This window comes from Candidatus Zixiibacteriota bacterium, from assembly GCA_036397555.1.
In the GTDB taxonomy this organism is placed as follows: Bacteria; Zixibacteria; MSB-5A5; order WJJR01; family WJJR01; genus DATKYL01.
Genome location: DASWIS010000001.1, coordinates 1 through 185,158, shown reverse-complemented (window position 1 = coordinate 185,158; position 185,158 = coordinate 1). Strand labels below are relative to the sequence as shown.

The 185,158-nt window shown below is 60.6% G+C and carries 156 protein-coding genes, 4 tRNA genes, 1 other RNA gene and 1 pseudogene; 94 read left to right on the top strand and 68 right to left on the bottom strand.

What is annotated here, in order from left to right; translation table 11 throughout:
* The 5 genes from VGB22_00810 to VGB22_00790 all read right to left on the bottom strand — a co-directional run.
* A partial coding sequence (locus VGB22_00810; protein HEX9749817.1) for a carboxypeptidase regulatory-like domain-containing protein occupies window positions 1–251 on the bottom strand: 251 nt, incomplete at its 3' end.
* A gap of 197 nt (window positions 252–448) precedes the next feature.
* Complete coding sequence (locus VGB22_00805) at window positions 449–6,343, bottom strand: HYR domain-containing protein (protein ID HEX9749816.1); 5,895 nt, start codon at window positions 6,341–6,343, stop codon at window positions 449–451.
* Window positions 6,344–7,050: 707 nt separating this feature from the next.
* On the bottom strand, window positions 7,051–7,734 hold the full coding sequence (locus VGB22_00800; protein ID HEX9749815.1) for an MIP family channel protein: 684 nt from the start codon (window positions 7,732–7,734) through the stop codon (window positions 7,051–7,053).
* Between the two features lie 165 nt (window positions 7,735–7,899).
* The gene (gene thiL, locus VGB22_00795) at window positions 7,900–8,907 is read right to left on the bottom strand and encodes a thiamine-phosphate kinase (protein ID HEX9749814.1); all 1,008 of its coding nucleotides are present in this window, start codon (window positions 8,905–8,907) and stop codon (window positions 7,900–7,902) included.
* Between the two features lie 127 nt (window positions 8,908–9,034).
* Entirely contained in the window at window positions 9,035–12,481 is a 3,447-nt protein-coding gene (locus VGB22_00790) for a hypothetical protein (protein ID HEX9749813.1), read from the bottom strand.
* 787 nt (window positions 12,482–13,268) lie between these two features.
* Between VGB22_00790 and ssrA the strand changes: the two genes are divergently transcribed.
* Window positions 13,269–13,630: a transfer-messenger RNA gene (gene ssrA / locus VGB22_00785) on the top strand.
* 9 nt (window positions 13,631–13,639) lie between these two features.
* Window positions 13,640–13,900: a GIY-YIG nuclease family protein gene (locus VGB22_00780; protein ID HEX9749812.1), complete on the top strand. Its 261-nt coding sequence runs from the start codon at window positions 13,640–13,642 to the stop codon at window positions 13,898–13,900.
* Between the two features lie 97 nt (window positions 13,901–13,997).
* Here the strand turns inward: VGB22_00780 and VGB22_00775 are convergent, their stop codons facing one another.
* The 29 genes from VGB22_00775 to VGB22_00635 all read right to left on the bottom strand — a co-directional run bounded on the left by VGB22_00775 (window position 13,998) and on the right by VGB22_00635 (window position 45,906).
* Complete coding sequence (locus VGB22_00775) at window positions 13,998–14,897, bottom strand: alpha/beta hydrolase (protein ID HEX9749811.1); 900 nt, start codon at window positions 14,895–14,897, stop codon at window positions 13,998–14,000.
* Between the two features lie 45 nt (window positions 14,898–14,942).
* Complete coding sequence (locus VGB22_00770; GenBank protein HEX9749810.1) at window positions 14,943–15,722, bottom strand: hypothetical protein; 780 nt, start codon at window positions 15,720–15,722, stop codon at window positions 14,943–14,945.
* A 98-nt stretch (window positions 15,723–15,820) separates the two neighbouring features.
* Window positions 15,821–17,068 carry a TIGR02270 family protein gene (locus tag VGB22_00765; GenBank protein ID HEX9749809.1) on the bottom strand — a complete coding sequence of 416 codons (1,248 nt, stop codon included), beginning with the start codon at window positions 17,066–17,068 and terminating at the stop codon, window positions 15,821–15,823.
* On the bottom strand, window positions 17,065–17,985 hold the full coding sequence (locus VGB22_00760) for a hypothetical protein (GenBank protein ID HEX9749808.1): 921 nt from the start codon (window positions 17,983–17,985) through the stop codon (window positions 17,065–17,067). Before VGB22_00760 ends, VGB22_00765 begins: the two co-directional genes overlap by 4 nt.
* A gap of 41 nt (window positions 17,986–18,026) precedes the next feature.
* Complete coding sequence (locus VGB22_00755) at window positions 18,027–19,151, bottom strand: PAAR-like domain-containing protein (protein HEX9749807.1); 1,125 nt, start codon at window positions 19,149–19,151, stop codon at window positions 18,027–18,029.
* A complete protein-coding gene (locus VGB22_00750; protein HEX9749806.1) occupies window positions 19,151–20,176 on the bottom strand; it encodes a hypothetical protein in 1,026 nt (341 codons plus the stop codon). The genes VGB22_00755 and VGB22_00750 overlap by 1 nt, the downstream gene beginning before the upstream one ends.
* Before the next feature lie 4 nt (window positions 20,177–20,180).
* Window positions 20,181–21,257: a DUF2169 domain-containing protein gene (locus tag VGB22_00745; protein ID HEX9749805.1), complete on the bottom strand. Its 1,077-nt coding sequence runs from the start codon at window positions 21,255–21,257 to the stop codon at window positions 20,181–20,183.
* A 60-nt stretch (window positions 21,258–21,317) separates the two neighbouring features.
* On the bottom strand, window positions 21,318–21,758 hold the full coding sequence (locus VGB22_00740) for a hypothetical protein (GenBank protein ID HEX9749804.1): 441 nt from the start codon (window positions 21,756–21,758) through the stop codon (window positions 21,318–21,320).
* An 11-nt stretch (window positions 21,759–21,769) separates the two neighbouring features.
* Complete coding sequence (gene tssI / locus VGB22_00735) at window positions 21,770–23,929, bottom strand: type VI secretion system tip protein TssI/VgrG (GenBank protein HEX9749803.1); 2,160 nt, start codon at window positions 23,927–23,929, stop codon at window positions 21,770–21,772.
* Between the two features lie 21 nt (window positions 23,930–23,950).
* Entirely contained in the window at window positions 23,951–24,523 is a 573-nt protein-coding gene (locus VGB22_00730; GenBank protein ID HEX9749802.1) for a hypothetical protein, read from the bottom strand.
* A gap of 28 nt (window positions 24,524–24,551) precedes the next feature.
* A complete protein-coding gene (tssH, locus tag VGB22_00725; protein HEX9749801.1) occupies window positions 24,552–27,227 on the bottom strand; it encodes a type VI secretion system ATPase TssH in 2,676 nt (891 codons plus the stop codon).
* 45 nt (window positions 27,228–27,272) lie between these two features.
* Window positions 27,273–28,280, bottom strand: coding sequence for a type VI secretion system baseplate subunit TssG (gene tssG / locus VGB22_00720; GenBank protein HEX9749800.1), 1,008 nt, complete (start codon window positions 28,278–28,280; stop codon window positions 27,273–27,275).
* Window positions 28,244–29,992 (bottom strand): type VI secretion system baseplate subunit TssF, encoded by a 1,749-nt coding sequence (gene tssF, locus VGB22_00715; protein HEX9749799.1) that lies wholly within the window; start codon window positions 29,990–29,992, stop codon window positions 28,244–28,246. The genes tssG and tssF overlap by 37 nt, the downstream gene beginning before the upstream one ends.
* Before the next feature lie 42 nt (window positions 29,993–30,034).
* Complete coding sequence (gene tssE, locus VGB22_00710) at window positions 30,035–30,589, bottom strand: type VI secretion system baseplate subunit TssE (GenBank protein ID HEX9749798.1); 555 nt, start codon at window positions 30,587–30,589, stop codon at window positions 30,035–30,037.
* On the bottom strand, window positions 30,571–31,056 hold the full coding sequence (locus VGB22_00705; GenBank protein ID HEX9749797.1) for an Hcp family type VI secretion system effector: 486 nt from the start codon (window positions 31,054–31,056) through the stop codon (window positions 30,571–30,573). Before VGB22_00705 ends, tssE begins: the two co-directional genes overlap by 19 nt.
* A gap of 64 nt (window positions 31,057–31,120) precedes the next feature.
* Window positions 31,121–32,605, bottom strand: a complete 1,485-nt coding sequence (gene tssC, locus VGB22_00700) for a type VI secretion system contractile sheath large subunit (protein HEX9749796.1) — start codon at window positions 32,603–32,605, stop codon at window positions 31,121–31,123.
* Between the two features lie 42 nt (window positions 32,606–32,647).
* Window positions 32,648–33,130: a type VI secretion system contractile sheath small subunit gene (gene tssB, locus VGB22_00695; protein ID HEX9749795.1), complete on the bottom strand. Its 483-nt coding sequence runs from the start codon at window positions 33,128–33,130 to the stop codon at window positions 32,648–32,650.
* Window positions 33,131–33,226: 96 nt separating this feature from the next.
* Window positions 33,227–34,777, bottom strand: coding sequence for a type VI secretion system protein TssA (gene tssA, locus VGB22_00690; GenBank protein HEX9749794.1), 1,551 nt, complete (start codon window positions 34,775–34,777; stop codon window positions 33,227–33,229).
* A gap of 19 nt (window positions 34,778–34,796) precedes the next feature.
* Window positions 34,797–35,759 (bottom strand): type VI secretion system-associated protein TagF, encoded by a 963-nt coding sequence (tagF, locus tag VGB22_00685; GenBank protein HEX9749793.1) that lies wholly within the window; start codon window positions 35,757–35,759, stop codon window positions 34,797–34,799.
* Window positions 35,760–35,785: 26 nt separating this feature from the next.
* Entirely contained in the window at window positions 35,786–39,181 is a 3,396-nt protein-coding gene (gene tssM / locus VGB22_00680) for a type VI secretion system membrane subunit TssM (GenBank protein HEX9749792.1), read from the bottom strand.
* 23 nt (window positions 39,182–39,204) lie between these two features.
* Window positions 39,205–39,882 carry a type IVB secretion system protein IcmH/DotU gene (gene icmH, locus VGB22_00675; protein HEX9749791.1) on the bottom strand — a complete coding sequence of 226 codons (678 nt, stop codon included), beginning with the start codon at window positions 39,880–39,882 and terminating at the stop codon, window positions 39,205–39,207.
* A gap of 50 nt (window positions 39,883–39,932) precedes the next feature.
* Window positions 39,933–41,288 carry a type VI secretion system baseplate subunit TssK gene (tssK, locus tag VGB22_00670; protein ID HEX9749790.1) on the bottom strand — a complete coding sequence of 452 codons (1,356 nt, stop codon included), beginning with the start codon at window positions 41,286–41,288 and terminating at the stop codon, window positions 39,933–39,935.
* 36 nt (window positions 41,289–41,324) lie between these two features.
* Window positions 41,325–41,834, bottom strand: coding sequence for a type VI secretion system lipoprotein TssJ (gene tssJ, locus VGB22_00665; protein ID HEX9749789.1), 510 nt, complete (start codon window positions 41,832–41,834; stop codon window positions 41,325–41,327).
* A 41-nt stretch (window positions 41,835–41,875) separates the two neighbouring features.
* On the bottom strand, window positions 41,876–42,601 hold the full coding sequence (locus VGB22_00660) for a type VI secretion system-associated FHA domain protein (protein HEX9749788.1): 726 nt from the start codon (window positions 42,599–42,601) through the stop codon (window positions 41,876–41,878).
* A 226-nt stretch (window positions 42,602–42,827) separates the two neighbouring features.
* On the bottom strand, window positions 42,828–43,313 hold the full coding sequence (locus tag VGB22_00655; GenBank protein HEX9749787.1) for a hypothetical protein: 486 nt from the start codon (window positions 43,311–43,313) through the stop codon (window positions 42,828–42,830).
* A gap of 125 nt (window positions 43,314–43,438) precedes the next feature.
* Window positions 43,439–44,287, bottom strand: a complete 849-nt coding sequence (locus VGB22_00650) for a DUF4382 domain-containing protein (protein HEX9749786.1) — start codon at window positions 44,285–44,287, stop codon at window positions 43,439–43,441.
* A gap of 113 nt (window positions 44,288–44,400) precedes the next feature.
* Window positions 44,401–44,943: an outer membrane beta-barrel protein gene (locus VGB22_00645; GenBank protein HEX9749785.1), complete on the bottom strand. Its 543-nt coding sequence runs from the start codon at window positions 44,941–44,943 to the stop codon at window positions 44,401–44,403.
* A 326-nt stretch (window positions 44,944–45,269) separates the two neighbouring features.
* A tRNA-Arg gene (locus VGB22_00640) sits at window positions 45,270–45,343 on the bottom strand.
* A gap of 113 nt (window positions 45,344–45,456) precedes the next feature.
* The gene (locus VGB22_00635) at window positions 45,457–45,906 is read right to left on the bottom strand and encodes a CBS domain-containing protein (GenBank protein ID HEX9749784.1); all 450 of its coding nucleotides are present in this window, start codon (window positions 45,904–45,906) and stop codon (window positions 45,457–45,459) included.
* Between the two features lie 202 nt (window positions 45,907–46,108).
* Between VGB22_00635 and VGB22_00630 the strand changes: the two genes are divergently transcribed.
* The 4 genes from VGB22_00630 (at window position 46,109) to VGB22_00615 (ending at window position 48,797) form a co-directional block, all read left to right on the top strand.
* Window positions 46,109–47,311, top strand: a complete 1,203-nt coding sequence (locus VGB22_00630; GenBank protein HEX9749783.1) for an IscS subfamily cysteine desulfurase — start codon at window positions 46,109–46,111, stop codon at window positions 47,309–47,311.
* 42 nt (window positions 47,312–47,353) lie between these two features.
* The gene (locus VGB22_00625) at window positions 47,354–47,746 is read left to right on the top strand and encodes an iron-sulfur cluster assembly accessory protein (GenBank protein ID HEX9749782.1); all 393 of its coding nucleotides are present in this window, start codon (window positions 47,354–47,356) and stop codon (window positions 47,744–47,746) included.
* 27 nt (window positions 47,747–47,773) lie between these two features.
* Complete coding sequence (locus VGB22_00620) at window positions 47,774–48,025, top strand: DUF2480 family protein (protein ID HEX9749781.1); 252 nt, start codon at window positions 47,774–47,776, stop codon at window positions 48,023–48,025.
* A 103-nt stretch (window positions 48,026–48,128) separates the two neighbouring features.
* Entirely contained in the window at window positions 48,129–48,797 is a 669-nt protein-coding gene (locus tag VGB22_00615; GenBank protein HEX9749780.1) for a YceI family protein, read from the top strand.
* 240 nt (window positions 48,798–49,037) lie between these two features.
* Here the strand turns inward: VGB22_00615 and VGB22_00610 are convergent, their stop codons facing one another.
* From VGB22_00610 to VGB22_00585, 6 genes are all read right to left on the bottom strand, one after another.
* Window positions 49,038–49,670 carry a hypothetical protein gene (locus VGB22_00610; protein HEX9749779.1) on the bottom strand — a complete coding sequence of 211 codons (633 nt, stop codon included), beginning with the start codon at window positions 49,668–49,670 and terminating at the stop codon, window positions 49,038–49,040.
* Window positions 49,671–49,920: 250 nt separating this feature from the next.
* Window positions 49,921–52,308, bottom strand: a complete 2,388-nt coding sequence (locus tag VGB22_00605; GenBank protein ID HEX9749778.1) for a vitamin B12-dependent ribonucleotide reductase — start codon at window positions 52,306–52,308, stop codon at window positions 49,921–49,923.
* Between the two features lie 338 nt (window positions 52,309–52,646).
* A complete protein-coding gene (locus VGB22_00600) occupies window positions 52,647–53,813 on the bottom strand; it encodes a hypothetical protein (protein HEX9749777.1) in 1,167 nt (388 codons plus the stop codon).
* Entirely contained in the window at window positions 53,810–54,241 is a 432-nt protein-coding gene (locus VGB22_00595; GenBank protein ID HEX9749776.1) for a Rieske (2Fe-2S) protein, read from the bottom strand. The genes VGB22_00600 and VGB22_00595 overlap by 4 nt, the downstream gene beginning before the upstream one ends.
* Window positions 54,242–54,259: 18 nt before the next feature.
* Window positions 54,260–55,402, bottom strand: coding sequence for a di-heme oxidoredictase family protein (locus tag VGB22_00590; protein ID HEX9749775.1), 1,143 nt, complete (start codon window positions 55,400–55,402; stop codon window positions 54,260–54,262).
* A gap of 145 nt (window positions 55,403–55,547) precedes the next feature.
* The gene (locus VGB22_00585) at window positions 55,548–56,783 is read right to left on the bottom strand and encodes a TIGR00300 family protein (protein ID HEX9749774.1); all 1,236 of its coding nucleotides are present in this window, start codon (window positions 56,781–56,783) and stop codon (window positions 55,548–55,550) included.
* Window positions 56,784–56,863: 80 nt separating this feature from the next.
* Between VGB22_00585 and VGB22_00580 the strand changes: the two genes are divergently transcribed.
* Both VGB22_00580 and VGB22_00575 read left to right on the top strand, forming a co-directional pair.
* Window positions 56,864–57,538: a hypothetical protein gene (locus VGB22_00580; GenBank protein ID HEX9749773.1), complete on the top strand. Its 675-nt coding sequence runs from the start codon at window positions 56,864–56,866 to the stop codon at window positions 57,536–57,538.
* The gene (locus VGB22_00575; protein ID HEX9749772.1) at window positions 57,519–58,283 is read left to right on the top strand and encodes a hypothetical protein; all 765 of its coding nucleotides are present in this window, start codon (window positions 57,519–57,521) and stop codon (window positions 58,281–58,283) included. The genes VGB22_00580 and VGB22_00575 overlap by 20 nt, the downstream gene beginning before the upstream one ends.
* 126 nt (window positions 58,284–58,409) lie before the next feature.
* On the opposite strand, the gene VGB22_00570 is transcribed toward VGB22_00575, so the two are convergent.
* Both VGB22_00570 and VGB22_00565 read right to left on the bottom strand, forming a co-directional pair.
* Window positions 58,410–60,053 carry a hypothetical protein gene (locus tag VGB22_00570; protein HEX9749771.1) on the bottom strand — a complete coding sequence of 548 codons (1,644 nt, stop codon included), beginning with the start codon at window positions 60,051–60,053 and terminating at the stop codon, window positions 58,410–58,412.
* Between the two features lie 678 nt (window positions 60,054–60,731).
* Window positions 60,732–61,010, bottom strand: coding sequence for a hypothetical protein (locus VGB22_00565; protein HEX9749770.1), 279 nt, complete (start codon window positions 61,008–61,010; stop codon window positions 60,732–60,734).
* A gap of 105 nt (window positions 61,011–61,115) precedes the next feature.
* Here VGB22_00565 and VGB22_00560 point away from each other — a divergent pair, with 105 nt between their 5' ends.
* The 32 genes and pseudogenes from VGB22_00560 (at window position 61,116) to VGB22_00405 (ending at window position 94,476) form a co-directional block, all read left to right on the top strand.
* Complete coding sequence (locus VGB22_00560) at window positions 61,116–61,841, top strand: class II aldolase/adducin family protein (protein HEX9749769.1); 726 nt, start codon at window positions 61,116–61,118, stop codon at window positions 61,839–61,841.
* 25 nt (window positions 61,842–61,866) lie between these two features.
* The gene (locus tag VGB22_00555; protein HEX9749768.1) at window positions 61,867–63,108 is read left to right on the top strand and encodes an aminotransferase class I/II-fold pyridoxal phosphate-dependent enzyme; all 1,242 of its coding nucleotides are present in this window, start codon (window positions 61,867–61,869) and stop codon (window positions 63,106–63,108) included.
* Window positions 63,108–63,485, top strand: a complete 378-nt coding sequence (gene folB / locus VGB22_00550) for a dihydroneopterin aldolase (GenBank protein ID HEX9749767.1) — start codon at window positions 63,108–63,110, stop codon at window positions 63,483–63,485. Before VGB22_00555 ends, folB begins: the two co-directional genes overlap by 1 nt.
* Window positions 63,482–64,033 (top strand): 2-amino-4-hydroxy-6-hydroxymethyldihydropteridine diphosphokinase, encoded by a 552-nt coding sequence (gene folK / locus VGB22_00545; protein HEX9749766.1) that lies wholly within the window; start codon window positions 63,482–63,484, stop codon window positions 64,031–64,033. Before folB ends, folK begins: the two co-directional genes overlap by 4 nt.
* Window positions 64,034–64,067: 34 nt before the next feature.
* A complete protein-coding gene (gene panB / locus VGB22_00540) occupies window positions 64,068–64,949 on the top strand; it encodes a 3-methyl-2-oxobutanoate hydroxymethyltransferase (GenBank protein ID HEX9749765.1) in 882 nt (293 codons plus the stop codon).
* A 22-nt stretch (window positions 64,950–64,971) separates the two neighbouring features.
* Window positions 64,972–65,385: a VOC family protein gene (locus VGB22_00535; GenBank protein HEX9749764.1), complete on the top strand. Its 414-nt coding sequence runs from the start codon at window positions 64,972–64,974 to the stop codon at window positions 65,383–65,385.
* On the top strand, window positions 65,382–66,242 hold the full coding sequence (gene panC / locus VGB22_00530) for a pantoate--beta-alanine ligase (GenBank protein ID HEX9749763.1): 861 nt from the start codon (window positions 65,382–65,384) through the stop codon (window positions 66,240–66,242). Before VGB22_00535 ends, panC begins: the two co-directional genes overlap by 4 nt.
* A gap of 12 nt (window positions 66,243–66,254) precedes the next feature.
* Window positions 66,255–66,596 carry an aspartate 1-decarboxylase gene (gene panD / locus VGB22_00525; protein HEX9749762.1) on the top strand — a complete coding sequence of 114 codons (342 nt, stop codon included), beginning with the start codon at window positions 66,255–66,257 and terminating at the stop codon, window positions 66,594–66,596.
* A 27-nt stretch (window positions 66,597–66,623) separates the two neighbouring features.
* Window positions 66,624–67,355, top strand: coding sequence for an NTP transferase domain-containing protein (locus VGB22_00520; GenBank protein ID HEX9749761.1), 732 nt, complete (start codon window positions 66,624–66,626; stop codon window positions 67,353–67,355).
* Between the two features lie 239 nt (window positions 67,356–67,594).
* Window positions 67,595–68,122 carry a hypothetical protein gene (locus VGB22_00515; protein ID HEX9749760.1) on the top strand — a complete coding sequence of 176 codons (528 nt, stop codon included), beginning with the start codon at window positions 67,595–67,597 and terminating at the stop codon, window positions 68,120–68,122.
* Between the two features lie 134 nt (window positions 68,123–68,256).
* The gene (locus VGB22_00510; GenBank protein ID HEX9749759.1) at window positions 68,257–68,694 is read left to right on the top strand and encodes a LytR C-terminal domain-containing protein; all 438 of its coding nucleotides are present in this window, start codon (window positions 68,257–68,259) and stop codon (window positions 68,692–68,694) included.
* A gap of 73 nt (window positions 68,695–68,767) precedes the next feature.
* Window positions 68,768–69,079: a ribosome silencing factor gene (gene rsfS, locus VGB22_00505; GenBank protein HEX9749758.1), complete on the top strand. Its 312-nt coding sequence runs from the start codon at window positions 68,768–68,770 to the stop codon at window positions 69,077–69,079.
* A gap of 116 nt (window positions 69,080–69,195) precedes the next feature.
* Window positions 69,196–70,443 carry a transcription termination factor Rho gene (gene rho, locus VGB22_00500; GenBank protein ID HEX9749757.1) on the top strand — a complete coding sequence of 416 codons (1,248 nt, stop codon included), beginning with the start codon at window positions 69,196–69,198 and terminating at the stop codon, window positions 70,441–70,443.
* 71 nt (window positions 70,444–70,514) lie between these two features.
* Window positions 70,515–71,573 carry a hypothetical protein gene (locus VGB22_00495; protein ID HEX9749756.1) on the top strand — a complete coding sequence of 353 codons (1,059 nt, stop codon included), beginning with the start codon at window positions 70,515–70,517 and terminating at the stop codon, window positions 71,571–71,573.
* 162 nt (window positions 71,574–71,735) lie between these two features.
* On the top strand, window positions 71,736–72,566 hold the full coding sequence (gene ricT, locus VGB22_00490; protein ID HEX9749755.1) for a regulatory iron-sulfur-containing complex subunit RicT: 831 nt from the start codon (window positions 71,736–71,738) through the stop codon (window positions 72,564–72,566).
* A 29-nt stretch (window positions 72,567–72,595) separates the two neighbouring features.
* Complete coding sequence (metG, locus tag VGB22_00485; protein ID HEX9749754.1) at window positions 72,596–74,536, top strand: methionine--tRNA ligase; 1,941 nt, start codon at window positions 72,596–72,598, stop codon at window positions 74,534–74,536.
* The gene (locus VGB22_00480; GenBank protein HEX9749753.1) at window positions 74,536–75,303 is read left to right on the top strand and encodes a TatD family hydrolase; all 768 of its coding nucleotides are present in this window, start codon (window positions 74,536–74,538) and stop codon (window positions 75,301–75,303) included. The genes metG and VGB22_00480 overlap by 1 nt, the downstream gene beginning before the upstream one ends.
* A 17-nt stretch (window positions 75,304–75,320) precedes the next feature.
* Window positions 75,321–76,169 (top strand): 16S rRNA (adenine(1518)-N(6)/adenine(1519)-N(6))-dimethyltransferase RsmA, encoded by an 849-nt coding sequence (gene rsmA, locus VGB22_00475; GenBank protein ID HEX9749752.1) that lies wholly within the window; start codon window positions 75,321–75,323, stop codon window positions 76,167–76,169.
* Between the two features lie 260 nt (window positions 76,170–76,429).
* Window positions 76,430–79,327, top strand: coding sequence for a TonB-dependent receptor (locus VGB22_00470; protein HEX9749751.1), 2,898 nt, complete (start codon window positions 76,430–76,432; stop codon window positions 79,325–79,327).
* A 31-nt stretch (window positions 79,328–79,358) separates the two neighbouring features.
* Complete coding sequence (locus VGB22_00465) at window positions 79,359–82,349, top strand: hypothetical protein (protein ID HEX9749750.1); 2,991 nt, start codon at window positions 79,359–79,361, stop codon at window positions 82,347–82,349.
* A 41-nt stretch (window positions 82,350–82,390) separates the two neighbouring features.
* On the top strand, window positions 82,391–83,392 hold the full coding sequence (locus tag VGB22_00460) for a PorV/PorQ family protein (protein ID HEX9749749.1): 1,002 nt from the start codon (window positions 82,391–82,393) through the stop codon (window positions 83,390–83,392).
* Window positions 83,393–83,586: 194 nt separating this feature from the next.
* Entirely contained in the window at window positions 83,587–84,558 is a 972-nt protein-coding gene (locus VGB22_00455; GenBank protein ID HEX9749748.1) for an ABC transporter substrate-binding protein, read from the top strand.
* 25 nt (window positions 84,559–84,583) lie between these two features.
* A complete protein-coding gene (locus VGB22_00450; protein HEX9749747.1) occupies window positions 84,584–86,245 on the top strand; it encodes an ATP-binding protein in 1,662 nt (553 codons plus the stop codon).
* Window positions 86,226–86,645 carry a response regulator gene (locus VGB22_00445; protein HEX9749746.1) on the top strand — a complete coding sequence of 140 codons (420 nt, stop codon included), beginning with the start codon at window positions 86,226–86,228 and terminating at the stop codon, window positions 86,643–86,645. The genes VGB22_00450 and VGB22_00445 overlap by 20 nt, the downstream gene beginning before the upstream one ends.
* Complete coding sequence (locus tag VGB22_00440) at window positions 86,642–87,061, top strand: response regulator (GenBank protein ID HEX9749745.1); 420 nt, start codon at window positions 86,642–86,644, stop codon at window positions 87,059–87,061. Before VGB22_00445 ends, VGB22_00440 begins: the two co-directional genes overlap by 4 nt.
* 145 nt (window positions 87,062–87,206) lie before the next feature.
* Window positions 87,207–88,511, top strand: coding sequence for a citrate (Si)-synthase (locus VGB22_00435; GenBank protein ID HEX9749744.1), 1,305 nt, complete (start codon window positions 87,207–87,209; stop codon window positions 88,509–88,511).
* Between the two features lie 80 nt (window positions 88,512–88,591).
* Window positions 88,592–89,485: an NAD(P)H-binding protein gene (locus VGB22_00430; GenBank protein HEX9749743.1), complete on the top strand. Its 894-nt coding sequence runs from the start codon at window positions 88,592–88,594 to the stop codon at window positions 89,483–89,485.
* Window positions 89,486–89,553: 68 nt separating this feature from the next.
* Window positions 89,554–90,489, top strand: coding sequence for a thioredoxin-disulfide reductase (gene trxB, locus VGB22_00425; GenBank protein HEX9749742.1), 936 nt, complete (start codon window positions 89,554–89,556; stop codon window positions 90,487–90,489).
* 16 nt (window positions 90,490–90,505) lie between these two features.
* Window positions 90,506–91,153: an O-methyltransferase gene (locus VGB22_00420; protein HEX9749741.1), complete on the top strand. Its 648-nt coding sequence runs from the start codon at window positions 90,506–90,508 to the stop codon at window positions 91,151–91,153.
* 73 nt (window positions 91,154–91,226) lie between these two features.
* Window positions 91,227–91,535: pseudogene (locus tag VGB22_00415) on the top strand (ArsC/Spx/MgsR family protein).
* Window positions 91,536–91,772: 237 nt separating this feature from the next.
* A complete protein-coding gene (locus tag VGB22_00410) occupies window positions 91,773–92,657 on the top strand; it encodes a DMT family transporter (protein ID HEX9749740.1) in 885 nt (294 codons plus the stop codon).
* 310 nt (window positions 92,658–92,967) lie between these two features.
* A complete protein-coding gene (locus tag VGB22_00405; GenBank protein ID HEX9749739.1) occupies window positions 92,968–94,476 on the top strand; it encodes a DUF2339 domain-containing protein in 1,509 nt (502 codons plus the stop codon).
* Between the two features lie 7 nt (window positions 94,477–94,483).
* On the opposite strand, the gene VGB22_00400 is transcribed toward VGB22_00405, so the two are convergent.
* From VGB22_00400 to VGB22_00385, 4 genes are all read right to left on the bottom strand, one after another.
* On the bottom strand, window positions 94,484–94,915 hold the full coding sequence (locus VGB22_00400; protein ID HEX9749738.1) for a hypothetical protein: 432 nt from the start codon (window positions 94,913–94,915) through the stop codon (window positions 94,484–94,486).
* 187 nt (window positions 94,916–95,102) lie between these two features.
* Window positions 95,103–95,657 (bottom strand): dCTP deaminase, encoded by a 555-nt coding sequence (dcd, locus tag VGB22_00395; GenBank protein HEX9749737.1) that lies wholly within the window; start codon window positions 95,655–95,657, stop codon window positions 95,103–95,105.
* Window positions 95,658–95,691: 34 nt separating this feature from the next.
* On the bottom strand, window positions 95,692–96,387 hold the full coding sequence (folE, locus tag VGB22_00390) for a GTP cyclohydrolase I FolE (protein HEX9749736.1): 696 nt from the start codon (window positions 96,385–96,387) through the stop codon (window positions 95,692–95,694).
* Window positions 96,335–96,730, bottom strand: a complete 396-nt coding sequence (locus tag VGB22_00385; protein HEX9749735.1) for a VanZ family protein — start codon at window positions 96,728–96,730, stop codon at window positions 96,335–96,337. The genes folE and VGB22_00385 overlap by 53 nt, the downstream gene beginning before the upstream one ends.
* Before the next feature lie 207 nt (window positions 96,731–96,937).
* Between VGB22_00385 and VGB22_00380 the strand changes: the two genes are divergently transcribed.
* A complete protein-coding gene (locus tag VGB22_00380; GenBank protein HEX9749734.1) occupies window positions 96,938–99,565 on the top strand; it encodes a patatin-like phospholipase family protein in 2,628 nt (875 codons plus the stop codon).
* Here VGB22_00380 and VGB22_00375 read toward each other — a convergent pair.
* Window positions 99,538–100,443, bottom strand: a complete 906-nt coding sequence (locus VGB22_00375; GenBank protein HEX9749733.1) for an EamA family transporter — start codon at window positions 100,441–100,443, stop codon at window positions 99,538–99,540. The two genes, VGB22_00380 and VGB22_00375, sit on opposite strands and share 28 nt — an antisense overlap.
* 74 nt (window positions 100,444–100,517) lie before the next feature.
* A complete protein-coding gene (locus tag VGB22_00370; protein HEX9749732.1) occupies window positions 100,518–101,840 on the bottom strand; it encodes a GAF domain-containing SpoIIE family protein phosphatase in 1,323 nt (440 codons plus the stop codon).
* 1,766 nt (window positions 101,841–103,606) lie between these two features.
* Between VGB22_00370 and VGB22_00365 the strand changes: the two genes are divergently transcribed.
* Both VGB22_00365 and VGB22_00360 read left to right on the top strand, forming a co-directional pair.
* On the top strand, window positions 103,607–104,527 hold the full coding sequence (locus tag VGB22_00365; protein ID HEX9749731.1) for an IS1595 family transposase: 921 nt from the start codon (window positions 103,607–103,609) through the stop codon (window positions 104,525–104,527).
* Between the two features lie 82 nt (window positions 104,528–104,609).
* Window positions 104,610–105,080 carry a DUF2087 domain-containing protein gene (locus VGB22_00360; protein HEX9749730.1) on the top strand — a complete coding sequence of 157 codons (471 nt, stop codon included), beginning with the start codon at window positions 104,610–104,612 and terminating at the stop codon, window positions 105,078–105,080.
* Between the two features lie 89 nt (window positions 105,081–105,169).
* On the opposite strand, the gene VGB22_00355 is transcribed toward VGB22_00360, so the two are convergent.
* Entirely contained in the window at window positions 105,170–105,874 is a 705-nt protein-coding gene (locus VGB22_00355; protein ID HEX9749729.1) for a DNA alkylation repair protein, read from the bottom strand.
* Window positions 105,875–106,076: 202 nt separating this feature from the next.
* Between VGB22_00355 and VGB22_00350 the strand changes: the two genes are divergently transcribed.
* From VGB22_00350 to VGB22_00340, 3 genes are all read left to right on the top strand, one after another.
* Entirely contained in the window at window positions 106,077–106,490 is a 414-nt protein-coding gene (locus VGB22_00350) for a DUF1801 domain-containing protein (protein ID HEX9749728.1), read from the top strand.
* A 202-nt stretch (window positions 106,491–106,692) separates the two neighbouring features.
* Window positions 106,693–107,145, top strand: coding sequence for an SRPBCC family protein (locus tag VGB22_00345; GenBank protein ID HEX9749727.1), 453 nt, complete (start codon window positions 106,693–106,695; stop codon window positions 107,143–107,145).
* Between the two features lie 32 nt (window positions 107,146–107,177).
* Complete coding sequence (locus tag VGB22_00340) at window positions 107,178–107,651, top strand: DUF1801 domain-containing protein (GenBank protein ID HEX9749726.1); 474 nt, start codon at window positions 107,178–107,180, stop codon at window positions 107,649–107,651.
* Between the two features lie 54 nt (window positions 107,652–107,705).
* Here VGB22_00340 and VGB22_00335 read toward each other — a convergent pair whose 3' ends face one another.
* Window positions 107,706–108,905 (bottom strand): hypothetical protein, encoded by a 1,200-nt coding sequence (locus tag VGB22_00335; protein ID HEX9749725.1) that lies wholly within the window; start codon window positions 108,903–108,905, stop codon window positions 107,706–107,708.
* 20 nt (window positions 108,906–108,925) lie between these two features.
* The gene (locus VGB22_00330) at window positions 108,926–110,986 is read right to left on the bottom strand and encodes a S9 family peptidase (protein ID HEX9749724.1); all 2,061 of its coding nucleotides are present in this window, start codon (window positions 110,984–110,986) and stop codon (window positions 108,926–108,928) included.
* Window positions 110,987–111,404: 418 nt separating this feature from the next.
* Here VGB22_00330 and VGB22_00325 point away from each other — a divergent pair, with 418 nt between their 5' ends.
* From VGB22_00325 to VGB22_00310, 4 genes are all read left to right on the top strand, one after another.
* The gene (locus VGB22_00325; protein ID HEX9749723.1) at window positions 111,405–114,758 is read left to right on the top strand and encodes a S8 family serine peptidase; all 3,354 of its coding nucleotides are present in this window, start codon (window positions 111,405–111,407) and stop codon (window positions 114,756–114,758) included.
* A gap of 211 nt (window positions 114,759–114,969) precedes the next feature.
* Window positions 114,970–116,886 carry a S9 family peptidase gene (locus VGB22_00320; GenBank protein ID HEX9749722.1) on the top strand — a complete coding sequence of 639 codons (1,917 nt, stop codon included), beginning with the start codon at window positions 114,970–114,972 and terminating at the stop codon, window positions 116,884–116,886.
* Window positions 116,887–116,972: 86 nt separating this feature from the next.
* Window positions 116,973–117,677 (top strand): YggS family pyridoxal phosphate-dependent enzyme, encoded by a 705-nt coding sequence (locus tag VGB22_00315; protein HEX9749721.1) that lies wholly within the window; start codon window positions 116,973–116,975, stop codon window positions 117,675–117,677.
* A 167-nt stretch (window positions 117,678–117,844) separates the two neighbouring features.
* Window positions 117,845–118,669 carry a purine-nucleoside phosphorylase gene (locus VGB22_00310; protein HEX9749720.1) on the top strand — a complete coding sequence of 275 codons (825 nt, stop codon included), beginning with the start codon at window positions 117,845–117,847 and terminating at the stop codon, window positions 118,667–118,669.
* 74 nt (window positions 118,670–118,743) lie between these two features.
* Here the strand turns inward: VGB22_00310 and VGB22_00305 are convergent, their stop codons facing one another.
* Window positions 118,744–119,121: a hypothetical protein gene (locus VGB22_00305; GenBank protein ID HEX9749719.1), complete on the bottom strand. Its 378-nt coding sequence runs from the start codon at window positions 119,119–119,121 to the stop codon at window positions 118,744–118,746.
* 243 nt (window positions 119,122–119,364) lie between these two features.
* Here VGB22_00305 and ileS point away from each other — a divergent pair, with 243 nt between their 5' ends.
* From ileS to lepA, 6 genes are all read left to right on the top strand, one after another.
* On the top strand, window positions 119,365–122,544 hold the full coding sequence (gene ileS / locus VGB22_00300) for an isoleucine--tRNA ligase (GenBank protein HEX9749718.1): 3,180 nt from the start codon (window positions 119,365–119,367) through the stop codon (window positions 122,542–122,544).
* Between the two features lie 35 nt (window positions 122,545–122,579).
* Window positions 122,580–122,963, top strand: a complete 384-nt coding sequence (locus VGB22_00295) for a TraR/DksA C4-type zinc finger protein (protein HEX9749717.1) — start codon at window positions 122,580–122,582, stop codon at window positions 122,961–122,963.
* 37 nt (window positions 122,964–123,000) lie between these two features.
* Window positions 123,001–123,723, top strand: a complete 723-nt coding sequence (gene lspA, locus VGB22_00290; protein HEX9749716.1) for a signal peptidase II — start codon at window positions 123,001–123,003, stop codon at window positions 123,721–123,723.
* Window positions 123,698–124,705: an RluA family pseudouridine synthase gene (locus VGB22_00285; GenBank protein HEX9749715.1), complete on the top strand. Its 1,008-nt coding sequence runs from the start codon at window positions 123,698–123,700 to the stop codon at window positions 124,703–124,705. Before lspA ends, VGB22_00285 begins: the two co-directional genes overlap by 26 nt.
* 153 nt (window positions 124,706–124,858) lie before the next feature.
* Window positions 124,859–127,861, top strand: coding sequence for a hypothetical protein (locus tag VGB22_00280; protein ID HEX9749714.1), 3,003 nt, complete (start codon window positions 124,859–124,861; stop codon window positions 127,859–127,861).
* A gap of 156 nt (window positions 127,862–128,017) precedes the next feature.
* Entirely contained in the window at window positions 128,018–129,820 is a 1,803-nt protein-coding gene (lepA, locus tag VGB22_00275; GenBank protein HEX9749713.1) for a translation elongation factor 4, read from the top strand.
* 20 nt (window positions 129,821–129,840) lie between these two features.
* Here lepA and VGB22_00270 read toward each other — a convergent pair whose 3' ends face one another.
* Together VGB22_00270 and VGB22_00265 are read right to left on the bottom strand one after the other, a co-directional pair.
* Window positions 129,841–131,349, bottom strand: coding sequence for an HD domain-containing phosphohydrolase (locus tag VGB22_00270; protein ID HEX9749712.1), 1,509 nt, complete (start codon window positions 131,347–131,349; stop codon window positions 129,841–129,843).
* Window positions 131,346–133,199 (bottom strand): HEAT repeat domain-containing protein, encoded by a 1,854-nt coding sequence (locus VGB22_00265; GenBank protein HEX9749711.1) that lies wholly within the window; start codon window positions 133,197–133,199, stop codon window positions 131,346–131,348. Before VGB22_00265 ends, VGB22_00270 begins: the two co-directional genes overlap by 4 nt.
* Window positions 133,200–133,349: 150 nt before the next feature.
* On the opposite strand from VGB22_00265, the gene VGB22_00260 reads away from it, so the two are divergent.
* From VGB22_00260 to VGB22_00200, 13 genes are all read left to right on the top strand, one after another.
* Window positions 133,350–134,906, top strand: coding sequence for a capsule assembly Wzi family protein (locus VGB22_00260; protein ID HEX9749710.1), 1,557 nt, complete (start codon window positions 133,350–133,352; stop codon window positions 134,904–134,906).
* The gene (gene ispE, locus VGB22_00255; protein ID HEX9749709.1) at window positions 134,803–135,804 is read left to right on the top strand and encodes a 4-(cytidine 5'-diphospho)-2-C-methyl-D-erythritol kinase; all 1,002 of its coding nucleotides are present in this window, start codon (window positions 134,803–134,805) and stop codon (window positions 135,802–135,804) included. Before VGB22_00260 ends, ispE begins: the two co-directional genes overlap by 104 nt.
* Window positions 135,805–135,837: 33 nt before the next feature.
* Window positions 135,838–136,164: a septation regulator SpoVG gene (gene spoVG / locus VGB22_00250; protein HEX9749708.1), complete on the top strand. Its 327-nt coding sequence runs from the start codon at window positions 135,838–135,840 to the stop codon at window positions 136,162–136,164.
* A gap of 51 nt (window positions 136,165–136,215) precedes the next feature.
* Window positions 136,216–136,291: transfer RNA gene (locus VGB22_00245), tRNA-Gln, on the top strand.
* A 44-nt stretch (window positions 136,292–136,335) separates the two neighbouring features.
* Window positions 136,336–137,385, top strand: a complete 1,050-nt coding sequence (locus VGB22_00240; protein ID HEX9749707.1) for a ribose-phosphate pyrophosphokinase — start codon at window positions 136,336–136,338, stop codon at window positions 137,383–137,385.
* A gap of 24 nt (window positions 137,386–137,409) precedes the next feature.
* Window positions 137,410–138,129 (top strand): 50S ribosomal protein L25, encoded by a 720-nt coding sequence (locus VGB22_00235; GenBank protein HEX9749706.1) that lies wholly within the window; start codon window positions 137,410–137,412, stop codon window positions 138,127–138,129.
* A 160-nt stretch (window positions 138,130–138,289) separates the two neighbouring features.
* Window positions 138,290–139,297, top strand: a complete 1,008-nt coding sequence (locus VGB22_00230) for a radical SAM protein (GenBank protein ID HEX9749705.1) — start codon at window positions 138,290–138,292, stop codon at window positions 139,295–139,297.
* Window positions 139,298–139,366: 69 nt separating this feature from the next.
* On the top strand, window positions 139,367–140,128 hold the full coding sequence (gene lptB / locus VGB22_00225) for an LPS export ABC transporter ATP-binding protein (GenBank protein HEX9749704.1): 762 nt from the start codon (window positions 139,367–139,369) through the stop codon (window positions 140,126–140,128).
* 5 nt (window positions 140,129–140,133) lie between these two features.
* A complete protein-coding gene (locus tag VGB22_00220) occupies window positions 140,134–141,099 on the top strand; it encodes a hypothetical protein (protein ID HEX9749703.1) in 966 nt (321 codons plus the stop codon).
* Window positions 141,068–142,111 carry a tRNA (adenosine(37)-N6)-threonylcarbamoyltransferase complex transferase subunit TsaD gene (gene tsaD / locus VGB22_00215; protein ID HEX9749702.1) on the top strand — a complete coding sequence of 348 codons (1,044 nt, stop codon included), beginning with the start codon at window positions 141,068–141,070 and terminating at the stop codon, window positions 142,109–142,111. Before VGB22_00220 ends, tsaD begins: the two co-directional genes overlap by 32 nt.
* Window positions 142,111–143,025 (top strand): carboxylating nicotinate-nucleotide diphosphorylase, encoded by a 915-nt coding sequence (gene nadC / locus VGB22_00210; GenBank protein HEX9749701.1) that lies wholly within the window; start codon window positions 142,111–142,113, stop codon window positions 143,023–143,025. Before tsaD ends, nadC begins: the two co-directional genes overlap by 1 nt.
* Window positions 143,022–144,035, top strand: a complete 1,014-nt coding sequence (locus VGB22_00205; protein ID HEX9749700.1) for a biotin--[acetyl-CoA-carboxylase] ligase — start codon at window positions 143,022–143,024, stop codon at window positions 144,033–144,035. Before nadC ends, VGB22_00205 begins: the two co-directional genes overlap by 4 nt.
* The gene (locus tag VGB22_00200; protein ID HEX9749699.1) at window positions 144,035–144,763 is read left to right on the top strand and encodes a sulfite exporter TauE/SafE family protein; all 729 of its coding nucleotides are present in this window, start codon (window positions 144,035–144,037) and stop codon (window positions 144,761–144,763) included. Before VGB22_00205 ends, VGB22_00200 begins: the two co-directional genes overlap by 1 nt.
* Before the next feature lie 24 nt (window positions 144,764–144,787).
* Here the strand turns inward: VGB22_00200 and VGB22_00195 are convergent, their stop codons facing one another.
* Window positions 144,788–145,198, bottom strand: coding sequence for a hypothetical protein (locus VGB22_00195; GenBank protein ID HEX9749698.1), 411 nt, complete (start codon window positions 145,196–145,198; stop codon window positions 144,788–144,790).
* Between the two features lie 52 nt (window positions 145,199–145,250).
* Entirely contained in the window at window positions 145,251–145,502 is a 252-nt protein-coding gene (locus VGB22_00190; GenBank protein ID HEX9749697.1) for a hypothetical protein, read from the bottom strand.
* A gap of 138 nt (window positions 145,503–145,640) precedes the next feature.
* Here VGB22_00190 and VGB22_00185 point away from each other — a divergent pair, with 138 nt between their 5' ends.
* From VGB22_00185 to VGB22_00160, 6 genes are all read left to right on the top strand, one after another.
* The gene (locus VGB22_00185; GenBank protein HEX9749696.1) at window positions 145,641–146,417 is read left to right on the top strand and encodes a type III pantothenate kinase; all 777 of its coding nucleotides are present in this window, start codon (window positions 145,641–145,643) and stop codon (window positions 146,415–146,417) included.
* Window positions 146,418–146,666: 249 nt separating this feature from the next.
* Window positions 146,667–146,963, top strand: a complete 297-nt coding sequence (gene groES, locus VGB22_00180; protein ID HEX9749695.1) for a co-chaperone GroES — start codon at window positions 146,667–146,669, stop codon at window positions 146,961–146,963.
* 51 nt (window positions 146,964–147,014) lie between these two features.
* Window positions 147,015–148,661 carry a chaperonin GroEL gene (gene groL, locus VGB22_00175; GenBank protein ID HEX9749694.1) on the top strand — a complete coding sequence of 549 codons (1,647 nt, stop codon included), beginning with the start codon at window positions 147,015–147,017 and terminating at the stop codon, window positions 148,659–148,661.
* A gap of 851 nt (window positions 148,662–149,512) precedes the next feature.
* Entirely contained in the window at window positions 149,513–151,462 is a 1,950-nt protein-coding gene (locus VGB22_00170; GenBank protein ID HEX9749693.1) for a DUF3857 domain-containing protein, read from the top strand.
* 101 nt (window positions 151,463–151,563) lie between these two features.
* On the top strand, window positions 151,564–153,429 hold the full coding sequence (locus VGB22_00165) for a DUF3857 and transglutaminase domain-containing protein (GenBank protein HEX9749692.1): 1,866 nt from the start codon (window positions 151,564–151,566) through the stop codon (window positions 153,427–153,429).
* A gap of 54 nt (window positions 153,430–153,483) precedes the next feature.
* Window positions 153,484–154,041 (top strand): GNAT family N-acetyltransferase, encoded by a 558-nt coding sequence (locus VGB22_00160; protein ID HEX9749691.1) that lies wholly within the window; start codon window positions 153,484–153,486, stop codon window positions 154,039–154,041.
* 184 nt (window positions 154,042–154,225) lie between these two features.
* Here VGB22_00160 and VGB22_00155 read toward each other — a convergent pair whose 3' ends face one another.
* From VGB22_00155 to VGB22_00145, 3 genes are all read right to left on the bottom strand, one after another.
* Window positions 154,226–154,597, bottom strand: a complete 372-nt coding sequence (locus VGB22_00155) for a VOC family protein (GenBank protein HEX9749690.1) — start codon at window positions 154,595–154,597, stop codon at window positions 154,226–154,228.
* A gap of 82 nt (window positions 154,598–154,679) precedes the next feature.
* Window positions 154,680–155,807, bottom strand: coding sequence for a saccharopine dehydrogenase C-terminal domain-containing protein (locus VGB22_00150; protein ID HEX9749689.1), 1,128 nt, complete (start codon window positions 155,805–155,807; stop codon window positions 154,680–154,682).
* Between the two features lie 15 nt (window positions 155,808–155,822).
* Complete coding sequence (locus VGB22_00145; protein HEX9749688.1) at window positions 155,823–156,089, bottom strand: hypothetical protein; 267 nt, start codon at window positions 156,087–156,089, stop codon at window positions 155,823–155,825.
* A gap of 174 nt (window positions 156,090–156,263) precedes the next feature.
* Between VGB22_00145 and VGB22_00140 the strand changes: the two genes are divergently transcribed.
* The 6 genes from VGB22_00140 (at window position 156,264) to VGB22_00115 (ending at window position 160,651) form a co-directional block, all read left to right on the top strand.
* Entirely contained in the window at window positions 156,264–157,025 is a 762-nt protein-coding gene (locus VGB22_00140) for a metal-dependent hydrolase (protein HEX9749687.1), read from the top strand.
* A 115-nt stretch (window positions 157,026–157,140) separates the two neighbouring features.
* A tRNA-Ser gene (locus VGB22_00135) sits at window positions 157,141–157,224 on the top strand.
* 136 nt (window positions 157,225–157,360) lie between these two features.
* A complete protein-coding gene (locus VGB22_00130) occupies window positions 157,361–157,945 on the top strand; it encodes a TMEM175 family protein (GenBank protein HEX9749686.1) in 585 nt (194 codons plus the stop codon).
* 78 nt (window positions 157,946–158,023) lie between these two features.
* Window positions 158,024–158,629 carry a sigma-70 family RNA polymerase sigma factor gene (locus VGB22_00125; GenBank protein HEX9749685.1) on the top strand — a complete coding sequence of 202 codons (606 nt, stop codon included), beginning with the start codon at window positions 158,024–158,026 and terminating at the stop codon, window positions 158,627–158,629.
* A complete protein-coding gene (locus VGB22_00120; GenBank protein HEX9749684.1) occupies window positions 158,626–158,946 on the top strand; it encodes a zf-HC2 domain-containing protein in 321 nt (106 codons plus the stop codon). The genes VGB22_00125 and VGB22_00120 overlap by 4 nt, the downstream gene beginning before the upstream one ends.
* Before the next feature lie 139 nt (window positions 158,947–159,085).
* Window positions 159,086–160,651 (top strand): thrombospondin type 3 repeat-containing protein, encoded by a 1,566-nt coding sequence (locus tag VGB22_00115; GenBank protein HEX9749683.1) that lies wholly within the window; start codon window positions 159,086–159,088, stop codon window positions 160,649–160,651.
* A gap of 18 nt (window positions 160,652–160,669) precedes the next feature.
* Here the strand turns inward: VGB22_00115 and VGB22_00110 are convergent, their stop codons facing one another.
* Window positions 160,670–162,175, bottom strand: coding sequence for a hypothetical protein (locus tag VGB22_00110; GenBank protein ID HEX9749682.1), 1,506 nt, complete (start codon window positions 162,173–162,175; stop codon window positions 160,670–160,672).
* A 112-nt stretch (window positions 162,176–162,287) separates the two neighbouring features.
* Between VGB22_00110 and VGB22_00105 the strand changes: the two genes are divergently transcribed.
* The 3 genes from VGB22_00105 to VGB22_00095 are packed head-to-tail and all read left to right on the top strand — an operon-like array spanning window position 162,288 to window position 163,846.
* Window positions 162,288–162,632: a nuclear transport factor 2 family protein gene (locus tag VGB22_00105; GenBank protein ID HEX9749681.1), complete on the top strand. Its 345-nt coding sequence runs from the start codon at window positions 162,288–162,290 to the stop codon at window positions 162,630–162,632.
* Between the two features lie 48 nt (window positions 162,633–162,680).
* Window positions 162,681–163,394, top strand: coding sequence for a spondin domain-containing protein (locus tag VGB22_00100; GenBank protein HEX9749680.1), 714 nt, complete (start codon window positions 162,681–162,683; stop codon window positions 163,392–163,394).
* Window positions 163,391–163,846 carry a VOC family protein gene (locus VGB22_00095; GenBank protein HEX9749679.1) on the top strand — a complete coding sequence of 152 codons (456 nt, stop codon included), beginning with the start codon at window positions 163,391–163,393 and terminating at the stop codon, window positions 163,844–163,846. Before VGB22_00100 ends, VGB22_00095 begins: the two co-directional genes overlap by 4 nt.
* 36 nt (window positions 163,847–163,882) lie before the next feature.
* Here the strand turns inward: VGB22_00095 and VGB22_00090 are convergent, their stop codons facing one another.
* The 6 genes from VGB22_00090 to VGB22_00065 all read right to left on the bottom strand — a co-directional run bounded on the left by VGB22_00090 (window position 163,883) and on the right by VGB22_00065 (window position 167,908).
* The gene (locus VGB22_00090; protein ID HEX9749678.1) at window positions 163,883–164,719 is read right to left on the bottom strand and encodes an iron chelate uptake ABC transporter family permease subunit; all 837 of its coding nucleotides are present in this window, start codon (window positions 164,717–164,719) and stop codon (window positions 163,883–163,885) included.
* On the bottom strand, window positions 164,716–165,630 hold the full coding sequence (locus VGB22_00085) for a metal ABC transporter substrate-binding protein (GenBank protein HEX9749677.1): 915 nt from the start codon (window positions 165,628–165,630) through the stop codon (window positions 164,716–164,718). Before VGB22_00085 ends, VGB22_00090 begins: the two co-directional genes overlap by 4 nt.
* Before the next feature lie 12 nt (window positions 165,631–165,642).
* A complete protein-coding gene (locus VGB22_00080) occupies window positions 165,643–166,842 on the bottom strand; it encodes a hypothetical protein (GenBank protein ID HEX9749676.1) in 1,200 nt (399 codons plus the stop codon).
* A 75-nt stretch (window positions 166,843–166,917) separates the two neighbouring features.
* The gene (locus VGB22_00075) at window positions 166,918–167,202 is read right to left on the bottom strand and encodes a hypothetical protein (protein ID HEX9749675.1); all 285 of its coding nucleotides are present in this window, start codon (window positions 167,200–167,202) and stop codon (window positions 166,918–166,920) included.
* Between the two features lie 111 nt (window positions 167,203–167,313).
* Window positions 167,314–167,387, bottom strand: a tRNA-Gln gene (locus tag VGB22_00070).
* An 83-nt stretch (window positions 167,388–167,470) separates the two neighbouring features.
* Window positions 167,471–167,908 carry a hypothetical protein gene (locus tag VGB22_00065; GenBank protein HEX9749674.1) on the bottom strand — a complete coding sequence of 146 codons (438 nt, stop codon included), beginning with the start codon at window positions 167,906–167,908 and terminating at the stop codon, window positions 167,471–167,473.
* A gap of 172 nt (window positions 167,909–168,080) precedes the next feature.
* Between VGB22_00065 and VGB22_00060 the strand changes: the two genes are divergently transcribed.
* The 3 genes from VGB22_00060 (at window position 168,081) to lipB (ending at window position 172,288) form a co-directional block, all read left to right on the top strand.
* Window positions 168,081–170,120 carry a pyruvate dehydrogenase complex E1 component subunit beta gene (locus VGB22_00060; GenBank protein HEX9749673.1) on the top strand — a complete coding sequence of 680 codons (2,040 nt, stop codon included), beginning with the start codon at window positions 168,081–168,083 and terminating at the stop codon, window positions 170,118–170,120.
* A 60-nt stretch (window positions 170,121–170,180) separates the two neighbouring features.
* Window positions 170,181–171,497, top strand: a complete 1,317-nt coding sequence (locus VGB22_00055; GenBank protein ID HEX9749672.1) for a dihydrolipoamide acetyltransferase family protein — start codon at window positions 170,181–170,183, stop codon at window positions 171,495–171,497.
* A gap of 119 nt (window positions 171,498–171,616) precedes the next feature.
* Window positions 171,617–172,288: a lipoyl(octanoyl) transferase LipB gene (gene lipB / locus VGB22_00050; protein ID HEX9749671.1), complete on the top strand. Its 672-nt coding sequence runs from the start codon at window positions 171,617–171,619 to the stop codon at window positions 172,286–172,288.
* Between the two features lie 52 nt (window positions 172,289–172,340).
* Here lipB and VGB22_00045 read toward each other — a convergent pair whose 3' ends face one another.
* On the bottom strand, window positions 172,341–172,787 hold the full coding sequence (locus VGB22_00045) for an acyltransferase (protein HEX9749670.1): 447 nt from the start codon (window positions 172,785–172,787) through the stop codon (window positions 172,341–172,343).
* 250 nt (window positions 172,788–173,037) lie between these two features.
* On the opposite strand from VGB22_00045, the gene VGB22_00040 reads away from it, so the two are divergent.
* The 3 genes from VGB22_00040 (at window position 173,038) to VGB22_00030 (ending at window position 179,461) form a co-directional block, all read left to right on the top strand.
* Entirely contained in the window at window positions 173,038–176,109 is a 3,072-nt protein-coding gene (locus tag VGB22_00040) for a thrombospondin type 3 repeat-containing protein (protein HEX9749669.1), read from the top strand.
* A gap of 436 nt (window positions 176,110–176,545) precedes the next feature.
* Complete coding sequence (locus VGB22_00035) at window positions 176,546–178,405, top strand: 2-oxoacid:acceptor oxidoreductase subunit alpha (GenBank protein HEX9749668.1); 1,860 nt, start codon at window positions 176,546–176,548, stop codon at window positions 178,403–178,405.
* A gap of 3 nt (window positions 178,406–178,408) precedes the next feature.
* A complete protein-coding gene (locus VGB22_00030) occupies window positions 178,409–179,461 on the top strand; it encodes a 2-oxoacid:ferredoxin oxidoreductase subunit beta (protein HEX9749667.1) in 1,053 nt (350 codons plus the stop codon).
* Between the two features lie 276 nt (window positions 179,462–179,737).
* Here the strand turns inward: VGB22_00030 and VGB22_00025 are convergent, their stop codons facing one another.
* Window positions 179,738–180,517, bottom strand: coding sequence for a urate hydroxylase PuuD (locus tag VGB22_00025; protein HEX9749666.1), 780 nt, complete (start codon window positions 180,515–180,517; stop codon window positions 179,738–179,740).
* A gap of 213 nt (window positions 180,518–180,730) precedes the next feature.
* On the opposite strand from VGB22_00025, the gene VGB22_00020 reads away from it, so the two are divergent.
* From VGB22_00020 to VGB22_00005, 4 genes are all read left to right on the top strand, one after another.
* Window positions 180,731–181,804 (top strand): Mrp/NBP35 family ATP-binding protein, encoded by a 1,074-nt coding sequence (locus VGB22_00020; protein HEX9749665.1) that lies wholly within the window; start codon window positions 180,731–180,733, stop codon window positions 181,802–181,804.
* A 211-nt stretch (window positions 181,805–182,015) separates the two neighbouring features.
* Window positions 182,016–182,327: a DUF971 domain-containing protein gene (locus VGB22_00015; protein ID HEX9749664.1), complete on the top strand. Its 312-nt coding sequence runs from the start codon at window positions 182,016–182,018 to the stop codon at window positions 182,325–182,327.
* Window positions 182,328–182,508: 181 nt separating this feature from the next.
* Complete coding sequence (locus VGB22_00010) at window positions 182,509–183,501, top strand: hypothetical protein (GenBank protein ID HEX9749663.1); 993 nt, start codon at window positions 182,509–182,511, stop codon at window positions 183,499–183,501.
* A gap of 297 nt (window positions 183,502–183,798) precedes the next feature.
* Window positions 183,799–185,109 (top strand): IS1182 family transposase, encoded by a 1,311-nt coding sequence (locus tag VGB22_00005; GenBank protein HEX9749662.1) that lies wholly within the window; start codon window positions 183,799–183,801, stop codon window positions 185,107–185,109.
* The last annotated feature ends 49 nt before the right edge of the window (window positions 185,110–185,158 follow it).

The window sequence follows — 185,158 nt, the reverse complement described above, 5'->3', positions numbered from 1 at the left end:
TCGCGCACGACCGTCGGATAGTACCCCGACCTGTAGACGCGCACATCAAATGAGCCGACACCCGGGTCTCCCAGCGCGAATGCACCGCTGCCGTTGGTCGTCCCGGACAATAACACCGATCCTCCGGGGTAGGAGTCCCAGACTTGCACCGTGGCTCCGGACAGCGGCGTCTCCGTACTGGCATTGACGACGCGTCCTGCGACCTGGGCCGACACAGTTGTCACGCCGAGGCAGAACAGACCCAGAGTCAAGGCGCCCCTGAAACACCATCTTCCCTTCGCCTTGTTCACTGTGATCACCTCATTCGGGGATTCGGTGACCGACCGGGCTCTCACAGCGGGTGAGGCGCTGGCGGGCCGAATCACGTTGTTTGAATCCTGTTAAGAACTCATGTCATGACAAGCCCCGTACAGCAACATTGGCCGTACGGGGCCGTCATCAGCATTGATTACTTCAGGAACGTCATCTTCTTCACATCGGACCACTCGGGTGTCTCGATCCGATAGAAGTATATGCCGCTTTGAGCGATGTCGCCCAGATCCGTCCGACCATCCCAAGTCAGGGTATGTGTGCCGGCGGACAAGAAGCCATTCTGCAACATTCGGACCTTCTGGCCCAACACGTTGTAGATCATCAGCTTGACATCGGCATCGTGCTTCAGAGCGAAGCTGATCGCCGTCGACGGGTTGAACGGATTGGGATAGTTCTGATCCAGACGGTAGTCGCCGGGAACTGTGGCGGCCTCGCCGACGACCAGAGCGATCTCGCTGGAACCGCGATCACTCCAACGCGACGAGCCAGACGCCACGGATGCCGCACGACTGTTGACGAAGAACTCGACGACTTCGCCCGGCTGCGCACCCTCGACCTCCGGCGTGCTGGGGTCGTCACCGTAGACGTGCATGAGGAACGCGCCGGAGACTCCGGCCACGACCTCGCCGCAGGCAACGCCATCAGTCGTCCTGGCCGTAATCACGTCACCGGGCTGCAGGCCGGCGAGGGTCGGATCACCGACAGACCAGTAATCGGCAAAGTACATGGAGGGCTGCAACAAACTACCGCCGCCCACAACCTTACCTGTTCCCGGCTCGACGGCATCATTGCACTCGTATCCGCTCAACGGATACACCAGCGTGCCTTCGTCTTCCATGAAGATCCAGTAGCCGAGACACGTGTCCATGCAAAGCAGATCATTGATGTCGCGGCCGCTCTCGAATGTGTGCCAGCCGTCGCAATCGTACCCGAGGACGCGGGTGTAGAGACCATCGATGCTCTGGAGCGCATGCTCCAGATCGTCGTTCTCCATCGGCAGATAACTGACGAAGTTCCAACCCGAGCACAGCCCGATCGGGGTGTTCGCGGGAATCGGAACGCCGGTGATGCAAAGCGTCAGGCCTTCCTCGGTGACCTTCAGACCAAACCCGTGCAACGGATCGATCGAGTTAAGATCGTTGATCGGGCGATCACGTTCCCACGAGAGATCGCCGTCTGCACAAGTCGCGCTCCAAACGCGGGTGAAGTCCGGTTCGATCGAGCTGAACACGTCCGGCAGCGTGGCATCCAACGGGATCACGTTGATCGAGAGCAGATTGAACGGGTAGCACAGATCGCAGCAGATCGTGATCGTGCCGCAGTCGAAGTCGACGTCGTACTGGAAGTTGCCCTGCTGTGTCCACAGACTGTCGGGCATCGCCGGGCACACGCAGTTCAAAAGCAGCGTGATCTTGTCGCCTTCCTCGGCGCCCTCGTCACCCGGAGTCCCGGGGTCATCACCGAGCACGTGAATCAGATACTCGCCCGGATTCTCTACGACCGTGACACCGCAATAGACGCCGTCGGGATCGACCGCGAGGATGACATCACCCGGTACAAGCGGGACACCCTCGAGACGGGCATCGATCGAATAGTAGTCGCAGAAATACGGCCATGCCGGGTTCGGCTGGAAGGGAATCGAATCCAGCTCCACACACAACTCCGTGACGCCGCACTCGACGTCTTCAATCACGTCGCCGCAGTAGCCCTCGGCATAGACGCGGATGTCGTAGATTCCCTCAGCCAGTTCATCGAGGCAGAAGCGGCCGCACTCGTCGGTGCGGGCGCTGTCGACGATCTCGCCGTCGGGGTAGGACGTCCATGCCTGCACGCACGCGTCGAGGATGGCCCCTTCGCAATTGCCGTTAAACACGTCGCAGACCTCGACGACATGCCCGCAGATGCCGGCGCACGGGGGCGGTGGGAGGCACAGCGTGACAATCACGTATCCCGGACTCAGCAGCGCGCAACGGGCATCGACATAGATCGTGTCGACCAGCGTGTCGGGCCCGACCAGCCCGGTCGTATCGACCGACACGCAAATCTGACCGTCGCCGATTCTCAACTCCAGGTATGGGTCGATGTCCAGCCAGGTCGCGTTGTTCCACGCGGTCCAGCACAGTTCGCCGCCGCCGAGGTTGACCACGTTGACATACACCATGGTGTCGGCGTCGGGTGTGCCCATGTCAAACTTCACACCAGTCGGATCGAGCGCGAGGATCGGCGGATTCTCGATCACCAGTTTGATCACAACAGCATCACAACCGAACGCGTCGTCGTCCTTGATCTCGATGCACGGACAGAATATCAGCGTGTCATAGTACTTGCCCGCCGGCAGTCCGCACGGATCGACGCAGATCAGGACCGAATCGGGGGTCGTGCCGCTGTCGGGTTCAATGAGGCTGATCCATGGTGCGGCCTCAAACGCCTCATACCAGTACCAGCAGATCTCGCCGCAGCCGTTGTGCTCGAGATAGACCCACTGACACAACTGATCGGCGAAGTTGCAGTTGATGTTCGTGTCGCACTCACCGACCGGATCGCTCTTCCCATCGCAATTGATCAGGGTGTCGCACTTCCACTCGCCGGTGAAGGTGAAGCAGAGCGTGTCGGGGTTGGCCACGATGTCGCCGATCTCCGGATCGCGGACATCAAGCTTGACCAGCACGGAGTCGCACTCAGGGAAATTGGTCTTGGTGGACGTGGTGGACGTGCAGACCCAGACCCATGCTTCATAATGCCCCGGCTCCAGCGAGTCGACGTCGATATAGACACAGAAGGTGTCGCCTTCAAAGCCGGTTGTCGGTTCGATGCGCAGCCAGTTGTCGCCGTTGAGGAACGCTTCCCACACCCAGCCCTGTTGGTCCTTGAAGAAGCACGGATCGAGCAGACTGACATAGGCGCACATCGGCTCGGGATCGACGCCGCAATCGGCCTCGAAGCAGAGCGAGTCGGGCAGGACATCCCAGCGGAAGGTCTCCTCGATAATGACAACTTTGAAGCGGCAAGTGTCGAAATTGCCGGCGTCGTCTAATGCCCAGCAGACGACTTCCGTCTCACCGACCGGGAAGAACGAGCCGGAGGTGTAGTTGCAGCCGAACTGCGCGCCGCAGTTGTCGTTCACCTCGACCGTGAACTGCACCGTGTCGCCCTGCGGATTGCAGATCGTCTTGTAGATGTCGTCGGGGCACTTGAGCTCCGGCGCCTGGTTATCGATCACCGTGACGGTACGATAGCAGCGCGAGACATTGCCGTTGACATCAATGGCGTCGCAGTAGAAATACCACGTGCCGGGCGACAATTGCTGCGTGCCCAGTCCGCCTTTGTCGTCGTATCCGCAATCGACGCGGTCGATGTCGCAGTTGTCGGTCGCGATCACGCCGTCCGACGGCGCGAAGAAGGCATAGCACTGGTCCGGCTCCGTGTAGATCGTGTCCGCATCCGGGCAGGTAATGACGGGCGGCTCAACGTCGTTGACGATCACGTTGAAACGGCACTCACTTTGGTTGCCATGGATATCGTACGCAGTGCACACGACCGGCGTCACGCCGACCGGGAAGAAGCTGCCCGACGGCGGCACGCAGATGACGGAATCGATCTCGCAGTTATCGGTGGCCGGACGCTCAAAGGTCACAACGGCGCCGCACTGCCCGGAATCATTTTCGACCTGAATATCGATCTGCGGGCAACTGATCTCCGGGGGGATCGTGTCGAGCACCGTGAGCGTGTAACTGCACGAATCTGAGTTGCCGGACTCGTCCACCGCCACACACCAGAACGTGTAGATGCCGGGATTGAGCGTTTCCGGAATGCCTTTGCCCGGGGCCTCGAAGTAGCAATCCACAAAGTCCAGCGCGCAGTTGTCACTGTACGTGGACCAGGCGTAGGCATCCCACTCGACGTAGCATTTGTCGAACTCCACATAAACTGTCGTATCGCCCTTGCACTCGATCGTCGGCGAAATCGTGTCTTCGATGCAGACTCTCATCAGGCACGAGTCCTTGTCGCCCTCGTCATCGGTCACGACGAGCCAGACATCATGGCAGCCCAGTGCGAACGGACCGGGGGGATTCAGCGCCAGATCGACCAATCCGCTGTCGGGGTCAAACGACCCGTTGTCCAGATCGGCGGGCGTGACGGTCACTTCGCAAAGCGTATCAACATAGAAGCTGGTGCTGTCGGCGAGACACTGCGCGACCGGCGGCGCATCCAGCGGCTCCTGCGACACGACCACATCGAAGCAGCAGGAATCCGATTCATTGCCGGCCGCATCGGTCGCAACGCAGCAAACGCGCGTCGCGCCCAATCCAAAAGTCGAACCGGACGGCGGCGTGCAGACGACCGTGCCGCTGTCACAATTATCGTTGATGAAGGCCAGCCACGTCACGACCGTGTCGTCCGTCGTTGGGCCGACCTGGACGAAAATATCGCCGGGGCACTTGGCCTCGGGCGCTTGCGTGTCCTCGATGATCACGTCGAACTGACAACTTGAGGAATTTTCCGACGCATCCCACGCCGTCGCGGTGACGGTCGTCGTGCCGATCGGGAAGAACGATCCGGACGCATGGTCGTATGTGACGCTGTCAATGCCGCAGTTGTCCCGCGCTGAAGCATAGAAGAAAACGCGCGTGGTACAGGCATCCAGATCATTCGGGAGAATCGTATCGGCGGGACACGTGATCGACGGCGGTTCAGTGTCCTCGACAGTCACGTCGAACGAGCATGTGTCGCCGTTGCCCGCGTCGTCCCAGACGGTCGCCGTGACGGTTGTCGTACCGACATTGAAGGATGATCCGGGGGAGATGTCATAAGTCACATTGTTGATGCCGCAGTTGTCGTTGCCTGTCACGTTGTAATTAACGACCGCGCTGCAACTGTCCGGATCGTTCGACACGACGATGTCGGCCGGACACTTGGCGACCGGCGCCTGCGCGTCATTGACGGTCACGTCGAATGAGCAGGTGTCGGCATTGCCCGAGCCGTCCCACACCACGATGGTGACCGTCGTCGTGCCGACCGGGTAAAAGTCGCCGGGAAGGTGTGAGAAGCTGATACTGTCGATGCTGCAATTGTCATTGCCGTCGGCGCTGAAATTGACGATCGCGCCGCAACTGTCGGGGTCGTTACTCACGATGATGTCGGCGGGGCATTTCGCCTCCGGCGGCGTGGTGTCGACGATGCACACTTTCGTCAGGCACGAATCCTTGTCGCCGGCGATGTCGGTCACGACGAGCCAGACATCATGGCAGCCGAGCCCGAACGGGCCGGGAGGATTGAGCGATAGATCGACCGTGATCCCATCAGGATCAAACGAACCGTTGTCGAGGTCGCCCGGAGTGACGGTGGCATTGCAGAGCGAATCGACTTCAAAGTCCAGACTGTCGGCGAGACACACTGCGACCGGCGGGATATTCCCGGCCGGCTCGCAGACGGTGACGGTGCCCTTCGAGAACGCAAGGGGCACCGGCCCGAAGCCGGCATCGACGCCCGTGAGGTGGTTGCCCGGGGTCGTGCACATCGTGTCTACTTCAAAGGTGCCGCACAGCGTGTCCACGTCGAAGGTGTAAACAAACGACGGCGTACCGGACGTGAAATCGTCACCGATTACGTAAGGTGACGCTGTCGCGATTCCGGACCACATAGTCCCGTCCGGGGATGTGTAGAAATCGGTCGCGGTCCCGGCGCTGGTCGCACTGCCCGAGTACGAGGGCAGATTATCGCAGCCGCCCGCGTTGACCTGCTTGACGCCATAGTAAATCTGGGTGACGAAGCCCGCGATGGCGAAGCGTCCGCCTACCACAAAACTGAAATTGCTGCGGTAGAATGCTCCGCCGGTCATGGAGCGGAACTCAAGGGGCAGCACCAATCCAAACAAATCGACGTCGTTTTGCACGTTGACGCCGAGCGTCACTCCGGCATCGCCGGCGTTGACCTGCTTGGATTCCACCTCGACTCTGTCGGCCGCATGCGCCAGCGGCGTGCACAACACGACCAGACAGCACGCACACAGCCAGATGAGAAATCGTTTCATACCCTCAGTCCTCCTTGGGGAGTCAGTTTGCATATGGATTTTCACGCGTTGATTCCGTCGTTGATCGTGATCGCCGAACATGACGCACCGGACGCAAGTTGTGCGCGGCATGAGTTGCTCGGGACCACTCGTCCAACATCTTGTCTCGTCAGCAAGGGGCGCCTGAAAACGTAGCTGCTACGCGGTAGCTGAACTGTCCAACTCGCCTGTTTGCTTGAGCGTGTGTCTCGACGGAAACGGCACTGTCTTCCGCTGTCACTCACCCACTCGGTCACATCAGATGCTGATAAGCACAGGCCTTTCGTTGTCTTCGGGGTGGCAAATCCCGAACGGCGCCCTTGTAGGGAAAAGGCTGGATAGCCAGTCACTATGATACTGCATTTCATCGGGTTGTCAACAGTCATCAACGTATCACTCGATAGAATAGTGTTAAGGAGTCCCGGCAGGCCGGGATGTCCGAATGCTTCGACGCATCCGAAGTGCCAATCTCCGGACAGACCCGTTCGGAACGACCCGCAAGGAAGACTCTGAATAATCGTCCCCGAAACGCATTGCCCGATAATTAGTTAAGAATCCGCCAAAATCTGAGGTCCCCACAGGGCAAATTGGCCGGGCGCCGGGAGAGGTGCAGCGCTTTGCACAATCGCGCCATCGGCGCCGGCCCGTGCGTCTGCACCGGGTCAGAAGTTGAACAGGGCCGACCGCGTCTATCGCGGCGCGGGGGCCCGATCCAGCAGGAGATGTTTGTAGACCAGGCCGGCAATCAGCGCCCCGATAACCGGGCCGATCCAGTAGACAACATGGGCATTCCAGTGGCCCGCGACCAATGCCGGGCCGAAAGCACGCGCCGGATTGACCGCAGCGCCGGTCAGCGGGCCGCCCATAAGGATGTCGAAGATCAGCACGAAGCCGATCGCCAACCCGTACACCCCTCTGGGAGCGCGCTTGTCGACTGCGGTCCCGAAGACGGCGAAAGCCAGGAAGAATGTCAGCACGAGCTCAACGAGGATTCCTGTAGTCAGCGAAACGCCGGCGCCCAGATCGGGCACGCTGAGATGCAGATCAGCGGCGGGAAAACCGGAAAAAATCACCCGCAGCAAAACGGCGGCAATCACCGCTCCCGACAACTGACCGAGGATGTAGCCGACCGCGTTTTTGGCATCGATATTCCCGGTTGCCAGCAGCGACAAGGTCACGGCCGGATTGACGTGCGCGCCGGAAATGTGCCCGGTCGCATACACCATGGTCATCAGCACGACTCCGTGCGCCAGCGCGATGCCGACCAGGCCGAGCGCGCCGCCCGACATTCCATCCATGACCACCGCGCCGCCGCCGACAAACACCAATCCGAAGGCGGCGATCAACTCCGCGACAACAGCCCGTCCGTTCATCGTTTGCCGCTCCGATCGATTCCGTCGCAAGACGGTTTGAAGTTGACTGATTCGCCATCCCGTCTGGCGTCGCCGTGGCTTTGGGATTGACGACGGGATGCGCCGAAAAGAGCCGCCAGCATAATCCCTCCACAGTCTGAAATCAAGACTTGATGCTGGGGATGATCAGCGCAGCGGGTGCACGTGACCGGTCGCAGGCAAGAGCTTCGTCCGGCCGTCGCTGCGTGCTTCCAGGCGTCCGGTGTTGGTGACGGTGCCGATCCTGACGCACTCTGCGCCAAACGACGAGAGCGATGCTTCGACTGCTCGTTGGGACCCGGCATCGGGTGGGGCGGTAAACAGAAGTGCGTAATCCTCGCCGCCGTGCAGCGCAAACTCAAGCGGGTCCAGATCATCCGTCCGGCACCAGTCCCGCAACACGTTGCCGATGGGAATCCGCTCGGTGTCGATGAGGGCGCCGACACCGGATGCCTCGCAAATGTGCCCGAGGTCTGCGGCGAGTCCATCGGATATGTCGATGGCGGCATGCGCCCATTTTGATTCGAGCAAGAGGCGGCCTTCGCGGCAGCGTGCCGTTGGACGGCGGTAGGCCAGCAGGAGGTCCGCCGGCGCCGGGTCTCCCCGGCCGGACGCCAGCGCGTGGACACCCGCCGAGGCGCAACCGAGACGGCCGATCACGAATACCCCGTCGCCGACTTGCGCGGCCGACCGCCAGAGGGCGCGCCGGTCCGGCAGCGTGCCGACTGCGACAATGTGCGCGGAGAATCCCGCCTCGCGCGCACTCACGTTGCCACCCAGCAGCGCAACCCCGCACTCCTCGGCGGCTTCGGCAAACCCCGCCATGAATTCCTGGCGACGGGACTCATCGTATCCGGGACCGACCTCAAATGACAAAAGCGCCCCCCGGGGGCGCGCTCCCATCGCAGCGATGTCGGAGAATCCGATCTGGAAGAGCCGAAATCCCAGTTCGCGATCCGTCAGCCAGCCCGGTCGGAAGTGGACGCCGGAGATTTGCGCATCCACTGACAGCGCCAGGTGCGGACTCGCTGGATCGCCCGGCACCAAAGCAATCAGCGCGGCATCATCGCCGATCCCCAAGTCTCCGGACGGAAGCGGACCGCTTCCGAACCGGCGGGCGAGGCCGCGAATCCAGTCGAATTCGTGCTCCGTCATGGCGAATGATCGCTCCTGGAACCGCCAGGCAGAACATCAAATAAAAAAACAGCGGGATGTTCTCGAAAGAACATCCCGCTGTCACTGCCTATTGCACCGCGGGCGATTGCTCGCGGGGATCATGCATCTACGGACACGGCGTACAGAACACTGTTGCCGGGTTCCCGTTACGGAACGCGACATCGACGAACTTCACGACGTCAAAGACGTTCGTGACGTTCAGGCAGTCGACGTTCGTGTGGGAAACCGGGCAGGCCCCGCCCGCCACCGGCACATCGGTGCCGTTGCGGAAGGCCACGTCGACGGCTTTGACGACGTCGAAGACGTTGGTGACCGTTCCGTTTCCTGCCGGATCAGGCCAGCCGGGGCAGTTGCAGCCCAACCGCTCCTCGGCCCACGTCCACGCTTTCTGCAGGGTCAGGTGCAGACTGGTGACTGCGCCGTCCTGCCCCGCGGGAATGTAGTCGGGATGCGAGAGCGTGTCGGACACGATCCCGACGACATACGACTGCGAGGCCCCCGGCGCCAGCGTCAGCCCGTGATCGAGCTGGAAGTAAGTGAACATGTCCTCGGTCGAGTCGGCGATACCCCAGTTGGGTGAGATCGTGACGCCCGCGCCGCCGTCGAGTTGGGCATAAAGGATTTCGCTCGTCGGACCGCCCTGCGTCTGGTTGATGACGTTAAACTTGACGCCGGCACGAATCGGCACCGGAGCGGTGAAGTTGAAGCTCGCACCGGTGGCGTCGCGTCCCTTCATGTACGAGATGCCGCCGGAGAACTTCTTCGACGTGACCACGTCGGCATGCCCGACCGTATCGAATCCGTACTGATACACGAAATTCGAATCGAGCAATGCATCGCTGCCGGTGTTATCCGAACCCTGCTGGACGTTCTGCTTGTTGCTTTCAACCACGTCGATGTCGTTCCACAGACCGACCAGAATGTTGTTGAGCGTCTGGTTGAAGTTCGGGTGTCCGCCCGGCAACTGATTGGTGCGGTTGCGCACCGTGTACTGGACGATGACGAAGTTCGCCGAATCAGCATGCTGCGGGAAGAACCACTTCGCGTCGACACCGACCAATGAATCCTTCGTGCACATCAACGCGGTCGCGGTCACCTGGCCGGCACCGCTCTCGTACGCGTTCGTGTCAAAAGCCAGGTCGGCCAGGGCACGGTAGCCGCGCTGTCCCGGATCTTCGGGGAATCGGTTGAAGAAACGGTGGAACGCGACCGTATCGGGGTTCTGAGTGCCGTGAGCGACAACCAATGAACCTTCCTCAAATACATAGGAAGAGTCTTTGATGCGCAAGAGACCGCCCTGCGCCGCCGCGGCATAACGTCCGCTGGACTCGACTTCCATCCAGAGAACGCCGGGGCTGGTCACATTCGTGCGCAGAATCTCTTCTTCCGGACAGAAGAAGGAGTTCGCCACGAAGAACGCGACCTCGAAGATGCGGACGGTGTCGGGCTTGGTCTCGTCATTGTGCGACACGCGGACCTCAGCGTTGTACAGGCCCGGCGTCAGGCCGGTGGCGTCCATTTCCACGTCCGCCACTAAATCCGGCGCGCCCACGCCGATGCTGTAGGCGCCCGACGGCACGACCGACAGGAATCCCGACGGATCATTCTGGACGGATACGTTCCCGTTCATCGTCGCATTGCCGATGTTGAGGATCGTCAGGTCTTCATGATTCTGCGTGTTCGGAGCGGCATGGTATTCGCAGTCGTCGTCGGATGTGATGAACGCGGCGAAGTTCGGCGAGCTCAGCGGGCAGACATAGTCCGCGTCGTTGCCGCCGGGGAGATTGAGGTACATCACCCGGTTAATGGTCCAGCCGCTGCCGTCAGCCCACGTCGCCGCTTCCAGATCCTGCAGGTAGATGATGTCGATGCCCGCGGAGCCGCTGATGTCCCGCGCGATCGTCGCCTGCACTTCCGACGCGCAGACCGAGTCGGGATGTGACGACGTGCACTGCGGTGTCTTCGTGTTGGTGATGTTCAGGCCCGGCGACCAGCTATTGCCGTCGTCGCGTGAACCGGTGATGTATATCTCGCCGTTGCAAATGCCGAATTTCGAGAAGTCCTCGGCTTCGGCAACGCTCTCACCGCAATTCTTGGTGTAGGTGACGTAGAGATAGTTGGTGTTGGGATCGCCGTCGCACGTCGCCGATCCGTCGCCGACACCCGCGGTCAGCTTGTTCAAGTTCAGGTGGCCGGCGTAGTTCGCGTCGTTGGTGTAGTAGCCCAGGGCAACCGGACGAATCGCCAGGGTGTTGTCATCCCAGTGGCGGATCGCGATGTCGTCGGAAAGATTCGCCTGACGCTGCTCATCCCAGAAGACGTGCAGCACGTTGTCGTGATCATACAGGACGGAGATGTGTCCCCACGTCTGCGGCCCCGGCGTGATGTTGTCGGAGTAGTCGGTGACATACTCGCGGTTGATATCGCCCAACTCCGCACCGTCGACCCAGCCCAGACCGCCTGTCACCGATTCGCGGTAAACGACATTAAACAGGTTGTTCCACTGCGACTCGTAGTTTTGCGTGAAGACGGCGGCGACCTTGTCGGTCCCGTCGCAGGCGTCGATGACATACGACAGCGCGCCGTTCGTCGAGTCGATGATCACCGGAGCGTTCCATCCGGGATTCTCCTGATCCCAGCGCCAATAGGCCAAATCGCCCGACGGCGAAGCGAAACCAGGGCCGGCCGGGATGGCGCCCATGCCGATCACGTGGAAGAGGTCGGTCGTGTTGTCTTTGGCCAAGCCGTTGTTCTGCGTAATGGCCACATCGGGCCAGAGTGTTTCCGTGACTTCCGGATTGGCCGGAATCAACGGCAACTGCTCGGGGCTTGTAATGACCTCAGCTTCGTCCACAACGAAAATGTGCCACGCCGAGTAGCTTTGATCCTCACCCACATCCGGATACTGATGGAATACAACGTGGGCCTTGCTATCGCTGTCGACGTCCATGCGGGCAAAGCCCGCGCGCGCAAAGTTGCCGAGCCCGATCGACGCACCGTCGAATCCGGGGAGTAATTCGAATCCGGGGGCAGCCAAGACATCCCACGCAGCGTAGTTCACGAAACGATCGGCGTCCGCGATGTCTTCGGGAATCTCATCCCAGTGAATCCACACCATGTGGACAAAGTCTGCTCCGGGATTGCGCGCAATCTGATGCCCCTGGGAGTCATTCGCCTGACTGTCGTACGACGTGTTGGCGATATGCGCCGGGAGCGGGTCTGGGGCCAAGGTGTCCAAATCGAGAAGACTGTTGCCTGAGCCCATTCTCGGGCGGTCGTTGACGATTGAATACGCATTCTCAACCGCCGAGGGATGAAGCATGTCCGGACGCCACCCGCGATCCGGACCGAGGTCCTTGATAATCCGGTATTGGGCGTTGAGCCCATTCTGGCGAAAATGTTCCCAGCGATCGAGAACGCCGTTCTGGCGCAGAATCTGCATCCGGTCGGATTTCTCGGCCTTGTCCCGCGACTCAAAAGCATTCGCGGTACCGGCCAAGACGAGAACCGCCAGGCAGATTGCAGCGCCAACTTTGAGAATCTTCCCCGTCATTCGTGTCTCCTTGCAGAGAGGTGCTGAATCCTTCGTTTCCTGATTCGCCGTCGATGCGACGACGTTCGAGCCACTGCGACACCGGCGCCTCGCAACCGCAGTGCGGAGAGTGCCGGGTCCTGCTGTTGAGGTTTCATTCAACCTGATTAGGCAGCTACCACCTCCTTACAGTAGGCCAAGAATGCCGATTGTTCGCCTGTGAGATCGTTAGTTGAATTCACGTCTGAATCTGCGTGTACGCCACCTCGAAGCGAATCTGTCGCGTTCGCGCAGTACCTGATCGTTAGACTCCAACGCCTGCCGTCTTGCGGTGCCGGGGTGGGACCCGGCCAGGGGCAAAGACTCTTTAGTAAGTGAGGTAACTGAAGCCGGCCACGACGCAATCGGTCTTTTTCCCAATTTCCTGCGTGCTCAATTGCCTCGAAACTCGGCCAACCCAGTCATTAGATTAAGCTTCAAACAGGGGTTGTCAAGCGCATTTTGCCTTTGAGGTGGCAGTTGGCCGGCTGATCGGCCGATAGGCGCTCCACGAGTCGCCGCGGAGGGCTCCCGGATCAGACGCGATTGACGGGAAACGATGCGAGCGAGTGAACGTGCCCTCCCGCGATCTCCGTGCTCTCATAAAGCTCATAGAGAGACCGGGGCCCGAAGCCCAATTATCGCCTAATCCCTTGATGGTCAACATGTTGTCAGATACAAACGGCGCCTCCGTATGGACATCTGTTTGTCACGCAAACAGTTAATCGTGATTTGCGTAACGCTCATGTCTGAAGAGTAAGTCCTCTTCGGGGGCGACTGGTTTCGACGGAGTCACCGACAGGAGGCTTGCCCGCCGAGGTTTCTGGGACCTCGTTAAACCCTCAGAAAAACCATAAACGCAGACGTCTATTCGTATGCGTTGGCTGCCTGACCATTAGGTTAGAGTAGCCCGACGGTACCGGACGCTCCTCCCGCCCGTTGCCGATCGCCGACAAAGGGGGATAGCCGACCGTCACGCCCGAGGACATAGGCGAAACTGAATCGGGCTGGCTGGATCAGCAGTTTGTCGCCTGACGGTTGATCCGGCGAGATAGAAAGAAGCGACTACGCGGGTAGACGGTCTCTTCGAAGGGCTTTCGGACGGGGGTTCGATTCCCCCCGCCTCCATCAAAGCCATCCGTGGTTACAGTGTACGTTCTGCGCGGTGATTCCGGACGCCGGTACGTTGGCATCACTAACAACCTGCCGCGGCGTCTGAATGAGCATCGATCGGCCGGCACGTCGGTGAGCCGAATGCTTGGAGATTTCCGTCTGATCTTTACAGAGGAGTACACCGATCACGCACAGGCACGGATTCGTGAGAAATTCCTGAAGTCCGGTCAGGGCCGTAAGTGGCTGGACGAATGGGAGAATCAGGCGCGGCCCGCCAGCGGCGGGTAAAGCTGCGCCCAAGGGGCTTGTGCGCCTCCGGCGCATTCGATTCCCCCCGCCTCCATCATGCTCATCTCCCTCTCACTCAGCCCCTGGCATCGGGGCATCACGGCGCATCGAGGAACTCGTTGATCAGCTCAGCCGTCAACGCGGGATAATATGCGTCCCCGGACATCGACAATAACTCTCCCAGATAATCTCCATGTCCGCCCGGCAAAACCATGAGCCGTGCACCCGGAATCATGCGTGTCAGGTCAACCGCATGCTCGAGTCGCACAATGTCCTGATCGCCGAGGAGGATCAACGTCGGCGCCCGAACGGAGCGCACCAGACTGTCGGGCACGTCCTGAAAACTGCGCATCCTCGCGGCATCCTTCTCATGCATGGTTTTGAGCTGATCAGGGTCCGGGTTTACCTGCAGAAATGAGTCTTTAAGCGGCTGCGGCATATTAGAGAACTCGGCCCGCGCGATGAACTCCCAGAACTGCGGATCTGCGCCATCCCGCTTCGTGATGGACGACGCAAAGATCAGTTTTCGCACGGCCGGCGCGTGCCGTATGGCAACCTGGAGCGCAATACTGGCACCGTTGCTGAAACCCAGAAGATCGGCCCGTGCGACCTCCAGGTGGCGAAGCAGGGCCGCGACATCGTCCGCAGTGCGCTCAAAGCTCACCGGTCCAACGCGATCAGAGGTGCGACCATGCCCCTGCTCCTCGACTGCGATGACTCGTCCGCGTGAGGCGAAAAAAGGGAGGATCCGGCCAAAGGTCACTTCGATGGTCGACCCGCCCCCGTGGAGCAGGAGGAGAGGGACATCATCTCCGCCGCCGTGTACCTCATAATACATGCGGATGCCGTTGACCGGAGCGTGACCTGATTCGACTGGGCGCGATGTCGAAGCAGTCTTGGTTTCAGCCATTTGGGGAGTGTCTCCGCGCGTGCAGCCAGGGCCGGTCAGCAGCAGGGCGACCGCACAGATGCTGTTGATGCTTCTGCTGTGGGTCATCGCGGGCGCTTGACCCCGTAAGTGACGCCGCCGGAGCGGGGCATTCTATGGCTTGGTCTTTGCTTCCTGATCGCCGCCCTGTTGCCGACCCCGGCGTCGGCGAAAGAAGCGTCGGCGGCCGCGCTTATTGCCGCGGTTAGGTCCCGACTTGTCTGCGTCGGCGGCGGATGTCGGCTGCGCTTTGCTGGTCGGCGCCGACTCTGCTTTCGGCGGCTCTGGCTGCTGCCTTTTGGGCTGTTGCCGCCGACCGCGTCCCTGACGCTGCCGGCGCGACCGTCCGCCCTGCTGGGTTCCCGTCGACGGGAGCCGTTCTCCCGCTTCGTGAAGGAACTCGGTCAGGAATTCGCGCGACAGTCCCGGCAGCCGTTGCGTCATATCGGCCAGCATGGCATCGATGCCATCGGTATCGAATGATCGGATATACTGGCGAAACGATCCGTAAATCTGACGCACGCGCCAGAACGCCTCCGCCCAGGCGATTATGTCCCGGGCACGCGATCCCAGTGTCGCGCTGAAGCGTCCACCGACCGATTGGATCGACGATGCCACTTCCGATTCGCTGAGGTAGGCCAGGCGAAACGCGTTGAAGCCCGACAGCGCGGTGACGACGCGTGGCCAGTACTCGCGCACGGAATCGGCATCGCCGCCGCCGCGCACGATTCGCGCCAACAACAATTCGAAGAATGCCGCATCGGCGCGCGGCTTTTCATCTTCGACGTAGTAGCGGTATGGGGATTCCGGCTCGGCGTCGAGTATCGCGACATCGGAATCGTCGTCAAAGCGGTCGGCGGACGTGTCGCGGACAGTCCTCTGATCTGGCGTCATGCGCTGGATGATACTCCATTGTGTATTGCCACGGCAATGTCGAAGACGGTTGGGTGAGGGGGTTACTATGCACCCCGCAGATTCGCCGCAGACGGCCCTTAGACACCCCAATCGGCGCGCTGCCGGAATCCGGGCGACCGGATTTCGTACAGCAGTGCCTTCGGAGCGCTCAACGCAAGCTGCATGGCGGCGGCGGCGCGCTGACGTTGAAACCCCAGCCGCAGAATCTCTTTCAGTGCGGCCGGCTCAGGCGGTTTTCCCAGCAAGCAGCGCTCGCCGCTTCGAAAATCACCCTGATGCTCATTCCACCAGCCGCGCAGCGCTTCCGGGTCAGGCCAAGGGAGGTCAATGTCCGGATCGATGTCGACCGATTCATCGGCAATATCATCGGTCGGAGCAGGTTCGAATCCATCCGGGGAGTCACCATCCAGGTCGGCGAGCGCGAGATCGACGCCGGTAATGAGCGTGAATGCCTCGCCCGCCACGCGAGCCAGCTCGGGACTCGCCATTCGCTCGAGCAGCCATGGAACCAGCGATGGGTCGCCGATCACTCCGGCGGCGATGACGGCTTGTCGTGCCAGCTCCGGATTTGAAGCAAGCGCACTCTGCCATCGCAACGCCTGGGGCAGAGGCATCGCGCGCAGGGCAACGTCGAGCGCTCGCTGACGACGCACAAAACCCGACTCTGCCAGTTCACGCAGCACATGCAACCCATTGGGTTCTCCCATGCGTACCGCCGACCAGGCGGCCCAGAAGCGGCACATGGCATCGGGATCTTCCAGATGTGAGACCAGCGCAGAGAGGCAATCGGCCCGACCCAACTGACCGGCGGCGCGAAGTGCCGCCGCTCGAAGTGAGCTCTCGTCATCGTCGATGGCCGATGCGAGATCGGCACCGACGTCACGTCGATGGATCGCCATCGCCGCTATACCGATGCGGCGAAGGTCAGGCGTGCGAGCCGACAGGAGTTGCTTGACGCGCTCGGACACGTCGTCGTAATCGAGCCATCCCAGCGCGGAGATCACCCCTGGGATACACTGTCCGGATTGTTGAACGACATCGAGGACTGCGCGCATGCGAGTCATGTCGCCGTTGGCGAATGCGAGGCAGCCGGCGACGAAGACTTCGCCCGGCTCCTCCCAGGCCAGCTCGTTCCGACAGATGTCCCATCCGGCCGCGCCCGCGATGCGCAGGCCGTCGAGATGCGCTTCGACGCGAGTATCCAGCTCCGCCAAATCGCGCAATGTGTAATGAGGGGCGTTCACGGCCGCGCTGCGCAGCAGCCACAAGAACGACGCTTCCTCGGCGTGCTGACTGATGACGGGTGCGACGACACCTGCGTTCATGGCGTCACATCGTTCCAGAGTCGGCCGTCTTCAGTCCAGGCAATGCTCTTGGGGCCAAACGACCACAGAACACCATCGTTAGTGTGTAGATGACGTGTGGTCCATTCGGCTGCCAAGCCGGTGTCGACCGCGTTCACCGAATCATCGGCGGCAAGCACATACAAACCGTCATCACAGGCCAGATAGAGTCTATCGCCGAACCATTCCATCCCCCAGAAATCCTCCGCAGTTGCATCGTGTTCGATAATACGCCAGCGCTCACCGCTGCCGCGCATCAACACGCCCTCCTGTCCACAGATGAAGACAAGGTCGGGACGAATCACCCGCACACGGTGCAGTACGAGATTGGTGGGGCTGTCGAGTTTACGCCACTTCTCGCCGCTCCGTCGCCAGATTTCGCCATTGAATCCGACCGCGTATATGTCATTCTCATCGAGACCGTCGATCGAATTGAAACCCGCGACTGTCATATCTCCGCGTGGCAGGACGGCGCCGTCATCTTGTCGCATCCATCGATTCGGTGCCTCACGACGGTATACCTGACGGCTCATCCCGGCGACGTACAGGTGCGATCCGATGAATTGCAAGTCGCGGATCGGTCCCCGACGGCGCGGGCCATCGTCGCCGGGATCGACTTCCTCTTCACTCATCCCCTTGGAGGTACCAACACTCACGATGCCATCGGGTCCGATTGCAAATACCTGCATTTCCGGCTTCGTAAGCACCCACATGCGTGTCGCCGTCCACTCCAGACGAAAGGACATCCACTGACCCTCGTCGCGCGTCCACTTCATCAGTCGTGACGCAGTGGAGCCCTGATCACGCAATTGATCGACTTGCGCAATGACGCGGGCGGTATTGCGGTCCTGTACAAATCCGGAGAGAAAACTGAACGGTGTCGGTCCGATCTGATTCACTGGTCCTGAACCCCCATCGTCAACGGACGTGTCGGCATCGGTCATACGCTGGAGGACGAGTTTCCAACGCCGCGGATGGCATCGACCGCATCGTCAACCTGCTGTTGCTGTTTCTTGCTCAGTGTTCCGGCAGAACGATTCGGTGCGCCGGGATCGCTCCGCAAGGGCGTGTCATCGTCGAGGCCGCACTCGTCTTTGTGATAGGCATCCAACTGCTTCTTGATGCAGTCCTCGTTGCAGTGAGGAAAGGCGATTTTGTGCGCCTTGGCGCCAGCGTCACGGGCCTCGGAGTATGTCCACTTGGAGACCGCGTTGGCGCGCTTCTTCTTTCCTTTGATCTTTCCGCCGGCATCTTCCCACTCGCAGTTCGGCTCACCCGGTTTGCTGTTGTGCGCGCCTTCCAGTTGACCCTGCACGGCGTGCAGGACTCCATGCGATCCGTCGGCACGCGACTGTGACGCACACACACACGGCGCGGCGTTCTGGTTGTATGACTCCAAATCTTCGAGCGAACCGCCGCGCTCGCCGGTCGGCGAGAAGCAATGGACCTCGACCAAGTGGTGTCCGGTCGTTTCATGCTCGCAACAGGCCTTCTTATCGTCCGACTTCTTTACGAGAACACATTTTTGTGCCTTTCGACACGCCTCCGTGCACTTCGGTGGTCCCTTCTGACCGGCGCACTTTGTCTTGGCTTCGCCGGCATCGCCATCGCACTCGCTGATGTTGGCGATCGCCTGCGTGTCGGCGTACGGCCACGGGCCGGTGTTCGGCGTCGGCGACATGTGGTTGTGCGTGGTCATGTCGAGGTGGCGGCAGGCATTCTGTCCCTCGACTTTGACGTCCATCGACCAACTGACGAAGTAGACTTTGCCCTGAATCTGATGCGTGACCACTCCCATACCCAATGACTTGGTCGCCGCCTCATCGCCGGTGCTTTTCTTGAAGTACGACTTGTTCTTGAGCATGATCTCCTTGCCGGAGATCTTCACGTTTTTGGAGCCGCTGGTCGCATCACTGGCGAATGCCGTATTGGGATACGGAATCGGAACCGGTCCCGCCGGGGGCGAGGGCGGGCTGAGGCAGACATCGGGGAAGCTGCAGATCGACTTGCCCGCCGCCGCTTTGCAGGAAATTTCGCGAGTGTTGGCGAATACCTTGTTCGACATCAACGCGGCTCCCTGTCGGTGCGGTACAGGACAACCGCGGCCCGTCCCGGACCATCGGCGGCGCAGTGGCACAGCAGCCCCGGTCCCGGTGCGTACCCCTTACGCGCGGCCGTCAGCGCAACTCCGAGCGCGCACGGGATAAATGCCGCGCCGACTTCCCCGATGCATTCGGCCGGATGCCACAAGTCGAATTCCTCTTTGCGATCACGCAGCAGCCGGTCCAATGCCAAGGTCGCTTCCTTAAACCCATACTGCGTACCCGACAAATCGGTGATGCGGTAGTCGAGCGAATTCAATGCGACCGACGAATCGGCCAGGGCGGCCCGCAAGGCGGCGACCATGCCTTCGCCACGCAACGGTTCGCCCGAGTCGCGGGTGGCGCGTTCCTCGCCGTAGCCGACGCCCCGGCACTCGAGGTGACAGGTCTTATCCGCGGGAATGCCGATCAGAACCGCGGCCGCTGCTTCACCGGGTATGAAGCCATCGGAGTTTTCCACCGTCTGCAATCGATGCGCCGCACTGGCCGCTGTCAGTGTGTCGGCAGCCAGCATCGTGTCGGCGCCCGCGACGATGCAATGCGTGGCGCGTCGTGACGCCACCAGCGCGCGGGCGCGTTCGAGAGCACGCACACCCCCGACACGACCGTCGTTGATCACGGCGGAGTCGGGATGGCGCGGCCAGCCCAGTGCGGCGTGAACGGAGTCTGCAAAAGTCGCATCCAATCCGTCGAATCGTCCGGGACGGTCGGCTTCGGCAAGGCAGATCAACAGAGCTGTTTTCTTTGGATCCAACCGGGCGAAACCATCCGCACATTCTCTGATCGAAGAGACGGTCATCTGGCGGAGCCGTTCGACACCGCGCACCGGCTCCGCCCACGGTACGGGACAGCCGACGATGAAGTCGCCGTCATACAGAAACCGCGTCTCGGTGTGGCCGGTGATTCCGCTACGGATCGCCGCGCACGATGACGGTGCATCCAGCCCGATCGCCGTCACCATTCCCGTCGCCAGCACCGCCGGTTTCATCGATTTACTCTCCGAGCGCCGCCAATGAGGGGTAGTAGACTTTCCCGGTATCGCGCGCCCGCTTCCAGCCGGGCGGCGGCGTACCGACGATCGCCTGCCGCATGGCCATGATGTCGCGTTTCAGCGACAGCGACGCGCGCCAGACCATCATGAAACGGGACTGATCGGGCTCGATGATCAGCGTGTCGCAGACGGCATCGACGCGCGTGCGGTTGGAGTCGATATCGGTGAATTCGACCGGTAAAACGACAGTCGGCAACTGGAATGAACAGCGGCCGAGCGGCGTCAGATTGACCAGCGCGACCGCCTCACCGCCGCGCAGGTAGTCGCATTGCTGATCGGGAGGGGCGCACTGAAAGTACTCGTTGCGGAAATCCTTCGGCAGAAACGGGAATACATCGTCGATCCAGCGCTGATCGTAGGTCCCCGCATATTGCGGGCGCGGATCCCAACTGCGTCCGATCGCGCCGAATGCCATGGGTCGATAGACGCCGCGCGGATTGGTGACCGGGTTCTCCGGCTCCTGGGTGTTCGGCAATGGCTGGCCGACAACAGAATCGAGCGATGTATTGTGGTGGTAACCGACGCCAGCGTGATTGGACGGATAAAATCGCGGCTTGTCGGGATCGCTCTGGTCGACGCCGCCGAACGCGTTGTCGTAGGAAATCGGCAGGACCGTCAAAAACTCCGCCTCCGATGCGGCAAACCCCACCAGCCCCTGCCGCCAGGTGCGCGGGCCGACGACTTCAAACGACTTGGTGATCGTGGCGACACGCAATGCGACATCGACACGCTGGGCCGGCTTGCCGCCGGGCGCGTGGGCGCTGCCGTTGAGCAGAACATCGCAGCGCAACTTGAGCGGTGCAAAATCGCTCTCGTAAATCGGTGCGGAAAACCCCGGCTCGCCGGAGAAGACATCCGCCGTGACCAACGGCTCCTGAATCGGGAGGAGACGAGACCTGTCGCCGTCGGATGGAAGCGTGAATGTCCCCTTGGCAACGACAACGACCGACTCCCGTCCGGAACTGTCGCGTCCGAGCGTGAACCCGGCGGCCATGCGCGTGGCATTGATCAGTTGCATGGATGGATGGCAGCGCGACGGGACATCAGTGTCTCGTCAATCGTGGGAATCGGTGCGTCGTCAGTTGATCTGGACCGACGCGCCCTTGACGCGATTAACGCCCGACGAACGCGAGGAGAGGTACGTCCCGCGCACCATGATCTTCCCGGCCCTCGTCAGCGTGATGCTCGCCTTGCCGCATCGCAGGGTCACCTGTTGATCGCCGCGAATCTCGAAGTTCTCGCCATCGACAATCGCCTGCGTTGAGAACGGGTCGGCGACGACTCCGAGGATGACCGGCTGGGTTTCGTCCTGTCGATCGAGAAAGACCATGACGCGGCGCTGGTCGGCGTGCGCCCGGCGGACTGATTCGATTGATACGCTCTCCAGGCGATCCGCCGACACAATGCAATCATCGGAGAGGGCAACCCGCACGGTGCCGTCGTCGGTAATCGCGGCGATGCGCGCCAATCGCACGTCCGCTCCGGCCGTTGTCAGTTGTTCCCAGGTTGGCGTCTCCATATGTGTCGCTCCTAATTCTCCAAAATCTTTTTGCCTTTGACGATGACATCCTTCGACGCCTTCACCGTGATTTTCCCGGACCCCTGCATGGTGACGTCCTTGCCGTTGATGGTGATGGTGCCGTCTTTTTTCATATTGATGGTCGCCTTGCCGCAACTGAGCGTGATGTCCTTGTTGGAGCTGATGGTCATCGAATCGCCTGCGGAAAGGTCGTAGGTCTTGCCGACGTCGGTCGACATCGCCTTGCCCACCGACGTGCTGGAGTCGGCGCCAACCGAGGTCGACACATCCTTGGCGACCTTGATCGTGCCGCCGCTGCCGACACTCAACGTCATCGATCCGCCGACCGTGATGCTCTCGTTGCCCCCGATTTTGATCGTCTCGTTGCCAGCGACGTCCTCGGTGCGGTCGGCGCCGATCTTGATCGTTTCGTTGGCGGCCACTTCTTCGGTGCGGTCGGCGCCGATCTTGATTTTTTCGTTGGCGCCGACCTCTTCGGTGCGATCCGTGCCGATCTTAATCGTCTCGTTGGCACCGACTTCTTCGGTGCGGTCTTTGCCGATCTTCGTCGTCTCGTTGTTGCCGACATCCTTGCTGCGGTCGTTGCCGATCTTCAGCGTCTCGTCGTGGCCGGTGCTCTGATTCTTGTCGTTTTCGGTACGGATGGTGAGGTCTTTTTGCGCGTGTTGATAGACTTCCTCAGAACCCTTGGTGTCGTCAAATCGGAGTTCATTTGATCCGCCGCCGCCCTTGGTGCTGTTGGATTTGATCGTGCTTTTGTTTTTCTGCGCATCAAGCGGATAGGGCGGCATGTTTTGCGCATTGTAGACCGAGCCGATGACGAGCGGCCGGTCGGGGTCGCCTTCGAGAAACTGCACGGCGACCTCGAATCCGACGCGCGGGATAAACATTGAGCCCCATGAGGGGCCCGCCCACGGATGCGCAACGCGGATCCAGCAAGATGACTTGTCGTCCTTCTTTCCTTCGCGGTCCCAGTGGAATTGGACTTTGATTCGTCCGTACTCGTCGGTGTAAATCTCCTCGCCCGCCGGGCCGGTGACAACGGCGGTCTGCGTTCCCTCGACCACCGGCTTGGGTGTCACGCGGGGCGGGCGATACGGCACCGACGCCGGAATCGCGACAAACGAATTGCTATAATGAAAACGCCCGCCGGTCTCGTCCTGACCCAACGGCTGGCTGGCGGTGTGCCGTACGGACGTGAGGAGATACTCCTGGTTGAATGATTCGCGCCGGTGCTCCTGCATCGTGAACTTAAATCCGGGGATCATTCGTCGGCAGGTGCTCTCGCCGACAGCGCTCAACCGCGGCGATTGCAATGCCTCCAATCGCGCGCGCGCCAGTGTCCCGCCGGTCCCCTGATCGGGATACAATCCCGGGTAGTCGTAGACTTCCAGCTCGGGATTTCGGCGGGCCGATTGATCTTTGAACATGTCGAGCGCCGGCGTTTTGAAATTGTAATCGGTGTGCGTAATCTTCCCGGGCCGAATCTGTTGCGCGGAGCGAAACTGGTAGATAAACTCCTCGGCCTCGACCAAACCGGTCGGCTCACGGAAGAGAACGTCGGGCGTACCGTCAATCGGTACGTGCACACCGGGCGCGTCGGCGATCACCAGGATGTCCTTGCCGTCCCGATGCTCCCACTGACAGAAGATGCCGACTTCTTCCATCAGCCGCATGATGAAGTTCCAATCGGTCTCGCGGTACTGCACGCAATACTCGCGCGGCGCATGGCTGCCCTTCAACGCGAACCGCGAAGTTGCCCCGGAGTTTTTGAGCACCGCTTGAATGATGTCGGGGACGGATTGTTCCTGAAAAATGCGGCTGTCGTATCGCTGGGTCAGCAGCCAGACGCTCGGCACCAATTCGGCGTAGTAGGCGGTGAAGGTCTCGCCGACATGCCCCTGCTCGAATCGGCTGATGATGCCGTTGAGTTCCCGCGCACCGTCGAGGTAATGGATTTGGAGCTGGGCGGCCTGACCGACGATGCCGTCCAAATCGATCTCGGAATCCTGGCAGGCCAGATCGACGCCGAAGTGGAACAATTCCGACATCGCCTCGCGTCCGGACAACTGCAGGACCCGCAGTTCGCCGTCGAACCCGTCGACTGTGAACGTCAGGATCGATTCGGAGGCGACATCAAGTACCATCATCAAATCCCATCAACACCCGACTCAGACAATCATCGTGCGTGCCGTCCGCGGCGCCACGGCGCCGGCATGCGCTTCGGAGGCGGCAATGGTCGGAGCGCTCGCGCGGACAATGACATCGTCGCCGCGCGCGAGTTGGTAACGGCATGTGTCGCCGCGCTCCACCGTGAGTTCGCCGCCACGGTCGGCGACGACCATGTCATAGATGAGCCGATATGTACCACTGATGTTGCCGGAGATGATCGAGCCCCGGACAACGATGCACCCTTCGGTGTTCAGGTTGTCCTGCGCGCCGGACGGATGGATGTACAGGTGTGTTCGAGCGGTTTGAAACAACGGGCGCAACGGGATCCAGTGGGGGCGCAGTGTCCCGCCGTCGGGATGCGGTGTCCCCGGCGCGAGAATCTCCCAGCGTCCCGGCGGGATTGGCCCGCCATGGACGTGCCGCAGCGATCCATGAGAGCCGTGCTGCTTGATCTCCGAGTCAAACCACCAGCGTGATGCGCCGGATCGCGCTTCGGTGATGACCGACGGTCCCCCCGACGACGAATGCGCTTCGAGAGTGCCGCTGAAGATATCGTAGGTCATGCGTGCCATACAGGTATATCAACGCGCCACGCCGCAGTTATGCTGCGTTGCCGTCACCAAACACCAAAGTAAACTCCGACACAGCGTCGATGCCCAACGTCAGCCGTTCCGGCAACGGCCCTGCGGTCATGCGCTGCAGGATTTCCGTCGAGATGCGCGGCAACAGCGAGCCGGACAGGATGTTGTCGATATTGCGCGCGCCGGTCTCCACCTCGGTGCAGCGCGCGGTGATTTGATCGACAACGGCATCGTCGTAGGACAGCGCCATCTTGTGGCTCTCGTTCAGACGTTTGGCCACGCGTTCGAGCTTGAGACGGACGATCCGTCCGATCGCGTCGGATTTCAGCGGGAAAAACGGAACGATGGTCATCCGCCCGACGAGCGCCGGCTTGAAATGGCGATTGAGAATGGGCCGGATCGCCGACACAACGGCTTCATGCGTCGGCGGTTGGTCGGCCATGCCCAAGGCCATGATTTCATCGGTCGCCAGATTGGAGGTCATGAACATGACCGTATTCTTGAAGTCGATCTCGCGCCCCTCACCGTCGGAGAGCATTCCCTTGTCAAACACCTGGTAGAAGAGATTCATGACCTCCGGGTCGGCCTTCTCCACTTCGTCCAGCAGAACGACGGAGTACGGCCGCTGTCGCACCGCCTCGGTCAGTACGCCGCCCTCGCCGTAGCCGACATACCCCGGCGGTGATCCGATCAAGCGTGACACGGTGTGCTTTTCCTGAAACTCCGACATGTTGATCGTCGCCATGAAGCGCTCGCCGCCGAAGAGCAGATCGGCGACGCCGAGCGCGGTCTCAGTCTTGCCGACTCCGGAGGGACCGACAAACAAGAACACGCCGATCGGTTTGCCGGGATCCTGCACACCGGCTTTCGATGCGCGGATACCATGCGCGACCGCGGAGACCGCGAAGTCCTGTCCCTTGATGCGTTCCTTGAGTCGCTCCTCGAATGTCAGGATCGCCTCGGCTTGATCTTTGACCATCTTGCCGACCGGAATGCCGGTCCAGTCAGCCACGACCTTGCCGATCACCTCGGGCGTGACTTCCAATGGTATGAGCGGCGAGGAACCTTGTGTCGATTCGAGCTTGGCCTTCGCCGCCTTGAGTTGTTTGGGATCGCCCGGTATGGAAACCGCCGGGTCTTTGACAGGATTGGTCTCCTGGCCGTCGCCATTGCCCCCCATCAGCCGCTGACGTATCGCGAGATACTGGTCGACGGCTTCCTTTTCGGTCTGCCACTGTTTCTCCAGTGACACCGATGCCGACTGTTTGTCCGCGATCGCGGCGTTCAGGTCTTTGATGCGCACATCGTCATCGTCGCCGCGCCCGATCAGATCGCGTCGGTGTGCGTTGAGTTCCCGCGTGAGCATTTGAATCTGCCTGGTCAAGTCCTCCAGCGCATTCGGACGCGAGGAGATGCCGATCTTCACGCGCGCCGCGGCCGTGTCGATCAGATCGACCGCCTTGTCGGGGAGCAGCCGTCCGGAAATGTACCGTCCCGACAGCTCGGCCGCCGAGACCAGCGCGTCATCGGGGATGTGCACGTTGTGCGCCTTCTCATAACGCTCGCGCAGTCCGCGCAGCATGACAACGGTATCGGAAACCGACGGTTCATCGAGCTTGACCAGTTGGAAACGCCGTGCCAGCGCCGGGTCTTTCTCGAAGTACTTCTTGTATTCCGACCACGTGGTGGCCGCGATCGTGCGCAACTCGCCGCGTGCCAGAGCCGGTTTGAGCAGATTGGCGGCGTCCGATCCACCGGCCGCACCGCCGGCGCCGATCATTGTGTGTGCCTCGTCGATGAACAGAATGATCGGGACGCCCGATGACTTGACTTCGTGAATGACCTGCTTGAGACGGTTTTCGAACTCGCCTTTGACACCGGCTCCCGCCTGCAAGAGCCCGAGGTCGAGCCCCAACAGCGACACGCCTTTGAGCAGATCGGGCACATCGTCTTCGGCGATGCGCAGCGCCAACCCCTCGACAACCGCGGTTTTGCCGACACCGGGCTCGCCGACAACGATCGGATTGTTCTTCCGACGCCGGGCGAGGATATCGACCATCTGACGAATCTCAGTGTCACGTCCAAAGACCGGATCGATCCCACCCTGTCTGGCGCGCGCGGTAAAGTCGATGCAGAATCGTCCCAGTGCCGTGTCGCCGCCGGGCGTCCCCTTGCCCGCCTCCGCTACGCCGGATGCGGCCGCTGCGCGGACCTGCTGCGTCTCCATCGATACGGCCGTGATGTCGTCGAACTGCTTGAGCAGAACTTCGGAGTCGACGGCATCCAATTCGAGCACTTCGCCGCCGACGAGGTATTGCGCGCGATTGTCCATGAGCGCCAAGAGCAGCGTACCGGAGCGCAGCACACCGTGACCGAGGTTGACCGATCCGGCCAGCCATGCCTGCTGCAGCCAGCCGGACAACAACGGCGAAAAGACCGGCTTGCCGGTGTTGCCCGCGCGCAGCCCTTCGACATTGTGTTGAAACGCGCCGATCACGCGCGAGGGATCGATCTCGAAGTGCCGGAGTATCTGCTGGACATCGGCCTGCGGATTGTCCAGCAGCTTCAGCATGATGTGATCGACGGTCACCTCGTAGTGGGCCCGCGCCACGCACAGCCCCGCCGCCGCCTCGACCGCCCCGCTTGCGTACGCATTGAGCTTGCCCAGCAACGGCCGCAATTCCAGTTTCGCCATGAGGTGTGTCCTATCGGGGATACATCCCCGCCTGCAATGTACTCTTTAAGAAAAGGTGATTGCCACCTCGGTTGTCGAGCGCTCAAAGAATCCTGCGGTCCAGCCCAGCGCGCCCTCCTGCCCCAGGCGGACACCCAAATGCGCGGTGTCGCCGCGATCCAGCGTTATCTCGACATCATGGGCCAATGCATCCGAGGCGGCCAATCCCGCCAGCCGGCGCACTGTATCGAGCAACTGTTGCCCGGGCAGAAAGCGGCGGTAGGTTTCAAGATTCACCGGGCCGACCTGGATACGAAACTTTCCCGTGCAATCGGGCACGCGCGCGCCGATCGTGCAATCGTCGCCGAGACGGCAGGCATGGGCTCCCAACCGCGTGCGTTGGTCATCGCGCAGGTAAACCCAGCGCGGCACGCATTGCGCGATTCGGACCGGCAGCGGATGCAGCAGCGTCCGGAGAATAGCGCCGACCGCCGACGCCGAACGCGGCGACTGGCTCCACAACCCCGCAAATCGCAATAGCATCGGCGCGGGCACACCCGTTTGGGGACGTGCCTCGGGCTGATCGAACCCGGAGAGAGCAAACAGCCGCCACGAGCATTCATCGCGGGCGTGGCGTTCGAACAGAAGATGCCCGCGATACTTCAGCAACCCGCGATACAACAACGACAGGAGACGGTGATTGAAAATATCGAGAAAGGCGCGCAACGCGTGGTTGTCGTCGTCAGCGATTCGTTGCAGCACCAGTTCCGAGTAGAAATTCGGCAACGGCGAGTGGGCGCCATACAGTCCCAGGAACGTCGACGTCAGACGCCGCGCCGGCGGTGTCGGGGAATCATCCGTGAAGTCTTCGATCTCGCCCGGAGGAAACGCCAACGACGCGCTCGGTCGTAAACGGACAAACTCCTCCGAGGGCGGCCCCTGAAACCCCGGCTCCGGCGCATCACCATACGCGCGCCGCAGCAGCCACATCGCCTGCATGAAGGCGAAGTGCGGGGCGCGAACCCGCAGCGCTTCGGCTACAGAAGTGGTCGGGATCCCAGCATCGCCGGCCATTGGTAGATCGCTCCCTGGCGCGTCCCGCGCACTGACAGCCGCGTGAACGCATTGATCGTGGCATATTGGCCAAAAAATCGATTCAATACCGACGCGAACAAATACATGTCCCCTTCACCGGCAAAGCTCTCCTCGTCCATTTCCAGATCGACCGCGATGCCGCGATGGGCCGCCCCATGGCGGATCATGTCATCAGGCGCGGCCTTGACCCTGGTGATGCCCTCCAACCGCTGTCGTCCGGTGCGGGCCGCCTGACGGTCGGAGAGCGCCGGGAAGTTGTACATCCCCAGCATCGCACGCAGCGAATTGACATCGGCCAACGACAGGTAGTTCAGCGATTGGTGTGCGACCAAATGCCACAGGAGACGTCCCTCCAACGGCGGTGCAACCGATGGCGTGACGCGCGTGATGTTGTTGAATGTGGCGAACGCCGGCGACTGCGAAGTGGGCACGTTGATCTCGCCGGGATGCAGCTTCGCGGGCAGATTTCTATTGGTGCAGGTGAGATCGGCGGCGACCGTCTCAGTCGGCGGCATGACACCGGACTCCGACTCGGCAACAAACGACAAATAGACGTCAGTACCGGCGCCTACCGATGCTGGACGCAGGCGCACGTTGTAATACGGGTCGCCATCGGCGCCCTCGGTACCCGGAACATGCGAAAACGAGAAGAAGCGTTTGTATTCACGTTCTTTCAGTGTCCCCTTGGTCCATCCCAGCACCTTGTCGACTGAAAAGACTTCGAAGTGGTCGGGGTCGGAGGCATCGGCGCGCAAACGGTATTCGGTGCGTTCGTGATCGACCGTCACCGGCGCCGAGCGCATGCCCTGAAGATTGACGATCGGCGTGCAACCGGCGCGGATCATGTCGCGGCCGATGCGCAGTTCACCGGGGGGATTCTCATCGAAGGTGACGACGAAGGAGAAATCCCGGACGGACTCCATCTGCGCCAGCGGACGCAAGTCGACGATGTCGATAAAGTGATACCGCTCCGGCAGCGCGAAGAACTCCTGCAGCAGTCGATACGCCGCAAACGATTCCGACGGATACGGCAACAACGCTTCGGCGTCATCGAACCCGGCGGGGACAACGGCTGACACCGGCAGCGAGGCACTTTGTGATCCCGATTGCAGGGTGACCGACTGAACATGACGACACAGCCACAAGTACAGAAGTCCGACCGGTTGCGCGTCACCGTGCAGAAACAAGCGCAGCGGACCCAAATCCAGTCCCGACATGTTGACCTGCTCGCCGACGGCGAACGTGACGGTGAGCGACGCCGCCTTTGACAACGGGACATCGAGCTTAACGTCACTGATGCGAAATGGATACAGCCGCACGTCGGCAGTCGTGCGAAAACGGCAGCGCGTCCCCTCGACCGGCGCCGATTCAATCGATGTGCCGCGCTTGATGATCTGTGTCTCCTGCAGCGTCGCGGCCGCCTCGAATTGTAGAATCGACATCGCCGGCACCGGACGCAGATAGTGCGGCCACAAAAGATCGACCAGCGCATGGGTCAGCTCCGGCAGTTCGCTGTCGAGCCGCTGACGGATGCGTCCGGTGAGAAACGCGAACCCCTCCAACAGCCGTTCGACATCCGGGTCAGTCCCGGCTTCGGCGAGCATCGGTGCCAGTTGCGGATGGGCCCCGGCAAATTCGCGTCCCATGGCGCGCAGGTAGGAGAGTTCGTCCTGGTAGTATTTGTTGAACATATTCAGTGAATGAACTGGACGTCGGGACAACAGACGCGACTGCTAACTCTCCTCCACCGCCAGCCCGGAGCCCCCGCTCGCTTTGGTCGAGAAGGCCACCGGAAGATCGTCTTTCTCCGTGATCAGACGCGCGGTGATCTCGAAGCGCACATTGAGCGGGTCATCCTCATCGGGCGACCAGATGACGCGCACATTCTTCAGGCGCGGCTCATACTTCTCGATGGAGGCCTGGATCGCCTGCCGCATCGGCGTGATCGAATCGGGAAAGGCGTACATGAATTCGTTGAGGTCGGGAATCCCGTAATCGGGCTGCGCCGGCGCATGCCCATGACGGCAATTGAGCATGCGCGACAGATGCAAGAGAACCGATCGTTTCAGCCGGCTGACATCGACCTGGAGCCGTCGATCCCCTTCCGGATTGGGGTCGGAGAGCCGTTCCAGCAATGTCCGTTCGTTGATGTTCATGCGCCTGCCGTCAGCAAAGAGAATCGTCACGCCAATGAAAACGGCGGCCCCGGATGCTGTCCGGAGCCGCCGATGGACCGCGTCAATGTCGAATGAATCCGAGGGCACCAGCGCTATTTGCGTTGACGCCAATCGTCTTCGGATTCGATGCCATCCGGCTCCCAGGTCCAGATGATCTTACGGTACGTGAAGGACACGTCTTCCATGTGGCCCAGCGATTCATACTGGGGATCGAGGCAGTTGGGCACCCAGGGTCTCATCGAGACGACGATCGCATCTTCAAGCTTGACCGTGAAGTAGTGCTCCTCGATGCCGGCCTTGTCGATGCGGTACCACTTGAGCGTGACATCCTTCATGCGCTCACCGGAGGTCAGCGCCTGGTACAGCTTCGGCGAGGCCTTGTCGAACACTTTGGTGACGACGAGCGGGTTGTGGACGCGCAGACCCGACGGCTGTCCGGTCTGCGGATCGCGGGGGATCGTGATGTCGTGTTGCAGCGCCTGGCAGAGGATGGTCCCCTCGCGCCCGCTCTGGTCGCACGAACCCTCGATCGCACCCTGCGCCTCACCCTCCAGCGTCATGTAAAATGGCATTGGCATGACGTAAACCCTCCTACGGGATTGCTGGTGTGCTCACTTGGCGTCGGCGCCCCCCGCCAGCGTCTTACTTCTGATCCAGCTTTCCGACCAGCGACAATGTGATATCCGAACCCATGTATTTGAAATGCGGTCGTACCTTCAAGTCGACTTTGTACCACCCCGGATTGCCCTCGACGTCCTCGACGGTCACCTGCGCCTTGCGCAACGGCTTGCGGCTGCGGACACCGGGTTTGGGATTGTCCATGTCCACAACGTACTGACGGATCCAATCATTGAGTTCGCGCTCCAAATCGGCGCGTTCCTTCCAACTGCCGAGGTTCTCGCGCTGCAGGACCTTCAGATAGTGCGCCAGACGCGAAACGATGAAGATATAGGGTAGCTGGGTTCCGAGCTTGTAGTTCAACTCGGCGTCTTTGCCTTCTTTGGAGGTACCGAAAAACTTCGGCTTTTGCGCCGAGTTGGCCGAGAAGAAGCAGGCATTATCGGAGTCTTTGCGCATCGTCAGGCCCATGAAACCCTCTTCAGCCAGTTCGAACTCGCGCCGCTCGGTGATGAGGATCTCGGTGGGAATCTTCGCCTGCACTTCGCCCATCGACTCGAAGGTGTGGATCGGGAGGTTTTCGACGGAGCCGCCTCCCTTGGGGCCGATGATGTTCGGACACCAGCGCCATTTCGCAAAGCTGTCGGTCAAACGGGTCGCGAGGGCAAAGGCCGTGTTGCCCCACAGATAGCTTTCGTGGTTGTCGGTGACCGTTTCATTGTAGTCGAAGGACTTAACCGGGTTGTCCTTCTTGTTATAGGGCAACCGCAGCAGGAAACGCGGCGCGGTCAGACCGACGTAGCGTGAGTCTTCCGACTCGCGAAACCCGCGCCATTTCGTGTACCGCGGTCCCTCCATGATCGACTTGAGGTCTTTGAGATTCGGGAACTTCAGCCAGGTGTCCTCGCCGAAGAATTGCGGCCCCGCCGCGGCAATGAATGGCGCATGCGACATGGCGCTGACCGACGCGCAGTATTGCAACAGGGCAATGTCCTGCGAGCCGGGACCGAAATCGTAGTTGGCCACCATTGCTCCGACCGGGGACCCGCCGAATTGTCCGTATTCGCGGGAATAGACCAGCTTGTACAGACCCGACTTGGGAATTTCCGGCGAATCCTCAAAATCGTTGAGCAAATCTTCCTTGGAGACATTGAGGTACTCGATTTTGGTGTTTTCGCGGAAATCGGTGCGGTCGACCACCAATTTCAGCCCCCGCCAGGCCGATTCCATCTTCTGATAGGATGGGTTGTGGAGGATCTGATCGAGTTGACGGCTCATCTTCTGGTCGATCTCGGCGATCATTTCATCGACGATCTTCTGCTGGACACGCTCGCCCTTGCGATCGGGCTGCGACAAAAGCCCGATCAACTCGCGCATTCCCTCGCGCGCCGCGCTGAACCCCTCGTCGGAGGGCTTCAGCTTGGTCTCCAGCAGGATTTCCTCGACGAGCGATCCACCCGCCGCCGCGCCGGACGAGCCCTCTGGCTGTTGCCGTTGTTCTTCCGCCATCTGTGCTTTCTCCTGTTTCGACTCGATTCAGTTTCGGCGGTCTCAGCCCCCGATGCCCAACTCCTTCATCAGCTTGTCGCGCGCGGCATCGTCGGACATGATGTCCATGATCTTCTTGCGGAATCCCGGGACATTGCCCAGGGGTCCCTTTAGCGCCAGGAGCGCATTGCGCAACTCCAGGAGCCGTTTAAGCTCGGGGACCTGCTGGGCGACCGCTTCCGGCCCGAAGTCTTTGACATTCTCGAACTTCAGGTTGACCGGCATCTCAGCGCCTTCTTCTTCGGCCAAGACATTCTTGACGTTTGCCTGAACAGCGAGATTCTGCGCCTTCATCACATCGTTGAAGTTGTCCTTGTCAACGTTGATGACTTTGCGCTCCTCTAATGGGGTGTCATCGGGACGTTGGGTGTAATCGCCCAGCATCAAGAGTTTTAAGGGAAGCTCGCGTTCTTCGTCGACCCCGGTTGCCGGCTTGTAGACGATGTTAACTCGTTCCTTCGGGGCGACCGATCCTTCCTGCGCCATACGCCATCACCTCGTCAGTGTGGTCCTGCGGTTCGACTGATCAAACGGCCAAAAGTCGCTCTTTATATTAAAGGTTAACGGTCGCCGATGCACGACTTATTCCATCGATAATAAAGCCGTTGGGTCCAGGCGTGACAAACGGTCCTGAAGCAAATTGGTCTTCTGAATCAGCTCGGGCGTCGCCTTCCGCGTGTCTTTCAGCAAAAGTCGGCGCGCCGACAGCAAGGCCGTATAGACCGTCTTGCAAAGATCTGGCTCCCATGCCTCGAGATTATGCCGATCAATGAGGGTTTCCAGTTCTTCCAACAGGGGCGCCGCGAGGATCACACGACCTGAGTCGAGGCAAAGTCGCGCCAATTCAAGCCGCCAGAGAAACCGCGCCCGATGCTCACCGGTGGAAGAGATTCCCGCCTGCATGCGCCCCACCGCCTCAGTCAATTTGCCTTTGCCGGCCAGACGCCGCGCCTCTTCGACCGCCTCCTCTAGTCCGGGCGGGGCGCCGGTAATGGCGCCCGGACCACCCCCCTGGGGAGCGGACATCTCCTTGACCATCTTATCTAAGTACTTGCGAGTCTGCGGGTCGGCGAAGGGCACTCCGCCGGCAAACTCCAAGACAGTCAGGTCGGGAAGGCGGCGTAATAATGAGACGATTTCGGCTCGCACCGCCTCGGCGGCAAGGTCGTATTGCTCACCCAGCTCATCGAACGCTTTCAGAAGATAGTGCTGCAAGTCCAGCCAGAGCGGGGAGTTATCATATGCCGTTTCGATTGTCTCCAGCATCGGCCCCCACTCTGCCTTGGCTTCTTGGGTATCGAGACGCGCCCGAATCTCAGGGCCGGGGGCGGGGATCTGCGTGACCCCACTGGTATCCGGCGGCGAAGTCTGCAGCGGCCCCCAGGTTGAGGCGCGCAACAACCGGTATGCGATCGGGTCTTGCGGGGCGGCGCGACGGATAATCTGGCAAATCTTGGCGATCTTCGTGCGAATGTTCTGGTAGACTTTGCGCGCGTCATCGGGGGACGAGGTATCGTCAACATCTCCCGAGGCGACTTTCTCTGCCTGGGCCTTGCGGGTTTCGGCGGCTTTGACCGCCGCCTCAAGGTCCTTGATGTGCGCGTTGACCAGCCGTTCCAAGTCGGCCAGCCCCGGGGCATCATCGGCGAGCTTCTCATTGAGCGCAGCGCCAAGTTCTCCCAGGACGGCCTTGCAGGTTTTCATTGCCTCCATCTCGCTGGCCGTGGGCTTGCGGTCGGGCATCGACGTGCCGAGCCGTTCGCACAGCCATACGAACCCCTCGATCCGGCCGCGTTTGCGTTTGAGCGGCGGCTCCATCGTGTCCCAGAAAGTCGTGACCAGATCGCGCAGGATCGAAAATCCGGCAGCCAGACCGGCATAGTCGTGGCGTTCAAAGAGCGCCAGCGAGAGGTAGATGCCGACTAAGAGATGCTTGGATCGGTTTTGCAGGATATCGACACCGGTATTCTCGACCAAACTCCACTCGACCGTCTCGCCGGTGACCGAGTCGAGCTTCTGCATCTCGGCGCGAAGCTTTTCATAGTCCTCGTCGAACTGCACCGATGCCCCGACCGGACTCTCTCCGGCGATCGGGGTCTTGCCCAATCCTGTGATGTCAGCCAGCTCGCTCATCGCACAGTGAATCGGCGTTTCAGATTCGTTTGATAAACGCCAGCATGTTCAGATCCGGATCATCGAGCGCCGATGCCAGGCGCTCCCCCAACACCGAACGCGCCGCCTGCGGTTCGTCATTCGGTGTGTCGGTCTCAAGGAATGAATCGTTCGCCGGCGATCCGGCGATGACGGTGCACCACAGCCCAACCGACGGCGGTCGCAACGCAATAAAGCACTCCCCGCGCTGCGGTGTCGCCATTGATTCGCGCCAAAAGAGGGAAAGATTCGGCAACCGCGGATGGCCGGAAACGGCGGTGCAGAGACGCGCCCAGAGCGCACTGACGACGTGCGCCTCATCCGGATCGCCTCCAGTCGGGAGATTCAGCGCGGCGCTCAGTCGGGTCGTGTCGCCTCCGCGCAGCGGAACCATCACACCGAACAGGTTTTTGATGACGACGTACTTGCGGCGATCCGCAAAGTCGCCAAGGATGCCGGTCCAAAACGATTGCATGGTGGCGTTTGCGATCGTCTCGGGAGTCGACCGACTGTCCGCGAGAATCGCTTTGTCCAGGAACGGCACCATGCGATCCGCAAACTGTGTCAAATCGGCGCCCGACTCCGCCCGCAATGCCGCGCCCAGTTCTCGACGGACCAAATTCAGGAACTGACCGCAAAGGACCGGCAGCCATTCGCCGCGTGCGTTGCTGCGTCCCACCGGAATTGTCGCGAACACCGAGATCGGATACCGACGCCCGGTGGAATCACGCGACGGCGCGCACACGCCGACCAGCGCATGCTGCGATTCGGCTTGCACGACAAATTGCACCGGAGGGGCCGCATCGAAGCGCGATTCCCAGTCGCCACGATGAATCCGACGCAAGTGTGCCAGACCGTCGCTGTGCCATGAATCAAGCCGGCGCGCTGCCTCGCCGCCCGCCATGTGGCGGATAAAGTCGGGATGTGACGGCAGCTTGCCGAACAACCCGATGCTGGGAGACACCGTCGGCATCGATGAATTACGCGTTGTTACGGACACACGCGGGCCGGACACTGGAAGCGCGAGAAGTGCCCGCTGCTGATAAACTGCGCACCCGAGCCGCTGATGGTGTACTGCGCGTTCAGCGTCGGTCCACCCTGGGTCGGAAAGGCCCAGCGCACGGTATTGCCGCTGAACTTGGCGTCGTCGAAGAGCCGCAGCATCGCCCACTCGCCCGTCTCTTGGCGCGGCATCGCATACAATGTCTGGTCGACCGCCACCACGCTCAGCGACACATGGGTCCCGCCCGCCTGCGGCCATTTGAAGTCGCGCGGATCATCGGGGCCCGGAACGTATTCCCAACGGGTGCTGCCGTATTCCAATGACAGCTTGCGGATGCCGGAGAGACCCTGCGAAGCCGCGCGCAACGTAAAGTTGACGCTCGGATTACTGCCCTGGATCATGCGCCGGATGTCTTCGGCGACCGACAGCGCCCGCTGGTAATCGGCGGATAACGACATCCCCTCCTGACGGGCCGGGGCACCTTCGGCGTCCTCGAACGCAAAAATGCCCGCCGTCGAAAAAAACGATACCACCTGCGCCATCGATGCCTCGGCCTCGCTGGTGGAATTGAAAGGATAGACGCTCGCCAGCCCGGCACCGAATTCGTCGGCAACCGTCTCATTCCAGACGCGGTTGAGGCAGGAGCACATCTCGCCATAGGCGCTGCGTCGCGCGGCATCCAGCGGACGCACCAGCAGCGTCGACGCGGACCGTGCGACCGCCGAACCGTCGATCAATCGCGCGATCGTGCGCTCGCGTTGATCCAGCGCGGTCTTCAGGGCGCGCAGACGTAGTGCGCACTTGGCCTGCTGCTGCAACAAATCGCGCTGCTCTTCAAGCGTCTTGGGCAGCTCGGCCAACAGTGCAATGTAGCTGGCCCGTGGAATGGGGGATCCTTCCGGCAGTTTCGCTTCGCCGAGGAAGCGCGCGAGCGGTACGAACTCTTCATCGATCTTGCTCTTGTAATCGCCGCCGATGTCCAACCGGCTCTCATTCCAGGCGCGCGTCAGCACCAATAACAGCGGCGAATTGTCCTGCGATAATTCATCGAGGCCGGAGGCGGCGTCGGTCAGATCGGTGAAGTTGACCACAATGACCGAGTCGAGGAACTTTCGCCACGCACCGCGAAATTCATCGACATAGCGACGCGTGAGCTCCTCGCGGATTTTGTCGTCCTCGTAGTGGCCCAGCGTCTGCCGCAGCGCCGGGTTGCCGGCGATCTCGTCGGGCATGTTGCGAATACGATCGGCGAGAACGAGCTTCCATCCCTCCCGGGTGAAGGCGCCGCCGATCCGCGCCCCGGCCAGACGAACACTCCCGGGAGCGAAATCGAGCATGGTCAGCAGACCCTGCGTTCCGTTGGCATCGTTGATGATGCGCCGGTACAGCCGGTCGACGGTCCAGAAACCGGCCATAACCCGTTCGATGTCGGCCAGCAGCGCCTGATCGGGTGCGACACGCATCCAACGCAGCGTGGTGTCCGGACGATGGTACCAGTAGTAATTGAGTTGATCGGCAATCAGCGCGCCGAAGTGGGCCTGGTCGTCGATGGGAATCTGCGAACGCCACACCGAATCGGCCTGCGCGATCAGTTCGAAAACATTGTGCGAGACCGAGTCGTAATGTTGCGTAATCATCTTATAGGCCATCGCCGACTCGAAGTAGCTGTTGATCCCCGCCTCGGTGTTCAAATCGAACTCCCCACGTAATCGCGCCCTGAGCTGCACATCGAGCGGACGCAACAAGAGCCGCTGCAGATTCCGGAAGTAGACATCACGCGCAGCGGCAATGACCGGCGGCGATGAATACAACCCGAGTCCGCGCTGGAGGCCGGGTCCTGCTTCCGCCCGCACCAGGGCTTCGCGCAGCATATCCAGCGTGTCGAGATTCGACAGCGAAAATCCGTCGCCGGGAGGCAACGCGGCGGCAATGTGCTCGGTGGTGCGGCGCAACTCGGAATTGAAGCGGCGATTGGCCAGGTAGGATCCGAACAAAGATAACACGAGTAGTCCGGCGGCGGCGGCCTGCGCCCCGATCCACGTCCAGCGGATGAAACGCCGACGACGGCTCGCCGATCCCAGCGGACGCACCTTCGCCTCGTCGGGAAGAATGACCTTTTGGAAGAGATCCTTGATGAAGTACGGTTTGGGCTCCGACGCCGCGCCGCTCGGCGGCACGATCCCGCCGCTGAGGCCGAAATCGCGGCGCATCGCCTCCATCACCTGTGCGATCGGCGCGCCTTCCTGCGTGCCCGACGTAAAATAGAAGCCGCGCACGACCGGATTCTGCTGATACGGGTTGGGGCTGAAGAGCACATCGACGAAGTGCGCCAGCTTGCGCGCGGCATTGGCGAACTCGATCGGCATGACATACGCCCCGCGCCGCTGGATCGGGCGAACGGTCGTCGTCATTTGTCGCAAGCGACGGTGATCGAGAACGGCAGCTAGGTATCCCGCCTCACGCAGGAACTGCTGCTGCAGCGACTCGGTCACGGGCTCGTACTTGCGCGTGAACCCCCAAATCTGTTCGCGCTGCTCGCGTCCGAAGTCGTGGAAGTATTCGCTGAAACCCGAGACCAGGTCGCACTTCGTGAAGACGACGTAAATGGGAAACTGAATCTCGAGCTTGACGATCAATTCATCGACGCGGCTGCGCAGAGTCTTGGCCAGCGTCTCCAAATCATCATTGCCGCGCTTGAGCACTTCGTCGAGCGCCACGGCGAGGATGAGTCCGTTGATCGGTGCACGGCCGCGCGCCTTCTTCAGCATGGAAAGAAAGCCCGACCATTCTTCGCGGTCGTCGGCGGCGGCATCGGTGAGACTGTATCGCCCGGCCGTGTCGAGCACGATCCCCTGCGTCGACAGCCACCAATCGCAGTTGCGTGTGCCACCCAGCCCGCGCACTTTGGCCTCGTCGGATACATCGACCGCCGGGAAATGCAGGCCGCTGTTGCGCAACAGGGTCGATTTACCGGCCGCCGACGGACCGATGATCATGTACCACGGCAACAGGTAGAGCGCATCGGCGCCGCGCCGTCCGCGGGCCAGACGCGATTGCTTCAAAACCGTCACGGCGCGGTCGAGTTTCTCCTTGATCGCGGCCAGCTCGTCGCGGGCATCGGGCCGCGCCGACATCATCTGATCGTCGGCCTGCCGTTGCATAAACCCTTCAAGCAGGCGCGCCTTCTTGCGCGCCCGCCAAGCCTTGAACGCCAGATGAATGATGAAAATGAGGAGGATGAGCAGGGCGGCGAGATAGCACCATAGCCGCCAGCGCGACCCCAGGATTCTCGGTCCGCCGATGGCGATCAGTAGGACGATGACCAGCACCGCGCCCACGGCCGCGAGCTTTGACTTGAGAAACGGGAGGATGAGGCCAAGCATGGCGATGACGATGCTGAGCGTGGTTATTGCAACAGGCGAATCAGCCGGTCGGCGGTCTCCTGCGCCTGCGACGTCGACAAGACCCGCAGGATTACGAACACGATGAAAGCCAACGCGGCCAGCGCGCCCGAGTAAACCCACAACGGCACTTCGCCGCCCAGTTGTGCGACGCTTTGCGCGGGTGGATCGCCATGCGGGGCCAGTACGGCCGATGTGCCGCGAATGCGTTCCAACTCGCGCATGGTCGATTCGACCAATTGCTGCAAGTGAGTCGGATCGGCCAGTGCGTATCGTCCCTCGAATCCCAGCGCCAGACAACAGTGATAGACTTCCAGCAGATCGGTTTGCGCCTCGGGGCGCTGACGAATCGCCGCGAGCCGTTCGAAAAATTCTTCGCCGGCGCGGTTGGTATTGAAGTGTTCCAGCGAAAGCGGACGATTCGCCCAGGTCGATTTGCCCGGCCAATCGGAACGGTTGATCGTCTCGTCGATAAATGCGGTCAGCGCGAATCGTGCCGAGAGAACATCCTCTGCCAGGACGCCGGCCTGCTTGGCGTCGCTCTCCATCGATGCCAGCATTTCGGTGACACGCCGTCGAAGTGCATCCGCGTCGCCGAAATCGCCGCCGTCCTGAAGGTTGAGCACCAGCGAAAACGCGCGACGGCACGCGCGTTGAAGGACCCCCGGTGCGGTCGTGCTCATATGATGACGGTCGTGGTCATGATGGTGAAGTCGTCAATGCTCCGGTCAACTCAGCGCTCGACCGCGAGACATTCGACAGTCCAGTCGGGGAATTCATCGGGTGGGGCATAGATCGCGATCTGGCGCGCCTTCTTGATGTAGTCCCAGCGATCGCCGCGCGGATCGATGCGGAAGTACACCATCCCCGCCTTGCGCGGCACCGATGCCGGCGGCAGTTGCACGAAGATCAGATTGGCGCCCGGCAGATTTCCGCCGATGAGCCGTTCCATTTTGTCGGGGGAGATGACCTTGGCGTGACGCGGAAACTCCGAGGCAATCTTGCTTTCCGACAAATCCGCGCCGACGCCCAGATAGAATTCGGAGCGCTCAAAGAGCGATACGTCTTCGATGGGTCCGTCGAATCGTGACGTGTCGCGCTGCGCCAGCGGAATTCGTACAAAACGCGCTTCAACAACCGCTTCCAGCAATTCGCGCAGCTTGACAACCAGGGGCGCGAACGATCCTTCAAGGTTGTCGTGATCATATGCGGGCAGATTGCGTGGATGCTCACCGACTTTGAATCCGCACAAGTGCCCGGCGAACGCCGCCAGCAACTGAAACAGGCCGAGCGGATGCGCGCGTGGATGCGTGTGCCACTGCGACAGCAATGGAATATAGGCATTGACGGTGTGCAACTTTAAGAAGTTCGGAAAGTCGGACGTGGAGAATTCGGTCAGCGTCGGCGTGCGCTGACGGACTTGCTCGGCCAGCGATTCGGATTTGGCCGATGCCGTCTCCAAGAGGCCCCGCAGTTCCGTCGTGAGATACTTTGACGAATGGACCGAGACGAGCGGCGGAACATAGGATGGACGCAGTCGTGTTTTGCCCTCGGGGCTGCGTTCCACCTCGGCGATTTTCAACACATCGTATCCTTCCAAATCCTCGCCGCCGAAGAGCAGCACCAGCTTCTTTTTCAGATATGGAATCTCGCGCTCGTGCTCGCCGGTGACCGCATCGGGAACATGTGCAAAGGCCCGCGCATACCGTGTCGGCGCGTGGGTTTTCTCCGACTCCATCTGCACACCCGCGGTGCCGGGCCGCAGTCGCGGCAAGCCCAGATAGACCGGCAACACCCGTGCGGTTGGTGCAAAGAGCGACTCGAAAGGTCGTCCTCCCGGCAAATCGTCGACTGAGGGCGCGCGGACCGCGGTCCCGTCGGGCCAAATGCCTTCGACCTCTCCGACCGTCAGCGTCCGATTCTCCACAGCGGTCTCATCAATTGCCAGATGCGAAAGTCCCCACGCAAACGGCACCAGCGCGCGCAGCAAAAACGCGCGCTCGCCGGCAATGTACGAATCAAACTGTTGGAAATGGTGCTGGGTGAGGAAAAGCCCCTCACTCCAGAGGATTTGATGGTAGGGCGGCATCAGTTCAGCAATATCCGCAGATCTGTGATTGGTGTTCTATTGGCACTTGCCCGCTTCCACCCAGTCGGTTCCGAGTGAAAAGCAGGCGATCTGTTTGCTTTTCTTCGGAATGCCTTTGATCATGCGCTCACGATGCTCACCCCGCGGCGGCTGTGCAAAGTTGGCGATCACGCCGATCATCGGCTTGACATCGTGCAGCTTGGCATACGGAATCTCGATGAGCATCGGCAACGACTTTTCCCCCGGCGCGACAATCGCGGTGGCCGAACCCAGCATGTCCTTCTCGAACTCGCTCATGAAGCCCGGATCGAATTCCGGGTTGAAGAATGCACGCACATCGGCGGCCAGGAACCGGTGCTCTCGAGTCAGAATGTAGGCCTTGACCTGCACCGGCTGAAACTTCGTGCCGTCGAAGTTGAGCGAATCGCTGCCGACAAAGACGACTTCGACACGCATCGGCTTTTGCTGCTTGCCGAAGATCCAGCCGCACCCTGAACCGATCACCAAGGCAACTGAAACAAGCCCCACTTCGGCCAGGCCGATCATTCGGATTCCTCGTGATCGATGCGCAATCGTAGCGTTCCGCCTCATGTCCGTCGACCCTCCCCGGATAATTCCGACTCCACCGCCGCCCACATGTACTCCTTGTACCCCTGCCGAAACAACGGCAAAAACCGCGATTGATACCACTGCGCGTCTTCGGCAATCAAGTCGGCGTAACGCCGACGGAATGTTCGGAACAAACCGGCCGTCCGCCAAGGCAGGAGTTGTTTCAACGACCCATGGGATTCCGGCCCTCCAGCGGCCGGCGCGTCGCGTCCCTCTATAATGTCGGGGTCAAGCTCCCGCAGTACGGCCAAGGCCCCCTCGCGCACACAGCGCTCGTATCCGGCCATCAGCGCCAATTGATGATGTTTCAGCTCGTTGACGGAGTTCTGCAGTTGGCGCGTGTTCTGATCATCGAGAGCCGGGTTCTGCCAGTCCAACAGCGACCGCCCCAGATCGCCGCGGAGCTCTGCCACGCGCACAAAGGCCGTGCCCTGCTGTGGCTGCGACGCATACAACGACCACTGGCGCTGCATCTGCTTGCGCCCGGCCATGAGCGTCTTGATGCCGTCGACTAAGGACTCGACCGCTCGTTTGATCCGTTCGCAGAACGCCCGGATCTGATCGGGCGACTCAAAGGCCACCTCATCGCCGGAGAAATGGTGCGCCAATCGGACCAGATAGTCGTACGCCGTCCGGCTCAGTTCCAACTGCCGGCGCAGCTTGGCGTTTTCCTCTTGAAGCCGCTGAATCTCGGATTGGTCCATGGACCTTGGATCGACCCCGCCGTGGCCACAAGCCGTTGCGTGTGTCGATCCAAGTTATTCTAATGCAATGCCGTAGAACGGGCAAGTGGGGATGACGATGAAGAAACCGCAGCTTCTCTCGTCACCCGCCAACGAAGGCGACACGGCGGCGCCGACAATGCCTGGCGGAGCATGTCGCATCTCGCCGTGTCTGCGCTTCGCGGCGGGACCTGCACCCCCCGTGACGTTACCGGCCGAATGTCCAGGCGGCCGTCCACTTCATATCCGGCTCATCGACCAGCCCGAGTTTCACCTCGGCCGCAAATCGATTTCCGCCGGAGAGGGCGTACTCAATGCCTCCGATCATGTGCAGACCGGCCTCAAGATCGCTGTCGCCGTCCCGGCCCCGGCTATCCTGACGGTCGATGGCGTACAGTCCCACGCCGCCGCCGAGAAACGGCCGCCAGGAGTCGTTGTCCACGTTGAACAGATACGCCAAATCGCCATTGACATTCATGATCGTCATGTCGTCACCGACACCGAGTTCAACGTTGGGCTGCAGTCGAAAGCGATCGAACGCATACCCAAGGGACATGTGCGCACCGACATGGACCTGGTCGGGGTCGACCGTCATGCCCACGCGCGGACCCCAACCTTCGACCGCGCCGGCACGCCCGTGCGTTGCGCCCACTGCGATCAACATGGCAAGGCAGGAAATGATGGTGCGTTTCATAAAGTCTCCTTTCGTGCGACTTCCTCTGATGCATCCTCGCCCGACCCCTTGGATGGGGCTCAGACGCCGTCACCTCCATCTGCGCCGATCCAGGAGGCCGGGCGACTCAGCGTAAGCGCGGTGAATCAATGCAGCCCGAGATGAACCTCCGCTGCGGTAATCAGACCCGATTGGGTGTTCAGTTCGCCGACGACTTCAACGCTGGCACCGACATTGATCGCGTTCAACCCGACGGTCAATCCACCCGCACCGAACAGGGCGGTCTGCGAATTGGTGGTGACCGCCAAGGTCGTCTCCGCATTCGGGCACATGACCAATATCTGGCCGCTGTACAGGTCCACCGAGACGACGGTGCATCCGTGGAGCGTCACGTGTTCGGAGCTTTCGAGATTCCCATCCAGCAGGATCTGCGGACGCAGGATGTAGCGTTCGTTGCCGGTCTCATTGACCTGGACCGAATTGTCCAAGTCCAGATCGAGACTCACGACGGTCAGTGCATTGCTGCCGACGACAATCGTGCCCTGCGGATTGAGATCGACGTGCCCGTTGGCGACCAACTGGATATCATCATCGGTGTACACGCTGTCGTCATCGCGCACAAACTCCGGATCGGAGACCCGCAGACGAATCTTCGAGTACAAGCCCGCATCGACCTGCGCCGATGCCAGGATGCGCGAGACCGAGTCGAGCGCGAGAAAGTCCATGCGGACCGCTTCGGAGAGCACGACTTCACCGGATGCCTCCGTCCCATCGTCGTCATGCTGTGTCCCGATCATGGTCACCGATTCGACCGTCAGCCAGACTTCGGTGAAGTTGTCGACGGGGGCATCGTGCATCATCAGGATGACTTTCCCCTGATCCGACTGGCCGCCGACCCCGCGGTCGGTGCCGTTGCATCCGGCGAGCGCCAACACGCCGATCACCGCCGCCGTCACGATCGCCCGCGAGCTGAATTCTGAAATGTGCCTGTTCATTGTTCCTCCCTGAGCAAAGTAATACGGATCCGGATAGCGCCGCACACCGCACGCACTGGCTACAACGCTGCGGGCACCGTGCCCGCATAGTGCAACACTCGAAATAGTGCCGTCTACCGGAGGTAGACGATCAGACCGGCGGTTATGGCCAGCGAGTTGGCGTCGACTTTTCCAATGGTGGACGGGATGTCGTCGAATTCATAGTCGACAAAGAGGTAACGGAAATCGCCGGTCAGTTTCAACGTCGGGGCCAACGGCATCTCCAGCCCCGCGCCAAAGTGGTAGCCCAGCTCGGTATCGGTGTCGTCCTCATACAACGAGCCGGCGGGGAAATCGATTGTCGAATTGTACCAGCCGACTCCGGCCAATCCATAGATCGCCGGAATCGGGTAGAGCATCAGACTGGCGGAGATCGGCCATGTCTTCAGCTCGACATTGTTGCCGAGGTCTTCGTTGCGGTAGTCCACGGCGCCCTCCAATCCGAGGAAGGTCCCGCGGAGACGTGCCATGGCGCCGAGCATGTTCGCGTTGTCGTCGGTGTCGCGATTGTGCACGAAACTGTATCGCGCGCCCAGACCGAGCCCTGTCCCCCATGCCAGGCCCGGCAAAAGTGTGACGAGAAGTCCGACCAGCATGGATGTGATCATCCTGCGCATGGTGCTCCTCCTTCCAACCCATAGTCCCCTTTCGGGACTGCCCAACTGCAATGCTGTGCGTGCGTACGTGCGCGGTGCAGCGTCTTGAGCGCTTATACCGGTCAGGATTCGGCGCGGGTTCCCTTTTTTGGGAAGAAAAACCCGGGAGATTGCTCTATCAGCTTGAACGAGAGCGGGATGTGGGAGACTACTGAAACTCTACATCATTGGGAACCGCACCGCAAAACCCGGAGCGTACCTAGCAGCATCGTGAATCCCTTCTGTGGCACAGATAGCGGGCGTGGCGTGAAGTGAGAACTGCTATATGGTAACCGCTCCACCTAAAGTACGCCCAGGAGGAGTTGAACCCCCAACCTTCTGATCCGTAGTCAGACGCTCTATCCAATTGAGCTATGGGCGCACATCGGCCGGTTTCAGGGCGAATCCGACCGCTTCGGTCCAAGTGTATACGCAGCAAAGGGCTGAAAGTCAATTCTCGTGTCCGCACCCGCGTCGGTGCTTGTACGCTGACACTTACTCGCGAAGCCCGGTCGGCGGGGTGTAATAGATGTAGTCGGTGAGCGTCTGAATCTCCAGTTTCATCCCCTCCACCTGCGCCTTCATCACATCGCGCGCGGAGAGAAACCCGACCAATTGCCCCTTATCCACCACCGGCAGGTGTCGACACCCTTTGTCGGTCATCTTCTTGAGGCAGGTGGCATCGTCGTCGTGGATAAACGCGGTCACCAAGTCAGTGGTCATGACGTCGGCGACTTTGACCTCAGCGGGCTTGTGCCCCGGGGCAATCACGCGGCGCATCAGGTCGCGTTCGGAGAAGACACCGACCAGGCGATTTTTCTCGAGCACGGGCAATGCTCCGACATTGTGCTCAACCATCATCCTGGCGGCATCGTAGGCGGTGGCATCGGATTGGATCGAATGAACCGGCTGCTTGCGGGCCAAAATGGCGGCAATGGTGGGCATGATGGCAATCCTCCGTCGTTCAGTGGGGAAACGGAGTCTTCAATAAAGTACGACGAACTCGACCGGCCCGTCGTACCATTGTCTAACAGCAAGCGTCACTGTAAATTAACACGCAGGGGCAGCGCGGTCAATCGTCTTGCGAGCCCAAACCGAACCTGGGACGGGCCGTAGCACCGGTGGACGACACCGTTCCGGAGATGCGATGCCAGAGCAAGCGCCGATCTACATGGACCATCATGCGACCACCCCGGTCGATCCGCGGGTGATGACCGCAATGCGTCCCTACTTCTCCGAAAAATTCGGCAACGCGGCCTCGGTCACGCACCAGTACGGCTGGGAAGCGGAGGAGGCAGTCGAGACAGCGCGCGCGCAGATTGCCAAGGCCATCGGCGCTGAACCCAAAGAGATCATTTTGACGTCCGGCGCGACCGAATCGGACAACCTGGCGCTCAAGGGTGTGGCCGAGGCGATGCGCGAGCGCGGCGATCATCTCGTCACGACCGCGATCGAACACAAGGCCATCCTCGACAGTGCCAAGCGACTGGAACAACAGGGGACGAAAGTCACTTACGTCGGCGTCGATGCCGATGGCATCGTCGACGTCGATGCCGTTCGCCGCGCGATGACCGATCGCACGATCCTTGTCTCGGTTATGCACGCCAACAACGAGGTCGGGACGGTCCAGCCGATTGCCGCGATCGGGCGGCTTACGCGCGAGCTCGGGATCTTTTTTCACGTCGATGCGGCGCAAACCGCGGGGAAGCTGCCGATCAATGTCGAGCGCGATGGCATCGATCTGCTCTCGTTCTCGGCGCACAAGACCTATGGGCCCAAAGGCATCGGTGCGCTGTATGTCCGACGGCGCAAGCCGCGCGTGCGGATTGCGCCCCTGATCGACGGCGGCGGCCACGAGCAGGGACTGCGCTCGGGAACTTTGCCGGTGCCGTTGATCGTTGGCTTCGCCCGGGCGCTGGAGATTGCTGCCGAAAAAACCGTCGAAGAGAATGCCCGCGTCGCCGCGCTGCGTGACCGTCTCCTGCACGGCATCATGGAGCGTCTCGACGGGGTCACGGTGAACGGCTCGATGACATACCGTCTGCCGGGTAATCTGAATTTGTCCTTCGCCGGTGTCGAAGGCGAAGGTGTGTTGATGGGGGTCAAAGATGTCGCCCTCTCGTCAGGTTCGGCGTGTACATCCGCCCAGGTCGAGCCATCCTATGTGTTGCGCGCAATGGGCGTCGATGGGCAGGCGGCACAATCTTCGATTCGTTTCGGCCTGGGACGTTATAATACCGCTGATGAAGTCGATACCGTGATTGACCGAATTGTCGAGACGGTCACACGGCTGCGTGCGCTCTCGCCGATTCCGCAAGCGGCCGGACACGCCTCGACGGTCGGAACATGATGCGGAATGAGGTGTTGAAGACTCGGAACCGGGAGATGACTGATGTCTGATACGAAACAGACCACAGCAGCAATGAACCAACTGCCGATCGCCGGCGAGTCCGACACCATGGTTGGACTGACCGATGCAGCAGCGGCCGAGGTCAAGCGGCTGATGGAATCACAGCAACTCGGCGATGATTTTTGTCTGCGTCTCGGGGTGGTCGGCGGCGGCTGCTCGGGACTGACCTACCAAGTCAACTTCGACAACGAAAGCGGCAAGTTCGACAAAGTCTTCGAAATCAAGGGCGTGCGGGTGATCGTCGATCTCAAAAGCGCGCTGTATCTGAAGGGCATTGTCATCGATTATGTCCCCGCGATCGTCGGCGGCGGATTTAAGTTTTCCAACCCCAACGCCAGCAAATCGTGCGGCTGCGGCACGTCGTTCTCGGCGTAACCACGCGATCGTCGAACACTGTCCCGTATGCCGCTTTTTGACCTTGAGCAGTTCTCCGACAACGGGCTGCTGCGGGAGGAGTCATTCCGCCGGCAACTGGATGCGCATGACTGGGAACAGTACCGCGGCAAGAGCGTTCATATTCGCGGCTGTGGGAGCATGCCGGTGCCGACGTGGGCCTATCTCATGACCGCGGCCAAGCTGGGGACAGTCGCCCGCAAGATCACATTTGGAGAAGAACAGGCGCCGTTGGTGGTATTCCAGCGGCACGAACCATGATGCGGTTTTTGCTGACATCGCCGTTCAGAGACCGTATCTTCGTCGCATTCAACCCGACCTCAACGTAATCGCGATATCCACTATCGAAAGGAGAACCGGAAACATGAAGCGCTTGGGACTTGCCGTAATTGCCTCGCTCCTGCTCATCGGCGCATCGCACGCGACCGAATTCAAGGTCGACCGGGTCCATTCCAATGTCGGTTTCACGGTCACCCACATGACCATCAGCCGGGTCAGCGGTTCCTTCAGCGATTTCTCTGGCACGATCGTTTATGACCCCGCCGATACCGCAATCTGGGCGGTCGAAGTGACCATTCAGACCAAGAGCGTCAATACCCAAAACGAGAATCGCGACGGCCACTTGCGCAGCGCCGACTTCTTCGACGTCGAGAACAACCCCGAAATCAAGTTTACGTTCGGTAAGATGATGGAAGGCACAGCGGAGTTCGCCGATGCGATGATCGACGGCCAGAAGTGGATGGCTGGGAATGTCGTCGCAAAGGGAAACGACCGGTTCGACTTGCACGGGCTGCTGAGCATACGCGGTGTCACCAAGCCGGTGATCCTGCATGTCGAGAAGACTGGCATGCTGGAAGGTCCGGGCGCCAACAAGCGTGTCGGGTTCTCCGCCACGACAACGGTCAAGCGGATGGACTATGGTGTCAGTTGGAGCAAGACACTGGACGCGGGCGGACTGGTGGTCGGCGATGATGTCAAAGTCACGCTCGACATCCAGGCCATGTACCGCGATCCCGCCGAACAGAAGGGCTGAGAACGACTCACACAGTATCCGTCATGAAGAACCCCGCGCCGGATGGCGCGGGGTTTTTTTGTGTTCATTTGTGTATTCCAGGCGTCTCGCCTGGCTCCCGCACGCAATGTGCCCTGACATTGGAGAGTGTCGAAAAACCTCCGACTCTGCCACATCGGGCGGGTGATTCGTCTCGAAAGAAGCGGAATTGGAAAAGAGAGTTTTTCAGCACTCCCTTGATCAGTGGCTCGATGACTTCCCTCACCGACTCGACTGTCCCACCACTTCCCACTGGGTCGGGTTGTTGACGAAAAACGCCGGATCGATGGCGCTGTCGATTAAGTCAATCGGATCGGCGCCATCGCGAAACAACACCGCGACGCCGGCATCGCGCCGCACATCATCGCGCGAGACCCGAAACGGCACACCCCCGGCGCGCAGGACTTTGGCCAGCGCCGTGGAGCAGACCGTGTACTTGCGCTCGCGGTCGCCGAAGATGCGCAGCCAGCCGGCAAACCGTCCGACCAGCCCCGATAGTCCGAAATCCAGCAGGTCGCCGATGTCGTACTTAAGCCCGACCATCGCTCCGGCCTTCTGCTGCATCGCCGGAAGATTGCCGATCGCCCCACGAAAGCGCGCGACTTTCCAATCTTTCTTGTCAAGGATGACCTCGTCGCGCGTGGTCCACTTGCCCACGGGTGTGGTCATCTCGAAGAACTGACCGCCCAGCCACACGCGCACATGGGTCGGACCGGCATCGGCGCCGCTTCCCCACTTGGCCCTCTGGAATGCGCGGATGCCGCGATAGACGACCCACAGCACCCACCGTCGCGGCGGCCAGACGCCGCCGGACCCGTACGTCACCAGCACATCGCCATCCTGAAACAGAAACATGGGGTTCTCCAACGCTATCTATATGATACGGCGCCCGGCGAATCACCCCCGGAATGGGGGCGGGTCTGTAGGAGTGTTGCAATGTGTCTCGACAGCTCATTCACATCACGAAATACCAGCGAAGGCGATTGCCCCTTGCGCATGCAAAAACCCCCCGCGGGGGGAGCGCGGGGGGAGCGCGGGGGGAGCGCGGGGGTGTTTCGAATCATCATGCGGATCAAACTCCGCATGAGTTGATTACTGCGTCAGTCTAACACTGCGAATAACCGCAGCCACGGCAGAGGACGCAGCCCTCTTCGTGCTCGAGCATGCCGCCGCAGTCGGGGCAGTGCTCCTGGGCGATATCGGGACGGCGCTTGATCTTGGTGCCGTTGCCGAAGTTGTCATTGAGCACTTTGGCGATCGCATCGGGAATCGATGAGACCACGCCGCGCCGTTCGAACACCGGCTGCGAGCCGCCGATCCCCTGCAGTTGCTTGACGATCTGACGCACCGAGATGCCGGAGCGCAGCGCCAATGATATCAGGCGGCAGATCGCCTCGGTGTCGGCCATCGTCGAGTAACCCGACTTGCCGATGGAGGCGAACACCTCGAATGGTTTGCCGTCGAACATGTTGATCGTGACATAGAGATTGCCGTAGCCGGTCTTGATCTTCTCGGTGAACCCGAGCATGCGGTCTGGCCGGTCGACCGGATGGATGCCGTTGGACATCTGCTGCGGCTGCGGCGATCGGGGTTTCGCTTTCGGCTCCGGGCGCGGTTCGGGCATGGCTTCGACCGGCGAGGTTTCCGGCGTATCTTCCATAAACGTCCGCACGCCGGCCGTGTCGAACGCGCCGATTTGATTGCTGGCGCGCGCCGATTCCGGAGTGGCGCCGGTGGAGAGCACCTGTCCCGGACGGCTGCCGTCGCGGTAGATCGTCACGCCCTTGCATGCCAGACGGTACGCCTGCCAGTACGCGGTCTGGACATCCTCGCGCGTGGCGCTCTGCGGCATGTTGATCGTCTTGGAGACGGCGGAGTCGACATGTTTCTGGAAGGCGGCCTGCATACGGATGTGTGAATCGGCGCTGACATCGGCCGAGGTGCGGAAGACGTCGCGCACGTCCTCGGGGATTTCGTCGAAGTCCTGAATCGAGTTGGCGTTGGCGATCCGTTCCATCAGCTCGCCGGAATAGAAGCCGCGCTGCTTGGCAATTTTTTCGAAGAGCGGATTGACATCGACCAGCCGCGTCCCCTCCATGACATTGCGCACGAACGAAACCGAGTAGTACGGCTCGATCCCGGAAGAACATCCGGCGATGATCGAGATCGTCCCGGTCGGCGCCACGGTTGTCACCGTGGTGTTGCGCATCGAAACGCCCTCCTCGGCGTAGATCGACTTGTCCCAATTCGGGAACTTTCCGCGTTTGGTTGCCAGATCCGACGAGCAGAGGCGCGCTTCGGAGTCGATGTGCGCCATGACCTGATCGCCCAGATCAAACGCGGTCTCCGAATCGTAGCGCACACCGAGCCTGGCCAGCATGTCGGCCCAGCCCATCACGCCCAGGCCGATGCGGCGGTTGTCGTGCGACTGCCGTTCGATCTCGGGGATCGGGTAGCGGTTGGCGTCGATGACGTTGTCCAAGAAGTGCACGCCCAGGTGCACCAGCTCGGTGAGCTTATCCCAGTCGATGCCCTCGGCGGGACGGCGGCGGTCGTAGTGCGGCGGCAGATCGTCTTTGACGACTTTGCCCAGATTGATCGAGGCGAGATTGCACGAATCATACGGCGGCAGCGGCTGCTCGCCGCAAGGGTTGGTCGCTTCGATTTCTTCGTGGCCGCGCGTCGGATTGCCCTGATTGACGCGGTCGATGAAAATCACGCCCGGCTCACCGGTGCGCCACGCATGCTCGACCACGGTCGCGAAGATCTTGCGCGCATCGAGCGTCTGCACGACGCCGTCGCGTTCGTACGGCTTGCGCGTGCGCGGATCATACAGCGCGTACTGCGTGCCGCGTTCGACCGCGGTCATAAATTCATCGGTGACCGCGACGGAGATGTTGAAATTGGTGACCTGCGTCAGATCGTCCTTGCAGGCGACAAACTCCTCGATGTCGGGGTGGTCGATGCGCAGGATGCCCATGTTGGCGCCACGTCGAGTCCCCCCCTGCTTGACCGCCTCGGTGGCGGCATTGAACACTTTCATGAACGACACCGGACCGGAGGCGACGCCGCTGGTCGAGGCGACGACCGAATTGCGCGGACGCAGCCGCGAAAATGCAAATCCGGTGCCGCCGCCCGATTTGTGGATGAGCGCGGCATTCTTGATCGACTCGAAGATTTCCTCCATCGAGTCGCCCACGGGGAGCACGAAACACGCCGAAAGCTGGCCCAAGGGCCGTCCGGCATTCATCATCGTCGGGGAATTGGGGGTAAACTCGCAATTGGCCATGGCGCCGTAAAAGCGCTCGGCGGTCTTCTGGACCTCGGCATCGGAGGAGCCGTACGTGGCATCAATCGAGGCAATAGCTTTTGCCACGCGCCAAAACATCTCCGCCGGCGTCTCGACCACGCGTCCATCGTCATCCCTGATCAGATACCGCCGCTCGAGCACGCGCAACGCGTTTTCGGCCAAAACCGGTGTCGGTCCAAACATGTATCCTCCCCGATGCGGGATCTCCTAAGAGATTACGCACCAAAACCTTATATCACGTATTGAATTGTTTCGTCGTGTGCCCCCCCGGTGAAGCTCAGGGACAGAGAGCTTCAACCGGTCCACCAATTTCCCGGATTGACGTTAGACCCGCGGCAACATACGAGTCAACCACAATTTCGCGTTAAGCACAAAAAAATCACAATATATTGTGCATCAAACTCTTAAGAACACGTGATATTGTGATACAAGGTACAATTTTCGCGCGCCGATACCTCTTTGCACAGCGCACAAATCATAACCATATGTCTCCGAACATCTTCTTCGCGTTGCTCGCGCGTTCAGAAATACGAGGCCAATCCAAAGATGATCGCCGCCTGCGTGACCTCATTGTTGAAACCATCAGTCACCCAATTGTACTGATAATCAAGCTTGAACACTGTGTCGTCGGTGGGTCGAAAATTCGTGCTCAAAGTCAGCCGCCGCTGATCGTCGCCGTCGATTTCCGTGTTCCAATCGACCGATCCGAACCGCACCACCGCGGTGAAATGAGACCGCGGCAATACGGCCCAAACGCCATAAACCACACGGTACGATAACTGCACGTAATACCCGGACTGTTCATCGGCGAAAACACCGCCGGATTCACCGGGCACTTCTATCGAAGCGTGGGCGTATTCGCCGAGAAGTCGCAAATGATTCCACTGACCTTCAAGGTCAACCGCCACAATGATCACATCCCGTTGCTCATCAGTCGCCAGACCTTCGGTCGTCCATTCGTTGTAAGGTCCGGTGTGCGTGGAGATGCCCGCCTCGAATTGCGGTGAGGGGCTCAACGCAACCCGAACGACCAGTGAAGGGTGTGCGTTATTGTCTTCGAAATTCGCTTTTCCCGCCGCGATGCGCGTCCCGTTGGGGCTGTCGTTAATGATGCCGCCGTGGAATCCATTGACGAGATAGGCTTCGTAGGTCACACGCCATGGTGCGGCAGGATGGATGCTGCCGAGAAAACCCATCCCCGGTTCGGACAGCGTCGCCGGTATGATCTCGGTACTGACCAGCGGGCGGTCGTTGACCTCGTTGGCGGGACTGTCGTGAGCCAAGTTGAATCGCCCCAACGGCGACAATAGAATACCACCACGGAACGTCATCGCCGGATGCAGTTCGAAGTCGATGATCGCCAGTTCCAAATTGATTTCTCCGCCGCCCTCTTCGAATTCCAGCTCGGCGGCCAGTCGCACCCGGTCGGAAACAGGGGCAAATGCGAAGAGATTGAACCGCTCAACACCGAATGACATTTCGTTCTTGAAACCCGCTTCCCGTTCGAATCGAAAGGCAGTTTCGGCATAGCCGCCAATGCTGGCCCGTCCGCGCAGACGAGTGATATACGGCTTATCGTAAATGCCGCCCGTGACGAACGGGCGATCTATCATCGTCGTGTCCTGCCCGACGGCGACCAGGTTTCCGAACAGCACAACGAAAAGAAATGCCGCGGTTAACCGTCTCATTGCGGTGATTCCCCAAGCTGCAAATCGACACCGTGCCATGTCACCTCGACTGGAATCCGCGTCAACGGTGCCTGCGCCGGCCCCCGGATCACCGATCCGTCGAGTGCGTAGGTGGATCCATGGCAGGGGCATTGCAACTGGCTGCCCGATAGACGCACCGTGCATCCCAGATGCGTGCAACGCGCGGACACGGCACGATATTCGGCGTTGATGCGCATCACGAGAATAGGATCCGGTAACCCTTCGGCATAGACGACGACACTTCCTTCAGCCTCATCCGCCGGTACAATTCGATCAAAGGGGACCCGCACGCGTCCATCCGTTATACTGGTGCGGAACACCGACGTTGTCGCGCAGCCGGCCATCGGAAGGAGCAGTCCGATGGCGGTTGCCGTCGCCGCCCGGCAGAATCCCCGTCGCGTGATCACATCTCCCGCCATGTCCGATTACAGCGATCGCAAAAACGCCAGCAGCGCTTCCCGCCGTGCCTCATCGAGAGCTTCATAGCCCAGCTTGGCAGACTCCGCTTCGCCTCCGTGCCAACGAATCGCCTCATCCAAAGTCGTCGCCCGGCCGTCGTGGAGATAGAATGCCTTGCCGTTGAGAAACTCCCGTACCAACCGCGTCCCCCAAAGGGGCGGAGTTTTCCATTCATATCCTGAAGCCTGCCCGTCGGGACGGTGATCCGCGAGTCCGTCGCCCATATCATGTATCAACAGATCGGAATAGAGGTGGACAGCCACGCGATCAAGGGGGCCAATGTTACTGGGACCTGTATGCATGGTGGGCACGTGACATTTGGCGCATCCGATGCCGTAGAAAACCTCTTTCCCAGTTTCCACCCGCGCCGTCACGCTTCCCCGTTTCGGCGGCGCCAGAAGTCTCACATAGACTGTAGTCTGAAGCACCTCGGCGGCCGTGAGTTCCGGATCGGCCACAATGTCCCCGACCGCAAACCCGCCGGCTTGCGGATGGGGATTCTCCGACGGCAGGAAGTCACTGGTGATGCCGATATCCTGATGATACGCCTCCACGACTTGCTGCAACAGAGAGGAAACATTGGCTTTTCGTCCAAAGCGACCAAGCTGGTCGCCCGCGCCACCGCCAATCTCTGAGGAGGGAACAAATGGCGCCGCCCGTACCCAGTTCGGACGACCGGAGACGCCGTCGCCGTCGGAATCGTCGGGATCCGCATTGGCCAGGATTGCCTCAGCCGGAATGTGCTCGATCAAACCGACGCCGAAAACGGGAGGCGGCAGACGGGTCGAGGACTGTAACGCAACCTCTCCGGGCAGGGATTCGGGCAGGACTCCAGGGATGGCCTTGTCCTGTAGTTGCGGGCCGCCATGCGCGGGCAACAGATCACCGTTCACACTGAACCGAATCAGTGCCTCGTTCGGAGTCCCCCGCCCGTCGCCGGGATGACAGCTTGCACACCCAGTGTTGTTGAAGATCGGACCGAGGCCATCGGAGACTATGAACACGCGTTCGAAGTTTTCATCTCCCGCCGCAAACATGGCGTTCAATTCGTGTGGCAGATCGTCGAACGCCGATTCGAAATCATCGCCCCGAGTCGGCGGACTGGTCATCAATCCATCGCACCCGATGATCACCATCGGTAATCCGACGAGAGTAAGTTTCGTCGACACGTTTCTTAGCATAGGGTAATTACCCACAGGTAAGAATTTGCCGAAGACGACTTGCTCTGTCAACCGAAAACGAAATTCTCAGTAATCAGTTAGTCGATTTCAAGTTACGAAGCCGATCCGACAGCATATGGAGGAATAGACCGACATCAGTAACACAGCCAATCGCCTGATGCGATCCCCGGTCGGCGAGCTTGGTCACGACCTGTGCGTTGATATCAACACACACGGTCTTGACCCATGCCGGGAGCATGTTGCCGACTGCGATGGAATGCAACATCGAGGAGAGCATCAGGACAATCTCAGCGTCGCGCAGATGCCGTGCATATGCTTCCTGTGCTGCGATCGCATCGCTGATGACCTCGGGCAATGGGCCGTCGTCGCGGATCGAACCGGCGAGGACGTACGGCACGTGACGGCTGATCAGCGCGTGCATGACACCATCTTTGATAATGCCGCGTTGCACCGCCTTCCTGAGATTGCCCGCGCGACAGATGGCATTGATCGCGCGCATGTGATTCTGGTGGCCATGCTCGACGGCGACGCCCGTCGCGGTGTCGATCCCCAGGGAGGTGCCAAACAGAGCGCGTTCGACATCGTGGACCGCCAAGGCATTGCCGCCCAGCAGGACATCGACGTGTCCATCGCGAATCATCGCCGCCAAAGGTTCGCCGCCGCCGGTGTGGATGACTACGGGTCCGGCCACGACGATCAGCTTGCCGGTGCGTTTCGTAATCCAGTCACACAGGCGCCCGACTACCCATTCGACTTTCTTTTCCGACGAAACATCGGTGGTCATGAAGCCGAAGTCGGACCGGTCGCGTCGTTTGAATTCCGGCAGAATGCGAATGCCGTCGTGGCCGCAGACCACGCGCTCGCCGCGTTTCAGGTCGCGCAATTTGCGGCACACCGGAGAATCGTTGTCGCTGTTTACGACAATGGTCGTGTCCATGCGCTGATGGCGAACACGCCGCCAGCGGCCGTTGCTGTAGATTTCGGTGGCGTGGTTGGTGGTGGAATAGAACCCATCGGGCGCAGCGCCATCGCGCGGGGCACGTTTCACGACCAATTGTTTAACCGCATCGGTGTAGAACCCAAGCTGCACCAGACGGTCGAGCAGTTCATCGAGCAGACGCCTGGATTCGGCGCCGACTTCAAGCGTGGCGCGGCTGGGATCGGCGTTGGTGCGCCCCAAATCGAACTCGTGCACGCGGAAAGTGCCGCCGCCGCGCACGATCCGGTCCATCGCTTCCGACAGCATGCCGGAGTCGACCAGATGCCCGGTCGCCGAGACGCTGGCGGTGTGTCGCTGTGACTTCGCCATAGGCCCCACTAAACCAAATCGGGAAGTTAACGATAATCCATTAAGAGGCCCCTCTCATCGAGACGGGGCGTCGCATCGCTATGGAACCGACCAGCTACATCCCGCAGGGCAAGCTCGGATCGCACCGTCACTTCGGCAAGATCATTCAGGTGCAAACCGAGTTCGCATACCGGCCGCGGCAACGGCTGGTCTCCTCGGTGATCGTCGACGGACGCACGGTGCACAAAGTCGACCGCGACTGGGCCGACGATCTGGCGCGCGAAGAAAATCAGCTCAAGCTCGATATCGAAATCGACCGCGTTCATACCGAGACGATGGCGCTGGTGGTCGACCGCGCGGCCGAATTCGCCGAGGGCAGACAGCCGTCGCCGACTCCCGGAGGAGATGGGTACGAAGCGGCGACCTTCCGCGACACCATCGAGGAAGTGCTGCGCACCTGCCCATATGCGATGGCATTGTACGAATTCGATCAAAGCGGCACGCTGATCTTCCGCCGGCATTTTCGCGACGTGGTCGCCGAGTGGGACCGTGAGTTTGCCGCGCTCTCGGCGATCGTGTTCGGATTGCCCGAGATCATTCGCGTCGGAGAGCTGCGTCATGGCTTTGTGCAGTTCGGCGCGGAAAACCTGATTGTCGCGCGCATTCGCGGACGCGCCTTCGGTATTCTCACCGATCCGGAGGCGAACGTCGGCAATCTGCGCAACGATTTTCCCGAATTCTTCGAGGCCGTGTACGATGCGAGCAATCCTGTCTGACATCCGCGCCCACGTGGGCGTCACCGGTGTGGCGGTGCTGGCCAAACGCGACGGTGCGATCGAGCATCTGTTCCCGGCGGCGTTTACCGAGCGGCACACCGAGCGGCTGATCAAGCTGTTCACCGAAACCTATCAGCGTCTGCGCGGATTCACGCGGCTGACGCTGCGATTCGAGCGCGTCAGCGTCCACCTCTTCAACCAGCCCGAATACCTGCTGTTCGCGACCGTGCTCCCCGACAGCGACGAGCAACAGTTTGAGATGGTGGCGCGGTCGAAGTTTCACGCCATCGCCTTAGCGGTCGCCAACAGTCGCAGCAAGTCGGCCACAAGTGCGCGCGGCACGACCGGGGAGGCGTCGTATGGCCGTCCCGATCCGGTGGCGCTGCTGATCAATGCGCTCAATGCGATGTCGGCGAAGATGATCCGCACGCGCGGAATGGTGCGATTAGCGGCCGACTGGCGTCGCGCGCGCGACATTGTCGCCACGGTGCACGAACCGTTGACGGCATTAGCCGTCGATGCCACCGGACGTTTTGAAATTCGCAAGGGACGCCAAATGGCGCCGACCGCGGCAACGGTCGAAGCGATTGCCCGCCTGGCCGAGCAGTTTTTCGAAGAAGTCGGCACCGATCGTCCCGAAGCCGAAGAGATTTTCTATTCCGCTGTCGAACGCCACCGCGAAGCGCTCGAACCGTACGGCCTCTTCCTGTTCCTCGGCAACAACGCCCGCAAACCCGCGCGGTGAGATTCAATCGCAACTGAATCTACTCGTTACTGATGTGCCCGCCACGCGCCCTCGTCGAAGATCCCGCCCTGCGGGGCGTGGCGGTGAGCAGGCGTCACCCGAGTGAGGGTGACGCCACAACAGATACTATGGCTGCAAAAGCGGGCACGGATTACAGAACAACACCGCAGGGTCGCCGCTGCGGAACGCCACATCAACCAGCCCGACAACGTCGAAGACGTTGGTGACGCCGTCGCAGTTTATATCAGTGAAATCCCTGGGGCAGTTCAGCGAGTAGGGAGCCGGTTGTGCCCGAAACGCGACATCAACTCCCTGAACGACGTCGAAGACATCGGTCACCTGATCGCAGACCGGGTCGCCGGCGCACGGGCAGAAACACCAGGGACTTGTGATCTGACAGCGTCCGAGAGTGTCGCAAACGTGGCATGAGCTCGACGGATATGATCTAAACGTGCCGCCTTCCAAAGAGAGAATACCCCACTCAGGCGTACCGTTTTGATCCAGATCGACGGAATACCACGCCTCAATCGTGCCGACTTGATCCTTGTTCCATGCACATGAAACAACGAAATCCGACGACGTCATATCCCACTTCCACGTCTGATAATCTGGGTAGAACCGCATGGCCAATTCATCGAGCCCGTCACAGTCGGTGTCGCCGGAACCCACAGAGTGGATTCCCGTAAACCCGGTGGCGGCGCTGAATCGGCGGTCGACAACGAAATCATTGTCCCCGACAGGCTTCAATAACTGATAGGTCCATCCGTCCGTGCCGGAGTGGCCCGCAAGTGCGTAGAGCAGCCCATCCGGTTTAGGACGGCATTCGATGGCGCTGTAGTTGTTGCCCGGCAGCGTGTCACCGACGTGTCCGATGTACACCAAGCCTGTATCCTGCCACTCGATCAGATCATAGCCCGTGATGAAATTGCCCGAGATGAATTCGACTCGCCCATCGGAGTCAAAATCGCCAGCCGCCGGACGCCCGATCGCGCCGTTGGGCGGCATTACACGCGAGACTTCCTCAAACGAGTCAGCAGCGGAGTTGTACTTGATCAAAGAGAGGAAACCGTCGAAGAAGAATCCGACCGGTGTGACACATAGCTCCAAGTACTCATCGGCGTCGACGTTGATGGCAATCGGGTTCATGACCGTGGCCATCCCCGGATACTGGATCGAGTCGCGCACAGTCCAGTCCGGGGCTGAGCGTATCCTCAGAATGTCCGCGTGCTGCGTCACGAGTTCTACATTACCGTCGCGATCGAGATCGACGGCGAGCCAAGGCCCTTCACTCACACCGGGAATCGTGTCTATGGTGTAATTGAGTTCGGCATCAAAGCGATATTGAAGAGTGGCATTGTCGCTCACGTACACTTCCGTGGTCTGGCTCGATGGATCAAAGTGATGTGCAATGTGGTTGTCTCCGAGGCTGATCTCGATTATCGGCGGACCACACCCATCAGCGTCCGACGCATCATGTGGTGACACGGGGGTAGAGACATCTGGCGCGCCCGTTGGTACGATCGGCGCGTCCTGCCTGAGTGCCCAGAGCGGGATGATCCCGTCGGGAAACCGTGCGGCCAGATCGGCGAGGCGCGCCGAGTCGGCCACCGCCCACGCAGAATCGCCTTCCCTCCACAGAGGACCTGCCGCGGCTTGCTCTGTCCTTGCCGGCAGCAACAGCAACAACGCCAGTAACAGTATTGTCCCCGTCAAAAGGGGGCCATTGGCTTTGGGCCGAAGGCCCCTTGTTGGGGAGGACAGATGCTTCATATCTGCACGCCCCTCCGATTTCGTATTACAATTCAATATATCGGCTATTCCCGCCTATCCAAGCCGGAACCTCGACTCGCATTCTCATTGTGACAATCTTAACAAGTTGGAATGGGTGGAATGCGGACACCGCTGACAAAAAAACCGCCCCGCTTGCGCGGGGCGGTCGGCCACCTGCAGAGAGCGTTTGGATTGAAAAACCCTTCCCCATCGATACGTTAAAGGCGATTTACAGCCACCACCGGTTTTTAGTCCTCGCTGCCCCGCCCGAGGCGGGCAAGTCCGCACCGAGCGGACTTGTTTGCCTCGGGCAGGGGTCACGGCAAGAGACGCAACCCGTAGGGGACGGCCTTCATTGGACTATTGTAGAGGGTTTTTCAAGCGTGCTCTCCCCGGCCTATGCTTAGTTCGTTTTGCTCGTCGTCTCCATCATCAATATGGTCTACTAACTTTGTTCGTCATCGGGCGATTAAAAACTGAGGTGAATCGCAATCTGACCCAAGTCGATACGTCGGTCATGCCGAATCCCCTCGGCTGCGCCTCGGGATGGGCATCTCCATGTCCTGCCTCTTTCCCATTGGAGATTCCTCACCCCGCTCATCCCGTCCCGCAATCAGGACGGGATTCGGGAGATTCGGAATGACATTGGTGCCCTCAATGCACGCAACGAAGAACTGATCAAGCATCATTGAAGAGATCGCGAATGTCGCGTTTCGGTTTGCCGCCGCCGGAGTTCTTCGGGACATCGGCCGCGCGAAAGTAGTCGCAGGCGTTGGCGACTTCCTTGTCGGGCTGCAACTCGGCCTGCGGCTCGCGGCAGTCGTTGTGCGTACCCGGCTCGTAGAAGGTGCAGTTGCGGCAGCAGCGCAGATATGCCGCGCAGCGCGGGCACTCGCTCTCACGCGTGATCGGATCGGGCGGATCATAACTCTGGCCACAGTTCCAGCAGACGGCCATTCGACCATCATCTCCCATATCAGCGTAGGGCGTGCATGCGTTCAGGTCAAGCGCGTTCGGACAAACCGATTGATTCGCCTCTGTGGCTGCGGCTTAATTGCGAGCGTGGCAAATCCGGGGCCAACGCCGTCGGTTTTTCAACTGCGGCGGGAGATGGTGTCCATCGGCGCGCGCATGTACGCGCGCGGGCTGATTGTCGCTGCCGAGGGAAACATTTCGGCGCGATTGGCCGACGGGAACATTCTCATCACCCCCGCCGGGATGTGCAAAGGATTCATGAGTCCCGAAGATATGGCAGTCGTCGATCCCAAGGGAAAACAAAAGCAGGGCACGCGCAAACCGTCGAGTGAGATGCTGATGCATTTGGCGGCGCTGAATGCGCGCCCCGATGTCGGCGCGTGCGTGCATGGGCATCCGCCGTACGCGACTGCGTTCGCAGTCGCCGGGATTGCGCTGGCGGATTGCATCCTCCCCGAAGTCGTCGCCACACTCGGCTCGGTGCCGTTGGCGGAATACGCGACACCGTCGACGGCGGCGGTCGGACAATCGATTGAAAAGTATCTCGATCGTTTCGATGCGTTTCTGTTGAAGAATCATGGTGTGTTGACGATCGGCGCCGATCTGGAAGACGCGTTTCGCAAAATGGAAACAGTCGAACGCTTCGCGCAGATAGTGCACATCGCCCGCGCGCTGAAAGAGCCCGATCATCTCGATTGCCGGCAGGTCGACGAACTGCTGTCGCTCTCGGGGACTCTGCATTCGCGATTCTCCGGCGATGAGACCCCTGTGTGCGGCGCCTGCCAGGTCGGCGCGAAGCGCGGCTCTCAGTGACCCCCGCCATGTCGGACCCCTCGCGATGCCGATAGCGCGAAAAATTCTGCTGGACCGCAGCGACCGGTTGCAGCGGATGCCGGTGCCGCCCGATGATCTGGTGCGCCTTGCGGCGCGTCTGCGTAAACGCGGTGTTGAAGTCATCGACTTGTCACGGCTCTCGCACGCGGCCTCCGATCATTCTGATTCGATCGACAATGCGCTCGCAGCCGATGGATGGCAATCGGCATCATTCGACGAACGAGCGCATCTGCGCGAGCTGATTGCCGCGTGGTATCGCAAACGGTTTGAAGTCATTCTCGATCCGGAACTGGAAATCACGCTCGTGCCGAACACGATCCTTGCGCTGCATTTTCTGACTTTATCGTTCGTCAATCCGGGCGAAATGGTGCTGCTGCCCGATCCGGGGCTGCCGTATCAGCGCGGCGCGGTCGCGCTGTGCAATGCCGGGGTAATGCCGTATAACCTGTTGGAGCGCAACGACTACCTGCCCAGTTTCGCCATGCTCGACACCGGGCTGGTCGGACGCATCCCGATGATGGTGTTAGGATACCCGCACAACCCCACGGGGGCATCGGCCGATCTGGCGACATTGACCGAAAGCGTGGCATTCGCCCGACGGCACAACATTCTCATCGCTTATGATGCCGCGTTTACATTTGCCACCAGCGGCGCGTACCGTCCGCGCACGTTTTTGGAAGCGCGTGGGGCGCAGAGTGTCGGTGTGGAGATGGCATCCATCGGCGCCAACTTCGGAGTGCCGGGTCTGGCGTTGACAGCCGTCTGCGGCAACCGCGAGGCGATCAGCGCGGCTGCATTCCTGGCCGAGGCGGCGCAGGCGCTTCCGACGCGACAATCGGTTGCCATCGCCGAAGTACTCTTCGAACGGGCCGAACAACATCTGGCGCATCGGACCGACGCGCTGGCCCACGCGCGCACGGTGCTGACCGAGACCGCAGTCGCCCTGCGCTGGAAACCGCGATCGTCGCCGACGTCGCCGTTCTTGTGGGTAGCCGTCGATGCCGCAGTCGGGTCGCGCGCATTTTGCCGTCGTCTGCTGCGCCGTGCGGGAATCCTCTGCGCACCGGGGACCGACTTCGGCGAACGCGGCGAAGGTTTTGTCCGCATGGTTCTTCCGGAGACGCGCCGAACGGTCGACGAAGTGGCCCAGCGGCTGGCATCGCACGCGCGGCTCTACCAAAAACGGCTGTCGCGCCGTCGCATGGGACAGCGCGCACGCCGCTCGGAGGGGAAGGATGCCGTGTAATGGCGCGGATTAGTCTGCACAATATGACGTTTTACGGCTTCCACGGTGTCTCGGCGGCCGAGCGCGAGACCGGGCGCCGTTTTGAGGTCGATTGCGAGCTGTTTGTCGATATCGCGCGCGCGACCGAGTCCGACCGGCTGGCCGATGCAGTCAATTACACTGCGGTGTATGGGGTCGTCGAACGAATCGTGCAACAGCACAAATTCAATCTGTTGGAGACGGTGGCCGCGCGCATCGCGCGTGAACTCAAGGGCGAGTTCGGCGCGCAACGCGTCATCGTGCGCGTGCGCAAAAAGATCCCGCCGATACCCGGCAACCTCGATCATATCGAAGTCGAATTCGATTCGGATGTCGATATGTCCGGCGAGAGCGCATGACGGGTTCATTCATGCTTCCACGGACATCTCTGACGACCGCCTATGTCGGCGTCGGCTCCAATGTCGGCGACCGCGCCTTCTATTTGCGAGAGGCGTTCAGGATGCTGACTGCGGCAGGTGGCATTGATGGCATGCGTTCATCGCCGGTGTACGAAAACGAACCGGTCGGCGAGGCGGGGCCGGGTATGTTTTACAACTGCGTATGGGAGATTGAGACCGACATCCCGCCGCACGATCTGCTCGGACGTCTGCGTGAGATTGAGCGGCGATTGAAACGCAGCGATGTCCGCAAAGGGCCGCGCACGATTGATTTGGACGTGTTGTTGTATGGAAGCGCGATCGTCGAGGACATCGATTTGATCGTACCCCATCCCCGCATGATGGAGCGCGCCTTCGTGTTGCAGCCGTTGTGCGACTTGACCCCCGACATCGTTCATCCGATCATCGGTCGCACCATTGAGCAACTGAGGAACGAACTGCCCGGCGGGGCGGTTACTATGCGAAGAATCGACTTGAACTTGGGCGTTGGGCCCGCGCGGGTAATTTGATTTCGGGCCCGCCGATTCGCTTTATTACGATCATATGGCACAAACCGCAATGAAACCGCGCAAGCGCGCGCCGCAATCGCCGGCGACCGACGCGATCCAGACCCCACCGCCTGCGCGCGTCCGACCGGTCACGGTACAGGACTTTGTACGCTTTAAGCGTGCGGGGCAGCGGATCGTCATGCTGACCGCATACGATTACTACACGGCGCGTCTGCTCGATGAGGTCGGCTTGGACGGGGTTCTGGTCGGCGACTCGGCGAACATGGTCTTCTACGGCGAGCCATCGACGCTCTCGATCACGGTCGATCAGATGATCTACCACACGCGTGCGGTCAGCCGTGCGATGAAACGTGGGCTGGTGGTCGGCGATATGCCGTTTATGTCGTATCAGGCGAGCGCCGATGACACGGTGCGCAACGCGGGACGCTTCCTTAAGGAGGGCGGCGCGGCCGCCGTGAAGCTCGAAGGGGGACTGCCGATCGTGCCGACGATCAAGCGGTTGATCGAAATCGGCATCCCGGTCATGGGACACATCGGCCTGATCCCGCAGTCGATTCATCGTTTCGGCGGCTATGCGGTGCAGGGGCGGACCGAAGCGGACCGTCAGTTTCTCGAGGAGTCCGCCGAGGCATTGGCCGAATCCGGATGCTTTGCCATCGTGCTGGAAGGCATCCCCGGCGATCTGGCCGGGCGGATCACCAAACGCATTTCCATTCCCACGATCGGTATCGGCGCGGGCGTCAACTGCGACGGGCAAATCCTGGTGACCAATGATCTGTTGGGACTTTTCCCCGACTTCAAACCGAAGTTCGTGCGCCGTTACGCCAACCTTCACGACGCCGCGCGCGAGGCATTGACACGCTACTGCGACGATGTGCGCACGCAGCGTTTCCCCTCGCCCGACGAATCGTACTGAGCGCCTCATCGCCGCAATTCCAATGTCTGATGCTCCACGGCTCAATCATCTCATCGAGACGGTGATCTATGCCGAGGATCTCGACAAAGCCGAGCGATTCTATCGCGATGTGCTGGGCCTGCGGCGGTTTTCGGCCAGTGCCGCGCACCGGTTTTTCGCTGTGGGCCACACAGTGCTCTTGGCCTTCGATCCGCGTGAAAGCTCTGTCCAGCTCAACCTTCCCCAACACGGCACCACCGGCAGCGGGCACTTTGCGATTCAGATCGATCCGGACCAATACGATCCGTGGCTCCGGCATTTGACCTCGCACGGCGTGATCATCGAGAAAGAGCACGTGTGGCCGAAATGGTCGGCGCGCTCGATCTACTTTCGCGACCCGGCGGGGAACGCCGTCGAGTTGATCACGCGTCCGGCGTGGGAAGAAAACTTCCGGTGAAGATTGTCCGAAGCATCGGGGGGGCGAGACGCGCGATCGCCCAGTGGCACACGCGCGGCGAGAGCGTCGGACTGGTGCCGACAATGGGTGCCCTGCATCAGGGACACAGCTCGTTGATCCGTCGCTGCCGCAAGCGGGCCAAGCGCACGGTCGTATCGATCTTTGTCAATCCGACACAGTTTTCACCGGAGGAAGACTACAAGAGTTACCCGCGCACATGGCGCCGCGACATAGCGCTTTGTCGCGAAGAGGGAGCCGAGATCGTGTTCGCCCCCGATGTCGGGACCATGTATCCCGACGGATTCGAGACCACGGTCCGCGTCGGATCGCTTGGGGATTACTGGGAGGGGACATCCCGACCGGGGCACTTCGACGGCGTCGCCACCGTTGTGTTGAAGCTCTTCGAGATTATCCGGCCCGACGTGGCCGTGTTCGGGCAGAAGGACTATCAGCAGACGATCATCATCCGCCGATTAATTGAGGACTTCAATCTCCCGGTTGGCTTGATCGTCGCACCGACGGTGCGAGAACCCGGTGGACTTGCCCTGTCTTCACGTAACGTCTATCTTGGCGCGGCCGAACGGGTCGCGGCAGGCGCCATCAGCCGGTCTCTGCGTTGGGCGGCGGATCGGATCAGAAAGGGTGCGCGGTCATCGTCGGAATTGGCGCGTCAGATCAGGCGAATCGTGGAAACGGGCGGATTCTTCACGATTGATTATATCGGATTCTGCGACCCGTCCACGCTCGCTTCGCAACGAAGACTGAACCCGCCGGTGGTGATCCTGATCGCCGCGAAATGCCTCGCGAAGAGTGCCGCCTGCGGCCGCCGGTACATCGACAACATCGTTGTTCGCTGATACGCACATGCCATGTTGATCCAAGTCTGCCGCGCCAAGATTCACCGCGCCTGCGTCACCGGCGCCGAATTGGCCTACGAAGGATCGATCGCAATCAGCACCGATCTGCTCGCCGTGTCCGGGATTCGTATCCACGAACGGGTCCAGGTGGTGAATCTCAATAATGGCGAGCGCTTCGAAACGTACGTGATCGCCGGCAAACCGGGCGAAGTGTGTCTCAACGGCCCGGCAGCAAGACTTGGGGTTGTCGGCGACGAGGTCATCATCATTGCGTACGGTTTCCTGGATACCGAAGGAGCGGTTCCCGAACCGACCATCATCCATGTCGACGCGCAAAACCGTCAGCGCCAATAACCACGAAACTCTCCCGTACAATCGCTAATGCCAGATCAAACCAACGCCCCGGTCGCTGCTGTCGTTCTGGCGGCCGGCTTGGGCAAACGTATGGGAGTCGAGACCCCCAAGGTCATGTTGCACTGGCACGGCAAGCCGCTGGTGCGCTGGGTTGTCACTGCGCTGCGCGGCGCCGGGATCGGGAAGATCATCATGGTCATCGGGCATCACGGCGAGCTGGTCGAACGGGAGTTCTTCGCCGATCCGGTCGAGTTTGTCTGGCAGCAGGAGCGGTTGGGCACCGCGCACGCGGTGCGCCAGGCGGAAGGAGTGCTCAGATTGTTCCGCGGGCACGTTCTGGTCGCCCTGGGCGATGTCCCAAGGTTGACCGGACGAACAGTCGCATCGCTGATCGCGGCTCATCTCAAAGAAGACGCGGCCGCGACGATTCTGACCGCCGAGGTTCCCGATCCGACCGGGTATGGCCGCGTCGTGCGCGCCGAAGACGGCAGCGTCGAACGGATCGTCGAACATCGTGACGCCGACGAGACCACGCGTGCCATCCGAGAGATCAACGCGGGGCTGATGTGCTTCCGCTGCGAAGGGCTCTGGCAGCTTCTGAGCCGGGTCGAAGCCAACAATGCGCAAAAGGAGTTTTATCTCACCGACGCCATCGGCTTGCTGCGAGAGGAGGGCAGGAAAGTCGTCGCCCATCGTACCGCCAACTACCTTGAGGTGTTCGGCGTCAACACCCCCGAAGAGCTTAGGTCGTTGGAATAGAGTCCGCCTCCGTCGGAACAAGCTGTGGGTCATACTGTTATATGAATTGCCATCGAAGCGGCCGCGTGAGCGTATAAGAGTCTTGGCTGCGGGGTACGATGCCGATGACATTATTGAGGACAGTGCTGACCGGCGCGGGAAATGGGCTTGACAGGTCAAGGGAATCGCGTACTGATTACCGTCCAGAGGGGCGGCGAATTCTCAGACATCGGCAGTTGTTCGGCAGGAATTCGCGCGACATGACTAAGAGTCTGATGATCGGGTTGGCTGTGTGTTCATTGGCCCTGCCGCAGGTGGCGTACGGGCAGATGTCCATGCCGCATGGGAATACGTCGTTTCAGGGGGCGGAGCGCCTCAAGGAGTTGTCCACGGCCCCATCGGGCGGCGGTTTTAGTCTGTTGGATCCGTCGCGGCTCAAGATGTCGCAGTCGTACTCCATCAGTTACATTTCCGGATCAGGCTACTCGGGATCGCTGGGGCTTTATACCAACACGGTCTCCTATCAGATTGCCGATCCGTTAATGCTCCGTGTCGGCCTGGGGTATTTGCACCAGCCACTCGGATTTTTGAGGAATTCAGGGGGGAGAGAATTGATGGGTTCAGACAAGTTCCTGCCGAGCGTTAGTCTGGACTACCGACCGTCGGATGCGTTCCACCTCTCGGTGGACTACCGAACGGTCCCGGTACTTTGGCAGGATGGTCTGGGAACGGGCTACGGATACCGGACTCGATCGATCTTCAATCCGTACTCGCCTTGGTATCGGTAGCCGCGATCCGCCTCACCCGGCCCGTTTAGCACACGACACAACCTCATCGTCAGGCATTAGAGACTATGTCAGCATCTTTACGTACACGACGTGCACATCCGAAGGCCGGCGCCCCATCGCGCCTGCGGTCGCGCTTGCTGGAACTGGGCATCATCGTCGCCACGGTCTTAGTCAGTGTCTTTGTCTTTTCGTTCTCGACGCGCCTGGGGTATTCCGGATCGGAGACCCAGGAGCCGCCGGTCGTCGTACGGGTGCAGGTGCTCAACGGCTGTGGACGGCCAGGTTTGGCCCGCCGTGTGAGCGATCGGCTGGCCGAGCTATCGGTCGGACGGATGCGTTTTGATGTCGTCGACATCGGCAATTACGACCGCACGACGATCCGTGAGAGCTTCGCGATCAATCGTCAACTGGTCCCGAGCCAGGCGCGCGACATCGTGCGGGCGCTGCAACTCGGCGACTGCGCTATTCAGGACAACAGCGGCGCCAACGATCTCGGCGTCGATCTAACCATCGTATTGGGCTCCGAGACAGTCGAGCCGCAGCCGCCGACGGCACAAACCACCGAACGGTGATCTTCGCAAACCGCACAATCGCAAGGAGGCCGACACCATAACATCCGCGCGGCTGGCCGGACTCGCCGGGCGCTTGGCCCGCGAGAAGAAGGCATATGCCATCCGCATCATTGACCTGCGAAAGCACTCATCGGTCACGGACTTCTTCGTCCTCTGTTCGGTTGACGCCGAGGTTCAGGCAAGGGCCGTGGCCAACCACATCACCGAAAAGCTCCGAGAACACGACACCCGCCCGTGGCACACGGAGGGGTATGGAGAAAGCGGTTGGATCCTGATGGACTTCGTCGATGTGGTCGTACACATCTTCCTTCCGAAGCTCCGGGAGTTTTATTCGCTCGAAAAGCTCTGGGGGGATGCGCCGACGCGGGCACTGCCGGATGATTGAGCCGGATGGCATGACCGGTTGCCCCGCAAACCGAAGACCGATCCATCACAGACAGATAATGATCAACATACGAACCGGCGCCGATCAGGATCGGTGCCGCACCAAGGTGGACACTCATGGACATTCTTGAACTCAAAGCTAAGACCATCTCCGAACTGCTGGAGATCGCCGAGCAACTGGAGATTCCCGGTGTCTCGGGGCTGCGCAAGCAGGAGCTGATCTTCAAAATCCTCGAAGCCAACACCGAAAAGGACGGCCTGATCTTCGCCGAGGGGGTCTTGGAGATCCTCGAAGAGGGGTACGGGTTTTTGCGATCCCCCGACTACAATTACCTGCCCGGCCCCGACGACATCTATGTCTCACCGTCGCAGATCAAACGTTTCGATCTGCGCACCGGCGATACGGTTTCGGGACAGGTCCGGCCCCCCAAGGAAACCGAGCGTTACTTTGCGCTGCTGAAAATCGAAGCGGTCAACTTCGAAAACCCCGATGTCGCCAAGCACAAGACGCTCTTCGACAACCTGACGCCGTTGTATCCGGAAACGAAATTCAATCTCGAAGTCGACCCCAAAGACCTTTCGACCCGGATCATCGACTTGCTCACGCCGGTCGGACGCGGCCAGCGCGGGCTGATTACGTCGCCCCCGAAAGCGGGCAAGACCATCATACTGCAGAAGATCGCCAACTCGATTACCGCCAATCACCCCGATGTCAAGCTGATGGTGCTGTTGATCGACGAACGCCCCGAGGAAGTCACCGACATGAAGCGCTCGGTCAAAGGCGAGGTCATTTCCTCGACCTTCGATGAATCGGCCGAACGCCATGTGCAGGTCGCCGACATGGTGATCGAAAAAGCCAAGCGCTTGGTCGAGCACAAACAGGATGTGGTGATTCTGCTGGATTCGATCACGCGCCTGGCGCGCGCTCACAACGCGGTGGTGCCGCACTCCGGCAAAATTCTCTCCGGCGGCGTCGATGCCAATGCCCTGCAGCGCCCCAAGCGGTTCTTCGGCGCGGCGCGCAATATCGAGGAGGGCGGATCGCTCACCATCGTGGCGACCGCGCTCATCGAGACCGGCTCGCGCATGGACGAAGTCATCTTCGAGGAATTCAAGGGCACCGGCAACATGGAACTGGTGCTGGATCGACGTCTGTCGAACCGGCGCATCTTCCCGGCGATCGACCTGACGCGCTCGTCGACCCGCAAAGAGGAATTGCTGCTGTCCGAGGACACGTTGGGCAAAATCTGGGTGCTGCGGAAGTTCCTCTCCGACATGAACCCGGTGGAGGGGATGGAATTCTTAAGCGACCGCATGCGGAAGACCAAGAACAACGAGAAGTTTCTCGAATCGATGAAATCATAACCACGCCCGTACAATCCCCGCGCGCTCCGGGCGGCTTGCCTTCCGGCTGATCCGGTGGTTCATTCTCACGTGTGAGCGGGGTCTTCTGGGAACAATCGACAGTCGAGCGTCTGCTGCGCCACGCGGTGCGGCACGGACGTATCGCTCGCTGCTACCTGTTCGCCGGCCCGGATGGCGTCGGCAAATGGCCGGCGGCGCTTTGGCTGGCATCGGCACTCCTTGAAAGCCCGGACACTCCTCGCGAGACCAGCCGTGTCTGGACGGGAACACATCCAGACTGGCATGTTCTCTTCCCCGTCACGAAGGATCACGAGCGGGAGGACATTGAGGCGGTGTGGGAGGCAAAGCGTACCGACCCGTTTGCCGTCGTGCGGTTCGCGAAGCGTCCCTATCTGACGATCGACCGCGTCCGTGAAACGATCGACCGGTTGCACATGACTGCCGTCGAGGGACGGGCAAAGGTGGTTCTGATCGGCGGGGCCGAGCAGATGGCGCATGACACGCAGACGATCCTGTTGAAGAGCATCGAAGAGCCGCCGCCCGACACCTACTTTATCCTGTCCAGCGCCGATCCGGGACGTTTGTTGCCGACTGTGCTCTCGCGCTGCCAATCGGTCCGTTTTGCGCCGGTCGATCCAGCGGCCGTCGCCGCACGGTTGATCACCGCGCGAGGCCTCGATCCTGAGGAGGCAGAAACGGTGGCAGAGATTTGCGGCGGCGGTTGGGGACAGGCGTTGCGATTGTGCGATCCGTCTTTGGCCCAATGGCGCGCCGACATGGTCAGTCTTTGGAAGGCGGCGTTTCGGAGCAAAACGCATGAGTTGACCACGACGATCGAATCATTCTTCCCGGCCGGAAGTGTGAAGTTGAGACTGGATCAGGCGTTGTTGGCGTTTGATGTCTGGGGGGCGCTGTTGAAGCGTGAGTGTGCCGGCGGGTCGGTCAAGACCGGCTCCCGTGGACAGTTGGCGGACGCGCAGGCCGCATGGGAGTGCTGGCAGATTCTGCAACGCGGACGGGCGGCGCTCTATGTTAATGTCGCCGCGCGCATGACAGTGGTCGCGACGTTTCTGGCATTGCGGCGCCGACTGGGAGCCGGTGAGCCCCGCGTGTCGGGCCAAGGCCCTTGACTTGCCCGCTCACTGGTCGATATTGCGATCCGGCTGCCGTGCCGCTCAAACCGCACGGCGTGAATTGTTGAATGGAGAGACCGCACATTGGGTGACATGCCCCATCAGCCATCGGAGGGGAACGATCGCCACGAGCCGACGGCCCCAGAACCCAAACCGGCCGTGAACAGACCGTCTGTCTACGTGGTCGAGTTTAAGGGATCCCGTAAAGAGTATTACCGCGATCCCTACCTGCTGCCGATCGGCAACGGCGACTTCGTCATCGTGCAGGTCGAGCGCGGAGAGGACATCGGACGCATCCTGCTCAAACTCGAACCGGCGAAGGAATCAACCGCCGACATCCGGCCGCTGCCGATCCTCCGCATCGCCAACGACGATGAGTTGGCGCGCGACGCCGAAAACCGTCGCCGAGAACTGGACGCACGCAGCGAGTGCATCCGCATGGCGGCCGAGCACGGGCTGAACATGAAAGTCGTCGATGCCGAGTGGCAATTCGACGGAAACAAAATGACGTTCTACTTCACCGCCGAGAAGCGCGTCGACTTCCGCCGATTGGTCAAGGACCTGGCGGGCGTTTACAAGACACGCATCGAATTGCGCCAGATCGGCGCGCGCGACGAAGCGCGGCGGGTCGGCGGCATCGGACCGTGCGGCTTCGAACAGTGCTGCACCATGTTTCTCAAGGAATTCGAACCGATCACGACACAACTGGCACGCGATCAGGGGTTATCGCTGAATCCGGCCAAGATCTCCGGCAACTGCGGGCGTCTCTTGTGCTGCCTGCGGTACGAGAGCACCTATTATAAGGAAGCGATGCGGCAGTTTCCCGATCCGGGACAAAGCTGGCAGACGGCGGACGGCGCCGGGACGATCAGCGATGTCAATGTCCTGCGCGACCGCATGACCGTACGACTGCCCGACGGCCGCCGAGAGCATGTTACGCTCGATGAGATTCGCCAATCCAAGGGCAAGCCCGAATCGTGGTTTGAGTAGTCCGATCCACCCTCTGCCTGCAACGCACAATGCCCGGGACATCCTCACAGCGTCCGATCTACATCACGACGCCGATTTACTACGTCAACGACAAGCCGCATATCGGCCACGCCTATACGACGATCGTCGCCGATTATCTGACTCGCGCGCATCGGCTGCTGGGACGTGATGCGTACTTTTTGACCGGCACGGATGAACACGGCGCGCGCATCGCCGAAATCGCGCGCAAGAATAAGATGACGCCGCAAGAGTGGTGCGACCGACACAGTGAGGCATTCAAGCGCACATGGGAACGGCTCGGCATCCAGTACGACCAGTTCATCCGTACGACCGATGAGCGCCATGTGCGCGGTGTGCAGTCCATGCTCGAACGAATGCACCGCGCCAAGGGACCGGATGGACTTCCGGTGCTATACGAGGGCGTGTACGAGGGGCTCTACTGTCTCGGCTGCGAGAAGTTCATCACGGAGAAAGAACTGGTCGACGGCAAGTGCCCGGAGCATTTGACCACCCCCGAGAAACTGAGCGAGAAGAATTACTTTTTCCGGCTGACCGCGTATCTGACACAAGTCGAAGGAATGATCCGCGACGGTACGATTCGCGTTCTGCCCGATGAACGCCGACGCGAAGTGCTCGGACTCTTCCGGCAGGGGCTGGAAGACTTTTCCGCATCGCGGGAGAAAGTCGACTGGGGGGTGCCGCTGCCGTTTGACCCGTCGCAAAACGCCTATGTCTGGGTCGACGCGCTGCCGAATTACATTACCGCCATCGGGTACGGCGATGATCGCACGTCGTTCGACCGTCGGTGGACCAATGGCCATGTCGTGCATCTGATGGCCAAAGACATCCTGAAGTTTCATGCCGTCTACTGGCCGGCGATGCTCTTGTCCATCGGCGAGAAACCGCCCGACACGATCTTCATCCACGGATATTTCACGGTCAACGGCCAGAAGATGAGCAAGTCGCTGGGGAACGCCATCGACCCGCATGCGATGGTCGAGCGATTCGGACCCGACGGCGCGCGTCACCTGTTGCTGACGCAGTTCCCGTTCGGTCAGGACGGGGATGTCAAAGAGGAAGAGTTCGTGCGGCAGTTCAATGCCGACTTGGCCAACGATCTGGGCAATCTCGTGTCACGCACAGTCACGCTGATTCAACGTCACTACGACGGACAGCGCCCGTCCGAGAACGCTCCGGACAAACTCGATGCCGAGTTGCGCGACGCTGTTGCACGGGCGGTGCAATCCTTTGAAACCGCCATCGACAACTTGTCGCCCAACGATGGAATCACTGCCGGACTGAATCTGGCCCGCCTGTGCAACAGGTATATGGAACAGGCGCGGCCGTGGGCGCTGGCGAAGCAGAATCAGATGTCGCGTCTCGGTGCGGTGCTTAACACCGCCGCCGAGACAATACGAGTCGCGACGCTGCTGCTCTCGCCGGTACTTCCCGACAAGTCACGACAAATCCTTCGCACACTCGGTTTTAAGAAACCGGAGAGTGAACTGAACCGCGCATCGCTCAACGGCTGGGACCGCTGTCCCGGTCCGTTCAAACTACAGGACGACCAACCCATCTTTCCGCGCATGGACAAAACGACACCGACTCCGCCGGCTGCCGATGCCCCGGCAATGACACAGACCGACCTGCACATTACATTCGACACGTTCAAGGGTGTGCAGCTCCGCACCGCCGAGGTCATCGCGGCGGCGAAACATCCCGAAGCCGACAAACTGCTCGTGCTTCAATTGGCGGTCGGCGTTGAGCGTAGGCAGATCGTCGCCGGAATCGCGCAGCACTACAAACCCGAGGAGTTGGTCGGCAAGTCGATCGTGATCGTGGCCAATCTCAAACCTGCAAAGATTCGTGGGGTCGAATCCAACGGCATGCTGCTGGCAGCATCTCACGACGGCACGCTGCGCCTGCTGACCACTGACGGCCCGCTTCCTTCCGGCTCCGGCATCGGCTGATGATCGACTCTCACGCGCATCTGAACTTCGATGCGTTCGATTCCGACCGCGACGCCGTGGTCGAGCGCGCCCATCAAGCGGGTGTGCACACGATCATCAACATCGCCACAGATTTCGAATCCTGCGAACGGGTGCTCGAACTCGCGGAGCGCTACGAGCGCACCTACGCCACGGTCGGCATTCACCCGCACGACGCCGGGATTTGGGAGGGCAGCGCGTCGACAAAACGCCTGATGGAGTTGGCGCAGCACCCCAAAGTCGTCGCCATCGGGGAGATTGGGTTGGACTACTATCGCAATCTCTCGCCGCCCGACCAACAACGGCGCGCGTTCATCGAGCAGATGGCCGTCGCGCGCGACTGCCAATTGCCGATTGTCATTCACAACCGCGACGCCTTCGACGACATATTCGCGCTTGTCTTAAAGTCGGGGACGCCGTCGCTGGGGGGTGTTTTCCACTGTTTCAGCGAATCGCCCCAAACGGCACGGCAGGTGATCGACCTGGGCTTCCATGTTTCCGTCAACGGCATCGTGACATTTAAGAACGCAACGATGTCCGAAGTCGCGCGCACGGTTCGCCTCGACCGCATGCTGCTGGAGACCGACTGCCCGTTCCTGGCACCGCATCCGCATCGGGCCAGGCGAAACGAACCGTCGTACATTCCCCTCGTGGCCGCCCATATCGCAACGCTGCGTGGGATTGACGTCACCGACGTCGAAGCACAGACCGATGCGAATGTGCGCCGGCTCTTTCGATTGGGCGACTAAGCGGTCACACCATCCCGATGCCGAAATATCCCGACAAACTTAGGCGCGCATCCGGCGGTAAACCCAAGCTGCGGGCGCGGCGTTCGCTGTCACAGAATTTTCTGATCGATGGCGCCATCGCCGACCGGATGGCATCGGCTTTGCCGGTCAAACCGGGAGAGCGAATTTATGAGATCGGTGCGGGAAAGGGGTTCCTTACCGAGCGGCTTGTCGCCATGGGCGCGGAGTGCCGCATAGTCGAAAAAGACCGTCGCATGGTCGGCATGCTGCACAAGAAATTCAAGCGCACATCCACAGTGACGATCTTTCACGCCGACGTACTCAGTTTGCCCCCGGAAGCCGAGCCGCCGGCAGAGTCGTGGCTCTACGGCAACCTGCCGTTCGGGATCGGCCATCGCATCCTGCAATGGGCGGTCGCACGCAGTGGCTGCTGGCGCGGCGCGGTGGTCACGCTACAACGTGAAGTTGTGCGCCGCCTCTTGGCGCAGCCCGGCGATCCGGGGCGCGGTTCGGTCTCGGTTTGGTTCCAGGCGCACGCGAGCGGTGTGCGCTTGTTCGATATCCCGCCGCGCGCATTTTATCCGCCGCCGCGCGTGACATCCACCGTGATGAGTATCGACTTTAAGCCCGAGACGCCGGAATTGGCGGGCCTGGAGGGAATCGACTTCATCGTTCAGATCGCCTTTGCCCAGCCCAGAAAAATCCTCGCGAATAATTTCGCGCATGACTCGCGCATTCCCGCCGAGACCCTGAACCGGTTGCGTAAAGATTGCCCCGATCTGCTGGCCAAACGAGCTCAGGAGCTTGAGACGGCCGACTTTGCAAGGCTCGCACACGTCCTTCGCGCACATCAGGATGTCGCGTAAGACCCGGCCACCGCGGCGATGTGCAAACTCTTGCACATCGCGAATCGGTTGGCTGCTTCCTCTTTAGAAAACACCTCAAGCTCCGACAATAGAAGATGTCGGGGATTCTCCGGCAGGGTGCCACACGCCGGGCGAATCCTCCCATTGGAGCATACTGGGAATCGACGGCGCAGCATCGTGACACGCTGCGCGCATCATCGACGACTTCAGACGCCGTTGCGATGATGGCAGACGGCGCATTGGGGCAAAGGAGAGACCAGATGCGGCTTCGGTTTCATGCTCTATGTGCATGGTGGCCCGCCCTTGCGGTGTCGCTGTGCGTGCTCGCCGTGACGCTCCCCGCGTTGGGCGGGACCACGGGCAAACTCTCCGGTCGCGTGATCGACACTGAAACCGGCCAGCCGATCGCCGGGGCGCTCGTCCGCGTTCTGAACACCGACATCGAAACGTACACCGACGCCAAAGGGCGCTACACGATCCTCAACATGCCCGTCGGGCGTTACACGCTGGTCGCCTCGCTGTTGAGCGCACAACCCGCGGCCGATCAGACGGAACTCCTGCTCTTTCAGGAGATTGAAGTGCGCAATCTGAAAGTCTCAGTCGATTTGGACACCGAGCAGGACATCCAGTTGTCCTCCAAACCGATCGAAATGGGGACGATCGTGGTCGTCGCCGAACGGCCGTTGGTTCTCAAGGACCGCACCGCGTCGCTGCGCATCGTGGAGAGCGATCAGATTCGCACGATGCCGACTCGGGGGTATCGCGAGTTGGTCGCCCTGCAGCCGGGCGTGGTCGTGCGTAACGGGAATCTGCTGAACGTGCGCGGCGGCCGCACGTCGGAGGTCGCCTACTTTGTCGACGGCTTCTCGCAGCAGGATCCGCTCACCGGCATCTCGACGACGCAGATCAACAACAACGATTTGGAGGAAGTCTCGATCGTGACCGGCGGCTTCAACGCCGAATACGGCTGGATTGCGTCCGGTGCGGTCAACGTGACGACGCGCGACGGCGGCGACAAACTGTCCGGCACCATCGAAACCATTACCGACAATTTTCACGGCAACAGCTACGACTATAATGTCTACAACAGCAGTCTTTCCGGTCCGCTGGTCGGTCTCACCGACGACGTACGCTTCATCGTCTCCGGTGAGCGCCGTTGGTTTGGCGACCGTGACCCATCGGCCATCGCCGGCGGCCCGTTGCCGCACAACCACTCCGGCGGCTGGACGTGGCGCGGCAAGGTCAACTGGCAGCTCGGCAACGGGTTGGAGTTGAAGGCGGGCGGGCTGCAATCGACCGACAGTTGGAAGCTCTGGCTCAGCCCCTGGCAGTTTAACATGGAGCATGCGCCCCGCCTGGAAGACTTCAATCAGTCGGCCAATGTTACGCTCGAGCACGTCATCAACCCTCGCACGTTCTACACGGTGTCGGGCAGCTACTTCGTGACCGAGCGCGAGCGCGGCGACGGCGTGCATTTTGAGGACATCTGGACCTACGGCCGCCCGGGGGTCCTGTCCACCCTCGACCAAACTCAGCTTTTCCGCACATGGGACGACATCAACGGTCCCACCGAGATCGAAGACACGGTCATCGACGGGCGCACGTACACGTTGCGCGGCGATGAAGCGGCGATTTGGAACAACTATCTGCATCGACGCTCATCGTATGCCGGTTTTGACGCCGACTTAGTCAGCCAGTTGCATCCGCGCCACGAAGTGCGCGCCGGTCTGGACTATCAGCGGCACACATTGCGCCGCTACGAGCATGTCATCCCGTCGCTCGTCTGGCGCGGTGTCGACGGCGGCGGCTTCCAGGACGTCGACCGTTACGGGTACAGCATCACCGGTGAGCAGGAGGAAGACGAAGGATTGCAGGGCGCCAAGCATCCCGAAACATTTGCCGCGTTCGTGCAGGATAAGTTCGAGCTGGACGGCCTCGTGCTCAATGCGGGAGTGCGTCTGGACTACCTCGATGTCAACACGGACCGCCTGCGTGATCCGGAAAATCCGCTGGATCCCGATCACTATCTTGATCAGGAGAACCCGACCGACGAACAGCGTGAGCTGGCCGGACAGCTCGACCCCGAGGATCTGGAAGCGAGCCGTCCGGAAGTGGCGCTCTCGCCGCGTCTGGGCGTCGCGTTTCCGATCAGCGACGTTTCGGTGTTTCACGCCTCCTACGGTCGATTCATGCAGCGTCCTGATCTGATGAATCTGTATGTGTCGTATGAATTCCTCGAATACCAGGTGCAGAATGGAAAGTACTACTTCCCATTCGGCAATCCGAACCTGCGGCCGGAGCGCACGATTGCCTATGAAGTGGGCTGGACGCGCCAACTGGGCGACAACACGTCATTGGACGTTACGGCCTACTACAAGGACGTCGGCGATTTGACGCAGGTCGTCAATCAGCCGGCGCAGCCGTTCAGCTTCGCGTCCTACCGCAACACCGACTTCGGCACCATCAAGGGGTTGGAGCTCACGTTCGACATGCGGCGCGCCAGCAACATCGCGCTGCACTTCAGCTACACGATGGCGCACGCGACCGGAACCGGCTCGGACCCCAACTCGCAGTCGAACATCGCCTGGACACAGGCGCAGCCGCCGACGGTGGCGTCGCCCCTGGATTATGATCAGCGCCACAAATTCGTCGGAATCTTCGATCTGCGCAGTCGCCCCGGTGAGGGGCCGTCATTGGGGGGATGGCACTTTCTGGAGAACGCCGGTCTGAATGTGACGATGCAAACGGGGAGCGGGTTTCCCTACACGCCGCAGGCGGTCTCCAATGAAGTCACCGAAGCGGCAACGCGGATCGATCCGATCGGCGGCATCAATTCGCGCTATGCCGAATGGACGATGCAGGTCGATCTGAAGGCGACGCGCGGGCTGCGATTCGGCGGCCTGAACACCGAGCTGGAGCTCGTCGTCATCAATCTGTTTGATCGCGATAATGTCCGGGATGTCTTCGCATCGACCGGACTGCCGAATTCCACCGGCTGGCTGCAGACCGAGGACGGACAGGACTTCATCGACGCCTACGACGATGCGCACGACTCCTCGGGCTTAACGGGCGAAGAGAAGTATCGGCTGCGCGAAAACGATCCGACCAACTACGGCGTGCCGCGCCAGATTCGCGCCGGCATGCGGATATACTTCTGAGCGGGACGCTCGGAGTGCGGGAGAGCATAGGATGAATCGAATCGGTCAAGCGATCCTGATTGCGACGGCGTTCGGTTGCGCCACCTCGGCACATGCCGCCTCCGAACACGGGCGTTCGCGCTCGGTGGGAGCAGCCGCCGTCGACAACACGGCGTTTATCGGTGTCAACAATCTGCAAATGGTCGTCTCCAACGTCGGATCGTTCGCCTACGATCCGAGCCAACACTTCGGAAAGACCGACGGTCTGTACTTCCCGCGCGGCACCAATCGGACCGTGATCTTCGCCAGCGGCTTGTGGGTCGGGGCAATGGTCAATGGTGCGCCGCGCGTGGCCATCTCCGAGTTTTCTTCGGAATTCGGCCCGGGCATTATGGACGACGGCACGTATGCGCCCGATGTCGGACGGTTTCATGTCTACACCATCAATCGCGGCGATGACGCGGAGACGAATCCCGATTACGCCGCGTGGCCGTTCGATGACGGGGCGCCGTCGCTGACGGGCGCCGACGGCTCCGATTCGCTCGATGCCGACGGCAACCGCATCCCGCTCGTGCTCGGCGACCAGTCGCTCTGGGCGGTCTATAACGACGCTAACCAGGCGAAGCACAACAATGGCGCCGGTTCGACCCAGCCATTGGGCATCGAGGTGCGGCAGCATACGTTTGCGTACGCTCGCAGCGGCGCCATCGGCCAGACGATCTATCTGACGTTCGAAATCATCAATAAGGGAAGCAACCTGCTGGAGGACACGTATCTGTCCATCTGGTGCGATCCCGATGTCGGCGACGCCTTCGATGATCTGGTGGGGTGTGATACGACGTTGTCGCTGGGGTATGCCTACAACGAAGGGCCCGACGGCGTCTATGGTGACGCCGTCCCGGCCGTGGGATTCGATTTTTTGCAGGGGCCGATCGTGCCGTCGCCCGGCGACCAGGCACACTGGCTGGGGCGCACCATCGCCGATCATCGCAACCTGCCGATGTCCTCGTTTAACAAGTACGTCAACGGCACCGACCCGCAAAGCAGCACCGAGACCTACAATTACATGAAGGGCCTGGAACCCGACGGCACGCCGTTGGTCGATCCCGACGGTGACACCACATTCTTCCAACTCGCCGGCGATCCGGTCAGCGGCAACGGGTGGATCGATGTCAATTCCAACGACCGACGTTTCATGATGAGCTCGGGGCCTTTCACGATGACTCCCGGCGATACTCAGCAGGTGGTCGTCGCGGTGCTCGTCGGCCAGGGCGCCGATCATCTCTCCTCGATCACCGCGCTGCGCGATATCGACGAACAAGTGCAGGCGGTCTTTGATCTGAACTTTGCGATCCCCTTCCCGCCGCCGCAGCCGAAGGTCTGGGCGCAGCCGTTGTCCGGGTCGATCGAGTTGATCTGGGACCACGAGGCCGAAGGCGACATTCAGGAGTCTGAGATTCTGGGCCAGCGGTTTGTTATGGAAGGCTACAACGTCTACCAGGGCCGTTCGATCACCGGCCCGTGGACGCGCATCGCGACCTTCGACGTCGTCAACGACATCGGCCGCATTTATGCCGACCGTTTCGACCCGACCGTCGGGGCGATCCAGCGCGTCCTGGTGCAGTCGGGCAGCAACTCGGGCATTGAGAATCTTCTGACCATCTCGCAGGACCGCCTGACCGGTAAGTCGTTGATCAATCACAAGCCATACTTCTTCGCCGTCACGGCCTATTCCTATGACGAACTAAACGTTGAGGAATTCATGGCGGGATCCAATCTCGTCGGACATCTCACCGAGGATCTGGAGACGCGTCTGGATGGAATCGAGTTGATTCCCAACTCTGTCGCACTCGATTTGGTGGAGAACGCCGATCATGTTTCCGGCGTCAGCGACGGTTCTGCTCTCGTTCGCACAGTCGACCCGGATGCGCTGGTGACGGGTCAATATCGCGTGTCGTTCAATGAAGACTCAACCTGGAACCTCGACAACCTCACGACCGACACGCGCTATCTCGAGGGTCAAACCGACAAGAGCGGTGCCCCCGGCTACTCCGTTGTCGCCGGTTTGATGGTGCAGGTCTCCGATCCGCACGCCGGCGTCAAAGATGTCGGCTGGAGCGGCTCGGAGGAACCGTGGGTCGGCGGCGTCAACTGGGGCGGCTATTACTATGGCGGTGCGCTCGATGCCGGGGCCTATTTCTTTGGATCGTCGATTCTGGATGAGGCCGAGTTGCGAACCGTCGAGTTGCGTTTCTCACCGACACAAACGCAGCGCGGATATCGGTACCTGCGCAACGGTACGCCCAACTATGGATACGGCGGTTACACGACGGTACCGTTGACCGCGTGGGATGTCACCATCGATCCGCCGCGGCAGTTGAATGTCTGTTTCGTCGAGGACGCGGCGTTGGCATCCAATGACGAAACCTGGCTGCCGCCGGACGGCGATCCGTTGGGCGGACGTGAGTACCTGTTCATTCTCAACAGCGACTATTCCGACGAGCCCGATGAGTACTATACCGCGCGCAATATCCTCGCCGATGGATTCGATTTCGACGTGCTGTATGCCTGGTGGCCCGCGGTCAACGAAGGCCACTCCAATGAAGAGCTCGCCGATGGGCAGTTGTTGACGATTTCTGTTTTTCGCTTCAATGCTCCCGACGATCAATTCGAGTTTTCGATCACGGCGGCGGGTGACGAGGGCGCGACCAACAATGCGTCCCTCGCGCAAGTTCATCCCGTTCCGAATCCCTATGTCCATGGGTTGAATACGGCGACCGGAGAACCGATCAGCGGCATCAAGTTCGTGAATCTGCCCGCGAGTGCGGCGACCGTTGAGATTTACAATCTCGTCGGCGAACGCATTGCCAGCGTGGAGAAAAACGATCTCGCCGCCAGTTGGGTTCTTTGGGATGTGCGGACTCTGCATGGGCTGCCGCCGGCCAGCGGGCTGTATGTCTATCGCATCACCGTACCCGGCGTCGGTGAGAGAGTCGGGCGGGTGGCGTTGTTTACCGGAGAGGAACGATTGCAGCAATACTGACGCCCGGCCGCTCGCAGGCGGTTGCGCAAAGGACGGATACCATGCGAAGGATCGTTTCCAGTCTGTTGATGGGGCTATGGGGCTTGTCGTTCGGCGCCGCGCACGCGGGTACACCGGCGCGTCTGGGCACGGCGGGTGCGCTGGAATTGCTGATTCCCACGGACGCACGCGGCGTCGCGATGGGCGGCTCGGTCATGGCCGAGGGACGCGGCGTGCAGTCGCTCTTTTGGAATCCCGCCGGCGCGGCGGTCTTGCAGGGCGACGAAATCGCCGTCTCGCACCGTCGCTACATCGCCGACATCGGAATGTCCCATTTGGCGTACGCGCGTGAAACCGGCGCTCTGGGTACGCTGGGGCTCTCCGCCAAGGTGCTCTCCACCGATGGCGACCAGGTCTACACCGTCGACCAGCCGGACGGCACGGGCGAAACATTTGCAACGTCCTTCGTTGTCGTCGGGTTGTCGCTGGCGCGCACCATGACGGACAGAGTTTCCGTCGGGGTCAATGCGCATTATGTCGCCGAGCAGATTCATCGCGAAACCGCGCAGGGACTGGCGTTCGACATCGGCTTCGTCTATCGTCCGACGATCGCAGGGCTCACGCTGGGTGTTGCCATCAAGAACTATGGACCGAAGATGCGCTTTGACGGTCCCGACTTCTCGGTGCCATCCGGCGATGACAATCCGGATGCGGAACTGCGCAGCCGCAGCGCGTCCTTCGAGCTGCCGTCGTTCATTCAATTCGGACTGGCGTGGAACGGCTGGAGCCCGGCGGGGCAGAATGTCACGTTCGTGGGCGCCTTTCAGGCGAACAACTTCTCAGAGGACGAATTTCGGCTGGGTACCGAATGGGCGTTGGCCGATCAGCTATTCTTGCGCGGCGGTTATGTTGCCTCGCCGCTGGACGGATTCCAGTACGGTTTCTCCGGCGGCGCGGGGCTGCGCATCCCGTTCGGGGAATCGGTCACGTCGGTGGACTATGCCTGGGTCGATGCCGGCGTCTTTGAGAGCAACCACCTGTTCACGGTCACCTTGGCATTCTGACGCGCAGTCGGGCGCCGATGGACCGGTCGATCCACGCACCGCGCGGGGGGCAGCTTCGGATCGTGGACTGCGGCAAGTCGATATGGATCTCTTCTCGGGAATGGGTGCGCACTCGCCGGCGCAAACGTCTCCCGTTGCTTTCCTTCATCACTCGGACTGAACGAGGCGCCGCTGCCGGTGCCCGGTTCTCACCGTTGATCCCGCCGCTGTTGCGGCTGTCGATTGGGGTGCTGTGCGCCAGTCTGGGGGCGCACACGGCCCAGGCGCAGACAGCGAATCAGTCCGCCGGTGTTCGCGTGGCGGTCGTCAAGAGTCTGGATCTCCCCGAATACAATCAGGCGCAGGAAGGGTTTTTCGCGGAGCTCTCGGAGAGTGGTCGTCGGCCGCATGTGCAGACGTTCACGCTCGGCGCCGGCGTGGAACACAACGACAGCATCTGGCAGATAATCCGGCGCGGATCCCCCGATTTGATCCTGGCGGTGGGTACGCGCGCCGCGCGCGAAGCCGTCGCACGGGAGCAAAAGATTCCCATCGTGTACACCATGGTGCTGACGATGCCGGAGGATGCCAACACCGGCCTGTCGCGTGACGCGCACCAGAATCTCACCGGCGCGACGCTGAATATTTCCCAGGAGACGCAACTCGAGGAGATCCGTCGCGCGTTCCCGACGGTCAGGCGCATCGGGGTGATCTGTGATTCGACGCGCACACGGGCCATTGCCGAGCGCGCACAGCGATTGGCACGGCAGCAGGGTCTGACCTTTGAAATTGCATGGGTCCGTGATGAGACCGAGGTCCCGGCTGCCGTCCGCCATTTGCGTGAGATCACCGACGTGCTCTGGATGCTGCCCGATCAGACGGTGCTGACTCCACGTTCATCACGGTACATCATTTTCGAGCTGATCAAATCGGGCATCCCGGTCATCGGCCTCTCGTCGGCGTACGTGAAGGCGGGCGCGCTGTTGGCCCTGGAGTGCCGTTACGATGATATCGGTCGGCAGTCCGGCGAACTGGCGGTGCGGATTCTTGAGGGCGCGTCGCCGGCGATGCTGCAAGAAACTGTGCCGCGCAGCTTTCTGCGGACGATCAATCTCAAAGTGCGCGAACACATTGAATTGCCGATGAACGAGGCGATCATCAAGGATTCCAATGTGGTGGTCTATTGATGCGGTCAGTGTGGAGCCGGTTACCGTGAGAATCAGCATTCAAATCAAGTCAATTGTCGGCATCTCGGTCCTGACCGTCGGGCTGGCGTTTTCGCTGATGTGGATCTCGCTGTATCACGGCGGCGAGGCGATTCGTGAGGAATTGCTGCGGCGCGGCGACATCTCGGTCAAAAATCTCGCCTACAATTCGACATACGCGACGTTGATCGGCGACACGACCGCGCTGGCCGATCTGCTCAACGGCGTGCTCGCCGAGCAGGAGGTCTTCTACGCGCGGATCGTCGAACGGGCCGGCAGGGTACTGGTGCAACGCGGCCGCCTCGCAGAGCAGCAGGCGTCGGACGAGCGTCCGGAGAGGACAACCGATTCCGCCGGCGGCGAATGGGCTGACGGCTTTGTGTTGCGGTTTGAGCCGGACGGACAGACAGTCCATTTCCAGGCGCCGATCATCTTGCGTCAGGATGCGCAGACCGACCCGTTCGGATCGGGCGGTCTCTACGACGCGTGGTGGGGAGACGATGCCCGGGGCGGCCGCAAGGTCCTGGGGCATGCGCAGATCGGCATGACGACACATTACATCGAAGACTCGATCGCCCGTATGCGCAGCAACATGATGTGGATCACAATCCTCGTCGCACTGTGCGCGATCCTGGTGACCTCGATTGCCGTTCGGGTGAGCATCCGTCCGGTCAACGACCTGGCCGATGCAACGCATCGCATTGCCGGCGGCGATTACGATGTCCGTGTGGCGGATGATCGCAAAGATGAAATCGGCGATCTGGCCAAGTCGTTTAACCGCATGACGGCGGACTTGAAGGCGACGCGCGGCGCGCTGGTGGAAAAGAATCTGCTCGAAGATGCGATCCTGGAGTTGAAGGAGACACAGCAACAGCTTGTGCAGGCGGGAAAAATGGCCGCCATCGGCCAACTGGCAGCGGGCGTGGCCCATGAGATCAACAACCCGCTGGCCGGTATCATGGGATATGCCCAGTTGGCCGCCGAACAACTGCGGGCCCGCAGCGCACGCGGCATCCGGCCCGAAGAGGTTGCCCGCTTTCAGGGATACATCGAAAACATGGAACGCCAGTCGCAGCGCTGCAAGCACATCGTGCAGAATCTGCTGCGTTTTGCACGGGCGTCCTCCAAAGACCAAACCGCTCCGATTGCGATCAACGACGTCCTCCGCGAGACGCTCCAGTTTATGGAGCATCAGTTGACGACCCGACAAGTAACGGTCACTCTGGCGCTCGCCGAGAATCTCCCGAGCGTGATGGGCCACGCGGGGCAATTGCAGCAGATCTTCACCAATATTCTCATCAACGCTGTGCAGGCCATGCGCGATAACGGCGACCTGCATGTGACCTCCCGGCTGTTCAGCGGGTGGGTGCAAGTCATTGTCCGGGACAACGGACACGGAATTGCTCCGGATAATCTCGAAAAGATATTCGAGCCGTTCTTCACCACCAAAGAAATCGGTCAGGGCACGGGCCTGGGGCTCTCGGTGACCTACGGATTGGTCAAGGACATGGGCGGACGAATCGACGTGGAGTCGCAGGTCAATGCCGGCACGACATTCACCGTTTCGTTACCCTCATCGGGCAGAATCGCCAATTCCCAACCTCCGGTGAAGGGACAGGCCCCATCGCCACCCAACGAGATCAAGATCGATGAGATCCGCTATGTGTGAAGACGTGTTGGCCGACGGTCGCTACGCCATCCTGATCGTCGACGATGAACCGTTTCTGCGCGACCTGTTGGCGGAGGCCCTCTCCGAGTATCGCGTCACGGTGGCGGGCGACGGGCACACGGCCCTGCAATTGATCGAACGGAACGCATTTCGAGTCGTGATTACCGATTTGATGATGCCGGAGATCACGGGCTTCGACGTCCTGCGCGCGGCGCGATCGAAGTCCGACCGCGTGCAGGTGCTGGTCATGACCGGCTACCCGTCGGAGGACAACAAGCGGCGCTGTCGGAGTCTGGGCTGCTTTGACGTGGTGTCGAAGCCGTTCGACGTGTTCGAAGTTCGCAGTCGGGTGAGACATTGTCTGGCCGATGATCCGGCTGGACCGGCGGGTGGGCGATGAACCGAATCAAACCGTTTGCGCGCGTGCTGGTCGTCGATGATGAAGGCGTCATTCGCAGCCTGCTGAAAGAGGTGCTGACCGGTGACGGCTTTGAAGTCGACACCGCCAGTGACGGCGCCGAGGGGCTGAAGCGGTTTCAAAACAATCCTGCCGATTTGGTCATCTCCGATACGCATATGCCCGCCATGGACGGGCCGGCGTTCGTACGGGCGCTGCGGTCACGTCAGCCGCGAGTCCCGGTCATCGTCATGGATTCGGCCGGAGCTGACGAGTCCGAGCGGGATCCGAGACCCCCGATGGCCCGTCTCACAAAGCCCTTTGCCCTCAGTGAGGTCCGAAGTGCCATCGCGCGTCTGCAGATCATCGACGGCGGCGCCGGTCGAGAACTGCCGATGCACTTCGATATCGCCGGATAGCCCCGCTGCCATGCGCGGCGTTTGAATTCCAATTCTGTCAAAAAATTTAGACGGTTTGGAATAACATCGATTCGAGTCCATTTGGTCGAACCGATCATTATATTGTGATGACCGTGTCGCCGTAATCCGACAGATGGGAGAGACAATGTCCGCAATACATGCCCGATTGTCCGAACTCCTGCCCCAGTGGCGCTCCGATCTAAAGACGTTGCTGCAAGCGCACGGGGACCGCAAAGTGGCGGAGGTCTCGCTTAAACAGATATTCGGCGGCATGCGCGGTGTGCGCGCGCTGGTCTGCGACACGTCTCGCGTCAAGGCCGATGAGGGTCTCTTCATTCGCGGCACAGCGATCATGTCGCTGACCGACCGGCTGCCCGAGGAAGTCTTCTGGCTGCTGCTGACCGGGGCGATTCCCGATGAGCGCGAACTCGAATCCATGCGAAAGGAACTGCGGCAGCGTGCCGAAGTGCCCGAATACGTCTGGCACGTGATGCAGGCGATGCCGCCGGATTCGCACCCGATGTGTATGTTCAACACCGGCATTCTCGTCATGGAACGCGAGTCCATCTTCCACCGTCACTACGATGAGGGAATCAGCAAAGAACACTACTGGGAGGGCACGCTCGAAGATGCTTTGACGATCATCGCGCGCGTACCGACGCTCGCGGCTGGGATCTACCGCCTGCGCTTCGGCAAGGGGCAACGCATTCCCAGCAACCCCGAGCTGGACTGGACGACTGATCTCACGCAGATGCTGGGTGTGCCCGATCCCGACGGCAACTTCGCCAAGCTGATGCGTTTGTACATGGTGCTGCACTGCGACCATGAGTCGGGCAATGTCTCGGCCAATGCGGCCGCCACCGTCAACTCGGCACTCTCGGACCTTTACTATGCGCTATCGGCTGGGTTCAACGGTCTGGCCGGGCCGCTGCACGGGCTGGCCAACCAGGAATGCCTCAAGTGGGTGCTGCAAGTCCGTGACGCCTTCGGCGGTGTCCCGACGGACCGTCAGTTGGAGGAATACGCGTGGAATACGCTGAATGCCGGACAGGTGATCCCCGGTTACGGTCACCCGGTCCTGCGCGTCACCGACCCGCGCTTCGATGCATTTCTGGAATTCGGCAAGCGCTACTGCGCTGAGGATGAGGTATACCGGATCGTCGCCAAAGTCTACGAGGTCGTGCCCAACGTTCTTCGCCAAGTCAACAAGATCAAGGACCCGTGGCCCAATGTCGATGCGGCCTCCGGTGCGCTGCTGTACAAGTATGGACTCACCGAATTCCCGTTCTACACCGTCATGTTTGCGGTGTCGCGCGCGCTGGGCATCTGTGCGCAGGCGGTGATCGCGCGCGGGATGGGCTATCCGATCGTGCGTCCGAAGTCTTCGACCACGGAGTGGCTCCGCGAGGCTGTGAGCGAAGGCAAAGTCCCGGCGCACACGGCGCCTTAGAAAAGACGACCGAATGAGGAGACCGTCTCACGGCTGCGCCTTGAGGCGGTTTTTCTTATCTTTCCCGAGGAATCGTGCAGATGGGAATCAGCATCGCCGTCATCGGAGCCACCGGCTTGGTCGGAGAGCCGGTCGCCCGCCGTCTTCTTGTGGATGGCCACACCGTGCGCGTCTGTTCGCATGCGCCGGACGATGCCAATGCGCGCTTCGGCGACGCCTGCGAAGTCGTGCATTGCGATGTTCGCCGGCCAGAATCAGTCCGCACCGCGTTGTTCGGCATGCAGGGGGTGCATGTCAACCTGCACGGCAAAACAGCGGATGAATGCGAAGAACTGGAACACCAGGGGACGCGAACGGTCGCGCGGATTGCCGCCGAACTGGGTCTGGAGCGGCTGACATACACCGCGGGCATCAGCGCCCGCAGTGCGAACGCCCACTTCGCACCGTCGGCGGCCAAATTGCGGGCGATCGCTGCGATTGTCGAGACGATCGTGCCGTTCACGATCTTCCGTCCTCATTGGTTTTTCGAATCGCTCCCGCTCTTCGTCAAGCCCGGTCGCGCATACTTGTTGGGGCGGCAACGCAACGCCTGGCACTGGGTGGCGCTGGCCGACTATGCACGCATGGTGTCGACGGCCTACACAACGCCGGAATCCGTCGGGCAGATTCTCGATATCTGGGGACCGCAGCCCGTCTCCCTGGCCGAAGCATTGACACGTTTCGCATCGCAACAGACTCCGCCAATCCGGGTCAGCCGAATTCCGTTGTGGCGCGCCTCGCTGTTGGCGACGCTGATGGGCAATCGGGAACTCAGGGCCGCGGCGGTGCAGATGCGATTCTGGGACCGCTTTTCCGAAACCGGAGACCCGACGTCGGCGAACAGTCTGCTGGGCGCCCCGACCATTTCATTCGAAGAGTGGCTGGCGAGCCGGATACGGGGAACCCGCACCGGTTATGATGTGACCGGCGGTTGACTTCGATACGCGCGCGGGATACCGTGCCAGTCGCCGGACAGACCTCGGGCGCACACCACAGGTGAACAATGAACGAAGAGCGCTTTGACATTGTCATAGTCGGTTCCGGACCGGCCGGATACACGGCCGCGCTGTATGCCGCGCGCGCCGATTTGACGGTGCTCGTGTTGGAAGGCGAGCAGCCCGGCGGGCAACTCACCATTACGACGGAGGTGGAGAACTATCCGGGTTTCCCCGAGGGCGTCATGGGACCCGAAATGATGAAGATGTTCCGAAATCAGGCGGAGCGTTTCGGGACAGTCGTGCGTCAGGAGACGGTGACGTCGGTCGACTTTTCCGGCCCGCCGCACACGGCGATGACGGCGAGAACCGCCTACATCGGCGGCGCGATCATCATTGCTTCCGGTGCGCGCGCGCAATTGCTGGGCCTCGAATCCGAGTCGCGTCTGATGGGATATGGTGTCTCCGCCTGCGCGACTTGCGACGGGTTCTTCTTTCGCGGAAAGAGGATTGCGGTCGTCGGCGGCGGCGATTCGGCCATGGAAGAGGCGACTTTTTTGACGAAGTTCGCCGACCAGGTGACGGTGATCCACCGCCGCGATTCGCTGCGCGCCTCGAAGATCATGCAAAAACGCGCGCAGGATAACCCCAAGATCGATTTCATATGGAACAGCGAAGTCGTCGAGGTCTTGGGCAAACCCGAAAGCGGCATCGAAGGACTGCGTATCAGAGACACGGTCAACGGAAGCGAACGTGAAGTGCCGATGCAGGGACTCTTCCTCGCCATCGGACACAAACCCAACACCGAATTCCTCGACGGCAAGCTGGAGATGGACAAGCAGGGATACGTCATCACACACGACGGGACCAAGACCTCCGTCGAAGGCGTCTTCGCCTGTGGCGACGTGCAGGATAAGACCTATCGACAGGCCGTGACGGCCGCCGGCAGCGGCTGTATGGCGGCGCTCGATGCCGAACGCTGGCTTGAAGCGCGCAAACACTGATTGGGAGCCAAACACCATGCCGGAGCAGGACGCGATTCTCAATCCGTTGATCGGCGACTACCTGGGAGCGATGTCCGGGCCGGTCGATCCGATCCTCGAGGAGATGGCGCGCCACGGCGAGGAACGTGACTTCCCCTATCTGGGACCGCTCTGCGCGCGCATTCTGCACATGCTGGTGCGCACCAGCGGTGCACGTCGCATCTTCGAGCTGGGCTCCGGGTATGGCTACACGATGTACTGGATGGCGAAGGCATTGCCCGACGACGGCGTCATCATTGGCACTGAATTCGACCAAACCAACATTGACGTCGCCAAAGAGTATTTCCGTCGCGGCGGACTGGCGGCCAAGACCGATTTGCGCAAAGGCGAGGCGCTGGAAGTCTTCACGCGCGAGACGGACCCGTTCGATTTAGTGTTCAACGATATCGATAAAGAGCAGTACCCCCGCGTGATCGAACTCGCCAAGCCGCGTCTGCGGCGTCACGGCCTGCTCATCTCCGACAATGTCCTGGCGAGCGCGCGCGTGGTGGATCAGTCGATCAACGACCCGCAAACGCGGGCGATTCGGGAGTACAACCGGCGGCTCGCCGACGATCCGGATTTTGTCACGACGATCATCCCGATCCGCGACGGGCTGTCGGTGGCTGTCAAAATCACCGATTGAGTCTCGCGAAGGATTCCGGGTGCCCCGTCGAAAACTGCGATTGTACGGCAAGTTCACGTGAACGTCGTGCCGTAACGCCGTGAGCGTTTTGCGCAGACATCAGACCGACACCGAATATCGTGATTTCTTCAAGGATCGATTGTCAGCAGAAGAATTGGAGAAACTGATCGGCGCGCATCCGATCACGGAGTTCATCAGCACCCGCGCCAAATCCTACAAGGCAACCGGCTGGGACAAGAAACCGCCGACCAGGAAACAGGCGATTGCGGCCATGCTGAAGGACCCTACTCTGCTGCGCCGTCCGATCCTTGTGAAAGGGTCGAAGGTATTCATCGGCTTCTCGCGTTCTGATTATGAGAAGCTCGCGACCGGCAGGAAGTGACGGAATCCGGGATTCGGGTCAGCCCGCTGCATCGTGTTGGCACACGCCCCCGCGCGGCGGCCAGAGGCGTCACCCCGGGGCCGGCGATGTCAGAACACCGGGTTTGAACCGACTGCACTTCAGATACGTCTGGCTGCCAACCTAAGGCGAAATACTCGATCACCGGCCTCGGTTCGTGTCATTCTCCGACCACGATCCCCTGTTTTCCGTCAACGGCTCGACAGCGATATTCAGCGCGTGAGCGAATCCCCCGCACGCAGTTCGGTCCTGTTGTTGATACTCGGTGTGCTCGCAGTGGGCCCGGCCGCGATCTTCATTCGGCTCGCCGCCGCGCCGCCACTATCAGTGGCGTTCTATCGCATGGTGGTGGCGTCTGTCGCCATTGCGATCATCGTTGCCGTTCGGGGCGGCCGCGATCTGCAGGCGGTGGACCGACTCTCGTTATGGCGCTCGGTCGCTGCCGGTGTGTTGTTGGCGTTTCACTTCGCGACGTGGATCACTTCGCTCGATCATACATCGGTCGCCAACTCGGTGATCATCGTGACCACGCAGCCGATCTTTGCGGCGTTGATGGGCATCTGGTACCTGCGCGAGCGGGTCAGACCGGCGGCCTTCGCGGCGATCGTCCTGGCCTTGATCGGCGTGCTGGTCATCGCCGGGGGCAACCCGCGTACCGGCGGCTGGTATGGCGATTTGCTGGCGCTTTGGGGTGCGATCTTCGCATCGGCGTACCTGGTGGTTGGGCGGCAGGTGCGGCAACGGGTCTCGACACTGGGGTATGTCGTGATCGCCTACTCGACCGCGGCAGTCACGCTCGGCATTTGGGGACTGGTGATCGGCACACCATTCAGCAGCTTTCCAGCTAAGACATGGTTCTGGATGGCCGCCGCGGGACTGATCCCCTCGGTAATCGGACACACAATTTACAACCGCACATTGAAGGTGTACTCGGCACACACCGTCGGCGTGACCATCCTCAGCGGCGAGACGCTCGTCGCCACAACGTTGGCTATGATCGTCTTCGACGAGTTTCCCGGCCCGTGGGCCTTCGTCGGCGCCATCCCGATCATCGCCGGCATGGTCTGGTCGCTGCGGCTGGAGCGGACACGGGTGGTGACATAGCGCAGACCGCAATCGCGTTTCATTCTTTACTTGTGTGCTTGACACATCTCGCGCATTCTCCAGTCAGCGTAGGAAAACTGGAGGTGGCACAATGTCCTCGGGACATGACGACGGTCGGACCGCTGACGACCATGAACGTTTGCTGCGCTTGGAAAACCGTCTCGCTGCGATCGAACAACGATTGGGCTTGGAGGGGCAACCGTCAGCTGAGACTGCGTCGACAATTCAACCGGCCGGACCGAAGCCGTTACCCACTACTGCACAGCGCCCCGGGCAGTACACGCCGCAGCTCAATCCGATCTCCCCGGCGATGTCGGCCGGCAAGCCGGCGGTGACGATTTCCCCGACCATCATTCTGGGATGGGGCGGAGTGGCGGCGCTGGTCCTGGCGAGTGCGTATCTGATCCGGCTGGCGATCGACTCGGGCTTTCTGACGCCGGTACGGCAGATCGGTCTCGCCGGTGTGGTCGGAATCGGAATGATCGTCACCGGCATGCTGATGCGAGACTCATTGCGCCGGTATGCCAGTCTGCTTCCTGCCGGCGGTGTGGCGATATTGTTCATCACCGTCTATGGCGCGCATCTCTATCACGGTCTGATCGGCACGGGCACCGCGACGGTCGCGCTGATCATCGTCTGTGCTTTATCGATCGGGCTGCGTGAATTCTATGAAAACGAGTTGTACACTTTCTTCGCCGTGGTGGGCTCATACACCGGTCCGTTGTTGCTTTACACGTTGGCGGCCCGCCCCCTCGATCTGATGATCTACTTCATCGCATGGGACATTGTCTTCTGTCTTTATGCGCTCAGGATCAAACGGCGGTCAATTTACCTGGTAGCCGCATACCTGGCGTTCATCGTGTTCCATGCCTCCTGGCAGATGGCGCAGCACAGCGACTGGATTTGGGCGGCAGGATTTCAGGGTCTGCAATTCGTCTTGTTCATTGCGGTAACCGGAATCTTCTCCGCCCGCGCTCAGAAACCGCTGACACATGATGAGGCGGTCGCACATTCCCCGGCGCTGATATTCTTCTACGCAACCGAGTACGCACTGCTTTACCGGCACATCCCGGAATGGGCGCCCTGGCTGGCGATCGCCAGCGTCGTGCCGCTGACGGCCGCGTACTGGTATGCCCGCGCGCGATTACCTGAAGATGCGCGCGCCGGAGAACAGATTGTCACCGCTTACGCGGCGCTGGTGCTGGTCCACGCGGTATATGTCGAGCTGATCCCCGATGAATGGCGCGTGCTGAGCGGTCTGGTGGCGTTGCTCGCTTTGGGATACGTTGCTGCCACAGCCCTGTCACGGCTCAAGCGGTACTGGCCTTTGAGCGTTGCATGCGGAATCATCGCGTATTGGGGATACCAGCAACTGGTCGCGGGCTACAATATCGAACAGGTGGTCGGTTGGCAGATCCTGATCGCGTTGTATGCCGTCGCGCTCTATACGTTCTACTGGCACTTGCGACGCCCGGCAGCCAGTCCGGCGGTTCTGACGACGGGTGCGCTCTATCTCGGTCACACCGCCGTCATGGCCGGGATCATCCATCTCGCCGACAGCCGATTGGCGGTCTCGATTGTGTGGGGGCTGCTGGCTGTCGTCGCCCTTGTGATTGCCATCTTCGTGTCGGACCGCCGCCTGGGGCGCTCCTCGCTGGCGGTGTTCGCGGGCTTTGCCGCAAAAGTTCTGCTCTTCGACTTGTCGGGTGCGTTGCCGTTGGTGCGGATCGGTTGTCTCGTTGTGCTCGGTGTGACGATGTACGCAGGCGGATTGCTGTATCAGCGGATTGAGAAGGCAACGGTTGCTGCGTCAAACTGACAGCCGCTCAACCCGTCAGCCGCTCCTGTTTGTCTTCGACCGCTTCCTTGCCGGTGCCGGGACGCAGGGCGCGTGTCACCCGGACAAGAACCCGGTAGAGGGCCACCCCACAGAAGATAACCAAAAGGTTCACCGGCCAGAGGGTCGCAGGCGGACCACCGGGTGACGGCCGCAAGCGGACACCAAAGTGCCACAGCGGGATCGTCACATACAACGCGACAGCCACGGCTGCCAGATTGATCAAGCCCAGTTTGCGCGTCGGGCGCAGAGATTGCTGCAGGTATGCAAAGAGCGTCGCTACGAGCACGAGCGAGACAATCGGCGGATACAGCGTTCGCGACAGCGCCCGCCCTTCCGGCCCGCCTGCGCCGAACGCAAGTGAACCGGCAATCAGAGCGATTGACGCGACCGACCAATACCATGCCGGGATGCTGCGCATGTGTTTCTCAGACTCAACTCACGAACTCTGTAATAATGACTCTTTGTGTTCGCCCGGCGTCCTCGCCTGGCGCCGGCAGCATCTGTTGAGCGTTGGGCGAGTTGTTCCATCCAAACTTCGGGAGCCAGGCGAGGACAGTTGGCATGCACATCTTTGTGCGATGCTCGTCACTTTGCCAATCAACCAACTACAGCTTCGGCACCTGAATCCCCTGCTGCGCCTGATATTTCCCTTTCTTGTCGGCGTACGAGACCTCGCACATCTCATCGGACTCGAAGAACAGCACCTGCGCGATTCCCTCGTTGGAGTACACACGCGCCGGCAGCGGCGTGGTGTTGGATATCTCCAGCGTGACGAACCCTTCCCACTCCGGCTCAAACGGGGTCACATTGACGATGATGCCACAGCGCGCATAGGTCGATTTGCCGACACAGACAGTGAGAATCTGGCGGGGAATGCGGAAGTACTCGACCGATCGCGCCAGCGCAAAGGAGTTGGGGGGTATGGTGCATGTCGGCGCCTGGATTTCGACAAAAGCGCGCGGGTCGAAGTTCTTTGGATCGACGATAGTCGTGTTGACATTGGTGAAGACTTTGTATTCATCGGCCACCCGCATGTCGTATCCATACGAGGACACACCATAGGAAATCACTCCTTGCCGCACCTGACGGTCGGCAAAGGGGTCGATCATGCGATGATTAGTGGCCCACTCTCTAATCCAACGGTCCGATTTGATTGCCATCTGGGATGCATCTCCGGTGGGAGTGGTGATCGTGCTATGTCGTCTTGGCGTAGGGATGGCCGATGATTTGGTACAGTTCAGCGCGCGTTTCGGGGCGTTCGCGGAATGAGCCCAAAAGGCACGACGTCACCGCGACCGAATTGACCTTCTGGATGCCGCGCATCTGCATGCACAGATGCTCGGCTTCCATGACCACCGCCACTCCTGAGGGCTCCAGCAACTGCTCGATCGTACGGGCGATTTCGTTGGTGAGTCGTTCCTGCACCTGCAGGCGGCGCGCGAAAACTTCGACGACCCGCGCCAGCTTCGAGAGCCCGATGATCTTGCGGTTGGGAATGTAGGCCAGGTGGCACCTGCCGTAGAACGGCAGCAAATGGTGCTCGCACAGACTGAAAAAATCGACATCGCGCAACAGCACCATTTCCTGCGTATCCTCGGCGAAGACCGCATCGCCGATGACATCGTCGAGACTCTCGGCATACCCGCGTGTGAGGAAGCGCAGAGATTCGGCGACCCGTTCGGGAGTCTTCTCCAGCCCCGGCCGCTCGGGATTCTCGCCGAGTTCCTGCAGCAATGTGCGGATCGTGTCGGGAAGCGCCATGAGAGCATCTGTGCCGCGAGAATCAATGCGCGGCGGCCCGTACAGTCGGTCAGTATAAGGGATTTGCTCCGCCCGTTTAAGCGCTTTTGCCGGATTCGGCGAAGGGCGCGCGCCGACGCGACACCGCACGCCGCAGAAAGATCCAGCCGATGCTCCAACCGGTCAGGATCCCGAGCACGTCGGCAATCCAGTCGGACAATTCGGCCTCCCGCCCCGGAATCCAGACCTGGTGGTACTCATCGGCCGCGCAGAACACGATGAGAAAGAGCAACAGCGCGATCCGATGTCTGCTGTCGGAGCCGAATCCGCGAACCGAAAGAAACGCCAGAACTGCGTATTGTCCGAAATGCAGGACCTTGTCGATGGCGCCCGGCCCATACCTGGGGAGACTCAGGCCCGGCACCGATGACACCGCAACCAACACCACAGCGTAGATCACGGCAACTACACGGTAGACTCGAATCGAGAGCATCAACGGCCCTTGGCAGAACGGGATGGCCGAAGGTATGGCGCAGTCGGCCAGGGAACAAGGAGCCCGTGGCTGTCCGTCAACAACGCCGATCCAGATTGAACCGGATCGGACATCGGCTGTACCATAGAGCACGATTGTGCGCGCGGAGGGTGCGTGCGGGGGCCGATGCCGATACACAAGCGATTGTCTCTTTGCTTTCAGGTCCCCGTGGCACTCGTCATCGCGTTTGTGACGCTGTCTCTGATTCTCGCAACAGCTCCTGGCACGCACGCCGAAGTCATCTCCGTCGATACCATCGGTCCCATCGACTACGTCGCGCGCATCAGTGCACCGCGTGCGTCGGGTCACGACGGCCCGAGGGTGGCGATCGCTCTCTCCGGCGGCGGCGCTCGCGGATTGGCTCAGATCGGCGTGCTGCGCGCGTTCGAAGAAGCGGGTATTGCCATCGAAGTAATCTGTGGCGTGTCGATGGGCGCGATCATCGGCGGGCTGTACGCCTCGGGAATCGGCCCTGATTCGTTGGTGGCGCTGACCCGCTCGGTCGATTGGGGCGCGCTGTTGGAGAACTCACCCCCCCGCGCGCGTCTGCTGTTGTCGCAGAAAGACCGCTCGGCCAACTGGTTTTTGTCGCTGCCGATGCGCGGACTACAGCCGCAGTGGCCGACCGGTGCGACCAGCGGGCAGGGCATCTACAACTTCCTTGCGCATCTGACCCAGGGGGCATCGTACCGATGCGGCGGTGATTTCGACCGGCTGCCGACGCGTTTCCGCGCCGTGGCGACCGATTTGGTGAGCGGCGATCATATCGTCTTCGACTCCGGCGAACTGGCCTTCGCGATGCGCGCCGCGATGGCGTTTCCATTGGCGGTGACCCCTCTGCGCAGCAATGGGCGGCTCTTTGCCGATGGCGGGCTGGTCGATCCGTTGCCGGTGGCGTTGACCCAGTCGCTGTCGGACGCACCGGTTGTGGCGGTCAACACGGCGACCGCGCTCGAAGAGATCGACCGCATCGGAGACCCCTACGTGGTCGCCAACCAGGCCACCACGATCATGACCGCGCCGGCGTTGGCGACGGCGTTGGCGCAGGCCGATTTTACCTGCGAGCCATCGGTGGTCGGCATCGCCAACTATGATTTCGACGCCGTCGATTCGCTGATTGCCGCCGGATACGCGGCCGGACAATTGCTCGCGCAGCGGATCATCGCGTCGCAGTCGGCCTCGGGCGGACGATCGCTGCGTTCGGGCGGAATGCACTTCGCACCGTTGCATGCCGTGGACGGACTGACACCGCCCGACTGCCCCCCCGCCATTGCCGAATGGGTCGCAGAGACGACATCGGTCGAGCTTGCGCTGGTGCGCGATTCGGCGCGCACTGCGGTGGCCTCAGGATGGTGGAGCAGGGCAACTTTGTCGCACGTCATTGTCTCCGATTCCGGCGGCGAGCGCATGGAGCTATCGGCCCAACGCGCGCCCTCGCTGCGCGTGATCCGGTTTGAGGGCAATTCGGCGTTCACGGAGACCGAGCTCAAGCACGCCATGGACCTGCCGATCGGCCATCCGGTCGCTCCCGATGAAATGATTGCGGGGCTGCGACGGGCGCGCGATCAGTATGAGCGACGGCAATACACGCTGGCCGACATTCGCGATGCGACGCTCGACAGCGATGGCGTCCTGACGGTCTCGATCGACGAGGCATCCTTAAGCGGTGTCGAGGTCGAAGGCAACCAGTCGGTGCGCAACTGGGTTATCCTTCGCAACTTCCCGCTGCAACGCGGGGCGCCGTACAACGCCCGCCGTGTCGCCAACGGCCTTTTCGATCTGCAGGCCACGGGACTCTTCGATCAGATCACCGCGCGGGTTGTACGGACCGACGCCGGGCCGATTCTGCGGCTGACGGTCACCGAAAAGACCACCGATGCGTTGCGATTGGGTTTGCACCACAATCTGGAATATCAGACCGAGGGATTCATCCAGTGGGCCAACATCAATCTGTTCGGCCTGGGCAACGAATTCACGGCGCACGCACAATACGCGCCTCGCCGGGAGTTGTACTTCGGACAGATCGATTCCGACCGCGTCTTTCGCTCCTACATGGCGGCGCGACTGGGCGTGTACTACCACCGTCAGCGGCGGCATTTCTATGCCGATCACGTGAGCACGGGCGACTTTCAGACCAAACGCACCGGCGTGCGGGCGCGTTTTGCCCAAAACATCTCCCGGTTCGCGCAGCTCGCGGTCCAAATCAGCACCGAGCGTCTGCAATTGGAGATCGATTCGACGACGTCAAGATTGCAGCACGCGCGTATTGCGCTGGGAGCGCACTTAGACGATTTGGACGAGCGGGACTTTCCTCAAACAGGCCGACGTCTGTCGGCGGAGTTGATCTGGGCCGACGATTTCCTCGACGGCGACATCATCTACCGCGCCTTCTTCAGTGAGGCGTTGTGGGTGATTCCGTTCCGGGATCATCTCATCTTGCTGACCGGCGCTCGTTTCGGCACGGCCGATCGCCAGCTCCCGGTCTATGAGAAATTCGCGCTCGGCGGTCGCCGCTCGTTAATGGGCCTCTACGAAGATGAGATGCTGGGCGATCACGTGCTGGCGGCCAATGTCGTCATGCGGTACCGCATATATTCGCGCAGCTATACGCTGGCGCGCCTCGATGTCGGCAATGCCTGGCGTCACGGCGTCGACGTCGACTTCTGGGGAACACTCCGCGCCGGACTTGGGATGGGACTGATGTTCGACACGCCGCTGGGGCCGTTGACCATCCTGCAGGGGTTCGCCGACGGCGGCGATGAACGCTTCTACTTCAGTTGGGGATACGACTTCTGAGAAACCCCCGGTCGCGCGCCGATCACGTTTACAATCCAGATCCCGGCCAGTACCAACGTCGCACCGACCAGCGTGGCCGGTGTGAGTTTTTCATCCAGCACGATCCATCCCAGGAGCGTCGCCACGATCGGCGTGACGAATGCGATCAGCGATAGACGGCTGGCCTCCATGATGCGCAACAGGTAATAGTACGTCACAAAGGTGAAGACAGAGCCGAACAGCGACAGGAACAGCAGCGCACCGACAGCCGATTGCGTCCAATGAAAATCTCCGATGTCCTCGACCAGGGCTGCGACCGGTAACAGCACCAGCGTTCCCAAAGACATCTGAATAAAGTTGAGTACGAACGGGTCATGTCGGGTCAGGTGTTTCTTGATGACGATTGACACGATGGCGGAGGCAATGGGAGAAATAAGCATCAGTGCGGGCGCCCACCAGCGAGAGGTGGCCGGCGCAGTGGTCCCGCCGCCGAACACAACGATGACCCCGCTGAAACCGATGACCAGCCCGAGTGTCTTGACCGGCGTCAGGCGCTCATTGTCCAGATAGAAATGCGCGCCGACCGCTACGAAAAACGGAAATGACGCAAACAGAATCGCCGCCAGTGCGGCATTGATATACTGTTCGACGTAGTAGACGGTCGCGTAGGAACCGAAAAACATCAAGAGACCCGCAACAACGATCCAACCCCAGGGCGCTGTGCGTTCCGGCCACGGTTTACGCATCCGCCAGACCCATACGCCGAGAATCGCCGAGGCAATCAGGAACCGCAGCCCGGCGCCGTAGAAGGGGGGCGAATCGCTCAGCCCGATCTTGATCGCCACCCACGTCGCGCCCCACACCACACACAGTGCGGCGATCAATAATGAATTGAGCATGTACGTCTAATTCGGCTTGGTGGATTCCATGGACTCGAATCGGCGGCGCTCAGTGGGAAGTCCTGCACGGTCGGCTATGTGCGCAGGCAAACGACGGTGATGTCGTCCATGACCGGGGCATCCTGCTGAAACGTCAGCACGCTCTTGACGATTTGCTCCAGCATCGGCTGCGCCTGCTGCGTGCGGGCGGTACGGAGCAATTCCTCCAGACGCTCTTCGCCATACTGCTCTTCGGCCGGGCTTTCTGCTTCCGTGACACCGTCGGTGTAGATGACAATCGCTTCACCCTCGCCCAGCGTCAGGGTTTCCTCTTTGTAATCGGCCCAACTGAAACACCCGGCGAGCGGGCCGCCGGTTTCCAGCAAGGTCATGTTACCGTCGGCGGAGAACCGCATCGGCGGATTGTGCCCGGCGTTGCAGTAGGTCAGTGTGCGCGACGCGGGATCGTAGACGGCATAGAATAGCGTGACGAAGGTCTTATTATCAGTCGAGGCAATCAGAAATTTGTTGGCCGCGCTCATACAATCGGCGACCGTGGCCGCGATGCGGGCGCATCCCTGCATCGTGGCTTGCAGATTGGCCATCAGCAATGCCGCCGGGAGTCCTTTGCCGGAGACGTCGCCGACGGCGATTCCCCAGCGTCCCGACTCCAATTCGATAAAGTCGAAGTAGTCGCCGCCGACATCGCGTGCCGGGTGCGATTGCCCGGCCAACTGCAAACCGGCGATCTCCGGCATCTTGCGCGGCAGCAGCATCCGCTGAATGGTGGTGGCGTTACGGACATCATCCTGCAGCCGCTGCAGTTTCTGCTCCTCCTGGTAGAGCCGGGCGTTCTCGATCACCTGCGAACATTGCGCCGCGATGATCGCCGCCAGTCGCGCGTCCTCGTTGGTGATTTCCCCCTCGCGTTTATTGAAGAGGTTGAAGATCCCTATCAGCCGCCCCTTGAGTTCCAGCGGCACTGAGAGCACCGAATGAATTCGCAGGTCGCGCGTGTCCGAACCGGTAAAGCGTTCGTCCTTGGTGATGTCGTTGACGACCAGCGGGCGGCGGTTCTTGTGCATCCAGCCGGTAATCTGCAGTCCGATTCGCATCGGCAAGGCATCCTTGCCCTGCTGCATGACGCGGATCAGGGTTTTCGTCGGATCTCCCGCATCGGCCCCGAAAAGGTGGATCACCCCCTGCTCGACACCCAGTCGTTTAACCACTTTGCTGACGATCAACTCGTTGATCGCCTCCGGCGACATGGTAGAGTTGATCGCCAGGGCGATTTCGTTGAGAATGGAGAGCTCCTCGACGGCGCGGTGCAGACGGCTGTTTTCGTCACGCAGACGGATGAGCTCTGAGGGGTCGGCGGTCAGACTGTCCTCTTTCTGTTGCTTGAAGATCGCGGCCACAAAGATCGCTCCGATTGGAGTAGGTTCAAGATATTCAATGAGTTGGGGAAATCAATGGAATTGCCGGATTGAGGCATACAGGGGACTCTATCGAAGAACGGATTTATCACCCTACGGCAGGGTTGAATAGTATCCCACACGGTCGATACAAATGTCATCCACGTCGCGTCATGGCTCTTGACTATATACTGTAGTTGAGGTAAATTCCAGTGAGTCTGGGACGGCAGACGATCTCCATAAACACTTGTAGGATATACGACTGTCAGAAATCGCGGTCAAGGTGAAACCTTGTGCCCATTCTGCCGATTTAAGGTAGTGGGCCGGAGATATGGCCTATGGAAGTGTTTATGAAACACGTATCCGATACTGGTCAGCCCGCCGCGGCGGGCCGGGGCATTCTTCTTCGTGGATTCGTCAAGAAAGAGGGGGATCGCTGGGTTTCGATCTGCATCGACCTTGATATAGCGGCGGAGGGAGATACACCCTCGATGGCCGCAAATGCCTGTATTGAACTCTGCTTCGAGTACGTAAAGTACGTTTGTGAGACTTACCCAGACAAGATTGGCGAGTATATCCCGCGACTCGTAAAGCGTGAAGATGTACTCAAGGAGTTTAACACAGCTTCATTCTTAGACCCTCTCCGTTCTCTCAAAACAAAAAGACCTCGCACAAGATCGAGGTTGCAGCCCTTCAGCACGACCATTGACCCATCGCAATTAGCCGCTTGCGCATAGCAGTTTGCCAACATCCAGTGGGCAAACGTGACATTGCGCGAAATCAGAAGAAAGCTCCGTACCCTTGGGTATGAATGCGTCCGCACCGGCGGGCGCCATGAGATTTGGGACAACAAGTCCGGTCATATCGTAGTTGTGCCAAAGGGTCGAGGAGATGTCGCCCCCGGAACCCTGCGAAGCATTGCTCGCCAAGCCGGTTGTAGTTCGGAAACTTTCAACAACATATAAACAGAAGCATCGGGTGCCAACAGTTTGGCGTTGGACCACAATGTGTTATAAAACTGTTGAGCGTTTTCTATTGACTTTTGCACGTTCAATCAAACATCATTGTGATGCGACCACGTATTACCCACTGAAGGGGTGATCTTATGGTGGATGTTAGGGGATTGACGGACGGGGAGTACGAGGAATTTCTGCGATGGGTGCGGAGCCGAAAGGACTACTACGAGCGCTTGTCTGCTAAGCTTGAACGTGCAGGCAGTCAGGCCCATGCGCAACAGGCAGACCTGCTTCATGGGCCTGAGTCGCAATCGCAGAACGGGGAACTCACGTCAAAGATAGTCTCGGTGATGCCGCGAAATATGTGGGTCAAAAACCTCCTTATCAGACAAGCACTCAAAAACAGATACGGAATTGATATTGGAAGGACGACTTTGAGGGAGCATCTGACGAAAGGCGAGGGACTTTATTTCAAGCGCCGAGGCAATCGAGGCAGTAGTGCGTGGAAGCTTATTGAAAAAGCGCCATAAGAAAGCGGGCCGCCAGCAGCAACTGGCGGCCCAATTCGGACAAAACCAGTGACCGTGCAGATCAAAGGAGTCGCCCATTGTTCTACGTAGTCTGCTTCTACTCAGTTTGGCCGCGCGCGCCAACACCCTTTCCCAATCCCCCTTACGGGGGCATGAATTAACGGCGGCCCGCCTGTGCAACCAGACGGGACCGCCAGAGCCGGACACCATGCCAGAGACAGGGTGCCGACCCGCTGAGCCCTAAGTAAGCGTCCTGTCTCTTGCAAAAGCAAGCGAGTTTCAGGTGCTTACTATTCCTCAAGTCATCGACAGCTTCGGTACGACCGAAGCCTGTCTCGCATACATAGAACAACACCGTTGGCCCGATGGTCCCGCCTGTCTGCGGTGCGGATCAATCGCATTAACCCGGATTGAGACCCGCCACAAGTGGGAGTGCCGGGATTGTCACTTTCAGTTTCGCGCCACTGTTGGCACGATTTTCCACAACAGCAAGGTCGAATTGCCCAAGTGGTTCTTGGCGGTCCATTTCATCCTGTCCGGTCGGAAAGGGTATCCGGCGAAGCAACTGGCCCGCGATCTCGGACTGCCCTACAAAACGTGCTGGTCAATGCTCCATCGCATCCGCAAGGCCATGGCGAACGGTAACCGTCACAAGCTGGCCGGGACTGTTGAAATGGATGAGACCTACGTCAAGTGCCGGAAACCCGATAGCAAAGGCGAGAAGCGAACGAGGAAAGGCGGATCGGACCCATTGACCCATGTCGTCGCATTTGGAATGAGGCAACGACGCGGCGAAGCGCGGATCAAGATTGTGCCGGATACAAAGCAGTCAACCGTGTTCCCGATCATTGAGGCAAATGTCCGCCGTATGTCGATGTTGCACACCGATGAGGGGTTTCTCTACAAGCGCATCGGGCTACGAGGTTTTAGACATCGTGCCGTGCAACACGCGACTGAATACGTAGACGACCAAGGGACCCACTGCAACGGCGTCGAATCGCTGTGGGCTGTCCTAAAACGTGGGCGCTATGGGGTTTATCACAAGATCGGGCGCAAATATGCCCAACGGTATTGCGATGAGGTCGCTTTCAGGATCAATCACAACGGAGACGGCTTTCGGTCCGTGTTTGCCAACTGCGAGAATGGCTTTGACTCTGAACGCCGGACAGCCGATCCTAAAATCCGGGAAACTGCGGTAGAGTGATATGTCCGTCGAAGAATTAGAAAACATATTTCATTATACTCCATTATACCGTATAATACACTAATTGCACAGGGATCTCTCGATGGCAAACCCAACCCTCCAAGACACCATCTTCCTCACTGCCGCCGAGGTGGCGGAGACACTCAAGTTGCATCCTCAGGTGGTCGCGCGCAAGCTGCAGTCCGGGGAGATTCCCGGCTACAAGATCGGCAAAGACTGGCGCGTCGCCGACCGTGAGTTGGCATCGTGGCTGGCCGAACGCTCCAACCAGCGGCGTCTGACCGAGCGTCAAAAGACCGAACGCTCGTTTTTCCGCGACGGCCGTCTGGTCGAGATTCCGGCACAGCGCAAGAAACGACGATTCATTCTCGAACGGCTGCTGACCGAGTTCGACACCACCAAGGTGTACACCGAGCCAGAGGTCAACGCCATCCTCGGACGCTTCCATCCCGATGTCTGCACGCTGCGCCGCGAGTTCATCACGGAGAAGATGATGCTCCGTCAGGGCGGCAAGTATCATCGGGTCACGTCGTATGCCCCACAAGGCGGCTAATCGCGCCAAGCCCCGTCCGCGCGTCCATTGGTGTGCGGGTCAGCCTTCGGGTTGACCGTCGGGAGACAGCGCGGCGCACCGGGTCGATATCAAACTCTCCCCTCCAGGTACGCCTTGCGCCGCTTCGCGGGAAACTTCTCGATCGCATACCGCAGCATCGTGCGCGGCATCTCTTTGTAAAACGCCCGCAAAAACTCCTCCTCGGTGGCACGGTCGCGGTTGCCGATCTCGCGGAGCATCCAGCCCACCGCTTTTTGCACCAGGTCTTCCTCGTCATGCAGCAGGATCTTCGCGAGCGCGAGCGTCGATGCAAAATCGCCCTGTTTGATAAAATGATACGAAGCGAGAACCGCCATGCGCCGATCCCAGAGACTTGCGGAACGCGACAGCTTCATCAACGGGCCACGGCTGCGGTCGTTTAAGTACGGCCCCAGGATCAAATGCGCCGAGGCATCGACCAAATCCCAGTTGTTGATGTGCCGTCGGTGATTGAGATACAGGTCGTAGATTTGCCGTTGAGTCGCCTTGTCGCCGCGTTTGAATTGATCGGTCAGGATGATGAGCGCCAGCAATCGGTCTTCATGGTACGTCGACGCCAGCAGGGAAATCACCTCGCGAAGCGGCAAGTCGCGGTACTGGCGCGCCAGCTTGCGGGTGACCGGCACACGAACCCCGCGAAACCGATCATTCCGGCGATACCCGGGCTTGGGCGGCAGGAAGTATCCCCTAAGGAAGTCGGCTTTCTTTTGATTCCCAAGGGTCCTTAGCTCGGCCCGGACAGCACGGAGTGGCATGGATGGTCTCGCATGATTGTTGCACTAATGCGGCATCACCCGCCCCGGGTGACGCCGTCGGGGCGCTAAAAATGAGTGCGCACGAAGCCGGAATCAAAACATGATTTAAGGTGATTGACTTGGGCGTTCGGCTGTGCATTCAACCTGAGGAAACCGGACCATGATCCGGAGGAGCTTTCGAATCCATCCCGGAGTGCGCGCGATGAACACAAAGAGAACCTCCCCAAAGCTGAAAGCCGCCAAGACAAAGGGAGCAGACGACTGGCGGCAGAAGTCCTTCGCTTCGGTGCGCACACTGATCAGGCAGGTAGATCCCGACATTGTCGAAGAGATCAAATGGCGCAAGCCGTCAAATGCGATGCGCGGGGTTCCGGTGTGGTCACTCAACGGGATCATCTGCACCGGCGAAACCTATAAGGACAAGGTGAAGCTTACATTCGCCAAAGGCGCCGCACTGGCGGATCCCTCGCGGCTGTTCAATTCCAGTCTCGAAGGGAACACGCGCCGCGCCATCGACGTTTTTGAGGGCGACAAGATTGACAAGACGGCATTCAAGGCATTGCTTCGAGAGGCGATTACCCACAATTCCTCAGAGAAAACGCACAAGAGCGGCTGACAGAATGAGAATCGGCAATTCCCATGTGACCCGGCAGACGTCTCGACGCCTTGTGCCATGTATGGGAGGGCGAAGCTTCTGCTGAGCCTGCCTGTGACCGAATGCCCGGCAAATCCGTAGACATACTGGATGGTCTGACAGAATAATGGCGAGTGGATAGGACGAGCTTTACAACAACACAAATTCTCCAGGGAGACCAACCGTGGCAACGAACACGATCCGGCTGCACCGGGTGCTCAAAGCACCGCCCATGCGTGTCTACAAGGCGATCCTCGACCCCGCTGCGAATTGCAAATGGCTCCCGCCGCACGGCTTCACCTGCACGGTCCATCAGCTCGATGCGAAGGTGGGCGGCACTTACAAGATGTCGTTTACGAATTTCTCCACGGGCAAAAGCCACGCGTTCGGCGGAAAGTATCTGGAGCTTGTGCCGGGGGAGCGCATTGTTGCGACCGACGTGTTTGACGATCCCAATCTCCCCGGCGAAATTCGCACGAACTACACATTGACCAAAGTCTCCTGCGGCACGGAGGTGCATATCGTCCAGGAAAACGTCCCAGAGATGATCCCTCCGGAGGCGTGCTATCTCGGCTGGCAGGAGTCGCTGGAACTTTTGGCGAAACTGGTCGAGCCGGAGATCCCCGACGGGGTTTGATACGCTCACAGTGACAAGTAGAGGCAAGCACGATGGCCGGCAAAAAACCGACGAAGTCTGCCAAAGTTACATCGAAGCGCAAAACGAAGCGCGTTGCGACGAAGCCGAAGCTCCTCTCCGGCGGCAATCCGCAGATCGCCAAGGGCGACGGCGACGGGCCGGTGCAGGCATACATCAAAGCGATGCCGGGCTGGAAACGGGATGTCGGGCGGCGTCTGGATGCGCTGATGGTGCGCGCGGTGCCGAATGTGCGCAAGGCGGTCCGTTGGAATTCACCGTTTTACGGCATCGAGGGCAAGGGCTGGTTCGTCGCCTTTCATTGCTTCACGAAGTACATCAAGGTGGCATTCCTCCAAGGCAAGTCCCTCAAACCCATGCCGCCGGTCGATTCCAAAGACCCCGATGCGCGTTACTTCCATATTCACGAGGGTGACACGCTTGACGAGGACCAGCTTGCCTCGTGGTTTAAGCAAGCGAGCAAACTGCCCGGCTGGGGGAAGGTTTGACGGCCGCGGACTCCGGCTGAAACCCGGACCGAGAGTCCGGGCCAACCGTCGCGATTATTCCGCGATCTCAGAGTCCGAAAGAGTTACGATTGATGCTTCGCCTGCCGGCGCGACGTGCAAGTATGCGCTTCCGTTCCCGTCCATTCTGATTGGGTAGTACCGTCCGAGACGGCGTCCCAATCGTCTGAATTGCATCTGCTCATCATCATAGAGGAAAAACGAAGTCCAGAACTCTTTCCAATGATACCTAATCACTGGTGATGTATTCGTCGGTCCATGTAGTAGCAAGAGGTCATCTAAGAAGTGGAAGTGATTTGCACCCAGTGCCGACACTGTCTCTTCTCGCGCAAGCCGAAGAGGCTCGGACGAGTCGGAGCCGTCAGTGATTGCGATTGCCCACATCAAGCCGTAGCCACCTTTAATATCGAATAATTGTGCAATCAATCGCTGTCGGATCGGGTCGACAACCAGCGCCCTGAGCTTGCCGTCAAATTGACGATTCCAGAGTTGCTGACCGTCAAAGTCGACCGCGCACGCTCCGTCGGAGTTGTTCAGGAGGATCGCGGGAGGATCAAGCGAGACCTGGACTGCCACCGGGGACTGATCCTCCTGGAGATTCAGTACTGAATTCCATAGTGTTTTTCCATTCCGTGCATCAATGCAAGTGATGGTATCCGATCCATTGGGAACCAGAGCAAGCAACGAATCGTCAATAAATGCGCATGTCCAGCCGCAAAGCCCCCATGCCGTGTGCTCCAGAGTGATTTGCCCCGTGCGATTGTAGATGCGGAACGGTTCAAACGCATCGGCTGGTGCTGTAGCGGCGAAGTACCGGCCGTCAGGAGACGACAGAAGGCCTCCCTGTCCGCTGACGGAGAATAATGCTGAACCACCCGTGGTAAACACTCTCGATACGTAACTCTCGATACCACGCAGTTGACAGACAATAAGACTCGACGCCCTCCGACAGAGCGAGACATACTGAATCTGTGTATTGACTGAATCTGATTGCGCCCAGCGGAATCGCAATTGACCGTCCAAACCGAAGACACAAACTACGGAGCTATCGCGTTTATGCAGGACAAATGCGATTGTGCTGTCCGTCAACGCAGTCTGCCAAATGTGCGCGCCTTCGAGCGGGAAGGTGCGAATGACTGACGATGTGCCCTTATTTGAATCACGATCGGTTTCGCTCGCGGTTGCAATGTGGCAAGCGAGCAGATACACAATACCAGTTAAGAGCCGAACTTGCATGCCGACTAGCCCATCACACCCTATCCCACCCTCATCTTCTTCCCTCTCAAGTACTGATCAAACCAGCGCAGTATATGCGAGAGTCGCGCCAGCCGCCGGTCGGGGCGGCCGTGGCGCGAGAGGCCGTGCGGTTCCTCTGGGAAGCGGACAAACTCGACCTTGCGCCGCAGCATCTTGAGCATCGCGAATAGTTGCTCCGCCTGCTCGATGTCGCAGCGCATGTCGTGCTCGTTATGGATGATCAGAAGCGGGGTGCGGATGTTCTCTGCGTACGTGATCGGCGACATGCGCTCCAGTTCGGCCTTGTTCTCCCACGGGTGATAGCCGAACTCCTTCTTCCACAAGTACCCGAAGTCGGACGACCCGAAGAATGACACGAGTGAAACGACCGAGCGCTGCGTGACCGCGGCCTTGTAGCGATTCGTGTGCGTCACCAGCCAGTTGGTCATGTATCCGCCGTACGAGCCGCCGGTGACGCCGATGCGCTTGCGGTCGACATACGGCTGTTTCTCCAGCCAGTCGGTCGCCGCCATGCAGTCTTCGTAGTCGACCGTGCCCCACCCTTTGACGATCGACGCGGTGAAGTCGCTGCCGCGTCCCTGCGATCCGCGCGGGTTGGTGTAGAAAACGACATACCCCTGTCCGGCGAGCATCTGCATCTCATGGAAGAAGGTGTGTCCGTACTGCGTGCGCGGCCCGCCATGGATTTCGAGGATCGCGGGGTAGCGCCGGCCGGTCTTGAAGCGGTACGGCTTGAGCACCCAGCCCTGAATGCGCATGTCATTGGTCGACTTGAACCACACTTCCTGGGGTCTGGCGATATGCACCGTCTTGAGCCAATCATGATTGAATCCGGTGATTCGTGTGGGCGTCGCCGCCGACGTCCCCAGTTCGAGCGTGCCGATTTCCGCCGGTGCGGCGGCATTGCCAAAAAGAAGCGCGGCACGTTTGCCCTTCTTGCCGAACGTCGCCGATTGAATATGCCACTGACCGCGCGCGACCGGCTTGGGATCACCGCCTTTTGCGGACACGCGAAACAAGAGCGTCGAACCCGTGTCGGTGACGATGTACAGAAGCGATTTGCTGTCGTGCGACCACTCCGGACGAATGATCCCGAAACCCTCACCGGTATCCGAGATTGTCAGGTCGTAGCTTTCGCGATCGAAAGTTGGCGTGATATCGCACGCTCTTGGCGTGCCATTGGCGCCGACGACCCACAGGTGATAGGGCACGACGCCCCACGGCGCATCGGGCTGCGAGTGGCCCAGGTATGCGATCAGTTTGCCGTCGCGAGAGTACGACGGCGCTTCGATCGGCCCTTCGGGCGTCGGTATGCGGCGCATGGCCCCGCCCTTGAGCGGCACGACGAACAGATCATGCCGATACGGATCGCGGTCGGGATCGGGGCGGTGGTTGGAGACAAACAGCACATCCCTGCCATTGGGCGAGACAATCGGCCACGCCTCGCTAAACCGTCCCTTGGTGAGTTGCCGTCCCGCGCCAGCGGCCACATCAAACGCCCAAACATGCCACTGATCTTTCGGATAAAACCCGACGCCGTCTTCGCGATAGGCCAGTCGCGTTATGTGCCGCGCGATCGGGGCTTCGCGCTTGGGCGGCTTGGCATCGGGATCGGACTTCTTGTCCGGCTTTTTCTCCGCGCCGGGTATCGGGTCATTCGCCCGAAACAGGCAAACAATGGTCTGGGAATCCGGGGAAAACGAAACGAAACTAAATGTGCCGTCCTTCTCGACCAACGGCTTGGCCTCGCCGCCGTCGGACGGTAGCAAGTGGATGCCGGGGTGATCGCCGCGTTTGGACACGAAGACAATCCAGCGCCCGTCCGGTGAGTAGACCGGCGAGGAATCGCTGCGCTTGCCGAAGGTGAGCTGTCGCAGGGCCGATCCATCGGCATTGCATCGCCACAGGTGCGATCGGTATTCCTTGCGGTCGTCGGGGATCGTCTCGACGACGCAGCAGATCTCCGTCTCGTCCGGCGATAGTGCCGGCGAGCGGACGAATTTGATGCGTGTCAAATCCTCGATAGTCACCGCCCGTACTCCGCTCTTTTTGGCTGGCACGAAGTCCCTCCTGCTGGCAATAGTCCGTTGCCGACGACCGCCTCGAGACTGCCGACAATCCGATAGCGTGGCGAAAACGGTCCGGGCCAACATATCCCCGGACACGGCGCGAATCCAACCGAATCCCGGCCGACGAAGTCATTGGCACGGTGGCATTGGTGTGCTATTTTGGGCGACCGCCCCGGGAACTGGCCTGCGGCGCTCAGGTTATCAATGACGACAGTCGGCCTCCCGACTTCACCTGCCCTGCTGGTCCGCTTGAGCCGATCTGACGATATATGAGGAAAGGACGGCATTCCGCCGAGCCATCGCGACTCTTCGGGGGGCTACGCAGTAACCCGTTATCCATCAGCACCAAACAAGGCGGCGCTGGGCAGTTGCGCTTAGCGTCGTTGTTGCAACAATTCGGGAGAATATCATGATGAGTCGGATGCATCAGGGATGGGTCAGTGTCGCATGTGCCGCAGTCCTGCTCTTGTTGGCCGCCGATGCCGGCGCGGGTCTCTTACAGCCGGAATTGGAGGCGCGGCTGAAGACCGCTGCGGTCGAGGAACGGCTGCCAATCGTGATACGCGTCCGTGGCGCGTTGCCGCCCGGCGCGCTCAAACGGCAGGTCGATACGCGTTATCCGCTCCGTGCCGATCGGCACAAGGCGGCGGTCGAGACGTTGCGAAACATCGCCACGGTGACGCAGACTCCGCTGGTACGAGAGTTGAATACCGCCTACTTCGATGACCGTGTCAGTGAAGTGAAAACGTTTTGGATCGACAACATCGTGACCGCGGCCGCCACGCCATCGGCGATCGCGGAGATCGCCGACCGCGCCGACGTCGAAGAAGTGATGCTCTACCCGGAGACCGGGCTCATTCAGCCCCTGGCATTGGAAACGACCCAGCGTGACGTGGCGCCCGCCGATGCGAGCGGCCAGATCAATGCCTCGCCGGGATTGCTCGCCATCAGGGCCGATCAACTCTGGGAAATGGGGATCACCGGAAAGGGCCGTCTCGTGGGCTCATTGGATACCGGCGTCGACGGCGATCATTTCATGCTCGAAGACAAGTGGCGCGGCAACAACGGATACTCGGCGAAGGAGTCGTGGTTTGATCCGATTTACGGTTCGGTCACACCGCGCAGCTTTTCCGGCAGCGGCACAACTCATGGCACTCAGGTCATGGGCATCATGGTCGGCGTCGTTCCGGATCTTGGGCCGACGCTGCCGGAGTATACGATCGGCGTTTGCCCCGACTGTCAATGGATGTCCGCGGCCGCCATCGATATCCCCTGCCCCACCACCGATCTGTTGTTCTGCGGGAATCTCTTCGAGTCGTTTCAATGGCTGGCCGAGCCCGATGGCAATCCCAACACCGAAGCCGACGTCCCTCATGCGATCGCCAATCCCTGGGGGGGTGTAGAGAACCCGGCCTTCGGCTGTTCCAATGTGTTCTGGAGCGCTGTCGACAACATTGAAGCCACCGGAGCAGCAATGGTCTTCGCCGTCGGCAATTGGAATCCTGCGGTCCAGTATTCCGACCGCGCCTGGAACCCAGCCAATCGCATCACCTCCGATGTCAACACGATGTCGGTCGGCATGGTCGATACACGCACCGACCAGGAGAACCCGCCCATTCACCCGCAGTCGTCGCAGGGACCGTCGGGGTGCGACAACATGACATTCAAGCCCGAAGTCGTCGCGCCGGGGGTCGGTGTTCGTTCGATCAAACCCAACAACATTGTCGAGCCCATTCAGGCCGGGACGGCCACGGGATCATCCTTCGCGACACCGCATGTCGCCGGTGCAATCGCTTTGCTGGCGGAAATCAACCCCAACGCCACGGTCGATGAGCTCAAACGGGCGCTGTACAACTCCGCTCGCGACTTGGGACAGGACGGGGAAGACAATCTCTACGGGCGCGGCATCATCGATTTGCTGGCAGCAAAGGACATGCTCCCGCCGAACACGCAGCCCTCGCTGTTTATCAAGCGCGACGATTACGTACGGCCGGCGCCCGGCGCTGGCGCCGACATCGTTCTGACGCTCTGCAATGTCGGTGCTCCGGCAAGCGGCGTGGCGGTCGAAATCATCTCGCAGAGCCCGCTGGTGACCGTACTCTCCGGGACCGCATCGTTCGCCGACATGCCCAACGATGGCGACTCCGCCCGAAACAGCGATGACCCGTTCCAGGTATCAGTGGATGCGAGTGTGCTGTCGGGGGAACGCTACCCCGTGCGGTTCGAGATGACCGCCGGCGGCGGGTATCAGAAGACCTGGCCGGGTGCGATTCAGATCGGACCCGCGCACACCGTCGAAGTCTTCACGCACGATGCGGGCAATTTCGAACTGAGTGTGTCCGCCTTCGGCACCTTTGGGCTGCAGCCCGACGCCCTCTCGCCGCATGGCTCCGAGGGTGTCGGTTTCCTCTACGGAGGCGATCCGACACAATCTCTGTTTGAAGGCGCCTTCCTGGTGGGCACCAACGCCACTCATGTCTCCGACAATGCACGCGACGAGGCGACGTTTCCCGATGTCGATTTCGACGTCGACGCCGGTGGCTACTTCGACATACGCGAGCCGGGCCAGCGCTATGCTGAGGAGACGCGCTCGGCGTTTACCGACCGCTACGCGGAGATGCCGATCGGCCTGTTCATCGAACAGCGCACGCTGGTCGACGACGATCCCGCGGCCGATGACTACTGCATCGCCGAATACACGATCACCAATCGTTCTGGGGCGACGCTCAACGGGCTACGGGCAGGTTTGTACTTCGACTGGGACTTCCCCTGGACCGGGGCGGTCGCCTCGCGCGACGGCGGCGGGTATGTCGAATCCGAGGGCTTGGGGTACATGCGGCATCGCGACGAAACACAGTTTCGCGGTCTGGCGGTCATCAGTCCCTCGGGAACTTCGTCGTACCGATACCTGGACAATTTGACCGAATTGTTCGATCTCAACGGCTTCACCAACGCAGAAAAATGGTCCGCCATGTCGGGCGGATTCCTCCAGACCGAACCGCCACAGGAGGGCGACGGCTCGCACCTGATCGCCGCAGGACCGTTCACGCTGGCCAACAATGCGTCGGTGACGGTCGCGTTTGCGATCATCGGCGCGACCAGCATGGAGGGGATGGTCGCATCAGTGCAGAATGCGCGCGGGGTTTACAACGCGGGAACGTTTCGCGTTTCGCCGACTGTCCTGCAATTCACCGGAACAGAAGGCGGGGCCGATCCGGCGAGCAAGAGTCTGACCCTCATCAACGACACTGAAAAACCGATCGGGTACTCCGTCGACATGATCCCGAATTTCGCCGACGTGCTCCCGGCATCCGGAACGGTCCCGGCGCAGGGCCAGGCAAGTCTCGAAGTGACCGCGACGGTCGGCGACCGCCTGCTGGGCACTTACGCCGGGAACATCGTCATCAACGGCGCCGACGATCCACCTTCGATGTTTACGGTCCCGACGACGTTGATCGTCAAATCGCCGGTCACTGCGCCGGTCATCCCCAATCCGTTCAATCCGAAAAGCGAAGTCGTGCGCATGAACTTTGAGTTGGACGATGCGACGGAGCTGAAGGCATCCCTCTACGACATGGGTGGCGCACATGTCATCGACCTTGATTTGCCGAAGTCCAGCTATGGCCCCGGCGCGGAGTTCGTCGAATGGGACGGCCACAGCGATAGCGACGATATTGTTGCGGATGGCGTGTACATTTGCCGCGTGTACAGCACCGGAGCGTTGAGCTTTTCAAAAATTTTCAAGATTGCGGTAAAAAAATAGTGCTGCATCGTCCACCTCTGGTCCCCGATGAATTATTATTCCATCCGGTGATGCAGGTTTGGATCGGGGACGCCGACGGGACGCGTCGTTGGCAGTCAGGGGACCGGCCCGCTCGTCGAAACGATGCGACCAGTACTGCCGGTGCTTCGTCTGCTGAGCAATCGGATCAGCGATGACAGATGACCTCATTTATGTCCGGGAAGGAGTGTCAATGAACGTCAGTATGATCTCGAAACGATGGTGGGGCGCCTTGACGATCCTGGGAGTGGCCCTGCTCGTTTCCGGGCCGGCCTTCGCCGAGCTGCCGGCCCTGATCCCGCGCGAATTGCTGTTCGGCAATCCCGTTCGTGCGCAAGCGCGGATCTCCCCCGACGGCACCCGTATGTCGTATCTGGCGCCGAGAGACGGCGTGCTCAATGTCTGGGTCAAGACCATCGGCCGTGAAGACGACCGCGTGGTCACCAACGACACATTGCGCGGAATCCGCATTCACTTCTGGGCGTACGATGACAAGCACCTTTTGTACATGCAAGACAAGGGCGGCGATGAGAACTGGCGCATCTACGCGGTCAATCTCACCGACGACACCGAACGCGACCTGACGCCGTTCGACAGCGTACAAGCAACTCCGGTCGCGCTGGATCCGAATTATCCCGATGATGTGCTGTTTCAAATGAACCGGCGCGACATCCGGCTGATGGATCTGTACAATCTGAACCTCGTCACGGGCGAGACGAAGATCGTCGGTGAAAACCGCGGGGATATCGTCGGCTGGGTTCCCGACAACAAGTTCAAAGTGCGGGGCGCATTCGCCTCGCTGCCCGACGGTGGTTTCTCGCTCTTGGTTCGGGAATCCGAAATGGACGACTTTCGTTCGCTCATCGAGTGGGATCCCAATGAGGACGGGACACCATACGGATTCACCGCCGACGGAACCGGGATGTACATCGGCGATTCGCGCGGCGCGAACGTGACACGACTTAAAGTGGTTAATGTCACCTCCGGTGAAGAGTCAGTCCTCGCCGAAGATGATCGCACCGATCTGGCAGAGGTGATGATCAGCCCGAACACGTACAAAGTCGAGGCGGTCTCGTACAATTACGACCGTGCCCGCTGGCAGCCCCTCGATGATACGGTGGCCGCCGATTTCGAAGCGATCCGCACCCTGGCCGATGGTGAGTTCAGCGTCGTCAGCCGAGATCGTGCCGACCGCAACTGGCTGTTGGCGTTCTCCGGAGACACCTTTTCAACGCGCTACTACGCCTACAGCCGCGATGCGAAGAAGGGGACCTTGCTGTTCTCGACACGTCCCGAACTGGATCGGTACACGCTGGCCCCCATGAAGTTCGTCGAGATACAAGCACGTGACGGACTGATCCTTCCGGCTTATCTGACCTTGCCGGTCGGAGTCGAATCCCGGAATCTGCCGATGGTGCTCAACGTGCACGGCGGCCCGTGGGCGCGTGATGCCTGGGGATACGATCCCGAGGCGCAATGGATGGCCAATCGCGGTTGGGCCGTGTTGCAGGTCAACTTTCGCGGTTCGACCGGATTCGGCAAAGACTTTGTCAACGCGGCCAACAAGGAATGGGGCCGCGCCATGCAGAATGACTTGACCGACGCGGTGCTGTGGGCCAACGAACAGGGATACGCCGACCCTGAGAAAGTCGCGATATACGGCGGATCCTACGGCGGCTATGCCTGCCTGGCCGGCGCCGCATTTACGCCGGAACTGTACTCGTGCGGAGTGGACATTGTCGGACCTTCGAACATCATGACATTGTTGGCCTCGATTCCACCCTACTGGGAGCCCATGATTAAACTGATGTACCACCGTGTCGGCGACCCAACCACAGAAGAAGAGATGCTTAAAGAGCGTTCACCGCTGTTTTCGGCGGACAAGATACGAATCCCGCTCTTGATCGGGCAGGGCGCCAACGATCCGCGTGTCAAACAGGCGGAGTCCGAGCAGATCGTGGCGGCGCTCAAGGCCAACGAGCAGTATGTCGAATACGTCGTGTATCCCGATGAGGGCCACGGCTTCGCCCGGCCGGAGAACCGCCTGGACTTCTACGGCCGTTCGGAGAAGTTTCTGAATCGTTATCTCGGCGGACGTCTCGAGAATTAGGTTCGATTATTCCGGCTTCGGATGTAGGGGCGCATGGCTATGCGCCCCTGCTTTTTTGAGCACCAAAGGGTGATTACCTTCGAATAATGACTCAGCCATCGCCAATCACCCAGAACATCCGTCAATTCGAAGACGCGCTCAACGCGGAACTGACTGTGCTCGGGCGGGAGCGCCATTCGGTGACATTGGTGGCCGTCACCAAAACAGTTCCGCCCGAGGCCATCGCGTCAGCAATCGCGGCGGGTCTCACTGATTTGGGCGAGAACCGTGTCCAGGAAGCCAAAGTCAAGATTTCGCAAGTCAGGGCCGATGCTGCGCCAACCTGGCATCTGATCGGACATCTTCAGACCAATAAGACCAGGGATGCGGTCGCGCTCTTTGATCTGATCCAGTCGGTCGATCGCGGGGAACTCGCCGATGCCATCGAGCACCGCAGTGACGCGGCCGGCAAGACCCAGGACGTCCTCATCGAGGTCAACACAACCGGCGAGCGGCAAAAATCCGGCTGTCGACCGGAATCGCTCGATGATCTCGTCGGCCACGTCGTCGGTCTGCGACACCTACGAATCCGTGGCCTGATGACCATCGGCCCGTTCGTCGATGAGACCGCCCCCATCGCGCGTTCATTCCGCACGTTGCGAAGCGCATTTGACCGCCTCGCCCGGATCGACCTCGGATTCGGCGCGATGCTCCACTGCTCGATGGGGATGAGCGGCGACTGGCGCATCGCGCTGGCCGAGGGCTCGACGATGCTGCGCATCGGCCGTGCCATCTTCGGCGAACGGCATTGATCTCATGCTCTGGAAGGGCACGGCGCCCGGCTGGTCCCGAACGAAGTGAGGGGGTGTCCCTGCGAGTTGCCAATTCAATCTCCAAACCCGCTTTTCTTGTCGCCACCGCCCCCCCATATTCGCCCCGCACGATCGGACTAAAACTTCTCGACTCAACGGAGACGACCATGGCCGACTGGCGCGCACAAATCGACGGGGCGACTGCCTCCATCCGCAAGCAGACTGACGCGAAACCGTCGGTCGGCATCATCCTGGGCACGGGTTTGGGGCAGCTCGGCAAGGGAATCGCCGTCGAGCAGTCGATTGGATATGAAACCATCGAGCATTTTCCACGCTCGACCGTCGAGTCGCATGCGGGGCGTCTGTTGTTCGGCAAACTCGGCGGCAAGTCGGTGGTGGCAATGCAGGGGCGATTCCACTACTACGAAGGGTACTCCTGGCAGCAGATCACCTTGCCGGTGCGCGTGATGCACAAGCTCGGAGTCAAGGTGTTGATTGTTTCCAACGCCTGCGGCGGCATGAATCCGTTGTTCACCGCCGGTGACATCATGGCGATCACCGATCACATCAATTTCATTGGCGGCAATCCGCTGATTGGCCCCAATCTCGACGACTTCGGCCCGCGATTCCCCGATATGTTCGAGTGCTACGATCCCGCACTCATCCGGCTGGCGGAACAGTGTGCGCTCGATTTGAAGATTCCGCTGAAGAAAGGCGTCTACGTCGCGGTCGCCGGGCCGAACCTCGAGACGGCCGCTGAGTATCGCATGCTGCGCATTATGGGCGCCGATGTGGTCGGCATGTCCACGGTGCCGGAAGTTTTAGTCGCACGGCAGCAGGGCACGCGCGTCGCGGGCTTCTCGATCATCACCGACATGGGACTGCCCGACAACCTGCATCCGATGAACCATCAGACCATTGTCGGTGTCGCCGGCAAAGCCGAGCCGATCCTGTCGAACCTGATCGGGGAATTCGTCAAACGGCTGCCGTAGGGGGCCGATTCGTCAGACCGGCAGATCTGAAGTTCTGCCCTCACGGGCCTTGGGGCCGTGATATCATATCGAGGTCAGATACCGCCGCGCATTCGTGACACCAACAGCAACACGATCTGCACAATCCCCAGCAGCGTCCCGAACGGCAGGTACCACAGCGATCCGACTGCGAAGACCAGCATGGCCGTCTGCGCCCACGGCAGCTTAAGCGCGAAGCAGACGATAGCGGCCAACCACGCGAATCCCAAGACCGCGAAGAGCGACTTCATGGTCGTCGAGCGCGGTTCGATCCCGACCGCCGAAACAAGCTTTGACCACGGGCCCAATTGGCCCGCGTACCGGCCCGACTTGGGCGTCACATAATCGCCGACGATCAGCGCACGAGTGCCGTCGAACGCCATCCACCCGGCGACCGTGGCCGCGGCGACGATTATGATCCAGCGTATCCACATAAGGATGACATGATCTGTACTTCCGACCGAGACTTGGCAATCACAACCCGTCGGCCTATTGCCTGCCGCTGGCTGTCCGACATATATTGACAGAGCCGTTTAGCCGGCCCGAGCCGACCATGCACGACGCGATCATCATACGAATTATCTCACCGTAGACGGTCGGTCACGAGCGTTGTTCTAATGCTGGCGCCGGTGATCGACCGGCGCTTTTTTGCAGGGTTCAATCCGATTGAGACGCCCATGAGCACGACCACATCCAAGCCGTCCAAGCCCGCCGAATCGTCATCTCGGCGCATCTCCTACGGCGCGCTTGAAGAGGAGATTCTCGCATTCTGGGAACGGGAGAATATCTTCGCGGCCACGTTGGAGAATCGTAGAGATGCACGGCCGTTTGTCTTCTACGAGGGACCGCCGACCGCCAACGGGAAACCCGGCATCCACCATGTCATCTCGCGCACGATCAAGGACTTGGTCTGCCGCTACAAGACCATGAAGGGGTTCCGCGTCGACCGCAAAGGCGGCTGGGACACGCATGGGCTGCCGGTCGAAATCGAAGTCGAAAAGCGGCTGGGGCTGAAATCCAAGCAGCAGATTCTCGACTACGGAGTCGACAAGTTCAATGCCCTCTGCCGCGAGTCGGTCTTTACCTATAAGAAGGACTGGGATGCGCTCACCCGCCGTATCGGCTACTGGCTCGACCTGGACAACCCGTATGTCACTCTCACCAACGAGTACATCGAGTCGGTCTGGTGGATTCTCGCGCAATTCTTCCAACGTGGGATGCTCTACGAGGGCCACAAGGTCGTCCCTTACTGCCCGCGCTGTGGCACGGGCTTGTCGAGCCATGAAGTGGCGCTGGGATACGACACGGTCCAGGACCCGTCGGTGACCGTGACGATGCCGTTGGCCGATGACCCCGACACGTCGTTTCTCGTCTGGACCACGACGCCCTGGACGTTGATATCAAACACGGCGCTGGCAGTCGGCGAAGAGATCGATTACGTGCTGGCCGTCAAAGATGGAAAGAAATACATCCTCGCCGCTGCGCGCGCCGATGCGGTGCTGAAGAATGGGTTCGAGATCACCAAACGATTCCAGGGCCGTGAGCTGATCGGCAAACGGTACTCGCCGATCTTCGACTTCTTCACAGACCAGCCCGAAGAACGGATCTTCAGCGTCCTCCCAGCCGAATTCGTCTCGACCGATGACGGGACCGGGATCGTGCACATGGCGCCCGCCTTCGGCGCCGACGACTACGAGATCGGACGGCGCCACGGCCTGCCGCTGCTGCAGCCGGTACATCCCGACGGCACGTTTGAAGACAGGATCGCACCGTACGCCGGGCAGTTTGTCAAGGATGCCGACAAGCAGATTATCAGGGATATCCGCCATGCGGGCCGTCTCTTCGATGCCGGGCAGATCGAACACACCTATCCCTTTTGCTGGCGCTGCGACACGCCCTTGCTGTATTACGCGCGCCGTTCGTGGTACATCCGCACGTCGGAGTTTCGCAAACAACTTTTGGAAGCCAACGGCAAGATTGCGTGGTTCCCGCCGGAGATCGGCACCGGTCGTTTCGGCGAGTGGCTCGAAAACAATGTCGATTGGGCGCTCTCGCGCGAACGGTTTTGGGGCACGCCGTTGCCGATTTGGGTGTGCGAGAGATGCAAGGAGTCGACGGCGGTTGAATCGGTCGCTGACCTGCAATCGCGCGGATCGCATGTCCCCGACCCGCTCGACCTGCACAAGCCGCATGTCGATGACGTGACGCTGACATGCAAGTGCGGTGGCGCCATGCGCCGCGTGCCCGAAGTCATCGACGTCTGGTTCGACTCCGGCGCGATGCCCTTCGCCCAGTGGCATTACCCGTTCGAGCACAAAGACGACTTCGACCGTCTCTTCCCCGGCGATTTTATCAGCGAGGGAGTCGACCAGACACGCGGCTGGTTTTATTCGCTGCATGCCATCGCGGTTCTGTTGACCGGACAGCCGTCATACCGACGCTGCCTCGTCAACGATTTCATCCTGGACAAAAGCGGCCAGAAGATGTCCAAGAGCCGTGGCAATGCCGTCGATCCCTGGGATGTGATCAACAGTGACGGCGTCGATCCTCTGCGCTGGTACACATTGTCGGTTTCGGCGCCGTGGCTGCCGACCCGTTTCGATCCCGCCGCCGTCACCGAGGTGCGCAACCGCTTCTTCGACACCTGGAACAATACGCTGTCGTTTTATGAGCTGTATGCCGGGATCGATCGGATCGACACCCCGGAGATTCTGAGACGTCCGGCGTCGTCGAACGAATTCGACCGGTGGCTGGTATCGCGCACGGCCAGCGTGATCGCGGCCGTCGATCAGGCCTACGAGGGGTTCGACATCACGCGCGCGGTCCGCGGCATTGCCGATTTCCTGGTCGATGACATGTCCAACTGGTATGTGCGACTGAATCGACGCCGCTTCTGGATGTCGGGCACCGGAGATGACAAGCTCGGTGCCTTTGCATCACTGGCGCGCACGCTGCTGGCCATCGCGCAAATGGCCGCACCGGCGGCGCCATTCTACGCGGAGTATTCCTATCGAAGGCTGGTAGGGGAAAACGGCAGCGGCGTTTGGCCGCGCTCGGTGCATCTGACCGATTTTCCGAAATCCGAACGGTCGGCCATCGATCTGTCGCTTGAGAAACGCATGGGAGCGGCGCAGCGGATTGTCGGTTTGGGGCGCACGGCGCGCACGCTGGCGCGGCTGAAGACACGTCAGCCGCTGGCCGAGGCGGTGGTCGTGATGCCGACGGACTGGTCGGGCGCCGATGTCGAGCCGATGCGCGCCCTGATCGCCACCGAATTGAATGTCAAAAAAGTCGCGCTGCGCGACGCCTTGGGAACTCTCGGGCGATTGACGATCAAGCCCAACTTTCCGGCGCTGGGCAAGAAAATCGGCCCGCGCATGAAGGCACTGCAGCAGGCGCTGTCGGCCTGGACCGATCACGACATCAACGAGTTTCGCCGTCGGCAGAAGGGAACTGTGACGGTCGAAGGCGCCCCGATCTCGCTGGGAGGCGCAGACCTGATCATCGGGGTCGCCGCTGCCGATGGATACCATTGCGAGGCGGACGGATCGCTCATCGTCGGGATCGACACCCGCCTGACCGACGACCTCACCGCCGAAGGGTACGCGCGCGAGCTGATCAACCGCGTGCAAAACACGCGCAAGGCGATAGGACTGGAAGTGACCGACCGGATCCGGCTGACCGTGCGGACAACCCCCGCGGCCCTGGCCGGCATCACCGCGCACAAAGACAGGATCAAAAGCGAGACATTGGCGGTTGAATTGACGCTGGCTGAGGGAGCCGCTGACAACGGCGATGCCCACCAAGTAGACTTGAACGGCCAGCCGGCAGCTATTACCATTGTCCGCGCCGACTGACCCCCGAAGGGCGGTGGCGACACAAGGAGCATGCATTGAACAAGAAGGACCTCGACAAGTTTGAGAAGCTACTGCTGGAGCGTCGGGCGGGACTCATGGCCGATATCGGCCACCTGCGGGAATCGACCGCCAATTCGACTCAGACCGAAGCGGCCGGCGATCTGTCGACGCACGCGTACCACATGGCCGACCTGGGCACCGATGCCAACGAACGCGAGAAGTCCTTCTATCTCGCCTCGAAATCGGGACGCTTTCTCTACCATCTCGATCAGGCCTTGCGTCGCATTGCCGATGGCACGTATGGAAACTGTGAAATCTGCGGCAAGGAAATCTCCCACGCGCGATTGGAAGCAGTTCCGCACGCCCGCTTTTGCATCGCCTGCAAGGAAAAAGAAGAACAGAAACAGGCCGGACGATAATGCCCAAGCGGATGTGCACAGCGATGGTTTCACGCCGATGAGCGGGACAATCCCGGCCCCGCCGGAGGGGTCCGAACGCATCCTGTCCGACCCCATTCACTCGCGAACTTCCCCATCAGCATCGGAAATTCCGATCCCCCGGCACGCAGCGGGGATGCTGTGGCTTTTGTCGGCGTGCATCCTGACAGCCGATCAACTGACCAAGTGGATCATCCGGGTGGCCATGGAGCCGGGGGACTCGGTCGGAGTCTTCGGCAACTGGCTGCGCATCACTTCGGTCCGCAATCCGGGCGGCGCATTCGGTCTGCGTTGGGGCCATGTCGGCATCTACTATGCCGCGGCGATTCTGGTGAGCATTTGGATCATCCGGCAGATTGCGCGCGCCGGATACACGCGCCGCCTGTCGATCTGGGCACTGGCGCTCATTCTCGGCGGCGCGTTGGGCAATCTCGCCGATCGCGCGATCCATGGCGAGGTCACCGACTTTGTCGACGTTGAGTTTGTCGATCTGACCATTCCCGCCTTCGATTTCGGCTTCATCCATCATCCCGGCTATCCGATGGACCGCTGGCCCACGTTTAACGTCGCCGACTCGGCGGTGAGCGTCGGCATCGTGCTGTTGCTGCTGACTCTTTGGTATGATCCGATTGTCTGCCTGTCGCGCAAACGACGCGAAGCATTGGCCGCGCGGGACACGCCGACCTCCTCTCCGTCACCCACAATGGATTCCGTCAGTGACACCGCTGCAGACGGACCATAACTCATTTGCATTCGACGCCGACCCTGCAGACGAAGGCGAGCGGGTCGATAAGTTTCTGGCCGGGCGACTGACAGATTGCTCGCGCGCGCAGATTCAACGCGCGGCCCTCGCCGGTGCGCTCCTGATCAACGGAGTCGCGGTGAAATCCAACAGTCGCCTGCATGACGGGGACCGCGTTGCCGTCACGCTGATGCGAGCCGATGCCGACGATGTGCCGCCCCAGCCCGAACAGATCGCGCTCGACATCGTGTATGAAGATGACGACATCATCGTCGTCAATAAACCCGCGGGCATGGTCGTGCATCCGGCGGTCGGCCACCGTACCGGAACTCTGGTCAATGCACTGCTCGGACATGGGACGCTGACTCCCGTGGCGGGCGATCGGGGAATGCGCCCGGGGATTGTCCATCGGTTGGACAAAGGCACTTCGGGACTGATGGTCGTCGCGCGCAATGAACGCGCACATCACCTGCTGGCCGAACAATTGCGGAGTCGGACGCTCACGCGCATCTATTGGGCGGTCTGTTGGGGACATCTGCGCAAAAGCGCGATCGAGATCGACGCCCCCATCGGCCGTTCCCGGTCGGACCGGAAGAAAATGGCGGTGACTGCCAAGGGACGTGAGGCGAAATCCCATGTGCGTGTTTTGGAGCGATACGAGCTGGCCGATTTAGTCGAAGTGAAACTGCAGACGGGGCGCACCCACCAGATCCGTGTGCATTTGTCGCAGGCGGGGCACCCTCTCGTCGGCGACACCGACTACGGCGGCGGTGCGCAGCATCTGCGCGGCATCGATCCGCACAGACGCCTGCTCGGACGTAGGATGCTGGAGGCGATCGATCGTCCGGCACTGCATGCCCGGGCACTCGCGCTGATCCACCCGGGTACAGCGACGGCGATGGAATGGACCGCCTCGTTGCCGGAGGACTTCATTGCGCTCACTCAACTGATGCGATCGGCCCAATCCAGAGCCGATCATTAACCGCTTGACTTCAATCCCATCGAATCGCACATACTTTCTGCAGTAAGCTTTCCGTCAGTACACCCGACTTCGCTTGAGCGCCTCACAAACTCACAGGTGTCGCCGATACGTCCGGCGGCACTCAGGCAGGGCTATTGACAGAGGAGGGAGAAGATGGCGAGAAACATGCGTCGCGTCATCATCGTTGGAACGGCGATTGCGTGCGCCACGTCGCATCTGCATGGATCGGAGACATCTCAGCCCGGCACAACGGATTCCGGGATGCTGACGACGGACATCAGATCGGGTAACAATGGCGTCGTGACCGCCGAGAATCCCGCCACAGACCTTGATCGCGGCTCTCCTGAACCGGTCACACAGAATCCGGATGTGACCGGAATGATTCTGCCGGATCGATCCGGCTCATTTGTTCCGGAGGATTGCCCCATGGGCGGACCGTCCCCCGGCAACAGTGTCGTCATCGAATCGAAGTCCGTGACCCTCGGCGCAACTGGGGTTACTGTCGGCATATATCTAACCAATAGTGTGACAGTCGAAGCTGTCGTGCTACCGTTGGAACTGCGCACGGTGACCGGTGGGGCGTTCGTTTCTGACAATGTGAATTTCCAGCCGCAGGGACGTATCGCCGGGCTGTTTCCTCCCGATTATCAAGTTATTCGTTTCTTCGATATTCCGTCGGCTCAGACTTGCAGCGGGCCGGTGTCACAAACATGGTCTGAGTCCACGAGTCCCGCCAACCTCGGCGTGTCTCCAGACGCGGTCTTTTATGCCGGAGTTGGAGAACAGAACTTCCTCTCACCGGGGACCGATGGAACGCCCGGAGCGGGAACACCATCCTTTCAATTGACTTTCGATGTTTCTGCCGCCAGCGGACAATTCGAGATCGACACGTGCTGTGTCACGCCGGACAATTTCCTCGTCTTCGTCGACAACTCTCACATCTGCCATCCCCCCGAATTCACCAAGGGCGTCATCACCGTCCTCGACTGCTCCTGCCCGTTCCCCGGAAACCCGGACGGCTCGGGTGGAATTACAACTTCTGATCTCGCCTTGGTCATCGATGTGGCTTTCGGAGGCGGAACTCCGACATTCGACCCCGACTGCCCGGTTGCACGCGAGGATTTCAATTGCGATGGCGTGGTCAATGCCATTGATGTCGATCTAGTGACCGAGCGAGTTTTCTTGAATGGCGCACCTCCCTGTCAGCCCTGCGATGGCACGATACCTCCTGTATGTGAACCCGGTAGTCCCTCGGTCGGCAATAGTCTGGTCATCGAGTCGAAGACAGTTGCGACGGGAGCCGCTGCCGTGACGGTCGGCGGCTACGTGACAAACAGCGTGGGTATCGAGGCCATTGTCGTGCCGCTGGAGCTGCGCTCGATTCAGCCCGGTGCATTCATTGCCGGCAATTTCAGTCTGACCGTGCAGGGACGGCTGGCAGCGGCGGGTCTGGGCAGTGGAGCGGGTCGGTACTTTACCACCCCGAGCGCGTCCAATGACTGCAGCGGTCCCGTGTCGCAATCGTGGGCCGTCTCGACCGCTGCGGCGAACCTGGGTTCAAGCCCTGATGCGGTCTCATACCTGGCATATGGAGCAAGCGCAACGTGCATGGCGTCTGGGACGGATGGTTCACCGGGCTCGGGTACTCCATCGGTCCTGCTCACTTTCGATGTTACAGCGACGAACGGCCAATTTGAGATTGATACCGCCTGCGTGACACCCGCGAACCATCTCGTGTTCATCGAGTGCGGTACGCGCACGTGCCATTTGCCCGAGTTCACCAAGGGGATCATCACCATCGGCGTGCCACCCGGTTGCGCGACCGCGACAACAACCGACCCCTACCTGCTGGCCTGCCCCAAGGGCGATGTAGTCTTCAGCGTCCATCTCAAAGACCAATCCAACATGCCGATGGTCGGCTACAGCGATGTCACACTGGATTTTTCTGATTGTGTCGGCAGCGAGTTTGTGCCGCAGCCCGGGCTCTATCCCTCGTGGCCGATCGTGCCCGCCGAAGTCGCCAGCGATGCCGACGGCGAGGTCATGTTCTCCATCGCGGCGGGCGGCGACTGCCCCGACTGTGACGTGACGATCACCACGGGTTGTGGATTCTCGACGACGGTGCCGGTGCGCTCGACCGATGTTGACGGCGACAATTGCGTCACGCCCGACGATCACGATGACGCGCTGGGCGATTGCCGCGACTTGAACGCCGATGGCGAAGTTGACGATCTGGACTCCCAGCGCCATGTCGCGCACTGCTGCGATCACTGCTTCCCATCCGGACCGTGCGAATACCTGACACAAAAGCTCGGCTTCGATCCCGAGGGCGGATTCGAGCCGGACGACACGGTCACCGTCCGCTGGTTGGTTCAGAACAACCCCGCTGGGGACGCCTGCAACGTCGACTCGGTGGTGCTGTGGCAAAGCGTTGCCAGTGCCACACCGACTTGGGAACGCATCGACGTGATCACGTTGGGACAGACGCTGCTGCCCGGCGGCGTGATCGAAGACTCCAGCGTGACCCTAATCGTTCCCAATTACCGCGACATGTGTCTGGAAGCCAGACTCTACACCGATTGCTGCGATTCCTTCAATGTCGCCGCGACTTGTGCTGTGATCACGCGGCAGTGCCCACCGGCAGCGACCTGCTTTGTGTTTTATATCCGTGACTTGGTCGACGCCGACGAAATTGTGACCCGCTGGTCCGATCCGCTTCTGCTGGCGCTGGGTTGGACATACGAACCGCCTAAAGACACGGTGATCGACACATTCGGGGTCGGCTTGGTCTCGCTCATTCGCATCTGCACGTCGGATCTGACTCCGGTCGGATCGTCGGGAACGCTCACGATTTATTACATCAAGGCGGGGCAGTCGGCCCGTCCGATCTCCTGCACCGTCAAACAGGACTACTTTGAGGGCGACTTGTGCGGGGGACCCAACCGGACGCCCAACTGCAGTGTCGATGTGTTCGACATCGTGTGTTTGATCGGATATATCTTCCGCGCGGAAGCGCCGCCTGAACCCGTGGAACACGCCGACATCAACTGCGACACCTTCACCAACGTTTTCGACGTCGTGCGTCTGATCGACTACGTCTTCCGCGCGGGGCTTCAGCCGCCCGACTGCGACGGCGGACCGGCGATCAACCAGTAGACGCATGCGCATTGTCGTGGCACGACACCGGGCCGCCCGACGGCCCGGTGTATGCTCATGCACGTCGTCGTCTCCGGGCACGGCTTGTCGAAACCCCGATAAAACCGTACCATTGGCCGCCGGTCGCGGCAGCGGCCGTTGGAAACGGCATACTCTATGGACCAGCAGTTCATCCGCAACTTCTCCATCATCGCGCACATCGATCACGGCAAATCGACGCTGGCTGACCGTCTGCTGGAAATGACCGGAACGATCGAGCAGCGTCGCATGCGCGAACAGGTGCTCGACAGCATGGACCTGGAACGTGAACGCGGCATTACGATCAAGTCGCACGCGATCCGCATGCGGTACACAGCACGCGGCGGACAAGAGCACGTCTTAAACCTGATCGACACGCCGGGGCATGTCGATTTCAACTACGAAGTCTCGCGCGCCCTCTCGGCCTGCGAGGGAGCCGTGTTGGTGGTCGATGCCGCGCAGGGCATTCAGGCGCAGACGGTCGCCAACGCCTATCTCGCCATCGAAGCGGGTCTCACGATCATCCCGGTGCTCAACAAGATCGATCTGCCGGCGGCCGATGCCGCGCGTCACGGTGCCGAGCTGGCCGATCTGCTCTCCTGCGAACCCGGCGAAGTCATCCGGCTGTCGGCCAAAGCCGGGACAAATGTCGAAGAGCTGTTGGAGGCGATTGTCCAGAGATTCCCGTCGCCGCGCGGCAACCCCGAAGCGCCGCTGCGCGCGTTGGTCTTCGACTCGACTTACGACACCTACCATGGCGCGATCGCGTATGTGCGCATCGTCGATGGCGAACTCAAGAAGGACGATCGCATCCGCTTCTTCGCGCACAAGGGCGAATACGAAATCGAAGCTGTCGGGATTTTGCAGTTGGCGTATGTGCCGACCGGACGCATCGCGGCCGGGGAAGTCGGCTACTGTACGGCGCACATGAAGGACATCCACGAGGCGCGCGTCGGCGACACAATCACCACGGTCGAGAATCCCGCGTCGGAGCGGCTGCCCGGCTTTCGCGCGATCAAGCCGATGGTCTTCTCGGGCCTGTTTCCCGCCGATGTGGACCGTTACGGCGATCTGCGCACGGCGCTGGAGAAACTGCGGCTCAATGACTCGTCGCTGACGTTCGTTCCGGAGCGCTCGCTGGCCCTGGGCTTCGGATTCCGCTGCGGCTTTCTGGGGCTGCTGCACCTGGAGATTGTGCGCGAACGTCTCGCCCGTGAATTCGGGCAGGCAATCGTCGCGACGGTGCCGAATGTCGAATACCATGTGACCATGAACGACGGTACCGTGAGGACCGTGGACAATCCCGCCGCTGTTCCGCCCCGGGGCGAGTACGAATCGATCGCCGAACCATATGTGCGCGCGCACATCATCTGTCCGGCGGATGCGCTGGGATCTGTGATGACTCTGGCCAACGGCAAGCGCGGCGAGTACCAGACGACCGAATACATCACCGGCGAGCGGGCGCGTCTGATATTCGATCTGCCGTTGGCGGAGATTCTCTTCGATTTCTACGACCGGCTCAAGTCGATCACGCGCGGTTACGGTTCGCTGGACTATGATCCTCTGGAGTACCGTGTCCGTCCGTTGGAAAAACTGGAGATTCGCCTGGCGGGCAAGGCGGTCGATGCGCTCTCAACGGTCGTGCACCGGGACAACGCGTATCGGCTGGGGCGCAAACTGTGCGAAACGCTCAAGGAACTGATCCCGCGCCAGCAGTTCGAGGTGGTCATCCAGGCGGCGCTCGGCGCGGGAAAACCGATTGCCCGCGAGTCGATCAAGCCGCTGCGCAAGGATGTCATCGCCAAACTCTACGGGGGCGATGTCACGCGCAAACGCAAGCTGTTGGAAAAACAAAAGGCCGGAAAGAAACGCATGAAACGCGTCGGCAACGTCGATGTGCCCCCGGAGGCGTTTCTGGCCGTCCTGAAGGTGTCGGACTGATCGAAAAGCACCCGGTCCGGTCACGGGACGGTCGTGGTGACGTCTTCGGGCAACAGCGGCGTCTCGTCGCCGGCAATGTACTCGTGCACGTCGATGCCCTCATCGTGTGGATCCAGCACGGTCATGATGTGCAGCCGGTCGGATGACGAATCGGCCGCATCGATGTGCAGCTTGAGCTCGCGTCTGCACGGCTGCCGTTCGGCATCCCGGACCACCATCACTTCGGGGCAATACAGATCGACCCCGTCGTTGCGAACGACGACAGCCACCGAGTTATCGGAGAGCCGCACCAGACTCCCGACCGGGAACACGCCGACGACGCTGACGAAGGCCTTCATGACGAGCGGATCGTACCACTCTTTGGCTCGGTACAACAGGCGTCGCATGGCCTCATCGGGCTGAATGCGGTCTCGTTGGTAAACGCGTCCCGATGTCATGGCATCGAAGCTGTCGCAGACGGTCACGATGCGCGAGAACAGATGCAGCGGTCGCGGGTGTGTCAATTTCGGGTAGCCGCTGAGATCCATCTTCAGGTGGTGCTCAAATGCGACGGCGATCGCCGCGCCGCTCTGTCCATCGAGGACACGCATCGCGGCAATGGTCATCGCCCCGAAGATCGGATGCCGCTGCATTTGCAGCCAGTCGTCGTCATCGAACTCCGACGGCTTACTGATCAGATCGCGCGGCAGTTTGACTTTGCCGATGTCGTGCAGGAGCGCGGCGATTCCCAGATCGGCCAGCGCCGTCCGGTCGAGCCCCAGGCGCATCCCGACAGCGATCGAGTAGATCGCCACATTCACCGAATGGAAGAACGTGTACTCATCGAAGTCCTTCAGCGTCGAAAACTCCAGGAGCATGTCCTCGTCGTGCGCCACCTCGTCGATCAGTTGGTGGACAACGCGCTCGACCGACGATCCCTCGAACGAGCGGTTGTCGCGGACGCGTTCCCAGCAGTCACGGACGATCCGTTCGGAACGCACAAAGAGCGCCCGCGCGCGGCGTTTCCGTTTGACGCGCGCGTTGGTTGCGGATTGTTCCCCCGCATCGGTCTGACGCGACGCGGTGTGGGCCGCCAGCGGAGCCAGCGTGATGCCGCTGATTCCCAACGTCTCCCACATTGCCGTGAGCGCGTCATACGGTACGGCGACGCGGCGGTCGGCCTGCGCCAACGCAAAGAGCGCGCGGTCGACCTGGTCCGTCGAGGCGTCAGGGTTGATGGTAATGCCGCCCAACCCCAGCTCGGCGAAGCGCGTCGCGAGTGAGCGTCCGAATCCGAAGTCGCGGTCGTAGTTGATGCGTTCGCCGTTGACGAATATGTAGTCGTCCTGATACTGAATGGCGAACGAGCCGCCCAGGTTGAAGGTCGCCTCCAGCGCCTGGATCAATTCACCCCGTCGCGACTGGTAGGCATGGTTGTTTTCATCATAGACGGCGGCCGCGCGCCAGGTGGCGAAGAATGCCTTGAGTGCGGAGAGACGGACGGCCCGTTCTTCGGCGCTCATCCCCCGTGCGGCGGTCCGTTCATTCATTCCTCGAAATCCTCCAACACATCGTCGTGCGTGCCGGGATGCGCCTGCGGCGCGCGTAAATGTTGCAGCGCCGCCCGCGCGGCGGCGGCGACCGCTTCGTTGCGGTCGTGGCTAAGCTCCTCGAGCTTTTCGCGTGCCCGCGAGACGGTCGCATCGGCCAGCGAGTGTGTGGCCGCGACGCGCACCGCCTGCCAGCGGGAGCGTCCGAAGAGCCGGTTCTTCCCGATCACATCGACCAGATCGGAGACGGCGCGTTCCCCGCCGAGACGCACATGCGCGACGAACATCTCGCGCAACTCCTGCGGGTCCTTGTCGGGCATCGAGTCATCATCGGCCACCAGCGCTCGGATCTCATCGCGCACGGCCGGATCCCCTGTTTGCCCCAGAACACGCAGCGCGCGCTTGCGCAGATCGACTTCGCCGTCTTTGAGAAACTCACGGACCAGCACATTGGCATTGCTGCCGCCGATCTTTGCTGCCGCGCGCAGGGTCTCGAGCCGCACGCGCGCGTCCGCATGGGAGGCCGATCGCCGCAGGAACGTCAACGCGCGCTCATGTCCGATCTCACCGAGGATCATCGCCACGTTGCGCACGACGAACCAGCGCTTGTCGTAGATGAATCCGCCGACCAGATCGATCGTATCACGACCCTGTTTACTCAGGAACTCGCACACCATCATGCGCGCGGGACGTCCTTCGAGCGTGCCCAGCATCGCCGTGATCGGCATGATCGCCGGCGACCCGTACAACGGCAGCAACGCGCGTATCGCCTCCAGATCGGTCTGCGGATTGGCATTGAGAAACGAGGCCAGCCGCTCGAAGTGATCGCGACGGCAGATCCGGGAGATCGCCTCGCGAATGCGTCGCTGCAGATGCGAGTCGGTCTCCGGTTCCAGCGTACGCAGCGCATCGATGATCTCGTGCACCAAATCCCAGCGCGCGTTCTCGACGCAGCGTTCGACCTGTCTTTCCAGCACGGCGACCGTCTCCTCGGCCACGCGCGTGTCCTCGGCCGCCCGCAGAATTTCCAGGAGAACGTCCAGACCCAGCTTTTCCGGAGCAGACTCCCTGAGCTCCCGTGCCAGGATCGCGACGCGCGACTTTTCTTCGGCGGTTAACGCGGTGACATCGCCGAACACCTGCACGATGTGCTGGAAGCGCTGCCTTTGGACTCCCTGGTATGGTCCTTCGTCGACTTCCTCTTCGCCATCCCCCCCGCCGCCGGGCTCGCCATCGGCCGTTTCACCGCCGCCGGTGCCGCTGGCATCGACAAAGCGACGATGGATGTTTTCCAGCGTCGGTGAATCGGCCGCTTCGATGTATGCCCCTTCGACGATGCGGTCGACCGTGCGGTGCTTGATGTGCGGCAGACCGGCCTCCCACAGTTCGTTCGCCATGTCGACGGACACCGAACCCGCCGCAAACGCGCTGGCCAGCACGTCGAGGAAACGGTCGGTCTCCTCGCGCGACACGCCGGTGGCAAAGGTGATCTCCCGTACGCCGTCACGGAAGAAAAGAAAGGAGAGACTCTCCTCACCGGCATTCTCCTCCAACACCGTCTCACCCTCGTAGGCAAAACCGCCGTCAAAGGTCGTAAGCGTGAATGATCCCTGTTCGTCGAGATGGCGCGTGAGCGCGTCGTGAAACTTCTCGCGGAATTCGTCGGGAAGCGGATTCGTCGGCGGGTACAGACAAATCGTGCGCACGGCGCGTGTCCACGTCGTGCAGAATTCGCGCAACGATGCCAGGACATCGCCGGCGATGTTGTGCAGCCCGCCGCCGCTGCCGGCGGCCGCCCCCTTGTCCCCGAAGTCGATGTAGTTGTGTTCGACCATGAGTTCGCCCTGCATCTATATGTATCGGCATCCCGGCCCGGCTCTGCAGAGACACTGCCGCAGTCAAGACGTTCTCTGACAATCGATTAGATGACCGGCCGCCGACCCGAAGGCACAATCGGATTGACGTTGACCCTGCAGTTTGGGACATCTACTCTGCGCGTCATGCAGAGGCCCAGAATCCGTGCGTCCTGGCTGGTCTGGACGATCGTCGTGTGGATGCCTGCGGTGGCCCATTCCGGGGGTAATCGCCTGGAAGACATACCGCTGGATTCCTGGGTTTATGATGCGGTCTTCGAGTTGTCGACCTTGGGACACTTTGGGGAGTTGCTGCTGCACACCAGACCGTACACACGCGGGGACGTTGCCGAGGCGATTGCCGAACTACCGGATGGCGCGGAGGTATTGACGCCGGGAGAGGCGATCCTTTGGAATCGCCTCCAAGATGAATTTCATGAAGAACTGGCTGCCGCGGAGCACGAGGAAATCCAATCTCCCCAACGTGTGCGGCTGGGGGCCGGTCCTACAGCGCGCGCCGACCACACCGAGGATGGGTATGGTAAAAACCGGGTCGGGTTCGATGTGACGGCCGCATTCACTGATACGAAGCATCTGGCAGCGCGGACCCGGCTGCGGGTGGATTCGGATGGGCGCTTCGGCACCCTATTCGGCGGCCAATACTGGAGAAACAAATTTACGGCATGGATCGTCGATCAGGCAGTGATCAGTGCGCGTTTCGGGCGCTTGGCGATCTCTTTTGGACGCGAATCCTGGCGTTGGGGGCGCTCGCCCCGCGATGCGATGCTCATGTCCGATCATTCGCCGCCGTTTGATGGACTGCGGGTCGTTTATCATGGCGGGCGCTGGAGTTATGCATTCCATACGACGCGGTTGGATGGCATGACGACCAATGAGGAGGGTCCGGTCAATCGATACCTGTCCGCACATCGCGTCAATTGGCGCCCGCACACGCGACTGGAACTCGCCCTCTCGGAAGTGATCGTATTCGGCGGGCCGGGCCGTCACTGGGATTGGTACTATCTCAATCCCCTGCTCCCGTACTATTGGGAGCAGCTCAACCAGGGTCAGGACGACAATCCACTATGGAATATCGAGGTCTCATGGCGGGCGATGTCCGGCCTGGAACTGTACGGCGAGTGGATGATCGACGACTTTCAGATCGACTTTGTCACGGAACCGCATCAATTCGGCGTGTTGACCGGCGTGGCCTGGTGGCCGCGTCCGTGCGACAACCGCCTGCTGATCAACGCCGAGTATCAGCGGATCAATACGTTTGTCTACGGGCAGAATCGTCCGTGGAACCGCTATCTGCACTACTATGACTTCGACGGCAATGCCATCGGCATCGGTTCGAATCTCGGAACCGATGCCGACCGGATCAGCATCCGACCGCGGTGGCACCAGTCCGGCCTCTTTGACTTCGTCGGGATGTTCGAATACGTGCGCCGTGGAGCCGACCGCCTGACGACGCCCCAGCAATCCGGCGTCCCCTTAGACGTGCCCTTTCCGTCGGGCACCGTCGAACGCACGCTCAGTTGCGGATTGGGAGTTCACGCACAGCAGGGCGCGCATATCATCGTCGATTTGCTGGCAGGGTATGAAACCGTGGACAATGTCGGCAATATGGCGGGCAGAGGCCGCAGTGGGCCCTTTGTCCACTTTAAGCTGGCCTCGCTCTGGTGGGCGACCCTTGGCATCTGATCAACCCGCCCGAACTTGCCATGTCCGTGCACCCGCCAAAATCAACCTGGGACTGCGCGTGCTTGGCAAACGCAGCGACGGTTACCACGAGATCGACACGGTCTTCGTGGCGATTGATTGTTACGACGATCTCGAATTTGAAGGGACCGATTCGGGCGGGATTGCCCTGAGTTGGCGGACTGATGACCCCGACTTCCCCACGCACGATCTGACCGGCGACGATTCGAATCTGATCGTCCGCGCGGTGCGCCTTGTCGAACGTGAGCGCGGCCTGACCGCGCACCTGCGCATCGGCTTGATCAAGCGCATCCCGATCGCCGCCGGGCTGGGGGGCGGGTCGGCCGACGCGGCCGCGACGCTGGCGGCATGCAACCGGCTGCTGGGACTTAATGAAACCGCTCGGACGCTATCAAACTGGGCAGCGCAATTGGGGTCGGATGTCCCCTTCTTTCTGGGACCGCCGTGTGCCCGCGGACGGGGGCGCGGTGAAATCTTGGAACCTGTTGAGTGCTCGACCGACTGGTGGGCGCTGCTGGTTTGCCCTTCGATGCGGCTGTCGGCCGCCGAGGTCTACGGGGCTTTGCGCTTGACAGGTGATCGGCCCTTTACCGATACTCTCCCCAGGCTGGCAGGCAACGGCTTCATCGCCGCCATCGGTGGTCTCCACAACGACTTGGAGCAGGTGGTGATCGGCCGGGCCCCAGTGGTACAGCGCTGGCGCTCCCAGCTTTCGCATGCGGGGGCGCGTTGTGTGCTGGTGTCGGGCAGCGGGCCGACGGTCGTTGGAATCTTCGACTTTGCGCCCGATCCCGAAACAATCGGGATGGGGCTGTCACCGGGTGATAGAATGATCGTGGCCCGGCCTGTCGCGACCCGTTCCGCGTTGATCATCGGGTGACGATGGGCCGAACGAGGCAACAAGGAGCGGCCCGTGGAAATCACCGAAGTCCGCATCACGCTGCGCAACGAGGACAAACTCAAGGCGTTCGCCAACGTTACATTCGATGAGGAGTTTGTCATCCGCGGATTGAAGGTCATCAACGGCACCAACGGGTACTTTGTGTCCATGCCCTCGCGGAAACGTTCGGACGGGACGCATCAAGACATCGCCCACCCGATCAACAATAAGATGCGCGAGAAGCTTGAGAAAGCGGTGTTGTCCGCCTACGAGGACGAATTGAAGTCGGCCGGTTCGCCGCGCAGCGCGGCTACGGCCGATTCAAAGGAGAAGCCAGACTCGGCGTCCGGCGACGATTAGGCATAGTCGGCCGGGCCCGCCACCAGTACCAGGGCGCCTGAGAAGTATTTCTGGGGCGTCGTCAAGCGGCTAAGACACGGGCCTTTGGAGCCCGCATTCCCAGGTTCGAATCCTGGCGCCCCAGCCAACCGGTAACTGTAATTCTGCCATAGAGGTCCGTCAGCTTTGCGCATGCCACTGGAGTTGAAAATCATCACGGGCAATTCAAACCGTCCGTTGGCGCAGAAGATCGCTGTGCACTTGGAACGGCCCCTGACCAAGTGCACCGTGACGCGTTTCTCCGACGGCGAGGTTTTCGTGCAGATCGATGAGAATGTGCGCGGCTCCGACCTGTTCATCGTCCAATCGACGAATGCGCCTGCCGAAAACCTGATGGAATTGTTGATGCTCATCGAGGCGGCGCGGCGCGCCTCGGCTCGCCGGATCACGGCGGTCATCCCGTACTACGGCTACGCGCGCGCCGACCGCAAAGACCAGCCCCGCGTGTCGATCACCGCCAAGCTGGTCGCCAATCTGATCACCGCCGCTGGCGCCGACCGCGTGCTGACAATGGACCTGCACGCGTCGCAGATTCAGGGGTTTTTCGACATACCGTCGGACCACCTCTACTCGGCGATCGTGTTCAACGACTACTTTCTCAAGCTGGGGATCAAGGACCCGGTCGTGGTTTCACCCGATGTCGGGTCGATCAAGATGGCCCGTGCCTTTGCCAAGACGCTCTCCTGCGGTCTGGCCATTATCGACAAACGGCGTCCGGAGCCCAATCGTGCCGAAGTCCTGCACATCATCGGGCAGATCGAGGGCAAGTCGGTGATTCTGCGTGACGACATGGTCGACACCGCCGGGACACTGACGGAGGGCGCCCGGGCGGTGAAGGCGCATGGGGTCCAGCACGTCTATGCCTGCTGCACTCATCCGGTGTTGTCGGGTCCGGCACTGACGCGGATCGCGGAGTCGCCGATTGAGCGGCTGGTTGTGGCGGATACGATCGACACGAGCGCGCGGAAATTGCCCCCGAGCATCGATGTCGTCTCGACGGCCGCGTTGTTCGCTGAGGCCATCGGCCGAATCACAGAGGAAAAGTCGGTCTCGCAGTTGTTCCCCCCGGAACCCAATGGGGCGTCGGACCGGGATGAACAGAGAGAACGCGAAGAAATCCCGCCAACGCAAACCCGGCGGTCATCCGTACCAACACACACCCCGACCCGAGCACGGTCGTAAGGTCCAACTCAGGAGCCCATTCACATGAAGACACTACCGTTATCAGCGCGTCCCCGCACCGCCTCCGGTAAAGGAGGCGCGCGCAAGCTGCGCGCGACGGGATCGGTACCCGGCATCCTCTACGGCGAGAAAACCGATCCGATGACGCTCACCATACCCGCGCGGGAGATTACCCTGCTTTTGAAGAAGGCCTCATCGGAACATTCGCTCGTCGATCTGACAGTCGAAGGTGGCGACGGCGCCGAACTGGCCCTGATCAAAGAGGTACAGCATGATCCCATCACCGAAGACATCCTGCACATCGATTTGCAGCACATCCACGCGGACAAACGCCTCCGCGTGACGGTGCCGGTGCACTTGATCGGTGTTCCCGACGGCGTCAAGAACTTCGGCGGAATTTTGCAGCACGCGCTTCGCGATGTTGAAGTCGAAGCGCTGCCGGTCGATATCCCCGACTTCTTCGATGTCGATGTCTCGGCATTGAACATTCACGAGGCGATGCACGTCAGCGACCTGAAAGCCGAGCGCGTCACGATCGTCACCCCGCAGGAGCGGACAGTGGCCTCAGTCGTGCCGCCGACCGTCGTCAAGGAGACGACGCCGGAAGAAGCGGCCGCCGCGACCGCCGCCGAATCGGCTGCCGGCGCTCCCGAAGTCCTGACCGAGCGCAAGATGGAAGAGGGCGAAGAAGAAGAGCCCGAGGGCAAGAAGGAGAAAGAGAAGAAAGAAAAGAAAGAGAAGTAGGACTCCGGACTTTGATTTCTCCGGGACAAGAAAATGCCACGGGACATACTGCGGTGTGTCCCGTTTTTGTTTGTGACAAGCACAACTCCTTCGCTTGACCAGTCGCCCGTTCGGCACTTTAATGCCCAAGGCACCAGTTCCCAGCAGTTTGCCCAGACCCATGCCCCTCCTCGGACACCAGACATTCAGCCCCCGCATGGTCGGGCGGGGCCTGCGTGCGCTCGTCAACCCGTATGTCCCGGTCTTGGCACAGGTGGTGGTGACGCGCCGCTGCAACCTCAGTTGCGGTTACTGCAACGAGTACGACGAACACTCCGCCCCGGTCTCGACCGAAACGCTCACGCGATACATCGATCACCTGGCCGACCTGGGCACGACGGTCATCACCCTCACCGGCGGCGAAACGTTGCTACATCCGGAATTGGACACTGTCATCCGGCATGTGGTCGCGCGGGACATGGTCTGTACGTCGATTTCCAATGGCTTTCTCTTAACGCAGGAGTGGATCGAACGGCTCAACGACGCCGGGCTCAAACTCCTGCAGATCTCCGTCGACAATCTCGCCCCCAACGACACCTCCCAAAAGTCGATGACGGTGCTGCGCAAGCGGCTGCCGCTGCTGAAGCAGTATGCCAGGTTTGACGTGAACATCAATGCTGTGCTCGGTTCCTGTCCGGCCACCGAGACCCGGCTGTTGGCGCGCGAGGTGCGCGAACTGGGGTTCTTCATGACCGTCGGCCTCCTGCACGGCCACGACGGCATGCTCGATCGCGGACTGTTGGAACAAAGCGACCTGGAGGAGTTGTACACCGAGCTCAACGGATACCGTCGCCGCTCGCCATTGCACAGCTTCGGCGAGGGCTGGGAGCACGAGATGATCAGTACCGGCCAGAGCGACTGGAAGTGCCGCGCCGGTGCGCGATACCTGTACATCGACGAATTCGGCAAAGTCTCGTTCTGCAGCCAGCGGCGCGGCGAGCCCGGTATTCCGCTGCTCTCCTTTACGCGCGAACACGCCCGTGTTTTCTCACGCCAGCGCAAGGGGTGCGAGCTCGGCTGCACCATTGCATGCGTCCGGCGCGCCTCGTCACTGGACCGGTTCCGGTCGCAGGAACCCGAACCCGACATCATTCTCTCCGGCGAGCCGGTCACCGACGGTGTCGCCTGATTCAGCGGCAACAACCGCCGACTGCGCTTGCCGCTTGCTCCGATGCGGCGGCGGCGCCATTTTGATCGTGTGAGCGAAGCCATTGATCACGGTCGCGGTCAGCCCGCGATTGAGTTGAGTGCGGTCGATCTGATGAAGTCGTATCGCAGGCGGCGCGTGGTCAACGGCGTCTCCGTCACGATTCGCACCGGCGAGGTGGTCGGACTGCTGGGTCCCAATGGCGCCGGCAAGACGACGACCTTCTACATGACCATCGGCTTCATCAAACCCGAATCGGGAGAGGTCTGCCTCGGCACACGGACGATTACGCGGCTGCCGATGTACAAGCGCGCGCGGCTCGGAATCGGGTATTTGCCGCAGGAGCCGTCGGTCTTTCGCAAGATGAGTGTCGCCGACAACATCCGCGTTGTGCTGGAAACGCAGCGCCTGTCGCGCAGCGAACGCAAACAGCGCCAGGAGGAATTGCTCGAAGAGTTGAACATCGCGGCGGTCGCGCGTTCCCAGGGGTATCAACTCTCCGGAGGAGAACGGCGGCGCGTCGAGATTGCGCGCGCATTGGCCCTGCGACCCCGCTTCATGTTGCTGGATGAGCCGTTCGCCGGTATCGACCCGATCGCCGTCGAGGACATCCAGAGCATCGTGGCCCGCCTCCGCGAAAAGGGGCTGGGAATCCTGATTACCGACCACAATGTGCGCGAGACGCTGGCGATCACCGACCGCGCGTACATCATGTGCGACGGCGAAATCCTCAAGGAGGGCACCGCCCAGTTCCTGGCCGATGATCCGGAGGCGCGGAAGATCTACCTGGGCGAGAAGTTTCGCCTCGACTGACCGCCATGGCAAAGGCACTCAACCAGCCCAGTACCGCGCTCCGCAATCTCGGCCTGAAGATTGTCGCCGTCGTACTGGCGCTTTTGCTCTGGTTTCATGCGGTCACCAATCGCGATTACGAAATCACGCTCGATTTCCGTCTCGACTACGTCGAGATGCCCGAGTCGCTGGCGATCGCGCAGCCCCCGCCCTCGACCATCGGCGCACGGGTTCGCGGCAACGGCAAGCGTCTGTTCGCCCTCTGGTGGCGCGGCGACCGCACGTGGCCGATTTCGATGTCTGAGGCGACGGTCGGCGAGTACCCGATCACGCTGGGGCACGAAGGCATGCCGCGGTTCGGCATCGAAGACATCGAGGTCGTCGACATCCTCCAGCGCGGCGAATGGGCGTTGCTGATCGACTCGGTCGGCAGCAAGACCGTCGGTGTCTACACGACAGAGCGTTTCGCCGCCGCCGAACAGTTCATCCCGGTCGGCCCGCTGACATTGACCCCCGACACCGTGCGCCTGCACGGGCCACGGTCGCAACTGGCGCAGATCGACTCGGTCGCTCTCACGGTGATCGGCAGCGCGGTCTGGGTTCGCAATATCGATGAACGCATCGCGGTTGCTCCGCTCCCGGTGTACAATGTGACCGTCGAGCCCGACTCGGTGGAGGCGACACGGCGCATCGAGCCATTTGTCATGCGGCAGTTCGACTCGCTCCCGGTCGCGGTTGTCGGGGTTCGTGATACGGCACTGAGCGTAACTCCCGCATGGGTCGCCGTCTCGATCGGCGGCCCCGATTCGTACATGTCGCAACTGCGCGCCGATTCGGTGCGGGTCTTCTATGCCGCCGGACGCGGCGATACCAGCGGGACACGCGGGGCGCTATGGGTCAATGTTTCCGCGCCCTTCGAGGTCTTGGAAGTCACGCCCGATTCCGTTACCGTGCAACGTCATGGCGCCACCGGGACCAGTCCTCGGAATTGAAACATCCTGCGATGAGACCGCCGCCGCGGTGATCGGACCCGACGGGGCGACCGAATCCAACGTCATCTACTCGCAGACGCTCCACGCCGCGTACGGCGGTGTCGTGCCCGAATTGGCGGCGCGCGAGCACGCGGGCCGTCTGCCGGGGGTGGTCGCGCGCGCGCTGAAGGAATCGGGGCGAAACTGGGACGATCTGGCCGGTATCGCCGTCACCGCCGGGCCGGGTTTGGTGGGGTGTTTGTTGGTGGGCGTTGCGTTCGCGCGTGCGGCGGCGCGCGTACGCGCTATCCCGCTCATGGCGGTCAATCATCTCGAAGGTCACGCGCATACGCCCGCAATGACCCAGGCGGACATCGTCTGTCCGCATCTTGTTCTCATTGCCTCCGGCGGGCATACGATGCTCGTCACGGTTCACGCACCAGGGCAGTTTCAGTGCATCGGCCGTACAGTCGATGACGCCGCCGGTGAAGCCCTCGACAAAGTCGGCAAACTTCTGGGATACGACTACCCCGCCGGCCCGCTGTTGGACCGCGAAGGGTACGATGGCAATCCCGTCGCCGTCCGGTTTCCCCGTGCGCGATTCGATGACCCGGAGTATAACTTCTCTTTTTCGGGGGTGAAAACCGCCGCCGCACTGGATTGGGCTGCTCGATCGGAAGGGCGGCTTCCTCCCGTCGACCGTACGGATTGGATCGCTTCGTTCGAGGCCGCGGTAGTCGGCGCGCTGTCTGACAATCTGTCGCGCGCGGCAGACGATCTGAACATTCAGACGGTCGGGCTGGCCGGGGGTGTCGCGCGCAATCGACGTTTGCGACGTATCGTGCAACGATGGGCCGATCAAACAGGCCGCAATGCCGTCATCCCCGCGCCCGAGTTGTGCGCCGATAATGCCGCCATGATTGCCGCCGTCGGGCGGTATCGCCTCAACGATGCCCCGATTCCACCGGAACGTGTCGATGCCGTGCCGGGATGGGAACTCGGAGAGCCATTGCCGCTGGCCGAGGACATGTGATGCGAACGCTCGATCGACACCTGTTTTCCGTCTCGCGCCAGGCGTACCGGCGACAGACGCGGACGCTGGTGCGATTGGCACTGGCTGAAGATGTCGGACCGGGCGATCTAACAACGGCCGCCCTCGCTTTCGGTCGCGAAACGGGAGGCGCCAGGATTATCGCCCGGCGAGCGGGCGTGCTCGACGGCTGCGATGCGGTCGCCGAGGTTTTTCGACAACTCGATCGACACGTGACAGTCAACTGGCGCAGGCGCGACGGTGAACGGTTTCGCCGAGGAGAATCGGTCGCAACTTTGGCCGGGCCGAGCACCGCGATTCTGACGGGGGAACGCACCGCGCTCAATTTTCTCTCTCATCTGTCCGGGATCGCCACCGCGACGCATGCGCTGGCGGCGAAGATTCCCCGCAACACCGCCCGCCTGTTGGACACGCGCAAAACGACGCCGGGATGGCGCTTGTTGGAAAAGCACGCCGCAAGGTCGGGCGGCGCGCTGAATCACCGGCTCGGACTCTACGACGCGGTGATGATCAAGGACAACCACATCGCGGCGGCGGGCGGATTGGCCGAAGCGATTCGGCGCGTGCTCTCCGCAAAGAGCCGTCGCATCGTCATCTGTGAGATCACTTCACACGCTCAGCTCGACATCGCTCTGCTCGCGGGTGTCGATTGGCTCTTGCTGGACAACTTCACGCCGGAGCGCCTCCGACAGGCGGTCAGACTGATCCGTGGCTTCGAGGCAGCCCACAAGGCGCGCGTCCGCATCGAAGCATCGGGCAACATCACCGCACGCAACATCGACCGAATGGCCCGTACCGGGGTCGATTTCATTTCGGTCGGCGCGATCACCCACTCCGCGCCCGCAGTCGACTTTTCGCTGGAGTGGATCGCCCTCAAAAGGGGACGTTCGGCTTGAACAATTCGGAGATCGCGCCGACGGCACGTTTGCAAATCGGCGTTATCGAATCACTGCACGCACGGCCGCTGACCACGCTGCAGCTCGTGGAGATTCTCGGCGCCGATGCGGACGTCCTGTCCGCCGCATTGCACGAACTCGCCGGGCACGGCTACGTCATTGCCCCCGATGCCGATGGCGCACTGCGACTGATTGCGCGTCCCGACCGCATGATCGACACAGAGATTCTCGCCGGTTTGCGGACGAAAATCTTCGCCAAAGGACTGCACTGTTATGCGAAGGTCCGTTCGACCAACACCCGCGCCGTCGAACTGGCCGACAGCGGAGCGCCCGAAGGAACGATTGTCGTCGCCGAAGAACAGACCGGCGGCAAGGGACGCCTGGGGCGCCAATGGTTTTCCGCCTCCGGATTGGGCATCTGGTCGTCGATAATCCTGCGCCCGTCGGGACTATTGCAGCGCGCGTCGGGGCTCTCGCTGCTGGCGGCATTGGCATTCGCCCAAACCGTCGAGCAGGAATTGAACCTCACGGTGGGACTGAAGTGGCCCAATGACGGACTGATCGACGGGAAGAAGGTTCTTGGTGTGCTGACTGAAGTGTCCGCCCTCAAGAGAAAACCTTCGACGGAAAACGATCTGGTCGAATATGCGGTCTGCGGGACCGGCATCAACGTGTCGCACACGGCCGAAGACTTTCCCGACGAGTTCCGTGCTCGGGCCATCTCGCTGGCCATGGCGCAGGGCAGGCCGGTCGACCGCATGGCACTCTACCGCGCCTTTTTGGAACACTTTGACGCGCTGTATATACGATTTCGCTCGGATGGCATCACACCGTTCCTCGCCGAATACAAACGCCGCTCTGTCCTCTTGGGTCAAGAAGTGGCTATCAAACAGGGCCATCACACGATCACGGGCACGGCGGTCGATCTTGATGACAATGGCGCGTTGATCGTGCGGAACGGTCAGCAGGACACTGTTGTCTTCTCCGGCGAAGCGACGCTCCGAACCTGATGGATGTCTCGGCGTTTGAGCTGCCCTTGCTTCTGTCCGGCGCCTGTGTCGCCGGGATCATTTCGGCGATCTGCGGTTTCGGCGGCGGGATTCTCTATCTGCCAATCGTGGTTGCCATCGTCGGGCCGCGCACGGCGGTGCCGCTCATCACGCTGGGACTGATCTTCTCAAATCTCTCGCGCGTGCTGCTGCTGTTCAAACACGTCAAGTGGCCGCTGACCTTCAAGTATTGCCTCGGCGCCATACCCGGAGCGATCCTGGGCGCGCTCATCTTTGTTCGTCTACCGACAGGATTGCTCACACGCAGTATCGGCGTTTTCCTCATTGCCTCAGTTTTTCTGCGGCGCTTCGAGCAGATGCAGGTGCGACCGTCACAGCATTGGATCTTCATCCCGCTGGGCGCGATTGTCGGCTTCTTTTCGGCGATCTGGGGGGCCATCGGCCCGGCGGCGGTGCCGTTTTTTCTGGCAACAGGACTAACCAAGGAGGCGTTTGTCGCTACCATCGCCTTCGGCGCTTTTGCCATGCATATAGCCAAGACGCTCAGTTACGGCGGATTAGGCCTGCTGCACCAATCCATGCTGCCCCTGGGTGCAGCGATCGCGGTGCTGATGATATTCGGCACCTGGATCGGCCACCGCATCCTGAAGCGCACAACCCCGCGCGTCTTCCTCACGCTGGTGGATGGACTGCTTATTGTGTTGGGGTTATTCTTCCTGCTGAAGTGAAATCAGCGATCAAAGAGTAGTACACTACCAAGCAAGTGTGATCGTGCCCAGCTTTCCATTGTAGACGAGCACTGTGTGTCTGAGAAAATCTCGGCCGATCAACGCCAAGATTCCCTGTTTGCCCAAGAGATGATCTGATGAAGTGACAACCTCGGGCTCAAACCAATTATTCATCAGTTCGGGGAAATACAAGCGGACTGCATAAGAAGGACGGATCTCGGGGGCGCCGACGCCAGCGACGCGAATAGCTCCTACAGGTTGAAGGGCTAGCTTTTGCGCGGCATCCTCATCAATTACGCAACCTGCGGCACCTGTATCCAAGAGTGCAGTTCCGACAACGGATTGAGGCAGAGGTGCCCCCTGTTTAGTGAGAGCATTCGCTACTTGCGGAGGTATACCGATCTCTACGTTCAACAGCGGCCCGAGGATGCTCATTCCATCAGACCAGGACACTCTCCCCTTTGCCCCGTCGAACCCAAATGACTTGTCAAACGTTGGCACGAAGAACACCCAATGTGAGGGCAGGGAATGTCAATACGGATTCGTCGCGCTCTACACGTTTGATGAGCATGGGAACATTCCCAAACAACTCAATGCCGCGCTCATAGGCGGCCTGAAATGAATCAAACGCGCCGTGCATTCGTGTGTTCTTGATCAGCACGTACTTGTGCTCAAAGTGCTCGAGCAACTCGAGCTTCTTAGATTCGAAGTATTCGAGTTCTTTTTGCAATTCACCCATAGGAATCAGTCCAAACCTCTATACGGCTCTATTCTACTATCGGCGACATGAAAGCAGGTTCCACTTGAAATATAACCTGTCATTTGGTTAAGTCAATCCGCGCAAGGCGTTTAGCAATTCGCGGGACTGGACTCCCCGATGATGCCCCACACCCTCGCCATTGATGTCGGCAACACGACGACCCACTTGGGTCTCTTCGCCGGCGAAGAGCTTGTCTATTCGTTTCGTCTCGCGTCGACTCATACACGCACCTTCGATGAAGCGGCGCTGCTGTTCAAACAGGTTTTCGCCGATGCGGGGATCAAACCCGACACGATCACCGGCAGCGTGGTCGGATCGGTCGTGCCGATGATGACACCGTTGATCGAAGAGGCGGTGACACGGCTGTGCGGGCGCAGGCCGATTATGGTGTCGCATCACTCCAAGCTGACGATCCGTCTCGATGTCCCCCGTCCCGAGCAGATCGGGGCCGACCGCATCGCTAACGCCGAGGGGTTTTGGGTCGAGCACGGGCAGGCGGGAATCGTGGTCGACTTCGGCACCGCCACGACCTTCGATGTCATTTCAACGGATGGCGCTTATATCGGAGGATCAATCGCTCCGGGGATCGAGACCTCGGGAAACCTGCTCGCCCAGAAAGCGGCGCAGCTATTCAAGGTGTCGATCGCGGAGCCCCCGTCGGTGATCGGGACCACGACTGAGGAAGCGCTCCGCTCGGGTCTCTTCTTTGGAGCGATCGGCTCGGTCGATGAGATCGTGCGACGGATCATGGCCCAATTAGGGGGCAAACCAAAAGTCATCGCCACTGGGGGATTGGCCGAGACCATCGCCGCCGGATCGATGGCCATTGAATCGGTCGATCCTGTTTTGACCCTCAAGGGGCTGCGGCACATTCTTCGCAACTCGATGGGCTGATCGCACAACGCTATATCTGACCATGAGATAGGCCGCAGCGGGCTGGGGCTGGCCCCCATATCGTTTGCACTGCAAAAGAATTTGCATCTTTACCATTGATTCGCGTATAATGGAGCAAACCTATTAGCACTCACTTGAGGTGAGTGCTAATAGTGCGCCCGTCTGACATTTTCGCAAATGGCTGCGGGCACAACAGACGCACCCACAGTTCTAACACGGTCTCACGACGAGACCACAGGAGGACGCAACATGGCAATCAATGTCAAACCGCTGGCCGACCGCGTGGTCATCCGCCCGCTGGAGACCGAGCAGGAAGTCAAGAAGGGCGGGATCATCATCCCCGACACCGCCAAAGAGAAGCCGCAGGAAGGCGAAGTCATCGAAATCGGCACCGGCCGCAAGACCGAAGAGGGCACGCTCATCCCGTTGGAAGTCAAAAAGGGCGACCGCGTGCTGTACGGAAAGTACTCCGGCACGGAAGTCACGATCAACCACGATGAGTTTTTGATCATGCGCGAGTCGGACATTCTCGCGGTCGTCAACTGACAGTCGCAACGTATCGGCGCCAAGCGCCGTCACCATACAGGAGGATGATTCATGTCAAAGATGCTGGAATACTCCAGTGCCGCCCGCGAGAAGATGAAACGCGGTGTCGACCAGTTGGCCAATGCCGTGCGCATCACACTCGGACCGAAGGGACGCAATGTCGTCATCGACAAGAAATTCGGAGCGCCGACGGTCACCAAAGACGGCGTGACCGTCGCCAAAGAAATCGAACTCGAGGACCACTTCGAGAACATGGGCGCGCAGATGGTCAAGGAGGTTGCTTCGAAGACCTCCGACGTCGCCGGTGACGGCACCACCACCGCGACCGTGCTGGCACAGGCGATCTACCGCGAGGGGCTGAAGAATGTCACCGCCGGCGCCAATCCAATGGCGTTGCAGCGCGGCATCCAGAAGGCGGTCAACGCGGTTGTCGCGCAGCTCAAGGCGCTGAAGATCGACGTCCCCTCCAAGAAAGAGTACGCTCAAGTCGCGACCATCTCCGCCAACAACGACCGCGAGATCGGCGATCTGATCGCCGACGCGATGGATAAAGTCGGCAAAGACGGCGTGATCACCGTCGAGGAAGCCAAATCGACCGACACAACGCTGGAGTTGGTCGAGGGGATGCAGTTTGATCGCGGCTATATCTCGCCGTACTTCGTCACCGACGCCGAGTCGATGGAAGCGGTCCTCGAGGAGCCGGTCATTCTGATCCACGACAAGAAGATCTCAACGATGAAAGACCTGCTCCCCCTGTTGGAGAAAGTCGCCCAGTTGGGCCGCCCCCTGTTGGTGATTGCCGAGGATGTCGAGGGCGAGGCGTTGGCCACGTTGGTGGTCAACAAGCTGCGCGGCACGCTGAAGGTCTGCGCGGTCAAGGCCCCCGGCTTTGGCGACCGGCGCAAGGCCATGCTCGAAGACATCGCCATTCTCACCGGCGGTCAGGTGGTTTCCGAGGAACTGGGCTTCAAGCTGGAGAACACGGTCCTCTCGCACCTCGGCAAAGCGGCGCGTGTGTCGATCGACAAGGACAATACGACCGTGGTCAAGGGCGCGGGCGCCGATGACAAGATCAAGGGCCGCATCAACCAGATCAAAAAGCAGATCGAAGAGACCACCTCCGATTACGACAAAGAGAAGCTGCAGGAGCGTCTGGCAAAGCTCTCCGGCGGTGTCGCGGTCATCAATGTCGGCGCGGCCACCGAAGTGGAGATGAAAGAGAAGAAGGCGCGCGTCGAGGATGCGCTCCATGCCACCCGCGCGGCGGCCGAGGAAGGAATAGTTCCGGGCGGCGGTGTCGCCTATTTGCGCTGCCTGGGGGCTTTGGAAGGTGTCAATGGCGGCGGCGAGGATGAAAGCATCGGCGTCAACATCATCCGCAAGTCGCTGGAAGCACCGATCCGGCTGATCTCCGAGAACGCCGGTGCCGAGGGCTCGATCGTGATCAACCGCGTCAAGGCGGAGAAGGGCAACTTCGGCTACAATGCCCAAACCGACACATATGAGGACCTCATGAAGGCGGGCGTCATCGACCCGACCAAGGTCGTGCGCAGCGCATTGGAGAATGCGGCGTCGATTGCCGGGTTGCTGCTGACCACCGAAGTGATGATCACCGACAAGCCCGATAAGAGAGACAAGGGCGGCATGCCCGGAGGCGGAATGCCGGGCGGCATGGGCGGCGGCTACGACGACTTCTAAGCCGACCGGAAAGCCATATCGAAGACAATCCCCGCGCCAGCAATGGCGCGGGGATTTTTGTCGTTAGAGTACGTTCACGTGAGTCGTTTGATCCGACATCAGATCGACAGACTGGTTGCAGGAGCCGAAATCATTCTCGATCCGCAGCTGCGGCGCACGATTTCCGTATCGAAAACTGACACATCTGCGTATCAAGCTCGATCAACTCCGCTCGCGGTGAGCGTAGACGAACCGCGCACACACGGACATTGTGTGCCAACCACGCTTCCTGGATGGGGAGGTGAATGCCCGATGAAAGCAAAGAAGACCACGACCAAGCGTCCGACCGGCAAGCCGAAGACCAAACCGGTCGCACCAAGCAAGACCACGCAGAGCGCAAAGGCCCGCACGGTCAAGAAGATCGGCGGCTAATCGCGACGATGGTTCGCAGTCCGCAAAAACAGAACCCCCGCGTCGATGGACGCGGGGGGGTTTTGTTTGTGATCGGTCAAGCGAACCAACTCAGGGCGGGCATGCCCCGCCGACACGCCACCACACCCCGACGAACACTCCGATTTGCGCAAACCCTGCGGATTAAACCCGCCCTACCGGATATCACACGCCGCCAACTCAAGGGAAATAGCAAGCTCAGGGTAAGTCCAGGGCTGAGAAATGTCCGATCCGCCCCTTAACACCCCCCAAATTCCGCTTGTGACCCCCGAAGACCTCACTTTATCTTTATGCTGGACGCTTACAGGCGCCCCGCAGCGCTCTCCGGCGGTGGGATGCCCCACTTCCTGCCGCAAACGATAAGGTGAAGATCGGGCTCTCGCGTGCCATGCGTGGCCCGGGCATGGTGGTTCAGTCAGGCCATGCAGTTGACAACACGCCATAAGGCGTTGTCCCTTGGGGCTTGGGCAACGGCCTTCCTGCTGGGTACGGCGGTCCCCGTTGTTGCTCAGGACGCGGGCCGCGCACCTTGGGGACAACAGACACCCACGGAGTACAGCCGCACCCGCCTCGGCGACGATCCGACGGCGGGCGCCTCGGTCAGTTTCGATCGGGGTCAGATAACTGTGGGCCCCGGTCTAAAGTTTACGTTCCAGCGGCACCGGCGGGTTCAAATTTTCCGGCACGACGCGTCATTTTTGGCCAACATCAAGATTCCGTACCATAAATCCGAGAAAATCGAGAAGGTCGAAGCCCACACGGTGACTCGGGACGGCCGGGTCGTCGATGTCGCCAGCCGCGTCTTCATCACCGAGGAAACCGGAGACTGGCGCGCCTTGGTCTTCGCCTTTCCCGAGGTCGCCCCCGGTTGCGTGATCGAGTACCGCTACGAACTCAGTTCGCGCAATTTTTACTACCTGCGTCCATGGGCCTTTCAGGATGTGGTTCCGACCGAGTACTCCGAATTGGCGGTGAGGTTGCCGGAGGGCTTTGAGTACACGGCGGTCGTCAACAACAGCGAGTTCGTGCGCGGACCCGACACCAGCGAGGTTATTTCGCTTGTCCACGGCAGCGGGACCGTGCGGCAGTTCCGTTGGCATGCAATCGATCTCGCGCCGCTGACCACCGAACCGTTGGTCGCCTCGATTCTCAACCATCGAACGCTGCTGGATTTCCAGGTCGTCCGCTTCAACGACGGCTCCAAGGTGATGGAGTTTGTCGACTCCTGGAATGATCTGGCCGATCAGGTCAAGCGCGCGTACAGCCGCGTCCTGGAGCCCAACCACAATTGGCCCCGCTGGGACAAGGTCGCGCCCCTGTTGTCAAGCCGGGAGTTGATCGAACGTATCTACGAATTTGTGCGTGATTCGGTCGCTGTCTCCGGTGCGGCCATCTCGGTCTACAACGGCGGCCTGCGGGATGCCGCTCGCGTCTTGTCCGACCGTCGCGGCAACGCGCTCGAGAAGAACCTGCTGTTTATCTCGCTATTGCGGTACCATGACATCGACGCCTGGCCGGTATTGATCTCGCGTCGCAGCCACCTGCGGTTCGACCAGCGCGACCACCGTCTCGAACAATTCGACCACGCCATTGTCTGCATTGAACACGACGGCGAGCAGATCTTCTGTGAGACCAACGTTCCCAATGCCTGGCTGGGATATCTCCCCCCCGATGATCAAGTGGATGCCGGAGTGGTCATCGGGTACCCGTCGCATCGAAAGGTTTTAATCGACCTTCCGGCCCCGCCGGTCGACAATTCCCGCATCGCCGACGGCTCGGTCACTCTGCGGGCGGACGGATCGGCGCACGGGACGCTCGAGTTGACGCTCGGCGGCCAAGCCGCCTTTGAACTGCTGTGCGCGCTCGCCGACCACGACACGGTCGGATACCTGCGCCGTGAATGGCTGCCCGACATCGCGCCGACCGCGATTGAAATCACTCGGAGCGGCAAGCACGGCTGGGCACCGATCCTGATGCGGGTCGAATTCGACTGGACGGGAGCCGCCACGGTCGACGCGGACCGATTGACGATCTTCCCCGGCACCATCCGTGCACTCGGCGAAAATCCGCTGATGACATCAGCCCGGCACTACCCGATCTCCTTCGAATCGGCGTGGACTGAGGAATGCCGGATGGTCTGGCATGTCCCCGATGGTTTTCGTCTCAACACGCCACCACCGCCGCACGATCTGATCGGCGATGGGTTTGTTTTCCGCTCCTCGATCGGCGTCGATGGCGACTCGATTACCGCGCGGCGGTTCTGGCGCGTCGAACGGCGTGACTTCGGCGCCAGGCAGTTCCCGGACTTGCGCAGCATGTTTAACACGGTCAGTCTCGCGCAGCATCGCATCATGGTCTTATCGGCCGAATAGGCACACGACCGCCGCCCCATCACCGATACGATTCACCCGTTTCTTCGATCCCCCAGTCATCTCTCCGGTGCGCGAATCGCACAGGACGGGCGTACATTCTGATGATGCGGTTCCTGATCTGCCGATTCTTCATCGTCGTGGTCTTGCCCCTGTTCGCGTCTGCGGCATCGGCCCAGCTTGGCGATTCCGCTGCCGTCTATGAACTCGATGAGTGGACCATTGACTGGACGCACCGGGACCGGCTGGAAGTCAGCGCCCACCGCATCATGCGCGTGAACCGTTCGGCGGGCGCCGACGTCGGACGAATCCGCATTTGGGACACGTTCTTTCAACGACTGCTGGAGTTTGAGGGACGCGTGCTCGACACGACGGGCACGGTCCTCTTTACGGTCGGCAAAGACGGTGTCCGCGCCATCGCCCCCTTTTCGGAGTTTCGTCTGTTTTCAGGCGACGTGGTTCGCGCGGTCGATCTGGTGGCGCCGCGCCCGCCGTACATCGTCGAGGCACGATGGACCGTGCGCATCAGCGACCCGTTTTTCTTTCCCGACTGGGTCTTAGGGGACCGCTGGCCGCGGCGAACCGCATCGTATTCGGTGGCCGTTCCGCATGGTGAGGAGATTCGCTATCGCGTGATGGATCCGGCACTCGTGCAGAGCATCGATCGTACGGCGCGCCGCGATGTGACGGTCTGGACATTGACCGACTGGTCGCCCTCTGCCGGCGCGATCGATCCCGACGATGCGACCGGCGCATTGCCCTTGTTGCACATCGCGCCCGCGCGATTCCGTGTCGAGGGCGTGCGCGGCGGCACCGCATCATGGGCTGAATTGGGTCGATGGTTTTGGGAGTTGTCGTCGGATCGACTGGAGCTGACCGACAAACAGAAGAAACAGGTCGAAGCGCATGTCGTCGATCTGGTCGGGAAGCGCGCGCGGGCGTCGGCGTTGAAAGAGTGGATATCCGAACAATGGCGCTATGTCGCCATCGAGGTCGGGCTGGGCGGCTGGCGCCCCAACAAAGCCCGCGATGTCTTCGTCAATCGTTACGGCGACTGCAAGGACATGGTGTACTTGTGGGTGGCAATGATGCGCCATCTCGGATTGGAGGCGCACCCGGCGCTGGTCCGCGCCCGCAATCCCAAACCGATCGTCTCGGACTTTCCGAAGGACTGGTTCGATCATGTCATCGGCATGGCTATCATCGGCGGCGACACATTGTGGGCCGATCCGTCGGATCCACGCTACCCACTGGGAACTTTGCCGCGCCGCTGCGAATCGCGTTGGGCGCTGGTCTTCGGCGAATTCGGCGGGGAGTTGGTACGCACCCCGGCGCTGGAAGCGCAGCAGAGCCGATTTACAGTGCACTGCGATGGATCGCTGCGCTCCAATGGCGATCTGGATTTCACCGCGCGCACAATTGCGGGGGGTCACTTTGCGCGGCGACTGCCGGTGCATGGCGAGTTGGATTTGAAGGCCGCCGTCGCGGTCATCCTGGGCATTGCGACACCGTCGGTCGATGGCTTCCTTGATTCACTCGATGTCATCGATGCCAACACCATTGCCGCCTACATGCAGGGGACGATACGCGGCTGGGCATTGGTCGGACCGCGACAGATTCAGTTACGCCCCAGCGTTGCCGGATGGGCCGCCAACGACACTCTGGCATCGCGTCCCGATCCCGGCGCGGCGGAGTTTCCGCGCGTGGTGGCGGAGACATTGATCGTGCGTTTTGCTCCCGGCTGGCAACCGGAGCTGTGGCCCATGGCCGATTCACTCTCGTTGCCTGAAGGATTCTTTGAAGAACCGATAATGCACACGTTTGGCGATGACGTCTTGACCGTCTATCGCACGCTCGAGTCACATGCAATCGGCCGCACCGACGAAGAACGCGCCGCTGCCGAACTGCTCGCCCGTCAATACCGCACCGCGAGGAATGCGGATTGGTTGTTTCGGCGGGTGGGGCAATAATACCGCAGTTGATCGCAAGGCCCGAATCCGGGCACTGTGCCACTCTCATCAACTATGGCCACGGTCGTCCGATACCCGAGCCTGAAAACGGATCGTCTCGTTCTGCGAGGTTTCATACCAGAGGACGCTCCGCGTGTTCAAGCGCTGGCAGGCAATCGCGCAGTCGCTGCGACTACGGCGCTCATTCCACATCCGTATCCCGATGGGGAGGCCGAACGCTGGATCGAAACACACAACAAGGAATATGGAGAGGGCAGGAGCGTCACTTTCGCGGTGACTCTGCGTGGCAGCGGGGAATTGATCGGAGCATGCAGCCTGACACTGTGCGGTAGACACAAGCGTGCAGAGATTGGTTTCTGGATTGGGGAGCCGTATTGGGGATTCGGTTATGCCACCGAAGCTGCACGTGCCGTAATCGCATTCGGTTTCGCACGGGGTCTCAACCGAATCTTTGCTGAACATTACCACGTCAATCCCGCCTCAGGTCGTGTATTACAAAAGGCGGGCATGACGCACGAAGGCACCAATCGTCAGCACATGATTAAATGGGGCAAACCGATGGACTGCGAGGTGTACGGCATACTCGCGAGCGAGTGGAAGTGCGGCTCTTAACTCGGGGCCCGGCGCCGGGCCGGTGGTCCTGACCGCTTTTGCTCAGGGATTGCCTAAGCAGCGTCCCTGACCATAGAGCACATCCCGATTCCGCAAGGGATCTTCATTGGATGTCGCGCCGGCACCGCGGCGTGATTCGATGGTATCCGGAACTCACCGCGACTCAGGTCGCTGGCGCGTGGATTCACACGTGCTGATCGACAAGGACCGGGTTTCCGTCAGGGTCCACGGCGACGAAGCTGGCCGGCCCCGTTGTGCTGTCGTCCGCCCGTTGCTGTAACTTCACTCCTTTGGCTTCCAGCCGGCGCTGCAGTTCGCGAACATCGGTGAAAGAGGCGAGCTTCTCAGCATTGCTGTCCCAGCCGGGGTTGAAGGTGAGAATGTTCTTTTCGAACATCCCCTGGAACAACCCGATGACATGATCGCCGTTTTTCAGGATGAGCCAGTTCTGCGAGGCATCTCCGGCGAATACGGTGAACCCGAACTTTTCGTAGAACCCTCTCGAAGCCTCGATATCTTTGACAGCCAAGCTGATCGAAAACGCGCCCAGTTCCATGCTTTGCCCCTTTCAGTACGGCCAGATTCTGTGACGCAAGTTGCGGCCACACAATGCCACTCCCCACGCTATCGTATCAAACTCACACACCCCAAATATCAATCTCACGTTGAGTCAGCTCCGCGACAAAGGCATCGGGATCGACTGCGGTTTCCTGCGGGACGACGCCGCGCGTCGTGATGCGGCCGTCGCAGATCATCTGCAGGATGATCGACGCCGGGAATGCGGTCATGCGCATCATCGATGTCAGGCCGTTGGACGGGTCGCATTCGTCGATGATGTCGAGTCGGTGCGTCTTTCCCGCGCCGGAAAACTCGACTCGGACCACTGTCCGGTCCTGCTCGCCGATCGGAACACGCGCGGCGATCTGATGCGCCGTCAGTCGGCGTGGGATGACGGGATGCCCGTCGATGGTCACCGAATCCGACGAGAACAAACCCAGATGCATCAGCCAGCGCATCGCGCCCGCATGGCCGGGGTAGCGCAGGGTCTTGTAGTCGAGGTTCTTAAGACGACGGCCATAGGTCTGCGGGAGAGTCGACGTTCCGCCCGACGTGTTAAATGCTTCGAGTAATCCCACCGGTTGATCGAATTCGCATGTCTCCAGATCGCCCAATGGCTCCCCGGTGACGATCCGGCCATCGCGCAGCATCACCGGCGGCTCGACATACTCGTTGATCAACCCCTCGACCGAAAAGAGCCGTTCATACGAAAACGGTTCCTTCGGGTTGGCTGGCAGTCCACCGACCCGGATCTTGACCGAGTCGGCCCAGGCGAATCGCCTCAATCCCCAGGCGACCAGCACGCTGGCCATGCCCGGCGCCAGGCCGCAGTCCGGGATGATCGTGATGTTTGTCGCCTGCGCGTCGTTGTTGCGGGCCAGTTGCGCATTAACGATGTCGTTGTTGCCGCCCAGGTCGACCATGTGGGTTCCCGCGGCGATGGCCGCATCGGTGAACGCGGCATTGAAGCCGTAGTGGACGGCGCAGAAGGCGCCATCGGCATTGCGCATCAGTTCATCGACGCGTTGACGGTTGTGAGCATCGAATGACACCGGCCGGACACGGTCGTCATCGAAACGGGAGACAAGATGCCTGAGCGCCTCAGTGGACGAATCGGCGACCGCTATCGACTCAACCGCACGATTTCGCAGCAGATCGAAGACTGCGCCGCGCGCCATCATTCCGGCGCCGAGAATCAGGATGCGCAAGTGAATGGTCTCCTTTTAGCCGCGAGTCGTCGGAACCAACCGATTGTACAGCCACCCAAGAACCGCGCCGGCGATCGCTCCGTCAAGCAGGGCATAGAGCGCCCCGACCATGACACTGGCGAAACCGTTGCCGTAGTGATAGCCGGGGTACAACGATTCCATCACACGCAGGAACACTTCGCCATAGCTTGGAAAAGCCAGATTGACCAGCCCGACCAAAAACACCAGCGCCGACCACAGCACGGCGCAGGTCAAAGTCAGCGCCTTGATGTTGAGCTTCATTTCGCCCTCCTGTTCATTGCGAATCCCGCCGTCATGGTACGACGACCGGCACGTCCCGTCACTGGATTCGGGAAACCGCTCGCGAGAGAGTCCGTGGTCGACAAAGTCGCAACAATTCGGCCACTCGAAAGAATCGACGCCTAAAACTGTCCGATTGCGTATACATCCTTCGGTATGGACTGGATCACCCATGCGGGGACCGGGTTTTTCTTCGGGCAACTGGCGCTCAAGCCCGAGGAGCGCCCCCAACGCGCCGGGTGGTGGTGGGTGCTGGCGTCGATAAGCCCCGATTGGCTGGAGTTTTTGACGCGCTGGTTCGGCGACATCCATCGCGGCGTCACGCATTCGCTGTACATGTGGCCGCTGCTGGCACTGGGTTGGGCGGCGGTCGCGAAACGTTGGGGTGGGGCGGCCGCGACGCCGTTTAAGAAGCTGTGGAGCGTCTTCTTCATCGTCATCGGATCGCACCTGCTGCTGGATGTCCTGATGTCGTATCGGCTCTATCTCGCCTGGCCGTTTGCCGAGACGCGCTGGGCCTGGGGCATCATGCCGCTTTACGACATCTACATCTATGGCGCCTGGCTCTTGCTGCTTGGTATGCACCATTGGCGCAAGCTGGCATCTGTACAGACGGCAAAGGTCGGGCTGGCGATCTTTATGATCGCGGTTTCGATCCGTGCCGCCGGGAAAATTCGCGCCCATGCGCTCGCGGACAATCTGATGACGGACGGCACGAGGATCGTGGATGTCCGGACCCGACCCACCTACTACGAGCCGTGGATCTGGTTCGCCCGGGCCTCGGAGGCGACGCCCGATTGGACGCCCATCAACGTCATCACCGGGCAGATTATCCCATTCGATCAGACCATCGAGCCGTGGTTTCCGCCGATTCCGGGACGCTCCCACGTACGCCGCCCGCGCGGTTCGGGTGGTTGAGCTCGATTGTAGCCCCTTCCCCCTCTATTGACATCGCGACCGGGCACCGAGATTTTGCCCGAGCCGTTTGTCGGCAGGTTTGATCCGACGCCGTGTATGGCATCGGTCGTGCATCGGAGGGGTAGACCTAACTGGTAAGGCAGCGGTCTTGAAAACCGCCGGGCGCAAGCCCCTCGGGGTTCGAATCCCCGCCCCTCCGCATGGACGCGAAATGAACCCCGAATTGTGCACGGTCGGTTCACACCATCTCAGACTCCCTCTCCCGTTGGAGAGGGTTGGGGTGAGGGGAAAAACGACCGCGCCTGATGTTGCGAGAATCGAGACCGGATTGACGAATGGAAAAGAACGAAACCGCCCGCATTGAGGCCTTTAGCGACGGTGTCCTCGCCATCATCATCACCATCATGGTGCTGGAGCTGAGGGTGCCGCACTCGGCGGAACTTTCTGCGCTGATGCCTCTTCTGCCAGTGCTTCTGAGCTACATCCTCAGCTTTGTCATGCTCGGCACCTACTGGAACAACCATCACCACTTGTTTCGTGTCGCGAAGCGCGCGCACGGCGGAGTCATGTGGGCCAATCTACACCTGCTCTTCTGGCTGTCGCTGTTTCCGTTTGTGACCGCCTGGATCGGCGAGAACCGCGGCGGTCCATGGCCTGCGGTTCTGTATGGCATGGTCTTGCTGATGGCGGCGATTGCGTACTTCATTCTGCAACAGATAATCCTCACGCATCACGGAAGCCAATCCCCACTGGCGATGGCAATCGGCCATGATGTGAAAGGGAAGATTTCCATTGCGCTGTATCTCACGGCGCTGCCGCTGGCATTTGCGCACGAATGGATTTCCTATGCCATCTATGTGTCGGTCGTGGTGATGTGGCTGGTCCCCGATCGGCGGACGGAAGCGGCGAGCAGCGCATAAAATCATCCAAAACGTTGAGCGCGCGGTACGTCCCGGCGCGGAACTTTCGTGAGCCAGTCCGACACGGATTCGACACCCATGGGCAGTGCCGACGACCCGTCCTCCTGGCTGGACCAGCACGGTGATTATCTGTACCGGATGGCGTATCTGCGTGTGCGCGACCGCAGCGCCGCCGAGGATATTGTGCAAGAGACTCTCCTGGCGGCACTGCGAGCGTGGCCTCACTTTCAGGGGGCATCGTCGGTTCGGACTTGGCTGACCGGCATCCTCAAAAACAAAGTCGTCGATCATGTGCGACGAACGTTTCAGACCGAAACGTCGGAGCCAGTCGACGAGTCGACGGAACGTGGTACTTATGGCTTTACCACCGAGGGCCGATGGGTCGGCCACTGGGACCAACGGTCAGGTCCGGTCGATTGGGGCGATCCGCACACGCTCATGGAGAACCGCCGGTTCTGGGAGGCCCTCGACCGCTGTCTGGCCAAACTGCCGAAACGGCTGGCCGCGGTGTTTGCTCTGCGCGAGATCGAACAGATGGACACCGCTGAATTGTGTAAGACATTGGAGATTACGCCGACCAATCTCTGGGTGATGTTGCATCGCGCCCGGCGCCAAGTGCGGCATTGCCTGGAGATCCACTGGCTGGGGCACCGCCGGTCTGACCGTGGAGGGACATTCAGATGAGTGGACCGATTAAAGAGCGCGTCATCATGTGGCTGGCGGCCATTCAGCCGCCATGCGAGGTGATATCGCGGTCGATTTCCGACTCGCTCGACCGGCGTCTCTCTTTGCGTGAACGCCTCTTGATCCGCCTGCACCTGCCCATCTGCCGATGGTGCACTCACTACAAGTCTCACCTGACGACAATCCGACACGCGTTGCGTGAATCCGCGGACCCGGAGTTGGATCCGGAAACCGAGTTGCGCGGACTTTCCCCGGAGGCGCGTGATCGCATCCGGCGGCGACTGCGGCACTCTGGCGAACGGAATGAGGGACGATAACAACCGCCGCATGCGCGGATGAGCAGCAAAGTTTTCCTGTAAGGATTCCCGCCAGCCAAGCGACCAAGCTGCGGTCAGGGCACCATCCCCCCTTCATCGCAATCCAATCGGTGCCCGCAGCGCATAAAGGAGTCTGTCTATGACGTCCATGGTCGTGGTACGTCCGCCTCGCGCGCAAGCATTCGCGCTCAAGAACGGGATCATCGTGCTGATCCTCATGTTCACTCCCCAACGTGTCCTGGGAGTCGGCGGCATCATCAACGTCCCGGGCGATCAGCCCACGATCCAGGCAGCGATCGACATTGCCGAACTCCTGGACACGGTGCTGGTCGAACCTGGAACTTATTATGAGAACATCAATCTGAAAGGACAACAGATCACGGTTACCAGCCGTTACGCGATCGACAACGATCCGGCGCACATCATCGCAACGGTCATCAACGGCAACCAGCCCACACATCCCGATACCGGCAGCGTCGTGCGCATGGTCTCCGGTGAGAACCAGTTCACCATACTGCAGGGGTTCACGATCACCGGAGGCAACGGCACGATCTGGATCGATCCCCACGGTTTCGGAACTTACCGTGAAGGGGGAGGGATACTCTGCGAGGGGAGCTCGCCCGTCATCCAATACAACCGCATCATCGAGAACGAGGCAATTCTGGTCACCGCCGGACTGGTCAGCGCCGGCGGCGGCGGGATTCGCGCCGGTGACGGTGACCCGAAAATCCGCAACAACATCATCGCCAACAATCAGGGCCGCTACGGCGCCGGGATCGTGTTGAACTTCTGCGCCGCCGACATCCGCAACAATCTCATTGTCGGCAACACCGGCGGCGAATCATTCGCTGGTTCCGGGATCTGGTCGTACAGCAGCCATACAGTCTACATCTACAATAATGCAATTCTCGACAATGTCTCAACGATGCCCGGCGGCGGCATTTATAGTTGGCTGTCGACGACCACGGCGCGCAACAACATCATCCGCGGCAATCAGGCACCTTCATTCGCACAGATTCGTGTCAATGGCGGAACCGTAACCTTCGAGTACAACAATGTCGAAGACGGGTATGCGGGCACGGGTAATATCGATGCCGATCCCGTGTTCATCGGACCATACTACCACCTGGCCGACAACTCACCCTGCATCGATGCCGGGCACCCCGATGCGGCCTTCAATGATCCGGAAGACCCCGGCGATCCCGGCATGGCGCTCTGGCCCGCGCTCGGGACAATCGCCGACGACATCGGCGCCTATGGCGGGCCGTTCGCACGCGACATCGACTCAGACATCGATGGCGATGGCACTCAGACCGCCACAGACAATTGCCCATTGACGGCCAATCCCGATCAGGCCGACGCGGACGCAGACGGACTGGGCGATTTGTGCGACAACTGTCCTAATCACTTCAACCCGGGACAGGAGGACTCAGACGGCGATGGCATCGGGGATTCGTGCGAGTGCTTCTGCGCCTGCCACGCAGATCCCTCGTGCGATGCCATCACAAATGTCTTCGATGTCATCGCCGCGGTCGATGTGGCGTTCCGCAGCGCAGCGCCGACGTTCGATCTGGAATGCCCGAAGGCGCGCACCGATGCCACTTGCGACGATCTGACCAACGTCTTCGATGTCATCAAGTTTGTCGACGTCGCCTTTCGCAGCGTCGATCCACTGGTGGCGTTTTGCGATCCATGTTCATTGTGACGAGTGGACAATCCCGGCTCAGCGCTTGGGCGCCCCGCGCTGCTGGCGCATGACGTATTCAATGGTCTCGTCCTTCTCTCCGGAGCCGTGGCCGTAGTAGTGCCACTTGGGGAAATTGAAATCGGAGGTGATTGAACGCGGCAGCAGCAGCACCGCGCGCAGGAATGATTCCAGATCCGGAACATCGTAGATGTTGACCGCAAATCCCCACTCACCAAGATGCGCGATCAGCGGTCGCATCAGTGTTGTGCGCCAACTCACTGAGAAGCGGTTCATTCCCCATGAGCGGTACAACTCGAGAGTTTCACGCGCTTTCGCCGGGACACCGAGGGCCAACGCCGCCATATAGTCGACCGGGCATTGCAGGATCGCTTTCGGATGCTTCTGTGCGAGCTGTTGGAACCCCACCTGCCCGAGCCGTTCAACATTGCCGTTGAACCACAACTGCTCGTCGGAGAATCCGCAAGTCGCGATCAGGTCCAACACCTGATCGATCACGACGCCGCCTTCCTTGAAATCGAACTTCACGCTGCGGCCGTGCTTGTGCAGCTTTTGCAGCATGTGTTCCAGCGAGGGGTTCTTCTCGCGCGATGTGCGCGTTCGTTCGGCAAAGCTGTCGTGACGCGTGATCAGATGCCCGGTCTTCGGATCGCGCCGGGCATCCAGCTCGGCCCATTGAATGTTTGAGCCGAGAAATTGTCGCAGATTCGCCTCGGTGTTGACCCCATGCCAGACCAACTGAATCTGCGGCGGCAGATCGCCCTCAGTGATCAACTCGGTCAGATCGTAATTCGATCCGACCGCCGAGCTGGTGGGCACCCGTGATCGTCTACTCTCGTACAGCGTGTTGGCATGCAACAGAATGATCTCGCCGGAATCATCGATTCGCCCGACCGCGCGCAGATTCTCCGGCTCGTTATCGAGAAAGGCGATGACACGGTACCCATCGCGGCGAAAACGTGTGATCCCGGCGGCCTTGCCGTCGGCGACTTCGACATCCCAGTCGTGGGGGTTCATGTGCAAGAGCGCATCATCGAACCGCACGCCGAACTCCTCGCCCAATGCATTCAGCGAGCGCAACGTGTCGGCGCGGATTGATTCGGGACGTCCGGTGTTTAAGCCGACAGACGTATCGGGCTGAATCTGAAACCAGCGGATGACATCAAGCACGCCGCGATACGGCAGATGCGACGCCGCGATCGCCTCGGGGCTCCAACGGCGTTCATGAAACCACTTCATCACTGCCCCTTGCTGCCCCGGCGGCACACCGACCGAATCGAGCAGACGCTCGACATGGTTTTCGTGGACCTTGATGCCCGACAACTTCAGCCCGGCAAAGAGACGGGTCTGATGCGCCTCGTCGTATGCCTGAAGCACATGCAGGATCGTGTGCCGCATGTCGAGGATGGTGCCGTCGATGTCAAAAAGGATCAGCAACCGGTCAGCGGGCCTGGCCTGCCGCATCTTGTGGAAATGCTCGGCGAGCTCGCGCATCCAGTTGGTCGACGGGGTGGTCCTGGACATGGTATTAACCGGCCTCTGTACCTGCTTTCGGCACCGGCCGGGGCAATTTGATCTGCTTGCCGCAAGGGCGACAGGGGATTTTCTTGGGTAGAGTACGAAGGAATCAATCGCGATGACCCCCGTCTCCCATCAAGACCTCGTTCGCCGCTACTACGACATCCTCAACAGCGGCGAGTGGGACCGTTTGAACGAAGTTCTCGTCGACGACTATGTCGATCACGCCGCCTGGAAAAACATCGAGGGTCTGCGCAAGACGATGCGCGATCTCCATGCGGCCTACGCGGGATTTCACATTGTCACCGACGACATCTTCGGCGAGGGCGACCGCGTCGTGGTGCGCTCGACCGCCGGCGGCACCCGCGACGGCAAGCCACGCACCATCCGGTCCATCGTCATTTATCGCATCGCGGGCGGCAAAATCGCCGAAAGCTGGGGACACAGCGATTCGTTCTTCTAAGCCGCAACTCCGCGGAAACCGCCGAGGCGGATTGTTGTTTTCGTAGGCATGCGCCTGTCAACAAGACAAACTCCGAAGATCATTCCACTAGCGTTCGCGCTGTGCACGCTCGTGCTGCTGGGCTGTCCCGACGACAAGAAGAAGAGCACCGAGCCGATGGTCGAGGACACCGCGCACTATCGCGTGACCTTCGATGCCTCCTGGAGCGCCGAAACCCATCCGCAGGACTTCCCCGCCACGGCCCACTGGTCGGGATTAATCGGCGCCACGCACAACAGCGATGTCCGTTTCTGGCAAGAGGGTTCGCTGGCATCGCTGGGTATCAAGGACATGGCCGAGCTCGGCGCGAAGATTCTGTTCTCCAACGAAATTGTCGATGCCATCTCATTGGGAACGGCGCAATACAAGCTCTCCGGCGAAGGCATTGCCCATTCACCGGGGATGGTCTCGCTCGATTTCGAAATCTCCCGCGACTTCCCGTTGGTGACGCTCACGTCGATGGTCGCCCCCAGTCCCGACTGGTTCGTCGGCGTCAGCGGCATCTCGCTGCTCGACGGCGACGATTGGGTCGATGAGCGGGTGGCCGAACTGCACGCCTACGACGCCGGAACCGACGACGGCGAGACCTATCAGGCCGCCAATGCAGTGAGCGACCCGTTCGTGCCGATCCGGCAAATCGAAATCGAGCCGTTCCTTGTCGCCGGCGTCGTGCCGTCGATGGGGACATTCACCTTCACGCGTATGACAGACGAGTCACGATGACACCTCAATCGTCGCAACCGTTCCGCGTCTCGCAAATCGATCATGTCGAGCTGTTTGTCCCCGAACGGCGGGCCGCCGCCGCATGGTACGAGCGCACGCTGGGGTTGCGGATCGTCGCAGAGTACGAGTTCTGGGCGGACGATCCCGGCGGGCCGCTGATGATCAGCACCGCCGACGGACAGACGAAGCTGGCACTCTTTGTCGGTGAACCGCAAGGTCAGCACGAGTCGACCGGACATCGCCGTGTGGCGTTCCGTGTCTCGGGCGAATACTTCCTTCGATTCCTCGATCATATCCGGGCAAATCCCGTCTGCGATCGTCGCGGCGAAAAGCTGACATGGCTTTCACGCGTCGACCACAGTAAATCCTGGTCGGTCTACTTCTGCGATCCCTGGGGCAACCGCTACGAAGTGACGACGTACGACTACGACACAGTCCGCGAAACGCACTGAAAGTAGGTCAGGAACCCTGCGCTCCGGACATGCCGGTCACAATTCGAAGCGGCGGCCCCGGTTGAACCTGCCGACGACTCCTGACAACAACAATCCGACGCCAAACAGCGTGACGATCGTCGCCCCCGGCGGCCAATCGGCGAGAAACGACACGGCCATCCCGGCGATGCACACGATTACGCCAAATACCCAGCCAAAGAGCAGCCGTCCACCGTGACCCTCCCCCAATGCCAGCACCGCAGCGACCGCGGGAACAACCAAAAGCGAAAATACCAGGAGAACCCCGGCAATCTGCACCGATGATGTCACCACCAGCGCAAACGTTCCATAAAACAGGAAATCCCAGAGCAGGATCGGCAGACCGTCGCGACGCGCCCCATTGGGATCGGTCGTAAGCCGCCACAACGGCCTGCGCCACGACCAGTGCAATGCGCCGATGACGGCGTAGATCACAGCGGTCTTGATCACATCGAACGGCGAGACAGTCAGCACCGATCCGACCAAAAGCGCCTTGATGTGTTCGGCGCCCTCGGGCTGGCGCGCGACCGCGAGCACGGAGGCGGCGGTGGCTACAGCGTAGACAATCCCGATGATCGCCTCCTGCGGGACATCATTGCTGCGACGGCGCGTCAGCGCGAAAATCAGCGCGCCCAGGAGCGCAAATGCCAGGCTGAACCAGTAGGCGGTTCCGGAGTGCAGGTCCAATCCGAACAGAAACGCGATCGTGGAGCCGAACGCGGCGACCTGCGCCAGTGAGAGATCGACGAAAATGATCCCGCGTCGGATCACATGCTGGCCGAAGTAGACATGGATGCCGGTCAGCACAATACACGCCAGCGTCGGCCACAGAAGAATGTCGAACGCCGCACTCACTCAACAACCTGCGCGACAGAAGTCAGTCGCGCGACCAGGGTATCGATCAGTTTTTCGTACGTCTCGGTGCCCGGCAGCCCGCCCACGGATTCGGTCAGTACGACGGTCCGGCATCCGGATTTGCCCGCCAGCCACTCGGGCGTGCGCTTGTCGTGAAACGGCTCATACGCCACCGCCGGAATCTGTTCCTGCCGGATGCGCTCCAGCAGTTTGGTCAGATGCGACGGCGATGGTGTCACGCCGGGGTATTCTTCGACGAAGGCAACCGTGTGGCACCCGAAGAACTCGCAGAAGTACGGCCACGTGTTGTGATAGCCGATGAATTCGACATTGCCCATCGCGCCCTTGTCCGCGTCCCATTCGTTCATCTTCGATTTCAAGCGCGCAAGATAGCCGTCCCGACCGGATTCGTATGCGTCGGCATGCTGCGGATCCGCGGCCGTCAACGCATCGGTGATGTTGGCACAGATGGTCGGCACGTTCTCCGGCGAGAGCCAGTAGTGAGGGTTGCCGTAGCGGTGCAGATCGCCGTAGCGGGCGTCCGCCTTGAAGGTCGGCACTTCCAGCGCGTTGATGCCCGCCGAGCAATCGGTCACGATGAGATCAGAATTGCGCGAACCGTCGATGAGTGACTGCGACCAGACATCCAATTCCAGGCCAAGCTTCAGGTACACATCCGCCCTGCGCAGCTTCAGCAGATAGCTGGGCAGGACTTCCACATAGTGCAGGTCGCGATTCCCCGCCGCGATCACATCGACATCGACAAGGTCGCCGCCGATTTGCCGTGCGAAATACTCCAGGTCGGCAGTCGCCGCGACCACCCGCAGCTTGTCGGCGGCGGCCGCCGATGGCAGAGCCATCAGCAACGCGACAAACACGGTGACAATCCAACATTTCTTGATCGGTAACATATCAGCACCTCGCTAAAAAATGTGCGGTTTGTGCGGTCCCAGTGAGAAGATCAATTGCAATGTTCCCGCCCAGATGGCCTCGTCGGAACCGATTGGTTCGCCATAGGAGATCAGCGCGCGCAATAGCGTCGTTTCTTCGGCCGGTGCGAACCCGGCGAACATGCCCAGTTCCCATCCGGTTGCATCGTTGTTCTCCAGCGCCTGCGCCCAGCTTCCCTGCGCGCCGACGTTGAAACGTTGCCGGAACTGGTAGTCGAAGTAGCCGAAGAGACCATGACTGGTGATGTCGCCTGATACCTCTTCCTCTTGCAGCGAGGACGATTGCTGCGCGCGCAGTGCGGAGAGCGTGTCGATCTCTTCCTCGTCGTGATGCTCCTCCGCCGGCTGCCGGTTGACCAGCCACTCGCCGACGACAGTAAACGACCGGTATCGATCCGGCTTCCAGCGCAGCTTGACATCGGCGCCCCCAACCCAGCGGCGTTGGTCTTCGTGAGGGATCCCGGTCAGCCCGGTCACACCCAGCGACAGCGACGTGTACTCATCCAACGCGACGAACGAATTGAGTCGCGCGGCGAAGGCACGTTCGTTGGGACGCTCGTCCTCTTCATGCTCTTCCTGTAATGAGCGCACGCGCATCGCTTCCTCGGCATGTTCATCGCCGTGTTCATGCGGTTGCAGAAAGTCTCCTCGCAACATGTCCGCCGAGAGTGTCGTGGCGACATTCCCGGTCGGTATGGGGATCGATGCGCTCACGCCGACATCGCGCAGGCCCTCTTCGCCGAAGAACTCCTCGTGGGCGAGCGGACGATTGATGAACGAATACGCATGTGGATGCAGCGGATTGACCTTGCCGAAGTCCAGAAGGTACTGTCCGGCGCGCACTGACAATCCCAGAGGCAGCCCACGCAGAAAAGTCGCGTACAATTCTTCGATTTCCGATTCGCCGGTGCCGTGCCACGCCAGAAAGACATCGGCACGGACGTACGGATTCAAGTATCCCTGCACCGCCAGTTCGGCCTCTTCCAGGTCGAGATTGAGCTGATCGGCATCCTCGGCGGCCCCGTCATTGTGACCGGATGCGCGCACATCGCCGATGAGCGAAATGTCGGGATTCAGCGTCGTCTGCGCGTGTGCAGATGGACCCCACGCGTTCAGCGAAGCTGTCATCAATACCAGCAGCGGACCGATAGCGGTCCGCGATAGACCATTCATATCAGCCTCCGCCCTATTCCGATGGGGCACGTTGTCGGATGTCAGTGATCCCCGTGAGGGGAACAGGTCGCAGCGTTAACGCTGAGCGCGACCGAAGGGCGGAGCGCGAGAGGAATACGAATCGGATAAATCGGAGACAAGAACGAGCGTTTCAGAATCAGATGAAAAACCGACAACGCGCCAGTAGAGCAGTATGGCGCAGCCGGTCATCGGCAGCGCCGCCGATGACGCCAAGAGCACGCACAGCCAGCAGACATGATGATGGCCGCTGTCGTCACCGTGCGCATGCAGAGCAACAGCGGTGAGTGACGCTACGGCGAGAAGCGCAACGAGAAAGCGAAGGATGTTGGTGCGGGACACGATCACAACACCCTACATACGAAATCGGACGCCGAAAGTGCTATGTCATTATGTGGGGGGCGTCTGGGCCCGGACCGCCATGCGAGGGCAATCCGTGATCGCCCGAGCCGTTGGCTGGGGGATAGGGATTCGAACCCCAATACCGTGGTCCAGAGCCACGTGTCCTGCCGTTGGACGATCCCCCAGTCTGAGCCGGAGAAGACAAAGGCCCCGTCCAGCGGGGCCCCGTCATAATACTAATTCGGAGCATTTGCCCAAGTCAACCCGTCTACTTCTTGCGCTTCGCCGGGCTCTTGGCTTTCGATCTGGCTGTCGACTTCGCTTTTGTTGCGGGTTTACGCGTTGATTTTGTTTTGGAAGTCGATGACTTGCTCTTGGGAGCGGCGGCTTTCGTGCGCTTGGTCATACTCGCCTTGCTTCCCCGGGCGCCCGTCTTTTTGGTCGCCGTACTCTTCGGTTTGGGTGCGGCAGCTTTGGCCATCGGCGCCGCCGGTGTCGGACGCGGTCGGGCGGCCGCAACCGGCACCGGTTGGGAGACTGCCACGGCCGGCCCACCTTCGAGACGTGCCAATTCTTTGCGTTTCTTCTTCAAACGATGGTAGAGATGATCCTCCTGTTTCTTGTCGAAGAGACCCCCGAACGGTCGCGCCAACTGCCGCTCCAAGTCCTCGATTTCGGCTTTGATCTTATCGATCGTCTCCTGCATGTCCGCCTCCTTGCTGTAGTCCCCAGCTAAGATACGTCTGACCGGCCCGGAGGCAACGTGAACACCGCGCGCGGTCATCAGGTATACGTATGGTGACGGCGAACGTCTTGACATGTCTGCCGGACCGCTGTTATCTGCTTGATTCGCTATTCGTTGACCTCGGATCATGTTTATGGGCACCGCCACCGCAGCCAGATCAAAACCGCATCAGATCGACCAGTCGGTCCAAGTCGAGGACCAAAAGCAGCTATACCGCTGGCTGCTGAAGACGCGGACCTTCGACGAACGCTGCCGTAAGCTGTTCAAGCAGGGGCGCTTCCCCGGCACCTATTTTTCTGCGGTGGGCCAGGAGGCCGCGAGCGTGGGCTCGGCCTATGGGCTGACCAAAGACGATATCATCGCGCCGTCGCACCGCGAATTGGGCGCATACATCACCAAGGGCCTGCCGCTGACGGTCTTTCTCAAACAGGTCTTTGCTCGCGCCGACTCTCCGGACAAAGGCAAGTCGCACCCGTGTCACTACGGCTCCCCCGAATTGGGGCTGTTCACTCCCGCTTCGACGATGGGCGCGCAGGTTGTGGTCGGCACCGGCATGGCGCTGGCCCTCAAAATGCGTCAGGAACCGCATATTGTGATGTCGTTCATCGGCGAGGGCGGCACCTCGCGCGGCGGTTTCCACGAAGCCCTCAACTTCGCCGGTGTGCACGACCTGCCGATTGTCTACGTCTGCCAGAACAACCTGTGGGCCGAGTCGGTCCCGGTGTCGCTGCAAAGCGGTGTCGAGCACTTTGCCGATCGAGCCAAAGCTTATGGTTTCGCCGGCGTCACGATCGATGGCAACGACGTTTTGTTGGTGCATAAGACCGTCAGCCAGGCAGTCAGACAGGCGCGCGACGGCGGCGGCCCGACACTGATCGAGTGCCTCACGTACCGTTGGTATGGCCATTCCGAAATCGACCCCGCTGACTATCGATCAGCAAAAGAGGTCGAAGAATGGAAGAGGCGCGACCCGCTGGCCCGTTACGAGGAGTATCTGGAATCTTCCGGTGTGCTGCCCGACGCGGAACGCGCGAGGATGTTGAAGGCCATCGAAGCGGAGATTGACGAGGCAATTGCCACCGCCGAGGCCTCGCCGCACCCGGAGGCCGAGGAAGCGCTCGACGATGTGTATTCATTCTCACCACGTGTCAGTTTTCCCTCGGCGGAGGCACCGAAACCGTCGGGACCGATGAAGCAAGTCACATTCATCGAGGCGATCACCGAGACGATGGCCGAGGAGATGCGGCGTGACGAACGCGTGTTCATCATGGGCCAGGATGTCGGTTTGTACGGCGGTGTGTTCAAAGCAACCAAGGGACTGCAAAAGGAGTTCGGCGTCTACCGCGTACTCGACACCCCGATCTCCGAGGAGTTTATCACCGGCGGCGCGGTCGGCGCGGCAGCAGTCGGAATGCGACCGATTGCCGAAATCCAATTCTCAGACTTTGTGACCTGCGGCTTTGACCCGATCATCCAGCAGGCGTCGCGTCTGCGGTATCGTTCCGGCGGCGGCTGGACCTGTCCGATGGTGATCCGCATCTGCTGCGGCGGCGAGGTCGGCGGCGGACTGTATCACTCACAAACCAACGAGAATTGGTTTTTCGGCACACCGGGGCTGGTGGTGGTCGCGCCATCAACCCCGTACGATGCCAAGGGGCTGCTGAAGGCCTCGATCAGGGGCGAGGACCCGGTCATCTTCCTGGAACACAAACGCCTCTATCGCTGGATCAAGGGCGAGGTCCCGACCGTCGATTACACGCTCCCTCTGGGACGCGCCGACATCAAGCGGCCCGGTTCGCAGTTGACGATTGTCGCCTATCAGCTCATGCTGCATCGTGCGCTGGAAACGGCGGAGGTACTGGCTAAGGAAGGAATCGACATTGAGGTGATCGACTTGCGGACGTTGCTCCCATGGGATAAGGAAATGGTGCTGGAGTCCGCGCGCAAAACCGGCAAGATTTTGGTCGTGCACGAGTCGCCGCACACCGGCGGCGTGGCCGGGGAGATTGCCGCGACGATCATGGAAGAAGCATTCGACCATCTCGATGCGCCGGTCATGCGCCTCTGCGGTCTGGATGTGCCGCCGATGCCGTTTGCGCCGGCCATGGAGGCGTACTATATGCCCAATGCCGACAAGATCGCCGCCAAGGCACGCGAACTGGCGGCGTATTAACAGGATACGGCACGCTCGCGGGGGCTGGCCCCGTCTGGTGAACGACAAGGGGATAATCTGATGCCGCAATCAATCGTGGTTCCGCAAATGGGTGAGAGCGTAGTCGAAGGGACTGTCGGACGCTGGCTGAAGTCCGAAGGCGACCCGATCGACAAAGACGAGACGGTGGTCGAGATCATGACCGACAAGGTCAATGTCGAACTGCCCGCGATTGCCGGAGGGACGCTCGGCAAGATTCTGGTGCCGGAAGGAACGGTCGTCTCGGTCGGCACTGAGATCGGAATCATTCTGGAAAAGGGCGAATCACTCCCCAGCAACGGCGGCAGAAAGTCGGGGGTCGTCGCCAAATCGGCATCGGGCGGCACATCGCCGCTGACGACCATGTCGACGACGACGACGGTGACAAAACCAACGCCGGAGGCCGAGTCGGATGACGGCATGAAAAAGTCATCGCCGGTCGTGCGCCGTCTATTGCGCGAACACGGCCTGACCCTCGCTGAGATTCCGTCGACCGGCGCCGGTGGACGGGTCTCCAAGCAGGACGTGCTCGATTACATCCGCGACCGCAAACCGGCCAGCGCGCCCGGAGCAGGCACCTTCCCACGTCCCCCCGAACCGCAGCGACCGGTGGTGCCGTCCGCGGCGTTCACAATGACCACTTCGGGCTCGCGCGAGGAAAAAACCGAGACTTTGCCCTTGGCCGGTGTGCGCAAGCTGATCGCCGAGCACATGGTCAAAAGCAAGCAGACTTCGCCGCACGTCATGACCATGGACGAGGTCGACTTGACCGAGCTGGTCCGCATCCGTAACGAAAAGAAAGACGAGTGGCGCCAGAAGGTCGGCGCCAATGTCACCTATCTCCCCTTCTTCATGAAGGCGGCGATTGCCGCGTTGAAAGAGTTTCCGACGCTGAACGCGTCGATCCAGGGCGACAAGATTATCCTGCGCAAGTATTACCACCTGGGCATGGCGGTCGGACGCGACGTTGGGTTGATTGTCCCGGTCATCAAGTTTGCCGATCAGAAATCAATCGCCCAAATCGCGCGTGAAGCCGCCGAACTCTCCGATCGCGCCCGCCGCGAAAAGCTCAAACCCGAAGAAGTCTCCGGCTCGACATTTACCTTCACCAATGCCGGAATGTACGGGGCGCTCGCGTCAACGCCCGTCATCAACCAGCCCGAAGTCGCGATTCTCGGGATGCACTTGATACAGAAACGCCCGGTCGTGCGCGACGACCAGATCGTCATCCGCGACATGATGTATGTGACGCTCTCGTTCGACCACCGTCTGGTCGACGGCCACACGGCAGTGCAGTTCGTCCGACGCATCTGCGAACGCCTCGAGAATCCCTGGGAGCTGATGCTGACGATCGGGTAAGATACCCGACAGTCACGTTGTCTCATGGTGTGTCACTCGTCATCCTTCCCTCCCATCCGCCGATGTGGATAGGGGGATGGATGAAGAATCTGCGGTGATAGTCTATGAGTACTCAAACCGTGCACCGGACACCTGTCGCGAGCCCCGAGTGGCGCTTCGCCCCCCGCATCACTGACTGGGGCACTCTCTCCTACGACGAATCCCATACGCGCCAACTGCGCGCACTCGACGAGCGTCTGCACGGAACAATTCCTGACTCGGTTTTCTTCGTCGAGCATCCGCATGTGTACACCTACGGACGGGGATTTCGGGGCACACTGCCGGCGCAACCGACCTTTCCTGTCGATCCCGGCGAGTCGGTTTCGCATGTCACAGTCGAACGCGGCGGCGATGTCACCTACCACGGCCCGGGGCAATTGGTCGCCTATCCGATTGTCGATGTCCGCGCCTTGACGGGCGATTTGCATCGATTCCTGCATTGGCTCGAAGACGTCCTGATCAACACGATGGCTCATTGGGGAATCGCGGGACAACATCATCCCGCGCACACCGGCGTGTGGGTCGGCGATCGCAAGATCGCCTCGATCGGAGTCGCGGTGCGCCAGTGGATCTCCTATCACGGCGTGGCATTGAATGTCACGACCGATCTGCGCTATTTCGGCGCGATCAACCCCTGCGGCCTCCCGGCCGAAGTGATGACCTCAATGGTGGAATTGACGGGATCGTCCATCGCGCTGCATGACGTCAAAGCCGAGTTCGTCGCCGCGCTCAGGAACACTCCGTCCCACTAAGCGACTCGGTTTCTCTCGGATTCAGGAGTTAATGGGCTGCGCATCGCCCATGCTACTTCAGCATACGCACGACGTGTGCCGGGTTGCCTGCAACAATCGCGTGCGCCGGAACATCCCTGGTCACAACGGCTCCGGCTGCCACCATCGCACCTTCACCGACGGTCACCGGCAGCAAAACGGCGCCGCTCCCTAAGACGACGCCACGCCGGATCAATGTCGGCTCCCATTTCTCACGCGGAGACGGCGGGAAGCGGTCGTTGGTGAACATGACGCCGTGGGAGATAAAGCAATCTTCTTCAATCGTGACCAACTCGCAGACAAAACAGTGCGATTGCACACGCGTTCGGTCGCCGATGACCGCGCCACGCTGGATCTCAGTGAACGGGCCCACCAAACAGTCTTTGCCGATCGTGCAGCCGTACAGATTGACCGGAGAAATGATCGTTGCCGAGGGATCGATCAGACAGTCGACGATCCGATGCGGGGTTTCGGGCGTCATCGGTGCTCCGGAAGCATTCTTGAAACTGAACTTGTCAAAACGTCCACTCCGCCCGGAAAGCTAAATCGCCGCCTTTACTGCCACAAGCCATTACCGTTCAATGCAGATCAAACCCGACCGACATGGGGGTGGAATAATCGGTCAGGCGAGCGGTAGGATTCGTTGCTGATCGGGTCCAACAAGATTGACAAGGCACGGTCGTTCACTACTTTGGCATCGTGGGCTCACAGGCACACGCGGGGAGACGATCATGAAACGATTGATATTGATCATCGCCAGTTTTGCTGTTGTGCTGTTGGCGGCGAGAACTGAATCTCGCGCAACTGTTATTCACGTGCCATTGGAGCAGTCGACGATCGAAGCGGCGATCACGACGGCCTCGAACGGCGATACCATTCTTGTCGCGCCGGGTGATTATTACGTCAACCTCAACTTCGCCGGGAAACAACTGGCGCTGATCTCGGAATCAGGACGCGCCGTCACGATCCTTCACGCCGCCGACGTCACCCAGGATTTGATCAACATCCCGGGGTCATCCGGAACCGGGAATTTGATTGTCGGATTCACTCTGCGTGACGTGGACATCCACAACAACGAGGCGGTCGAATGCGTCGGATCGGGCGTGACGATTCGCGACTGTCGGCTCATCAACAACCGCGAAGCGGCCGTTTATGTGCGAAGCGGCGGATCGATCTGGGCATACGACAACGAGTTTATCAGCAATCGTTCGGCGGGGCGGGCCTCGGGAATGCTCATCAGCGATTTTGCCGAGATGGTCGCCGTCGGAAATCGCTTCATCGACAACACCGGCGGCAGTTTCTTCACGACCGGCGGCGCCGCAATTCATGTTTACGATGGTCGGTCGGCGCTCATCATCAACAACCTGTTTGTCGACAACCGGACACCGGGGCGTGACGGCGGCGGTGCCTATGCCTCGAACGTCGATACCGTCATCATTCGAAACAATACGCTGGATTCCAACAATGCCCGCAACGGCGGCGGGATTTATCTGACCAACGCGGTCTACGCGGAAATTGTCAGCAACATCGTCACGCGCAATTACGGTTCACCCGGGTCGGGGATTTACGTCGGGGCCGGCGTGACCACGCTTGTCCAGGACTACAACGATGCCTGGCACAACCACGCATCAAACCACAGCGGTATCGGCAGCAGTCCGGGCGTGCATTCGATTTCGACCGACCCCGGCTACACGAACCCTGACGCGTGGGACTACATGTTAAACCCGCTGTCCCCCTGCATCAATACCGGCGATCCCGATCCGGCGTACAACGATCCCGACGGTTCCCGCGACGACATCGGTGCGTTTCCTTACACGCTGGGTGATTGGGATGGTGACGGCGTCGCAGACGATGTTGACAATTGCCCGCTGATTGCGAATACGGATCAAAGTGATACGGACGGCGATGGATTAGGGGATGCCTGTGATCCCAATCCGAACAATTCGCCCGAGTGGGGAGCGGCGGTCAACGTCGGTGCGCCGATTAACACGGCGTATCACGAGGGACAATGCGACATCTCGGCCGATGGACAAATGTTGATCTTCGCATCCGACCGTCCGGGCGGTTCGGGAGGTTACGATCTCTGGATGTCGATCCGCGACGGTGACATTTGGGCTGACCCCGTCAATCTGGGACCCGACGTCAATTCCCCAGCAGAGGATCAAAAGGCGTCGATCTCGCCCGACGGTCAGACAATTTACTTCCGTTCGAAGCGTTCCGGGGGCCCGGGTGGATTTGACCTTTACCAGTCTCAGTGGACTGGAATGGAGTGGGCACCGGCGACTCTGATGCCCGGCCCGATCAACACGCCGGCAGGGGAATTTGCCGGTGAGATTTCTCCGGATGGCGCGCAGTACTACACGGCCGCGGAGCGTCCGGGGATCAGTTCCGGATGGGCCAATGTCTTCTATTCGAACTGGACAGGTTCGAGTTGGAGCGCGCTGGTCCACATTCCCGAACTTGCGTCATCCACCGACTTCGGCGGTGTGGTCGGGTTTGCGTCCAACTACATGATTATCGACTGGTTGAATACATCCGACGGATACGGCAGCTATGATCTGTTCGAATCATTCAAGATCGGCGGTGTCTGGCAACCACCTCAAAACCTTGGGGCAGCGGTGAATTCTTCGGTGTACGACTGGCAGCCGACGACGTCCCCATCCGGCGATACTTTGTTCTTTTCATCACAGCGCACCGGAGGAATGGGAGGTTTCGACATCTGGTTATCCGCACGTACTCCGGCCGGAGATTGGGATGGCGACGGTGTCCTCAACATCAGCGATAACTGCCTGACGGTCTACAATCCCGGCCAGGAAGACAGCGACGGCGACGGGGCGGGCGATGTGTGCGACAACTGTCCAGGGACCCCGAATGCCACTCAGGAGGACCCCGACGGCGATCAGGTCGGGACCGCCTGCGATAACTGCCCCGATGCTTATAATCCCGACCAGACGGATACCGACGGTGACGCTACCGGGGATGTCTGCGAACCTCTGCCCGGCGGGGTGGTCGTCGAGTCCCGGACTGTGCAGGAAGGTCAGCAGAATGTCGAAATCGGCGTCTTTGTGACCAACGACGTCGATCTGACCGGTCTGGTCCTGCCGCTGGAATTCCGACGCGTCAATGCCGGCTCGTTCATCGCCAACTCATTCTCATTAAACGTGCAGGGACGTGTCGGGGCAAGCGGGCTGACCGACTTCTCAGTCCTGCAGTATTACGACTCCCCCGATGGCTTTCCGGCCTGCAGCGGCCCGGTTTCCCGCAGCTACGAAACCGGAGCGGACAGCCCAGGAGCGGAGTTTTATTCCAGCCCGAGCTCCGTGATGTGGTTCGGCGTCAACGCCACAAATCCTTGTCTGACAGCCGGTACCGACGGCACGCCGGAGACTGGAACGCCATCGTTCGTGCTCACATTCGACGTGAGCAGCATGGCTGGCAGCTTCGAGATCGACACCGCCTGTGTCGTACCGGGAAACCATTTGGCGATGATTGAATGCGGCGCAGAAGAACCGATTGACGTGTCCTTCGCGAAAGGCGTCATCACCATCATCCCCTGCCCCTGCCAGTGTCACGGTGATCCTGTGTGCGAGGGGGTCACCAATGTCCTCGATGTCATCAAAGCGGTGGGCATCGCCTTCCGCAACGAGCCGGCGATCCCGGACCCGGCGCCGGCATGTCCGCGTACGACGACCGATGTCACCTGCGACGATGTGACCAACGTGCTGGATGTGGTTGCCATCATCGATGTCACATTCCGCAACGCCAACCCGTTCACGACCTATTGCGCCCCGTGCACCGAATAGAATAGAGCACAAAGACAGCTTCGTGCCATAACCGACGGCCCCGGGATGTCCGGGGCTGTTTGTTTTTGCCGGGGAAAACGACTGATCGGTCGTCTGGCTCTGCCGATAGCCATATACAGACGAATCCGGGCCCGGCCGACCAAACTTTTCAGGGGCCGCGGCGTAGCAAGATGGTGATTCGCTGATGTTCAGACGAGCCGTTGACAGATCAGGCGGGGAGAGTCCCCCCGAGGATACTGAGGGACCGCAGACGGGACATGCTCGTACGGACAGTCCCCGACCCCATGGGCTGCCATCCCGCTTTGTCAGAAAATTCCTCCGCGCATTGCCAGAAACCCCCGGAATTCGTATAGTGGGAGTCCGCGCCCTCATGCCGGCGCCGTATTCCAAATTCCACTCACATGCGTCGTAATCGATCAACCAAAGGGATAGACACGTGTCGACTGTAGCAGCAGACAAAAAGCACCCCAAACTGGAACCGGAAGTCCTTGAACGGGTCACGATTCGTTTTGCGGGCGACTCCGGGGACGGCATCCAAGTTCAGGGAAACCAATTTACGCTGGCGACCGCGATCGCCGGCAATGATCTGGGCACTTTTCCGGATTTCCCTGCCGAGATACGCGCCCCGGCGGGAACCCTTCCCGGCGTGTCGAGCTTTCAGATCAGTTTCTCGCAACATGAGATTCACACGCCCGGCGATGCCCCCGATGTCCTGGTGGTGTTTAATCCGGCGGCGCTGAAGGTGCACCTGCGCGATCTGGGGCGGGGCGGCACAATCATCGTCAATTCCGACTCCTTCAACACGCAGGGGTTAAAAAAGGCGGGATACGAGAAGAGCCCGCTGGACGACGGTTCGTTGGCGGCGTATCGGCTCATCCAGATCCCGATGTCCACACTCAACACCCGGGCGCTGGAAGAGGTGCCGTTGACGGCCCAGGAGAAAAACCGCTCGAAGAATTTCTTCGCCCTGGGCGTGGTCTATTGGCTCTACGATCGTCCGTTGGAACCGACGGTGCAATGGATCAACGAGAAGTTCGGAAACACGCCGGATGTAGCCACTGCCAACCTGACCGCACTCCGGGCCGGATACAACTTTGCCGACACGACCGAGATCTTCACCAGCCACTACACGGTGCGTCGCGCCCCGTTGCCTCCGGGCGATTACCGCAACATCTCCGGCACCGAGGCGATTTCCTACGGACTGCTGGCGGCCACCTATCTCTCGAAGACGACGCTGTTTTATGCCAGCTATCCGATCACACCGGCCAGCGACATGTTGCACACACTGGCCGCGCACAAAAACGACTTCGGCGTCAAGACCTTCCAGGCCGAAGATGAGATCGCCGCGATCTGTGCCGCGATCGGCGCATCCTACGCGGGGAACATCGGCGCCACCGGTACCAGCGGCCCCGGCATGGCGCTCAAAGGTGAAGCCATCGGTCTGGCCGTGATGGCGGAACTGCCGCTGATCATCATCAATGTCCAGCGCGCCGGCCCTTCGACCGGCATGCCGACCAAGTCGGAACAGACCGACCTGTTGCAGGCGGTGGTCGGGCGCAACGGCGAGTGCCCGGTGGTCGTGCTGGCGCCGCGCAGTGCGGCCGATTGTTTCGCCACCGCCATCGAGGCGGTGCGGCTGGCAACGAAATTCATGACCCCGGTCATCATTCTCTCCGACGGGTTCTTGGCCAATTCCTCGGAACCGTGGCGGCTGCCCGATATCGACACGCTGCCCGAATTCTCGATTCGGCGCGAGGTCGAGGCGAAAGTCTTTCATCCCTACGAGCGCGACCCCGACACTCTGGCGCGCCCGTGGGTTATTCCCGGCACTCCCGGGCTGGAGCATCGCATCGGCGGACTGGAGAAGGAGAATGTGACCGGGAACGTCAGCTACGACCCGGTCAACCACGAGACGATGGTCTATCTGCGCGCGCAGAAGGTCCGCCATGTGGCAATGGACTACCCGCCGACAAAAGTTGACGGGGATCCTTCGGGGACGCTGTTGGTTGTGGGCTGGGGCTCGACGTACGGGCCGATTCGCACCGCCGTCGAAAATGTGAGACGCAAGGGGAAGAAAGTCTCCTACGTGCACTTGCGATACCTGTGGCCGTTCCCCAATGATCTGGGAGGCATCCTGAAGGACTTCGAAACCGTCCTCGTTCCCGAATTGAATCTCGGGCAACTGCGGATGCTGCTGCGCGGCGAGTACGGTCTGCCGGTTGTCGGGCTGAACAAAGTGCAGGGCCAGCCGTTTAAGATTGCAGAGGTGCAGTCCAAAATCGAGGAGCTCATCTAAATCATGACACCGACAACGACCGCCGGCCCCAAGTTGACCCGTCAGGACTTCGTGTCCGATCAGGAGATCCGCTGGTGTCCCGGCTGCGGCGACTACAGCATCCTGGCACAGATGCAACGCGTTCTCCCCGAATTGGGGATTCCCCGGGAGAAGCTCGTTTTCGTCTCGGGAATCGGCTGCTCCAGTCGCTTTCCATATTACATGAACACCTACGGATTCCACACGATCCACGGACGCGGCACTGCGGTTGCCACCGGCATCAAGTGCGCGCGCCCCGATTTATCGGTCTGGGTGGCGACTGGCGACGGCGACGGCCTCTCCATCGGCGGCAACCACATGCTGCATCTGCTGCGCCGCAATGTTGATGTAAAGGTCCTGCTTTTCAACAATCGGATCTACGGACTGACCAAGGGGCAAACCTCGCCGACATCGGAACGGGGCAAAATGACCAAGTCGACGCCTTTTGGATCGATCGAGAATCCGATTCACCCGATTTCATTCGCCATCGCCGCCGAGGCAACGTTCGTGGCGCGTACCATCGATGTCGACTCGGCGCATCTGCAGGAGATCCTCAAGCGCGCCGCGATGCACAAAGGGATTGCGTTTGTCGAGATTCTGCAGAACTGCAACATCTTCAACGACGGCGCCTGGGATGATGTCTCCGACAAATCCAGGCGCAGCGACAACGTGGTGGTCTTAGAGCAGGGAAAGCCGCTGATCTATGGGGCCAACCGCGACAAAGCCATCCGGATCACAGGGTTCTCGCTGGAATCAGTCAAGACCGGTCCCGACGGTGTCCCGGAATCGGACCTGCCCCTCCACGACGAACATACGCCGAATTCCATGTGGGCATTCCAATTGAGTCGGATGGAACAGATCGGACTGCCCACGCCGATCGGTGTCTTCCGTGCCGTCGAGGAACCGACCTACGACGAACTGCTGGAGACGCAAGTCCAAGATGCCAAGGAACACGGCAGCCGTGACCTGCTGCGCAAATTGCTCTACTCCGGCCAGCGCTGGACGGTCGGCGGCAACGGCTCCGGCGGCGGCAACTGACGACAATCGCGAATCCCGAAAAACAAAGCCCCCGATCCGCAATTGAAGATCGGGGGCTTCTGCTGTGTGGACGGCTTAGCAGCGCGGCCGGGATACATTCTGCGTCCCGTTCGGCTGGGTGACTCTGACGGTGCCTGATCCGTCAGGGTTCACAAAACTCACCGTGATGAGCCCGCGCCGATTCCATCTCCATCGGGTGCTCGTCGATCGAGGCGCTTCTGTGCATCGAGCGATTCTTAGGCAAGCCGTGATCAACACACGCGCGCCGCTGCAATCTCACGACGCTTGCAGCTTTCCTGCGCGACGGAGAAAGTGAAACACGATATGCCAGCCGATCAGAATCACGAGCAGCGGCACGACAAACGCGGTCTGGGACGTCAGACCGAAATTGCCGCCCGCCAGCGCCGTCGTGTGCTGGTTGAGCATCGTCCAGAGCAGCGGCACCGACAGGTAGACATTGTGCCGCACGCGCATTCCCGCTTCGGCGAGCAGCGCCGGATCGGGCGTTGCGCCCTCCGTCAACGCCGAGACGATTCTTTTCATGAGCGCGCGTGAACGCACGAGCAAATTGAACGCCATGATATTGCCGAAGAGCAGCCCGATGTGGATGTTGACGGAGCGATGGCTGTAGTGCGCAAGGTGATCCATCAGGACGACATAACACGCGACGAGGACAAATCCACTGGCCCCGAAGAGGCGGCCGTTCTTTGCCAGGTTGCTGCGCGCCAGCAGCTCATAGACCACGACACCGGCATAGGGCACTATCGCCAAAATCCCGCCCAGCGCTCCCCAACCGAATTCCGGCTGATACACCTGTTTGCCCATGTGGAAGACCATTCCATAGAGAAGAATCCCGGTCACCCACCCCCACAGTGCTCCCAGGCGCGACCACCACATCAGACGCGACCCGATCTCCGTCGCGACAGTTTTCAGCGAGTCGCCGCTGAGCTTGGACATGACCTGCATGTTGACGAACGCGTGGGCGTAGACAGTCCCCAGCCAGATCACGCCGAAGATGACATGCACCCAGCGTAAGAGCACCTGCACCAATTCCATCAATGTCCCCTTTCGATTTGCGGATCGTGTTGTGATCCGTGTGGAAAAACCCGGTGATTGGACCTGCGGGCAAGCGATTTCGCAAACCCCCAGGTGCGTATCGGTTGACTTTTCCCGGCTTAGGGCCAAACATCCGCTGTTTGGCGCGTATCCCCATGGGCCGTCGGGTGCCACCGAATGGGCCGAACGGACCCTCTAACGGGAGCATTGTACGTGGTATCGAAAGAACAGGTTTTAGATGCGCTCAAAGTCGTGGTCGATCCCGACCTGCATCGCGACATCGTCTCATTGGGATTCGTCAAGGATGTCGCCGTCTGCGACGGCGCTGTCAAGGTCACCTTGGAGCTGACCACTCCCGCTTGTCCGGTCAAAGACCAACTGCAGGCCGAGGCGGAGCGGGCAATTCGGGGGATCGACGGCGTCGAGACCGCAAACGTCACGATGGTCGCACAGGTGCGTCCGATGGGACACATGGCCTCCGGACAGATTCCCGGCGTGCGCAACATCATCCCCATCGGATCGGGTAAGGGCGGGGTCGGCAAGTCGACCGTATCGGCGAACATCGCCGTGTCGCTGGCACAAACCGGGGCCTCGGTCGGGCTGATGGATGCCGACGTGTATGGTCCCAGCATCCCGACAATTTTAGGGATTAGCGAATTACCGCACCCCGGACCCAAGGGGATCATTCCGGTGACAGCGCACGGAGTCAAAGTCATCTCGATGGGGTTCTTCTTAAAGCCCGATCAAGCGGTCGTCTGGCGCGGCCCGATGCTGACGAAGATGATCGATCAGTTCATCAACGGGGTCGAATGGGGCGAGATCGACTACTTGATCGTCGATCTGCCGCCGGGCACCGGCGACATCCATCTGAGTTTGTGTCAGCGCATCTCGCTGACTGGCGCGGTGGTGGTCTCAACCCCCCAAGACGTAGCATTGAGAGTCGCCGAGAAGGCGATCATTATGTTCCGCCAACTGAAAAGCCCGATCCTCGGCATGGTCGAGAACATGAGCCACTTCATCTGCCCGCACTGTGGGCACCGCGAGGACATCTTCAGCAACGGCGGCACCGTGCGCGCCGCCGAACGGCTCGGTCTGCCGTTTTTGGGCGACATCCCGTTGGCAACCAATCTGCGAGAGACATCGGATGCCGGGCGGCCGATTGTGACCGAGCAGCCCGACTCACCGGCTGCGAAGGCATTCAAGAGTATCGCCGAAAAACTGGCCGCGCGCGTGAGCATCCAAAACATGCAGGAACAAGCCGAACCGCCGGTGAAGATCACGTTTTAGTGGCCCTCACGAACATGCATCCCCCGGAAGTCCAACATGTCATGCTGAGTCCCTTCGTCCCGCGCCCATGGCGCGGGACGAAGGGGCGAAGCATCTGCTTTTGCATTTTCGTGACGGTCAGCCCTTGGGCTGACGATCATCGCGTAGCGATGAAGCGCGTTTGACGAATCAAATAGGGCCTGCGGCCAGAGGGCTGACCCGCACGAACTCCATGAGCGAAGCAGAGTCCCCGCGTCCCATCGAGATCACCCGCGCCAACCAGCATGACATCAAAGTCATCTGGAACAACGGCGCCGAGACGATCTTCCCGGCGCGAATGCTGCGGCTCGCCTGCCCCTGCGCCGAATGCATCGATGAAATGTCAGGACGAAAACGGCTGCGAGAAGAAGCAGTTCCGAAAGACGTACACCCGCTCTCAATCAGCCCGGTCGGACGCTACGCGATCCAAATCCAATGGAGCGACGGCCACCAGACAGGGATTTACACGTGGGAGCGGCTATATCAGTTGACGCGAATGGCGTGACTCCCCAACGTGTGCGGGTGAGCCCTTGGGCTGACCACAATTTGTCATCTCCACTTTTCTGAGACCATGCCGCAAGAGACGATCGCTTCGCGGCTTCGCGAATACGGCCCCCGTCCGGTTACTGTTGACAACGGACAGGGCAGACTCTAGCTTCCTCACAACCAAAGGATTGAGCGCGCCCATGCGCGAGATCATGCCGCAACAGATGTCCGGGGATCCGGATGCACGGCGACATGCATTCGGAACGGCGACGATTTCGGAGGTCGCAGGACGCCGGGGGGCATGGATGCGGACGTTATTCCTCGTTATCCTGTTGATGGCGTCCTGCAGTTCGAAATCCAACGATCCCCAGCCGGTGGTGATCAAACAGATCTGGTATACCCCCGCCTGGTCGCCAGACGGCCGCGAGATCGCATGTGCCATAACGCGGATAGATCACTCAAATGAGCGAGGCTCCTTCGTCAGCATTCTTGACGCAGCCACCGGCGAAGTCCGCCGTGAGCACCCGCTCGATTTTCCTCCGCCCTTTGCCTTCAGTTGGACCCCTGACGGCGCGTGGCTCTTGTTCGGGGCAAGCCCAGGGATTTTCAAGCTGTCCTCACACTTGGACTCTCTGGTTCAATTGACTTCAGGAGAGGCTCACACCCACCCGTCATTTTCCAAGGCAAGAAACATTGTCTTTTTCAGTGTCAACGATGCCCGCCTTGGCGGTCTTTATTCCGTCACTTTGTCAGGGGATAGTCTGCGCAGGTGGAGCACGCAGGACACCCATGTTCTTTGGACTTCCGCGTTCCCGGATGAGAGCGATTCCCTTATCGGTTACGACGCAATGCGGAGCCCCTACCGGCTCATTGTCTTCAGTCCCGAGGCAATCGGATCGGCGCTCTTCCTTGGTGGCGAGTCACATGGGGGGGGGACAGCACACATTTCGCCCGATCACCGCTTTGTCGCCTATAACAGAAACGTGATTATCGACGAAATAGGCAATCTTGTCCTGCTCGACCGCTCGACGGATTCCTCGTGGGGGATCACGCCACTTCTGACTTCCGAAATGTCATTCTCACCGGACGGGAGAAAACTCGTCTATCCGATACTTGCCGGAAAGGAGGTGGGACTATGGATCCTGGATGTGCAAACCGGTGAGCAGACACGTCTCACCGACGGAACACAGTAGAACCTTATGGCTTCATCACACAAAGGAGGCGTGTATGAGCCGTACAAAACACGGACACAGGTGGTCTGCCTGACCCTTCTCGGACTTTGCTTCGGATGGTCCAATGTTTCCCGTGCAGAGGCACCCCCTCCGCAAGACTCGCTCTGGAGCCAACAATGGAACATGAAAAACACCGGGCAGACTGGTAGCCCACAGCTTGCTGTGGGATGGCAGGACTCGCGATTTGAAGCATTCCCACAGCAGAGGGGCCTGTTGAAAAACCCTTGCGGGTAGAGTTTGCGGTGTGAAGTTGTGCTCATGCAAACAAGACGCAAGCAGTTGGGCTACGAGATGACGCTGCTGCCGCCGCTGGAGAGCCTCATCCCGGCGGAGCATCGACTGCGGAAGCTGGACCGGGTGCTGGATTTGTCGTTTGTGCACACGGCGGTGCGGGATCGCTACTGTCAAGACAACGGGCGTCCATCGATTGATCCGGAGGTCGTGATGCGCCTGTTCATACTTCAGGCGATGGAAGGGATTCGGTCGGTGCGAGAGTTGATGAATGAGGTACAAGTGAACTTAGCGTATCGCTGGTTCATCGGGTACCGGGTGGATGAGCCGTTGCCGGATCATTCGAGTCTGTCGCGGGCGTTGGATCGGTTCGGGGACGCGCTGTTCAATGAGTTGTTCGTGCACAGCATCGCGCAATGCCGTCAGACAGGACTGATCGAGGGTCGGGTACTGCATCTGGATGCGACGACGATTCGGGCGGATTTGGACCGTGAGCGAGTCGGCACGGCGGACAGTCCGGACCCGGATGCACGTTATGGGAAGTTTCCGGGGAAGCGCACGGCGCCGGGGTACAAGCAGCAGACGGTGGTGGACCAGAAGGCGCGCGTGATCGTAGATGTGTCGGTGACGTCGGCGGAACGTCACGAGCACGACGGGGCCATCGACGCCGTCGAGCGTGCCATGACCAACATCGGTCAGGCACCGGAGGCTGTGTGTGCGGACGCGGCGTATGCGAGCGGCCACCATCGGGCGGCACTGGAGGCACGGGGCGTCCGCTTGGTCAGTCCGCCGCCGAAACCGATCACGCATACCGGCACCGAGTACTTCACGACAGAGGATTTTGCCTACGACGAGTCGCGGGACGAGTTCACCTGCCCGGCGGGTCAGACGTTGCGTTGTATCGGTCCGGTGAAGGAGCGCCCGCATCTGCGGCGGTATCGGGCGTTGCGCACGGTTTGTCGCGTGTGTCCCTTGAAATCCTGCTGCACCACCGCGCCGCACCGCACACTGAAGGTGAGTGTTCACCACGCCGCGCTGATCCGGTTGCGCGCGGACAGCCGCACCGACAGCTTCCGCGCGTTGTATCAAGCGCGGTCCCACGTGATCGAAGGGATCTTCGCCGAAGCCAAGCAGTGGCACGGACTGCGACGCGCCTGGCGGCGTGGTCTGTCCAACATGCTGATGCAGAGTCTGTTGATCGCGGCAGTGCTCAACTATAAGCGGCTGATGGCGGCCGTTCGCTTGTGCGAAATGATCCTCGCACGCGCCGCACTCCGATGGTGGGATCGGTCTGACACCAACCCCGTCGATCTCAACTACAGGATCGCCATCGCTTGATAACCTTCACCGATCAACTGACGACAAACGGGTTTTTCAACACGCCCCA

Coding starts and splice junctions, on each gene's coding strand:
- VGB22_00805 (HEX9749816.1), bottom strand. CDS start 6,343: ATGAAACGATTTCTCATCTGGCTGTGTGCGTGCTGTCTGGTCGTGTTG.
- VGB22_00800 (HEX9749815.1), bottom strand. CDS start 7,734: ATGAACGGACGGGCTGTTGTCGCGGAGTTGATCGCCGCCTTCGGATTG.
- thiL (HEX9749814.1), bottom strand. CDS start 8,907: ATGACGGAGCACGAATTCGACTGGATTCGCGGCCTCGCCCGCCGGTTC.
- VGB22_00790 (HEX9749813.1), bottom strand. CDS start 12,481: ATGACGGGGAAGATTCTCAAAGTTGGCGCTGCAATCTGCCTGGCGGTT.
- VGB22_00775 (HEX9749811.1), bottom strand. CDS start 14,897: ATGACCCACAGCAGAAGCATCAACAGCATCTGTGCGGTCGCCCTGCTG.
- VGB22_00770 (HEX9749810.1), bottom strand. CDS start 15,722: ATGACGCCAGATCAGAGGACTGTCCGCGACACGTCCGCCGACCGCTTT.
- VGB22_00765 (HEX9749809.1), bottom strand. CDS start 17,068: ATGAACGCAGGTGTCGTCGCACCCGTCATCAGTCAGCACGCCGAGGAA.
- VGB22_00755 (HEX9749807.1), bottom strand. CDS start 19,151: ATGTCGAACAAGGTATTCGCCAACACTCGCGAAATTTCCTGCAAAGCG.
- VGB22_00750 (HEX9749806.1), bottom strand. CDS start 20,176: ATGAAACCGGCGGTGCTGGCGACGGGAATGGTGACGGCGATCGGGCTG.
- VGB22_00745 (HEX9749805.1), bottom strand. CDS start 21,257: ATGCAACTGATCAATGCCACGCGCATGGCCGCCGGGTTCACGCTCGGA.
- VGB22_00740 (HEX9749804.1), bottom strand. CDS start 21,758: ATGGAGACGCCAACCTGGGAACAACTGACAACGGCCGGAGCGGACGTG.
- tssI (HEX9749803.1), bottom strand. CDS start 23,929: ATGATGGTACTTGATGTCGCCTCCGAATCGATCCTGACGTTCACAGTC.
- VGB22_00730 (HEX9749802.1), bottom strand. CDS start 24,523: ATGGCACGCATGACCTACGATATCTTCAGCGGCACTCTCGAAGCGCAT.
- tssH (HEX9749801.1), bottom strand. CDS start 27,227: ATGGCGAAACTGGAATTGCGGCCGTTGCTGGGCAAGCTCAATGCGTAC.
- tssG (HEX9749800.1), bottom strand. CDS start 28,280: ATGGCCGGCGATGCTGGGATCCCGACCACTTCTGTAGCCGAAGCGCTG.
- tssF (HEX9749799.1), bottom strand. CDS start 29,992: ATGTTCAACAAATACTACCAGGACGAACTCTCCTACCTGCGCGCCATG.
- VGB22_00705 (HEX9749797.1), bottom strand. CDS start 31,056: ATGCCAATGCCATTTTACATGACGCTGGAGGGTGAGGCGCAGGGTGCG.
- tssC (HEX9749796.1), bottom strand. CDS start 32,605: ATGGCGGAAGAACAACGGCAACAGCCAGAGGGCTCGTCCGGCGCGGCG.
- tssB (HEX9749795.1), bottom strand. CDS start 33,130: ATGGCGCAGGAAGGATCGGTCGCCCCGAAGGAACGAGTTAACATCGTC.
- tssA (HEX9749794.1), bottom strand. CDS start 34,777: ATGAGCGAGCTGGCTGACATCACAGGATTGGGCAAGACCCCGATCGCC.
- tssM (HEX9749792.1), bottom strand. CDS start 39,181: ATGCTTGGCCTCATCCTCCCGTTTCTCAAGTCAAAGCTCGCGGCCGTG.
- icmH (HEX9749791.1), bottom strand. CDS start 39,882: ATGAGCACGACCGCACCGGGGGTCCTTCAACGCGCGTGCCGTCGCGCG.
- tssK (HEX9749790.1), bottom strand. CDS start 41,288: ATGCCGCCCTACCATCAAATCCTCTGGAGTGAGGGGCTTTTCCTCACC.
- tssJ (HEX9749789.1), bottom strand. CDS start 41,834: ATGATCGGCCTGGCCGAAGTGGGGCTTGTTTCAGTTGCCTTGGTGATC.
- VGB22_00660 (HEX9749788.1), bottom strand. CDS start 42,601: ATGGACCAATCCGAGATTCAGCGGCTTCAAGAGGAAAACGCCAAGCTG.
- VGB22_00655 (HEX9749787.1), bottom strand. CDS start 43,313: ATGAAACGCACCATCATTTCCTGCCTTGCCATGTTGATCGCAGTGGGC.
- VGB22_00650 (HEX9749786.1), bottom strand. CDS start 44,287: ATGAACAGGCACATTTCAGAATTCAGCTCGCGGGCGATCGTGACGGCG.
- VGB22_00645 (HEX9749785.1), bottom strand. CDS start 44,943: ATGCGCAGGATGATCACATCCATGCTGGTCGGACTTCTCGTCACACTT.
- VGB22_00635 (HEX9749784.1), bottom strand. CDS start 45,906: ATGCCCACCATTGCCGCCATTTTGGCCCGCAAGCAGCCGGTTCATTCG.
- VGB22_00630 (HEX9749783.1), top strand. CDS start 46,109: ATGCCAGAGCAAGCGCCGATCTACATGGACCATCATGCGACCACCCCG.
- VGB22_00625 (HEX9749782.1), top strand. CDS start 47,354: ATGTCTGATACGAAACAGACCACAGCAGCAATGAACCAACTGCCGATC.
- VGB22_00620 (HEX9749781.1), top strand. CDS start 47,774: ATGCCGCTTTTTGACCTTGAGCAGTTCTCCGACAACGGGCTGCTGCGG.
- VGB22_00615 (HEX9749780.1), top strand. CDS start 48,129: ATGAAGCGCTTGGGACTTGCCGTAATTGCCTCGCTCCTGCTCATCGGC.
- VGB22_00610 (HEX9749779.1), bottom strand. CDS start 49,670: ATGTTTCTGTTTCAGGATGGCGATGTGCTGGTGACGTACGGGTCCGGC.
- VGB22_00605 (HEX9749778.1), bottom strand. CDS start 52,308: ATGTTTGGACCGACACCGGTTTTGGCCGAAAACGCGTTGCGCGTGCTC.
- VGB22_00600 (HEX9749777.1), bottom strand. CDS start 53,813: ATGAGACGGTTAACCGCGGCATTTCTTTTCGTTGTGCTGTTCGGAAAC.
- VGB22_00590 (HEX9749775.1), bottom strand. CDS start 55,402: ATGACCAGTCCGCCGACTCGGGGCGATGATTTCGAATCGGCGTTCGAC.
- VGB22_00585 (HEX9749774.1), bottom strand. CDS start 56,783: ATGGCGAAGTCACAGCGACACACCGCCAGCGTCTCGGCGACCGGGCAT.
- VGB22_00580 (HEX9749773.1), top strand. CDS start 56,864: ATGGAACCGACCAGCTACATCCCGCAGGGCAAGCTCGGATCGCACCGT.
- VGB22_00575 (HEX9749772.1), top strand. CDS start 57,519: ATGCGAGCAATCCTGTCTGACATCCGCGCCCACGTGGGCGTCACCGGT.
- VGB22_00570 (HEX9749771.1), bottom strand. CDS start 60,053: ATGAAGCATCTGTCCTCCCCAACAAGGGGCCTTCGGCCCAAAGCCAAT.
- VGB22_00565 (HEX9749770.1), bottom strand. CDS start 61,010: ATGGCCGTCTGCTGGAACTGTGGCCAGAGTTATGATCCGCCCGATCCG.
- VGB22_00555 (HEX9749768.1), top strand. CDS start 61,867: ATGCCGATAGCGCGAAAAATTCTGCTGGACCGCAGCGACCGGTTGCAG.
- folB (HEX9749767.1), top strand. CDS start 63,108: ATGGCGCGGATTAGTCTGCACAATATGACGTTTTACGGCTTCCACGGT.
- folK (HEX9749766.1), top strand. CDS start 63,482: ATGACGGGTTCATTCATGCTTCCACGGACATCTCTGACGACCGCCTAT.
- panB (HEX9749765.1), top strand. CDS start 64,068: ATGGCACAAACCGCAATGAAACCGCGCAAGCGCGCGCCGCAATCGCCG.
- VGB22_00535 (HEX9749764.1), top strand. CDS start 64,972: ATGTCTGATGCTCCACGGCTCAATCATCTCATCGAGACGGTGATCTAT.
- panD (HEX9749762.1), top strand. CDS start 66,255: ATGTTGATCCAAGTCTGCCGCGCCAAGATTCACCGCGCCTGCGTCACC.
- VGB22_00520 (HEX9749761.1), top strand. CDS start 66,624: ATGCCAGATCAAACCAACGCCCCGGTCGCTGCTGTCGTTCTGGCGGCC.
- VGB22_00515 (HEX9749760.1), top strand. CDS start 67,595: ATGACTAAGAGTCTGATGATCGGGTTGGCTGTGTGTTCATTGGCCCTG.
- rho (HEX9749757.1), top strand. CDS start 69,196: ATGGACATTCTTGAACTCAAAGCTAAGACCATCTCCGAACTGCTGGAG.
- metG (HEX9749754.1), top strand. CDS start 72,596: ATGCCCGGGACATCCTCACAGCGTCCGATCTACATCACGACGCCGATT.
- VGB22_00480 (HEX9749753.1), top strand. CDS start 74,536: ATGATCGACTCTCACGCGCATCTGAACTTCGATGCGTTCGATTCCGAC.
- rsmA (HEX9749752.1), top strand. CDS start 75,321: ATGCCGAAATATCCCGACAAACTTAGGCGCGCATCCGGCGGTAAACCC.
- VGB22_00470 (HEX9749751.1), top strand. CDS start 76,430: ATGCGGCTTCGGTTTCATGCTCTATGTGCATGGTGGCCCGCCCTTGCG.
- VGB22_00465 (HEX9749750.1), top strand. CDS start 79,359: ATGAATCGAATCGGTCAAGCGATCCTGATTGCGACGGCGTTCGGTTGC.
- VGB22_00460 (HEX9749749.1), top strand. CDS start 82,391: ATGCGAAGGATCGTTTCCAGTCTGTTGATGGGGCTATGGGGCTTGTCG.
- VGB22_00445 (HEX9749746.1), top strand. CDS start 86,226: ATGAGATCCGCTATGTGTGAAGACGTGTTGGCCGACGGTCGCTACGCC.
- VGB22_00440 (HEX9749745.1), top strand. CDS start 86,642: ATGAACCGAATCAAACCGTTTGCGCGCGTGCTGGTCGTCGATGATGAA.
- VGB22_00435 (HEX9749744.1), top strand. CDS start 87,207: ATGTCCGCAATACATGCCCGATTGTCCGAACTCCTGCCCCAGTGGCGC.
- VGB22_00430 (HEX9749743.1), top strand. CDS start 88,592: ATGGGAATCAGCATCGCCGTCATCGGAGCCACCGGCTTGGTCGGAGAG.
- trxB (HEX9749742.1), top strand. CDS start 89,554: ATGAACGAAGAGCGCTTTGACATTGTCATAGTCGGTTCCGGACCGGCC.
- VGB22_00420 (HEX9749741.1), top strand. CDS start 90,506: ATGCCGGAGCAGGACGCGATTCTCAATCCGTTGATCGGCGACTACCTG.
- VGB22_00405 (HEX9749739.1), top strand. CDS start 92,968: ATGTCGGCCGGCAAGCCGGCGGTGACGATTTCCCCGACCATCATTCTG.
- VGB22_00400 (HEX9749738.1), bottom strand. CDS start 94,915: ATGCGCAGCATCCCGGCATGGTATTGGTCGGTCGCGTCAATCGCTCTG.
- dcd (HEX9749737.1), bottom strand. CDS start 95,657: ATGGCAATCAAATCGGACCGTTGGATTAGAGAGTGGGCCACTAATCAT.
- VGB22_00385 (HEX9749735.1), bottom strand. CDS start 96,730: ATGCTCTCGATTCGAGTCTACCGTGTAGTTGCCGTGATCTACGCTGTG.
- VGB22_00375 (HEX9749733.1), bottom strand. CDS start 100,443: ATGCTCAATTCATTATTGATCGCCGCACTGTGTGTGGTGTGGGGCGCG.
- VGB22_00360 (HEX9749730.1), top strand. CDS start 104,610: ATGGCAAACCCAACCCTCCAAGACACCATCTTCCTCACTGCCGCCGAG.
- VGB22_00355 (HEX9749729.1), bottom strand. CDS start 105,874: ATGCCACTCCGTGCTGTCCGGGCCGAGCTAAGGACCCTTGGGAATCAA.
- VGB22_00350 (HEX9749728.1), top strand. CDS start 106,077: ATGAACACAAAGAGAACCTCCCCAAAGCTGAAAGCCGCCAAGACAAAG.
- VGB22_00340 (HEX9749726.1), top strand. CDS start 107,178: ATGGCCGGCAAAAAACCGACGAAGTCTGCCAAAGTTACATCGAAGCGC.
- VGB22_00335 (HEX9749725.1), bottom strand. CDS start 108,905: ATGCAAGTTCGGCTCTTAACTGGTATTGTGTATCTGCTCGCTTGCCAC.
- VGB22_00325 (HEX9749723.1), top strand. CDS start 111,405: ATGATGAGTCGGATGCATCAGGGATGGGTCAGTGTCGCATGTGCCGCA.
- VGB22_00320 (HEX9749722.1), top strand. CDS start 114,970: ATGAACGTCAGTATGATCTCGAAACGATGGTGGGGCGCCTTGACGATC.
- VGB22_00315 (HEX9749721.1), top strand. CDS start 116,973: ATGACTCAGCCATCGCCAATCACCCAGAACATCCGTCAATTCGAAGAC.
- VGB22_00310 (HEX9749720.1), top strand. CDS start 117,845: ATGGCCGACTGGCGCGCACAAATCGACGGGGCGACTGCCTCCATCCGC.
- VGB22_00305 (HEX9749719.1), bottom strand. CDS start 119,121: ATGTGGATACGCTGGATCATAATCGTCGCCGCGGCCACGGTCGCCGGG.
- ileS (HEX9749718.1), top strand. CDS start 119,365: ATGAGCACGACCACATCCAAGCCGTCCAAGCCCGCCGAATCGTCATCT.
- lspA (HEX9749716.1), top strand. CDS start 123,001: ATGAGCGGGACAATCCCGGCCCCGCCGGAGGGGTCCGAACGCATCCTG.
- VGB22_00280 (HEX9749714.1), top strand. CDS start 124,859: ATGGCGAGAAACATGCGTCGCGTCATCATCGTTGGAACGGCGATTGCG.
- lepA (HEX9749713.1), top strand. CDS start 128,018: ATGGACCAGCAGTTCATCCGCAACTTCTCCATCATCGCGCACATCGAT.
- VGB22_00270 (HEX9749712.1), bottom strand. CDS start 131,349: ATGAATGAACGGACCGCCGCACGGGGGATGAGCGCCGAAGAACGGGCC.
- VGB22_00265 (HEX9749711.1), bottom strand. CDS start 133,199: ATGCAGGGCGAACTCATGGTCGAACACAACTACATCGACTTCGGGGAC.
- VGB22_00260 (HEX9749710.1), top strand. CDS start 133,350: ATGCAGAGGCCCAGAATCCGTGCGTCCTGGCTGGTCTGGACGATCGTC.
- ispE (HEX9749709.1), top strand. CDS start 134,803: ATGAAACCGTGGACAATGTCGGCAATATGGCGGGCAGAGGCCGCAGTG.
- VGB22_00240 (HEX9749707.1), top strand. CDS start 136,336: ATGCCACTGGAGTTGAAAATCATCACGGGCAATTCAAACCGTCCGTTG.
- VGB22_00235 (HEX9749706.1), top strand. CDS start 137,410: ATGAAGACACTACCGTTATCAGCGCGTCCCCGCACCGCCTCCGGTAAA.
- VGB22_00230 (HEX9749705.1), top strand. CDS start 138,290: ATGCCCCTCCTCGGACACCAGACATTCAGCCCCCGCATGGTCGGGCGG.
- VGB22_00220 (HEX9749703.1), top strand. CDS start 140,134: ATGGCAAAGGCACTCAACCAGCCCAGTACCGCGCTCCGCAATCTCGGC.
- tsaD (HEX9749702.1), top strand. CDS start 141,068: ATGGCGCCACCGGGACCAGTCCTCGGAATTGAAACATCCTGCGATGAG.
- nadC (HEX9749701.1), top strand. CDS start 142,111: ATGCGAACGCTCGATCGACACCTGTTTTCCGTCTCGCGCCAGGCGTAC.
- VGB22_00200 (HEX9749699.1), top strand. CDS start 144,035: ATGGATGTCTCGGCGTTTGAGCTGCCCTTGCTTCTGTCCGGCGCCTGT.
- VGB22_00195 (HEX9749698.1), bottom strand. CDS start 145,198: ATGAGCATCCTCGGGCCGCTGTTGAACGTAGAGATCGGTATACCTCCG.
- VGB22_00190 (HEX9749697.1), bottom strand. CDS start 145,502: ATGGGTGAATTGCAAAAAGAACTCGAATACTTCGAATCTAAGAAGCTC.
- VGB22_00185 (HEX9749696.1), top strand. CDS start 145,641: ATGATGCCCCACACCCTCGCCATTGATGTCGGCAACACGACGACCCAC.
- groES (HEX9749695.1), top strand. CDS start 146,667: ATGGCAATCAATGTCAAACCGCTGGCCGACCGCGTGGTCATCCGCCCG.
- groL (HEX9749694.1), top strand. CDS start 147,015: ATGTCAAAGATGCTGGAATACTCCAGTGCCGCCCGCGAGAAGATGAAA.
- VGB22_00170 (HEX9749693.1), top strand. CDS start 149,513: ATGCAGTTGACAACACGCCATAAGGCGTTGTCCCTTGGGGCTTGGGCA.
- VGB22_00165 (HEX9749692.1), top strand. CDS start 151,564: ATGATGCGGTTCCTGATCTGCCGATTCTTCATCGTCGTGGTCTTGCCC.
- VGB22_00160 (HEX9749691.1), top strand. CDS start 153,484: ATGGCCACGGTCGTCCGATACCCGAGCCTGAAAACGGATCGTCTCGTT.
- VGB22_00155 (HEX9749690.1), bottom strand. CDS start 154,597: ATGGAACTGGGCGCGTTTTCGATCAGCTTGGCTGTCAAAGATATCGAG.
- VGB22_00145 (HEX9749688.1), bottom strand. CDS start 156,089: ATGAAGCTCAACATCAAGGCGCTGACTTTGACCTGCGCCGTGCTGTGG.
- VGB22_00140 (HEX9749687.1), top strand. CDS start 156,264: ATGGACTGGATCACCCATGCGGGGACCGGGTTTTTCTTCGGGCAACTG.
- VGB22_00130 (HEX9749686.1), top strand. CDS start 157,361: ATGGAAAAGAACGAAACCGCCCGCATTGAGGCCTTTAGCGACGGTGTC.
- VGB22_00125 (HEX9749685.1), top strand. CDS start 158,024: ATGGGCAGTGCCGACGACCCGTCCTCCTGGCTGGACCAGCACGGTGAT.
- VGB22_00120 (HEX9749684.1), top strand. CDS start 158,626: ATGAGTGGACCGATTAAAGAGCGCGTCATCATGTGGCTGGCGGCCATT.
- VGB22_00115 (HEX9749683.1), top strand. CDS start 159,086: ATGACGTCCATGGTCGTGGTACGTCCGCCTCGCGCGCAAGCATTCGCG.
- VGB22_00110 (HEX9749682.1), bottom strand. CDS start 162,175: ATGTCCAGGACCACCCCGTCGACCAACTGGATGCGCGAGCTCGCCGAG.
- VGB22_00105 (HEX9749681.1), top strand. CDS start 162,288: ATGACCCCCGTCTCCCATCAAGACCTCGTTCGCCGCTACTACGACATC.
- VGB22_00100 (HEX9749680.1), top strand. CDS start 162,681: ATGCGCCTGTCAACAAGACAAACTCCGAAGATCATTCCACTAGCGTTC.
- VGB22_00095 (HEX9749679.1), top strand. CDS start 163,391: ATGACACCTCAATCGTCGCAACCGTTCCGCGTCTCGCAAATCGATCAT.
- VGB22_00085 (HEX9749677.1), bottom strand. CDS start 165,630: ATGTTACCGATCAAGAAATGTTGGATTGTCACCGTGTTTGTCGCGTTG.
- VGB22_00080 (HEX9749676.1), bottom strand. CDS start 166,842: ATGAATGGTCTATCGCGGACCGCTATCGGTCCGCTGCTGGTATTGATG.
- VGB22_00065 (HEX9749674.1), bottom strand. CDS start 167,908: ATGCAGGAGACGATCGATAAGATCAAAGCCGAAATCGAGGACTTGGAG.
- VGB22_00060 (HEX9749673.1), top strand. CDS start 168,081: ATGGGCACCGCCACCGCAGCCAGATCAAAACCGCATCAGATCGACCAG.
- VGB22_00055 (HEX9749672.1), top strand. CDS start 170,181: ATGCCGCAATCAATCGTGGTTCCGCAAATGGGTGAGAGCGTAGTCGAA.
- VGB22_00045 (HEX9749670.1), bottom strand. CDS start 172,787: ATGACGCCCGAAACCCCGCATCGGATCGTCGACTGTCTGATCGATCCC.
- VGB22_00040 (HEX9749669.1), top strand. CDS start 173,038: ATGAAACGATTGATATTGATCATCGCCAGTTTTGCTGTTGTGCTGTTG.
- VGB22_00030 (HEX9749667.1), top strand. CDS start 178,409: ATGACACCGACAACGACCGCCGGCCCCAAGTTGACCCGTCAGGACTTC.
- VGB22_00025 (HEX9749666.1), bottom strand. CDS start 180,517: ATGGAATTGGTGCAGGTGCTCTTACGCTGGGTGCATGTCATCTTCGGC.
- VGB22_00015 (HEX9749664.1), top strand. CDS start 182,016: ATGAGCGAAGCAGAGTCCCCGCGTCCCATCGAGATCACCCGCGCCAAC.
- VGB22_00010 (HEX9749663.1), top strand. CDS start 182,509: ATGCGCGAGATCATGCCGCAACAGATGTCCGGGGATCCGGATGCACGG.
- VGB22_00005 (HEX9749662.1), top strand. CDS start 183,799: ATGCAAACAAGACGCAAGCAGTTGGGCTACGAGATGACGCTGCTGCCG.